At 71.1% G+C, this 230,686-nt stretch carries 193 protein-coding genes, 1 tRNA gene and 5 pseudogenes (2 of these 199 running past the window's edge); 86 read left to right on the top strand and 113 right to left on the bottom strand.

Going from position 1 to position 230,686, the window contains the following annotated elements; all coding sequences use genetic code 11:
* From ABEB03_RS00740 to ABEB03_RS00785, 11 genes and pseudogenes are all read left to right on the top strand, one after another.
* A protein-coding gene (locus tag ABEB03_RS00740) for a hypothetical protein (protein ID WP_345639699.1) crosses the window boundary here: on the top strand, positions 1-1,696 show its 3' portion. Its footprint begins 353 nt before the window's first position; only the last 1,696 of its 2,049 coding nucleotides appear in the window; the start codon falls outside the window, past its left edge; the stop codon is at positions 1,694-1,696.
* Positions 1,697-1,808: 112 nt separating this feature from the next.
* A pseudogene (locus ABEB03_RS45535) lies at positions 1,809-2,041 on the top strand (hypothetical protein); the annotation flags it as partial.
* A 75-nt stretch (positions 2,042-2,116) separates the two neighbouring features.
* Positions 2,117-2,425: pseudogene (locus ABEB03_RS45540) on the top strand (NUDIX hydrolase); the annotation flags it as partial.
* A 250-nt stretch (positions 2,426-2,675) separates the two neighbouring features.
* Positions 2,676-4,106 (top strand): ATP-binding protein, encoded by a 1,431-nt coding sequence (locus ABEB03_RS00750; RefSeq protein WP_345639703.1) that lies wholly within the window; start codon positions 2,676-2,678, stop codon positions 4,104-4,106.
* Positions 4,090-6,810 carry a Z1 domain-containing protein gene (locus ABEB03_RS00755; RefSeq protein WP_345639705.1) on the top strand — a complete coding sequence of 907 codons (2,721 nt, stop codon included), beginning with the start codon at positions 4,090-4,092 and terminating at the stop codon, positions 6,808-6,810. Before ABEB03_RS00750 ends, ABEB03_RS00755 begins: the two co-directional genes overlap by 17 nt.
* Positions 6,807-7,790: a PD-(D/E)XK motif protein gene (locus ABEB03_RS00760; RefSeq protein ID WP_345639708.1), complete on the top strand. Its 984-nt coding sequence runs from the start codon at positions 6,807-6,809 to the stop codon at positions 7,788-7,790. The genes ABEB03_RS00755 and ABEB03_RS00760 overlap by 4 nt, the downstream gene beginning before the upstream one ends.
* Before the next feature lie 718 nt (positions 7,791-8,508).
* Positions 8,509-9,984, top strand: a complete 1,476-nt coding sequence (locus ABEB03_RS00765) for an ATP-binding protein (RefSeq protein ID WP_345639712.1) — start codon at positions 8,509-8,511, stop codon at positions 9,982-9,984.
* 69 nt (positions 9,985-10,053) lie between these two features.
* Positions 10,054-12,825 (top strand): Z1 domain-containing protein, encoded by a 2,772-nt coding sequence (locus ABEB03_RS00770; protein ID WP_345639714.1) that lies wholly within the window; start codon positions 10,054-10,056, stop codon positions 12,823-12,825.
* Complete coding sequence (locus ABEB03_RS00775; protein ID WP_345639716.1) at positions 12,822-13,832, top strand: PD-(D/E)XK motif protein; 1,011 nt, start codon at positions 12,822-12,824, stop codon at positions 13,830-13,832. The genes ABEB03_RS00770 and ABEB03_RS00775 overlap by 4 nt, the downstream gene beginning before the upstream one ends.
* A complete protein-coding gene (locus ABEB03_RS00780; protein ID WP_345639719.1) occupies positions 13,825-15,834 on the top strand; it encodes an AIPR family protein in 2,010 nt (669 codons plus the stop codon). The genes ABEB03_RS00775 and ABEB03_RS00780 overlap by 8 nt, the downstream gene beginning before the upstream one ends.
* A gap of 65 nt (positions 15,835-15,899) precedes the next feature.
* Positions 15,900-16,532: a hypothetical protein gene (locus ABEB03_RS00785; protein ID WP_345639721.1), complete on the top strand. Its 633-nt coding sequence runs from the start codon at positions 15,900-15,902 to the stop codon at positions 16,530-16,532.
* A gap of 172 nt (positions 16,533-16,704) precedes the next feature.
* Here ABEB03_RS00785 and ABEB03_RS00790 read toward each other — a convergent pair whose 3' ends face one another.
* Positions 16,705-16,893, bottom strand: a complete 189-nt coding sequence (locus tag ABEB03_RS00790) for a hypothetical protein (protein ID WP_345639723.1) — start codon at positions 16,891-16,893, stop codon at positions 16,705-16,707.
* Positions 16,894-16,949: 56 nt separating this feature from the next.
* On the opposite strand from ABEB03_RS00790, the gene ABEB03_RS00795 reads away from it, so the two are divergent.
* Positions 16,950-17,426 (top strand): very short patch repair endonuclease, encoded by a 477-nt coding sequence (locus ABEB03_RS00795; RefSeq protein ID WP_345640554.1) that lies wholly within the window; start codon positions 16,950-16,952, stop codon positions 17,424-17,426.
* Between the two features lie 9 nt (positions 17,427-17,435).
* Here the strand turns inward: ABEB03_RS00795 and ABEB03_RS00800 are convergent, their stop codons facing one another.
* Positions 17,436-19,349, bottom strand: coding sequence for a DNA cytosine methyltransferase (locus ABEB03_RS00800; RefSeq protein ID WP_345639725.1), 1,914 nt, complete (start codon positions 19,347-19,349; stop codon positions 17,436-17,438).
* Between the two features lie 490 nt (positions 19,350-19,839).
* Between ABEB03_RS00800 and ABEB03_RS00805 the strand changes: the two genes are divergently transcribed.
* From ABEB03_RS00805 to ABEB03_RS00815, 3 genes are all read left to right on the top strand, one after another.
* Entirely contained in the window at positions 19,840-22,032 is a 2,193-nt protein-coding gene (locus tag ABEB03_RS00805) for a sensor histidine kinase (protein ID WP_345639728.1), read from the top strand.
* The gene (locus ABEB03_RS00810) at positions 22,029-23,264 is read left to right on the top strand and encodes a response regulator (protein ID WP_345639731.1); all 1,236 of its coding nucleotides are present in this window, start codon (positions 22,029-22,031) and stop codon (positions 23,262-23,264) included. Before ABEB03_RS00805 ends, ABEB03_RS00810 begins: the two co-directional genes overlap by 4 nt.
* 103 nt (positions 23,265-23,367) lie before the next feature.
* Positions 23,368-23,760, top strand: coding sequence for a DUF2399 domain-containing protein (locus tag ABEB03_RS00815; RefSeq protein ID WP_345639733.1), 393 nt, complete (start codon positions 23,368-23,370; stop codon positions 23,758-23,760).
* A gap of 234 nt (positions 23,761-23,994) precedes the next feature.
* Here ABEB03_RS00815 and ABEB03_RS00820 read toward each other — a convergent pair.
* Positions 23,995-24,192, bottom strand: a pseudogene (locus tag ABEB03_RS00820) (site-specific integrase); the annotation flags it as partial.
* Positions 24,193-24,376: 184 nt separating this feature from the next.
* On the opposite strand from ABEB03_RS00820, the gene ABEB03_RS00825 reads away from it, so the two are divergent.
* The 4 genes from ABEB03_RS00825 (at position 24,377) to ABEB03_RS00840 (ending at position 28,796) form a co-directional block, all read left to right on the top strand.
* On the top strand, positions 24,377-24,976 hold the full coding sequence (locus ABEB03_RS00825; RefSeq protein ID WP_345639735.1) for an RNA polymerase sigma factor: 600 nt from the start codon (positions 24,377-24,379) through the stop codon (positions 24,974-24,976).
* Entirely contained in the window at positions 24,973-25,953 is a 981-nt protein-coding gene (locus ABEB03_RS00830; protein ID WP_345639737.1) for a CU044_5270 family protein, read from the top strand. The genes ABEB03_RS00825 and ABEB03_RS00830 overlap by 4 nt, the downstream gene beginning before the upstream one ends.
* 340 nt (positions 25,954-26,293) lie before the next feature.
* Complete coding sequence (locus ABEB03_RS00835; RefSeq protein WP_345639739.1) at positions 26,294-26,590, top strand: hypothetical protein; 297 nt, start codon at positions 26,294-26,296, stop codon at positions 26,588-26,590.
* 124 nt (positions 26,591-26,714) lie between these two features.
* On the top strand, positions 26,715-28,796 hold the full coding sequence (locus ABEB03_RS00840; RefSeq protein ID WP_345640557.1) for an NAD-binding protein: 2,082 nt from the start codon (positions 26,715-26,717) through the stop codon (positions 28,794-28,796).
* A 235-nt stretch (positions 28,797-29,031) separates the two neighbouring features.
* On the opposite strand, the gene ABEB03_RS00845 is transcribed toward ABEB03_RS00840, so the two are convergent.
* Complete coding sequence (locus ABEB03_RS00845) at positions 29,032-30,879, bottom strand: S9 family peptidase (protein WP_345639741.1); 1,848 nt, start codon at positions 30,877-30,879, stop codon at positions 29,032-29,034.
* Positions 30,880-31,022: 143 nt separating this feature from the next.
* Here ABEB03_RS00845 and ABEB03_RS00850 point away from each other — a divergent pair, with 143 nt between their 5' ends.
* Complete coding sequence (locus tag ABEB03_RS00850) at positions 31,023-31,892, top strand: SURF1 family protein (protein WP_345639743.1); 870 nt, start codon at positions 31,023-31,025, stop codon at positions 31,890-31,892.
* Between the two features lie 151 nt (positions 31,893-32,043).
* On the opposite strand, the gene ABEB03_RS00855 is transcribed toward ABEB03_RS00850, so the two are convergent.
* The 4 genes from ABEB03_RS00855 to ABEB03_RS00870 form a co-directional block, all read right to left on the bottom strand.
* On the bottom strand, positions 32,044-33,078 hold the full coding sequence (locus ABEB03_RS00855; protein WP_345639746.1) for a hypothetical protein: 1,035 nt from the start codon (positions 33,076-33,078) through the stop codon (positions 32,044-32,046).
* A gap of 83 nt (positions 33,079-33,161) precedes the next feature.
* Entirely contained in the window at positions 33,162-33,830 is a 669-nt protein-coding gene (locus ABEB03_RS00860) for a SigE family RNA polymerase sigma factor (protein WP_345639749.1), read from the bottom strand.
* 451 nt (positions 33,831-34,281) lie between these two features.
* A complete protein-coding gene (locus tag ABEB03_RS00865) occupies positions 34,282-35,364 on the bottom strand; it encodes an aspartate-semialdehyde dehydrogenase (protein ID WP_345639751.1) in 1,083 nt (360 codons plus the stop codon).
* The gene (locus ABEB03_RS00870) at positions 35,364-36,641 is read right to left on the bottom strand and encodes an aspartate kinase (RefSeq protein WP_345639754.1); all 1,278 of its coding nucleotides are present in this window, start codon (positions 36,639-36,641) and stop codon (positions 35,364-35,366) included. The genes ABEB03_RS00865 and ABEB03_RS00870 overlap by 1 nt, the downstream gene beginning before the upstream one ends.
* A gap of 450 nt (positions 36,642-37,091) precedes the next feature.
* Between ABEB03_RS00870 and ABEB03_RS00875 the strand changes: the two genes are divergently transcribed.
* Positions 37,092-37,748: a TSUP family transporter gene (locus ABEB03_RS00875; protein WP_425589165.1), complete on the top strand. Its 657-nt coding sequence runs from the start codon at positions 37,092-37,094 to the stop codon at positions 37,746-37,748.
* Between the two features lie 86 nt (positions 37,749-37,834).
* On the opposite strand, the gene ABEB03_RS00880 is transcribed toward ABEB03_RS00875, so the two are convergent.
* The 3 genes from ABEB03_RS00880 to ABEB03_RS00890 all read right to left on the bottom strand — a co-directional run bounded on the left by ABEB03_RS00880 (position 37,835) and on the right by ABEB03_RS00890 (position 39,541).
* A complete protein-coding gene (locus ABEB03_RS00880) occupies positions 37,835-38,494 on the bottom strand; it encodes a DUF5063 domain-containing protein (RefSeq protein ID WP_345639759.1) in 660 nt (219 codons plus the stop codon).
* The gene (gene recR / locus ABEB03_RS00885) at positions 38,487-39,086 is read right to left on the bottom strand and encodes a recombination mediator RecR (RefSeq protein WP_345639761.1); all 600 of its coding nucleotides are present in this window, start codon (positions 39,084-39,086) and stop codon (positions 38,487-38,489) included. The genes ABEB03_RS00880 and recR overlap by 8 nt, the downstream gene beginning before the upstream one ends.
* Positions 39,087-39,196: 110 nt before the next feature.
* Complete coding sequence (locus tag ABEB03_RS00890; RefSeq protein WP_028799186.1) at positions 39,197-39,541, bottom strand: YbaB/EbfC family nucleoid-associated protein; 345 nt, start codon at positions 39,539-39,541, stop codon at positions 39,197-39,199.
* A 276-nt stretch (positions 39,542-39,817) separates the two neighbouring features.
* On the opposite strand from ABEB03_RS00890, the gene ABEB03_RS00895 reads away from it, so the two are divergent.
* Complete coding sequence (locus ABEB03_RS00895) at positions 39,818-40,558, top strand: SLATT domain-containing protein (protein WP_345639764.1); 741 nt, start codon at positions 39,818-39,820, stop codon at positions 40,556-40,558.
* Between the two features lie 125 nt (positions 40,559-40,683).
* Here ABEB03_RS00895 and ABEB03_RS00900 read toward each other — a convergent pair.
* The 4 genes and pseudogenes from ABEB03_RS00900 to ABEB03_RS00915 all read right to left on the bottom strand — a co-directional run.
* Positions 40,684-41,688, bottom strand: a pseudogene (locus ABEB03_RS00900) (substrate-binding domain-containing protein); the annotation flags it as partial.
* Positions 41,689-41,746: 58 nt separating this feature from the next.
* Positions 41,747-43,837: a serine/threonine-protein kinase gene (locus ABEB03_RS00905; RefSeq protein WP_345639766.1), complete on the bottom strand. Its 2,091-nt coding sequence runs from the start codon at positions 43,835-43,837 to the stop codon at positions 41,747-41,749.
* 79 nt (positions 43,838-43,916) lie between these two features.
* A complete protein-coding gene (locus tag ABEB03_RS00910; RefSeq protein WP_345639769.1) occupies positions 43,917-44,396 on the bottom strand; it encodes a MarR family winged helix-turn-helix transcriptional regulator in 480 nt (159 codons plus the stop codon).
* Complete coding sequence (locus ABEB03_RS00915) at positions 44,393-45,010, bottom strand: type 1 glutamine amidotransferase family protein (protein WP_345639771.1); 618 nt, start codon at positions 45,008-45,010, stop codon at positions 44,393-44,395. The genes ABEB03_RS00910 and ABEB03_RS00915 overlap by 4 nt, the downstream gene beginning before the upstream one ends.
* 706 nt (positions 45,011-45,716) lie before the next feature.
* Between ABEB03_RS00915 and ABEB03_RS00920 the strand changes: the two genes are divergently transcribed.
* The 3 genes from ABEB03_RS00920 (at position 45,717) to ABEB03_RS00930 (ending at position 48,754) form a co-directional block, all read left to right on the top strand.
* Positions 45,717-47,072: an aspartate aminotransferase family protein gene (locus ABEB03_RS00920; protein ID WP_345639773.1), complete on the top strand. Its 1,356-nt coding sequence runs from the start codon at positions 45,717-45,719 to the stop codon at positions 47,070-47,072.
* Positions 47,073-47,226: 154 nt separating this feature from the next.
* A complete protein-coding gene (locus ABEB03_RS00925) occupies positions 47,227-47,940 on the top strand; it encodes a GntR family transcriptional regulator (protein ID WP_345640560.1) in 714 nt (237 codons plus the stop codon).
* A gap of 163 nt (positions 47,941-48,103) precedes the next feature.
* Positions 48,104-48,754, top strand: a complete 651-nt coding sequence (locus ABEB03_RS00930; protein WP_028799191.1) for a hypothetical protein — start codon at positions 48,104-48,106, stop codon at positions 48,752-48,754.
* A gap of 114 nt (positions 48,755-48,868) precedes the next feature.
* On the opposite strand, the gene ABEB03_RS00935 is transcribed toward ABEB03_RS00930, so the two are convergent.
* The 4 genes from ABEB03_RS00935 to ABEB03_RS00950 form a co-directional block, all read right to left on the bottom strand.
* Positions 48,869-49,621, bottom strand: coding sequence for a hypothetical protein (locus tag ABEB03_RS00935; RefSeq protein WP_345639776.1), 753 nt, complete (start codon positions 49,619-49,621; stop codon positions 48,869-48,871).
* A complete protein-coding gene (locus ABEB03_RS00940) occupies positions 49,618-50,076 on the bottom strand; it encodes a hypothetical protein (protein WP_345639779.1) in 459 nt (152 codons plus the stop codon). The genes ABEB03_RS00935 and ABEB03_RS00940 overlap by 4 nt, the downstream gene beginning before the upstream one ends.
* 18 nt (positions 50,077-50,094) lie before the next feature.
* Positions 50,095-52,314, bottom strand: coding sequence for a glycoside hydrolase domain-containing protein (locus ABEB03_RS00945; RefSeq protein WP_345639781.1), 2,220 nt, complete (start codon positions 52,312-52,314; stop codon positions 50,095-50,097).
* 529 nt (positions 52,315-52,843) lie between these two features.
* Positions 52,844-54,130, bottom strand: coding sequence for an adenylosuccinate synthase (locus ABEB03_RS00950; protein ID WP_345639783.1), 1,287 nt, complete (start codon positions 54,128-54,130; stop codon positions 52,844-52,846).
* Between the two features lie 191 nt (positions 54,131-54,321).
* On the opposite strand from ABEB03_RS00950, the gene ABEB03_RS00955 reads away from it, so the two are divergent.
* Positions 54,322-55,179 (top strand): diacylglycerol kinase family protein, encoded by an 858-nt coding sequence (locus ABEB03_RS00955; RefSeq protein WP_345639785.1) that lies wholly within the window; start codon positions 54,322-54,324, stop codon positions 55,177-55,179.
* Positions 55,180-55,717: 538 nt separating this feature from the next.
* Here the strand turns inward: ABEB03_RS00955 and ABEB03_RS00960 are convergent.
* The gene (locus tag ABEB03_RS00960) at positions 55,718-56,215 is read right to left on the bottom strand and encodes a GbsR/MarR family transcriptional regulator (protein WP_345639788.1); all 498 of its coding nucleotides are present in this window, start codon (positions 56,213-56,215) and stop codon (positions 55,718-55,720) included.
* A 115-nt stretch (positions 56,216-56,330) separates the two neighbouring features.
* Between ABEB03_RS00960 and ABEB03_RS00965 the strand changes: the two genes are divergently transcribed.
* Together ABEB03_RS00965 and ABEB03_RS00970 are read left to right on the top strand one after the other, a co-directional pair.
* A complete protein-coding gene (locus tag ABEB03_RS00965) occupies positions 56,331-57,263 on the top strand; it encodes an ABC transporter ATP-binding protein (protein ID WP_345639791.1) in 933 nt (310 codons plus the stop codon).
* Complete coding sequence (locus ABEB03_RS00970) at positions 57,260-58,870, top strand: ABC transporter permease (RefSeq protein ID WP_345639793.1); 1,611 nt, start codon at positions 57,260-57,262, stop codon at positions 58,868-58,870. The genes ABEB03_RS00965 and ABEB03_RS00970 overlap by 4 nt, the downstream gene beginning before the upstream one ends.
* A gap of 82 nt (positions 58,871-58,952) precedes the next feature.
* Here the strand turns inward: ABEB03_RS00970 and ABEB03_RS00975 are convergent, their stop codons facing one another.
* From ABEB03_RS00975 to ABEB03_RS01025, 11 genes are all read right to left on the bottom strand, one after another.
* Positions 58,953-60,173, bottom strand: coding sequence for a cytochrome P450 (locus tag ABEB03_RS00975; RefSeq protein ID WP_345639795.1), 1,221 nt, complete (start codon positions 60,171-60,173; stop codon positions 58,953-58,955).
* Between the two features lie 140 nt (positions 60,174-60,313).
* The gene (locus ABEB03_RS00980) at positions 60,314-60,988 is read right to left on the bottom strand and encodes a response regulator transcription factor (protein WP_345639797.1); all 675 of its coding nucleotides are present in this window, start codon (positions 60,986-60,988) and stop codon (positions 60,314-60,316) included.
* On the bottom strand, positions 60,985-62,331 hold the full coding sequence (locus ABEB03_RS00985; RefSeq protein WP_345639799.1) for a sensor histidine kinase: 1,347 nt from the start codon (positions 62,329-62,331) through the stop codon (positions 60,985-60,987). Before ABEB03_RS00985 ends, ABEB03_RS00980 begins: the two co-directional genes overlap by 4 nt.
* A 428-nt stretch (positions 62,332-62,759) precedes the next feature.
* Positions 62,760-63,440 carry a response regulator transcription factor gene (locus ABEB03_RS00990; RefSeq protein ID WP_345639802.1) on the bottom strand — a complete coding sequence of 227 codons (681 nt, stop codon included), beginning with the start codon at positions 63,438-63,440 and terminating at the stop codon, positions 62,760-62,762.
* Entirely contained in the window at positions 63,437-64,921 is a 1,485-nt protein-coding gene (locus ABEB03_RS00995; RefSeq protein ID WP_345639804.1) for a sensor histidine kinase, read from the bottom strand. The genes ABEB03_RS00990 and ABEB03_RS00995 overlap by 4 nt, the downstream gene beginning before the upstream one ends.
* Positions 64,914-66,050, bottom strand: a complete 1,137-nt coding sequence (locus ABEB03_RS01000; protein WP_345640563.1) for an acyltransferase family protein — start codon at positions 66,048-66,050, stop codon at positions 64,914-64,916. Before ABEB03_RS01000 ends, ABEB03_RS00995 begins: the two co-directional genes overlap by 8 nt.
* Positions 66,051-66,276: 226 nt before the next feature.
* Positions 66,277-67,203, bottom strand: coding sequence for an alpha/beta hydrolase (locus tag ABEB03_RS01005; protein ID WP_345640566.1), 927 nt, complete (start codon positions 67,201-67,203; stop codon positions 66,277-66,279).
* Positions 67,204-67,811: 608 nt separating this feature from the next.
* A complete protein-coding gene (locus ABEB03_RS01010) occupies positions 67,812-68,747 on the bottom strand; it encodes an alpha/beta hydrolase (protein WP_345639806.1) in 936 nt (311 codons plus the stop codon).
* 496 nt (positions 68,748-69,243) lie between these two features.
* Positions 69,244-70,458, bottom strand: coding sequence for a kynureninase (kynU, locus tag ABEB03_RS01015; protein ID WP_345639809.1), 1,215 nt, complete (start codon positions 70,456-70,458; stop codon positions 69,244-69,246).
* Complete coding sequence (locus tag ABEB03_RS01020; protein ID WP_345639811.1) at positions 70,451-71,296, bottom strand: tryptophan 2,3-dioxygenase family protein; 846 nt, start codon at positions 71,294-71,296, stop codon at positions 70,451-70,453. Before ABEB03_RS01020 ends, kynU begins: the two co-directional genes overlap by 8 nt.
* Before the next feature lie 168 nt (positions 71,297-71,464).
* Positions 71,465-71,878 (bottom strand): DUF3151 domain-containing protein, encoded by a 414-nt coding sequence (locus ABEB03_RS01025; RefSeq protein WP_345639813.1) that lies wholly within the window; start codon positions 71,876-71,878, stop codon positions 71,465-71,467.
* 154 nt (positions 71,879-72,032) lie between these two features.
* On the opposite strand from ABEB03_RS01025, the gene ABEB03_RS01030 reads away from it, so the two are divergent.
* Positions 72,033-72,590: a hypothetical protein gene (locus ABEB03_RS01030; protein WP_345639815.1), complete on the top strand. Its 558-nt coding sequence runs from the start codon at positions 72,033-72,035 to the stop codon at positions 72,588-72,590.
* Here ABEB03_RS01030 and ABEB03_RS01035 read toward each other — a convergent pair.
* The 8 genes from ABEB03_RS01035 to ABEB03_RS01070 form a co-directional block, all read right to left on the bottom strand.
* Positions 72,559-74,112: an MFS transporter gene (locus tag ABEB03_RS01035; RefSeq protein WP_345639817.1), complete on the bottom strand. Its 1,554-nt coding sequence runs from the start codon at positions 74,110-74,112 to the stop codon at positions 72,559-72,561. The genes ABEB03_RS01030 and ABEB03_RS01035 overlap by 32 nt on opposite strands.
* Positions 74,113-74,231: 119 nt before the next feature.
* Positions 74,232-75,254, bottom strand: a complete 1,023-nt coding sequence (fbaA, locus tag ABEB03_RS01040; protein WP_345639819.1) for a class II fructose-bisphosphate aldolase — start codon at positions 75,252-75,254, stop codon at positions 74,232-74,234.
* Between the two features lie 231 nt (positions 75,255-75,485).
* The gene (gene pyrE, locus ABEB03_RS01045; RefSeq protein WP_179332516.1) at positions 75,486-76,037 is read right to left on the bottom strand and encodes an orotate phosphoribosyltransferase; all 552 of its coding nucleotides are present in this window, start codon (positions 76,035-76,037) and stop codon (positions 75,486-75,488) included.
* Positions 76,038-76,068: 31 nt separating this feature from the next.
* Positions 76,069-76,860 carry an aldose epimerase family protein gene (locus ABEB03_RS01050; protein ID WP_345639824.1) on the bottom strand — a complete coding sequence of 264 codons (792 nt, stop codon included), beginning with the start codon at positions 76,858-76,860 and terminating at the stop codon, positions 76,069-76,071.
* A gap of 35 nt (positions 76,861-76,895) precedes the next feature.
* Positions 76,896-77,906: an SRPBCC family protein gene (locus ABEB03_RS01055; protein WP_345639826.1), complete on the bottom strand. Its 1,011-nt coding sequence runs from the start codon at positions 77,904-77,906 to the stop codon at positions 76,896-76,898.
* Positions 77,907-77,973: 67 nt separating this feature from the next.
* Complete coding sequence (locus ABEB03_RS01060; protein WP_345639828.1) at positions 77,974-79,623, bottom strand: polyamine aminopropyltransferase; 1,650 nt, start codon at positions 79,621-79,623, stop codon at positions 77,974-77,976.
* Between the two features lie 107 nt (positions 79,624-79,730).
* Complete coding sequence (locus ABEB03_RS01065; protein WP_095935604.1) at positions 79,731-80,249, bottom strand: DUF2617 family protein; 519 nt, start codon at positions 80,247-80,249, stop codon at positions 79,731-79,733.
* Between the two features lie 586 nt (positions 80,250-80,835).
* Positions 80,836-81,153, bottom strand: coding sequence for a hypothetical protein (locus ABEB03_RS01070; protein WP_345639834.1), 318 nt, complete (start codon positions 81,151-81,153; stop codon positions 80,836-80,838).
* A 186-nt stretch (positions 81,154-81,339) separates the two neighbouring features.
* On the opposite strand from ABEB03_RS01070, the gene ABEB03_RS01075 reads away from it, so the two are divergent.
* Both ABEB03_RS01075 and ABEB03_RS01080 read left to right on the top strand, forming a co-directional pair.
* Positions 81,340-82,527, top strand: coding sequence for a pyridoxal phosphate-dependent aminotransferase (locus ABEB03_RS01075; RefSeq protein WP_345639836.1), 1,188 nt, complete (start codon positions 81,340-81,342; stop codon positions 82,525-82,527).
* 174 nt (positions 82,528-82,701) lie between these two features.
* Positions 82,702-83,901 carry a hypothetical protein gene (locus tag ABEB03_RS01080; RefSeq protein WP_425589157.1) on the top strand — a complete coding sequence of 400 codons (1,200 nt, stop codon included), beginning with the start codon at positions 82,702-82,704 and terminating at the stop codon, positions 83,899-83,901.
* Positions 83,902-84,007: 106 nt separating this feature from the next.
* On the opposite strand, the gene ABEB03_RS01085 is transcribed toward ABEB03_RS01080, so the two are convergent.
* Together ABEB03_RS01085 and clpB are read right to left on the bottom strand one after the other, a co-directional pair.
* Positions 84,008-84,538, bottom strand: a complete 531-nt coding sequence (locus ABEB03_RS01085) for a YbjN domain-containing protein (protein WP_345639838.1) — start codon at positions 84,536-84,538, stop codon at positions 84,008-84,010.
* Positions 84,539-84,771: 233 nt separating this feature from the next.
* The gene (gene clpB, locus ABEB03_RS01090; protein WP_345639840.1) at positions 84,772-87,369 is read right to left on the bottom strand and encodes an ATP-dependent chaperone ClpB; all 2,598 of its coding nucleotides are present in this window, start codon (positions 87,367-87,369) and stop codon (positions 84,772-84,774) included.
* Positions 87,370-87,500: 131 nt separating this feature from the next.
* Here clpB and ABEB03_RS01095 point away from each other — a divergent pair, with 131 nt between their 5' ends.
* Complete coding sequence (locus tag ABEB03_RS01095; RefSeq protein WP_345639842.1) at positions 87,501-87,914, top strand: pyridoxamine 5'-phosphate oxidase family protein; 414 nt, start codon at positions 87,501-87,503, stop codon at positions 87,912-87,914.
* Positions 87,915-88,047: 133 nt separating this feature from the next.
* Here ABEB03_RS01095 and ABEB03_RS01100 read toward each other — a convergent pair whose 3' ends face one another.
* Entirely contained in the window at positions 88,048-88,383 is a 336-nt protein-coding gene (locus tag ABEB03_RS01100; RefSeq protein WP_345639845.1) for a hypothetical protein, read from the bottom strand.
* 336 nt (positions 88,384-88,719) lie between these two features.
* Between ABEB03_RS01100 and ABEB03_RS01105 the strand changes: the two genes are divergently transcribed.
* Positions 88,720-89,703, top strand: a complete 984-nt coding sequence (locus tag ABEB03_RS01105; RefSeq protein ID WP_345639848.1) for a helix-turn-helix transcriptional regulator — start codon at positions 88,720-88,722, stop codon at positions 89,701-89,703.
* A gap of 23 nt (positions 89,704-89,726) precedes the next feature.
* Positions 89,727-90,710, top strand: a complete 984-nt coding sequence (locus tag ABEB03_RS01110) for a helix-turn-helix transcriptional regulator (protein WP_345639850.1) — start codon at positions 89,727-89,729, stop codon at positions 90,708-90,710.
* Here ABEB03_RS01110 and ABEB03_RS01115 read toward each other — a convergent pair.
* The 9 genes from ABEB03_RS01115 to ABEB03_RS01155 all read right to left on the bottom strand — a co-directional run bounded on the left by ABEB03_RS01115 (position 90,664) and on the right by ABEB03_RS01155 (position 100,113).
* The gene (locus ABEB03_RS01115) at positions 90,664-91,707 is read right to left on the bottom strand and encodes a helix-turn-helix transcriptional regulator (protein ID WP_345639852.1); all 1,044 of its coding nucleotides are present in this window, start codon (positions 91,705-91,707) and stop codon (positions 90,664-90,666) included. The genes ABEB03_RS01110 and ABEB03_RS01115 overlap by 47 nt on opposite strands.
* Positions 91,708-92,067: 360 nt before the next feature.
* On the bottom strand, positions 92,068-92,214 hold the full coding sequence (locus tag ABEB03_RS01120; protein WP_345640626.1) for a hypothetical protein: 147 nt from the start codon (positions 92,212-92,214) through the stop codon (positions 92,068-92,070).
* Between the two features lie 100 nt (positions 92,215-92,314).
* Positions 92,315-92,806, bottom strand: coding sequence for a hypothetical protein (locus ABEB03_RS01125; protein ID WP_345640572.1), 492 nt, complete (start codon positions 92,804-92,806; stop codon positions 92,315-92,317).
* Between the two features lie 124 nt (positions 92,807-92,930).
* Positions 92,931-94,067, bottom strand: coding sequence for a sugar ABC transporter substrate-binding protein (locus tag ABEB03_RS01130; RefSeq protein ID WP_345639854.1), 1,137 nt, complete (start codon positions 94,065-94,067; stop codon positions 92,931-92,933).
* A 560-nt stretch (positions 94,068-94,627) separates the two neighbouring features.
* Positions 94,628-95,074 carry a heat shock protein transcriptional repressor HspR gene (locus ABEB03_RS01135; RefSeq protein ID WP_345639857.1) on the bottom strand — a complete coding sequence of 149 codons (447 nt, stop codon included), beginning with the start codon at positions 95,072-95,074 and terminating at the stop codon, positions 94,628-94,630.
* Positions 95,075-95,079: 5 nt separating this feature from the next.
* Positions 95,080-96,258: a molecular chaperone DnaJ gene (gene dnaJ / locus ABEB03_RS01140; RefSeq protein ID WP_345639859.1), complete on the bottom strand. Its 1,179-nt coding sequence runs from the start codon at positions 96,256-96,258 to the stop codon at positions 95,080-95,082.
* 33 nt (positions 96,259-96,291) lie between these two features.
* Complete coding sequence (grpE, locus tag ABEB03_RS01145) at positions 96,292-96,954, bottom strand: nucleotide exchange factor GrpE (RefSeq protein ID WP_345639861.1); 663 nt, start codon at positions 96,952-96,954, stop codon at positions 96,292-96,294.
* Positions 96,951-98,801, bottom strand: coding sequence for a molecular chaperone DnaK (dnaK, locus tag ABEB03_RS01150; protein WP_028799240.1), 1,851 nt, complete (start codon positions 98,799-98,801; stop codon positions 96,951-96,953). The genes grpE and dnaK overlap by 4 nt, the downstream gene beginning before the upstream one ends.
* Positions 98,802-98,973: 172 nt before the next feature.
* On the bottom strand, positions 98,974-100,113 hold the full coding sequence (locus ABEB03_RS01155) for an MraY family glycosyltransferase (protein ID WP_345639866.1): 1,140 nt from the start codon (positions 100,111-100,113) through the stop codon (positions 98,974-98,976).
* A 328-nt stretch (positions 100,114-100,441) separates the two neighbouring features.
* Here ABEB03_RS01155 and ABEB03_RS01160 point away from each other — a divergent pair, with 328 nt between their 5' ends.
* From ABEB03_RS01160 to ABEB03_RS01195, 8 genes are all read left to right on the top strand, one after another.
* Positions 100,442-102,700: a (Fe-S)-binding protein gene (locus tag ABEB03_RS01160; protein WP_345639868.1), complete on the top strand. Its 2,259-nt coding sequence runs from the start codon at positions 100,442-100,444 to the stop codon at positions 102,698-102,700.
* A gap of 701 nt (positions 102,701-103,401) precedes the next feature.
* Positions 103,402-104,679, top strand: coding sequence for an FG-GAP repeat domain-containing protein (locus ABEB03_RS01165; protein ID WP_345639871.1), 1,278 nt, complete (start codon positions 103,402-103,404; stop codon positions 104,677-104,679).
* Positions 104,680-105,156: 477 nt separating this feature from the next.
* Positions 105,157-106,650 carry a VCBS repeat-containing protein gene (locus ABEB03_RS01170; protein WP_345639873.1) on the top strand — a complete coding sequence of 498 codons (1,494 nt, stop codon included), beginning with the start codon at positions 105,157-105,159 and terminating at the stop codon, positions 106,648-106,650.
* Between the two features lie 104 nt (positions 106,651-106,754).
* The gene (locus tag ABEB03_RS01175) at positions 106,755-108,110 is read left to right on the top strand and encodes an FG-GAP and VCBS repeat-containing protein (protein WP_345639875.1); all 1,356 of its coding nucleotides are present in this window, start codon (positions 106,755-106,757) and stop codon (positions 108,108-108,110) included.
* 60 nt (positions 108,111-108,170) lie between these two features.
* Positions 108,171-109,607 carry an FG-GAP-like repeat-containing protein gene (locus ABEB03_RS01180; protein WP_345639878.1) on the top strand — a complete coding sequence of 479 codons (1,437 nt, stop codon included), beginning with the start codon at positions 108,171-108,173 and terminating at the stop codon, positions 109,605-109,607.
* Between the two features lie 119 nt (positions 109,608-109,726).
* Positions 109,727-111,166 carry an FG-GAP-like repeat-containing protein gene (locus ABEB03_RS01185; RefSeq protein WP_345639881.1) on the top strand — a complete coding sequence of 480 codons (1,440 nt, stop codon included), beginning with the start codon at positions 109,727-109,729 and terminating at the stop codon, positions 111,164-111,166.
* A gap of 55 nt (positions 111,167-111,221) precedes the next feature.
* Complete coding sequence (locus ABEB03_RS01190; RefSeq protein ID WP_345639883.1) at positions 111,222-112,235, top strand: Yip1 family protein; 1,014 nt, start codon at positions 111,222-111,224, stop codon at positions 112,233-112,235.
* Between the two features lie 306 nt (positions 112,236-112,541).
* Positions 112,542-113,990 carry an FG-GAP and VCBS repeat-containing protein gene (locus ABEB03_RS01195; protein ID WP_345639885.1) on the top strand — a complete coding sequence of 483 codons (1,449 nt, stop codon included), beginning with the start codon at positions 112,542-112,544 and terminating at the stop codon, positions 113,988-113,990.
* 87 nt (positions 113,991-114,077) lie between these two features.
* Here ABEB03_RS01195 and ABEB03_RS01200 read toward each other — a convergent pair whose 3' ends face one another.
* From ABEB03_RS01200 to ABEB03_RS01215, 4 genes are all read right to left on the bottom strand, one after another.
* On the bottom strand, positions 114,078-114,863 hold the full coding sequence (locus ABEB03_RS01200) for a calcium-binding protein (protein WP_345639887.1): 786 nt from the start codon (positions 114,861-114,863) through the stop codon (positions 114,078-114,080).
* Between the two features lie 140 nt (positions 114,864-115,003).
* Entirely contained in the window at positions 115,004-115,513 is a 510-nt protein-coding gene (locus tag ABEB03_RS01205) for a phosphoribosyltransferase (protein ID WP_345640575.1), read from the bottom strand.
* A gap of 20 nt (positions 115,514-115,533) precedes the next feature.
* Positions 115,534-116,109: a dCTP deaminase gene (dcd, locus tag ABEB03_RS01210; protein WP_028799257.1), complete on the bottom strand. Its 576-nt coding sequence runs from the start codon at positions 116,107-116,109 to the stop codon at positions 115,534-115,536.
* A 68-nt stretch (positions 116,110-116,177) separates the two neighbouring features.
* Positions 116,178-116,339 (bottom strand): hypothetical protein, encoded by a 162-nt coding sequence (locus ABEB03_RS01215; protein ID WP_345640629.1) that lies wholly within the window; start codon positions 116,337-116,339, stop codon positions 116,178-116,180.
* Between the two features lie 258 nt (positions 116,340-116,597).
* Here ABEB03_RS01215 and ABEB03_RS01220 point away from each other — a divergent pair.
* A tRNA-Gly gene (locus ABEB03_RS01220) sits at positions 116,598-116,671 on the top strand.
* 69 nt (positions 116,672-116,740) lie between these two features.
* Here ABEB03_RS01220 and ABEB03_RS01225 read toward each other — a convergent pair.
* Together ABEB03_RS01225 and ABEB03_RS01230 are read right to left on the bottom strand one after the other, a co-directional pair.
* Complete coding sequence (locus ABEB03_RS01225; protein WP_425589166.1) at positions 116,741-117,424, bottom strand: malonic semialdehyde reductase; 684 nt, start codon at positions 117,422-117,424, stop codon at positions 116,741-116,743.
* A gap of 681 nt (positions 117,425-118,105) precedes the next feature.
* On the bottom strand, positions 118,106-120,958 hold the full coding sequence (locus ABEB03_RS01230) for a helix-turn-helix transcriptional regulator (RefSeq protein WP_345639890.1): 2,853 nt from the start codon (positions 120,956-120,958) through the stop codon (positions 118,106-118,108).
* A gap of 155 nt (positions 120,959-121,113) precedes the next feature.
* Here ABEB03_RS01230 and ABEB03_RS01235 point away from each other — a divergent pair, with 155 nt between their 5' ends.
* Positions 121,114-122,628 carry a 4-hydroxyphenylacetate 3-hydroxylase family protein gene (locus ABEB03_RS01235; protein WP_345639892.1) on the top strand — a complete coding sequence of 505 codons (1,515 nt, stop codon included), beginning with the start codon at positions 121,114-121,116 and terminating at the stop codon, positions 122,626-122,628.
* A 20-nt stretch (positions 122,629-122,648) separates the two neighbouring features.
* Here the strand turns inward: ABEB03_RS01235 and ABEB03_RS01240 are convergent, their stop codons facing one another.
* The 4 genes from ABEB03_RS01240 to ABEB03_RS01255 all read right to left on the bottom strand — a co-directional run bounded on the left by ABEB03_RS01240 (position 122,649) and on the right by ABEB03_RS01255 (position 128,031).
* Complete coding sequence (locus ABEB03_RS01240; RefSeq protein ID WP_345639894.1) at positions 122,649-124,865, bottom strand: LuxR C-terminal-related transcriptional regulator; 2,217 nt, start codon at positions 124,863-124,865, stop codon at positions 122,649-122,651.
* Between the two features lie 134 nt (positions 124,866-124,999).
* Positions 125,000-125,488 carry a flavin reductase family protein gene (locus tag ABEB03_RS01245; protein ID WP_345639897.1) on the bottom strand — a complete coding sequence of 163 codons (489 nt, stop codon included), beginning with the start codon at positions 125,486-125,488 and terminating at the stop codon, positions 125,000-125,002.
* 256 nt (positions 125,489-125,744) lie between these two features.
* Positions 125,745-126,614 (bottom strand): dioxygenase family protein, encoded by an 870-nt coding sequence (locus tag ABEB03_RS01250; protein ID WP_345639900.1) that lies wholly within the window; start codon positions 126,612-126,614, stop codon positions 125,745-125,747.
* Positions 126,607-128,031, bottom strand: coding sequence for a maleylacetate reductase (locus tag ABEB03_RS01255; protein ID WP_345639902.1), 1,425 nt, complete (start codon positions 128,029-128,031; stop codon positions 126,607-126,609). Before ABEB03_RS01255 ends, ABEB03_RS01250 begins: the two co-directional genes overlap by 8 nt.
* Positions 128,032-128,192: 161 nt before the next feature.
* On the opposite strand from ABEB03_RS01255, the pseudogene ABEB03_RS01260 reads away from it, so the two are divergent.
* Positions 128,193-128,426, top strand: a pseudogene (locus tag ABEB03_RS01260) (CoA-transferase); the annotation flags it as partial.
* Positions 128,427-128,746: 320 nt separating this feature from the next.
* Entirely contained in the window at positions 128,747-129,340 is a 594-nt protein-coding gene (locus ABEB03_RS01265) for a malonic semialdehyde reductase (protein WP_345639906.1), read from the top strand.
* A 284-nt stretch (positions 129,341-129,624) separates the two neighbouring features.
* Here the strand turns inward: ABEB03_RS01265 and ABEB03_RS01270 are convergent, their stop codons facing one another.
* Complete coding sequence (locus ABEB03_RS01270; protein WP_345640578.1) at positions 129,625-130,290, bottom strand: DUF2637 domain-containing protein; 666 nt, start codon at positions 130,288-130,290, stop codon at positions 129,625-129,627.
* A gap of 144 nt (positions 130,291-130,434) precedes the next feature.
* Complete coding sequence (locus tag ABEB03_RS01275; protein WP_345639908.1) at positions 130,435-130,659, bottom strand: hypothetical protein; 225 nt, start codon at positions 130,657-130,659, stop codon at positions 130,435-130,437.
* Positions 130,660-131,286: 627 nt separating this feature from the next.
* Here ABEB03_RS01275 and ABEB03_RS01280 point away from each other — a divergent pair.
* A complete protein-coding gene (locus ABEB03_RS01280) occupies positions 131,287-133,299 on the top strand; it encodes a calcium-binding protein (RefSeq protein ID WP_345639910.1) in 2,013 nt (670 codons plus the stop codon).
* A gap of 223 nt (positions 133,300-133,522) precedes the next feature.
* Here the strand turns inward: ABEB03_RS01280 and ABEB03_RS01285 are convergent, their stop codons facing one another.
* Complete coding sequence (locus ABEB03_RS01285; RefSeq protein ID WP_345639912.1) at positions 133,523-134,293, bottom strand: SDR family NAD(P)-dependent oxidoreductase; 771 nt, start codon at positions 134,291-134,293, stop codon at positions 133,523-133,525.
* Positions 134,294-134,471: 178 nt separating this feature from the next.
* On the opposite strand from ABEB03_RS01285, the gene ABEB03_RS01290 reads away from it, so the two are divergent.
* Both ABEB03_RS01290 and ABEB03_RS01295 read left to right on the top strand, forming a co-directional pair.
* A complete protein-coding gene (locus tag ABEB03_RS01290; RefSeq protein WP_345639914.1) occupies positions 134,472-135,173 on the top strand; it encodes a TetR/AcrR family transcriptional regulator in 702 nt (233 codons plus the stop codon).
* 72 nt (positions 135,174-135,245) lie between these two features.
* Positions 135,246-135,569, top strand: coding sequence for a DUF6191 domain-containing protein (locus ABEB03_RS01295; RefSeq protein ID WP_345639916.1), 324 nt, complete (start codon positions 135,246-135,248; stop codon positions 135,567-135,569).
* Between the two features lie 124 nt (positions 135,570-135,693).
* Here ABEB03_RS01295 and ABEB03_RS01300 read toward each other — a convergent pair whose 3' ends face one another.
* The 5 genes from ABEB03_RS01300 to ABEB03_RS01320 all read right to left on the bottom strand — a co-directional run bounded on the left by ABEB03_RS01300 (position 135,694) and on the right by ABEB03_RS01320 (position 140,973).
* Entirely contained in the window at positions 135,694-136,923 is a 1,230-nt protein-coding gene (locus ABEB03_RS01300) for a cytochrome P450 (protein WP_345639918.1), read from the bottom strand.
* Between the two features lie 58 nt (positions 136,924-136,981).
* Entirely contained in the window at positions 136,982-138,373 is a 1,392-nt protein-coding gene (locus ABEB03_RS01305; protein ID WP_345639921.1) for an NAD(P)/FAD-dependent oxidoreductase, read from the bottom strand.
* Complete coding sequence (locus ABEB03_RS01310; RefSeq protein ID WP_345639923.1) at positions 138,363-138,608, bottom strand: ferredoxin; 246 nt, start codon at positions 138,606-138,608, stop codon at positions 138,363-138,365. The genes ABEB03_RS01305 and ABEB03_RS01310 overlap by 11 nt, the downstream gene beginning before the upstream one ends.
* Positions 138,609-138,770: 162 nt before the next feature.
* Positions 138,771-139,484, bottom strand: coding sequence for a hypothetical protein (locus ABEB03_RS01315; protein WP_345639926.1), 714 nt, complete (start codon positions 139,482-139,484; stop codon positions 138,771-138,773).
* Between the two features lie 145 nt (positions 139,485-139,629).
* A complete protein-coding gene (locus ABEB03_RS01320) occupies positions 139,630-140,973 on the bottom strand; it encodes an MFS transporter (protein ID WP_345639928.1) in 1,344 nt (447 codons plus the stop codon).
* 64 nt (positions 140,974-141,037) lie between these two features.
* Between ABEB03_RS01320 and ABEB03_RS01325 the strand changes: the two genes are divergently transcribed.
* Complete coding sequence (locus tag ABEB03_RS01325) at positions 141,038-141,454, top strand: MerR family transcriptional regulator (protein ID WP_345639930.1); 417 nt, start codon at positions 141,038-141,040, stop codon at positions 141,452-141,454.
* A 26-nt stretch (positions 141,455-141,480) separates the two neighbouring features.
* On the opposite strand, the gene ABEB03_RS01330 is transcribed toward ABEB03_RS01325, so the two are convergent.
* The 6 genes from ABEB03_RS01330 to ABEB03_RS01355 form a co-directional block, all read right to left on the bottom strand.
* On the bottom strand, positions 141,481-142,665 hold the full coding sequence (locus ABEB03_RS01330; RefSeq protein WP_345640581.1) for a hypothetical protein: 1,185 nt from the start codon (positions 142,663-142,665) through the stop codon (positions 141,481-141,483).
* A 125-nt stretch (positions 142,666-142,790) separates the two neighbouring features.
* Complete coding sequence (locus tag ABEB03_RS01335; RefSeq protein WP_345640584.1) at positions 142,791-143,990, bottom strand: bifunctional glycosyltransferase family 2/GtrA family protein; 1,200 nt, start codon at positions 143,988-143,990, stop codon at positions 142,791-142,793.
* A 362-nt stretch (positions 143,991-144,352) separates the two neighbouring features.
* On the bottom strand, positions 144,353-144,889 hold the full coding sequence (locus ABEB03_RS01340; protein WP_345639933.1) for a hypothetical protein: 537 nt from the start codon (positions 144,887-144,889) through the stop codon (positions 144,353-144,355).
* A gap of 11 nt (positions 144,890-144,900) precedes the next feature.
* Positions 144,901-145,407, bottom strand: coding sequence for a SigE family RNA polymerase sigma factor (locus ABEB03_RS01345; protein WP_345639936.1), 507 nt, complete (start codon positions 145,405-145,407; stop codon positions 144,901-144,903).
* Positions 145,408-145,708: 301 nt separating this feature from the next.
* Positions 145,709-146,164 carry a (2Fe-2S)-binding protein gene (locus tag ABEB03_RS01350; RefSeq protein ID WP_095935558.1) on the bottom strand — a complete coding sequence of 152 codons (456 nt, stop codon included), beginning with the start codon at positions 146,162-146,164 and terminating at the stop codon, positions 145,709-145,711.
* A 10-nt stretch (positions 146,165-146,174) separates the two neighbouring features.
* The gene (locus tag ABEB03_RS01355) at positions 146,175-148,295 is read right to left on the bottom strand and encodes a xanthine dehydrogenase family protein molybdopterin-binding subunit (protein WP_345640588.1); all 2,121 of its coding nucleotides are present in this window, start codon (positions 148,293-148,295) and stop codon (positions 146,175-146,177) included.
* A 352-nt stretch (positions 148,296-148,647) separates the two neighbouring features.
* On the opposite strand from ABEB03_RS01355, the gene ABEB03_RS01360 reads away from it, so the two are divergent.
* Positions 148,648-149,043 carry a TOBE domain-containing protein gene (locus ABEB03_RS01360; RefSeq protein ID WP_345639938.1) on the top strand — a complete coding sequence of 132 codons (396 nt, stop codon included), beginning with the start codon at positions 148,648-148,650 and terminating at the stop codon, positions 149,041-149,043.
* A gap of 39 nt (positions 149,044-149,082) precedes the next feature.
* On the opposite strand, the gene ABEB03_RS01365 is transcribed toward ABEB03_RS01360, so the two are convergent.
* Entirely contained in the window at positions 149,083-149,559 is a 477-nt protein-coding gene (locus ABEB03_RS01365) for a molybdopterin-dependent oxidoreductase (protein ID WP_257004868.1), read from the bottom strand.
* Between the two features lie 173 nt (positions 149,560-149,732).
* Between ABEB03_RS01365 and modA the strand changes: the two genes are divergently transcribed.
* From modA to ABEB03_RS01380, 3 genes are read left to right on the top strand one after another with little or no spacing between them, the layout of a single operon-like run.
* A complete protein-coding gene (gene modA, locus ABEB03_RS01370; protein ID WP_345640591.1) occupies positions 149,733-150,566 on the top strand; it encodes a molybdate ABC transporter substrate-binding protein in 834 nt (277 codons plus the stop codon).
* On the top strand, positions 150,563-151,435 hold the full coding sequence (locus tag ABEB03_RS01375) for an ABC transporter permease (RefSeq protein WP_345639944.1): 873 nt from the start codon (positions 150,563-150,565) through the stop codon (positions 151,433-151,435). Before modA ends, ABEB03_RS01375 begins: the two co-directional genes overlap by 4 nt.
* Positions 151,436-151,461: 26 nt before the next feature.
* Positions 151,462-152,610, top strand: coding sequence for an ABC transporter ATP-binding protein (locus tag ABEB03_RS01380; RefSeq protein ID WP_345639946.1), 1,149 nt, complete (start codon positions 151,462-151,464; stop codon positions 152,608-152,610).
* A 59-nt stretch (positions 152,611-152,669) separates the two neighbouring features.
* On the opposite strand, the gene ABEB03_RS01385 is transcribed toward ABEB03_RS01380, so the two are convergent.
* The gene (locus tag ABEB03_RS01385; protein ID WP_345639949.1) at positions 152,670-153,602 is read right to left on the bottom strand and encodes an FkbM family methyltransferase; all 933 of its coding nucleotides are present in this window, start codon (positions 153,600-153,602) and stop codon (positions 152,670-152,672) included.
* Between the two features lie 214 nt (positions 153,603-153,816).
* On the opposite strand from ABEB03_RS01385, the gene ABEB03_RS01390 reads away from it, so the two are divergent.
* On the top strand, positions 153,817-154,236 hold the full coding sequence (locus ABEB03_RS01390; protein WP_345639952.1) for an ATP-binding protein: 420 nt from the start codon (positions 153,817-153,819) through the stop codon (positions 154,234-154,236).
* Between the two features lie 109 nt (positions 154,237-154,345).
* Positions 154,346-155,176: a hypothetical protein gene (locus ABEB03_RS01395; RefSeq protein ID WP_345639954.1), complete on the top strand. Its 831-nt coding sequence runs from the start codon at positions 154,346-154,348 to the stop codon at positions 155,174-155,176.
* A gap of 186 nt (positions 155,177-155,362) precedes the next feature.
* Here the strand turns inward: ABEB03_RS01395 and ABEB03_RS01400 are convergent, their stop codons facing one another.
* The 7 genes from ABEB03_RS01400 to ABEB03_RS01430 all read right to left on the bottom strand — a co-directional run bounded on the left by ABEB03_RS01400 (position 155,363) and on the right by ABEB03_RS01430 (position 160,941).
* On the bottom strand, positions 155,363-157,201 hold the full coding sequence (locus tag ABEB03_RS01400) for an alkyl/aryl-sulfatase (protein WP_345639957.1): 1,839 nt from the start codon (positions 157,199-157,201) through the stop codon (positions 155,363-155,365).
* A gap of 61 nt (positions 157,202-157,262) precedes the next feature.
* The gene (locus tag ABEB03_RS01405) at positions 157,263-157,484 is read right to left on the bottom strand and encodes a hypothetical protein (protein WP_345639960.1); all 222 of its coding nucleotides are present in this window, start codon (positions 157,482-157,484) and stop codon (positions 157,263-157,265) included.
* Positions 157,485-157,555: 71 nt separating this feature from the next.
* Positions 157,556-157,870 carry a hypothetical protein gene (locus ABEB03_RS01410; RefSeq protein WP_345639962.1) on the bottom strand — a complete coding sequence of 105 codons (315 nt, stop codon included), beginning with the start codon at positions 157,868-157,870 and terminating at the stop codon, positions 157,556-157,558.
* On the bottom strand, positions 157,867-158,613 hold the full coding sequence (locus tag ABEB03_RS01415) for a hypothetical protein (RefSeq protein ID WP_345639964.1): 747 nt from the start codon (positions 158,611-158,613) through the stop codon (positions 157,867-157,869). The genes ABEB03_RS01410 and ABEB03_RS01415 overlap by 4 nt, the downstream gene beginning before the upstream one ends.
* Positions 158,610-159,161 carry a SigE family RNA polymerase sigma factor gene (locus ABEB03_RS01420; protein WP_345639966.1) on the bottom strand — a complete coding sequence of 184 codons (552 nt, stop codon included), beginning with the start codon at positions 159,159-159,161 and terminating at the stop codon, positions 158,610-158,612. The genes ABEB03_RS01415 and ABEB03_RS01420 overlap by 4 nt, the downstream gene beginning before the upstream one ends.
* Positions 159,162-159,253: 92 nt before the next feature.
* On the bottom strand, positions 159,254-159,862 hold the full coding sequence (locus ABEB03_RS01425) for a hypothetical protein (protein ID WP_345639968.1): 609 nt from the start codon (positions 159,860-159,862) through the stop codon (positions 159,254-159,256).
* A gap of 128 nt (positions 159,863-159,990) precedes the next feature.
* The gene (locus tag ABEB03_RS01430; protein WP_345639970.1) at positions 159,991-160,941 is read right to left on the bottom strand and encodes a L,D-transpeptidase; all 951 of its coding nucleotides are present in this window, start codon (positions 160,939-160,941) and stop codon (positions 159,991-159,993) included.
* 111 nt (positions 160,942-161,052) lie between these two features.
* Here ABEB03_RS01430 and ABEB03_RS01435 point away from each other — a divergent pair, with 111 nt between their 5' ends.
* The 3 genes from ABEB03_RS01435 to ABEB03_RS01445 all read left to right on the top strand — a co-directional run bounded on the left by ABEB03_RS01435 (position 161,053) and on the right by ABEB03_RS01445 (position 162,824).
* On the top strand, positions 161,053-161,565 hold the full coding sequence (locus tag ABEB03_RS01435) for a SigE family RNA polymerase sigma factor (RefSeq protein WP_345639972.1): 513 nt from the start codon (positions 161,053-161,055) through the stop codon (positions 161,563-161,565).
* Positions 161,555-162,250 (top strand): L,D-transpeptidase, encoded by a 696-nt coding sequence (locus ABEB03_RS01440; protein WP_345639974.1) that lies wholly within the window; start codon positions 161,555-161,557, stop codon positions 162,248-162,250. The genes ABEB03_RS01435 and ABEB03_RS01440 overlap by 11 nt, the downstream gene beginning before the upstream one ends.
* Before the next feature lie 295 nt (positions 162,251-162,545).
* Entirely contained in the window at positions 162,546-162,824 is a 279-nt protein-coding gene (locus ABEB03_RS01445; protein WP_345639977.1) for a ribosomal protein L7/L12, read from the top strand.
* 186 nt (positions 162,825-163,010) lie between these two features.
* Here ABEB03_RS01445 and ABEB03_RS01450 read toward each other — a convergent pair whose 3' ends face one another.
* A complete protein-coding gene (locus tag ABEB03_RS01450; RefSeq protein ID WP_345639980.1) occupies positions 163,011-164,354 on the bottom strand; it encodes a helix-turn-helix domain-containing protein in 1,344 nt (447 codons plus the stop codon).
* Between the two features lie 151 nt (positions 164,355-164,505).
* On the opposite strand from ABEB03_RS01450, the gene ABEB03_RS01455 reads away from it, so the two are divergent.
* A complete protein-coding gene (locus ABEB03_RS01455; RefSeq protein WP_345639982.1) occupies positions 164,506-164,667 on the top strand; it encodes a hypothetical protein in 162 nt (53 codons plus the stop codon).
* 245 nt (positions 164,668-164,912) lie between these two features.
* Positions 164,913-166,157, top strand: coding sequence for an amidohydrolase (locus ABEB03_RS01460; protein ID WP_345639985.1), 1,245 nt, complete (start codon positions 164,913-164,915; stop codon positions 166,155-166,157).
* An 8-nt stretch (positions 166,158-166,165) separates the two neighbouring features.
* Here ABEB03_RS01460 and ABEB03_RS01465 read toward each other — a convergent pair whose 3' ends face one another.
* The 3 genes from ABEB03_RS01465 to ABEB03_RS01475 form a co-directional block, all read right to left on the bottom strand.
* Positions 166,166-167,404 carry a hypothetical protein gene (locus ABEB03_RS01465; RefSeq protein WP_345639988.1) on the bottom strand — a complete coding sequence of 413 codons (1,239 nt, stop codon included), beginning with the start codon at positions 167,402-167,404 and terminating at the stop codon, positions 166,166-166,168.
* A gap of 129 nt (positions 167,405-167,533) precedes the next feature.
* Positions 167,534-168,610 carry a PP2C family protein-serine/threonine phosphatase gene (locus ABEB03_RS01470; RefSeq protein WP_345639990.1) on the bottom strand — a complete coding sequence of 359 codons (1,077 nt, stop codon included), beginning with the start codon at positions 168,608-168,610 and terminating at the stop codon, positions 167,534-167,536.
* 85 nt (positions 168,611-168,695) lie between these two features.
* Complete coding sequence (locus ABEB03_RS01475; RefSeq protein ID WP_345639992.1) at positions 168,696-169,337, bottom strand: NAD(P)-dependent oxidoreductase; 642 nt, start codon at positions 169,335-169,337, stop codon at positions 168,696-168,698.
* 138 nt (positions 169,338-169,475) lie between these two features.
* Here ABEB03_RS01475 and ABEB03_RS01480 point away from each other — a divergent pair, with 138 nt between their 5' ends.
* Both ABEB03_RS01480 and ABEB03_RS01485 read left to right on the top strand, forming a co-directional pair.
* Positions 169,476-169,913 (top strand): hypothetical protein, encoded by a 438-nt coding sequence (locus ABEB03_RS01480; RefSeq protein WP_345639994.1) that lies wholly within the window; start codon positions 169,476-169,478, stop codon positions 169,911-169,913.
* 520 nt (positions 169,914-170,433) lie between these two features.
* The gene (locus tag ABEB03_RS01485) at positions 170,434-171,333 is read left to right on the top strand and encodes a hypothetical protein (RefSeq protein WP_345639995.1); all 900 of its coding nucleotides are present in this window, start codon (positions 170,434-170,436) and stop codon (positions 171,331-171,333) included.
* Here the strand turns inward: ABEB03_RS01485 and ABEB03_RS01490 are convergent.
* The gene (locus tag ABEB03_RS01490; protein WP_345639996.1) at positions 171,248-172,579 is read right to left on the bottom strand and encodes an aminotransferase-like domain-containing protein; all 1,332 of its coding nucleotides are present in this window, start codon (positions 172,577-172,579) and stop codon (positions 171,248-171,250) included. The two genes, ABEB03_RS01485 and ABEB03_RS01490, sit on opposite strands and share 86 nt — an antisense overlap.
* Positions 172,580-172,653: 74 nt before the next feature.
* On the opposite strand from ABEB03_RS01490, the gene ABEB03_RS01495 reads away from it, so the two are divergent.
* The 4 genes from ABEB03_RS01495 (at position 172,654) to ABEB03_RS01510 (ending at position 177,308) form a co-directional block, all read left to right on the top strand.
* Positions 172,654-173,451, top strand: a complete 798-nt coding sequence (locus tag ABEB03_RS01495; RefSeq protein WP_345639997.1) for an alpha/beta fold hydrolase — start codon at positions 172,654-172,656, stop codon at positions 173,449-173,451.
* 279 nt (positions 173,452-173,730) lie between these two features.
* On the top strand, positions 173,731-174,189 hold the full coding sequence (locus ABEB03_RS01500; RefSeq protein WP_345639998.1) for a DUF7144 family membrane protein: 459 nt from the start codon (positions 173,731-173,733) through the stop codon (positions 174,187-174,189).
* An 86-nt stretch (positions 174,190-174,275) separates the two neighbouring features.
* A complete protein-coding gene (locus ABEB03_RS01505) occupies positions 174,276-175,283 on the top strand; it encodes an endonuclease/exonuclease/phosphatase family protein (protein WP_425589158.1) in 1,008 nt (335 codons plus the stop codon).
* Between the two features lie 90 nt (positions 175,284-175,373).
* On the top strand, positions 175,374-177,308 hold the full coding sequence (locus ABEB03_RS01510; protein WP_345640000.1) for an FUSC family protein: 1,935 nt from the start codon (positions 175,374-175,376) through the stop codon (positions 177,306-177,308).
* 133 nt (positions 177,309-177,441) lie between these two features.
* On the opposite strand, the gene snpA is transcribed toward ABEB03_RS01510, so the two are convergent.
* Positions 177,442-178,146, bottom strand: coding sequence for a snapalysin (gene snpA, locus ABEB03_RS01515; RefSeq protein WP_345640003.1), 705 nt, complete (start codon positions 178,144-178,146; stop codon positions 177,442-177,444).
* A 186-nt stretch (positions 178,147-178,332) separates the two neighbouring features.
* Here snpA and ABEB03_RS01520 point away from each other — a divergent pair, with 186 nt between their 5' ends.
* Positions 178,333-179,271, top strand: a complete 939-nt coding sequence (locus ABEB03_RS01520; RefSeq protein ID WP_345640005.1) for a LysR family transcriptional regulator — start codon at positions 178,333-178,335, stop codon at positions 179,269-179,271.
* A 126-nt stretch (positions 179,272-179,397) separates the two neighbouring features.
* On the opposite strand, the gene ABEB03_RS01525 is transcribed toward ABEB03_RS01520, so the two are convergent.
* Positions 179,398-181,461 (bottom strand): PhoX family protein, encoded by a 2,064-nt coding sequence (locus ABEB03_RS01525; RefSeq protein ID WP_345640006.1) that lies wholly within the window; start codon positions 181,459-181,461, stop codon positions 179,398-179,400.
* A 231-nt stretch (positions 181,462-181,692) separates the two neighbouring features.
* On the opposite strand from ABEB03_RS01525, the gene ABEB03_RS01530 reads away from it, so the two are divergent.
* The 5 genes from ABEB03_RS01530 (at position 181,693) to ABEB03_RS01550 (ending at position 189,946) form a co-directional block, all read left to right on the top strand.
* Positions 181,693-183,468, top strand: coding sequence for a VWA domain-containing protein (locus ABEB03_RS01530; protein ID WP_345640007.1), 1,776 nt, complete (start codon positions 181,693-181,695; stop codon positions 183,466-183,468).
* 171 nt (positions 183,469-183,639) lie between these two features.
* The gene (metG, locus tag ABEB03_RS01535; protein ID WP_345640010.1) at positions 183,640-185,355 is read left to right on the top strand and encodes a methionine--tRNA ligase; all 1,716 of its coding nucleotides are present in this window, start codon (positions 183,640-183,642) and stop codon (positions 185,353-185,355) included.
* A gap of 198 nt (positions 185,356-185,553) precedes the next feature.
* Entirely contained in the window at positions 185,554-185,919 is a 366-nt protein-coding gene (locus ABEB03_RS01540) for a PH domain-containing protein (protein WP_345640012.1), read from the top strand.
* Positions 185,920-186,054: 135 nt separating this feature from the next.
* Positions 186,055-189,267 carry an FG-GAP repeat domain-containing protein gene (locus tag ABEB03_RS01545; RefSeq protein ID WP_345640014.1) on the top strand — a complete coding sequence of 1,071 codons (3,213 nt, stop codon included), beginning with the start codon at positions 186,055-186,057 and terminating at the stop codon, positions 189,265-189,267.
* 202 nt (positions 189,268-189,469) lie between these two features.
* Positions 189,470-189,946, top strand: coding sequence for a hypothetical protein (locus tag ABEB03_RS01550; RefSeq protein ID WP_345640016.1), 477 nt, complete (start codon positions 189,470-189,472; stop codon positions 189,944-189,946).
* Between the two features lie 68 nt (positions 189,947-190,014).
* On the opposite strand, the gene ABEB03_RS01555 is transcribed toward ABEB03_RS01550, so the two are convergent.
* The gene (locus tag ABEB03_RS01555) at positions 190,015-190,965 is read right to left on the bottom strand and encodes an intradiol ring-cleavage dioxygenase (protein WP_345640018.1); all 951 of its coding nucleotides are present in this window, start codon (positions 190,963-190,965) and stop codon (positions 190,015-190,017) included.
* A gap of 116 nt (positions 190,966-191,081) precedes the next feature.
* Positions 191,082-192,845, bottom strand: a complete 1,764-nt coding sequence (gene aspS, locus ABEB03_RS01560) for an aspartate--tRNA ligase (protein WP_345640020.1) — start codon at positions 192,843-192,845, stop codon at positions 191,082-191,084.
* Positions 192,846-192,999: 154 nt separating this feature from the next.
* Here aspS and ABEB03_RS01565 point away from each other — a divergent pair, with 154 nt between their 5' ends.
* On the top strand, positions 193,000-195,189 hold the full coding sequence (locus ABEB03_RS01565; protein WP_345640022.1) for a SpoIIE family protein phosphatase: 2,190 nt from the start codon (positions 193,000-193,002) through the stop codon (positions 195,187-195,189).
* Positions 195,190-195,205: 16 nt separating this feature from the next.
* Here the strand turns inward: ABEB03_RS01565 and ABEB03_RS01570 are convergent, their stop codons facing one another.
* The 3 genes from ABEB03_RS01570 to ABEB03_RS01580 all read right to left on the bottom strand — a co-directional run bounded on the left by ABEB03_RS01570 (position 195,206) and on the right by ABEB03_RS01580 (position 198,044).
* Positions 195,206-196,261 carry an AI-2E family transporter gene (locus ABEB03_RS01570; protein WP_345640024.1) on the bottom strand — a complete coding sequence of 352 codons (1,056 nt, stop codon included), beginning with the start codon at positions 196,259-196,261 and terminating at the stop codon, positions 195,206-195,208.
* Positions 196,262-196,441: 180 nt separating this feature from the next.
* Complete coding sequence (locus ABEB03_RS01575; RefSeq protein WP_345640026.1) at positions 196,442-197,410, bottom strand: pirin family protein; 969 nt, start codon at positions 197,408-197,410, stop codon at positions 196,442-196,444.
* Positions 197,411-197,552: 142 nt separating this feature from the next.
* Positions 197,553-198,044 carry an SseB family protein gene (locus ABEB03_RS01580; protein ID WP_028799312.1) on the bottom strand — a complete coding sequence of 164 codons (492 nt, stop codon included), beginning with the start codon at positions 198,042-198,044 and terminating at the stop codon, positions 197,553-197,555.
* A 142-nt stretch (positions 198,045-198,186) separates the two neighbouring features.
* On the opposite strand from ABEB03_RS01580, the gene ABEB03_RS01585 reads away from it, so the two are divergent.
* The 3 genes from ABEB03_RS01585 (at position 198,187) to ABEB03_RS01595 (ending at position 201,815) form a co-directional block, all read left to right on the top strand.
* On the top strand, positions 198,187-200,013 hold the full coding sequence (locus ABEB03_RS01585; RefSeq protein ID WP_345640029.1) for an acyl-CoA dehydrogenase: 1,827 nt from the start codon (positions 198,187-198,189) through the stop codon (positions 200,011-200,013).
* A gap of 134 nt (positions 200,014-200,147) precedes the next feature.
* Complete coding sequence (locus tag ABEB03_RS01590) at positions 200,148-201,443, top strand: M18 family aminopeptidase (protein WP_345640030.1); 1,296 nt, start codon at positions 200,148-200,150, stop codon at positions 201,441-201,443.
* 126 nt (positions 201,444-201,569) lie between these two features.
* Positions 201,570-201,815, top strand: coding sequence for a DUF6458 family protein (locus ABEB03_RS01595; protein WP_028799315.1), 246 nt, complete (start codon positions 201,570-201,572; stop codon positions 201,813-201,815).
* A 70-nt stretch (positions 201,816-201,885) separates the two neighbouring features.
* On the opposite strand, the gene ABEB03_RS01600 is transcribed toward ABEB03_RS01595, so the two are convergent.
* Both ABEB03_RS01600 and ABEB03_RS01605 read right to left on the bottom strand, forming a co-directional pair.
* A complete protein-coding gene (locus tag ABEB03_RS01600) occupies positions 201,886-203,715 on the bottom strand; it encodes a thioredoxin-like domain-containing protein (protein ID WP_345640034.1) in 1,830 nt (609 codons plus the stop codon).
* Between the two features lie 29 nt (positions 203,716-203,744).
* Complete coding sequence (locus ABEB03_RS01605; RefSeq protein WP_345640036.1) at positions 203,745-204,137, bottom strand: cupin domain-containing protein; 393 nt, start codon at positions 204,135-204,137, stop codon at positions 203,745-203,747.
* A gap of 51 nt (positions 204,138-204,188) precedes the next feature.
* Between ABEB03_RS01605 and ABEB03_RS01610 the strand changes: the two genes are divergently transcribed.
* Together ABEB03_RS01610 and ABEB03_RS01615 are read left to right on the top strand one after the other, a co-directional pair.
* Positions 204,189-205,238, top strand: coding sequence for a GlxA family transcriptional regulator (locus ABEB03_RS01610; RefSeq protein ID WP_345640038.1), 1,050 nt, complete (start codon positions 204,189-204,191; stop codon positions 205,236-205,238).
* Positions 205,235-205,729, top strand: coding sequence for an LURP-one-related/scramblase family protein (locus ABEB03_RS01615; protein ID WP_028799319.1), 495 nt, complete (start codon positions 205,235-205,237; stop codon positions 205,727-205,729). Before ABEB03_RS01610 ends, ABEB03_RS01615 begins: the two co-directional genes overlap by 4 nt.
* 35 nt (positions 205,730-205,764) lie before the next feature.
* On the opposite strand, the gene ABEB03_RS01620 is transcribed toward ABEB03_RS01615, so the two are convergent.
* Positions 205,765-206,565, bottom strand: coding sequence for a carbon-nitrogen family hydrolase (locus tag ABEB03_RS01620; protein ID WP_345640041.1), 801 nt, complete (start codon positions 206,563-206,565; stop codon positions 205,765-205,767).
* Positions 206,566-206,719: 154 nt separating this feature from the next.
* Between ABEB03_RS01620 and ABEB03_RS01625 the strand changes: the two genes are divergently transcribed.
* Positions 206,720-207,544 carry a maleylpyruvate isomerase family mycothiol-dependent enzyme gene (locus ABEB03_RS01625; RefSeq protein WP_095935507.1) on the top strand — a complete coding sequence of 275 codons (825 nt, stop codon included), beginning with the start codon at positions 206,720-206,722 and terminating at the stop codon, positions 207,542-207,544.
* Positions 207,545-207,603: 59 nt separating this feature from the next.
* Here ABEB03_RS01625 and ABEB03_RS01630 read toward each other — a convergent pair whose 3' ends face one another.
* Positions 207,604-208,899, bottom strand: coding sequence for an MFS transporter (locus tag ABEB03_RS01630; RefSeq protein WP_345640045.1), 1,296 nt, complete (start codon positions 208,897-208,899; stop codon positions 207,604-207,606).
* Positions 208,896-209,627, bottom strand: a complete 732-nt coding sequence (locus ABEB03_RS01635; protein WP_425589159.1) for a GntR family transcriptional regulator — start codon at positions 209,625-209,627, stop codon at positions 208,896-208,898. The genes ABEB03_RS01630 and ABEB03_RS01635 overlap by 4 nt, the downstream gene beginning before the upstream one ends.
* Before the next feature lie 201 nt (positions 209,628-209,828).
* On the opposite strand from ABEB03_RS01635, the gene ABEB03_RS01640 reads away from it, so the two are divergent.
* On the top strand, positions 209,829-210,725 hold the full coding sequence (locus ABEB03_RS01640; protein WP_345640047.1) for a D-alanyl-D-alanine carboxypeptidase family protein: 897 nt from the start codon (positions 209,829-209,831) through the stop codon (positions 210,723-210,725).
* 91 nt (positions 210,726-210,816) lie between these two features.
* On the opposite strand, the gene ABEB03_RS01645 is transcribed toward ABEB03_RS01640, so the two are convergent.
* From ABEB03_RS01645 to pdhA, 4 genes are all read right to left on the bottom strand, one after another.
* Positions 210,817-211,362 carry a hypothetical protein gene (locus ABEB03_RS01645; protein WP_345640050.1) on the bottom strand — a complete coding sequence of 182 codons (546 nt, stop codon included), beginning with the start codon at positions 211,360-211,362 and terminating at the stop codon, positions 210,817-210,819.
* A gap of 317 nt (positions 211,363-211,679) precedes the next feature.
* Positions 211,680-213,104 carry a dihydrolipoamide acetyltransferase family protein gene (locus tag ABEB03_RS01650; RefSeq protein ID WP_345640053.1) on the bottom strand — a complete coding sequence of 475 codons (1,425 nt, stop codon included), beginning with the start codon at positions 213,102-213,104 and terminating at the stop codon, positions 211,680-211,682.
* 10 nt (positions 213,105-213,114) lie between these two features.
* On the bottom strand, positions 213,115-214,095 hold the full coding sequence (locus ABEB03_RS01655; protein WP_095935502.1) for an alpha-ketoacid dehydrogenase subunit beta: 981 nt from the start codon (positions 214,093-214,095) through the stop codon (positions 213,115-213,117).
* 2 nt (positions 214,096-214,097) lie between these two features.
* Positions 214,098-215,351 (bottom strand): pyruvate dehydrogenase (acetyl-transferring) E1 component subunit alpha, encoded by a 1,254-nt coding sequence (pdhA, locus tag ABEB03_RS01660; RefSeq protein WP_345640057.1) that lies wholly within the window; start codon positions 215,349-215,351, stop codon positions 214,098-214,100.
* Between the two features lie 413 nt (positions 215,352-215,764).
* On the opposite strand from pdhA, the gene ABEB03_RS01665 reads away from it, so the two are divergent.
* The 3 genes from ABEB03_RS01665 to ABEB03_RS01675 all read left to right on the top strand — a co-directional run bounded on the left by ABEB03_RS01665 (position 215,765) and on the right by ABEB03_RS01675 (position 218,179).
* On the top strand, positions 215,765-216,430 hold the full coding sequence (locus ABEB03_RS01665) for a response regulator transcription factor (protein WP_345640060.1): 666 nt from the start codon (positions 215,765-215,767) through the stop codon (positions 216,428-216,430).
* A gap of 113 nt (positions 216,431-216,543) precedes the next feature.
* Positions 216,544-217,071 carry a pyridoxamine 5'-phosphate oxidase family protein gene (locus tag ABEB03_RS01670; protein ID WP_345640062.1) on the top strand — a complete coding sequence of 176 codons (528 nt, stop codon included), beginning with the start codon at positions 216,544-216,546 and terminating at the stop codon, positions 217,069-217,071.
* 103 nt (positions 217,072-217,174) lie between these two features.
* Positions 217,175-218,179, top strand: coding sequence for a phosphotransferase (locus tag ABEB03_RS01675; protein ID WP_345640599.1), 1,005 nt, complete (start codon positions 217,175-217,177; stop codon positions 218,177-218,179).
* 140 nt (positions 218,180-218,319) lie between these two features.
* Here the strand turns inward: ABEB03_RS01675 and ABEB03_RS01680 are convergent, their stop codons facing one another.
* The gene (locus ABEB03_RS01680; RefSeq protein ID WP_345640064.1) at positions 218,320-219,879 is read right to left on the bottom strand and encodes a protein kinase domain-containing protein; all 1,560 of its coding nucleotides are present in this window, start codon (positions 219,877-219,879) and stop codon (positions 218,320-218,322) included.
* A gap of 379 nt (positions 219,880-220,258) precedes the next feature.
* Between ABEB03_RS01680 and ABEB03_RS01685 the strand changes: the two genes are divergently transcribed.
* Positions 220,259-221,890, top strand: a complete 1,632-nt coding sequence (locus ABEB03_RS01685) for a protein kinase domain-containing protein (RefSeq protein WP_345640066.1) — start codon at positions 220,259-220,261, stop codon at positions 221,888-221,890.
* Positions 221,891-221,977: 87 nt separating this feature from the next.
* Here the strand turns inward: ABEB03_RS01685 and ABEB03_RS01690 are convergent, their stop codons facing one another.
* Entirely contained in the window at positions 221,978-222,520 is a 543-nt protein-coding gene (locus tag ABEB03_RS01690; RefSeq protein ID WP_095935496.1) for a bacterial proteasome activator family protein, read from the bottom strand.
* 297 nt (positions 222,521-222,817) lie between these two features.
* Here ABEB03_RS01690 and ABEB03_RS01695 point away from each other — a divergent pair, with 297 nt between their 5' ends.
* Complete coding sequence (locus tag ABEB03_RS01695; protein WP_345640070.1) at positions 222,818-223,492, top strand: hypothetical protein; 675 nt, start codon at positions 222,818-222,820, stop codon at positions 223,490-223,492.
* Between the two features lie 304 nt (positions 223,493-223,796).
* Here the strand turns inward: ABEB03_RS01695 and ABEB03_RS01700 are convergent, their stop codons facing one another.
* The 6 genes from ABEB03_RS01700 to ABEB03_RS01725 form a co-directional block, all read right to left on the bottom strand.
* On the bottom strand, positions 223,797-224,777 hold the full coding sequence (locus tag ABEB03_RS01700) for an NAD(P)H-quinone oxidoreductase (protein WP_345640072.1): 981 nt from the start codon (positions 224,775-224,777) through the stop codon (positions 223,797-223,799).
* A gap of 99 nt (positions 224,778-224,876) precedes the next feature.
* On the bottom strand, positions 224,877-225,983 hold the full coding sequence (locus ABEB03_RS01705; protein ID WP_345640074.1) for a potassium channel family protein: 1,107 nt from the start codon (positions 225,981-225,983) through the stop codon (positions 224,877-224,879).
* A gap of 92 nt (positions 225,984-226,075) precedes the next feature.
* Positions 226,076-227,440 (bottom strand): molybdopterin molybdotransferase MoeA, encoded by a 1,365-nt coding sequence (locus ABEB03_RS01710; RefSeq protein WP_345640076.1) that lies wholly within the window; start codon positions 227,438-227,440, stop codon positions 226,076-226,078.
* Positions 227,437-228,414, bottom strand: a complete 978-nt coding sequence (locus ABEB03_RS01715; protein ID WP_345640079.1) for an NTP transferase domain-containing protein — start codon at positions 228,412-228,414, stop codon at positions 227,437-227,439. The genes ABEB03_RS01710 and ABEB03_RS01715 overlap by 4 nt, the downstream gene beginning before the upstream one ends.
* 79 nt (positions 228,415-228,493) lie before the next feature.
* Positions 228,494-229,933, bottom strand: a complete 1,440-nt coding sequence (locus tag ABEB03_RS01720) for a dihydrolipoamide acetyltransferase family protein (protein ID WP_345640601.1) — start codon at positions 229,931-229,933, stop codon at positions 228,494-228,496.
* Positions 229,933-230,686: the 3' portion of an alpha-ketoacid dehydrogenase subunit beta gene (locus ABEB03_RS01725; protein WP_345640082.1), read on the bottom strand. 251 nt of this gene lie beyond the right edge of the window; only the last 754 of its 1,005 coding nucleotides appear in the window; its start codon lies off the right edge, out of view; it ends in the stop codon at positions 229,933-229,935. The genes ABEB03_RS01720 and ABEB03_RS01725 overlap by 1 nt, the downstream gene beginning before the upstream one ends.

Here is a 230,686-nt window from a genome sequence, read left to right on the forward strand (position 1 = left end):
CGGCCTGGTGCCACTCCCTACCAACAACCGGACAATGGAACGACGGGTGTACCCGGCGGCCGGCGCCGAGGGGTATACGGGACCACTCACCGGACCCCGGTCCCCGTCCGGTGAGACGACCACGCTCTGGATCGAGGGCGAGGACGTCAGCCACGTGCAGGACGAGACAGAGCGGGCACGCGAGTTCATCCTGGCGAACAACAACCTGCGCGAGTCCATCGCGGCACGCGGCATCGCCATGCCAGTGAACGTTGTCTTCTTCGAGCTGCGACACCGCGACGACGAACCCTGCATGCCCCTCCTGGGGACAGCAGACGGTTCCAGCCGCATCACTAACGCCCACGACCTTTTGGGGCTCACCGACCCACAGACGCACTACCACTTTCCCACGGACCGTGACGACTACCGACGCTTCATCGGAGCAATTAGCGAGGCCGACCCCGACGCGTTGCGTCCCGCCGCTCGTCGGCGACTGATACGACAGCGCAACGCGCTGATCACGCCCACCCGCGTGTTTCTCCGCTTCTCTCCTACCAGGGGGGGCTACGACTACGCGCGCGCCGTCAACGCCTTCGTCGGCATGCTGCACGTCGACCCTCCGCGGCCGTGGAGCCAAACGGGCAAGCTCGAGGCCATGGCCGAGGCGGTCCTAGACGTGCTCCGCAGCGCCGACGTACTCGACGATCCCGTCCACGACTACCTCGCGGGTCTTCTCACCCCGCAGCAAGCCGAGGACGAGGGACTCCCCATCGAGCGTGACGAGCAGGCGGCCTTTGTGCTCGCAGCCCTGCTTCGCGAGCAGCATCGGGACCTCGTCGAACGAGGGATCCGCGACGTCACCGCCAAGAAGAGCGTCAGCCCCGGCCGACGAACGGACGTGATCGCGGAGTTGGCTCTCCGGCCCACCCGGAGCATCGCCACCACCCTGGAAGCCAAGGACGCCGAGCGCCAGCGGGCGGAGCGGATGCGCGCCGCATACCTACGTTGTGCTCGGCTGACGCGGTACGCGACCGCAGAGTGGAAGGTCACCAGTCGGTCGCCAGAGAACCTTCTTAAGGCGGCTCTGGAGGAACTGCGTGCTAACCCCTCCAGCTCTCATGCCGTCCCCAGCCGGTGGGTCAACCGGCTGGAGCTGGCGGCCGTAGCCCAATACCACCTCACAGCCTGGGGCGGGCTGCGACGCGAAGCCATGGGCAACACCGGGGCCGACACGCGCGGCCCCCAGCAAATCCTAGAAGCGATGCTCCGCGACGAGCAGGGCTTGCGGTTGTTGGCCCAAGCGATCATCGATGGACGGGATGGAACACAACCACGACGCGTCACGGAAAACGGGGACTTCCAGCGCGGCGTCCGTGACGAGTACGGAAGCTGGCACGAGGACTCCGCAGGCAAGCCCATGCCGATCGAGGATGAATGGCTGCGATACGAGGTCTACGCCACGGGAACGACCCTGCCGCGGCCGGTGACACCTCCCAACGAGACACCTCGGATGAAAGCGACACGGCTGAAGAGCCAAATCGGCCAATACATCGAGCAGATAAACCTCGATGTTGAGGAGCTCGCCAACGTTGAGGAAGCCCAGGGAGGATCGCTCCTCGACAAGGAAGGATGGGCGAAGCCGAACGAACTCCTGAACCACCTCATGAACGCCCACTCGCAGATCAGCTACTGGTCACGAGTCGCCGAGCGCCAATGAACCGCTCGAACGGATAGGGCGACAACGCAGGAGCTCCGAGAAGGGCTCCCTCCGCTGTCGCCCCGGTGCCCGTGCCACGGCAGGACCTACGTCTTCCGGGGCCAAGGCGCGGCTCGCCGGCATCCTGCGCACGGACGTCGACCTGTGGGAGAAGAAGGGGCCGACGATCGCCGGTTACCCAAACCGGCGATTGGACACGCGGCCTCCAGCGTCAAGACCTGGCGCTCGACGCTCCACCTGATCTTCGAGGACGCGATCGACCTGATCACGTTCAATCCGGCGGCCAAGCGACGCGGTCGCGGCAAGCGCGCCGGCCGCTCCCGCGACCGAGGCCCTGCGCGCGTCCGCGCCAACGTCCCCCGCTCGAATCCCGCCCCGACCGACGGTGAGCCGCGTCTGCGGGCCCGACCGCCGCGCAGCGAAGTCCACGAAGAGCTGGGGATCAAGCCCCACATCGGCCGCCTGCTCGTCGTGGACTGGGCGCCGAATCCGGGAGAGGGAGACAAGGTTCTCTACCTCTTCGACGGTGGCCGCCTCAGCGCGGACCAGCGCCAGCACATCGCGCTGCAAGCCGACGAGCTCCGCAGCTACGACTTCCACCACGCCGAGCAACTGCCCGAGCTCACTATCCCCCGCCTCGCACGCCGAATCACCGCGGGGATCCAGGCCCACGCAGCCGGCCTGACCGCCTACCTGGAACAAGGGGTGTCGCCAGAAACAGGGGCTTGACCAGGGGCCGCTTGGCCCCAGCACGCGTGACGATCCTGGGCAGCGAAGGTTCACCGTAGTGGCGATTCTCAAACCAGCGATGCACGGCCCCCTGCCCGTACTGCGCTCCGGGGCTCCGCAGGAACTCATACGAGTGACAACCTGAAGGGGCCCATCGTTCTCCGTCTTCCCAGATGACCAGCGGTAGCACTCGTCGTCAATAACCGTTGGAGATGGCAGGATTGGGGAAGTTTCGAGTGGGGGGCCGTTCGTGGCTGTACGCAAGACCATCCAAGTGGTGCCGCGAGCGCGGCGCACGCTGACTTCGCTTCGCAACCTGGGTTACGACCTGCGTCACGCCGTGGCAGACATCGTCGACAACAGCGTTTCCGCGGACGCAACGACTGTGCACGTGACTGTGCGCTTCGACGGCACGCGTTCCTGGATCCGTATCTCGGACGACGGGCGAGGCATGGACGCCGAAACGTTGAGCGAGGCGTTCCGCTATGGGAGCGACCGTGAGTACAACGGGACGGAGCTGGGGCGCTTCGGCTTCGGGCTCAAGTCTGCGTCCACTTCCCAGTGTCGAAAGATGACCGTGGTGTCGCGTGCGGACACTCCCGGTGCCGCGCTGGAGGCCCGTCAGCTCGACCTCGACCACATCGACGAGGTCGACGACTGGGAGATCTTCGACCTGCCCCCTGATGAGTTGCCGGAGCCGACCCGGGCTGTGCTCGGTGAGGGTTCTGGCACGGTCGTCCTGTGGGAGGGCCTCGACCGCGTTCTCCGGTATCAGGATCCGTTCGGAGGTTGGGCGAAGAAGCAGCTGATCGCTCATGCCGAGGACATCGACCAGCACTTGGGCATGGTGTTCCATCGCTTCCTTGCTGGAGAGGTTGACGACCGGGAGCCGCTTCAAATCACGGTGAACGGGACTCCCGTGGAAGCGTGGGACCCGTTCTGCCGTGCAGAGCCGAGCACCTCCGCCCTGCAGGAGGAGGACATGGAGGTGCGCTCCCTAGACGGCCACGGGATTGTGCGTCTGCGTCCCTTCGTGCTCCCCAACCAGAACCACTTCTCGTCGCAGGCTGTATGGAAGCGGGCCTCGGGACCCAAGGGCTGGAATCGACAGCAGGGCTTCTACATCTACCGAGCTGAACGTCTGATCCAGTCCGGTGGCTGGTGTCGCCTGCGAGCCGTCGATGAGCACGCCAAACTCGCCCGTATATCGCTGGAGTTCTTCCCGGAGCTCGACAGCGCCTTCGGCGTCAACGTGGCCAAGGCTTCCGTCACACTGCCCGAGGAGCTCCGCAAGGAGCTCACACCCCTGGTGACGACCTGGGGCAGGGCGGCCGACACTGCCTACCGCCAGAAGCAACGACCTCCGAGCCCGCCGCCCAGACCCCCCAAGCGGTCAGGTGCCGCGTTGTCGTCACCAGCGCCCACCATACGTCCATCCTCCAGCCAGCCCGACCCCAGCCACGAGCAGGCGTCGAGTTTCAAGCCCACTGCTTTCTCACCTGCGTTGGCAGATCACCGGGGCGCCGGCACAACCTCGCGGGTGCCGGACGCCGCTCCACTGTCAGCGCGTGAGGCACTGGAAGCTGCCGCTAGTCAAGTCGGCGAGACCGAGGCACTCAACCGGATCGTCTCGGCCCTGCACACTATGTCTCCGGAGGTGGCTCATGACCTCGGTTGGTGACCGCGTAGAGGGCCACCTCTTTGTCCTCAAGGCCATCATGGACAGGGACAAACTGACCCTTGAGGAAAGCCTCTCCCGCTACCCCGGCCTCGTGCCGGCAGAGGACCACGACGCCGTTCGCCGCCACTGGGAACAGCAGCAGCGGACCACGACCATCATCCGTACTGTGCGCCCGACCGAGCTCACCGCTACAGGGGGGCCGCGGCCCTGGGCTGAGAACTGGAACACCGCCGAGGGCTACTACTGGGCACGTCAGCGGCGCTTCCTCAGCCACGTACTGCGCCGTCAGGACTACGAGATCGACAGCGTCGACCTGGCGAGTGACCGAGTATTGGCCCACCTGGAGAACCCGCGACACCCGGAACCGTTCATTGTGCGCGGCCTCGTCGTGGGGCACGTACAGAGCGGCAAGACGAGCAACTTCTCCGCCCTGATAGCCAAGGCGTCCGACGCCGGCTACAAGATCATCATCGTGCTTTCCGGGCTCCACAACACGCTACGCCAGCAGACGCAGAGGCGCCTTCAGCGCGACCTTGGCCACGAGAACGTTCCGTTCCCCAAAGGCGTGGGACAAGGGGACCCGGAGAAGTACTGGACCTGGTTGACCCGGGACGACCTCGATGGCGACTTCGACCCAGGAGTCAATGTCGGACCTCTGCAGGGACAGAACCAGGTCATCCTGGTGGTCAAGAAGAACAAGACACGCCTGGACAGGCTTCTTGACTGGCTCGAAAACAAGGTTCCTGAACATGTGCCGGTGCTTGTCGTCGACGACGAGGCCGACCAAGCGTCAGTGAACACGGGGGGTAACCGTCCCGACGACGAGCCAGTGTCCGAGGTCCTTGACCTCAGGGCAGCGGACTTCGACGGCGAGACACCGGCAGACGACGAACTGGACCCCAGCGCGATCAACCTTCGTATCCGAAGGCTGCTGCGCTGTTTCGCGCGGGTGTCCTACGTTGCCTATACGGCGACCCCCTTCGCCAACATTCTCATCAATCCCAACGCGGAAGACCGCGAAGGTGGAGACGACCTGTTCCCACGGGACTTCATCCTCACCCTTCCCCATCCTCCTGGCCAGAAATACGTAGGCTCTGACCGCCTGTTCGGCCGCGAACAGCTCCCCGGCGAGGTCGGGCAGGTCGAAGGGATTGACGTAATTCGGATCGTTCCGGAAATCGAAGTGGAGCAGGTCATTCCTCCGAAGGGAAGGCGAAAACCTTACACTCCCGTAATCCCAAGCACTCTCAAAGCTTCTCTTATTGACTTCTTGTTGGCAGCTGCTGGTCGGATGGCACGGAACGGCGCCGATCAGCCTTGCACCATGCTTGTGCATATTGACATGCGCAAGGAAGCCCAAGACAAGCTCGCTGCCGAGATCACCGCCGAGCTCGGTCACATGCGACAGCAGTGGCGCTATGACCGGGAGAACTTCCTTCCCGTGCTAAGTGATCGATGGGACATGGAGTTCCGTCCACTCACCTCGTCGATGGACCTCGACAATGACGTGCCGTTCGAGAAGCTGGAGCAGCACTTGGACGCTCTGCTCACACCAGGAGTAGAGGTCCGGATCCTGAACTCAAACCACGAAGACGAGCTCGACTTCGAGATCGAACCGGACCTTAAGGCCGTCTTGGTCGGAGGCAACAAGCTCTCCCGAGGTGTCACCATCGAGGGACTCCTCGTCTCGTACTTCGTAAGACGCAGCCCCTACTACGACACGCTCCTGCAGATGGGGCGTTGGTTTGGTTATCGAGGCGATTATGTCGACCTGACGCGCTTGTACAGCACCCAGCTCCTTGTCACGTGGTTCCATGACCTGGCCACGATCGAGGAGGAGCTTCGACGGCAGATAGAGCACTACGCGCGCCGGAAACTCAAACCATGGGATGCCGCGCCACGAATCCGTAGCCACGAGAAAATGCTGCCGACAGCCAAGAACAAGATGAAGGACACCTCGCTCCAGCAGGAATCCTTCGATGGCAGAAAACTCCAGACCCTCCGTTTCCCGTTCCACGACCCCATGATTCTTGACCTGTGTAGTGAGAACCTCGGAACCACTCGCGCTCTACTGAGCTCCTTGGGACCACCACACCACGCAGACCCTGGGCGTCTAAACTGGGAAGGCGTCAGCGTCGAGGCCATTGTTCGCTTTATCGAACTGTTTCGGTTCAGCGACCAAAGCGCTTTCGACGTGCCGTCCGTCGCGAGTTACATTCAGGCTCAGACCCAGCACAACGAACTTGTATCCTGGCGGGTGATGGTCTCGTCTGCCCGCGTCCAGCAGAACGAGCACCGTACAGTCGATTTGGGCATCTCGGGGCATCCTGAAGTGACAATGATCCAACGCAGCAGGCTCGCGAAGGACCCCAGCTCACTTGGTGTGGTCACTGAGCCGGAGGACGAGCTGCAAGGACTCACCCCGGCCCAGATCGAAGAGGCCCGTAAGCTGCAGGAGTCAGGGACGTTCTCCACGCTTGGTGATGCGTTCAGGTCCCAGCGGTCGCCGCGAGAGGGATTGCTCGTCCTCTACCCCATCGATCCGAGCAGCGGAGTGGGCGCCAACGCGAAGAACCGACGAAAGCTGTTCGATGAGGAAATCGAGCGGCCGGAATGCGTTTTGGCATACGCGGTATCCTTTCCCTACTCCACGAGCCCGAGGAGCCTTCCCTACGTGGTTGGACATAAGGCAGGGCGCCCATGAACGCGGCTGAGCTAGAGAATCTGTGGAGCCAGATTCCGGATGCGCCAGCTCCTGGCCTGCTGTCTGCGGAAAAGCTGCCAGCCGATGATCTGTGGGCCGCGGTAGATGCCGACGGGCACTGTCATCTACTGCTACACGTGCCGCCAGGCACACAGGCACCGAGCACCCACACCAAGGGCCTCCAAGTCCGGGTGGGCGAGCATCAAGTGGCCGGACAACCGGTCAGCGATTATCTGGATGTTGCCTGCCTGGACGCAGCAGCAGTGACAACTTTCGCTGCCGTGGCCGCAGACATCATTCACCTCGCTGGATCATTGCAGGCAGCGGAGCGGGCCACCGCTGTAGGTGACGTCCTTGAGCGGTGGAAGTGGTTCTGGGAGGTGGACTCCAGCCGCCTCACCAACAACGACGCATTGGCTCTCTTTGCGGAGCTTTGGTTTCTGGTGCGGTGGGCCGGCGTGACACCAACCCACATAGACGCCTGGACAGCATCCGAGGGATCCCGCCACGACTTCCAATGGCCGAACGCATCCGTCGAGGTCAAGGCCACCGCCCGTAGTGGCGATGCTGGCAGCGTCCACACGATCCGGAGCCTGGACCAACTCGCGGCTCCGGAGACGGGTGAACTCTATCTCTTCAGCCTCCGCGTGATGCGGGACCAACTGGCCAACAACACGCTGCCCAAGCTCGTCGACAGGGTGGCGACGGACCTAGCGGATCACCCGGCCGCCCGAGAACGGTTCCTACAAAAGATTGGGAGTCGAGGTTACAGCCCCGTCCAACGTAAGACCCATGAGATTCCCTACCGAATTGTTGAGGAGTGCCTCTACCGGGTCACGGACGACTTCCCTCGGCTGACTCACGACTCCTTCCCAACTGGGTTGCCGAGCGGAGTCGTACGAGTCTCGTACGACCTCGACTTGGCTGCTTGTGGGTCCTGGCTTCTTTCCACCAATCCCAAAGACTGGTCACCCATCTAACGCCGCCGACGTGGCCCCTGCGCTCATCCACGAGTACCTTCTCGGTACCGAGGTCCTCCATCGCGGTCCGATGGGGGGGGTGGCGAAGGCCGTGGGCCGTGAGGCCCTCGGGATCCAACACAGCCCGGTCGGTGGCGACGCCCGTCCGGCGCAGAGACCGCCCCTCGCCCGGTGAAATCGCAGTCCTCCTAGCCGTAGCGGCTGACCTAGACCCCACCTGCCGGCAATCGACGGTCGAACGAGCAGCTGCGGGTCCGACCGGCTCGACGATCTCGCTCGGGTGTGCCCGACTCCTGCAGCACCGGTGGCGTTCCAGGTCTCCGAACACGTCGGGACCAAGTTCAACGCGTCCGCAGCCCAACCGGAAGGCCGTCCCACTCCCGAGCGAAGCTCACAGCTCGCTCACGGCAACCGAGCAGGTGGCTCCAGTGTTCGTCGAATGCCTCGGGCAGTTCAACCGCGGATGACGGTAGTGGCTGTAGGGCGATGAAGGTCACCATGTCTCTGTCACCGCGCAGACCGGAGATCCGCAGAACACCGGATGATCGATCCCGCGCCTCCACTAACATCGACCTTGGGCGGGCGTTTGCAGGATGCATAAAATGGCGACGCGGAGGGGCATCTCCTCGATTTCGTGGGGGCTCTTTTGGTTCATGTGGATCATGAGTCAGTCGCACAGCGAGAGGGCCCATATCGGGGAAGCAGGCTGAAACCACCCATGACCTACGACATCGCGGCCCCCGAACCCGCGGGCATGGTGGCTTCGCTCAGCTCCCTGGGGTACTCGCTGCCCGCTGCCGTCGCGGATCTCGTCGACAACAGCATCGCAGCTGAGGCCGGGAACATCGACGTCGAGTTCACCTGGGCGGGACGGGACTCGTGGATCGCAGTCGTCGACGACGGCAGGGGCATGAGCGCCCAGGAACTCATCACGGCAATGACCGTGGCGGCTCGCGGACCCGCGACCTCACGTTCCTCCACGGACCTGGGCCGTTTCGGCGTGGGTCTGAAGTCCGCCTCGTTCTCGCAGTCGCGGCAACTCTCCGTGGCCACAGCGACCGATGGCGTGTGGCACGTACGGACCTGGGACCTCGATGTCGTTGAGGAGTCCGGCGAGTGGAGACTCCTCCACGGAGCGGATGTCGACACAAGCACCGTGCTGGACAGGCTTCGGAGCAGCACTGACCGCGGGACAATCGTGCTCTGGCGGCGACTCAACGGCTACAACAGCAGTGCCGTTCGCGAGGACGACGAGCGCACCCAGAAGCAGTTCTACGCCGAGGCAGCCCGCACGGAGTCGCACCTCGGAATGGTCTTCGCCCGATTCCTCACCGGGAGCCGGCGCCGGAACCTGCGCGTGTCCGGAACCTCGGTGAAACCCTGGGATCCGTTCATGGGTAACCACCCCTCTGTCCAGCGGCTCCCCACGGAGGAACTGCCTCTCAGCGGCAGTTCCGTGAGGGTCGAAGCGTTCATCCTCCCCAGCACCCACCGGCTCACCCCGGAGGAGTACGGCATGGCCGCAGGGCCACAGGGGTGGCTCGACCAGCAGGGCTTCTATGTCTACCGCCGCAACCGCCTGATCCTGGCCGGCGACTGGCTGGGGCAGAGAGGGATGCGTCGTGAGGAGAAGTACAACCTGGCGCGCATCGCCGTCGACATCCCGGCCGAGACCGACGTCGAGTGGGGCGTAGATGTGAGGAAGTCCAGCGTCGTCCCGCCCGTGGGTCTACGTCCGCACCTCCATCGCATCGCACGGCAAGCCCGGGCGAGGGCCGCAGACGTTCTGCGGCACCGTGGACAGGTGGCCGCACGTACCCACGGAGACCCCCTGTCATACGCGTGGAACGTGCGCCGACCGGACGGCAGGGTCACGTGCAGGATCAACCGCAGCCATCCGTTGGTCCAAGCTGCTCTGCGACCCGGCGGCAACAACGTCGCGGACGTACGAGCGTTGATCCGGCTTCTGGAAGAGACAGTGCCCGTCGCCGCCCTCCGCGTGATGCATGAGACGGACACGAGCGACGACCCGGAACCGTTCGGTGGTCCAGGGCCCGCCGACGAGGCGGCTACCGAGGTAGCAGAACGCATCTACGAGTCACTCGTCTCGGGCGGCCGATCGCCAGCCGCCGCGCGTGAGAGGTTGCGGACCATGCCTCCCTTCGACCAACTGCAGGGTTTCTGGAGCGGATGAGCCCTGAGTTGTTGTCAGTGGCCGCCCCTACTCTGCTCGACACCGTCTACATCCCGCTGGAGGTCCCACGTGAGCGCTGTTCCCGACGAACCCATGGCCAAGGCCACGCGCCTGGTTCTCGGGTTCCTGCCACAGGACCGTCAGCCGAAGCCGGACGAGGTCCAGAACGCCGTCAACGCCATCTTCGGGATGCTGGCCGCCCAGGGGGAGGACCTTGACCGGGACCAGCTGGCCAAGGAGATCGAGGCCATGACTGCCGTGTTCCAGGAGCGGTCGCTGGCACTCGTGGACCCCAAGGGGCACGAACCCTGGCTGCCCGAGGCGAAGAACGACCGTGCCTGGGACTTCTGGGAGCGTTACCGGCGGTATCTCGAAGACGTGGTGAACCTTCCGCCGTGGGTCGTGAGGCGGCTGGACCAGAGCTCGGACGAGGTACTCAGCCAGCTGGAGGATCCTCGCCGCTCAGGCCCTTGGCGTCGCCAGGGGCTCGTGATCGGCCAGGTGCAGTCGGGCAAGACCGGCCAGTACATCGGGCTCGCCGCGAAGGCCGTGGACGCGGGATACAGGTTCATCGTGGTCCTTGCCGGCATCCACAACGACCTCCGGAGCCAGACACAACTCCGGATAGACGAGGGACTCCTGGGTTTCGACACCCAGCACCAGAACCGGTCGAACGAGGACGGCCGTTCACGCGCGATCGGTGCAGGAGCCATGCCCCTCGCCAAGAAGCTCGACATCGCGTCGCCGACCAGCAGCGCGGAGAAGGGGGACTTCGGGCTCGCGACGGCCAAGGCCATCAACTTCCCCCTCGGCAGCTTTCCCGTCGTTCTCGTCGTCAAGAAGCACTACAAGATCCTGGAATACCTCCGTAACTGGGTGATAGACGTCCACGGCACCGAGGACGAGAACGGCGAGAAGGTCGTGAAGGACCTCCCCCTGTTCGTCATCGACGACGAGGCCGACAACGCCTCGATCAACACGGTCCGTGACCCCGAGGCGGACCCGACCAAAACCAACGCCGCCATCCGCAGGCTCATGAAGAGCTTCGACAAAGCCGCGTACGTCGGGTACACGGCCACCCCCTTCGCCAACATCTACATCGACCCCAGCGTGAACCACGACGTCGCCGGGGAAGACCTCTTCCCCTACAGCTTCATCCGCAGCCTTCCCTCGCCGTCGAACTACCTTGGCCCTGAGCGCGTCTTCGGGCTCCAGGTCGACGACGAGGACGAGGAGGACGTGCAGCCGCTACCGCTCGTTCGCCATGTGGACGACGCGGACACCTGGCTTCCCACCCAGCACAAGCCCGGCGACGTCCCGGGCGACAGGCTCCCGCAGTCCCTGCGCGACGCGATCTTCTCGTTCGTGCTCGCCTGTGCCGCCCGCCGGGCGCGAGGGCAGACGAAGGTCCACAACTCGATGCTGGTGCACGTCACCCGCTTCACCGCGGTGCAGGCCCTCGTTCGCGACCAGGTCGACGACCACCTGCGGCTCATCGTTGACATGATCCGAGACCGGTACGGAAAGGGCCCTGAGCTCCGTGCCGAACTCCGGGCCCTCTGGGAGCGCGACTTCGTTCCCACCACGGACGAGTTCCCTGCTGACGAGGTACAACGCCTGACCTGGGAGCAGGTCTCCGAACAGCTCCTTCCTGCCCTCAGGAAGATCCAGGTCAAGACGGTGAACGGCACCTCCAAGGATGCGCTCGACTACTACGAGAACCGCAGGAACGGTCTGTCCGTGATCGCCATCGGGGGACAGAAACTCTCCCGTGGCCTCACCCTGGACGGCCTGACCGTCAGCTACTACCTGCGCGTGTCGAAGACGTACGACACCCTCCTTCAGATGGGCCGGTGGTTCGGATACCGCCCGGGCTACGAGGACGTGTGCCGCCTGTACACAACGCCGGCGCTTGAGGACGCATACGTGGAGGTGACCGCCGCGACCGACGAACTCCGCAGGGAGGTCGAGGAGATGGCGGCGCTCAGCCTCACCCCGAAGGAGTTCGGACTGAAGGTCCGTTCTTCCTCCCTGGGGCTCACGGTGACCGCGGCCAACAAGATGCGGCAGAGCGCGAAGATCCTGCTCAGCTACTCCGGGGAGGGGCCGGAGACGGTGATCTTCAAGCTCACCGGCAAGACCGTCGAGAACAACTTCAAGACTCTTGAGACCCTCGTCCGCCGGTTGGACGCCGTCGCAGAACCCGTACCGGGGACTCCGGGCGGCAACGTGCAGTGGGGAGGGGTGCCTCCGGAGATCATCTCCGAGTTCCTCACCTCCTACGAGACCGACCGCATGGCTCAGCGTGTTCGCCCGAGGCTCATCGCGAAATACGTGGAGCAGTGCGCCAAGGTGGGTGAGCTGGGCAACTGGACGGTGTGTCTAGTCGGCAGCACGACGTCGAAGACGCCGCAGGACATTGGCGATCACACCGTCGGCCTGGTAACCCGCAAGGCACTCAATGACGCCTTCAGAGCCGAGGGAAGGTACACGATCCGCCGGGTACTCAGTCCGCCGGACGAGCTGATCGACCTCGACGACGCGCAGGAGGCCGCAGCACGAGAGGCCGCGAGGAAAGCCGCGGCGCAGAAGGAGAAGGCGTCGGTTCCGAAGAACCCGGCGGGCCCGCACATACGGCGACAGCGGCGGACTGATCAGGGCCTGTTGCTGATCTACCCGATCGAGCTGCCGAAGTCCGACGACAAGGAGTCGACGGCTCCCCTCGTGGGCTTCCAGGTGAGCTTCCCGCACTCCGACTACCAGTCCAAGACCGAGTACATCGCCAACACCATCTGGCTCCAGGAGGACATCTACACCATCGCCGAGGAGGACGAGGCGTGACCGTCACCGAGGACGAGTGGCGTGAACTGGAGAGACCCCAGGACGCCCCAGGGCGGTCCAGCCTCCGTCTGTACCCGGAGTCCCCGCTCGACATCTTCCTCTCCGTCTCCCACCCCGGCCGCCAGCGCATGCTGGTGCTCAGGGCGGATGCTCGCTCCGCAGACCCGATCGTGCGGTCCGTGGGCCGGCTCCCCAAGGCAGCTGGGATCGAGATGAACCTGAGTGCCGTGTCCCGGATTGAGTACGAGCTCCAGGTGATCCTGACGGCAGACGGGCTTCGTGAGGTGTTCAATCCGCTCGTCACCGACGTTGCCGAGACCGCCAAGTCCGCTCCGGCCGCCGCTGAGGCCCTGGCGGCCGCCGTGGACAGGTTCGAGAGGTGGCAGGACCTCCTGCGCGCTGTCGGCAGGGACGGGCTGAGCGCCGAGGCGCGTCGTGGACTCTACGGCGAACTCCTGGTACTGGGGGATGTCCTCCTGGCCTCTCTGGGCCAAGCCGAGGCGATCGAGGCGTGGACCGGTCCCACAGGTTCCAACCAGGACTTCCAGCTGTCCGGGCTGGCCATCGAGACCAAGGCCAGTGTCGCGAAGCGGCCCCGGAGCATACGGATCGCCAGCGAGAGACAGCTGGACGGAACCGGGACGCCCTCGCTGCTCCTCGCACTCACGAATCTCGACGAGCGGCGGGGTGGATCGGGAGAGAGCCTGAACAGGAGGGTGGAGGGCATACGCCAGCAGCTCACGAGTCCCGCCGCTCGGGCCCGGTTCGACGGTCTACTCATCCAGGTCGGTTACCTCCCTGGGCACCATGACCTCTACGAAGAACCCCGGTACACCCTCCGCGAGCTTCGGTTCTGGCACGTACGGGAAGGATTTCCCAGGCTGGTCGAGTCGGACCTGCCCGAGGGCGTCGGTGACTGCACTTACCACGTGAGCACCTCGGGTCTGGACGCCTATCGCGCCACGGCCGACGAGGTGAAGGAACTGATCGGGGGGTCCCATGGCTGAGCTCGACCTGGCCGAGTTCTCGCGGAGCCTCGTCGCCGACGTCCAGGCGACCGCTGACGCCGAGGGGACAACCACCCCAGAGGCATTCACACGCCGGGTCTTCGAGGACCTGGAGCAGGCCGGCGTCGTGTCCAACACCTTCACCGCCTACCACAAGATGCACGGCCACGAGGTGCACGGTTACGGCATCGGAGAGTCGGGCGAGTCCCTGGACCTGTTCGTGACGGACTTCCAGCTGGAACCACTGGAGTCCAAGCTCACGAAGGCACAGACCGAGACGTCCTTCAGGCGGCTTCTGGCGTTCGTGCAGCGTTGCCGGGACGGGCTGCAGCAGCACATCGACGAGTCGTTCGACGTGTACGACATGTGCGCTGCAGTCGAGAAGGCACTCACCGAGGTGCAGCGCATCAGGCTCTTCCTGCTCAGCAACAGGGTGGGTACCGCAACCGAGTTGCCGGCCTCGGAATTCGACGGCCTCCCGGTGACCCACGAGGTGTGGGACCTGGCACGGCTACACCGCCATGCGACGTCGGGCGCTCTCGGCGAGCCCATCATGGTGCCCTTCAGCCCTCCGCTGCCCTGTGTCTCCGCCCCGAGCTCGGAAGAGGACCATTCCGTGGTTCTGGCGGTCATACCGGGGGAGATGCTCGCCGAGCTGTACGCCGAGTACGGCACCCGGCTCCTCGAACTCAACGTTCGCTCCTTCCTCCAGACCCGCGGTGCGGTCAACCGGGGTATCCGGGAGACCCTGCTGAACGCACCTAGCAGGTTCCTGGCCTACAACAACGGAATCACCGCGACCGCGTCGCAGGTCGACTTCGTGAGGGGCACGGACGGCGAACCCACCCACATCTCCGGAGTGCACGGCCTCCAGATCGTGAACGGCGGTCAGACGACTGCCTCGCTCCACTACGCACTGAGCCGCGACAAGGCCGACCTGTCCCACGTCCGGGTCCAGATGAAGCTGACGGAGGTGGCGCCCGAGCGGCTCGCTGAGATCGTTCCCAAGATCTCGGAGTACTCCAACACGCAGAACCGGGTGACCCAGGTCGACTTCAGCTCCAACCACGACTACCACGTCGACATGCAGCGGATCACCCGCTCCTTGTGGGCCCCCGCAACGGACGGCAGCGGCCAGGAGACCCACTGGTTCTACGAGCGTGCGCGCGGCCAGTACACGGACGAGCTGGCCAAGGCCCGCACCCCTGCCAGGCAGGCGCAGTTCAAGAAACTGAACCCGACGAAGCAGAAGTTCACGAAGGCGGACCTCGCCAAGTTCGTCCACTCGTGGAACCACCTGCCTTACCACGTGAGTCGCGGAGCGCAGAAGAACTTCGTCGAGTTCATGGTCAACGTCGACAAGGCGCCGCCCCGCGTCGACGTCCAGTACTGCCAGCGGGTAATCGCCATGGCCGTCCTGTTCAAGGCGGTGGACCGGATCGCCGCCATCCACGGAGCCGGCAGTCACAAGAGCATGATCACCACCTACACCGTGGCTCGCCTGTCCCTTGCGACCGACCGTCGGATCGATCTCGACCGGATCTGGCGGGAGCAGGGCGTCACACCGGTGCTGGAGGCCGCGATCCACGACCTGTGCCCCCGCGTCATGCGGGCGGTGACCACGCCCCTTGAAGGGAACCATGTGGGCGAGTGGGCGAAGAAAGCTACGTGCTGGGACGCGGTGTCCCAGGTGCCCTGGACGGCTCCCCGCGCTCTGGCGGCGGAGCTGTTGGACCACTCTTTGGACGAGGCGGCGCTCGCCGGCGGTACCGGTGCTGAGGAAGGAGCAGGTGAGGAGGCAGCGCTGATCCCTGCTGACGAGTGGTACGCGATCGAGCGTTGGGCCAAGGAGACCCGCAATCTCGAACCCTGGCAGCGGCAGCTGGCCCAGTTCGTCGGCAGGCGCATCGAGCTGGAACAGGAGGTTTCCGAGACGCAGGCCGTTCAGGCCCTGCACGCCCGTGCCCAGGCTCTGCGGCTGGGGTTCACCCCCCATCCGTAGCCGGTGGTTCGCGTCCTGGGCGCGAACCACCGACATGTCAGACGGTAGTTCGCCAAGATAGAGGGATGATTCCCGAGTTCGATGTGGACATCAGTCTCGACCACGACATGGAAACGCTACGTACGGGCCTGAGCGCGGAAGACGTGGCCAGGGGCTTCACGGATCACCACGAGTACGAATGCCTGGGGCTCCCGAGCTGGGAAGAAGCCGCAGAGTGTCTGAAGGAGGAAGCCACCTTCCTCGAACGCGCGGACAAGTCCGAAGCGCCCGACGGGGTGGAGGCGATCCTTCACGAACTGCAGGACGCCGACGACGTCGGCTACGCCGAACTGATGGCGTACACGTTCTGCTGGAACGACGTCGGGGTGGCGGGGCTCAGTCTGGCGCTCAGCGCCGCCCGAATCGCCACCTTCTACTCCTGCTCCAGCGGGCTCGGCGTGAGCCATCACGCCGACTACCCAACGGTCGGTGCTGTGCCCGATCCCGAGCGGGCCAGCCTGCTCGCCCGGCTGGCAGAGCAGAACGGCTGCGGCGTCGACCAGGTGTACGGGCGTTGGTACATCTACGCGCGATCCATCAAGGACATGCACGGTCTCGGCAAGGCGGTCCTGGCTGCGCGCGATACCTTCGATGCCCTGCCCCGGCCATCCTGGACCGATGGTCTCGCCGAGTTGCTTGAGGAACTCGCCGACGAATAGCCACTGGTGGCCCCCGGTAGCCCTGGCAGCGACAGCTGGCCCCGTTCATCGACAGGCGCCTCGAACTCGGCCAGCGCGTTCCCGAGACGCAGACCATACAGGCGTCGCTCACTCGCAAAGAGACGCTGCACCTGGGGTGGGTTCGCGCGGTGAGTGCGAACCCACCGAAACGTCAGAGCATGCCCCTCTCGATGAGGTCCGTGATCGCGTCCTCGGCTCGCCTGAGCACGATGCGACCATCTCCGTCACTGAAAGCGACAACTTTGGCACCTGGCGTGATGCCGGCCTCCGCCAGCAGGCCGAGGGGCAGTTCGACACAGCCCTGATCGTCGACATGAAGTTCGGCTGGTTCCCGGAGCATGAGGAGAGTGTGGCACCCTCCCTTTCGGAGGACGTCGACAGGCTGGGGCTGTGACCATGACCGAAACGGGCCGACCACCGGACCGGCGGTGGGTCGCCACTGCGGAAGGGGAGCACCTTCGCGGTCGGCGCATAAGGGACACCAAGCCCGAGGTGGCTCTCCGGAAGGCCGTACACCGGCTCGGCCTCAGGTTCCGCCTCCAGCAGCGAGTAGCGCCCCGGTGTACGGCCGACTTCGTGCTTCCCAGACATCACGTCGCTGTCTTCGTCGACGGCTGCTTCTGGCACGGCTGCCCCGACCACTCCCCCGCAGAGTTCCGCGGGCCCAACGCCGCCCTCTGGGAGGAGAAGATCGAGACCAACAGAGAGCGGGACCGACGCAACACCGCGCAGGCCGCAGCCGCCGGCTGGACCGTGGTTCGGATCTGGGAGTGCGAGATCCGTCGAAACGTCGATGGAGCGGCTCAGAGAGTGGCGGAGACCGCTGCCTCGACCGAAGCGGCGTCGCGCCGCCGGCCGACCGCACCCGAGTGACGGCCAGCGTCAGAAGATCGTCGGGAGCGCTTTCTGCCGGGGGCAGTGAGCGACGAGCGGACACTCCGAACAGACGGGCTGGTCCTCCCTACACAGGTCCGTTCCGATGATTCGGATCGCTCCCATCCGGAGGGGTGCGTCCTCCCCCGCGCCAACGAGTTTCACCAGATTGACGCGGCCTTCACTGAGCCGGTTCGCATGGTCCGTGTCGATGTCGTTCATCCGGGCCGCGACCCGCAGCGTCCCCTGGACGACCAACATGAGGTCCTCGCCGATCAGCAGTCGATAGAGGGACTCCTCAGACGGCTTCATGGCCAGCTTGGAGGGTACGTCGAACCGCTTGCTCCACTGCCAGTCGTACGGCTTGTTCACCAGTGGTGCCAGCCGATCCACTCGGGCCCGGGCGGCCGTGGTGGGAGCCGTGTCGACCAGCTTCTTGAAGAGCGTGGAGGTGAGTCGCTTCGACTTCTTCGCAGCGGCCATCATGTCCGCCATTACGGTCGGTTTGATCTTTGTTCCGGAGAGCACGGCCACTATGGCAGCGTGAAGCGGAACGGGCGTTTTGCTGGGGAGTTGGTACCAGTCGCTGCTGTCACGCCGTTGCTCCGCCCACTCCGTGAGAGCGGCCCGGACCTCCCGCCAGTGGGGTCGAAGCTCGGCGGTCTCCGTGGTCGTGTCGCTGACGGGCTTCAGTACGGTCGCGGCCGCCTCTCCGAGCAGAGGGGGAACAGCGTTCCCGATCTGCCGAAAGGCATCACTCCGTGTGCCGGCGAACCTGAACCGGTCCGGGAAGGTCTGCACGCGCGCCGCCTCGCGCACGGTGAGGGTCCGAAGCTGCTCCGGGTGGATGTACCAGTAGCCGTCCTTGGCGATGTGCGCGGTGATCGTACGGCTGAGTTCGGTCCAGGCCAGCTTCTTGTACTTGTCCGTGTACTTCGTCGCGCTGTACCGCTGGTACTTCTTCTCTTTCCCGGTCAGCTTCTCTTGGAGGTCCGAGTACTTGGTGTCAGGCTCCATGACCTCGAAGATCCGGTGGTCGTCGTGCCGGACCCTTCGGGTCATGTGGTCCCAGACCGTCCCGCGAGGTGCCCCTTCGCGCATCTTCCTGCCGAAATCAGACAGGTTGCGAGGCGTGTGGTACGTCAGTTCCCGCTGCCCGACCCGCTCGGCGGGAATGACCTCCAGTTCGGGCAGGTCACCGATGGCGTCATGCAGAGTGGTGCGCTTCTCGTCGGGCTTCCGCCAACTGAAATCATCGACGTCGTTCCTGGCCAGGAGGATCAGACGCTTCCGGTGCTGCGGAACACCGTAGCTCCACGCGTCGACGAGCCGCACCTGCGTCGCGTATCCGAGCTCCTCCAGTTCATCCTCAATTGTCCGAATGACGAAGAAGTCGTCGTGAAGACCCATGTCGGGGACGTTCTCCATGAGGACCGTCCGAGGACGGATGCGCTTCACCATGTCCAGGTAGGCGCTCCAGAGCTCCTTCCGGCGGTCCTCCGGGTCACGGCCATGGTTCTTGACGAGATCCCGGATCTTGTTGCGCCCGGCCCTACTGAAGGGCTGACATGGCGGCCCGCCCGACACAAGATCGATTTTGGCGGGTTTGAGGATCGCTTCGAGTCGGTCGCGCTCTGCGGGATCACCGAGATCCATCTTCAGGCTGAGGCCCGGGAAGTTCGCCCTGTGAGTGTCCAGCGCCGCGTCGTCGAAGTCCACGGCGGCGGCGATGGTCCAACCCGCCTGCTGAACACCGAAACTGAGACCGCCGGCACCGGAGAAGAGGTCGACAGCCAACCTCTTGCCCTTGCCGAAGCCTTCAAGCCACCCCTGAAAGCCCTCAGGCTCGCAACTGTTCGTGTCTGGATCAAGCCTGAGGTAGTCGCTGCGTTCAAGGGGTACGCCGTACCATCCCTTCTTCACAGCACAGCCCTCCGTACGCATGAGATGAACGAGCACCAGGAGATCACAGACGCGCTGGTGGAAGCAAGAATTCCGGCATCTTGACCAAGAGGGCCGCCTGGAGTGACTGTCAAGGTTCCCTCCGGCGCCCACCGCGGGTGAACAGGGCTCCCAGCCAGCGGCTTCGAACCAGTGTTCTGTTGCACTCCGAGGCGACTGATCATAGTGGAACCCACCGACACCGCCGCCATCAGGGTGAGCAAAGAGCTCCCGCTCCACTCTGTCTGCCCAACGACGTCGAGACGCTGAAGACACGTTCGACTCGTCGGGATGGCGTCGCAAGATATCGGACAACTGGCCCCAGGAACCACGTGGTTCACCGTCGAACTGTTTGTAGAATCCCCTCACTTCACTGCGCTCCGCAGTGAAGCACAGCTGACAGTCACCAGAAGCGGGGGCACAGGTGAACTCCGAGAGCGCAGAGGCGTATCTCCGGCCTCGGGCCCGACTCATGAGCACGCTCGGCGAGGAACTGATCAGCAACGAGCGGGTCGCCCTGACCGAGCTCGTGAAGAACGCCTACGACGCGGACGCCAGCCTGGTGCTGATCCGTTTCAGCCCCCCACTCGAAGAGGGTGCTGGCTCGATTGAGGTCTGGGACGACGGCCACGGCATGTCGCCGGACACGGTGCGTGGCACCTGGATGGAGATCGCGACCTCGCACAGGCACCGACATCCGCACAGTGAGTCGGGGGGACGGCGTGTGCTCGGGGCCAAGGGTATCGGTCGGTTCGCCGCTGCCCGCCTGGCTCACGTCACCGCCATCACAACCCGGCGTGTGGGCGAGCCGGAGGTCACCCTCCGCATCGACTGGGGCAACTTCACGGAAGGTGACGCGTACCTCGACGAGGTTCCGATCTCCTGGTCCACGGCCGCACCTTCCGTCTTCAGGGAGGACGGCGAGGCGGAGCAGCACTTCTCCGAGATCGCCCGGGAGTTCACGACAGCTTCGACCGACGCACGTTCGGATCACGGGACCGTGGTGAGGCTTGAGGGGCTGCGTATGGAGTGGGGGCAGGAGGCCGTTGAGTCCCTCAAGCGCTCCCTGTCCCGACTTCTCCCTCCACCGCCTCCGGCAGAGCTGTCCGTGCCGGATCAGCCGGAGTTCGCGATCTACATCGAAATCCCCGACGGTCCGCTGCGCCATCTCGCCGGCTTCGTGGCGGCCAGCGAGGCGCTGGCCCACCCGCGCTACCGCCTGATCGGGAGCGTGGACACTGCCGGGAACGCCCACCTGGCCGTCTACGCCGGCGGCGACGAGCCGGTGGAAGTCGTCGAGGAGAACCTTCGGAAGGATTCGGACAGACCGTCCTGCGGCCCGCTGAAGTTGGACTTCCGCGTGTGGGACCTTGAGAAGTCGGCACTTCAGCCGCTCTTCCATCTCGACACGGGCGCGAGAAACCTCACCGAGGTGCGGAAGCTGATCAAGGACAACAGCGGTGTGACCCTGTACCGGGACGGGTTTCGCGTCCAACCCTTCGGGGAGCCGGGGTTCGACTGGCTCGGTTTCGACCAACGACGCGTCAACAACCCGACGATGCGGTTGTCCAACAACCAGGTGGCGGGATTCGTCTACATCTCGGCGGACGACAACCCCGGGCTCCAGGACCGTTCCCACCGAGAAGGACTCATCGACAGCCCGGAGTACGAGGAACTGAAGACGGTCATACTCCAGGCAATAACCAGACTGGAGATCCAGCGCTACAAGCTGCGCCGTCCCGAGCCCATCGTGCAGCCGGGGGCCGGCCTCCTTACCGGCCCGCCCGGTGGGCGAGGCCACGGGGTGTTCCAGAGCTTCAGCCTGGAGCCGCTCCGCCAAGTCGCCGCCGAGCGGTACCCGAACGACGTCGTCCTGGGCCGGGCCATCGAAGAGGCCACGGAGACGATCAACGAGGGGGTCCGCAAGGTCCAGGAGATCATCGCCCAGTTCTCCAGGCTCGCGACACTGGGCACCCTCGTCGACGTCGTACTCCACGACGGTCGGACGGCCTTGGCACGCATGGCCTTCGACCTACGCCAACTCGGCAAGATCACGAAGAAGGTGGAGGAACTCGACGCCGAGCTGTCCGCCGCGCTGGTGGACCTGCGAACGGACTTCACCGCACAGGAGAGGGCCATCGACCGGCTCTTCACCCGCATCGAGCCACTCAGCGGGCGGCAGCGGGGACGCCCACGCGAGCTCTCCCTCCACCAGAGCATCTCCGAGGCGGTCTCCGTTCTGGAATCGGAGATCACCAGGCACCGGGTGGACGTCACGGTCGGCGGGGAGGACGTGACGGTCACCGCCGAGCCGGGAGACATCAGAACACTCGTGCTCAATCTCGTGAGCAACGCGGTGTACTGGCTGTCCACGACGCCCGACGGGACAGAGCGCGCGGTTCTGATCGAGACCGAGCGCACCCGGGAGGGTGGGGCGGACGTGGTGGACATCACGGTCAGCGACAGCGGTCCCGGGGTGCGCGAGGAGATCAGGGAGCTGATCTTCGACACCTACTTCAGTGACAAGCCGGACGGCATCGGTCTCGGCCTCAGCATCGCAGGCAGCGTCGTGAAGGACTTCTACGACGGCGACCTGTGGCTGGTCAGCCCCGGCCCCCTCGTCGGCGCGAGTTTCCGGGCACGACTGCGAAGGAGAGTTGGGTGACGTCACCAGACGTTGCGTATCGGGTACTCATCGTCGACGACGACGCCAGAATGGCGGAGCAGCTCCAGGAGCTGCTGACCGACGAGCTGGAGGACCTGGGAGTCATCCACTTCGAAGCCGAGCAGGACTTCGCCGCCGCCGAGGAGCGGCTGAGCCATTCGGACTTCGACCTGGTCATCCTCGACGTCCGGGACGCGTCCGATGGCAGTCCCTCCGCGGACATAGAAGGGCGTGGGCGCGAACTGTACGAGCGGATCGCCAGGATCCGCTGGGTACCAGTGGTGTTCTTCACTGGTGTTCCCGAGCAGGTGCGTGCTCTGGAGGAGCCTCCGCTCATCCGCGTGGTGACGAAGAACGCTCTGGACGACATCGCCCCCGCAGTGCGGGACGGCCTGGTGTCCGGTGTGTCGGCGCTGACGCGTCGCATCTCGGGGCTGGTCGAGGACTATGTCCGCAACTTCATGCGTGATGTCGTTGCTCCGCACTGGAACGAAATGGCGGGCGCCGACCAGAACGAGATCGTCCCGGTCATCGTCAACCGCCTCGCCGCCTGGCTCAGGGAGAACGGTCTCCACAAGCTTGACCAGACCGTGGAAGGCGACCTCGCCGCTGTGGCGGCACGGCCCTCGGCGGCACGGGTCTACCTGATGCCTCCCGTCACCCACCACCTCACGGCGGCCGATCTCGTGGTCGACCCCGACGGCGGTTGGTGGCTGGTTCTCACACCAGCCTGCGACCTGTATGAAGATCACCCGGACTCGAACGTGGCGAAGCCTCGCACCGCCAAGGCCCATTACGTACGCCTGGCCAGGGCCGACCGGGTCTTCACCGAGGACGAGAAGCGCTCCGAGTCTCCGGCCATCTCCGCGTGGCATGCAAGCTCCAAGGGCAGCAAGGACAAGGCCCAGGCCCAGCGCGCCTTCAGAGTCGACGACAACCGCTACCGTGCGCTCCCCCGGTACCTCGACATCCCGCACCTCGTGATCGACTTCGAGAACGTCAAGTCTGAAGAGCTCGATGAAGTACGAGCCTGGAAGCGGGTCGCCACACTCGACAGCCCCTTCGCGGAAGCGATGCTGATCGCCTACAGCCGATCCGTCGGCCGCATCGGTACACCGGACGTCAGCTTCGACGACGTGCAGGTGCAGCTGGAACTCATGAAGGCCAAGCCCGCAAGCGTTCCGGCCCAGGTTTCCACCTCCGCGCCGCGTGGAGAGGTCGTCAGGGACTAAAGACCTCACGATCTGGATTCCTGTTCGTGATCCCGGATGGGAACCGTCACCTCAGACGGCAGCCGGTCATGAGGACGGGACCGAGGAGAGCTGGATTGGTCGAATGTCGACAGCCGCGGCGGACGTGGCCCGCATCCAGCCCCTCGTGTGCACGTCCGGCAGCGCGGCCACGGTGGTCTTCACGCTTCTCGATGCCCCCGCCACCACGGGCTGCCGCTTCGCGTACCACGGCGTCTTCGACGGGCCCGGGATCGCTCTGGCCAACCGGGTCGTCCGTCGTTACGAAGCCCGGCCGTGTTGCATGAGCACCGCGGATTACGAGCGTCTGGCTGCGCGCAGCCAGACTGAGGGCATACGTCAACTGGCGCTCAACAACCAACCAATCAGAGCGGACAGGAACCCGGATCTCGCCCCCGCCATGACCGCCATCGGCGTCGCGCTCCATGAGGAGGCCACTCTCGACCTTCTGGTGGACGACCTGTCACGTCAGACATAGGGACGTCGGCGCCAAGCTGGGCTCTGGGAGCCGTCTGGGAGCCGACCCGCTCCCCAAGCCCCCTCGGCGCCAACCGGCACTGCCCCACCCCAACACCCTGACCAGGCAAAACAGCAAATCGACCGGTGGCGATCATGTCCGAACCTCATTCGGGACGAAGAGGTCGTGGGTTCAAATCCCGCCACCCCGACAGTGAAACACCAGGTGAGGCACCTACCGACTTCGGTAGGTGCCTCACCTGTTTCGTGTGCGTGTCCATCTGCGTGACCCCCGCTTCGGGGACCGCTTGAAGCTCCCGTCCATGACGACGGCACCGGTCTGGATCACCGGGCGGATCTGCTCGCGGTACACCTCCTCGGTCACGGCAGTGCCGGAGTGCCCGACGAGCCGAGAGATCTCCTCCAGCGGGACACCCTGGTCGGAGAGCAGGGACTCGCTGCAGGTACTGCTCACGGGCGGGGTGTACGACACCGGGTACGCACGGGGGATGCCGGCGCGGCTGATCCCGTAAGGTCGCGCCCGCTCCCTGAGAAAGTCCTGTGCGGCCGTGAACTCTTCGCGGGGCAGCGGGGAACAACGGGTGACACGCTCGACCCCACCCGCTGACGGAGGACCCGTGACCGGACCACCGGCGCCCGACCCCGGCGACGAGCGCGACGGCCATGTCATCGCGCAGTCCCTGGAACATCCGGAGCTGTTCGCCCGGCTCTACGACCGGTACGCACCCGACATCCACCGGTACGCGGCCCGGCGCCTCGGCGACCACGCGGCGGACGACGTCACGGCCGACACCTTCCTGACCGCGTTCCGGGTACGTGCCCGCTACGACGCCTCGCGGGCCAGTGCCCGGCCCTGGTTGTACGGGATCGCCGCGCACCTCGTCGGCAAGCAGCGCCGGAAGGAAGTACGCGGTCTGCGGGCGCTGGCCAGGACCGGCCAGGACCCCGTCGCGGCCGGCTGGGTCGAGGACACCGCGGACCTGGTCGCCGACCGCGCCCCGCTCGCGGACGCGCTCGCCGCGCTGTCCGCCGCCGACCGGCATGTGCTGCTACTCGTGGCCTGGGCCGACCTGACCTACCAGGAGGTCGCCGAGGCGCTCGGCATACCCGTCGGGACCGTGCGGTCCCGGCTCAACCGGGCCCGCCGCAAGGTACGGGCCGCGCTGGGTGCCGACCCGGCGTTTCTGGGCGAAATGGCGGAGGTGGTCCGGCCGTGAACGTGGACGAGATGAAGGACGTACGCGAGTTCCGGGCCGGGGCGCCGAAGCCCGACCGGGCACGGCTCGCCGAGGGGCGGGACCGGCTGAGCAGCGCCGCGGGGCGTGGCCGGGGAGGCAGGCTGCGGGCCGACTGGCGGCTCGCAGCGGTCGGGGCCGCCGCCGCGCTCACCGCGGTGGCCGTGCTGGCCTCCGGCCTCGGAGGGGGCGGCCACAGCGACGTGGAGCCCACGGTGCCGGCCGGGACGCGGACGGTACAGGGTTCGGTGAAGGAGGTGCTGGAGCGGGCCGCGACCACGGTGGAGCGGGCTGATCCGTCGCCCACACCGCACGCGGGCCAGTGGATCTACGTGAAGAAGCTCTCGGCCAGTCCCGGAATCTGGCCCGAGAGCGCCGCCCCCCAGCCCGAGCCGGAGCCGGAACCTCATGAGCACTGGGCACGGTACGCGGACCCGCGCTTCGAGAACGGCAAGGAGGGCGACGACCGCTCCATGCGCGAACGGCTCCGCTTCCTCGACGAGTTGCCGGACGACCCGGCCGCCGTGCTGAGGAAGGTCCGCGCCTACTACCCGCCCGGGAAGAACAGCCACGAATCCGAGGCGGAGCAGGACATGGGTGCGCTCAGTGTGCTGTTCGCGTCCCAGCCCATCCCGCCGCAGGCGCTCGCCAAGCTGTACCGCGCGCTGGCCGCAGTCCCCGGCGCCGAGGTCACCGATCATCTCGTACGGGACCTCGCGGGCCGGGACGCCCTCGCGGTCGGGCACGACGAGAAGGGACAGAAGATCCGCCGCGAGATCCTGATCGACCCGCACACATACCAGTACCTCGGTGACCGATGGATCGTCGTCAAGGACTACAAGGACACGTTCCCGGGCGCGGACGACACCCCTGACCGGCCCTGGAAGGCGGGCGACCTCATGTTCCAGAACGCGTTCCTTGCCACGGGAGTCGTCGACCACAAGGGCGACCGCCCCTGACATCCGGCGGGGGCGCCGAAGCTGTTCGCACGGACGACGAGATTGCGCGCGTGCTCGACGGCATCAAGGCTCCACCGCCGGCGGACGTTCCTCCCCTGCTCGTGGATTTTGCCGGAAGGCAATCCAAAGGGGCGCCTTCGTCGTACCCATAAGGAGAGCCGCAGCCCGGGGTACGGCCCGGTCCGCCCGTTCGCGTGCGGCGGGGATCGTGTCTGTGAGACCCGCTCCTCGTCCCTGCGGGGCGGCGTCCGCCACCACGCCGATCGGGCCCTGCGGCTGCGGCTGTCGATCTCGTGCGGCCGAGAACCGCGCGAGACGATGGAGGGAAGGTGCATCCATCATGCGAGCACATCGCGCGAGGCGTCTGGCCGCGGTGGCCGCGGTCGGCCTTCTGACGGTCGGGGGCGCCGCGGTCGGCACGACGGGGACGGCCATGGCCGCAACCCCCGCCGTCCACACCCAGGTGACCGACCGGTGCGGCGACGGCTGGGGCGGCTGGGGCGGAGGCTGCTTCGACCACCGCTTCGACCACCGCTTCGACCATCGGTTCGACCACCACGGGTTCCGCTTCGATCACCGCTTCGACCACCAGGGCTCCTTCTTCCACCACGGAGGCTTCGTGATCGTCGTGCTGTAGCACTCCCCCACGGGCCCGGTCCGGGGCGCCGGTCCCGTGGTGTGGAACCGGCTGTCCCGGTAGGGCAGTCTTCTCCTTCGTGAATCTTCCGTCTCAGAGTGCGTCGGTCGACGGCGTCGCGCCCATGGTCGTGGCCGGGGACGACGCCCTCGCCCACCGGCTGGCCGCCGAGTTGCGCGGGGTGTACGGCGAGCAGGTGACGCTGGTCGTGCCGAGCACCCAGCGCAGTGTGCGGCCACCCGTGGTCGGGCGGGCACGGGCCACCGCGCTCCTCGACCGGGTGACCGCCGCCGTGAACCGGGCCTCCGGCAACGGGGACGGGAACGGGAACGGGACCCGGGGCGCCGAACCGGCCGGCTCCGGGCGGCTGTTGGAGGCCGCCGAGGTCTCCGAGGCCGTGCTCACCGAGGCGGGTGTCGAGCGGGCCGCCGCGCTCGCGCTCGTCTATGACGACGACGAGACCAACATCCGGGCCGCGCTCACCGCCCGGCGGCTCAACCCGCGCATCCGGCTGGTGCTGCGCCTCTACAACCGGCGCCTCGGCCAGCACATCGAGGCCCTCCTCGACCAGGCGTCGGCGCTGGCCACCGCGGGAGCCGACGCGGCCGCCGGAGCCGACGGCGCAGGCGAGACGCTGGACGCGACCGCCACCGTCACCGTGCTGTCCGACGCCGACACCGCCGCGCCCGCGCTGGCCGCTACCGCCCTCGCCGGGACCAGCAAGGTCGTCCAGACCGACGGGTTGATGCTGCGCGCGGTCGAACGGCCGCCCCCGGGGCCCGGACAGGTCGCCGACCCCGGGCTGTGCACACTGGCCCTCCTGTCCGCGACCGCCAACGACCCGGCCGGCGCCGACGGTTCCGAGGGCAGCGGCGCGCACGGCCCCCAACTCCTGCCCGACGAAAGGGCGGTGGCCGCCGCGACCGGGCGCGCCACCGTCGTACTGGAGAACGTGTCGTACTCCGGTCCCCCGCTGCCCGCCGGGCGAAGTGTCGTGCCCTTCGGCTCGCTGCTGTCCCGTCGGCTTCGGTGGTCGTTCGCCGGACTCGTCGCCTGTGTCGTCGGCCTCGCCGTCGCGTCGATGGTGGTCACCGGCGAACACCCGTTGCGGGCCACCTATCTGACCCTGCTCGACCTCTTCGCCATCAACGACCCCGCCGTCGGGCAGCCGGTGGGGCGGCAGATCCTCCAGCTCTTCTCCGGGCTCGTCGGGTTGCTGCTGCTGCCCGTGCTGCTGGCCGCGGTGCTGGAGGCGCTCGGTACGTTCCGCAGCGGGTCGGCGCTGCGACGGCCGCCGCGCGGGCTGTCCGGGCACGTGGTGCTGCTCGGCGTCGGCAAGATCGGCACGCGTGTGCTGGCGCGCCTGCGGGAGCTGCACATCCCCGTGGTGTGCGTCGAGGCCGACCCCGAGGCGCGCGGGCTCGCTCTGGCGCGGCGGCTGCGGGTGCCCGTGGTGCTCGGCGACGTCACCCAGGAGGGTGTGCTGGAGGCCGCCAAGATTCACCGCGCCGATGCGCTGCTCGCGCTCACCAGCGTGGACACCATGAACCTGGAGGCCGCGTTGTACGCGCGGACCGTGCGGCCGGATCTGCGGGTCGTGCTGCGGCTGTACGACGACGACTTCGCTACCGCCGTGTACCGCACGCTGCGGGCCGCGCATCCCGGCGCCCTCACCCGGAGCCGGAGCGTCTCGCATCTGGCGGCGCCCGCGTTCGCCGGGGCGATGATGGGGCGGCAGATCCTCGGGGCGATTCCCGTCGAGCGGCGGGTGCTGCTCTTTGCCGCCGTGGATGTGGGCGGGCATCCGCAGTTGGAGGGGCGGACCGTGGGGGAGGCGTTTCGGGCGGGGGCGTGGCGGGTGCTTGCGCTGGATACGGGGGTGAGGGACCGGAGGGCGGGGGCCGACGGTGCCGGGAGGGCGGGGTCCGGAGGGTCTGGGGGGTCCCGCGGCTCTGGGGGGTCCGGAAGCGGTGCAGCGTCTGGGGGGTCCGGGGGCTCCGGGTCCGTGTCAGGGTCCGGCTCCGGGCGATCCGGAGGATCCGGGGTGGCCTCGGCCGGGCGGGGGGCCGGGGTGGGGTCCGGGCTTGTGTGGGATCTTCCTGCCGATTACGTGCTGCGGGGTGAGGACCGGGTGGTGCTTGCCGCTACGCGACGGGGGCTGGCCGAATTGTTGGGGCGGCGGGGGCGGGAGCGGGCGTCCACGTAGGCCCCTCCGGGCTGAGCCGAGTGCCGTGGGCCCTCACGGGCTTGCCGGGGTGCCGTGCGGGTGGCGCCGTGCGGGTGGCGCCGCCCCGGGGGTGTTCGCCCCCTCGCCCCTACCCGTCCCGTTGCCCTGGGGGCCGCCGCCCCCAGACCCCAGCGTCGGCCCGGACGGCCTCGTCCTCGAGCGCCGGACGGGCTGAAGGGAGCCGTCGACGCTCAAGGCGAGGAGACCGGTGTCGTCAGTCCGTCAGGTGGCGCTGGGCGAAGTCCAGTTCCAGGCGGACCTGCTTGATGCGTTCGTCGACGACCAGGGAGCCGTGGCCGGCGTCGTAGCGGTAGACCTCGTGGACGGCGTCTCGGGCGGCGAGGCGGGTGACGTAGTTGTCGATCTGGCGGATGGGGCAGCGGGGGTCGTTGACGCCCGCGGAGATGTAGACGGGGGCCTTGACCGCGTCGACGTAGGTGAGGGGGGAGGACGCCTCGAAGCGTTCGGGGACCTCCTCCGGGGTGCCGCCGAGGAGGGTGCGGTCCATGGCCTTCAGGGCTTCCATCTCATCGTGGTACGCCGTGACGTAGTCGGCGACGGGGACGGCGGCGATGCCGAGGGTCCAGGCGTCGGGCTGGGTGCCGAGGCCGAGGAGGGTGAGGTAGCCGCCCCAGGAACCGCCGGTGAGGATCAGGCGGTCGGGGTCCGCGAGGCCCGAGGTGACCGCCCATTCGCGGACGGCGGCGATGTCCTCCAGCTCGATGAGGCCGACGCGGTGCTTGAGGGCGTCGGTCCACGCGCGGCCGTAGCCCGTGGAGCCGCGGTAGTTGACCCGGACGACCGCGTACCCGTGGTCGACCCAGGCTGCCGGGCCCGCCGCGAACGAGTCGCTGTCGTGCCAGGTCGGGCCGCCGTGGATGTCGAAAACCGTGGGCAGCGGGCCCGTGGTGCCGGCCGGCTTCTGGATCAGGGCGTGGATGCGTCCGCCGGGGCCCTCCACCCAGACGTCCTCCACGGGCACCGATCCCGGGGACTTGAGGCCGGGCGGGTCCAGCACGACCTCGCCGGTCGTGGAACGGACCACGGACGGCTCCGCGGCCGACGACCACAGGTACTCCACGGTGCCGTCAGGGCGCGCCGTCGCGCCGGACACGGTGCCGGGCGGGGTGGGCACCCGGGTCAGCTCGCGGGACGTGAGGTCGTACCGCCACAGGTCGCTGCGTGCCTCGAAGCTGTGGGCGACGAGGAGCGCGGAACCGTCCGGATACCACTCGGCGGCCACGTCTCCGGGCAGGTCGAGGCCGAGGTCCGTCTCCTCGCCGGTGGTCACGTCCCACACGAGCGGCTCCCAGCGGCCGCGCCGCTGGTGCCCGATGAGGAGCCGGCCGTCCCCGTCGACCGGGGCGAAGCCGAGCACCTCCAGGCCCAGCTCGACCGTGCCGCCCTTGGTGTCGTCGAGCTCCGCGACCGTCGACCCGTCCGGGCGCAGGACGCGCAGCGCCGAGTGCATCGCATCGCCGTGCTCGGTGTGCTCGATCGCGACGAGCGAGCCGTCGTGCGAGAGGTCGCCGACGCCGGCCGACTCCCGGTGCCGGTAGATCTCCACGGGGGTCTCGCCGGTGCGCGCCACGTGGATGGTGGATCCGTCCTCGTCCGTGGAGCGGCCCACGACGGCGGTGCGCCCGTCGCGGGCGATGGCCAGTCCGGCCGGGTACGAGGGGTCGAGACCCGGCACGGCAGGCTCGTCGGCCCGCGCCTGCGGGTCACCGCCGGCGCTCCCGGGGGCTCCGGCGGTGAAGGAACGGCGGCGCCAGATGCCGAACTCGTCGCCGTCCTTGTCGTCGAACCACCAGATCCACTCGCCGTCCGGCGAGAGCACTCCGTCCGTCGTGCCGTTCGCCCGCGAGGTGACCTGGCGCTGCTCTCCCGTGGCGCGGTCCCAGGCGTACAGCTCGTACGTCCCCGTCGCGTTCGAGACGAACAGGGAGCGGTGCGGGGCGTCCTCCGCCCAGTCCGGCAGCGACACCCGCGGCGCCCTGAAGCGCTTCTCCCAGTCGGGCATGGCTGCCTGCTGCTCCTTGGACCTGCTGCTCTCAGTCATGGCCCCATAGTGCCTGGCCGGGCGGGGTCTTCGCCGACACGGTCCCCAGCCTGTGGACAAACCCCGTTCGCCGGGGCCCGGCGGGCGCGGTGGCGGCGACCCCGCGGCCCGCCCGTGCGCACGGGCCCCGTACCGTGGAAGGCGTGTACCGGTTCCTGCTGACGCCCCGCTGGTGGGGGATCAACGTCTTCGTGCTGTTGGCCATCCCCTTCTGCGTCTTCATGGGGTCATGGCAGCTGGGACGTTTCGAGGACCGGGTCGCGGACCATCGGACGGCGAGCGACCTGGCCGCGGAGGCCGGGACCTCGTCGCCCCGCCCGCTGGCCGAACTGCTGCCCGTGGACAAGGCGACGTCCGGCAAGCAGGCCACCGCGACCGGGCAGTACGGCAGGCAACTGCTCGTGCCCGGCCGTGAGCTGGACGGCGAGCGCGGGTACTACGTCCTGACCATGCTGCGGACCGATGGCGGTGCGCTGCCGGTCGTGCGGGGCTGGCTGCCCGGTGACGCGGACCCGGCGAAGGCGCCGGCCGCGCCGACGGGCGAGGTCACCGTGACGGGCGCGCTTCAGGCGTCCGAGAGCCCCGGGTCCAACGGCGTCAGCTCGGCCGGTGGTCTTCCCGCCGGGCAGACCGGCGCGATCAGCTCCGCGTCGTTGGTGAACCTGGTGCCGTACAAGAAGGTCTACGAGGCGTGGATCACCCTCGACAAGGCCGACGGCGGGATGAAGGCGGTGCCCGCGGCGGCTCCGCAGAACACCGGCCTGGACCTGAAGGCGTTCCAGAACCTCGGCTACACCGGCGAGTGGTTCGTCTTCGCGGGCTTCGTCGTCTTCATGTGGTTCCGGCTGCTGCGCCGCGAGGTCGAGTTCGCGCGGGACGCCGAGCTGGGCATCGTCCCCGAAGGGGCCGGCAGCGGGTCGGAGTCCGGGTCCGGGATCGAGTCCGGGATCGACGGGGAGGGCGGGGTCCCTGCCGGGGGCAGCGCTCCGGCCTCGTCGTCGACGACCGCCTGAGTCCTTCGGACGGCCGTCCGGGCCCTCGGACCGCCCGGCACCGCGGCGGTGGCCCCGGGACGGCCCGGCAGCCCCGGGTACCGGGCTTCACAGCACGGGACGGCTCGCGGCAGGACGAGGAGACGGCTGCGCGAGGCGCCGTCCGCGTCGCTCAGGACGTCAGGACGCCTGTGTGGTAGACGGTGCCCGCGCACGCGTTGGAGACGGTCGTCGAGGCCGTCGCCCCGCCCGTCGTCGCCGTGTTGGACACCGCGACGCTGCCGTCGGCCACCCCGTCCTCCGTGACGAGCTGCGGCGCGACGCCGCCACCGTCGGTCGCACCGGTGCTGCCGGTGTCGCCGGCGCCCTCGGTGGGCGTCGGGTCCGGTGAGGGCTCCGAGGTGGTGGGACAGGTCTCCGAGGGCACCCAGGCGAACTTCACCACGTACGTCGCGCCCGGCTGGAGCACCAGGGAGGCGACCTCCGTGGACGGGTCCGGCAGCCCGGTGGCCGCGTCGCCCGCCACATGCGTCGACACGCCGACCTTGGCGGGGTCCGCGGCGCCCGCGGCGGACGCGTTCACCGTGCCCGCGCCGGTGACCGTGCAGCTGGCGGCGGAGATGTTCGAGAAGGTGAAGGAGCCGTAGACCGCGCCGGTGGAGTCCGGGACGCCTACGGCGCTGGTGCCCCCGCCGATCTGCTCGGTCGTGCAGGCGGGCGTGGACGCGGCCGAGGCCGTCGGGTCGACGCCGCCCGTGGTGGCGCCGCCGCCGGTGCTCTTGCCCGTGCCGGGCGTGCTCTTGCCGCCCTCCTTGCCCTTGTCCTTCGAGGTGCCGGAGGAGCCGCCCGTCGCCTTCTCGTGGCCGTCCGTGCCCTTGCCCTGGCCCGTTCCGCCCTGTGCCTGCGCGGTGTTGCCCGCGATGGACGGGTCGGCGTTCGATCCGGCGGAGTTCGAGACGTGGACGAAGGCGGGGATGGCCGTGCCGATGAAGAGCGCGGCCGCGGCCATGCCGACGACGGCCTGCCGCTTGCGGGCCCGCCTGGCCGGAACGGCACGACGCAGGTGGTCGAGGGTGCCGTCGGTGGGCTCGATCTCCTGGACGGCCTGGTGGAGCAGCCGGCGCAGTGCCAGTTCGTCGGAGCCGAGCCCGTCGGGTCCCTGTCCGCCCGTCTGTTCCTCGGACTGTCCGTCGGGGCCGTGGTTCACAGTTCCGTTCCCAGCGTGCGATTGCTTGTGCTCGTGCTCGTGGCGCCGACCAGCGTCGGGGCTCCACCGCTCGTCGTGCCCACTCATGCCGGGGCCTCCATGGCGATGCGGAGCGCGGCGATGCCGCGGGAGCCGTACGCCTTGACCGAGCCCAGCGAGATACCGAGCGTGTCGGCGACCTGGGCCTCGGTCATGTCCGCGAAGTAGCGCAGGACCAGGACCTCGCGCTGACGGCGCTGGAGCCCCTTCATGGCCTTGATCAGCGCGTCGCGCTCCAGCTGGTCGTAGGCGCCTTCCTCGGCGCTCGCCATGTCGGGCATCGGCTTCGACAGAAGCTTGAGGCCGAGGATGCGCCGGCGCAGCGCGGAGCGCGACAGGTTGACGACGGTCTGCCGCAGATAGGCGAGCGTCTTCTCCGGGTCACGGACGCGTTTGCGCGCCGAGTGCACCCGGATGAAGGCCTCCTGGACGACGTCCTCGCAGGAGGCGGTGTCGTCGAGCAGGAGCGCCGCGAGGCCGAGGAGCGACCGGTAGTGGGCGCGGTAGGTCTCGGTCAGATGGTCGACGGTGGTACCGGCGGCCATGCTGTCGTCGGAGCCGTCACGCTGATTCGGTATGCGGGCGGGCCGCGCTGCGGGCATGGGCGCGATCACCGGCATGCCGCCGGGCGCGCCGGGGCTGCGGAGTCGGCGGGGTGGACGCAGGGCTGTGCCCCTCGTCTGGACCGCAGTGAAGTCGAGTACCTCTGCCACGCCTGTTTGACACGCGTACCCCCGGCAGGGTTGTACGCGACGGGCGTCACATTCGCGTCGGTCGGCACAGTGGCCGGAAGCAGACCCTCCGGAGCACCCCCTGGTACGCCTGCGGGACCGCCGGCCGGGACGCTTCTCAGCGCGCCTGACACTGCACTAAATGCCCTCATGCGTACCAGCTCTTCCCCTATGCCCCATGTGCCGTGCCGCCCCCGGACACCCCTGAATGGCGACCGCAAAGACGCTCCCCGCCCTCCGCGCGGTTGCGGAGGACGGGGAGGAAAATCTTCGGACGCCCACGGGGGCGGATTCAAGTGGTCCGGACCATATTTCGATCACTGGACTCACACAGATCCTACAAATGAATCCCCCGACGGCCACCGAGATTCCGGCTGCCGGACGCCGGGGACGCAGAACCTTGCGGAAGCCGCACACACCCAGGAGGCAGAACCTACGCCCCGATGATCTCCGCCGCCACCAGCTCGGCGATCTGAGCGGTGTTCAATGCGGCACCCTTGCGCAAGTTGTCCCCGCACACAAACAGTTCGAGTGCGGTCGAATCGTCCAGAGCCCGGCGGACTCGGCCGACCCAGGTCGGGTCCGTGCCCACCACGTCGGCGGGAGTGGGGAACTCGCCGGCGGCCGGGTCGTCGAACAGCACGACCCCCGGCGCTGTGGCGAGAATCTCCCGCGCCTTGGCGACGGTGACCTCGCCCTGGAAGCGGGCGTGGACGGTCAGTGAGTGCGTGGTGACGACGGGTACGCGCACGCAGGTGACGGCCACCTTCAGCGCCGGCAGCCCGAGGATCTTCCGGGACTCGTTGCGGACCTTCATCTCCTCCGAGGACCAGCCGTCCTCGGCGAGGGACCCGGACCACGGCACCACGTTCAGCGCGACGGGCTCAGGGAAGGGCCCGGTGTTGTCGCCCACGGCCCGCCGTACGTCACCGGGGCTGGTGCCCAGTTCCGTACCGGCGACGAGCGACAGCTGCTGGCGCAGGGTCTCGACCCCGGCCCGGCCGGCGCCGCTGACCGCCTGATAGCTGGAGACGACCAGCTCGCGCAGCCCGAACTCGGCGTGCAGCGCACCCAGCGCCACGATCATCGAGAGCGTGGTGCAGTTCGGGTTGGAGATGATCCCGCGCGGACGCATGCGCGCGGCGTGCGGATTGACCTCGGGGACGACGAGGGGCACGTCCGGGTCCATCCGGAAGGCTCCGGAGTTGTCGACGACGACCGCGCCCTTGGCGGCGGCGATCGGCGCCCACTGGGCGGCCACCTCGTCCGGTACGTCGAACATGGCGACGTCGACCCCGTCGAAGGCCTCCTCCGACAGCGCCACGACCTCGACCTCCTCGCCGCGCACGGCCAGCTTGCGGCCGGCCGAGCGCGGGGAGGCGATCAAGCGGATCTCGCCCCAGATGTCCGCGTGCTGGGACAGGATCTGGAGCATGACCGTGCCGACCGCTCCGGTCGCTCCCACGACCGCGAGCGTCGGCGCCAAGGACCTCTTGGGTCCCACGGACCCGGCCATCAGCGGCCGGTGCCTCCGTAGACGACGGCCTCGTCGCTGTCGGAGTCGAGTCCGAAGGCGGTGTGGACGGCGCGGACGGCCTCCGGGACGTCGTCGGCACGGGTGACGACGGAGATGCGGATCTCGGAGGTGGAGATCAGCTCGATGTTCACGCCCGCGTCGGACAGCGCCTCGAAGAAGCCGGCCGTGACACCCGGGTTCGTCTTCATGCCGGCACCGACGAGGGAGATCTTGCCGATCTGGTCGTCGTAGCGCAGGGAGTCGAAGCCGATCGCGGTCTTCGCCTTCTCCAGGGCGTCGATGGCCTTGCGGCCCTCGGTCTTGGGGAGGGTGAAGGAGATGTCCGTCAGACCGGTGGAGGCCGCGGACACGTTCTGCACGACCATGTCGATGTTGATCTCGGCGTCGGCGATGGCGCGGAAGATCGCGGCGGCCTCGCCCGGCTTGTCCGGAACGCCGACCACCGTGATCTTGGCCTCGGAGGTGTCGTGCGCGACACCGGAGATGATGGCCTGCTCCACCTTGCGGTCCCCTTGCTGAATCGGCTCGTTGCTGACCCAGGTGCCCTGGAGTCCGGAGAAGGACGAGCGCACGTGGATCGGGATGTTGTAGCGGCGGGCGTACTCCACACAGCGGTGGAGCAGCACCTTGGAGCCGGAGGCCGCCAGCTCCAGCATGTCCTCGAAGGCGATCCAGTCGATCTTCCGGGCCTTCTTGACCACGCGCGGGTCGGCGGTGAACACGCCGTCCACGTCGGTGTAGATCTCGCAGACCTCGGCGTCGAGGGCCGCCGCCAGCGCGACGGCGGTCGTGTCGGAGCCGCCGCGGCCGAGGGTGGTGATGTCCTTCTTGTCCTGCGAGACGCCCTGGAAGCCGGCGACGATGGCGATGTTGCCCTCGTCGAGGGCCGTACGGATACGGCCCGGCGTGACGTCGATGATCCGCGCTTTGTTGTGGACCGAGTCGGTGATGACACCTGCCTGGCTGCCGGTGAAGCTCTGGGCGCTGTGGCCCAGGTTTTTGATCGCCATCGCCAGCAGGGCCATGGAGATCCGCTCCCCGGCGGTCAGCAGCATGTCGAACTCTCGTCCGCTGGGCATCGGAGATACCTGCTCGGCGAGATCGATCAGCTCGTCCGTCGTGTCGCCCATCGCGGAAACGACGACGACCACCTGGTGGCCGTTCTTCTTCGCTTCCACGATCCGCTTGGCGACGCGCTTGATGCCCTCGGCATCGGCTACGGAGGAGCCTCCGTACTTCTGCACGACAAGGCCCACGTGCGCTCCTCGCTCAATCCGTCTCTGCACCGCACAACTGCGGTCGGCTCAGTTTAACGAGCGGCCGGATTTCCCCTCCGAGATATCGCATCGTGAGATGTCCCGCTCACGACGTGATCACTCGGACCAACGGACCGACGGAGTCGTCAGGGCTCCTCGGGCGGGGCAGGTCCGGCCGCTCCGACACGGCACCTGCCCGCGGGCCGGCCGCGCCACTCCGGAAAGTGCCCCGTGTCACACGGGAGGGCGGCGATCCGGCCGTCCGCGGCGGCCCGTCCACCCCTCCCGAGCGATGTCCGGGCCTCCCGAGCGACGTCCGGCCTGCACAGGTGTTGATCGCGCGGTGCCCGCGGGAAGACGCTGTCGGGCGTGACGGGTGGTGGTTGGGCGGACAGTCTCCTGCTCGGCGGGATCGTGCTGCTGGGGTCGGGCGTGCAGTGGCTCACCGGCATGGGCTTCGCCCTGGTGGCCGTGCCCGCGCTGGTGCTGCTGCTCGGGCCCGCGGAGGGCGTCGTCCTCGCGAACTGCGCGGCGGGCGTGATCAGCGTGGTCGGACTCGCGGGCGGCTGGCGGCGGGTGCGGCTCGGCGCGATGGTGCCGCTGTGCGCGGCGGCGGCGTGCACCGTCCCGGCCGGGACCTGGCTGGCCCGGCGGCTCCCCGAGCCCGCGCTGCTCGCCTGCATGGGTGCGCTGGTCACGGTGGCGGTGGCGCTCGTGATGCGGGGCGCCCAGATGCCCGCCCTGCGCGGCGGCGGGGGCGCGGTGGCCGCGGGGGCCCTGGGCGGGTTCATGAACTCGGCGGCCGGGGTGGGCGGCCCTCCGGTGTCCCTGTACGCCGTCAACGCGGGCTGGACGGTACGGGAGTTCGTGCCGAACGCGCAGTTCTACGGGGTGCTGGTGAACGCGTTCTCGGTGGCCGCGAACGGGGTGCCGCGGCTCGGCCCGCCGGTGTGGGCGCTCGCGGTCGCGGGGATGGTCGCGGGATCCCTGGCTGGACGGGCCCTCGCGCGATGGCTGCCCGAGAGACGGGCCCGGCTCCTGGTCCTGGGGCTCGCACTGGCCGGCGGGGTCACGACGCTGGGCAAGGGACTGTGGGAGCTGCGGTGACGACGCCGACGGCGGCCCGCACGGGCGGGCTGCCGTCGTGGCCTGCCGCGGTCGCAGCCGGCGGCCGCCGTCACGGGCGGCTGTCGCTACTTGACTGGGCGCAGGCCCAGCGGGCCCGCGATCTCCTCCACCATGACCTTGCCGGCCTCCTCGGCGAGCGCGTCGTCGCCGAGGTCCTGGTCGGTGTCCAGGCCGTTCAGGTCGTCCAGGGGCTGGTTCAGGCGCACGTGCGCCACCACGGACTGGAGCGCGCGCAGGGCGGCCGAGGCCGTGGAACCCCAGTTGGAGAAGTACGAGAACTGCCACCACCACAGGGCCTCCGTGGTGCGGCCGGCGCGGTAGTGGGCCATGCCGTGACGGAGGTCGGTGATGACGTCGGCGAGGTCGTCGGAGATCCGGCAGGCGACCGGCGCCTTGCGGGGCTCGTACGGGTCGAAGACCTCCGAGTACACGTCGATCGGGTCCAGCATCACGGCGAGGCGCTCGCGGAGCTCGTCGACGTCCGGCTCGGGGCCCAGATCGGGCTCGTAGCGCTCCTCGGGGACGATGTCCTCGTGTGCGCCGAGACGGCCGCCGGCCAGGAGGAGCTGGGAGACCTCCAGGAGGAGGAAGGGCACGGCCGAGTCCGGCTCGTCGCCCTTGGCCACCTCGGTGACGGCGACCAGGAAGCTCTCTACCTGGTCCGCGATCTGGACCACGAAGTCGTCGGGGTCCTGACTGGTCGCGTGCAGCGTGGCGTCAGACATCTAGGAGTCGTCTCCCCTCGAAGGCGCGGCCGAGCGTGACCTCGTCCGCGTATTCCAGGTCGCCACCCACCGGGAGGCCGCTGGCCAGGCGGGTGACCTTGAGGCCCATGGGCTTGATCATGCGGGCGAGGTACGTGGCCGTGGCCTCGCCCTCCAGGTTCGGGTCGGTGGCGAGGATGAGTTCCGTGACCGTGCCGTCGGCGAGACGGGCCAGCAGTTCCCTTATCCGCAGGTCGTCGGGGCCGACGCCCTCGATGGGGCTGATCGCGCCGCCCAGCACGTGGTACTTGCCGCGGAACTCGCGTGTCCGCTCGATCGCGACGACGTCCTTGGGCTCCTCGACCACACAGATCACCGAGGTGTCGCGGCGCGGGTCGCGGCAGATGTTGCACAGCTCTTCCTGCGCCACGTTGCCGCAGGTCGCGCAGAAGCGGACCTTCGCCTTGACCTCCATGAGGGCCTGCGCGAGGCGCCGCACGTCCGTCGGCTCGGCCTGCAGGATGTGGAAGGCGATCCGCTGCGCGCTCTTGGGACCGACGCCGGGGAGCCGCCCCAGTTCGTCGATGAGGTCCTGGACCACGCCTTCGTACAACGGACTGCCTTTCCTGGTTCCTGAATCCTGCTTCGTCCCTGTGCGTACGGTAGTTGGCTGCCGCCCGTCTTAGAAAGGCAGGCCGAGCCTCAGAACGGCACGCCCGGTTCTCAGAACGGCAGGCCGGGGATGCCGCTGCCGCCGCCGAGGCCCTGGGTGAGCGGGCCGAGCTTCTGCTGCTGAAGCGTCTGGGCGTTCTCGTTGGCCGCCTGGACGGCCGCGACGATCAGGTCGGCGAGCGTCTCCGTGTCCTCGGGGTCGACCGCCTTCGGGTCGATCACCAGGGCGCGGAGCTCACCGGAGCCCGTCACGGTCGCCTTCACCAGGCCGCCGCCCGCCTGGCCGTCGACCTCCGTCCGCGCCAGCTCCTCCTGCGCGTTCGCGAGGTCCTGCTGCATCTTCTGGGCCTGCTGGAGCAGCTGCTGCATATTGGGCTGGCCACCACCGGGAATCACGATCAGCTCCTGGTTTCGAGTACGGCTGAGTGGACCGTTTTTCCTGTCCAGCTTGAGCCTACGTGCTCGACCGGCCCGTCGCCCAAGCACTCTTTCGAGTGAGAGCGTCGGGAGTCCTATACCTGATCAAGACCCACTTCCGGGCGGAAAAGCGATGAAACCCGGTCCATCGCCACCCATTGGGCGGTAGGAAGGGTCCGGCGCTTTTGCACCAGGCGTCACACGACGTCACACGCCGTCGTCACTGCCGTCACCGTCGTCAGTAGGGAGTGCCGGGTGAGTCAGCCGGAGATGCAGCCCGAGGGGCCGCCCCAGGACGGGCGGGGCGACGGGGCGGCCGAGCTGGTGCCGGGCGATCTGACCGGCCGGCCGTTCCCGCTGGGGGACTGGGGCGAACCCGCGGAGCGGCTCCACGAGCTGTACCGGTGGGTGGAGCGCGGCGCACTCGACACGGCCTCCTGGTACCTGTCCGACCGTGTGTGGAAGCGGCGCGGGGCGCGGGTGCTGCGCTGCGGGGCGGCTCTCGGGGCCGTGTCCGGGGCGGCCGCTCCGCTGCTCGATCTCACCGGGGTGGTGGGCGGGGTCGCCCCCTGGGGCTATCTGGCGCTGCTCCTCGGGGTCGCGTGCGTGGCCGGTGACCGGTTCTTCGGGGTGACCTCGGGGTGGATAAGGGACGTGGCCACGGCCCAGGCCGTGCACCGGCGGCTCCAGGTCCTCCAGTTCGACTGGGCGTCCGAGAGCGTGCGGGAGGTCCTCGGGCCGACGGAGGGGACGGCCGGAGAGGCCGCGGAGCGGTGTCTCGGCGTGCTGCGGCGGTTCTGCGAGGACGTCACGGAGCTGGTGCGGGCGGAGACGGCGGACTGGATGGTCGAGTTCCGGACGGGGTCGGCGCCCATGGGGATCCAGTCGTCGCTGTCGGGCGCGCCGCGCACCGAGGCGGTGCCCCCGGGGCGCAGCCCGCTGCCTCCGGGCGCACGGCCGAACATGCCGCGGCAGCGGCCTCCGGAGCCCCGCTAGGCCTGCGGAGCCCCGCTGGGCCCGCGGGCCCGGGCGGGCCCGGGCGGGCCCGGGCGGGCCGCCGATCCTCGTCGGCCCCCTCGATCCCGGCTGGGGTCGCCGGTGCGTGTCGCGTGTGCCGGCCGTCAGCCCTCGCCGCAGATCCGCAGTCCCACCGGTGTCCCGCACGGCAGGTGCCCGTGCGTGCGGATCACGTCCTGGCCGCCGCCCCGGCTGACATAGGAGAGGAAGCTGGAGGCGAGGGAGTCTGCGGGCGGCCGGCCGAACGTGTAGGCGTACTCGATCTCCCGGTACGGGTACGCCGAGGAGCCGTGCTCCAGCGCCTCCACGGACGGAGTGTGGCCGTCCAGGGTGAGCTGGTGCAGGCCACGGCGGCCGGTGGCGTTGTTGAGTTCGCTGTAGCCGATCGCCCCTGGCAGCCGGGCGACCGTACTCAGCACCTGTTCGGTGGAGTCGAGTTCGCAGCGCACGACCGGCGCGGTCGCATCGTCCTTGTGGACGCAGTCCAGCGAGGAGTTCGCGATCTCGCCCCGCGCGAGCACGCGCCGCTGGAAGACCTGCCGGGTACCGGAGTCGGCGTCACGACTGACCAGCAGGACGGGCCGGTCGGGTCCGCCGAGCTGCTTCCAGTTCCCGATCTCGCCGCGGTAGAGGCGCCGTACGTCGTCGAGGGAGAGGTTCTTGATCCCGATGTCGTCGTTGACGACGAGCGCGAAGACCGAGACCGCGACCCGGTTCTCGCGCAGCTCCGGAAAACCGCTCGGCTTGGGGCCGTCGGAGAGGGCGACGACGGCCGGGGATCCGCTGCCCGACCTCGCGCCCGCGGCGGCGAGTTCGCGTACGCCGGCCGTGCTGCCGTGCGGGTCCACGCTGACGGTGGCGCCCGCGCAGTCCTCCTCGTACTTCTCGGCGAGTTCGCGCATCACCGGTTCGAAGGCGGTGGAACCGGTGACCTCGAGGGTGCCCCGCTCGCAGCCGATCGGGGGCGGGCTGTCGTCGCGCAGCACGACGATCAGCGCGAGCGTGACGACGCACACCGTCAGCAGCACGGTGATCAGCCGGGCGGCACGGCTGAACAGCGGCGGCTGATCGTCGGGGTACGACCTGGCCCGGGAACCCCCGGATACGCGAGGTGAACTTCGACGAGGTTTCACAGCAGGCGAGTTGGAGCTCCCTCCCGGGGTGCTTTCAGCCGCCCTTCGTGTACGTCAGGGCCTCGCCCGAGTCCTTGTTCACGCGGCGCAGCCGGCCGTCCGAGAGGAGGGTGACCTCGGAGGCCGCGCCCGGCGAGCAGGACGTGGCCGGCTCTCCGACGGTGACGTCGGAGGCGCTGATCTCCAGAGGGCCGCCCGCGGAGGGCTCCTCGGCGAGCCTGGCCTCGAAGACGCAGTGGTAGGTGCCGCTGCCGGCCGGGCCGTCCGCGACGAGGGACAGCACGGTGTCCCCGACCTTGCCCTGCTGGATGGTGAGCCGGCGGGTGTTGTGTCCCGTCGCGTTGTCGATGCTGGTGTTCCAGGTGCCGAGGAACTCGTCCGGGATGGTGCCGTCCGTCGACTCCTGCGCGCTGGGCGACTCGGAGGCCGTGGACGGCTCCGTGGTGCTCGGGCCCGGCGTGGTGGGCGCGCCTGAGGCGGACGCCGACGCCTTGGCGTCGTCGTGGTCCTTGTCGCCCCCGGTGCCCTTCATCAGCGCGTAGACGCTGCCGCCCGCGCCGAGCGCGACGACCAGCGCCACGACGATCAGGAGGGCGGTGGACCGGCCGCTTCTGCGCGGGGGTTCGGGCGGCAGCGGGGCGACGCCCGGTCCGTACGGGGGTGTGGCGCCGCCCGGTCCGTACGGCGGCGTCGCGCCACCGGGGCCGTACGGCGGGGCGACGCCCGGCCCGTACGGAGGCGTCGAGCCGTACGGAGCCGGCTGTCCGCCCCAGCCGCCCTGCTGCGGATAGCCGTACCCGGGGTGGGGCGCGGCGGGGCCGGTGGGCTGGGGGTGCTGCTGCGGATGCTGCTGAGGGTGCTGCTGGGGATAGCCGTACGCGGGGTGCACGGTGGCCGGCGGGGCGGCCGGAGGGGGTGTCCGGCCCGCGCCCGCCACCATCGTGGGCAGGTGGTCGAGCGGGGCGGGCTGCCCGGGTGCGGGCGGGGTGGCGCCCTCCTCGGCCGCGGCCGGGGCATGCTCCGGCGGGGCCTCGGGCGAAGCACCGGGTGGGGTGGCCGGCTGCCCGGGCGGGAGTGCGGGCGGTGCCTTCGAGAGGTCGGGGGCCGGGGGCGCGGCGGGCAGCGCGGGCGTCGGCGCGGCGGGCAGCGCCGGCGGCACGGGAGGCGCTCCGGCCGGCAGGGCGGGCAGCTGCGGCTGCCCGTCGTCGGGGTTCTCGGTGTCCAGCAGCTGCACCGCGTGCCGGCCGAGCTGGGCCACCAGCGCGCTCGGCAGCCACGGGTCGCGGGTGCGGCCGTCCGAGACGGTGTCCTCCGCGCCGGTGCGCTCCAGCACCTGGGCGAGGCTCGGCCGGGCGGCGGGGTCCTTGCGCAGACAGTCGCGCACGAGGTCGGCGAGCCCCTCGGGTACGCCTTCGAGGTCCGGCTCCTCCTGCGCGATGCGGAACATCATCGCGTGCACCCCGCTGTTGGCCGCCCCGAAGGGCAGGGCGCCCGTGGCGGCGTACGAGAGGACCGAGCCGAGGCAGAACACGTCGCAGGCGGGCGTGACCCGGTCGCCGCGGACCTGCTCGGGGGCCATGAAGCCGGGTGAGCCGACGAGCGCGCCGGTGCGGGTGAGGCCGCCGTCGGTCACCGTCTCCAGGGCCCGCGCGATCCCGAAGTCGATCACGCGGGGGCCGTCGATGGTGACCAGGACGTTCGACGGCTTGAGGTCGCGGTGGATGAGACCCGCGGCGTGGATGTCCTGGAGTGCGTGCGCGAGGCCGGCGGCGAGGATGCGGACGGAGCGCTCGGGCAGCGCGCCGTGGTCGTGGCCGACGACGGTCTGCAGGGACGGCCCGGCGACGTAGCCGGTGGCGAGCCACGGGATCACGGCCTCGGTGTCCGCGTCGAGCACCGGGGCGGTCCAGTACCCGCCGACCCGTCGCGCGGCCTGCACCTCCTGCCGGAAGCGGGCCCGGAACTCCTCCTGCTCCGCGAGTTCCTCGCGCACCAGCTTGACCGCGACGGTGCGTCCCCGGTCGGACCGGGCGAGGTACACGTGCCCCATCCCGCCCGCGCCGAGCCGAGCCAGCAGCCGATACGCCCCGATCCGCTGCGGATCCCCCGCCCCCAGCTTCTCCATGCCCGCGCCCACCTTCCCCCGTGTGTGTGCAACAGACCGAGGATAATCCGGTCGTACGGGGAGGTGGGTGGGGCGGTGTCTACGGTTCCGTAACAGCGCGTGGTGATTCGGTGACGTTGGCGGCGAGCTCGTCGAGGACCGTCGACAGGCGCTCCAGGACGCGTACCGCCTCGGCCAGCCCGTCTTGGCCGAACGCCTCGGCGAGCCGGTCGGCGAAGGCAGCGTGCCCGGGGTCGATCCGCGCGATCGCGGCGCGGCCGGACTCCGTCGGGGAGAGCAGCTTGGCGCGCCGGTGGGCCGGGTTGGGCAGGTACCGGGCCAGCTCCTTGTCCACCAGCAGGTCGGCGATGCGCTGCACGCTCTGCCGGGTGATGCCCATGACCCGGGCGATCCCGGAGACCGGAAGCGGTTCGGTGAGCACGGCGCCGAGCACCTGCCACCAGGCGGCGGTCAGCCCGGCCGGGCGGGCGAGGTCCTCGGCGACGGAGAGGAACTGGCCGTTCAGGCGGAAGACTCCGAGGGCGCTGCGGCTGAGCAGGTCCTGGTGCTCGCCGCTCACCGGGCGGCCTTCTCCAGGACGGCGTACGCGTCGGCGTCGGAGTCGTGGAACAGCCGGTACCAGGCGTCGAGAACCTCGCCCTCGTACACCCCGAGCAGGCGGAACACCTCGCGGGCGAACGCGACCGGTTCGGTGGGGCCCGCGGTGACGAGCGCGCCGTCCGTGACGGCGTCGGCGTCCACGTACCGCTCGGTGCCCGCGTAGCCGGTGGCGGCGAGGTAGAAGGACACGGCGCTGGTGTGGGCGCGGTCGTCGAGCAGGCCCTCACGTGCGAGTCCCGCCGTCGCACCGCAGATCGCGGCCACGGGCACGGGCACGTCGGCGTCGAGGAACGTGCGTGCCGTGCGGGCGAAGGGGGCGAGGTCGTCGCCGGAGTCCCACAGGTCCGCGCCGGTGAGGACGAGCAGCGAGCTGTCCTCGGGGCGGAGCTCGTCGAGGGCGAGGTCGGGGTGGATGCGGATCCCGCCCATGGTGGTGACGGGTTCGCGGGTGGGGCCGACGGTGCGGATCTCGTAGCCGGCGCGGGCGAGGTGCGCGGTCGTGTGGCCGGTCTCCCAGTCGGCGAAGGTGTCGTAGACGGCGAGGTGGACGGGCTGGCGCGGGGTGCTGCTCATGGCTCCTCCTCGGGTTCTGCTTGATGTAAGCATACTGTCAATTGGACAGCATGCTGTCAATGTGTTCGCTTCGCTGTCGTTCCGTTGTGCCGTCTGTCCGGTGGGTGGGTCGGGTCCGTGCCGGTGATCCGCCCGTTGCAGCCCTCGTGCGGGGCGGTACTGGTAGGACCTCGGTGAGTGCGTGGCGCCGTCCGCAACGGGCATTTGATTCACCGGCACGGCCCCTTCGGTGAGCGGGCGACTGCGTGTGCGAGCGGGGCTGAGGTCCAGCCGGTCGCCCGCCGGCGGCAGCTCCCGTCCGGTCCGGCGGCAGTCCCCGTCCCGCCTTGGGGGCAGAGAGCACTCCCCCAGCCCGTCCGGCGCCGGTGAGCCCCTCCCGGCCCGTCCCGCCCGGGAGCGGAGGGCGCACCTTTCAGCCCGTCCGGCGCTTGAGGACGAGGCCGTCCAGGCCGATCCGGTCCAGTCCCGGGTGGCTTACGGGTACGGGTGCCCGCAAGGCCTCTGGAGCCGGGGGCGACCCCCCAGCTCGTCCGGCGCTTGAGGACGAGGCCGTTCAGGGCGATCCACGGCAGGTCCGGGGAACGAAACGGCCGGCGGCAGCGAAGGCGGCGGCGTGGTCAAGCCCGACAGACTGTCGCGGAATGCCCGCGGCGGCAGACAGGACGCCGATATCGCGTCCACTCCGTGGACATTTACGCTTCGGCGCATGACCCCTCAGCCCAACCCTCAGGTCGGTGCCGCCGTGAAGGCCGCGGACCGCGCGCACGTGTTCCACTCCTGGTCCGCGCAGGAGCTCATCGACCCGCTCGCCGTCGCCGGCGCGGAGGGGTCGTACTTCTGGGACTACGAAGGCAAGCGGTATCTGGACTTCACCAGTGGGCTCGTCTTCACCAACATCGGATACCAGCACCCGAAGGTCGTCGCCGCGATCCAGGAGCAGGCCGCAACCCTGTCCACGTTCGCGCCCGCCTTCGCCGTCGAGGCGCGTTCGGAGGCCGCCCGGCTGATCGCCGAGCGCACCCCCGGCGACCTGGACAAGATCTTCTTCACCAACGGCGGCGCGGAGGCCGTCGAGAACGCCACGCGGATGGCCCGGCTGCACACCGGCCGTCCGAAGGTGCTCTCCGCCTACCGCTCGTACCACGGCGCCACCTCGACCGCGATCAACCTCACCGGTGACCCGCGCCGCTGGCCCAGTGACAGCGCCGCCGCCGGTGTCGTCCACTTCTGGGCGCCGTTCCTGTACCGCAGCCCCTTCTACTCGGACAACGAGCAGCAGGAGTGCGAGCGGGCGCTCCAGCACCTCGAGGACACCATCGCCTTCGAGGGGCCGGCCACCGTCGCCGCGGTGATCCTGGAGACCGTCCCGGGCACGGCGGGCATCATGACGCCGCCCGCCGGCTACCTCGCCGGTGTGCGCGAGATATGCGACCGGTACGGGATCGTCTTCGTCCTCGACGAGGTCATGGCCGGCTTCGGGCGGACCGGCAAGTGGTTCGCCGCGGACCACTTCGGTGTGACGCCCGACCTGATGACCTTCGCGAAGGGCGTGAACTCCGGATACGTGCCGCTCGGCGGTGTCGCGATCTCCGGGGCCATCGCGGAGACCTTCGCCCGGCGGCCCTACCCGGGCGGGCTCACCTACTCGGGGCACCCGCTGGCCTGTGCCGCCGCCGTCGCGACGATCAACGTGATGGAGGAGGAGGGCATCGTCGACCAGGCCGCGGCCATCGGCGAGAACGTCCTCGGGCCGGCGTTGCGCGAGCTCGCCGAGCGGCACCCGAGCGTCGGCGAAGTACGCGGCACGGGTGTCTTCTGGGCGCTGGAGCTGGTCAAGAACCGGGAGACGCGCGAGCCGCTGGTTCCCTACAACGCGGCGGGCGAGGCGAACGCGCCGATGGCCGCGTTCGGTGCCGCGGCCAAGGCCCGCGGCCTGTGGCCCTTCATCAACATGAACCGCACCCACGTCGTGCCGCCGTGCAACATCTCCGAGGCCGAGGCCAAGGAGGGTCTGGCGGCCCTGGACGAGGCGCTGTCCGTGGCGGACGAGCACACCGTGTAGAGCGCGAACCCGTCACCTTCCGTCCCCCGGCCGGGCTGTTGAGCCCGGCCGGGGGTTCGGCGTCTGCGGCCCCTCCACCGCGTAAGGTGTCCTGCTCGTAGTGATACGCGAGTAGACCCACCACCACATCCACGCGATGGGGGAGCCAGACACCATGCCCGGCACCGGCGGCAATGGCGCCGTGACCCGCAGCACCCTGCGGCAGCAGATCGCGGACGCGCTCCGCGACGAGGTGCTCGCGGGCCGCCTCCAGCCGGGCCAGGCGTTCACGGTGAAGGAGATCGCGGACCAGTACGGCGTCTCCGCCACCCCCGTACGCGAGGCCCTGGTCGACCTGTCGGCGCAGGGCCTGCTGGAGGCGGACCAGCACCGTGGCTTCCGCGTGCAGGAGTACTCCGCCGACGACTACCGCGACATGATCGAGGCCCGCAGCCTGGTCACCGAGGGCATGTTCCGCAGCCTCGTCGCAGGTGGTCTGCGCCAGCTCGACGACCAGCGCGCCGTCGCCGCCCTGGCCGCCGTGCGCCGCCGCGGCGAGGAGGCCCAGCGCGCCGCGACCGCCGGCGAGCTCAACATCCTCATCGGCTACGACCTCCGCTTCTGGCGCGAACTCAGCGGCCTCTTCGGCAACCCCTACCTCGCCGACTTCCTGCACCGGCTGCGCGTCCAGTCCTGGGTGTGCACCGTCCAGCACCTGCGCCGGGTCGCCGACCTGAGGGGCCACCTGTGGGCCGGGCACACGGAGCTCGTGGACGCCCTGGCCCGCCGCGACGCGGACACGGCCCAGGCGATCGTCGCGGCCTACAACGCATACTCGCTGGCCCTCATCGAGCACCTGACCGCAGACGACGGCCCGTCCGGCGTTTGAGGAGGGCTCCCGCGGGCGATCGGGGGGTTGGGGACGCAGCCCGGGGCGGCACCGCGCGCCCCCGGCCACCGGAAACCCCAGTTGTGCACCGAGGCCTTCCCAGGACCGCCGCGCGCATTACGCTGCCCTGACCACCGTGCACCCGAGGAAGAGGAGCCGTCTGTTGGCCTGTGACCTGTGGTTGGTCCCGCTCGTCGACGTGTTGTGCCACACCCCCGACAACCCCTTCGCCGAGGAACTCGCGCTCTACGACAAGGCGCTGGCCGAGGCGGGACTCCCACCCGTCCCGGTGTACGCGTACATGCCGGGGCTGTCCGGCGACGTGGCCCCGGTCGCCGGCTTCGACTACGACGCGCTGCACTTCCTGCGCCGCGCCTACCTGCTCCAGATGTGCGGTCTGGCGGTCACCCCGGTGGACGAACTCGGCGGCGACTACGAACAGCTGCTGGAGATGTTCGAGACCAACGCCCAGCAGTCACACCTGGTCTGGCACTACGACCACGCGGGCGCCTACGTCCCCGTCGACTTCCCGCACCCCCTCGCCAACGACGAACTCCTCGCGGGCGGCGGCCCTCTGGGCTCCTCGCACGCGCTGCTGCGCGAACTCGAATTCGTGGCCCCGTCGATCGGCATCGACCCGGCCAACCCGCCCGCCGCCCCGCAACCGCCCGCGGCGCCCACGGAGCTGGAGGAGCCGGCCGCGCCGGCGCCCTACGACGCCAGCCCCTTCGCCCGGGAGCGCCACGTCTGGCTCGGCCTGCACGCCGCCGCGACCCGCAGCCTCGCCCAGGGATCGATGATCATCTTCAGCTAGCGGCCGTCGCCCGGGCCGGGCCGCGGGGTGCCGTCGGCGCCCGGGCGGGGCGACAGCCACGGGCACGGGCCCGGCCCCACCCCTGAGGGTGCGGACCGGGCCCGCGGCCACCGGTCAGACCTGCTGGGCGGCGAGCCGCTTCGCGGCCTTGCGGCGCTGCGGCTGGAGCGGGTCGACGAGCACACCCGAGCCCAGGCCGGGCGTCTCGGCCCAGCGGCGGATCTTCTCCGCCACCGCGGTCAGGCGTGCGTCGCCCGGACCCACGTCGATGGAGAACAGCGACTCGTCCGGCTTGCGGTCGTCGCCGCCCCAGCGGACCACGCCCTCGGCGTCCGCGAGGATGTCACGGATCACCAGCTCCTGGAGGGGATAGAACCCGCCGCGCACCCCCAAGGGGTAGGAGCCGGGCCGGATCTGCACCGCCGTGCCGGAGGCCTGGTTGGACTCGGCCAGTCCCCTGCGCACCGAACCCGGGGTGCGCCAGCCGACGACGTCGCCCTTGCGCAGGGCGTCGATCTCGTAGTGGAAGCGGCGGACGACGTGCACCAGGACGGTCTCGACGTCTCCCATGCGCACCTGGACGTCCACCGGGGTGCCCGTCACGGGTCTGGTGTAGATGTTGCCGCGGTCGTCGACGACCTTCTCCATCTCCCAGTCGTTCTTCGAACGAAGGCCGTTGAGCACGTGGGCCTTCCGCTCGTCGGCCCGCTGCTGGGCCTTCTTCACCGCTTCGCGCAGCTTGGCCGGATCGGGCTTGCGGTCCGCCGCGTATCCGGGGGTGGCGAGCAGTTGTGATCCGGCCGTGGCGCCTGCGGCCATGAGGACGGCGCGGCGCAGCACGGTGCGTCGCGGCAGGTTCGCCGTCATGAGATTTCCTCCTTGCGTCGGGCGTTCGCGAATCCGGCGAGGGTGAGCGCCAGGGCGCACACCCCCAGCACGGTCACTGCCGGGTTGATGTACGACGGGATGACCGCTTCGACCGTGTGTCCGTCACCGGTACGGCAGCCGAAGTGAAGTGGGATGAACGAGGGGTCGTATCCGGTGAGTCGCCGGTCTCCGACCGCCGTGTTGCACGCCCGGGACCGGTCCTGGTCGTCGAAGAGGACCAGGTGCAGAACGCCCCAGGTGTACATGCCGACGGCCGCGGCCCACGCCAGTGCGGCGGCGGACCCGAGGGCCGCTGTCGCCGCCCGGGCGGCCCTGGCGCGGACCAGCAGCCTCACCCCGCGCACCAGGAGCCACGGGGTGGCCACCAGTCCGGCCAGGGTCAGCAGGAGGACGACGGTGCCGTCGTGGCCGGCGTACGGCTGGTCTCCGGACATGGGGCGCTCCGCTCTCTGTCACAGGTTCCGGGAGATCGCGTTGTACTTCTCCATCACGTAGTAGAGCCCCAGCCGCTTCTTCGCCTCGCTGAACGCGGGCTCCGCGGGGCCCTGGTAACGGCGCAGCACGTCGTAGATCTCCGAGTCGTTGTAGTCCAGGCGCGGGGAGCGCATCGCGGGGGAGTTGTCGTCCCCGCCGGGCTTCCCGTCGATGTCCCACATGTCGATCACGAAGACGCTGGTGAGCGCGAACTCCTCGTCGTCGTGGGCGTTCTTCCAGATCGAGTACTTGTCGTCGTCGCTGGACGCGTCGAGGATCGGCCGGCCGGTCACGTAGCCCTTCGTGAGGCAGTGGTTCCACGCGCCGATGAGGGTGAGGGCCCGCTGCTTGGCGATGCCGGTGGACGAGTCCTTGATGAACTTGCCCGTCGTGTTGTACGCGAGGATCGTGGCCTCCCAGGCCGCCTCGTCGAGCGGCTCGATGTGCCGCATCTCCCAGTACGCCGACGTCTGGATGAGTGCCTTGCGCAGGTTGTACTTGTTCGACAGGCTCGTGATGAGCGCGTCGTGGTCGACCACCGTCGACTGGAAGCACTTCCAGTGCTGGTAGCTGCGCGTACCGCCGTCGAGCGGGTAGCCGAGGGACTCCATGTACTTGCCGACGTCCGTCTGCATGGCGGTGAGGACGGAGTCGTCGAGGCGGGTGTCGGGCTTCTGGGTGCGTGGCGCGTTGAAGGAGCCCTGACCCGTGTCGCGGCCCGAGGCGATGTTGTTGTCGATCTCGATCGCCCCGTCGCCGGAGCCCACCGTGCGGGTGACGATCTGGTCGTAGGCCCAGTTCTCGGGCAGCGGATAGCCGAAGTTCCCGGAGAAACCGGAGGACATGTCGGAGACGAACGCGGCGGTGGCGTGGCCGGCCTCGGAGACGCGGGTGCACACGTTGCGCGGCCCGTACACACCGACCGCGTACCGGTTGCCGTCGTCGGCGATCGCGTCCTCGATGCCCTTGAAGTGGGGCAGGACGCTGGAGGTGACGTCCTCGTCGAGGGCGTCGAAGTCGACGGCGAAGAAGATCCTCGCGCCGGCCTTGAAGCCGTGGTCCAGGGCCGCGTTGACCGCGGCCTGTCCGGCGGTCCGGCCCGCGATGTAGTTGAAGTCCGAGGCGTCCCGGCCGTAGGTCTGGTAGATCGGGAAACAGCGCAGACCGGCGTCGGCGATGGTCTGGAGCTCGCCCTCCTGGATCGCCTTCTCGTACGGCTTCCCACCGGTCGGGTTGGTGAGGTAGCGCCCGATGTACTTGATGCCCTCGGCCTTCAGCGCGGCGGCACGGGCCGGGGTGATCCGGGTGACGCCGTCGCAGGCCTCGCCCTTGCGCGCCTGGTCGCCGTAGGAGACGAGGAGGGAGGCCCAGGTCGAGAAGTCGCCCTTGCCGGTGACGGGCAGCTTCGCGAACGACTGGAAGTCGGAGACGGCCGACGACAAACTGCTGGTGAAGGTGCCGGTGAAGGACACGGGCCGGTGGTTGAGGACCATGCCGGCGGAGAAGAGCTGCACCCAGGGCCCGGAGTCCCCGGTGGCCACGGTGTGGCTCTTCAGGCCGCTCTGGGTGCCGGGGCCGAACACTCCGTTGGCCGTGCCGTCGGCCATGCCCAGCTCGTACTGGACGGCGAACAGCATGGACTTGGCGACGTCGCGCGAGTGGTGGCCGTCCGCGGGGATGATGAAGAAGTCCTTGCGGGTCACGTACTGCCCGTTCAGCCATCTCTGCACGGCCTGGATGCTGTCCGAGCCGCCGTTGACGGTGACGTAGGCGTCCATGTTCAGCAGGCCCTTGAACACCTTGGGCACCAGGTTGCCGCCGGGGTAGGTGAAGTCCACGCCCATGTTCTGCTTCAGCCGGGTGATGGAGGCGTAGACGCGGGAGTTGTACGTCCCGTCGATGTCGCCGCCGTCGTATCCCTTGCAGTAGAGGGCCGACTGGATGATGCGGGCGAAGTTCGCCGACGGGACCGTCTCGCTGTTGAGCGTCGGGTACTTGGACGTGAGCGTGGACAAAGTGGTGGGGCCGAAGGTGTCCGACAGGCTCGTGATGCCCAGTTCGTACTGGAGGGCACGGGTGAGGCCGAACATCGTCGTCCAGCCGGTCACCCCGGTCTCGGGGATCCGGTCGATGCCCAGCTTGCCTTCGTAGGCACCGTTGATGAACTGCTGCGCCTTGCGCACCATCTCGTCGGCCACGGGGGCTCCTGTTCCGTCTCGGGGTCGGACGGCGTTCGACGTGGCGGACAGGAGCGCGGCCGGGTGGGCGTCCGCGACCGCCGACATCACGGCATGCCGATGCGACCCCCCGGACGACACCGTTCCCCCCGGTCGTCGGTCACCGTGCGCCCGGCCGCCGGCGGGTGGGCACCGGGCACGTGGCGATCACCATAGCCACAGCTTGATCACCAAAGGCAAGCAAAAGCACGGGAGTTGGGGCAGGTCGGCGCAATTACGCCGCGGTCGGGGGCGGTGGTGACGGGGTGCCGTCGGTGGGGGGAAAGGGGACGGCAGGGTGCGGTTCGATGGCGGGAGGGGGGACCGCGGGGGGGGAGGGGAGGAGACGGCAGGGTGCGGTTCGACGGCCGGGGGGACGGTGGCGGCGGGGGGAACCGTGGCGGGGGCAAGGTGGCTCTGCCTCTCGCGAAACGCGACGCGCCCCCGGCGGGCCGAAGCCGACCGGGGGCGCGTGCGAACGCCGTACGGACCCGTGAAGGGCCCGGGAGCCCTACTGGATGAACGAGTTGATCTCGATGGTCTCGTCGCGGCCCGGGCCGACGCCGATCGCGGAGATCGGGGCGCCGGACATGTCCTCCAGAGCCTTGACGTACGCCTGCGCGTTCTTCGGCAGATCCGCGAACGTCTTGGCCTTCGTGATGTCCTCGGACCAGCCCGGCAGGGTCTCGTAGACCGGCTTCGCGTGGTGGAAGTCCGTCTGCGAGTAGGGCAGTTCCTCGACGCGCTTGCCGTCGATCTCGTACGCCACGCAGACCGGGATCTCCTCCCAGCCGGTCAGCACGTCCAGCTTGGTGAGGAAGAAGTCGGTCAGGCCGTTCACGCGCGTCGCGTAGCGGGCGATGACCGCGTCGAACCAGCCGCAGCGCCGGTCACGGCCGGTCGTCACACCGCGCTCGCCACCGATGCGGCGCAGCGCCTCGCCGTCCTCGTCGAACAGCTCGGTCGGGAACGGACCCGAGCCGACGCGGGTGGTGTACGCCTTGAGGATGCCGATGACACGGCTGATCTTCGTCGGACCCACGCCCGTGCCCGTGCAGGCGCCGCCCGCGGTCGGGTTGGACGACGTCACGAACGGATACGTGCCGTGGTCGATGTCCAGCAGCGTGCCCTGGCCGCCCTCGAAGAGCACGACCTTGTCCTGCTCCAGAGCCTCGTTGAGGATCAGGACGGTGTCCGCGACGTACGGCTTCAGCCGGTCCGCGTAGCCCAGCAGCTCCTCGACGACCTGGCCCGCCTCGATGGCGCGACGGTTGTACAGCTTGGTGAGCAGCTGGTTCTTGACCTCGAGAGCCGCTTCGACCTTCTGCGTCAGGATCGACTCGTCGTACAGGTCCTGGATGCGGATACCGACACGGTTGATCTTGTCCGCGTACGTCGGCCCGATGCCGCGCCCCGTCGTACCGATCTTCCGCTTCCCGAGGAAGCGCTCCGTCACCTTGTCGACGGTGACGTTGTACGGCGTGATGATGTGGGCGTTCCCGCTGATCAGAAGCTTGGACGTGTCGACGCCGCGCTCGTTCAGTCCGTTCAGCTCGGAGAACAGGACCGACGGGTCGACGACGACTCCGTTTCCGATCACCGGCGTGCACTCCGGCGTGAGGATCCCGGAAGGGAGGAGGTGCAGGGCGTACTTCTGATCACCCACGACCACCGTGTGGCCGGCGTTGTTGCCGCCCTGGTAGCGCACCACATAGTCCACAGATCCACCGAGCAGGTCGGTGGCCTTTCCCTTGCCTTCGTCACCCCACTGAGCACCGAGCAGCACAAGTGCGGGCACAGGCGTACACCCCTTCCGGGCGGGGCATGTCCAAGGTCGGGGACGTACGCGGCTGCTTTTCGGTACGGCTGCGTACGCCGGCGACCACCTTTGGCCGCGACCGTCGGACCGGATGCCCCGGAATAGACGAAGCCCCTGGCGCAATAGCGCAAGGGGCTCTTGCACAAAGATGCTACCCGAGGAAGCGAGGCATGACCGAGGTGGCGGCTTCCGACCAGCTCTTGGTGGTCATCGACCCGGTCGCCCGTCGGACGGACGGCGAGTCTGTACGGATCGCGAAAGACGTGCTCAGCGCGGGTGCGGTGACGAAGGTGTGCCTGCCGGACGGGCCCGAGGAATTCGCCCGCGCACTGGCCCGCAGGGGCACGCGGCGACCCGTGGTGGTCGGCGACGACCGTGCCCTGATGCGCGCGGTGTCCCTTTTGCACCGGCGGCGGGAGCTGGGCGTGTGCGCGCTGTCGATGGTGCCCGTCGGCGGTGTGCTGTCGCTCGCGCGGTCTCTCGGCGTGCCCACCGGGGCGGTGGCCGCGGCGCGGGCCGTGCTCGACGGGTCCGAACGGCGGCTCGACCTGCTCGTGGACGACAGCGACGGCGTCGTCCTCGGCACGCTCCGCATCCCGTCCGTGCCCGCCCCGGTTCCCACGGCGCCGGGCGTCGCCCCGGAGGCGGCCTCCCACGCCTGGCTGCGCACCTGCCAGTCGCTGGTCCGCACGCTCTCCTCGCGACCCGCCCGCACCGCGGCGATGCCCGGACCCGGGGCGACCCGGCTCCGGGTCGAGGTCGACGGGGTGACGGTCGTCGATCTGGACCAGCCGGTGGAGGCGGTGTCGGTGACGCCCGGGGGGCCCGGCGGCGCGGAGGTGGAGGTACGGCCCGCCACGGACGGGGCCGTCGCCGTCCCGCTCCGCGCGTTCGGGCGGCGGGTCACGGTGTCAGGGGCGGACTTCCGCTACCGGGCGGACGCGGTGGTGTCCGGGCCCGTGCGGACGCGGACGTGGACCGTCCGGGAGGAGGCGTGGGGGCTGACCCTGCCGCTGGGCTTCCCGTAGAGGTGAGGTCGGGGCGTCTGCCGGTGGGTCGCCTCCGGTCCGGTGGTGGGCGTTTCGCTGTCCCTCCGGTGGGCGTTTCGCTGCCCCTCCGGTGGGCGTTTCGCTGTCCCTCCGGTGGGTGGGTCGGGTCCGTGCCGGTGATCCGCCCGTTGCAGCCCTTGTGCGGGGCGGTACTGGTAGGACCTCGGTGGGTGCTTGTTGCTGTCCGCAACGGGCATTTGATTCACCGGCACGGCCCCTTCGGTGAGATGGCGGCTGCGGGTGCGTTCATCGCGGGTTCCCGCCCGCCTCTGGGGCCGGGGGCACGCTTCAGCCCGTCCGGTCCTCTCTCCAGCCCGTCCGGTCCCCTCTCCAGCCCGTCCGGCGGCAGCTCCCAGGCCCGTCCGGCGCCGGCTCCTGTCCCGTCCCGCCTTGAGGGCAGGGAGCAACCCCTCAGCCCGTCCGGCGTTTGAGGACGAGGCCGTTCAGGCCGATCGGGCCGAGTTCCGGGTGTGTCCGGGGTGCGGTCCATCGCAGGTGAGGCGGAGTGCCGGTGGGCTCAGCCGTTGCCGAAGTGCTTTTCCCGGTGGACGCGCCAGCGGTCCATCATCTGGGAGATCTCGCCGTCGATGAAGTCGAAGAACGCCAGGGTCTCGGCGATCCGCCGGCCCGCCGGTGTCTCGGCGCCGAGCCGGTCGACGCCGTCGCGCAGGGCGTACTGCCAGCGCTTGAGGACCGCCTCCCGATTGGTGATCGCCTCGTACCACTGGTCGCTGTGCACGCGGTAGCGCTCGCGCCGCGAGCCGGGCTCACGCTCGCGCGAGACCATGTGCTGCTGGGCGAGATAGCGCACGGCACCGGAGACCGCGGCCGGGCTGATCTGCAACTGTTCGCCGAGTTCGGCGGAGGTCAGGGCACCGGTGTCGGAGGAGAGCAGGGCCGCGAAGACACGGGCGGGCATCCGCTGCATGCCGGCCTCGACGAGCTGCGCCGCGAAGCTCTCGACGAACTCGGAGACCGCCCCCGCGTCCCGCCGGCCCCCCATGGGTTCGGTCATCCCGGATCATCTCCCCTGCTCGTCCCCGCCGCCCGCGCACCGCCACTCAGTGTATCCGGCATTTCCACACTTCCTTAACTTCACAAATTTCTGAAAGAAGCGTACGTTCTGAAACATGACGAAGGCAATCACCGTCTCCGGACTGCACAAGTCGTTCGGCAGCACCCACGCCCTGGCCGGCCTCGACCTGGAGGTCGAGGCCGGCGAGGTACACGGCTTCCTCGGCCCGAACGGCGCCGGGAAGTCCACCACCATCCGCGTCCTGCTCGGCCTGCTCCGCGCCGACTCGGGCGCCGCGCAGCTGCTGGGCCGCGACCCGTGGGCCGACGCGGTGGAACTCCACCGGCACGTCGCCTACGTCCCCGGTGACGTGACGCTGTGGCGCAACCTGTCCGGCGGCGAGGTCATCGACCTGTACGGGCGGCTGCGCGGCGGCCTGGACCCGGCCCGGCGCGCCGACCTGATCGAGCGCTTCGAGCTCGACCCGACCAAGAAGGGGCGCACCTACTCCAAGGGGAACCGCCAGAAGGTCGCCCTCGTCGCCGCCTTCGCCTCGGACGTCGACCTGCTGATCCTCGACGAGCCCACCTCCGGCCTGGACCCGCTGATGGAAGAGGTCTTCCAGAGCTGCGTCGAGGAGGAACGCGCCCGCGGCCGCACCGTCCTGCTGTCGTCCCACATCCTCAGCGAGGTCGAGGAGCTCTGCGACCGGGTGAGCATCATCCGCAAGGGCGTCACCGTCGAGACCGGCTCCCTGGCCGACCTGCGCCATCTCACCCGGACCAGCGTCACCGCCGAACTCGCCGGCCCGCCCGACGGGCTCGCGCACCTGCCCGGCGTCCACGGCCTCGACGTCCAGGGCCTGCGCGTCGAACTCCAGGTGGACACCGACAAGCTCGACGCCGTACTGCGGTCCCTGACCGCCGCGGGCGTACGGTCGCTGACCTCGACACCCCCCACCCTGGAAGAACTCTTCCTGAGGCATTACCAGGACGACGCGACCGAGACCGCCCCCACGTCGACGTCCGCGCAGGCGGTCGCCCGATGACCACCGCCACCGCGCGCTTCGCCACCCGGCCCGGCGGGTCCCGTCAACTCGCGGGCACCGCAACCCTGCTGAGGTTCGCGCTGCGCCGCGACCGCCTGATGATGCCGCTGTGGGTCGGCGTGATCGGCCTGCTCGTCGTCTCCATGCCGAACTCCCTCAAGTCCATCTACGGCACCCCCGCCGAACGCGCCGACGTGGCACGGCAGATGCTCACCAACAGCTCCCTGCGCGCCACCTACGGACCGGTGTTCAGCGACACCCTCGGCGGGCTCACCGCCTGGCGCATCGGCGGCTACGCCGGAGTGTTCGCCGCGATCATGAGCCTGCTCGTCGTCGTCCGGCACACCCGCGACGAGGAGGAGACCGGACGCCAGGAACTCATCTCGTCCGCCATGGTCGGACGGCGTGCCCCGCTCACCGCCGCGCTGCTCGCGGCCCTCGTCGCCAACGGCGCCCTCGCCCTGCTGATCGCCGGCGGCCTCGCCGGACAGGGCGGTCCCGGAGCGTTGGCCCTCGGGCTCGCCGTCGCCGGGGTCGGCATGGTCTTCGCCACCATGGCGGCGATCGTCGCCCAGCTGACCGAGAGCGCACGGCTCGCGAAAGGGCTCACCGGAGGGCTGCTCGGCGCCGCCTTCGTCCTCAAGGCCGCCGGGGACTCCGCCACCGCCGACGGCTCGTCCGTACTCACCTGGCTCTCACCCGTCGGCTGGCTGGAGGAACTGCGCTCCTTCGCCGACGAACGCTGGTGGGTGCTCCTGCTGTTCGCCGCCGCGGCCCTCGCGCAGGGCGCCGTCGCCTACGAACTGGCCGGCCGCCGCGACATCGGCATGAGCTTCCTGCCCACCCGGCCCGGCCCTGCCACGGGACGCCTCCGCACGGCCGGAGCACTCGCCCTGCGCCTGCAGCGTGGCGCCCTGCTCGGCTGGAGCCTGGGATTCCTCGCCGCAGGAGCCGCCTTCGGCGGGATCACCAAGGGAGCCTCCGACCTCGTCGGCGACAACGACAAGACCCGCGAGATCATCGAGCGGATGGGCGGACAGAGCGGCATCACGGACGCCTTCCTCGCCACCATGGTCAACATGCTGGGCATGGTCGCCGCCCTCTACATCGTCTCCTCCGTACTGCGACTGCACGGCGAAGAGACCTCGCAGCGCGCCGAACCGGTGCTGGCGAACGCGGTCGGCCGCCTGCGCTGGGCCCTCGGCCACCTCACCATCGCCTTCGGCGGCAGCGTCCTCATCATGCTGCTGGGCGGCCTCGGACTCGCCCTCGGCTACGGAGCCGAACTCGGCCCCATCCTCGGCGCCTGCCTCGCCCAACTCCCCGCGATCTGGACCCTCGGCGGACTCGCCGCCCTCCTGTACGGCCTCTCCCCCCTACTGGCCCCCGCCGCCTGGGGTGCCGCCGGGCTCGCGCTCCTGCTCGGCTGGATCGGCCCCGCCCTGAACGTCCCGCAGGCCGTCATGGACCTCTCCCCCTTCGGACATCTCCCCAAGCTGCCCGGCGGCGACATGGCCTGGACACCGCTGCTCGTCCTGACCGGGATCGCCGCCGCGGCCACGGCGACAGGCCTTGCCTGTCTCCGCCGGCGCGACCTGAGCACCTGAGTCGGCGCCGAGCCCCGAGTCCCTGAGCGCCTGCACGGGCGAGTGTCCGGGCAGGCGCTCAGGGCGACGGCGGGCGGCGGTGTCAGACCTGCACCCTCAGGGACTCCAGCCCTCTGATCACGAAATTCGGCTTCCGCGACGGCTCCTCGGCGAGATCCAGCGTCGGGGCCTTCGCCAGCAACGCACCCATCGACGCCGCCAGTTCGATACGGGCCAACGGCGCACCGATGCAGTAGTGGATACCGGCGCTGAACGAGATGTGCGGGTTGTCCGCACGGGTCAGGTCCAGATCGCCCGGCGCCGCGAAGACCGCCGGGTCGTGGTTCGCCGAACCGAAGAGCATCGCGACCTCCGCCCCGCGGGGGATCGTCGTACCGTCGATCTCGATCTCGTCGAGCACCCAGCGCTCGAAGAGCTGAAGCGGAGTGTCGTAACGCATCAGCTCCTCCACCGCCCGGGGGATCAACCCGTGGTCCGCGCGCAGCGCCGCGAGCTGGCCCGGGTTGCGGAACAGTGCCCACCAGCCGTTCACCGTGGCGTTGACCGTCGCCTCGTGCCCCGCGTTCAGCAGCAGCACGCAGGTCGAGATCATCTCCTGCTCGGTGAGCCGGTCGCCCTCGTCATGGGCCGCGATGAGACCCGAGATCAGATCGTCCCCCGGCTCCTTGCGGCGCGCCTCGATCAGCTCCGTCAGATACTCGGTGAACTCGACCGACGCGCGCACCGCCTTCGCCGCCGTCTCCTCGGACGGGTTCAGCTCGTACATCCCGCAGATGTCCGCCGACCAGGGCCGCAACGGCGCCCGGTCCGACTCCGGGATGCCCAGCATCTCCGCGATCACCGCCACCGGCAGGGGCTCGGCGACATCGGACAGCAGATCGCCGCCGCCCGCCGCCACCAGCCGTTCGACCAGCTCACCCGCCAGCTGGTCCACATACGGCTTCAGCCGCTCCACGGTGCGCGGCGTGAACGCCTTCGACACCAGCCGCCGGATACGTGTGTGGTCCGGCGGCTCCAGGTCCAGCATCCCGTGGTCGTTCAGCACGTGGAACGGCTCGTGCTCCGGCGGCGGCGCCGTCCGCCCGAAGTCCTCGTGCGTGAAACGGTGCTGATACGTCCGGCCCAGCCGGCGGTCCCGCAGCAACGCCGACACGTCCGCGTGGTGCGGCACCAGCCACTGGTCGGTGGGCTCGTAGTAGTGCACCCGGCCGCGCGCCCGCAACTCCTCGTACGCCGGATACGGGTCCGCCACGAACGCCTGGTCCCACGGGTCGAAGGACGGCGGAATCTCCAAAGCTGCCATGAACGGACGCTAGCCCGGCACGAGCGCCCTGAACAGGGGGGTCTTGGTTCGGGGGGCCTTGGGGCAGGGCGGTTTCGGGGGCGTTCGGGTCTGCGGGCGGCGGCTCGGCTCGGCGAGGGCAGGGCAGTTCCGCGGGCGGGTCACCTGGGGGTGACCAGCCTGGCCTCGTACGCGAACACCGCCGCCTGGGTGCGGTCGCGCAGCCCGAGCTTCACCAGGATGCGGCTCACATGGGTCTTGATCGTGGACTCGGCGACCACGAGACGCTCCGCGATCTCGGAGTTCGACAGACCCTGGGCGATGAGGACCAGCACCTCGGTCTCCCGCTCGGTCAGATCCCCGTACGCCGCGTGCGCCGTGGCCGGAAACCGGGGCGCGTCCGCGAGCCTGGAGAACTCGGTGATCAGCCGCTTCGTGACGGAAGGGGCCAGCAACGCCTCCCCCGACGCCACCACCCTCACCCCGTCGGCGAGCTGGCGTGCCGAGGCATCCTTCAGCAGGAAACCGGAGGCCCCCGCGCGCAGCGCCTGGTACACGTACTCGTCGAGGTCGAACGTCGTCAGGACCAGCACCTTCGCGGAACTGTCCGCGGCGACGATCTCCCGGGTCGCCTCCAGACCGTTCATCTCCGGCATGCGGACGTCCATCAGCACGACGTCCGGCGCCAGGTCACGGACCCGCTCCACCGCCTCCCTGCCGTTGACCGCCTCGCCGACCACCTCGATGTCCGGCATCGCGCCCAGCAGGACGGAGAAGCCCTCGCGGACCATCACCTGGTCGTCCGCTATCAGAACCCGGATGGGGCCGTCCGTCATCCGGTCTCCTCCTCCGCGGCCGGCACCGGCAGGAACACCGTGACCTCATAGCCCCCGTCGTCCGTGCCGCCGGTCGTCATCTCGCCGTCCAGCATCGTGACCCGCTCGCGCATGCCGGTGATGCCGTGCCCCGCGCCGTGCGTGGACTTCTCCGGACTCGTCGCCGGTGCGGGGCCGTTGACTATACGCAGGCCCAGCCCGCCGAGGACGTAGCCGATCTCCACTCGGGCGACCGCGCCCGGTGCGTGCCGCAGCGCGTTGCTCAGGGCCTCCTGGACTATTCGGTACGCCGACAGCTCCACGCCCTGCGGGAGCTCGCGCACCGCGCCCGTGACCACCTTGTCCACCGTCAGACCTGCCTCCCGCACATTCGCCAGGAGGGCGTCCAGGTCGGCGAGCGTGGGCTGCGGGGCGTCCGGGGCCTCGTAGTCCTCGGCGCGGACCACGCCCAGTACGCGGCGCAGCTCGGTGAGTGCCGCCACCGCGTTCTCCCGGATGGTGCGGAAGGCCTGCTCCAGCTCCGGCGGGGCGTTCTCCACGCGGTACGGGGCGGCCTCCGCCTGGATGGCTACCACCGACATGTGGTGGGCCACGACGTCGTGCAACTCCCGGGCGATCGTCGTGCGCTCCTCCAGCAGCGCACGCTTGGACCGCTCCTGTGCCGTCTCGGACTGCTGGGCGGTCACCTCCTGCTCCGCCGTGCGTCGTATGTGCAGGACCGTGACGACCAGGAGGGCCAGGGTCGAGACGAACAGCAGCGGCATGGTGTTGTCGCTGAAGTGGCCCGCGCCGAACAGGGTCTCCGCGGTCAGTCCGTACGCGGCGGTGAGCAGCCACATCCATGCGGCGGTGCGAGGACGTGAGCGCAGGGCCACGACCGTCATCACCGTCACGTGGGTGACGAAGGCGCCCGGCAGCCACGGCCAGTCGCTCCAGCTGTCGCTGAACACCGCGGCCACGGGGGTTGCCGCGAGGGAGAACCAGAAGGCGCCCACGGGCCGGATCAGTGTGGCCAGGACCGGGAGCAGGGCGAGGAGGGTGCAGATCGGGAGACCGATTCCGCCGCGGCCGTCGCCGTCGGCGGTGGCCGCGACCATCGCCACCAGACCGATCGCCGCCACTGCCGCGTGCGGTGTCCAGACCGCGTACTGCCGTATCCCCTGGGGCAGGCGGCGGGTGACGGGGCCGTCCACTCGCATGCGCGGGAGCGGGCGGTAGGCGAAGGCGTCGTGGAACAGGTCCTGGCGCAGCCCGCGCAGGGCGTCCGCGGCCAGCCTGAACTCCGGGCTGCGGGGCTTGGCCCTGCCCGGCGGCGTCATCTGCGTCTGGGTCGTCTCGGTCACGTTGAAAACGGTAGGACGGCGGGGGGTGCGTGGTCGTCCCCTGTGAGGAGGGTCCTTGTGGGTCCGTCTCAGGTACTACGGGTCGTCGGTGGGCGCGGCGGGTGCTGTGGAGCGACTGCCGGTGGGCGCAGCAGTGCTGTGGAGCGACTGCCGCTGAGTACGGCGAGGGTCGTTTCGCTGTCTGTCCGGTGGGTGGGTCGGGTCCGTGCCGGTGATCCGCCCGTTGCAGCCCTTGTGCGGGGCGGTGCTGGTAGGACCTCGGTGAGTGCGTGTCGCCGTCCGCAACGGGCATGTGATTCACCGGCACGGACCCTTCGGCCAGAGGGCGACCGCGGGTGTGAGTGGGGTGCGGGTGCGACGGGTGTGGGGCCCCATGGGCGGGGCCTGGCCGAGGCGTTCCATTGGTGCGTCGGCGGCTGGGTGTGGGGTCAGTAGCCCGAAGGGCGGACCAGGCCCGATTCGTAGGCGAAGACTGCTGCCTGGGTGCGGTCGCGCAGGCCCAGCTTGACCAGGATGCGGCCGACGTGGGTCTTGACTGTCTGTTCCGCCACGACCAGGCGGTCGGCGATCTCCGCGTTCGACAGACCCTGGGCGATGTGGGCCAGTACCTCGGTCTCGCGCTCGGTCAGCTCGCCCACGCGCTGCTTGAGCGGGGACCGCGGTGCGGCGTGCAGACGGGAGAACTCGGCGATGAGGCGGCGCGTGATGCCCGGCGCGAGCAGCGCGTCGCCCGCGGCGACCACGCGCACCGCCTCGGCCAGCTGGTCGGCGGAGGCGTCCTTGAGCAGGAACCCGGAGGCGCCGGCGCGCAGGGCGTCGTACACGTACTCGTCGAGGTCGAAGGTGGTGAGCACCAGCACCTTGATCCGGGGCGTGTCGTCGGTGATGCGGCGGGTGGCGTCGATGCCGCCCAGCTCGGGCATGCGGATGTCCATCAGGACGACGTCGGGGACGAGTTCGGAGACCTTGGCGATCGCGTCGAGGCCGTCGACCGCCTGGCCCACCACCTCGATGTCCGGCTGGGTGTTGAGCAGCACGGTGAAACCCTGCCGGACCATCTGCTGGTCGTCGGCGATCAATACGCGAATGGTGCCGCTCGCGGTCGTCATGAAGTCTTTTCTCCCTCAGGGGCGGTGGGGTCGTCGAGCGGGACGGCGACGCCGTGGCGCGGCAGGAACGCGGCCACCGCGAAGCCGCCGCACGCCGTCTCCGAGGTCACGAGGGTGCCACCGAGCATCGCGGCCCGCTCCCGCATGCCGAGCAGGCCGTGCCCGGCACCGGGGGACGGCGGTGCCGGGTGCGCGGGACGCGAGTTGACGACACGCACCTGGAGGCCGCGTGGGAAGTGCCACAGCTCGACATGGACCGCGGAACCGGGCGCGTGCCGCAGGGCGTTGCTCAGCGCCTCCTGGACGATCCGGTACGCCGACAGCTCCACGCCCGGCGCGAGGGGAAGCTGCTCGCCGGTGATCTCCGTCGTCACGACCAGTCCCGCGGCGCGCGTGTTCTCCACCAGGGCGTCGAGACGGTCCAGCGTCGGCTGCGGGGAGTCGGGCGCCGCGCCCGTGCCCGCGCCGAGACCGTACGGGTCCTCGGGGTTCTCCGAACGCAGCACACCGAGGACGCGGCGCAGTTCGGTCAGGGCCTCCAGCGCGTTCTGCCGGATGCCCTCCAGGTTCTCCTTGAGCTCGTCGGTGGGGTTCTCGACGAGATGAGGCGCGACCTGGGCCTGGATGGAGATCACGGACATGTGGTGGGCGACGACGTCGTGCAGTTCGCGTGCGATGCGGTTGCGCTCCTCCAGGAGGGTGCGCCGGGCCCGTTCCTCCGCGGTCAGCGAGGCCTGTTCGACCAGCTGGGTACGGGCCTCGCGGCGGCCCCGCAACGCGGTACCGAGGAGGACGACCGCGGCGAAGACGACGACCGCAAGCACCCCTGTCGGCCGGTAGACCGTGCCGCCGACCAGCCCTTGCAGGAAGTAGGTCACCAGGACGGTCACGGACAGCGCGCCGACTGCGACGCGCGCGGACACCCGCAGGGCGAGGAGGAAGAGCACGAAGGCGTGCGTGATGATCGCCAGTGCGCTCCACGGCCAGTCCGGCCGTGGGCCCGGGAAGCTCATCACCATGTGCGACCTGACGGCCGTGGCGGCCAGCACGGTGGCGCCCAGCGACAGCCACAGGGCCGGAACGGGCCGCCACAGGGCGAGGGCCATCGCCGCACCCTGCGCGGCACCGGTCACCGCGCTCAGCGCGAGACCCAGTCCATAGCCTTCGCTCAGCTCCGCCGACGCCGCGAACGCGAGCCCGAAAGCGAGCCAGCACACCACGACATGCGGCAGCAGGCGCAGCCACCTCGGCCTCGACAGCGGGGGCAGCGGGGCGGCCGCCGGCGAGGCGAGGTCGGCCAGAACCGAACGCAGGACAACTCCCGTGCCCAGCAGGCGGCGTGACCGGGTGCGTCCACCAGGAGGATCGGTAGCGGTGCCGGACGGCTTCCCCGGGTCCGCCAAGCGGGGTGGGGGAGGCAGAGGGGGGTCGTCGTCCACGGCCCGGTGCTCCTCGCTCGTCACCTGATCAACCCTAGGCATGAGGCGTTCCCTTCGCTCCCCCCTGACCGAGACCGTGAGCCCGCACGACCCGGGACGGTCGGCCGGTCCGGCGGCGCGGCCCCTGCTCGTGGACGCGGAAGGCGGACCAGCAGACGGTCAGCGCGAGCAGGAACACGGGCAGCCAGGCCAGCCTGGCCGCGACCCAGCCCAGCCCGTCGGGCACGGTGTGCAGGCCGGCCAGCCGCCCCGCCCGCAGCCCCAGAGCGGTGACCGCCATCATGGCCGTCTGGTGCCAGAGGAATATCGTCATCGCGGAGAGGTTGACGAAGGCTGTCACCGCCCAGGCCGTCGGGCGTCGCATCGCCCGGCGCAGCGGCTCACGCAGCAGCAGCGCGAGGCCGCACTGGGCCAGGCCGAAGGTGACCACCGCGAGCGTCGGCGGGTTCAGGTTGGAGACCGCGGCGCCCGGCACACCGACCATCGACGCCGGGTAACCCGCCCACGCCACGAGCGCCGCCGTCGCCGCGGCGCCTCCGGCGAACAGCACCAGGCCCGCCCGCCGTCGGTCCAGTTCACCGCGCGTCCAGGCCGCGCCCAGGGTGTACGGCACCAGCCAGCCCGCTGCCACGTTCACCCAGCCGAGCCACGAGGGGCCGCCCAGGCCGAAGCGAATGAGGTCCACATGGAGAACGACGGCCAGCGGCCACAGCGGGTTGATCCTCGTCAACAAGGGTGTCGCCGCGGTCAGTCCGGCGAAGACCACCAGGAACCACAGGGGCGACAGGGCCAGTTTCACCAGGGTGTGGACGGTGCCGTAGTCCGTGCCCGTGGCGAGCAGGCATGCCGTGGCCACCGCCCAGAGGCTCAGCACCGCGGCCACCGGCCTGAACAGACGTCCCAACCGGGCCCGCAGCCATCGCCCGTACGACACGCCCCGCGCCCTCGCCGACGCATGGCTCCTCGTCGCCACATGCCCACCCACCAGGAAGAACACGGCGAGTGTCTGGAAGATCCAGGAGATCGGGGCCAGCCACGGCATGTGCTGCAACGGGCTCGCCGCGTGCAGGGCGCCGCCGTCCGCGACGAGGGCCGTCACCAGCCAGTGCCCGAGCACGACGCCGAGGATCGCCAGGGCGCGCAGGGCGTCGACGGCGCGATCCCGGTCCATCGGGGTCGCCTCGTCGATGCGGCGGACGCCGCCCCGCACGGCGTCCGCCACCGCCCGTCGTGTCCGGCGGACCCCGCCCCGCGCGCCCGGCGTCCCCGGTGTCCGCCCCGCTGCGCCTGTCGTCTCCCGGCCTTCCGAAGCTCCTCGGAGTTCCGTGGCTGTGGCGTGGTCGCCGGGGTCGTCCGGTCGTGTGCCCTTCCGGCCTTGGGTCTCACGCAGGGTCGACTCACGCACGGGTCACCTCCGAGGTGTCACCGAGGACGATGCGGGCGACGTTGTCCAGGGACACCGAGCCCGGCTTGAAGTAGTCGCTGTGCCCGCCGCGGCCCGCGGCGAAGACGTGGGCGCCGAAGGCCGGGCTCATCGGGTCTCTGCCGAAGCCGACGGTCGTGCCGAAGAAATGAGCCCGCGCGTGCGGGACGTGCGCGACCCAGTCGTCCGCGCCCCGGGCCGCCCATACGCGTGCCGACGTGCGCAGCCGATCCGCCGAGTCGACTCCGGTGCCCGGGCTGCCGAGGAGGACCAGCTCGTCCACGTCCAGGCCCCTGGCCGCGCTGCCGCAGACCACCGTGCCGTACGAGTGGCACAGCAGGGATACGTGCGCCGACTCACCGACGATGCCCCGCAGTTCACGGACGAAGTCGCGCAGCCGAGGGGCCGCCTCCCCGGCCCGGGCCGTCGTCAGCACCGTCGTGCTCACCGTGCCCGGGGTCTCGTAGCCCAACCAGGCCACGACGGCCGTGCGCGGGCCGACGTCACGGTGCAGGGCGCGCGCTCCGGCGCGGAAGCGGTCGTACGTCTCCAGAGTGGTGTCGGAGCCCGGGACCAGGACCGCCACCCGGTCGGCGCGGGCCAGATCACCGAAGACCTCGACCGCCTGCCCGGACCTCCGTCCGTCGAAGGAGAGCAAGTGGCGGGAGGGGGCGGCCATGGCGCGGTCCGCGGCGGCGCGGCTGCGGTCGCCGTGACCCGCGGCCATGCGGGCCGCCTCCGCGGCGTTGGCGCGGTTCGCCTCGTACGCCCTGTCCAGCGTCGCCGGTGTCAACGGTGCTACCTCCGCGGGCTCCGGGGAGGGGATCTGCGGGCGTGAGGCGGCGGACACGGGGACGACGACGGCACCCGTCACCAGTGCGGCGAGGAGGGTGCGGAGCAGGCGTCGCCGGAGTTGGAGCCGGAGTTGGCTTCGGGGCCGGAGCCGGAGTCGGTGCGTGAGGGGTGGTCTTGCAGCCGCCGGGAGGGCGAGGGGCAGCTTCGTGTCCGACGGCGCGGCGAGGGGCAGCTTCGCGTCCGACGGCGCGGCGAGCGATGGCTTCGCGTCCGACGGCGCGGTCGGCGGTGACTTCGCGTCCGGCGCGCCGGTGAACAGCGGCTTCGCGTCCGGCTGGACGTCAGAGGGCGGCTTCGTGTCCGGGGGAACGGCAAGCGGGGAGCGTGGGTCTCCCCGCCGGGCAGGCTGAGGGCACGCGTCCGGTGATCGTCCCGTCCCGCTCCGCCTCGCCCGGAATCCCATGGTGTCCTTCCCTTCGGGGTGCCCGTGCATCGGGCTTCCTCGAAGGGGAAGTTACGGATCGTGACGTGTCGTCGGCGTCCCGCTGGGGAGCTCACCTGGGAGGTAGCTCTCAGGTATTACGGGTATGACCGGGGCAGCTGTCACGGCTATGACCGGGGCGGCACCAAGGTGACGTGATGGTGCGTCACGCGTGAGTGGGATATCGCCAGTTAGGCGGTGTGGGCCGCCGGGGCGGCCCGTCCGCGGCCGGGTCACCAGGCCAGTTGGGCGATCTCCTCCGCCACCACCGCGCAGGCGTCCGCGGCCGGGTCGATCAGGGGGAAGTGGCCGACGTCCTCCAGAAGCGTCAGGCCCACCACCTCGCCCGCCCTCGCCGCCGCGTCGGCGTACGACTCGGCGACCGCCTGCGGCACGACGATGTCGGTACGCCCCTGGACGAGGGTGGTGGCGATGCCGGTGGGCATCAGCTGCACCGGGTCGGCGTAGGGCAGCCGTTCGGCGAACTTGGCCTCTCCACCGAGGAGTTGGCGGGAGGCTCCGCCGCAGACGTCGAGCTTCTCCGCCACCTGGAAGTCCGCGATCGGCGCGAGCGCGACGACACCGCGCAGCGGGGCCGGCCCGTCGGTGCGCCAGGGCGCGTCGGCCGGCAGGACGTGGCGGGCGGCGGCCCAGAGCGCCAGGTGGCCGCCCGCCGAGTGGCCCGTGACCACCGTGCGCCGGAGGTCGGCCTGCGGGAGCGCCTCGCGGGCCAGGGCGGGCAGGGCGTCGAGTGCGGCCGCCACGTCGTCGAAGGTGTCCGGCCAGCGGCCCGCCACCGGGCCTTGCGCCGGGCCCGGTCCGTCGGGGCCCGCGTCCGCAGGACCGCCCTGCGCGGGGATCGCGGCGCCCCGCCGGTACTCGACGTTCGCCACGGCGAAGCCGCGGCGGGCCAGGAAGTCCGCGAACGGGGTGATGTGGCGGCGGTCGTACGGGGCTCGCCAGGCGCCGCCGTGCAGGACGACCACGAGGGGGGCGGGGACCGACGGGTCATGCTCGCGCGGGGTGTAGAAGTCGATCACCTGGTCGGGGTGGTCGCCGTACGCGACGGTGATGTCGGGGTCCACGGGCGGGTGCGAGAAGGCTGACGCCTCTTCCGCTGCGTCGCGCTGGGCGGCTGACTCGCGCTCTGCGCCGGCGTCGTCCTGCATGCTCCAACCTCTCAAGGGTGAAACGGTTTTGGCGGACCAGGGGAGTATTCGGCCGTTGGCGGGGACGGTATCAGGCCCGTGACGTGCGTCGACACGGGGTTGTCACGCTCGGTGAGGGTTGTGCGGGCGGGCCGGGGGTGTCCGGGGGCCCGTGCGGGTCGCCGGGGGCGCCCTTCGCGAGGCGGCCCTTCGGCGGGGCCGGGTCGCCAGGGGCGCCCTTCGCGAGGCGGCCCTTCGGCGGGGCGGGGCCGCAGCGAGAGGCCGGAGCCGCTCGCCGGGGGCGACCTACGCGAGGCGGCCCTTCGGCGGGGCCGGGTCGCCAGGGGCGCCCTTCGCGGGGTGGGCCTTCGGCGGGGCGGGGTGGGGTCGTCGGGCGGGGGCCGGAGCGGGTTCTCGCCCCCTCCGCCCCTGCCCGACCCGTACACCTGAGGGCTTCGCCCCCCAGACCCCCGATCGGCCTGGACGGCCTCGTCCTCAAGCGCCGGACGGGCTGAGATCAGCCCCCGAGCGTCCGCCCCAGTACCCGTGCCGCCCTCTCCACGTCGGCGAAGCCCACGTACAGGGGGGTGAAGCCGAAGCGGAGGACGTCGGGGTGGCGGAAGTCGCCGATCACGCCCTGCTCGATGAGGGACTTCATCACGGTGCCCGCGTCGGCGCAGCGCAGGGCGACCTGGCTGCCGCGGTCGGCGTGGGCGGGCGGGGTGAGGGACTCGACCCGGCCCTCGGGGACGTACTGCGAGACGCAGTCGAGGAAGAAGTCGGTGAGGGCCAGCGACTTGGCGCGGACGGAGTCGACGGAGACGCCGTCCCACACGTCGAGCGCGGCCTCCAGAGCGAGCATCGACAGGATGTCGGGGGTGCCGACCCGGCCGCGCAGCGCGCCCGGAGCGGGGGCGTACGTCGGGCTCATGCCGAAGGGTTCGGCGTGGGAGTTCCAGCCGGGCAGCGGCGAGTCGAAGCGGTCCTGATGGGCGGCGGCGACGTACAGGTAGGCCGGCGAACCGGGCCCGCCGTTCAGGTACTTGTACGTGCAGCCGACGGCCAGGTCCACCCCGTGGGCGTCCAGGCCGACGGGCAGGGCGCCGGCGCTGTGGCACAGGTCCCAGACCGCGAGAGCCCCCGCGTCGTGGATCGCGGCGGTGAGGGAGGGCAGGTCGTGCAGCCGGCCGGTGCGGTAGTCGACGTGGTTGAGGAGGACGGCCGCCGTGCGCGGGCCCAGCGCGCCGGGCACCTCGGCGGGTTCCACGGGGCGCAGCTCGCAGCCCGTCAGACGGGCGGCGGACGCGGCGATGTAGCCGTCGGTGGGGAAGGTGGTCGCGTCGACGACGATCTCGTCGCGGCCGTCGCCCGCCAGCCGGACGGCTCCGACCAGGGCCTTGAAGACGTTGACGCTCGTGGAGTCCCCGACCACGATCTGTCCCGGGGCCGCCCCGACGAGCGGCGCGATGCGGTCGCCGATGCGTTCCGGCGCCGTCCACCAGCCGCTCTCCTCCCAGGAACGGATGCGGAGTTCGCCCCACTGGCGGCGGACGACGTCGTCGATGCGGGCGGGGACGTCGGCCGGCAGCGCGCCGAGCGAGTTCCCGTCGAGGTAGACGGCGTCGTCGAGCACGAACCTCTTGCGCAGTCCGGCGAGTTCGTCGGCCGCGTCCAGCTGTGCGGCTCGTGCGCTCGGCTCGGACCGGACGGCGTTGCCGCGCGGCTCAGACATGGGACCTCGCCGTCCACAGCTCGGGGAACACGTTCTTCTGGGCGCGCTTCTCCAGCCAGGCCACGCCGGCGGAGCCGCCCGTGCCGGCCTTCGCGCCCATCGCGCGGCGGGTGGCGACGAGATGGTCGTTGCGCCAGCGCCAGACCAGTTCGGCGACGTCGGTCAGCGCCTCGCCGAGGCGGGCGAGTTCGTCGTCCTCGGGGCCCGCGTACAGGGCCGTCCACACGGCCTCGACGTCGCGGGACGGCTCGTAGCGGAGGGAGACGTCACGCTGCAGCACGGCTGCCGGGACGGCGTGCCCGCGCCGGGCGAGGAGCCGCAGGACCTCGTCGTACAGGCTCGGCTCGTGCAGGGCCTTCTCCAGCTCGGCGTGGACGCGTGGCGCACCCCGGTGCGGGACCAGCATGGACGCGGACTTCTCGCCGAGCAGGAACTCCATCCGGCGGTACATCGCGGACTGGAAGCCGGAACCCTCGCCGAGGGCGGAGCGGTACGCGTTGAACTGGGCGGGGGTGAGCTGGGAGAGCGGGCGCCAGGACGCGTTCAGCGCCTCCAGCTCCCGTACGGACCGCTTGAGCGCGGCGACCGCGACTGGCACCCGGTCCTCGCGCAGCGCGTTCGCAGCGGTCTCCCACTCGTGGACGATGACGGTGAACCACAGCTCCATGACCTGGGTCGTCACCAGGAAGACCATCTCTCCGGGGTCGTCGGAGAGGGTGTGCTGGAGGTGGGTCAGGACGTCCGCCTGGACGTAGTCCTCGTAGGGAGTCGTTCCCTGGAAGTCGAGATGCGGGGTCTCGGGCTCCGTGGCCTCGGCGGGCTGAGCCTGGTGGGACATCGCTGTCTCCTGCAATGTGCTCCGGGTAGCGGTCCGCCCCTGCCGTTACCGACACGGGGGCCCCGGTCCCCACCGGGCATCCTCCACAATCGTGCCCCGAAACCGCAAGGTCCGCCTGGTCACACCAGGCGGACCTGCACCCGCCCGGCCGTGGGCCGGGTTCCGGGGCTAGCCCAGGGTCTGGGCCGCCGTCGGCGAGGAGTCCTTCAGGAACTGGCTGCAGCGCTCGTACTCCTCCTGCTCGCCGATCGCCTGGGCGGCGCGGGCGAGGCCGTGCAGGGCGCGCAGGAAGCCGCGGTTCGGCTCGTGCTCCCAGGGCACCGGGCCGTGGCCCTTCCAGCCGTTGCGGCGCAGGGCGTCCAGGCCGCGGTGGTAGCCGGTGCGGGCGTAGGCGTACGACTCGACGACGCTGCCCCGCTCGTACGCCTCGTCGGCGAGCTGCGCCCAGGCGAGTGAGGAGGTGGGGTACTTGGCGGCGACGTCGGCGGGGGGCGTGCCGTTCGCCAGGAGCTCACGGGGCTGCGGGTCGTCGGGGAGGTGGGTCGGGGGCGGTCCCCCGAGGAGGTTCTCGTGAATCGTCATGGGTTCAGTCTGCTGCATTGTCCGTGATCGGTAACGGTTGCCCGCGGCCCTTATGGAACGACGGGTTCCGCGGGCACACTGCGATCACTCGCGAGCTGTACGTGCTCACGACAACGCGCGCACGGGGATGTGCGACGACGACGGGGGAATCCGCATGCGTACGACGACCGCCGCCCGGCTGCGCAGGGCCGGCGCCCTGGGCGCTCTCACCGCCGCGGCCCTGCTGGCCACCACCGCCTGCCAGCCGGAGGACGAGGCGCAGGGAGCGGCGTCCCCGTCGTCCACCGCCTCGGCCGGCACCGAGGCCTCCCCCTCCGCCGACGCGTCCGAGGCCCCCTCCGCGACGGCGTCCGCCACCGCGAAGGACCCCGCCTGCAAGGGCTGGAAGGGCATCGACCTCATGCTGCTGCCCGGCGTACGGACCGAGGGCGACCGCGCCTATCTGAAGGTCCAGGAAGGCACCTGGTCCTGCCCGAGCATCGACATGCCCGTCTGGCACGCGATCGGCCCGAAGCACGAGATACCGCTCTCCGCGACGGCGAAGATCACCGTGAACCACCCGCTCTACGACACCGAGGTCAACAAGCCGATGGACGTCCGTACCTTCCTGGACAAGGCCGACGCCGCGGCGACCGCGAGCCGGATGTACTTCGCCTACACGATCGACAAGACCGGCACGGTCACGAAGCTGGACCAGCGCCGGATGGCCTAGGCGCCCCCGGGGAGGGAGGGGCCGCGGCCGCTCGCCGGGGCTCCAGCGGGGGCGCCGTGACACAGCCGTGCATGAGGCACTCGGGCCGCCGGCAGCCGGGCACCGGACGCCGGACGGTCGCGAAGGCCAGCACCGCCCCGACCACCAGGACGGCCGCGCACAACGGCATCGCACGCCGGAACGCGGCGTTGAAGGCGTCCGCCTCGCGGTAGGCCTCCGGGCCCATCCCGGCGAGCAGCGGCAGCGCGGCCACGGCGATCAGGCCCGCCGCGCGGGCCGCCGCGTTGTTGATCCCGCTGGCCAGGCCCGCCCGCTCGGTGTCGACGGAGGCGAGGACGGTGGCGGTCAGCGGCGCGACCAGGGTGACCATGCCCGCCCCCATCACGAGCAGCGCGGGCAGCACGTCCACCGCGTACGACGCGTCGGGGCCCACCCGCAGCATCAGCAGCATCCCCGCCGCGCACAGCAGCGGCCCCACCGTGAGCGGGATGCGCGGCCCGATGTGCTGGGCCAGTTCACCCGAGCGGGCGGAGAACAGCAGCATCAGGACCGTCGTCGGCAGCAGCGCCGTACCGGCCTGGAGCGGCGAGTACCCCGCCACCACCTGGAGCTGGAGCGCGGTGAGGAAGAAGAAACCGCCGAAGGCCGCGTACACGCACAGGGTCACCAGGTTGACCGCGGTGAACTGGCGCGACGCGAAGATGTCGAGCGGCAGCATCGGATCGGGCCGCCGCCGTTCGACGAACACGAAGGCCACGCCCGCCGCCACTCCCGCGACCGCCGTCACGGCGACCACCACGGACCCGCTGCGGGCCTCGATCAGGGCGTACGTCACCAGTGCCAGCGAGAGGGCACCGAGAGCCGCCCCGAGCACGTCGAAGCCTTGATGGGCGCGCTCGTCGGACGACTCAGGGACGTGCCGCAGCGCGATCGGCGCGCACAGCAGCGCCACCGGGACGTTCAGCAGGAAGACCCAGCGCCAGCCGGGGCCGTCCACCAGCCAGCCGCCCAGGAACGGGCCCACGGCGGCACCGACGCCTCCGAAGCCCGACCACAGCCCGACGGCGCGGGCCCGGTCGTCGGGATGGAAGGACGCCTGGATGAGCGCCAGGGAACCCGGGGTCAGCAGCGCTCCCCCGACCCCCTGCAGAGCGCGCGCGGCGACCAGCACGGTGTCGGTCGGCGCGAGCCCGCACAGCAGGGACGCGGCCGCGAACCACACCACGCCCAGCACGAAGATCCGGCGCCGCCCGAAGCGGTCGCCGAGCGACCCGCCCAGCAGGATCAGACCCGCCAGCGTCAGCATGTACGCGTTCACGGTCCACTGGAGGGTCGTCAGTCCGGCGTCCAGGTCGCGGCCGATGCGCGGCAGCGCCACGTTCACGACCGTCGAGTCCAGCAACGCCATGCTGGAGCCGAGGACGGTGGTGAGCAGGATCCACTTGCCCGTCGTCGAGGAGATCCGTACGTCCGGTCCCGCTCCCGGCGTCTCCTGTGCACGCTTCTGCGAAGGCGCAGCCATACCTCGGAGGATACGGAAGGGCCCGGCACCGTGGGAGGTGCCGGGCCCGGCCGCGCGGTACTGCCGCGAAAGGACCAGGGCGGCCGTGGTCCGGCCGCCGCGGGGCTCCCGCGCGCCCGCTACTTCAGCTTGGTGCCCGCGGAACGCAGCGCCGCGCAGGCCTCGCTCACGCGCTTGGCCATGCCGGCCTCGGCGAGCTTGCCCCAGGTGCGCGGGTCGTAGGTCTTCTTGGAGCCGACCTCGCCGTCGACCTTCAGGACGCCGTCGTAGTTCTTGAACATGTGGTCCGCGACGGGACGCGTGAAGGCGTACTGGGTGTCGGTGTCGAGGTTCATCTTCACGACGCCGTTCTCCAGCGCGGTGGCGATCTCCTCGGCCGTGGAGCCGGAGCCGCCGTGGAAGACGAAGTCGAACGGGTCGGCCTTGCCGTGCTTGGCGGCGACGCCCTCCTGGAGGTCCTTGAGGAGCTCGGGACGCAGCACGACGTTGCCGGGCTTGTACACACCGTGCACGTTGCCGAAGGACGCGGCGAGCAGGTAGCGGCCCTTCTCGCCCAGGCCGAGGGCCTCGGCGGTGCGCAGGGCGTCCTCGACGGTGGTGTACAGCTCGTCGTTGATCTCGTGGCTGACGCCGTCCTCCTCGCCGCCGGTCGGGGTGATCTCGACCTCGAGGATGATCTTCGCGGCGGCGGCCTTCGCGAGCAGTTCCTGCGCGATGGCCAGGTTGTCGGCGAGGGTCTCGGCGGAGCCGTCCCACATGTGCGACTGGAACAGCGGGTTCGCGCCCTTGGCGACACGCTCGGCGGAGATGTCGAGCAGCGGACGGACGTAGCCGTCCAGCTTGTCCTTGGGGCAGTGGTCCGTGTGCAGCGCGACGGTGATGTCGTACTTGGCGGCCACGATGTGCGCGTACTCGGCGAGGGCGACCGCGCCGGTCACCATGTCCTTGTTGTACTGGCCGCCCAGGAACTCCGCACCACCGGTGGAGATCTGGATGATGCCGTCGCTCTCGGCCTCCGCGAAGCCGCGCAGCGCAGCGTGCAGGGTCTGGGACGAGGTCACGTTGATGGCCGGGTAGGCGAACTTGCCTGCCTTCGCCCGGTCGAGCATCTCGTTGTAGACCTCGGGGGTTGCGATGGGCATCTGTCCGCTCCTTGTATGTGCGGGTCTGCGTACGGCTGGTGCGGTACGTAGGGACTGGTGCTTACGGCCCTGACCTAGGGGGGCGACGTCATCGTCGTCCCCATCTTTCCAGACTTGGCCGGATGCTTGAGACACCCTGTCCGGGATACGGGACCGAGCCGCGGGACCCCGCCGCCGGCGGGGTCCGTCCGGCCGTCGCGCGGGACCGCGAGCGTATGCCGGTGCCGGGCCTCAGTCGAGGCCCAGCTCGTCCTTCGAGTAGGCGAAGAGGTACGGCACCCCGGCGCCTGCCTCGATCTTCTCGGCCGCGCCGGTCGCCCGGTCGACGATCGTGGCGACGCCGACGACCTCCGCGCCGGCCTCACGGACCGCCTCGACCGCGGTCAGCGGGGAACCGCCGGTGGTCGACGTGTCCTCGACGACGAGCACGCGCCGCCCCTTGATCTCGGGGCCCTCGACCCGACGCTGCAGCCCGTGCGCCTTGGCGGCCTTGCGCACGACGAAGGCGTCGAGCCTGCGCCCGCGCGCGGCGGCGGCGTGCAGCATGGCCGCGGCCACCGGGTCGGCCCCCATGGTCAGCCCGCCCACGGCGTCGAAGTCGAGGTCGGCGGTGAGGTCGAGGAGCACCTGCCCGACCAGCGGGGCGGCCTCGCCGTCCAGCGTGATCCGGCGCAGATCCACGTAGTAGTCGGCCTCAAGACCCGAGGAGAGGGTCACCTTGCCGTGCACCACGGCCTTGTCCTTGATCTGCTGCAGCAGCTCGCCGCGGGTGCCTGGCGGCATTACTGCGTTGACGTCACTCATGTCCGCCAGCTTAGAGGCGCCGCCAGCTCCAGGTGGTGGTCGCCTCCAGGGGCTCGATGGGGGTGACCAGGCGGGGGAGGGTGTTCAGGCCGTTGGGCGGCCCGGTCTGCGGCTCCACGCAGACGGCGGCCTCCTGCTCGTCGTAGACGACGACCCACTCCTCGCGGCTGGCGACCTTCAGCTCGATCCGCCCCGGCCAGGTGAGCGTCACGTCGACACCGTCCGGCATGCCGAAGCAGTCGTCCCAGGGGCCGGGCTTCGGCTCGGTCCGCCGGCCGGTGGGCAGGTGGTCGTCGCCGCGTTCCTCCTGCCAGGCGGGGGCGAAGTCGACGCGGACGTCGTCGCCGCCGTCGAGGCTGCGGTTGAACCAGGGATGCCAGCCGACCTGGGCGGGGAACGAGGAGCCGTAGGTCTCCACGGACATCGTGAGCGTGAGGGAGTCCTCGGCCAGCGTGACGGCGTGCGTGACGCGCGCGGGGTGCGGCCAGGGCTCCACGAGGTCGTAGGTGATCACGGCCTCGTCCTTGCCCGCGCGGGCGATGCGCCAGGCCCCGTCGCGGGCCGTGCCGTGGATGGCGTGCGGTGGGGAGTTCAGCGGCATCTGCCGTACGGTGGCGCCGTCGAGGAAGCGGCCGCCGCGGATGCGTCCGCACCACGGGACCATCGGGAAGCACCCGAACTTCGCGCCCTGCCGCAGCAGTTCGACGCCGCCGATCCGCAGACTTCCGATCCGTCCGCCGTTGGCCGGCGCCACGGTCACCTCCGCGTCGCCCGCGGTCAGCGTGATGTCTTCGTTACTCACGGAGTTGACCCTACTGGGGTGCGGGCCCCTCGTGGTCAGCGGCGCTTGCGCAGGGCCCGGGTCAGGGCGATCGCCGAGGCCAGGGCGAGGGCGGCCGCCGGGGCGGCCCAGCGGAGGGTAGCCCGGGCGGCGGCGGCCTCCGGGGGCGGGACCGGCGCGTACCGGCCGCGCGGCGGAGCGTGGTCCACCTCCTCGGCGCTGCGGCCGATCATCGTCCGGCGGGCGTGCGCCGCTTCGGCCATGGCGTCCTCGCCGTCCAGCACGTCCTCGCCGTCCTCCTCCATGTCGAACTCCTCGGCCGCGAACTCCCCTTCCATGAGGTCGTCGTCGGCCAGCGGGTCGAGGGACGGGGGCGGCACCTCCGTCTCGAAGACCGAACCGGGGGCGGGGGAGGAGTCGGGTGTGGAGTCGGAGGCGGCGGGAGTGGAGTCGGGGGCGGCGGCGTCGGCCGCGTGTCCGGATTCGGGCTCGGGCTCGGGCGTGGCATCGGGCGCGGTTCCGGAATCGGGTCCGGGCCGGACGGCCTGCCCGTTCGCGGTGGCCGGCGGCGCGTCCGTGACCGCCTCCGGCCCGTCGGCGGGCCCGGTGGACCGCTCCGGTTCCCGTTCCGCGGCCGCCGTCGGGGCGGGACCCGCGGCCAGGCCCTCGGCGAAGCGGCTCAGCAGCCGGGTGCCGGCCGAGGACACCGCGTCCGCGGACAGCTCCGCCACGCGGCCGTCGCCGGTGGCCGTGCCGCCGAAGGCGAGCGTCGTACCGCCGTCGGCGGGACGGAGGCGTGCGGTGAGGGCGAGCTTCACGGAGCCGCCGCCGCGGACCTCGCTCGCGTCGCCCTCGACGGCGTAGGAGCCGTCGTCCTGCGGGGTGACGGCGAGCCTGCCGCGATAGGTGATGGTGTGGCCGCCGACGCGGACCTTCAGACGGCCGCAGACGGGCGGCGTCCCCGCGTCCTGCTGGAGACCGGGAACCGCGCGGGCCACCCGGGCGGGGTCGGCCAGCGCCTCCCTCAGCCGCTCGGGCGGAACCGGAACGAACACCTCATGCTCCATGTCTGCCGAGCCTACCCAGCACGGCGCGGAACGCACCCGGGTATCACCGGATTCCCCCACGTGCTCCTCAGTCGGCGTACCGCGGATGCACCAGCTGCGACGGCGGCAGGTCACGGCCGACCTGGGTGCGCCGGACCGCGCGGGCGTCGGCCGCCAGGCCCGCCTGGGTGAGGGTGCGCGGCGGCGGGCCGTCCGACGGCAGCCGCAGGGGCACGGCCGTCCGGCCGGCCAGGACGAAGCCCCAGTCGCCCGGTGCGCCGGGCTCGCCGCCCCGCGCGCGGTCGGGGCCCGCCGCGAAGCCGGAGTTGCGGCCGCTCACGCGGTAGGGGGTGGTGCGCAGGCCGGCCGCCCGTATCGTCGCGTCCACGGTCCAGAAGGCGCGGGGGCGGGCGGAGACGGGTCCCGCGTGCACGACGAGGCGGCCGTCGGGGGCCAGGACGCGGCGGGCGAGTCCGTAGAACTCCTGGGAGTACAGCTTGGTGCTCGCGGTGATGCCCGGGTCGGGGAGGTCCGAGATCACCACGTCGTACGTGGAGGGCGCCGAGCGCAGCCAGCGGAAGGCGTCGGCGGTGACGACGTGCACGCGCGGGTCGTCGTAGGCGTGCCGGTTGAGGGCGGACAGGGCGGGGTCCGAGCGCGCCAACCGCACCACCTGGGAGTCGAGTTCGACGACGTCGACGCTGCGCACCCCGGGGTGGCGCAGCACTTCGCGCGCGGCGAGACCGTCGCCGCCGCCGAGGACGAGCACGCGCGCGTGCGGGCCGTTCATCGCGGGGTGCACGAGTGCTTCGTGGTAGCGCTGCTCGTCGCGGCCGCTGAACCGCAGGCGGCCGTCGAGGAAGAGGTGGAGGGGGCGGCCGTGGGTGCCGCCGGTGAGGACGACCTCCTGGACGCCGGTGCGGAGCGCGACGCGCACGTCCGCCCCGTACACCGCGTGCCGCGCGGCCCGTTCGAAGTCGTCGACGAGCGCTGCGGCCGAGGCGAGGAGCCCGAGGACGGTGACGTTGACGACGAGCAGGGTCCAGCGGGCGCGGCGGGTCAGGTCCCGGCGGAACAGGCCGAGGACGAGGGCGCCGCCCGCGACGGCGTTCACCATGCCGGTGAGCAGGGCGCCGGTGAGCTGGCCGAACATCGGGAGCAGCAGGAAGGGGAAGGCGAGGCCTCCGACGAGGGCGCCCACGTAGTCCGCCGCGAACAGGTCCGCCACCGCTCCGCCCGGGTCCTGGCGGCGGATGCGCTGTATCAGCTCCATGAGGAGGGGGACTTCGGCGCCGATGAGCAGGCCGATGGCCAGGGAGAAGGCCACCAGCAGATAGCGGCATCCGTCGGCCCACACGCCGCCCCAGCCGCCGGTCCACGCGAACACCGCGTACAGGGCCATCGCGCTGCACCCGCCGACCAGCGCGAGGGCCGCCTCGACGGCGCCGAAGCCCGCCGCGGCGCGCGGGCGCAGGCGTTTCGCGGCGAGCGAGCCGATCCCCATCGCGAAGACCATGACGGAGAGCACGACGGAGGCCTGGGTGACCGAGTCGCCGATCAAGTACGACGCGAGGGCGACGAGTTCGAGTTCGTACACGAGTCCGCACGCCGCGCAGACGAAGACACCGGCGAGGACGAGGAACCTCCCGATGCCCGGGCGGACCGGCAGCCGCGCCTGGCCCTGGACGCCCCAGGACGGCGGCGCGCCGGGGGGAGCTGGCGCGTGCGGATCGATCACGCTGGGAACGCTACGTCACGGCGCCACTACGCCTCGTCACCCACACGTGTGGAACCGCGGCGCTTTGTGGCACCCTGTCCGCCCGGCGCCGCTCCCGGCCGGCGCGGTCACAACGCCGCCGCCACCCGGACCCCGACCCTGGTGCGGGTCGCCACCAACTGGCCGTCCTGCGGGTACGCGTGCCAGGTGCGCCAGTGGATCTGCCCCTCGTGGCGCTGGGCGAGCATGGCGGTGAAGGCGTGCGGGCTGCCGGGGAAGACGCCCGCGAGGCCGTGGGGGTGGTCGGAGACGAGGGCCAGCAGCTCCTGGGCACGGCCGGCGAAGGAGCCGGGCGACAGCACCTCGACGCGGGCCGCGAACTCGTACTCCCAGTCGTTGATCCGCTTCGCCACGCCGAGCGGGAGGGGCGTGCTGCTGCCCGGGATGCAGGCGACGGTCTCGGAGCAGCGGCCCCGCTCCTCCTCCAGGAGCACCTGGTGGGACGCGCCGAGGAGTCTCAACTGGAGCTCCACCCCTTCCAGTTCGAGGTCGAGCGTGGCCAGGGCCGGCAGCGGTTCGCGGCCGAGGGCCCAGGCGAGGTCGGCCGCGCGCGTGTCGGTGTACGAGGTGTTCAGGGTCGTGAGCATGGGTCGGCTCCGCTAGCACGCAAAGAGAGGTGGGGTTCCGGCGCACCCGGTCGGCACCGGGGGAACGGCCCGGCCGGCCCGGTCAGGAGGACGCCCGAAGGACGGACCTGAAGGGGAGAAGGACCGGTCCCACGGGCGTCCCGGGACTGTAGGCCCAGGGCTGCGTTGGTGATTTAGAGGGAATCATGAACTGTGGCGCCACCACAGCGTTTTTACCCAACTTCGTGCGGTTTCCATCCCCCCGAGGGCTCCACAGCTCAACTGTTCAACTACGGCGTGCGCCCGGCGCGCGCCCGCGTCTGCCGGAAGCCGCCCCCGGTGTGCGACCGGGTCCTCCGGATCCGCCCCTCTCGATGCGCCGTCGCATATGCCGTGCGCGCGTACCTCCGGCGTGCCACGACGCCCGGCCCGTTCCCTCCGGCGCGACGGCGCATCGCCGGCGACGCGGGCGTGCCCGTCGGCGGTGCCGCCCGGCGGGCACGGGCGCCTGCCCCCGACGCGGACGTGCCCGTCGGCGCTGCCGGCCGACGGGCACGTTCGCGTGCTGCGGATGCGCTTCCCCCGAAGGGAGCTCAGCTGCCCCGTGTCAGCTGCCTCCCCCGCATCCGCCCCCGCCGCCGCACGAGGACCCGCCTCCGCAGGACGAGCCCCCGCCGCACGACGAGTGGCCACCGCACGAGTGACCCCCGTGGTGTCCGCCGGACGAACCGCTGCCGCAGGACGAGACACCGCCCGCCCCGCCGGCCCACCAGCTGCTGCTGCCGCTGCCCGAGGAGCCACGGCGTGAACGGCGGCCCCTCTTCGAGACGTTGACCTGCCCCACCTTGTTCTGGCTGCGGTCGGTGGCCATGAAGGCCACGACGACCACGATGCAGACGACCGCCAGGATGATGCCGATGAGCATGGCGTCACCCTCCTTTCGTTCCCCCGAAGAGGCCCCCCGTGGGCCGTGCTTCCCGGATCTGTTGTCTTGTTCGCTTCTTTTGGCGCTTCGTGTCGTTCCAGGTGCCGCTGTCGTGCGTGAGAGGGGGATGCCCCCGCGCCCGGCGGGCCAAAGCAGAGTTGAGGAACTCCAGAGCTTGGGCGCAGGATGACCGGCATGACCTCCAGCGAACGCCCCTTCCTCAACCGCCGGCTCGCCGAGTTCGGAACGACGATCTTCGCCGAGATGTCGGCGCTCGCGGTGAGTACCGGTTCGATCAATCTCGGTCAGGGCTTCCCCGACACGGACGGTCCGCAGGAGATCCGGGAGGCGGCCGTGCGGGCGCTGCGGGACGGGCGGGGCAACCAGTACCCGCCGGGGCCCGGCGTGCCCGAGCTGCGCGCGGCGGTGTCCGCGCACCAGGAGCGCCGCTACGCGCTGTCGTACGACCCCGACACGGAGGTCCTGGTGACGGCCGGGGCCACGGAGGCGATCGCCGCCGCGCTGCTCGCCCTGCTGGAGCCCGGCGACGAGGTGATCGCGTTCGAGCCGTACTACGACTCGTACGCCGCGTGCATCGCGATGGCGGGCGGGACCCGGGTGCCGGTGACGCTGCGCCCGCACGAGGGCAGCTTCCGTCTCGACCTCGACGAGCTGCGCGACGCCGTCACCGACCGGACGCGCCTGCTGCTGGTCAACACGCCGCACAACCCCACCGGCACGGTGCTCACCCGCGAGGAGCTCGCCGAGATCGCGAAGCTCGCCGTGGAGCGGGACCTGCTGGTGGTGACGGACGAGGTGTACGAGCACCTCGTCTTCGACGGCGCCGAGCACGTACCGCTGGCGTCGTTCCCGGGCATGCGCGAGCGGACGGTCACGATCGGTTCGAGCGGGAAGACGTTCTCGTTCACCGGCTGGAAGGTGGGCTGGGTGACGGCGCCGCCCGCCCTGGTCAGCGCGGTGCGGTCGGCGAAGCAGTTCCTGACCTACGTGGCGTCGGGACCGTTCCAGTACGCGGTGGCCGAGGCGCTGGCGCTGCCGGACGCGTACTTCGAGGCGTTCCGCGCGGACATGCTGGCCAAGCGGGACGTGCTGGCGGCGGGACTCGCGGAGGCGGGCTTCGAGGTCTTCCGCCCGCAGGGCACGTACTTCATCACGACCGACATCCGGCCGCTCGGCGAGTCGGACGGCTTCGCGTTCTGCCGCGCCCTGCCGGAACGCGCCGGTGTCGTCGCCATCCCGAACGCGGTCTTCTACGACCACCGCGAGGCGGGAGCGCCCTTCGTGCGGTTCGCGTTCTGCAAGCAGACACAGGTGCTGGAGGAGGCGGCGAAGCGCCTCAAGGCCGCGTGGTGAGCCGGGTGCCGCCCGCCCCGCGCGAGGCGGCGGAGAGGGGCTCCGCGGCGGGCCCGGACCTGCTCTAGCACCGTGGGCGCCGTCCGTGCGGGCGGCGCGCCGGGACCCCACGAACGCTACCCGCACAGCCGAGCAAAGCTCGCAAATGCCCCGTAAGTTACGCACAGTTCCGGTGTGACCCACCCGAGTACCCTCGCTCGCCCGGCTCTGACGGAGCCCGGGGACCGTGCCCGACCGTCCCGCCTCGCGCCCAGCCTGCCGGCCGCCGCGATGACCGCGCTGGGGCTGTTCGCCGCCGCGCGCCTCACCGGCATCCTCGCGCTCGCCGCGACAGCCTGGGCCACCGGCAGGCACCCGATCGTCCTGCTCGCACGGTCCTGGGACTCGATCTGGTACCTGGGGATCGCGGCGCACGGGTACGGCCGCACGCTCTACTTCCGCCCCACCGTCGTCCACAGCGACCTGGCGTTCTTCCCGCTGTACCCCGCGCTGGTGCGCGGCGTCACCGCCGTGACCCCGCTCAACGCGTCCACGGCGGGCCTGCTGGTGTCCTGGCTCGCCGCCGGGGCCGCCGCCTGTGGGATGTACGCCATCGGGGCCAGGCTGTACGGCCGCGCGGTCGGCACCGCCGTCGTCCTGCTCTGGGGGCTGCTCCCGCACTCGGTGGTGCTGTCGATGGCGTACACGGAGCCCGTGCTGACGGCCTTCGCCGCCTGGTCGCTGTACGCGGTGCTCGGCGGGCACTGGGTGTGGGCGGGCGTGCTGGCGGCGCTCGCGGGGCTGTCCCGGCCGAACGGCTTCGCGGTGGCCGCGGCCGTCCTCGCGGCAGCGGCGTACGAGGTCTGGCGGCTGCGCGCGCGGAAAGTTCCCCACAGGCTGTGGACGGGCGCCGCGCTCGCACCGCTGGGCTGGATGGGTTACGTGCTGTGGGTGGGCCGCCGCCGGGGCGATCCGCTCCGCGGCTACTTCGAGGTGCAGCGGCTGTGGGGCTCGCGCTTCGACTTCGGCGAGGGATCACTCCGCTTCGTCAAACACCTGCTGCTGGACGGCGACCGCTTCGTGTTCCCCGTGACGCTGGGCATCGTGGCCGCGGCCACGGTGCTCTACGCACTGCTGATCGCCGACCGCGCACCGCTGCCGCTGATCGTGTACAGCGGCGTCCTGCTGCTGATCGCCCTCGGCGGCTCCGGCTTCTTCGAGTCGAAACCGCGCTTCCTGCTCCCGGCCTTCCCGCTGCTGCTGCCGCTGGCGCGGGCGCTGGTGCGCACGGCGAGAGCCCGGCCCTGGCACGCGACCGTGGTGGTCGGCGCCCTGGCCGGGCTCTCTTTCGCGTACGGCGCGTATCTGGTGGTGCTCGCGCACACGCCGCTGTAGAACCGCCGGCAGGCGGGCCCCGTCGGGGCCGGGCGCGGGGAGCGTGCCCCGGGCCCGGACCGGAGGAGCCGGACGCAGCGGACGGGCCGAAGGAGGGGCCGGAGGACTACTCCTCGCCGTCCTCGGGCTTGTCCGCCTCGTTGATCTCCTGCTCCAGGCCGAGCTGCTCGACGAGCCACTTGTCGAACTCGATGGCGGCGCGCACCCAGCTCACCGTGGAGGACACGAAGTGCTCCAGGCTGACGCCGGTGCCGACCAGCATCTGCGCCTCGCCGATCAGGCGGACGGTGCCGTCGTCGTGGGTGTGGCTGTAGACCTTGGGCCACAGCGTGCGGCGGTTCCAGTCGTCGATGGACTCCAGCAGCGCGGGCTTCTCGTCGATCTGGTGCGGCCGGTCGTAGAACGTCCGCACCGAGAAGACCTGCTGGTCACCCTCGCCGCGGAACATGAAGTACGTACGGAACTGCTCCCACGGCGCCGCGAGGTCACCCTCTTCGTCGACGACATACTTCAGCTCCATCTGGTCCAGGAGCTGCTTCACGAGGTCCTGATCCGGGACCACGGGGCCCGCCGGCCCTTGGGGCTGCGGCTCGGGCTGGCCCCCGAAGTTCGGAATCGAGGACGGGTCGATGCTCACCGTGTATTTCCCTTCGTACGGATGCTGTCATCCTCTCCCATCCGGGGCGGGGAGTGGCAACCCCTGGCCGGTCCTTCAGCCGGTGGCTGACAAGATCCGGACACGGCCCCGCCCCGAGCCGACATGTCCCCGTCAGGAACAGGGGGAGCGGGGCGCGGCGGGCATCGCGTACGAGGACGGGGACACCGCCCTCGTACGCCCGCAGGCCCACTCGTCCCGGGCCTCCGGAAGGGTCACAGGGTCTTGCCGGTCGCCGGTCCCACGATCAGACCCTCGCCGAACTGGTCCACGCGGACCGTGTCGCCGTCCTTGACCTCGCCCGCGAGGATCTCCCGGGCGAGCCGGTCCCCGATGGCGGTCTGGACGAGACGGCGCAGCGGGCGCGCGCCGTACGCCGGGTCGTTGCCCTCGTCGGCCAGCCAGGCCAGGGCAGCCTCGGTGACCTCCAGGCCGAGCCGGCGGTCGGCCAGCCGCTTGGCGAGCCGATCGATCTGGAGCCCGGCGATGCGCTTGAGCTCCTCCTTGTCGAGGGCGGCGAACACCACCAGGTCGTCGAGCCGGTTCAGGAACTCCGGCTTGAAGGAGACCCGCACGGTCTCCAGCACCTGCTGCTTCTTCTCCTCCTCGGACGTCGTCGGCTCGACCAGGAACTGGCTGCCCAGGTTCGAGGTGAGGATCAGGATGGTGTTGCGGAAGTCGACCGTGCGTCCCTGGCCGTCCGTCAGCCGTCCGTCGTCCAGCACCTGGAGGAGGACGTCGAAGACCTCCGGGTGCGCCTTCTCGACCTCGTCGAGCAGCACGACGCTGTACGGGCGCCGGCGCACGGCCTCGGTGAGCTGGCCGCCCTCCTCGTACCCCACGTAGCCGGGCGGGGCGCCGACGAGCCGGGCGACGCTGTGCTTCTCGCCGTACTCGCTCATGTCGATGCGGACCATGGCCCGCTCGTCGTCGAAGAGGAAGTCGGCGAGGGCCTTGGCCAGTTCGGTCTTGCCGACACCCGTCGGGCCGAGGAAGAGGAACGAACCGGTCGGGCGGTCCGGGTCGGCGATGCCCGCACGGGTACGGCGCACGGCGTCCGACACGGCCCGCACGGCCTCCGTCTGGCCGATGAGCCGGCGCCCCAGCTCCTCCTCCATGCGCAGCAGCTTCTGCGTCTCGCCCTCCAGGAGCCGTCCGGCGGGGATACCGGTCCAGGAACCCACGACGTCGGCGATGTCGTCGGGGCCGACCTCCTCCTTGACCATGGTGTCCTTGGCGGCCTCCTCCTCCGCCTCGGACGCCTCCTCCAGGTCCCGCTCCAGGGCCGGGATCTCGCCGTAGAGCACCTTGGACGCGGTGTCGAAGTCGCCGTCGCGCTGGGCGCGCTCGGCCTGGCCGCGCAGGTCGTCCAGCCTCTCCTTCAGCTCACCGACGCGGTTGAGGGACTGCTTCTCCTTCTCCCAGCGAGCGGTCAGACCGCGCAGCTCCTCCTCCTTGTCGGCGAGGTCGCGGCGCAGCTTCTCCAGGCGCTCCTTGCTGGCGGCGTCGGTCTCCTTGCCGATCGCCAGCTCCTCCATGCGGAGCCGGTCCACGGCACGCTGGAGTTCGTCGATCTCGACGGGCGAGGAGTCGATCTCCATGCGGAGCCGGGAGGCGGACTCGTCGACGAGGTCGATGGCCTTGTCGGGCAGGAAGCGGGAGGTGATGTACCGGTCGGAGAGGGTCGCGGCGGCGACCAGCGCGCTGTCGGCGATCTGGACCTTGTGATGGGCCTCGTACCGGCCCTTCAGGCCGCGCAGGATCGCGATGGTGTCCTCGACGGTCGGCTCGGCGACCAGCACCTGCTGGAACCTGCGCTCCAGCGCGGGGTCCTTCTCGATCCGCTCGCGGTACTCGTCGAGGGTGGTCGCGCCGACCATGCGCAGCTCACCGCGCGCGAGCATCGGCTTGAGCATGTTGCCCGCGTCCATCGCGGAGTCGCCTCCGGCGCCCGCGCCGACGACCGTGTGCAGCTCGTCGATGAAGGTGATGATCTGCCCGTCGGAGTCCTTGATCTCGGCGAGGACCGTCTTCAGCCGCTCCTCGAACTCGCCGCGGTACTTCGCGCCCGCGACCATGGCGCCGAGGTCGAGCGCGACGAGCCGCTTGTCCTTGAGCGACTCGGGGACGTCGCCCTTGACGATCCGCTGGGCGAGTCCCTCGACGACGGCGGTCTTGCCGACGCCGGGCTCACCGATGAGGACCGGGTTGTTCTTGGTGCGGCGGGACAGCACCTGCACGACGCGGCGGATCTCCTGGTCCCGGCCGATGACCGGGTCGAGCTTCCCTTCGCGCGCCGCGGCGGTGAAGTCGGTACCGAACTTTTCGAGCGCCTTGTACTGGCCCTCGGGATCCGGAGTCGTCACCCGGCGCCCTCCCCTGGTCTTCTGGAACGCCTCTAGGAGCTTCTTGGCACTGGCGCCCTGCCGGGAGAGTACGTCGCCGGTCGAGCCGCCCTTCGCGGCGATGCCGATCAGCAGGTGCTCGGTGGAGAGGAACTCGTCCCCGAGCTCCTTCGCACGCTCGGCGGCGTCGGCGATGACGGCGAGCAGCTCACGGTTGGGCTGCGGCGGAGCGACGGTGGACCCGGTCACGCTGGGCAGGCCCGCGAGGACGCGTTCGGTGCCGGAGCGGACGGAGGGCTGGTCCGCGTCGACGGCGGCCAGCAGATCGATGATGTTCTCGTTGTCCTGCCCCTCCAGCAGAGCGAGCAGCAGGTGGGCGGGGGTGAGGTCCGGGTGCCCCTCGGACACGGCACGGCTGGTCGCCGCGTTGATCGCGTCCCGGCTCCTGTTGGTCAGCTCGGCGTCCACGTTCGCTTTCTCCTCCTGGTCTTCCCGACCGTCTACCTGACCCGTCCAGCGTACACAAAGTTGAGTCTATTCCACTCAAGAATGACACCGGAAGCGGAGCGGGCCCCGCCGGGGAAGTAGATTCGGGTCTCATGGCTTCGTATCCGGTGGACCCGCGGCAGCCCGACGCCGCCTACCTCAGCTTCTGGCGCGAACGGCACCTGTGCACGCTCACCACGCTCCGGCCCGACGGCGGACCGCACGTGGTGCCCGTCGGAGTGACATACGACCCCGACGCCGGTCTCGCTCGGGTGATCGCCAACAAATCCAGCGCCAAGGTGCGGCACGTGCTCGCGGCGGGGGCGGACGGGGCACGCGTCGCGGTCTGCCAGGTGGACGGTCGCCGCTGGGCCACACTGGAGGGCCGGGCCACGGTGTCGGTGGAGCCGGCGCGCATCGCGGAGGCGGAACGCCGGTACGCGGAGCGCTACGGGCGCACCCCGTCGCCCAACCCGTCACGGGTGGTCATCGAGATCACACTCACCTCGGCGATGGGGCGCGGCTGATTTCGGCCTCTGTCGTAACCGCCGATACCAGGAAATTTCGCGTAAAACTGCAGCGGCGTCACCGTGTTCAGGTCACGGTGACGCCGCTGCGGGGGGAAGTACCTGAGCGATCTACTACGACGGGGGAATCGCGTCAGGCACTGCGGGGGGTGGCTGCAATGGTCTGTACGTCCGGCTCGTCCGGTCCGGCCAGCCGGTGGTCGCGCTGGTCGAGGTTCACAAAGATCATTCCGTATCGGATGGCGCACCGCACCGGCTGCGGCGCCCCCCGAGGCCGTCGCAGACAGCGGTACGCCCGTACGTCCTCGTCCTCGTCCCGCGTGACCACCACGGGCTCTCCGAACACGGTCACCATCAGCGAGTCACCACTGTGGGGGATGGCGGTGACCAGGTCGATGAAGTGCCAGCCGGAGCGGTAGGCCGTGGCCATTTCGCGGCGGAACGAGCGGTCGTCGGGAGGTGTGGTCATGTCAGGCCCAGACGCTGTCGTCTTTGCCGGCCGGAGCAATCGGCCAGACGCTGTCACCGGCAACCACGTGCGTCGCGACTGCCGCCGGCCAGACACTGTCGGCCCTGGCGTCGCCCCTCGCGTCGGAGAGACCGCTCAGCACCCCGAGGGCCATGACGGCGGAGAAGGCGGCGACAAGCGCCGAGCGAAGCATTTTGTTACGCATAGTCGGCTTCGTCCTCACTTGAAGGTCCCCTCTTCCCCCGTCGAATACGACGATGGCTCATTCGGGCACGTCATGGCCACACAATCGATGCATCATGTTCCTGCACGTTCAGGACCCTGGGGGGTGGAGATTTGGCAACAAATGGGACTAGAGGGATACATCCCCATGCGGTGACCCAGCTGTGCGAGGACGGAAGCCGTTTCTACGCGAATGCTCTGCGCACGGGACGCATCGCTCGCGCAGACGTGGAGTCCGCTCCCTGCCTGATGGAGTTCGCGCTGCTGCACCCCGATCCCGACGACGCCAACTGGTTGCGTCCCGTACCACCGTCCATCGCCCTGGCCCAGCGTCTCAACCCCATAGAGCACGAGATCACCGAAGCCCGGCGCTTGTCGATCGAACTGGCCGATGCTTTCGAGCCGTTCATGGCGCTCAGTGCCCAGGCCACGGCGACCACACACTCGATCACCGTGCTGGAGGGCAACGACCGGATCAACGCGGCGCTCGACCTGGCCACCGCCCAGTGCCAGGTCGAGATGCTCACGGTCCAGCCCAGCGGCCCCCGCCCCGAACGCAACCTCATCCAGGGGCTGGAACGTGACAGGCCCCTGATCGAACGTGGTGTGCGGATCCGGACGCTGTATCAGCACACGGCCCGCTACAGCCCGGAGAAGCTGGCCTACGTCAGCCAGCTCTCCAACGGCAAGGTGGAGCACCGCACCATCGACGAACTGGTCGAGCGCCTCATCATCTGCGACGAGACCGTGGCCTTCATCCCCACGCGCGACGACCAGAAGGTCGCCCTGGAGCTCCGCCACCCCGGCCTCGTCCGCTACCTGATCAAGGTCTTCGAGTTCATGTGGGGCCGCGCTGTCCCGCTGTCCACCGGCGCCCCCTACGAAACCGCCTCCGACGGCATCACGGAGATCCAGCACTCCATCGCCAAACTCCTGGTGGAGGGCCACGTCGACGAGGCCATCGCGCGCCGCCTGGGCATGAACGTCCGCACCTGCCGTGCCCACATAGCCAAGCTGGCCACCGCCCTCGGCAGCGGCAGCCGCGCCCAACTCGGCTACCTCATAGCGCAGTCGGGGATCCTGGACCAGGATCATTGAGTACCGGGGAACCGGAGCCGCAGGTGACCGCCACGGCACACGAGCACGCATCCGAAGAACTGTGCCGGGCGGGCCTGGAGTTGTACACCCGCGCCCTGCGGGAGGGCCATGTCACCCTGCAGGAGACCGCCCTGGTTCCCTGCGTGATCGACCTCGGCCTGCTCCAGCCGGAGATCGAGGACCGGACGTCCCTGCACCCTGTGCCACCGGCTGTCGTGCTGCCCCGGCTGCTGCGTGCGACGACCGACGCCATCGCGCACCAGCGCCGGCGAGAAGTGCGGCTGGCTGAGGCGTTCGAGCCGCTCATGCGGATCGGCAGTCCGCAGACGGCCACGGGGGAATCGCCGACGCTCAGCGTTCTCAGCGGTCTCGAACAGATCAACCGGTCCATCTCCCAAACGATGGCCGACGCCCAGCAGGAACTCCTCGCCATTCAGCCCCACACCGGCAGGGGCGCCGCGGCCCAAGGCGCGTCCCTCGGCCGCGACCAGGCCCTGCTCGATCGCGGGGGCCGCATACGCACGCTCTACCAGCACACCCTCCGCCACTCGCCGACCGTGATCGCCCGATACGAGGTGCTGAAGGGGGACGCGGAGGCCCGCACTCTGGACGAAGTCACCGAGCGGCTCCTCATCGTCGACCGCACCGTGGCGTTCATACCGGCCAGCAAGGACCGCACACTGGCGCTGGAGGTCCGCAACCCCGCCCTGGTCAGGTTCTTCGTCACGGCCTTCGAGCGGCTCTGGCGCCTGGCCACCCCCATGTACCCCAAAGCCGCCCCGCAGCCCTCCCTGGACGGCGTCACGCCCCGCCAACGCGCCATCGCGAGCCTGCTCGTCGAAGGGCACACCGACGCCGTCGTCGCCGACCGCCTCGGCATGAACGTCCGCACCGCCCGCGTCCACATCGCCAAGCTCGCGGCCTTCCTCGGCAGCGAGAGCCGGGCCCAACTCGGCTACCTCATCGGGCAGTCGGGGATTCTGGAGCAGAAAGGCCAGGGGCAGTGACCGTCTGGAGCTCCTCAGAGCGCGGTGGGCCCTCCAGGCCGGCCTGGGCGATGCGGACGCCGAGCTGGGTGCGGCTGGCCGCGCCCAGGGTCTCCGAGAGCCGGGCGATGTGCGCCCGGCAGGTCCGCACGCTGATGCCCAGCCGCTCGGCGACCACCGCGTCCTGGTGGCCCTCCGCCAGCAAAGCCGCGATCGAGCGTTCCCGGTGGGTGATGCCCTCGATGCCCGTCGAGGGCAGCGGCGAGGCCAGCGGGATCGCCAGCCGCCACAACCGCTCGAACACGGTCACCAGGTAGTCCACCAGCGCCGGGTGACGCAGCTCCAGCGCGATCGTACGGTCCGGGTTCGCCGGGATGAAGGCGACCCTGCGGTCGAAGAGGATCAGCCGCTCGACTACCTCGTCGAGCGTGCGGGCCTCCGCCGAATCACCCATCAGCTCCATGTAGTTGAGCAGGCCCTGGCCGTGCCGGGCGACATGCGTGTACAGGTCGCGCATCCGCACGCCCCGGCGGCGCATCTCCAGCGCCCGGTGCAGGCCCTCCGACAGCTCGTCCTCGCGCCGGATGCCGCCGGGCTGCACCGTCAGGACCTCGCTCGTGCACTCCTCGGTCGCCTTGTCCATGGCGGCCCGGATGCGCGGCAGTCCGTCGAGGACGCGGATCGCGACACCCTCGGCCGGGGCCTGGACGCGTCCGCCGAGCCCCGCGTACCACTCGAAGGCGGACACCGCTTCGCCGACGCGCGCCTGGCTCGCGCTGACCTCCTCGTAGACCCCGCGCAGCAACCGGGTCATGACCTCCTGCGGCGAGGTCGGCACCAGCCAGCCCATGTCGTCGGGGTCGGGGTGCAGCAGCGCAAGCTCCAGGAGGCAGGGCACCGCCTCCGCGTCCTCACGGGGCACACGCCCGCGCCGCACAGCCCGGGAGTACACCCGGTCGCCGGCCTCGCACAGTCGGTCAGCGCCGTGCGGATGCATGTCCGTCCCGTGCCCGGCCATCTCCCACCCCTGGCTCCAGCCCCTTCTGCGGCAGGCCGCCTTCGCGCCTTCCGCAGCGCAACTATGCGCGGAGCGGACCGGCATCGCAACACGGCTGTACCGTCCGCACACGCCTTTTCGCCCGCCTTGATGACGGAACGTCCCCACCTCAGCCACCGGCCCCTGCAACAAGCTGTCGGTGGTGGAGTCCGCAGCCGCACGCGGACGCACGGGAACTTCGGCAGCGGTCCGCACATGGCCGAAGCCGCGGTCTTTGCAAGGGGGTTCACGCTGCACGCACGGATCACCGGGTTCATCGCCGCACCCGGCGTGACGTGCACGGGTGGCTTGAACACGACGGTCCGCGGGCGGTGCCGGTCGTCACGGTCCGGCCACGGCCGACTCTCGCGGGCGGCGCGGGAAGAGGCAGCCGACGGCAGGCAGGACGATCAGCGGGAGCAGGGCGGTGCGCAGGGACATGGCGCCGGCCGGATGACCAGTGAAGCCGCTCGCGAGCCCGTGGCGCACCGCTGCGCTCCCTCGTCGGCGAGCGCCTTCATCGAGGTCTTCCGCCGGGCCTTCGGCTGCGCGCCGGGGGCCCATGGGCGGGACGCCCGGCGGGCCGCGGTCAGCCGGAGGCCCAGCTCCTGAGCAGGGCCTCCCGGGCGGGGCGCCAGGGCGTCGCTCCGGCGCTGTCCGTGCGTCCCCACTCCAGCAGCCGGTCCACGTCCACCGTGCCGTCCACGAGCCGCTCCAGCAGGTCGACGGAGAGCTCGTACTCGGACTGGACGTAGCCGCCGACGGCCGCGCCGTACACGGTCAGCTCGGCCGTCCCCGTGGCCGTGCGGACGTGGACCTCGAAGGCGGGCGGGGTGTCGACGCCGCCCGTCGCCAGGTCGATGACCGTGTCGGCCACGCTGTTCACCAGCCAGCGCGTGCTGGACCGCACCGGGGCGTGGTGCACGGCGACACCGCGCACCTGCGGCCACGGCCAGAAGGCCTGCTGGTCCGTGCCCACGGCCTGGATCCCTTCGGCCGTGAGCCGCACACCGCGCGCGTGCCCCTCGGGCTCGGCGCCCAGGTGCACGCTCTCCTCGGTGATCCAGAACAGGCCGATCATGGCCACGGGGTGCCTCCAGCGGGACGACGGCGGGACGGCCGCACGGCGCCGGGTCCACGACGGCACCACGGCCTGCGGCCCCCCTGTGAGACACCCACGGGCCCGGATCGGTTCAGCCGTCGCCCTACTTGAGGCCGACGGAGTTGCACGCCGCCTTGTACGCGGCCGTGCAGATCTGCTTGACGGTGTAGATGCCGTCCTGGATCACCGTGTCGTCGAGGTTGTCCTTGGTGAGGTCGACGACCGGCACGAGCTGGGCCGGGATGCCCTTGTTCGTCGGGCTGTCGACCTTGTCGCGGGTGAGCGCGTCGAACTCGATCGACCGGCCCTGGACCTTCGCCACGGCCATCTCGGCGGCGGCGCTGGCCTCCTGCGGGTACGACTTGTAGACGCTCATGTACTGGTCGCCCTTGACGATGCGCTGCACCGCGTTGAGCTCGGCGTCCTGGCCGGTGACCGGCGGGACCTTGCTGACGCCGGCGGTCTTCAGGACGTCGATGACGGCGCCCGCGAGGCCGTCGTTGGCCGAGTAGACACCCGCGATGTTGTCGAGGCCGACGGCCGTGATGGCCTTCTCCATGTTGGCCTTGGCGTTGACCGGGTTCCAGTCCGTGGTGTCGTACGTCTTGGCGATGACAACCTTGTCCTTGAGCTCGGACAGGGCGCCCGCCTTGAACTGCGCGGCGTTCGGGTCGGTGGGCGACCCGTTCATCATGATGATCTTCTTCGAGGTGGCGCTGCCGCTCTCGTCCTGGACCGCCTGGAGCAGCGCCTTGCCCTGGACCTCGCCGACGAGTTCGTTGTCGAAGGAGATGTACGCGTCGATGGGGCCCTGCGCGAGCCGGTCGTAGGCGATGACGGGGATGCCCGCGTCCTTGGCCTTCTTCACACCGGCGGCGATGGCCTTGGAGTCCACCGCGTCCACGAGGATCACGTCGACCTTGTCGTCGACCATCTGCTGGAGCTGGTCGTTCTGCTTGGCCGCGTCCTGCTGGGCGTTGGCGTAGGCCACCGTGCCCTTGTTGCTGGTGAGCTTCTCCACCGTCTCCTTGATGATCGGGTAGTCGAACCTCTCGTAACGGCTGTTCTCCTTCTCGGGGAGGAGCAGGCCCACCGTGATGTCGTCGCCCTTCGAGGGGCTGGCCTTGGTTCCGTCGCCGCCGATTCCGTCCACGACGCCGCAGCCTGCGAGCGAGACGGCCATGGCGGACGAGGCCAGGGATATGACGGTACGACGCAGACGGGTGTTACGAGTGTTCACATCAGGTGCCTTCCGGGCGAGGTTGCAGCATTGCGACCCAGGTGGCTGAAAGCCAACGCGGCGATCACCTCAGCGTCAAGGAGTAACCACTTAACGAGATGGCAACGGCGTTCTGTGTTCCCCAAGTGAACACGATGGGAAGAGGGTACGCCCCCTCTTCCACCAATCCCCTCTGCTTCACCTTCTGTCATCCACGTCCGCACCGCCAACTGCCGTGGTCAGGGGCGCTGATCGGCCGGAAATCCACCCGCCCCGGGCGGTCCGGAACCGCCCGGAGGGACACGTGGAACCGACCGGGGAGACGGCGTCCGCGGCCCCTTCACCCCCGCACCCGCCACACCGGGCGGTCCGTTCACTTCTGCGGGCGCAAAACGCCGCCGCCGCGATGAATTGCCATATCCGGCCCACAAACGGCAGTTCACTGTGAACACGGCATTCACGGGCACACCGAAGAAGACGGACGACCGGGCGGCCGGGCACCGCACCGCCGCCGCGCCCCGGCGGGAACGACGTGAAGGGGCCCGGAGGTTCGACCTCCGGGCCCCTTCACGGTGCTCGTCCTACTCGGGCTGGCGCTTGGGGCGCCACACCACCAGTGCGCTCGTCTGCTGGACCTCCTGATAGGGGACCAGGTCACGGCGGTAGGAGGCGTGGACGGCCGCTTCGCGCTGCTGCATCGCCGTGGCCGCGCCGTCCAGGGCCGACTGGAGCTCGGCGACGCGGGACTGGAGTGCGGCGACCTGGTTCTCCAGTTCGATGATGCGCTTGATGCCGGCCAGGTTGATGCCCTCGTCCTGCGACAACTGCTGCACGGTGCGCAGCAGTTCGATGTCGCGGGCCGAGTAGCGCCGGCCCCGCCCCGCGGTGCGGTCGGGCGAGACCAGGCCGAGGCGGTCGTACTGGCGAAGTGTTTGCGGGTGCAGTCCGGAGAGCTGGGCCGCCACCGAGATGACGTAGACCGGAGTCTCCTCGGTCATTTCGTACGGGTTGCGTCGACGACCGTCCATCTCTTTCATGCTCCCTTCGCGGCCTGGAACAGCTCCGCCCGCGGGTCCTCACCCGCGGTCGCCTCGCGATACGCCTCCAGGGCGTCACGCGCCTTGCCCGAGAGGTCGGTGGGGACCGTCACCTCGACGGTCACCAGGAGGTCGCCCCGGGTGCCGTCCTTGCGGACCGCGCCCTTGCCGCGGGCGCGCATGGTGCGGCCGTTGGGCGTGCCCGGGGGCAGCTTGAGGGTGACCGGCGGTCCGCCGAGCGTCGGGACGCGGACCTCTCCGCCGAGTGCAGCCTCCGCGAAGGTGACGGGCACGGTGACGGTGAGGTTGTCGTCCTTGCGGCCGAAGACCGGGTGGGCGTCGACGTGGACGGTGACGTACAGGTCACCCGCCGGGCCGCCCCGTTCGCCGGGAGCGCCCTTGCCGCGCAGCCGGATCCGCTGGCTGTCACTGACTCCGGCCGGGATACGGACCTGCATGGTCCGGGAGGACTTGGCGCGCCCCGATCCGTTGCACACCAGACAGGCGTGCTCCGCGATCAGGCCGCGGCCCTTGCAGTCCGGGCAGGGGTCGGTGAGCGAGAACCCGCCGCCCGAACCCCGCGCCACCTGGCCGGTGCCGACACAGGTCGGGCACACGCGCGGCGTGCCGTTCTTGTCGCCGGTGCCCGAGCAGGCCTTGCAGGGCGACTGCGAGGTCATGCGCAGCGGTACGGTCGCGCCGTCCACGGCCTCCGTGAAGCTCAGCGTGACCTCGGTGTCGATGTCCTGGCCGCGCCGGGGCTGCGTACGGGTGCCGGTGGTGGCGCCACCGCGGTTGAACAGGCCCCCGAAGACGTCGCCGATGCCGCCGCCGAAGCCCCCTGCGCCTCCGCCCTGGGCGCCGCCTCCGAAGAGGTCGCCCAGGTCGAAGTTGAAGGAGCCGCCACCGGCGCCGGGACCCGGCCGGAAGCCGCCGTTGCCGAAGAGGGCGCGTGCCTCGTCGTACTCCTTGCGCTTCTTGGGGTCGCCGAGCACGTCGTTGGCCTCGGAGATCTCCTTGAAGCGCTCCTCGGCCTTGGCGTTGCCCTTGTTGGCGTCCGGGTGGAACTCGCGGGCGAGCTTCCGGTACGCCTTCTTGATCTCGGCCTCGGTGGCGTCCTTGGGGACGCCGAGGACCTTGTAGAAGTCCTTCTCGATGAAGTCCTTGGTGCTCATCCTCGACGTCCCTCCTTCCTCATGCGTTCAACGTCAGCCCTCGTCCGGGCCACCGTTCTCCTTGTCGTCGGCGGTCTCCGCGGATTCCGACGAGTCCGCCTTGACCGTCTGGGCCCCCGGCTGGGGTTCGGCGACGGCCACCCGCGCGGGGCGGATGGTGCGCTCGCCGATGCGATACCCCGGCTGCAGAATCGCCACGCACGTCGTCTCCGTGACGTCCGGCGCGTACGAGTGCATCAGGGCCTCGTGGATCGTCGGGTCGAAGGGCTCGCCCTCCTTGCCGAACTGCTGGAGCCCCATCTTCGCCGCGACGGTCTCCAGCGACTCGGCCACCGACTTGAAGCCGCCGACCAGTTCGCCGTGTTCCCGCGCGCGGCCGATGTCGTCGAGCACGGGCAGGAGCTCGGTCAGGAGGTTCGCGATGGCGATCTCCTTGACCGCGATCCGGTCGCGCTCGACCCGGCGGCGGTAGTTCTGGTACTCGGCCTGCAGCCGCTGGAGGTCCACCGTGCGCTCACCGAGCGCCGTGCGCACCTGGTCCAGCTGGGCCGTCAGGCCCGCCGTCAGATCGGCTGCTGCCGCGTCCCCGGCCGGGGCCGCCCCCTCTTCGGGGGCGGCCTTCGACTCGGCGTCGTCAGGGGTGGCGCCGGAGGGGACGTCAGGCTTCTCGTCGAAACCCGGGGTCTCCTCCGTCACGCGGCACCGTCCTTACGGTCCTCGTCGACGATCTCGGCGTCGACGACGTCGTCGTCGGCCTTGGCCTGCTCGGCACCCGGGGCACCCTCGGCGCCGCCGGCGGCCTGCGCGGCCTGGGCGTCGGCGTACATGGCCTGGCCCAGCTTCTGCGAGACGGCGGCGACCTTCTCGGTGGCCGTGCGGATCTCGGCGGTGTCCTCGCCCTTGAGCGCGGCCTTCAGCTCCTCGACGGACGCCTCGACCTCGGTCTTGACGTCACCGGGGACCTTGTCCTCGTTGTCCTTGAGGAACTTCTCCGTCTGGTAGACGAGCTGCTCGCCCTGGTTGCGGGTCTCGGCGGCCTCGCGGCGGGCGTGGTCCTCCTCCGCGTACTTCTCGGCCTCCTGGCGCATGCGGTCGACCTCGTCCTTCGGCAGCGAGGAGCCGCCGGTGACGGTCATCTTCTGCTCCTTGCCCGTGCCGAGGTCCTTCGCGGTCACGTGCATGATGCCGTTGGCGTCGATGTCGAAGGCGACCTCGATCTGCGGGACGCCGCGCGGCGCCGGCGGCAGACCGGTCAGCTCGAACATCCCGAGCTTCTTGTTGTACGCCGCGATCTCGCGCTCGCCCTGGTAGACCTGGATCTGCACGGACGGCTGGTTGTCCTCGGCCGTCGTGAAGATCTCGGAGCGCTTCGTCGGGATCGTGGTGTTGCGCTCGATGAGCTTGGTCATGATGCCGCCCTTGGTCTCGATACCGAGGGACAGCGGGGTCACGTCGAGGAGCAGGACGTCCTTGACCTCACCCTTGAGGACACCGGCCTGGAGGGCGGCGCCGATGGCGACGACCTCGTCCGGGTTCACACCCTTGTTGGCCTCGTTGCCGCCGGTCAGCTCCTTGACGAGCTCGGCGACGGCGGGCATGCGGGTGGAGCCGCCGACGAGAACGACGTGGTCGATCTCGGACAGCTGGATGCCGGCGTCCTTGATGACGTTGTGGAACGGCGTCTTGCAGCGCTCCAGCAGGTCGGCCGTCAGCTGCTGGAACTGGGCGCGCGTGAGCTTCTCGTCCAGGTGCAGCGGGCCCTCGGCGGACGCCGTGATGTAGGGCAGGTTGATCGAGGTCTCGGTGGACGAGGACAGCTCGATCTTGGCCTTCTCGGCCGCCTCGCGGAGGCGCTGGAGGGCCATCTTGTCCTTGGACAGGTCCACGCCGTGACCGGACTGGAACTGCTTGACCAGGTAGTCGACGACACGCTGGTCCCAGTCGTCACCACCGAGGTGGTTGTCACCGTTGGTGGCCTTCACCTCGACGACGCCGTCACCGATCTCCAGGAGGGACACGTCGAAGGTGCCGCCACCGAGGTCGAAGACGAGAATGGTCTGGTCGTCCTTGTCCAGGCCGTACGCCAGGGCGGCGGCCGTGGGCTCGTTGACGATGCGCAGGACGTTCAGGCCCGCGATCTCGCCGGCCTCCTTGGTGGCCTGACGCTCCGAGTCGTTGAAGTACGCCGGGACGGTGATGACCGCGTCGGTGACCTTCTCGCCCAGGTAGGCCTCCGCGTCGCGCTTCAGCTTCTGCAGGATGAAGGCGGAGATCTGCTGGGGGTTGAAGTCCTTCCCGTCCAGGTTGATCTTCCAGTCCGTGCCCATGTGACGCTTCACGGAGCGGATGGTCCGGTCCACGTTCGTGACCGCCTGGCGCTTGGCGACCTCGCCGACGAGCACCTCACCGTTCTTCGCGAAGGCGACGACGGACGGCGTGGTCCTGGCACCCTCGGCGTTGGTGATGACGGTGGGCTCGCCGCCCTCCAGAACGCTGACGACGGAGTTAGTCGTGCCCAGGTCGATGCCGACCGCACGTGCCATTTCGATTCCTCCAGCAATGACTTGAGTGGAACGGACTCAAGTGTGCATGACCCTCGCGTCTGGGTCAACAGAGCTGAGTCGAGGACACTCAACTCTTATCTCTTCCCTACACGCAGGAGAGCCCTGACCTGTGGTTTCTCCGTACGGTAGCGGGCCGGTGGCATGGCCTCCGTCAGACACGGGCGTACGGATTCTCATCCCGTCCGGCGCTCGTGGGGCCCCCGGGAGAGGGGACCGAGGGTCGCGAGGGCACACGGTCCGGGCGGGCCGGCCGCACCCGGCGGGTCTGCCGTGCCATACGTGTCTCCCGCGTGCCGCGCGCCATGCGCCTCTCCCGCGCGCCGCGCGGATCACGCACGGGCCGCAGGGCGAACCCGGCGACGACGGCCGCGGCGGCTCCGGCCACCCACCAGGCGGCGTCCGCGCCCGCCCAGCCCAGGTCGATCAGCAGGCCCACGAGCACCGCCGCGAAGGCCGCGGCACCGAGGACGACCAGGCACCCCTGCGGAGTCAGCCCCAGCCGGCGCAGCCGGTGGCCGAGGTGGTCGGGTCCCGGGCGCAGCAGCGGACGTCCGGCCCTTCGCCGCGAGACGAGGACGAGGACGGCGTCGGCGGTCGCCAGCGCCGTGAGCGCGAACCCGGCAGCGATCCCGGGGCCCGCCTCCCGCTCGGAGTGCACCAGCACGGCGGCGGAGGCCAGCACGAACCCGGCGAACAGCGAGCCGCACCGCCCCGGCACGATCCGTGCGGGGTGCCAGCCGTGCATCAGGAACCCGGTGAGGGCGGCGGCCAGCACGCTGAGCAGCGCCGCGAGCCCGTCCATGACCTCGGCGGCCGCGCACCCGGCGAGCGCGAAGGCGGTGACGACGCCGACGGTCCCCATCAGCCCGTCGACGTGGTCGAGCGAGCCGAAGGCGTGGGTGACGAACACGATCCAGGCGACGGCCAGCAGTCCGGCGGGCAGGCCGAGGACGTCGTAGGGCACGGTCAGCGCGGCGGCGGCGGTCACGGCACAGACCCGCACGGCGAGCGGCACGGTCCACAGGTCGGCGGCCAGCCCGAGCGCGGCGAGTCCGAGCGCGGCGACCAGCAGCCGGCCGGCCTCCGGGCCGAGCGGGGCGACGTCCGTCCAGTCCCCGACGGCGGCGACCAGTGCGGTGCCGGCCATGACGGCCACCCCGCCGAGCAGGGCGACCGGCCGGGCCCGCCGTCGGTCGACCACCCCGAGGCGCAGGGCGATCGTCCGCAGCAGCGCGGCGAGCGCGGCGGTCAGGAGCAGGGCGGCGGTGGCGGCGGCGATCCCGTACAACACGACGAGAAATTTAAGCCGTGTTGTCACAGTATCGTGTGATTAGCACGACGGAGCGTCACGTGTCCCCGCGAACGGCGGAACCGGCCGGGTGTCTCGCGACCGGAACGCGGAGGGGCGCCACCGCCTCGCACCCGCGGCACCGGGCCCCGGAGCGGGGAAGGGTGACACCGCCTGTTCAGGCAACCCTCAGCGACGCAGATCACCGCACTCCTGGCTACAGTGCGGCGCTAGAAGTGGGTAGTCTCAGACGGACTGCATAAGTTACCGCTTAGTAATCACTTCGAGTGCACACTCGGAGCAACACCTCGCAGGCCCGAGGAGCCCCCAAATGCAACTCGCCGCGATCATCGTGTCGCTGGTCCTGACCGTGGTCGGCGTTGCGCTGCTCGCACGCGCCATCGGCCAGTTCGTCCGGTACTTCAAACTGGGTCAGCCGGTGCCCGCCGGCAGCCGAACCGACAACCCCTACCAGCGCAGCGTGACCCTGGTGCGCGAGTTCCTCGGTCACACGCGGATGAACCGCTGGGGCATCGTGGGCGTCGCCCACTGGTTCGTCGCCGTCGGCTTCCTGACGCTGCCGCCGACCCTGGCCCAGGCGTTCGGCCAGCTCTTCCAGGCCGACTGGGTGCTCCCGATCATCGGCGACTGGCTGCCGTTCGAGATGTACACCGAGTTCATCGGCGCGATGACCGTGCTGGGCATCGCCGTCCTCATGGTGATCCGGCTGCTGAGCCTGCCCTCGCGGCCGGGCCGCAAGTCCCGCTTCGCGGGCTCCAAGGCGGGTCAGGCGTACTTCGTCGAGTACGTCATCCTCACCATCGGTCTGGCGATCTACACGCTGCGCGGTCTCGAGGGCGCGCTGCACCACGTCGAGGGTTACGAGGCGGGGTACTTCGCCTCGTACCCGCTGGTGGTGGCCTTCAAGGGGCTGGGCCTGAGCACGCTCCAGAACCTGGTCTACCTGGTCGCGATGATCAAGATCAGCGTGTCGTTCATCTGGATGATCGTGGTCTCGCTGAACACCAACATGGGTGTGGCCTGGCACCGTTTCCTGGCCTTCCCGAACATCTGGTTCAAGCGTGAGGCGACCGGCGGCACGGCACTGGGCGGCCTGCAGCCGATGACCTCGGGCGGCAAGCCGATCGACTTCACCGACCCGGGCGAGGACGACGTCTTCGGTGTCTCCCAGGTCGAGCAGTTCTCCTGGAAGGGCCTGCTGGACTTCTCCACCTGCACCGAGTGCGGCCGCTGCCAGTCGCAGTGCCCGGCCTGGAACACGGGCAAGCCGCTCTCCCCGAAGCTGCTGATCATGTCGCTGCGCGACCACGCGCACGCCAAGGCCCCCTACCTGCTGGCCGGCGGCGGCAAGACCATGGAGGGCGAGGAGAAGGCGTCCGAGGAGCAGCTGAAGGACGTGCCGGCCGCGGCCCTCGCCGAGGCCGAGCGCCCGCTGATCGGCACCGCGGAAGAGAACGGCGTCATCGACCCGGACGTGCTGTGGTCCTGCACCACCTGCGGCGCCTGCGTCGAGCAGTGCCCGGTGGACATCGAGCACATCGACCACATCGTCGACATGCGCCGTTACCAGGTGATGATCGAGTCCGCGTTCCCGTCCGAGGCGGGCACGATGCTCAAGAACCTGGAGAAGAAGGGCAACCCCTGGGGCCTGGCCAAGAAGCAGCGCCTGGAGTGGCTCAAGGAGCTCGACTTCGAGGTGCCGGTCGTCGGCAAGGACATCGAGGACCTCACCGAGGTCGAGTACCTGTACTGGGTCGGCTGCGCCGGCGCCCTGGAGGACCGGGCCAAGAAGACCACCAAGGCCTTCGCCGAGCTGCTGAACATCGCGGGCGTCAAGTTCGCGATCATGGGCGGCGACGAGAAGTGCACCGGTGACTCCGCCCGCCGCCTGGGCAACGAGCCCCTGTTCCAGGAGCTCGGCATGGAGAACGTCATGGCGCTGAACACGGCGTTCGGCGAGGAGATGGACGACGAGGGCAACGTCACGCCCGAGTCGAAGAAGCCGAGGTCGGCGAAGAAGATCGTCGCCACCTGCCCGCACTGCCTCAACACGATCGGCAACGAGTACCCGCAGATCGGCGGCGACTACGAGGTCATCCACCACACGCAGCTGCTCCAGCACCTCGTCGACGAGGGCAAGCTCGTCCCCGTCACCCCGGTCGAGGGCATCATCACGTACCACGACCCCTGCTACCTGGGCCGCCACAACAAGATCTACACGCCTCCGCGCGAGATCATCGGCAAGGTCCCGGGCCTCAGGAACGAGGAGATGCACCGCCACAAGGAGCGCGGCTTCTGCTGCGGCGCCGGCGGCGCCCGCATGTGGATGGAAGAGCGCATCGGCAAGCGCATCAACAACGAGCGGGTCGACGAGGCCCTCTCCCTCAACCCGGACATCGTCTCCACCGCCTGCCCGTTCTGCCTCGTCATGCTGACCGACTCGGTCAACGGCAAGAAGAACGACGGCAAGGCCAAGGAGTCCATCCAGGTCGTCGACGTCGCCCAGCTCCTGCTGGAATCCGTCAGGACCTCGGTCGACCCGGTGGGCGAGCCGGAGCCGGTGAGGTAACCAGGACCGCCCTTACGACGGACGTCCCCCGCGACCCTTCTGGCGCGGGGAACGTCCGTCGTCACCGGGTGGACTGCCGGTTGCCGGTGATCAGGCGCCGTGCGGCTCCGGCGGCCTTGCGTTCGATGTCCTCAGCGGTGCGCTGGTGTTGTGCNGGGCAAGGCCAAGGAGTCCATCCAGGTCGTCGACGTCGCCCAGCTGCTCCTCGAGTCCGTCAAGACGCCGGTGGACGACGAGCCCCCGGCGGGCGAGGCCGAGTCGGAGAGCGAGCCGGAGCCCGAGCCGGTCAAGTAAGGCCGTGACCGGCGGCGGTGCGACGGCACCGAGCCGGTGAAGCGGTACAGCCCGACGACGAAGCACCCCATGTCCCCGGCCGGGCCGGAGGGCATGGGGTGTTCTCGTCCCCGCCGTCCCCCGATCCGGCCCGTCCCCCGATCCGGCCTGTCCGCCCGATCCGACCTGCCCGGGCGCCCCCGACCCATGACATCCGGCCGTTGTCGGCCCGGGGTGACCGATCCCGCACGCCCCCGCTCTTACCGCCCCGCCGCAACAAGGCCATCATGTGCAGGTTGTTGTCGACGGTTCGGTCGGGGTGAATGGTGCGCGGGCGAAGAGGCGGGCGCGGAAGCGGGAGCAGGAGCGGCGGCCGGAACGCGGGCCGCGGCGGACGCCGCGGCGGCAGCGGCATACGGACGGCCGCGGTGGCGGCCGGCGCCGGCTGCGCCCTCCTCCTGTCGGGCTGCGCGGGGCTCGGTTCGAACGACCACGCCACGTCGGACCGGCACGAGCCGGCGACCGTGGCCAAGGCCCCGGCCCAGCTGCCCGTTCCGCGCGGCAAGGGCAGCAAGGTCGCGGACGACTTCAACGGGGACGGCCACCGCGACCTGGTCCTCAACGACCTCGTCAAGGACCAGAGCCACAGCGACGACGCGGGCATCGGCATCGTCTACGGGACGGCCCACGGACTCGCCCCGGGCGCACGGCAGCTGCTGAACCCGGCGAAGCGGGCGGCCCCCACAAAGGGCCAGTTGCCCGCCGTGTTCGACGCGGAGGCGAGCTGCGACCTGAACAAGGACGGGTTCACCGACCTCGTCGTGTCGACGGACCCGCCCTACGACGGCCAGGGTCAGCCCCCGGTCCCGCTCCAGATCCTCTTCGGCTCCCCCGCCGGCCTCACCGGCAAGGCGGTCAAGCTGGACATCCCCGCGCAGGCACGTTTCGGCAACGACTGGCCGGACCAGCCGGTGTGCGGCGACTTCGACGGCGACGGCGCCCAGGACCTGGTCACCCACGCCTCCGACGGCCAACTGAGCTATCTGCGCGGCCCGTTCAGTCGCAAGGGAGCGCCGCGCGCGGCGGGCAAGCCGCTCGCCTCCCCCGGCAACGTGCCGACCGGTCCGGCAGCCGACGTGAACCGCGACGGCTACGACGACCTCCTCGTCCGCGCGGCCGACGGTGCCGCCAAGTCCGCGGTGGTCCTCGGCGGTCCGGCAGGGCCCACCCGCACGGGCGTCGTCCTGCCCGAGGGCATCGACGTCGCCTTCGGCCGCTTCGGCAAGGGCAAGTCCCTCGACGCGGCGGTCGGTTCGATGGGAGGAACGTCACTGCGTTACGACCTCCCGACGGCCGGCCGCGGCAGCCTGGCCACTGCGGGCTCCGTGCTCGACTCCGGCGACTTCGACGGGGACGGGCTGAGCGAACTCGTCTCCAGCGGTACGGAGCTGCGGGTCCTGCGGGGCCGTACGGCCGGTCTCTCCGCGACCGGCATGGTCACGGTGCGGCCGCCCGCCCGGGGCACCACCCGGGTGCTGGCCGTGGGCGACTTCACCGGGGACGGGCGGGACGACCTGGCGGTACGGACCTACCCGGGCGAGACGCGGGACACCGTCGCCGTGTTCGCGGGCACCAAGAGGGGCCTGCTGTCGGCGAAGCCGTCGGTCACCTTCTCCAGCTCGGAGTTCCTCGGCATGGACTCCTGAGCGGATCCCGCAGCCGCGGGAACGCTGCCCCCCATGCTCCGGCGACGCGGTGGACGCCCGAACCGGTGCCGGGCCGACGGGGTTTCGGCACCCTGAGCCCGGCCCGGAGACCCGGGCCTCCGGCCTCCCCGGTACCCGGTCCGCGACACGGTCCGAGACCCCGGCCCGGCACCCGGGCTCAGGGACGTACCCGGCTCCCGGCGGACCCCGCGCCGGGCCCACCGCCCCGGCGCGTTCACGGCGTCCGGAGGAAGCGCTCCCACACCCCCGGACCACCGAAAATCCCTTTCGCCCCCATTCCCCCACCCGCCTCGAAAATTAACCGAACTCACGTACAACCCTTGCGCCCCTTGAACGGTCTCCTGTTCGCCGACCGCCACGCGAACCCTCGGACAACTCCAGGAGAACGCGAGCGGTACGCCCCCATCGACTGTGGATGTCCGCCAGACATCCCCCGCATGCCGCAGGAGAACCCGCATGCACAAGCGCTACGCGCACCACCGACGACTCGCCCTCGCGACGGCCACCGCGGCCGCGCTGACGGGCGGTCTGCTCGGCTTCTCGGCCGCGACGGCAACCGCCGCGGACTCGACGAAGGTCGCCCAGGCCGACTTCAACGGCGACGGCATCGGCGACATCGCCACCTCCGCCGCCACCGCCTACGTCAGCGGCCACAAGGGCGCCGGACAGGTCATCGCCCTCTACGGCACCGCCACCGGCGTGTCCTCCGCCAAGCGCACCACCATCAGCCAGAACACCACCGGCGTCCCCGGCACGGCCGAGGCCGGCGACGCCTTCGGCTCGGAACTCGCGTACGCCGACTTCAACGGCGACGGCTACGACGACCTCGCCGTCGGCACCCCCAACGAGAAGGTCGGCACCGACACCAACGGCGGCGGCCTCGCCATCCTCTGGGGCTCCGCGAGCGGCCTCACCGGCAAGGGCGTCGACATCCCCGACCCGGCCGCCTCCTCCCACGACTTCTGGGGCAAGGACCTGGCCGCCGGCGACTACGACGGCGACGGCAAGGCCGACCTGGCCGTCGGCAGTTCCTCCGCCACCATCTACGTCTACAAGGGCGGCTTCACCACCGCCGGCACCCCCGGCGGCCGCACCACCATCAAGCCGCCGATCGAGTCCGGCACCAACGACAACCCGTACGGCCCGCTGAGCCTCACCGCGGGCGACGTCAACGGCGACGGCCGCACCGACCTCATCGTCGACGGCTTCGAGACGACCACGTCCACCGGCTGGAACACCAACTACTGGGTGCCCGGCACGGCGTCCGGCCTGAGCGTCTCCTCCGCCCAAACCCTGAAGACCGGCATGATCACGGCCGTCGGCGACATCAACGGCGACGGCTACGGCGACATCGTCAGCGGCGCCTCCTGGAACGGCACCCTCGACGACGGCACCGCCATCCCGGACTCCGCCAAGGGCGGCAAGGTGAACATCACCTACGGCACCGCCTCCGGTCCCGGCTCGACCTCCGGCATCACCCAGAACACCGGCAACGTGCCCGGCACCTCCGAGACCGACGACGGCTTCGGCTGGGACCTCGACCTCGGCGACGTCGACGGCGACGGCTTCCAGGACCTCGTCGTCAGCACCCCGAACGAGGACATCGACGGCGTCTCCAACACCGGCATGGTCACCGTCCTGTACGGCTCGGCGAGCGGCGTCAGGGTGGCCTCCGGCGCCCAGGCCTTCGCGCAGAGCACGGCCGGCGTCCCCGGCAACGACGAGAAGGGCGACCTCTTCGGCGCCGACGTCAAGCTCGACGACGTGAATGGCGACGGCAAGGCGGACCTGGTCGTCGGCTCGTACGAGAACAGCGCCAACGGAGCGGTGACCTACCTGCCCTCCAACGGCACGACGATCACCACGAGCGGCTCCCGCACCGTCTCGCCGAGCACCTCGGGCGTCTCGACCACGGGCACGCCGCAGTTCGGCGCCCTGTTCGCCGACTGACCTGCCCCGGCGCGCAGTTCGTCCTCCGCAGCTCGCCTCTCCGTAGCCGTACCTCTCGCCGGGCCCGTGTACGCACGGGCCCGGCTCCTTCCTGGAGCTCCGCCATGCGCAGACGCACCTCGGCCGCCCTCGCGGCCTCCCTCCTCGCGGCGGGCCTCGCCCCGCTCGCCCTGAGCGCCCCCGCCGGCGCGGCCGTCGCCAAGCAGTACGACGACTTCAACGGAGACGGCTACCGCGACCTGGCCTACGCCCACGCCTACAGCGGGATCTCGGGCGCGGACGGCTGGCAGGGCGGCGCCGTCGTCGTCACGTACGGCACCGCGCACGGGCTCGACACCTCGCACACCCAGGTGGTCCACCAGGACAGCCCCGGCGTGCCCGGCACCGGTGAGGAGGACGACATGTTCGGCGAGTCGCTCACCAGCGCCGACCTCGACAAGGACGGCTACGCGGACCTCGTCGTCGGCAACCCCACCGAACATGTCGGCAGCGCGCAGTACCGCGGCACGGTCACCGTCGTCTGGGGCTCCCGCTCCGGACTGTCCGGCGGCACCAACCTCACCCCGAAGTCCGGTGCCGGCGACCACTTCGGCTCCGACCTCGCGACCGGCGACTTCAACGGCGACGGCTCCCCGGACCTCGCGGTGATCGGCGGTCAGGAGGCCTGGCTGTACCGCGGCTCCTTCTCCAGGTCCGGCTCCCACGGCACCGTCAGCAAGATCGACAAGACGGACGGGGGCTGGTACTCCTACGGCCTCGCCGCGGGCAAGGTCGACGGCGACGGGAAGACCGACCTGGTCGTCCTCGGCGCCCAGTTCTCCGGCAGCAGCGTCGCCAGCCGCGTCTGGTTCCTCAAGGGCTCCTCCGGCGGCCTGACCTCGGGCGCCTCCAAGACCCTCGACAGCGACGCCACCAGCGCCGCCGTCGGCGACTTCGACAAGGACGGCTACGGCGACATCGCCCTCGGCCAGCCGGACCGCAGCAGCAGCAAGGGCGCGGTCACCGTCTGGCGCGGCACCGCCTCCGGGCCGAGCGGCTCGACCACCTTCACCCAGGCCACCTCCGGTGTCTCCGGCACCCCCGAGGCCGACGACAACTTCGGGTACGCCGTCTCGGCCGCCGACGCGAACGGCGACGGCTACGCGGACCTCGCGGTCGGCGTCCCCTTCGAGGACGTCGACGGCATGGAGGACCAAGGCGGCGTCCACCTGTTCCGCGGCGGCTCCGGCGGCCTCAACGGCGCCCGCTCCTCATGGATCCCGCAGACGGTGGCGGGCGCGGCCCCCTCCGACAGCGCCTTCGGCCGCGCGCTGCGGCTGCGCGACCTGAACGCCGACGGCAAGGCCGACCTCACGGTCGGCACCGGGGACGACGCCCTCGTCCTGCGCGGCACCTCCACCGTGCCCACGGCGACCGGCGCCCTCACCCTGTCCGACTTCGGCGGCAGCGTCCTCGACTGACCTCCGTCCTCGCGCGCCGGGCCCACGGCCCGGCCCTCCTCCTCTCGAACGGGGAACCCCATGCGCAAGCGCACCCTCCTGCTGGCCGCGACCCTCACCACCGGCCTGCTCACCGCACTGCCCGCCACCACGGCCGCCGCCGCGCCCTCCGGCCTGTCCGGCGACTTCAACGGCGACGGCTACCGCGACCTCGCGATCGCCGCGCCCATCGCCAAGATCTCCGGCAAGGCCGGCGCCGGCTACGTCGCCGTGGTCTACGGCACGGCGAGCGGCCTGGACACCTCCAAGCGGCAGATCATCAGCCAGGCCACGACGGGGATCCCCGGAACCCCGGAGTCCTCCGACTACTTCGGCGACCGGCTGACCACGGGCGACATGGACGGCGACGGCTACACGGACATCGTCGTCGGCGTGCACAGCGAGCGGATCGGCTCCACCGACGACTTCGGCGCGCTGACGGTGCTGTGGGGCGGCGCCGACGGTGTGAAGTCCGGCACCGACATCTCCTCGCCGCTGCCGCAGTACCGCAGCGAACTGGGCTGGGCCCTGGCGGCGGGCGACTTCGACGGCGACGGCCACACCGACCTGGCCGCCGGCAACAACTCGTCGCCTTCCCTGAACGTCTTCCGCGGCCCCATCTCCCGTACCGGCAAGGCCGCTTCGCTCATCGGTATCGACACCGTCGAGCAGACCACGATCTACCCGGACAAGCTCGTCGCCGGCGAGGTCAACGGCGACGGGAAGACCGACCTCCTCGTCATGGGCCAGGAGGAGACCAGCAGCGGCGGCAACCGCACCCGCAGCGTCCTCTACACCGGCTCGGCCACCGGCCCGAAGCCCGGCAAGAAGCTGGCGGGCGGCTACACGGCCACCATCGCCGACGTCGACAAGGACGGCTACGGCGACATCGTCACCGGCAACTTCATGGAGAAGTCCACCACCGAGCCGGACGGCGGCCTCGGCGGCGCGATCACCGTGACGTACGGCGCGTCGGGCGGCCTCGGCACGCGCACGCCGGTGCGGATCACCCAGGACACGGCGAACGTCCCCGGCACCGCCGAGAAGGGCGACGGCTTCGGCTGGAGCCTGTCCTCGGGCGACACCAACGGCGACGGCTACGCCGACGTCGTGATCGGCTCGGACAGCGAGTCCCTCGGCTCCAAGCGGCACGCCGGCCAGGTCACCGTCCTGCGCGGCTCCGCCTCCGGCCTGACCGGCACCGGTTCCAAGTCGTACTCCCAGGACACCGCGAACGTCCCCGGCACCGCCGAGGCCGACGACTACTTCGGCGACGAGGTCTTCCTCACGGACACGAACCGCGACGGCCGCGCGGAACTGGCGGTCGGCGCCCGCGGCGAGAACGGCGGCGCAGGCGCGGTCTGGCTCTTCAAGTCCACCTCCTCCGGCACCACCGCCACCGGCTCCAAGTCCCTCGGCAGCACCACCCTGGGCGGCCCCTCGGGCCTCGCCTACTTCGGGAACGTCTTCGCGGGCTGACCCGGACCGGCCGTGCGGACCACCGGGCCCGCACGGCCCCGCACGGCACATCCGGCCCTCCGGCCCTCCGGCCGGCGTGGTCCCCACGATCCGCATGGTTCACCTGGAGAACCGACCTGATGCGCATACGCACTTCGGCAGCGCTCGCCGCCCTCCTCACGGCGGGCCTCACACCCCTGACCCTGACCACCCCGGCCTTTGCCGCCCCCGCCAAGTACGCGGACGACTTCAACGGCGACGGATACCGCGACCTGGTGACCGGCGCGCCGTACGCCACCGTGGGCGGCGCCGCCTACGCGGGCGCCGTCGTCGTCAACTACGGCTCCGCGTCCGGGATCAGCGCCTCCCGGCGCACGGTCGTCACACAGAACACCAGCGGCATCCCGGGCACCGCGGAGAAGGACGACGAGTTCGGCGCCGCCCTCGCCTCCGGCGACCTCAACAACGACGGATACGCCGACCTCGTGGTCGGCGCCGCACGGGAGGACGTGGGCAGCGACGTCGACGGCGGGACGGCCGTGATCGTCTGGGGCGGCAAGAACGGCCTCTCCGGCGGCCTCACCGTCTCCGACCCGGCGCCCACGGCCCACGACCGGTACGGACGGACCCTGGCCGTCGGCGACTTCAGCGGCGACGGCCGGGCCGATCTCGCGGTCGCCGGCGACGGCAAGGACGTCGCGATCCACAAGGGAGGCTTCACCAAGGCCTCCGGGCCCGCGTCCCGCTACCAGGTCGTCACCGGCCTGCAGAGCGGCGCGATCGGCGGCCCGCACTCCATGGCCGCCGGCGATCTGAACGGCGACGGCACGGACGACCTCGTGCTGAGCGGCTCCTACTACCCGGAACCGGGGACGATCTTCGAGGGCACCCTGGTCTACCGCGGCTCGTCCGCCGGGCTCACCTTCGAGCGGGCCATCGACAACGACAACTGGGACTCGACGGCCGTCGGCGACCTCAACGGCGACGGCTACGACGACCTCGTCGCGAGCGCGGAGCCGGACGACGTGCGACCGGGCGACGGCGGGTCCATCAGCACCTACCTGGGCGGCCCCGACGGCCTCGGATCCACACCGCGCCAGACCATCGACCAGGACACCCCCGGCGTACCGGGCGCGTCCGAGGACAGCGACTGGTTCGGCTCGGCCCTGTCCATCGACGACATCGACGGTGACGGCCGCGGCGATCTCGCCGTGTCGGCGCTCTACGAGGACATCGGCTCCGCGGTCCTCGCCGGCAGCGTCACCGTGTTCCGCGGCTCCTCGTCGGGCCTGTCCACCTCCGGGGTCAAGAGCTTCACCCAGGACACCGAGGGCGTCCCGGGCACGGCGGAGAAGACCGACCAGTTCGGCAAGGCCGTCCGTCTGGCCGACCTCGACGGCGACCACCGGGCCGACCTCGCGATCGGTGCGGACGGCGAGAACGACGCCGACGGCGGCCTGTGGGTCCTGCGCGGTTCGTCCTCCGGCATCACCACGAAGAACGCGCTCAGCTTCGGACCGTCGTCCGCGGGCGTCCCGACGACGGGCTTCCCCCGGTTCGGGTTCGCCCTGCTGCGCTAGGGGATGCCGGCCGACGGGCACCCCCGTAAGGGGTGCCCGTCGATCCCCCTAAGGGATGTCACAGGTCGGCCCCAATGAAGGGCCCGTTGCCCCGGGCCGCGCACGTCGATCGCCGGGACCAGGTACGTTCGATGACGTGGCTGGATTCAGGATCGGACGCGGCGCCCGGGACAACCGTTCCCCGCAGGCGCGCCCGCAACAACACCAAGCACCGTACGGACAGCAGGGCCCCCAGGGCCGGCAGCAGCCGTACGGCTACCCGCCTGCGCCGCCGCAGCAGCAGCAGTACGGGGGCCAGCAGCAGTACAGAGGCGGCCAGCAGCACGGAGGCCCTCAGCAGGGCGGCTGGCCGCAGGCCCACGGCGGCCACGGCGAGCCGGAGTACTTCGGTGACGGACACCCCCAGCAGGGCCCGGACCCGTACGCGGCGAACAGCCCCGGTCACACCCAGGCCTTCTCGATCGGAGAGGACCCCTACAGCCAGGGCGAGACCTACCGGGCCGGCCAGGCGGCGGCCCCGCCGATAGGCCCCCGGCTGCACTGGAAGGACCTGCTCAGGGGCATCGTGACGGCCCCGAACCAGACCTTCCTGCAGATGCGCGACTACACGATGTGGGCCCCGGCCCTCATCGTGACGTTCCTCTACGGTCTGATCGCCGTCTTCGGCTTCGACGGCGCGCGCAAGGACGCGATCGAGGCGACCCTCTCGAACGCCGTCCCGATCGTCCTGACGACCGCCGTCGCCATCGTGATCAGCACCTTCATCCTGGGCGTGGTCACCCACACCCTGGCCCGCCAGCTCGGCGGCGACGGCGCCTGGCAGCCCACGGTCGGCCTGTCCATGCTGATCATGTCGATCACGGACACCCCGCGCCTGGTCGTCGCCATGTTCTTCGGCGGCGACGCCTCCTTCGTCCAGCTGCTCGGCTGGGCGACCTGGATCGGGGCGGGCGCCCTGCTGACCCTCATGGTCAGCCGCTCCCACGACCTGCCCTGGCCGAAGGCCCTGGCCGCGTCGGCGATCCAGCTCATCGCGATCCTGTCGATCGTGAAGCTGGGCACGTTCTAGCGGCCGGCACCGCACGCAGACGGAGCGGAGGGGCTCCCCGGACACCGGGGAGCCCCTCCGCCGTATCCCCGGGAACGGGCGCCGGGCCCCGTCCCGCCGACCCTCGACCACCAGGGCCCGGCGGGAAGCGCCACGCGGGGAACTTCCGGAACTTCCGCCTCTCGTACAACCCCTGACCTGCCCCGACGGTCTGGGATAGGCCACCACCGTTCTCGGTCGCCGCAGACGACGCGAACGGGCCCCGTGGCACCCCGAACGGTTCGGGATGCCCGCGCGCATCCCCGCATGCACAGGAGAAGGCCCAGCATGCACAACCCCATACGCACCTCGCTCGCGATGGCCGCGGCGGCCACGCTCACCGGCAGCCTGCTGGTCCTGACCGCGGGCACCGCCACCGCCGCGGGCACCGGACTCCAGGGCGACTTCAACGGCGACGGCTACCGCGACCTCGCCGTCGGCGTGCCGAACGGCGACGACGGCCTCACGGACGCCGGCTGGGTGTCCGTCGTCTACGGCACCTCGGCCGGCCTCGACCCGGCCAAGCACAAGGTCCTCGGCCAGTCCGGAAGCACCCCGGGATCACCGGAGAGCGGGGACCTCTTCGGTGCGGAACTGTCCGTCGCCGACTTCGACGGCGACGGCTACAGCGACCTCGCCGTCGGAGTTCCCGGCGAGAACATCGGCCCCAACTCCGATCAGGGCGCCGTCACCCTCTTCTGGGGCGGCAAGAGCGGGCTCGGCACCTCCGCCACCACCGTCAAGGACCCCGTGGCCAAGGACGGCAACGAGTTCGGCGGCGCCCTCACCACCGGGGACTTCGACGGCGACGGGCACACCGACCTCGCCGCGTACAACGGACTGCTCTCCACCGTCTCCGTCATCCACGGCCCGTTCACCCGCACCGGATCCTCGGGCACCGTGTCCACGGTGACGCTGCCCGCCACGTCGGCGTACGCCGACGGCTTCCTGTCCTCCGGCAACATCTCCGGCGACGCGGCCGACGACCTCGTCGTCCAGTTCCGCGCCTGGCGCACCGGAGAAACCCACGGCTGGTACTTCCGGGGCTCCGCCACCGGCGGCGGACTCGTCCAGGAGGCCGTCCTCCCCGGCGGCGAGACCTCCGCGACGGGCGACGTGGACGGCAACGGCTACGCGGACATCGCGGTCGCGGACTCGCACGAGACCAGCGCCGTCGGCGGCAAGGTCACCGTCCTCTACGGCGCCGCCGGCGGCCTCGGCACCACGCGGGCGGCCGGCGCTCTCACCCAGAACTCGACCGGTGTTCCGGGCTCCTCGGAGAAGGGCGACGCCTTCGGCGCCTCCCTCTCGCTCGGCGACGTCACCGGCGACGGATACGCCGACCTGGCCGTCGGGTCGCCCGGCGAGGACGTCGGCAGCGTCGTCGACGCGGGGACGGTCGTACTGCTGCGCGGCTCGTCCAAGGGCGTCGCGACCACCGGCAACCAGGCCTTCACCCAGAACAGCACCGGAATCCCCGGCACCGCGGAGAAGAAGGACCGGTTCGGCTCCGTCGTCCTGCTCTCGGACATCAACGACAACGGCAGGACCGACCTGGCCGTCTCCGCCGTCGGCGAGGCCCCGCCCGGCACCATCGACCCGGCCGGCGCCGTCTGGCGTCTGCGCGGCAGCAGCAGCGGGCTCACCAGCACCGGTTCGCTGAGCTTCGGCTCCGACAACGTGGGCCGCGCGGGTGTGGACCCCGGGGAGGAGTTCGGACAGTCGCTCGGCGGCTGAGCCCGGCGATCCGGAGCCGCCCGCTGGAAACGGCCGAGGGGCGCCCCGTGCGGGGCGCCCCTCGCTGGAGACGTTCTTCGCGGTCGGCTACTGGACGTCCACGAAGTCGCCGGTCGCGTTGACCGCCGGGGTCGTCGCCGTGCCCGCGAAGCTGTAGCGGAAGTAGCCGTCGGTGGAGGCGGTGACCGTCGTCCTCAGGTTGCCCGTCGAGTCGGTCTTGATCGTCTTCACCGTGGTGTAGGTGGTGCTGCCCTTCTTGCGGAACTGCAGCTTCACCGACTGGTTCGTGTAGCCGTGGTACTTGTTGTCGTCCCAGTTGGCCCGGGAGAGCTTGCCGGTGACCGTGATGGTCCGGCCCTTCTTCACCGGCTCCGGCGAGGCGTTCACCGTCAGCTTCGAGTAGCGCTGCACCTTGAACGTGGTGGCCGCGTCCCGGTGGATGTAGTCGTAGTCGTTGGCGGAGACCAGCGTGGCGAGGTTCCAGGTGGCCGCCGCGCCGTTGTCGACGAACCCGGTCGACGCCTGCGGGTCGAACGTCAGCGTGCCCGTGCACGTCGACGTGGTGGCGCTCGCCCTGACGCAGGTGATGTCGCCGTCGTCGTACCAGATCTGCGCGAAGTTCGGCTTCGGACCGGAGGCGCTGATGTAGGTGGTCTCGGCGATGCCCGAATCGTCCGACGCGGTCACGGAGACCTTGGCGGACACCACGTTGGTGGTACCGACCACGACCGGTTTGCCGCCGTTGACGACGACCTTGTCGATCGTGATGTCGCCCGCGCCGCCGTCCTCCGCCTGGGCGGTGGTCGCACTGATCGCGGTGGCGACCAGGGCGACGCTGGTGCCGAGCAAGGCGAGGCGCGTGGTTGTGCGCATGGATGTCCCCCCACGGAGTCTTGATCGTCCGGAGGGAGCCTACGGCGTCGGCCAAGGGTTCACCACGCGGTTGTTCCCACGTCTCCACCGCACAACCGGGGCGGCGCGCGCACCCGTACGGTGCGCTCAGTCCGTGCGGGTCAGAGCGCTTCCTTGTTCGCCTTGGCCGCTTCCCCCGACCTGTGCACCGGAGGCAGAACACTCCACGGGAAGTTGATCCAGTCGTCGGTGCGCTTCCACACGTACTCGCACTTCACGAGCGAGTGGGACTTCTCATAGATCACGGCGCTGCGGACCTCGGCCACGGTCTCGACGCAGAAGTCGTGCACCAGCTTGAGCGTCTTGCCGGTGTCGGCGACGTCGTCGGTGATCAGGACCTTCTTGTCGGAGAAGTCGATCGCGTTGGGGACCGGCGCGAGCATGACGGGCATGTCCAGGGTGGTGCCCACGCCGGTGTAGAACTCCACGTTCACCAGGTGGATGTTCTTGCAATCGAGGGCGTAGGCGAGCCCTCCGGCGACGAAGACGCCGCCGCGGGCGATCGAGAGCACTATGTCCGGCTCGAACCCGTCGTCGGCGATGGTCTGGGCGAGCTCGCGGACGGCGATGCCGAACTGCTCGTAGCTGAGGTTCTCCCGTGCGGGGCCGATCTCGCTCACGTCCTCGCCGCTCACACCTGGGTCCGATGGAAGTTGAGGTAGGACCGGGACGCCGTCGGCCCGCGCTGGCCCTGGTAGCGGGACCCGTACCGGTCGCTGCCGTACGGGAACTCGGCGGGCGAGCTGAGCCGGAACATGCACAGCTGCCCGATCTTCATGCCCGGCCACAGCTTGATCGGCAGCGTCGCGAGGTTGGACAGCTCGAGGGTCACGTGGCCCGAGAACCCGGGGTCGATGAACCCGGCGGTGGAGTGCGTGACCAGGCCCAGCCGGCCGAGCGAGCTCTTGCCCTCCAGGCGCGAGGCGAGGTCGTCGGGCAGCGAGATGACCTCGTAGGTCGAGGCGAGCACGAACTCCCCGGGGTGCAGGATGAACGGCTCGTCGCCCTCGGGCTCGACGAGCCGGGTCAGGTCGGTCTGCTCGATCGACGGGTCGATGTGGGGGTAGCGGTGATTCTCGAACACCCGGAAGTAGCGGTCGAGCCGCACGTCGATGCTCGACGGCTGCACCATGGATTCGTCGTAGGGATCGATCCGCACCCGCCCGGCGTCGATCTCGGCCCGGATGTCCTTGTCTGAGAGAAGCACGCCCTGAGGATACGCAAGGCGCGCGGAGCCACCACAATCGTGATGACGCCGCGCGCCCGTCCTGCTCGTTACCGCTTCTCCAGTGCGACCGGCACCACACTGCGGAGCCGGGCGCAGCGTGGGCACCGGACCAGCCGGCCGGGGCCGAGCCGCTCGGCCTTCTGCATCGGGAACGAAGCGGTGCTGAACACGTGCCCCTCGGCACAACGGACGACGGTGTGCTCCATCAAGTCCTCAGAGTCCCTTCCCCAAGAGCGCGTCTGACTGACGACGAAAGCCACATTACGGGATGAAAGGGACGGCTCTCCAGGCGGCACTCCGGTCCCGCGCGGGCCCTCTCCCACACCTCCACCGTACGCCCCAACTCCAGCCGCCCGCAGCCGCATCCACCCCCCGAAAACGCGACCGGGCCCCGCGGCTTCAGCGCCGGGGGCCAGGCATGAGGTACAGTGAGCGAGCATTCGACACCGGTTCAACCGGCGTCTTACGCGGGTGTAGTTTAATGGTAGAACATCAGCTTCCCAAGCTGAGAGCGCGAGTTCGATTCTCGTCACCCGCTCCATGATGAAACCCCGGACCAGTGGTCTGGGGTTTATTTGTTGTCTGCAGCCGACCGACCGTCGCCCTTGGATCAGACGGTGGTGACCACTTGCGCGTACGTCAGACGTGGGGAGCGTGTGCACCGCGCGTTCTCGCCCGGCCTGCCGATGTTGACGACGGCGAGGACCGAGTGCTCGCCGTCGCTGAAGAACTCCTTGTCGATGCCTTCGGGGTCGAAGCCGGTCATCGGCCCTGCGGCCAGGCCGGCGGCGCGGACGCCGATGATGAAGTAGCCGACCTGGAGGAGCGCGTCGAGATTCGCGGACCGCTCGCGCACGGCACGCTCAGCGAAGAGATCCCTGGCCTGTGGGAGGTGCGGGAACTGGCTGGGCAGTTCCCCGTGGACCTCATGGTCCGCGGCGAGGACGGCGACGAGCGGGGCTGCCGCGGACTTGTTGCGGTTGCCCTGGGACAGGTGCTCGGCCAGGCGCTCGCGCGCCTGGGCGGATCGGACCAGCACGATACGCAGAGGCTGCTGGTTCATCGAGGTGGGGGCGTACTTGATGAGCTCGTAGACGGCCTCGATCTGATCGTCCGTCACTGGCTCGTCGGCGAAGGAGTCGACGGTCCCCGCCTGCCGGAACAGAAGGTCCTGGGCTGCGGGGTCGAGCGCGAGGGGGGTGGTGAACCTCTGGTGGGTGAGTGTCTGTGTCTGCTGGGTGTCATGGCGGACTGCAAAGCAGAGGAACTGGGCGCTGACACCCAGCAGGTACACGGCAGTCGCGGTCGTGCCGACCAGCCCCCACAAGAGGGGCCCTGAGCAGCACCGTGTCAGCAGCAGGCTGACCAGCGCGGCGCAAGCCGCCATGGGCAGATGGAAGGCCGCCCAGATCCGCGTGCCGGCGTGGGCGGACGAGTCCGGCGTCATGGGGGCAGTTCCGTGGGCGGCCGCGGCCAACGCGACGAAGGCGAGCGTCGCGCCGGCAAGGAGCGCCAGGACTTCAGCTGCCCCTGGGGCGCCCTGTTCGGACGACGTCACCGCGGTGGCGGTCCACAGTGCCAGTGTGTATCCGTGCGGGGCCGCGCTCGCGGTCACAGCGGCCCGGAGTCGGCCGCGGTATCCGCGCTCGGTGCCGGCAGGAGCGCCGAGCCCGACCGCTCTGGGCTGCGCTTGACTACCGGTCGGCGACATGGGCGACGGCCTTGCCACGCCAGTGCTCCTTTCGAGCGCGCCTCGTACGCGACGCGGGTGTGCGCGAGCGGCACGACTCGGTCGCTGAAGCGTCCGATTGTGATCAACTCACTGATGGAGTCGAGTGCGTCGCGGTCCGGCGGGGCGCATGACGGTGCCGTGCCGGAGGCCACGCCGTCGCATCCAGCATCACGGGCGGTGCCGGAGCCGGGCGTCACCCATTCAAGGGATCATTGCCGCCCTGCCTCGCGGTGGGTGCACCGCTCAGTCGGCCGCGTCGGCGCTGGTGCCCCGCTCGATAGCCAGCCGGGTCAGCTCGACCCGCGAGTTGATGCCGAGCTTGGTGAAGATGTGCTTCATGTGGGTGTTGACGGTGTGCACGGACACGTAGAGCCGGTCGGCGATGGCCCGGTTGGTGAGGCCCTGGACGACGAGCGGGATCAGTTTCTGCTCGGATTCCGTCAGGTTTCCCAACCCCTGGGGGCTGGCCGTGTGGTTCCGCACGGGGGCGGTGCGCACGCCAAGCTGGCGCAGGCGCCGCCTGATCCGTTCTTGATCGCGCCTGGCTCCTGACGCCGACGCCAGCTGACCCGCTTCTTCGAAGTACGGGATCGCCGGCGTCGTATCGGCCGATGCCGCCATGAGCTCGCCAAGGTCCTCACACGCCGCCGCCAGGGCCAACGGCCTGCCGGTGTTCCGGTAGCCGGTGATGGCGGACACCAGCGCACGCGGGTCGCGGTCGAGCAGGCCGTCCACGTGGGCGCGGACCGCCCCGATGATCTGCCGGCTCTCGTCCTGTGCAGTCAGGCTGCGCAGTGCTCCGGACACGGCCTGTGCGACCGAAGGGTCCTCGTCCCCGAGCGCGATGCGCACGATCCCGGGCCAGTGGGACAGAGGTATCGCGAGCAGCCGCGTCGGCTCACGGCTTGCGAAGCTTCCCGTGAGTGCAGCCGCCGCCTCGCCGTCTTCGCCCTCCGCGTCCGCCAGACCGGCGCGCGCCAGAGACACCCAAGGACCGTACCGCTGCGTTTTCGTGCCGGAACCGGTTTCCGCGGCGCGGAGGTGGTCCCTGGCCTTGGCGAGGTCACCGCGTCTGATCTCCACCAATGCCAGCACGGAGCGGGCCTGCGGATTCGGCAGAGTGATCTCCAGCTCGTCCGCCACCATCAGACTGGCCTCGGCCTCCACGGCCGCGTCGTCCAGCGCTCCCTGTTCGAGTAGTGCGCACGCACGGGCGGCATGCCAGTGGGGAAGCGACCAGCCGAGGCCCAGCGCCTCCGCTTCGCGCTGTCCCTCCCGCAGAATCCGCTCGGTGTCCGCGAGCCGGTCGGTGCTGGTCAGCACGGTGGCCAGCCACAGCGCCGGAATCCGCGGGGGCCGCAGGTAGAGCGCGGCGGACTGGGCGCCGGCGCGTCGGGTGGCCTCCTCGGCAAGCTCGAGGGCGCGGGCCAGGTGCCCGCGGTAGAAGAATGTCTGCGACTGGAACACCATGGCGCTGACGACGACAGCCGGATCGTGGCTCTGGTAGGCGGCCTCGACCAGGCCGGTGTCGGTCTGCTCGGCAGCGGCGATGTCCCCGAGGTACACGTGGCCCGTCGCCTTGGTCTTCAGCAGCAGGACGCGCACGTGGGGCGGCAGCGCGGGAAGGTCCAGGGCCTGCTGGAGGTGTGTCATCGCGGCGGCGTCGTCGCCCGCGGCCTGGTGGATCTCGGCGGCCACCAGGCGCAGGTATGCCTCCTGCAGTGGCTCGAGACCTTCCGGCAGAGTGGCGTCGACCAGGTCGAGCGCCTCGTGAACCCGGCGGGTCCGGCCGAGGTACTTGGCGGCGTCGGTCAGCAGGGAGATGCGACGCCGGTCCTGTGGGGGCAGCAGTCCGGCGACCCGCTGAGCCAAGTCGGCAGCCGCGTCGGGGGCCGACGAGGACAGTTCCCGTACGGCGGTGGACAGCGTGGTCACGGCATCGTCGTCGACCGGGCCGCCCGACATGACGACGTGCCAGGCCACCTCGGCCGATCGTGCACCGATGGCACGCAGACTGTCCGCCGCCTCCCGGTGCAGAGCGGTCCGTACGGCCAGAGGCAGGTTCTCGTGGACGGCCTGCCGTATGAGGTCGTGGCGGAAGGCGAGTCGCGGGCCGTCGGCCGAGAGCAGACCGGCGCTCAGGGCGGCCTCGACGCCGGCCAGCAGGCTGCCGACATGCCTGCCGAGCATTCGGGCGGCCGTGCCGAGGTCGAATTCGCGACCGAGGACCGACCCGATCTGGAGCAGGCGCACGGCGTCTTCCGGGAGCCGGTCCAGACGTCCGGCGATACTCCGCCGGAAGGTGATGGGGATGCCGTCGTGCAGGAGGCTCGCCTCGCCCGCCTCCATTTTGACGGCATCCGTGTCGGCGAAAGCGCGCACCAGTTCGATCGCCAGGAAGGGATTACCCCCGACGCCTCGCAGGAGCCTGGCCAGACCGGGTGACGGGCTCGCCCCGAGGACATCGGCCGCGATGTGCTGCAGCTCCTGCTGTGGCAGGGGGCCGAGGGTCAGCCATCGGGCTCCGAGGCGTTCGAGGTCCTCCCGCACCCTGGCCACGGTCGGTCGCTCGGTGTCCGACCGGACCGCCAGGACCCACAGGACCCGCGAGGCGGCCAGTCGTCCAGGCAGGGTGCGGAGCACGAAGAGCGTGGCCGGATCCGCCCACTGCGCGTCGTCCACGAGCACGGCCACCGGGGCGCGCTGAGCCCGGTCCTCCAGCGCGTCCGTGATGCTGTCCAGCAGCCAGAGCCGCTGGTCGTCGGTGGCTGCGGCGGCTCGGTCGGAACCGTCGGAGGACTGCAACGCGGACAGCAGTGCGGCTCCTGCCGCGTACTGGTCGAGCACATCGGCCCGTATCGAGACCACATCGAACCCGAACCGCCGCGCCATCCCGTCCAGCTCCGCGAGCAACCGGCTCTTGCCGACTCCAGGCGCGCCTTCCACGACGACACAGGCGCTCCGTCCGCCACGAATCGCGTCTAGGGCCTCACGGACAACCACGATCTCGCGGTCCCGTCCCCGCAGGCGCAGCCCGGTCATGGCCTGGTTCCCACGCCCGCCGGCCTGGTCGTCGGCGGGGTCTGTGCTGCTCATGGGGGAAGCATGGCGCACGGCCGCATCCGCCCTCAACGTCGCTCCCCCGCAGATCGCCGCTTTCACCCGGGTGATTGCCGGTTGTGCGCCGTCGTCTCACCCTGCCGCGTCGCATGCTCCGTGCCGTCCGGATTGCCCCTGGAGAGGAGCACAACGTGCGTACAGGCAAGGAATACCTGGCAGCACTGAACGACGGCCGCACGGTGTGGGTGGGCGACGAACTCGTCGACAACGTGGCCACGCACCCCAAGACCCGGGCGTACGCCCGGAGCCTCGCGGGCTTCTACGACCTGCACCACCGCCCGGACCTCCAGGACGTCATGACGTTCGTGGACGAGGACGGCGTCCGGCGGTCCATGACGTGGTTCCAGCACCGCTCCAAGGAGGACCTGAAGCGCAAGCGGCGCTACATGGAGACGGTCCTGCGGGAAACGGGTGGCGGGGCGACCCCGCGCACCCCGGATGTCAACAACTACGTCCTGCTGACCTACGTCGACGACCCGGAGCCCTGGAGCAGCCAGGCCGTCGGCACCGACGGGAGGGACCTGACCAAGGGGATCCTCGACTTCTGGAACCTGGTGCGCGAGGGCGACCTCAACACGACGCCCGCGTTCGTCGACCCGCAGACGGACCGCTCACGCGATTCCGCCCAGGCCGAGTCCCCCGCCCTGCAGGTGGTCGGCACCTCGGACGACGGCATCACCGTGCGGGGCGTGAAGGCGATCGGCACCGGTGCGGCCTTCGGTGACTGGATCCACATCGGCGTCTTCTACCGCCCCGGCATTCTGCCGGAGCAGATCATCTTCGGGGCGGTGAAGCCCAACACCCCCGGCGTCACCATCATCTGCCGCGAGAGCAACGTCCGGGACGGGGAGGAGGTCGAGCACCCGCTCGCCTCCCAGGGTGACGAGCTGGACAGCGTCATCGTGTTCGAGGACGTGTTCATCCCCTGGAACCAGGTGTTCCACATCGGTAACCCCAAGCACGCGTCGCTGTACCCGCAACGCGTCTTCGACTGGCTGCACTACCAGGCCCTGGTCCGGCAGATGGTGCGCGCCGAGCTGATGCTCGGTCTGGCCCTGCTGGTCACCGAGCACATCGGCACCTACCAGCTGCCGCCGGTCCAGACCCGGATCTCCCGGTTCGCCGGCTTCCACCAGACGCTCAAGGCACATGTGATCGCTTCCGAAGAGGAAGGGTTCCACACTCCCGGCGGCCTCTATAAGCCGAACGTCCTGATGTTCGATTTCGGGCGGGCGTACTACCTCGAGAACGTCGCCGAGATGGCCCACGAGATCGTCGACCTGGCCGGTCGTGCCTCGCTCATCTTCCCGACCGAGGGGCAGTGGCAGCGGCCCGAACTGCGGCCGTGGCTGGAGGCGCTGCAGACCGGACCGGTCGGCAGGCCGCATGACCGGCTGAAGATCAGCCGCGTGATCCGCGACCTGTTCCTGTCCGACTGGGGCGACCGCATCAGCACCTTCGAGAACTTCAACGGAACGCCCCTGCTGGCCATCCGCACACTCACCATGAAGCGCGCCGAGATGTCCCCGAGCGGCATCATGGCGGACCTCGCGCGCAAGGTCTGCGGCATCGAGAAGGTGGAGGAGGAGAAGGAGACCGCGTACACGGCTCAGGCGGACTACGCCCGACGCCAGGACGCCAAGTAGGCGGAATTCGAGGGCCCGGGTCAGAGCACACCGCGCTCCCGGGCCCTTGCGACCGCTGCGCTCCTGTCGTGCGCGTCGAGTTTGCGGAAGATGGCCCGTACCTGTGTCTTGACCGTGTTGTGGGACACATAGAGCTCGGAGGCGATCTCCCGCAGCGTCAGCGGCCCGCACAGGGCGCGGAGCACTCGGCGCTCCCCCAGCGACAGGTCCTGGGGACCGGGGGCGGCAGGCGTCACGGCCCTGTCCTCGCCGACTCGGCCGAGCAGATCCGTCAGTGCCCCTGGCGACTCGCACCGGGCCGCCGCCCGCTCGGCCGCCTCGCGGGCCTCCCGGGCCGCGTCCGTGTTGTGTCGCGCATTCTCCAGCCGCGCCCGCATGACGTGGCACAGGGCGCGTACTTGGGGTTCGCTTCCGGCCCGGGGCGAGCCCGCCAGCACCGCTTCCGCGTCGGCCAGAGCCCGTTCGGCCCCATCGATGTCTCCCTCTTCGAGGAGTAGGCCGGCCCGGCCGATGTAGGCGGACATGGCGACGAAGTGCCCGCCCAGACCGGCCGTCGCGGCCGCCTGGAGGGCCTCGTCACTCAGAACGCGCGCCTGCTCGTGCCGTCCGGCCAGCAGCGCGCACACCGCCCGCAGACCCAGCGCGCGGACGAGCACCAGACCGTGCCCGGCGGCGTGTGCGTCACGGGTCGCCTCGCCGAGCAGCGCCTCTGCCTCCCCGTAACGGCGGGTCCACAGCAGAGCGGTACCCCGGGCCGTACAGGCCAGGGCACGCCAGGAAGTCAACGGCATGGTGCCGGCAACGGCGGATTCGCCGAGACGGTCGGCGGTCAGCACCTCGCCCTTCAGACAGCAGGCCACGGCCTGAGCCACGGCTGCCGCATCGGACACCGTGCTGCCTTCGCCGACCGTCTCTGCTCCCGTGTGCCTGAGCTGCGCCACATCCAGCCAGCGCCGGGCTGTTTCCGGGGCTCCCCCCGACAGGGCTGCCATCGCCGCCACAACGCACAATCTCCCGTCGGCGGCGACCATGCGGGGCGGCAAGAGGTCCAGCCAATGCGAGACCTCCGCACCACGGCCTGCCGAGACCGCCTCCTCCCAGCCGTCGAGGACCGACGCGACGGCCGCGGGCTCATCGCCGCCCCGCACCCAGTGCCGTACGGCCGCGGTCGTCTCCCTCCGCCGGGCGTACCACTGAGCCGCCGACCGGTGCAGGGACACGACAGTGTCCGGCCCTTGGGACATCAGAACGTCGGACAGCAGCGAAGACAGTGCCCGGTGATGCCGGTACGCCGACGGATCGGCGGCGGGCACGAGCAGTTGCACGGTCCGCGCGAGTTCACGCAGCACCACGCCTGCCTGCTCCCCGGCGAGGGCTTGGCACGGTCCGGCACTCAGCTCGTCGAGGACACTGGTCCGCAGCAGGAACTCGCGCTGCTCGGTGGTGAGCCGGTAGAGGACCTCGCCGGCCAGGTACTCGGAGACCGCTTGCCTGCCGAGGGCCAACTCCCTGTCCATATCGGACTCGTTCACGGAGCGGGCCAGAGCGCGCCCCATGATGCACAGCCCCGCCGCCCATCCCTCGGTGGCCTCATACAGCGCTCTCGACGTCTCCGCGCTCGGAGCGGACCCGAGCAGACCGGTGAGCACGGCCTGTGCTTCCTCAGGGGTGAAGGCCAGGTCGTGCTGGTCGAGTTCGGCAACCAGACCTCGGGCGCGCAGAGCCGGCAGCGGACTTCCGAGGAGGTGCCGGGTCGACACGATGATGCGGAATCCGTGGGGAAGCCTTGCCAGGAAGTCCCCCAGGCTGCGGACCGCGTCGACGTCCGTGATGGATTCCCATCCGTCGAGGATCAGTGTGAGCGGCCTCTGCGCGCCCAGTCCGCTCACCAGACTCGGCAGGATCTCCTCTAGCCACGCATCGACCGTCCACCCGTCGTCGTCGAGGCGGGCGGGCAGATCCGGCAGTACCTGGTGCAGCGCCCGCAGGATGCAGGACCAGAGCCGGCCCGGGGCGTTGTCGTGGGCGTCCAGGCTGAGCCAGGCGCACTCTCCGCGAGCCACCAGACGGCGCGACCACTCGGTCAGGAGCACCGTCTTGCCGGCGCCGGCCGACGCGGAGAGCACCACGACGGGCTCGGTCGCCGCGTCAAGCCGGCGCAGCAGACGGGGGCGGCTCAGAAGATGCGGGGGCTGGGTCGCAGGATGCAGCTTGAATGCCGCAACGGAGCTGGTCATCACACTCTCCGTGGGGTCGTCGAAACGAGCGGAGCCCCCGACGTCCACAGCTCGCCTCGCAGGAGCCGGACATCGGGGGCGGTGGCCGGCCGGTCACGGGCCAGGCGGCCTGGTTCGGACCGCTGCCGCCGGGTCTAGTGCGCAGCGCCGAGCGTGCCGAAGCCGCCCGCGAAGTGGACCAGCGGTCGGCAGTTCGCCTTGTGTGCCCACTGGCGGGCGTCACCCACGAAGATGGTGTGATCGCCACCGGGGAGCGCCTCGGCGACGTCGCACACGACAGCCGCGATGGCGTCCTTCAACACCGGCACGCCGTGGTCGTCGAAGGTCTCGACGCCCGCGAACTTGTCCGCTTTGGAAACGGCGAAGTTCCGCGCCAGGTGCTCGCTGTCCTCGCCCAGGACATTGACGGCGAAGCGGCCGTGTTCCGCGATCGCGGTCCGCGTGTACAGGTGGTTGCCGATGCAGACGAGCAGCTGGAGCGGATCCAGGGAGAGGGCGGACACGGCACTCGCCGTCATGCCGATGGGCGTGCTTCCGGAGCACGTGGTGATCACGCTGACACCCGTGGCGAGCCGGCTCATCGTGGCTCGGAAATCGACGGTCATGTCAAGGGTTTCAGTCATCGCAGGACCTCCGTGAGAGTCGGGAAAGGCGTCGACCTTTGTTGCGCAGGGCGCTGGATGAACTCACCGTCCTGCTGGGTGCGTTGGCGGGCTTGATCGTTCGAGCGGGTGGGAAGGCAGGCGGCTGCCCTGTGACGTACGCGAGGTCGGCGCGCGGTGGCCGGATCGTGCTTCGCCGAGTTCCGGGTCACGTCGCGGGCCGGCCCTCGTTCATGGCGTGCAGACAGCCGACTGCTTACGCGGCGGGGGTGACGCTTCAGTCCGCGGGGAGGAGTTCGAGGACGAAGGTGTGGCGCAGCACCGTGTACGGCTGGTCGGTCGGCCCGCGCCCGGGCCCGGAGTCGGCCGCGTACGTGTCATAGGACGCGACCAGCGAGTCCTTGACCCCGAACACCGGATCCGCATCCAGATACGGGTCGTCCGAAGGGAACAGCATGGTGGTCACGCGCTGGAATCCCGGAGCCTCGATCAGCAGGTGCACATGGGCGGGACGCATGAGCGACCGGCCGGTCGCGCCCATGATCTCGCCGACCGGGCCGTCACCGGGTATCGGGTAGCTGGATGGGCGGATGGAACGGAAGCTGAAGTGTCCCGTCTCCTCGGTCCGGAACAGCGCACGCATGGCCGGGTCGACCCGGCCGGGCACATCCACGTCGTAGTGGCCCTCCGCGTCGCTGTGCCACACGTCCACCGCCGCGCCGGCCACTGGCGCTCCCTCACGGTCGACGACTCGTCCCTCGAAGAACAGCGGGGTACCAGGCAATCCTCCAGAGATGTCGGCGGCGTCGGGAGGCTGCGGCCTGTCGTCCCTGAAGAAGGGGCCGAGGACGCTGTTCTGTGTGGCTTCGGCAGGGCGTCGATTGCTCAGGGCGTCGACGAGCATGGTGACCCCGAGCACGTCGGACAGCAGGATGAACTCCTGGCGCGTCGGGGTGCACATCTGCCCGGTGCGAGTCAGGAAGTCCACTCCCCGGGCCCACTCCTCCTCCGTCAGTTCCACGTCACGGACGAAGGCGTGGACGTGCCGCACCAGCGATTCCATGATCTCCGCGAGGCGGGAGTCCTTGGTGTCCCGCATGGTCGAGATCACGGCCTCGGTGATGGTGTCGCTGGTCAGATCACGCATGGCGTGCTCCCGTTGTGGTCGAGGCTTCGATGACGGAGTCGGATTGAGGATCTTCGTTGCCCGGTGAGACGGACGGCGCTTCCCCGGCCCAGGCGCGGGTCAGCAGGGCGCGGACAGCGATCCGGTCCACCGGTCGCGGATTCCAGTAGCCGTCCCTCATGACGAGTTCGGCCGCCTGCTCGATCCCCGATTCCGGCATGCCGAGGTCCCGCAGCGCCCGGGGGGCGCCGAGCCTCCCTGCGAAGTCGAAGAGACCGGTCGCGGCGTCGTCCCCCGGCAGCGCCTGCGCGATGCGCGCCATGGCCTCCGGGGCCGCCGGCCCGTTGTGGGCGACCACGTGCGGCAGGACGACGGCATGGGTTTCTGCGTGTGGAAGCCCGAACGTGCCGCCCAGTACATGGCACACCTTGTGATGCAGGGCCATGCCCACCGTGCCGAGGCACGTGCCCGCCAGCCACGCCCCGTACAACGCATCCGCCCGCGCGGCCACGTCGTCCGGACGCCGCGCGACGACCGGAAGGGATCGGATGAGGGAGTCGAGTGCTTCACCGGCCATCAGGAAGGCGACCGGGTCCCGGTCCTGTGCATAGAGGGCCTCGACGGCGTGCGCCATGGCGTTGATGCCGCTGACCACCGATGTCGCCATGGGAAGTGTGAGCGTCAGGTCGACGTCGTACACCACCGTGTTGAGCAGCACTTCCGGCAGCCGTCGGGTCGTCTTCCTGCGGCCTTCGGTCTCCCCGAGGATCGGCGTCATCTCCGAGCCCGCGTAGGTGGTGGGTAGCGCCAGCTGCCGAAGACCGGTCCGTACGGCGATGGCCTTGCCCAGGCCGATGGTCGATCCACCGCCGAGGGCGAGCACGGAGTCAGCTCCCACGGTTCTGGCATACGCGACCGCCTTCTCCGTGACGTCGACCGGGGTGTGCGCAGCCGCTTCGGTGAAAGTTCCCGCTGCTGCGGCACCCAGCAGGTCGCGCATCTGGGCCGCCTGCTCCACTTGACCAGGGGTGCACAGGATGAGCACCCGGCGGCATCCGAGAGCATCGGCTTCTTGCGGAATGCGGCTGCGCGTACCGCTGCCGAAGACCACCTTGGTGATCTGCCCCCGGTGCACGAATGTCTTCATGAGAATTTCCTCGGTCCTACCACTCCTGTATTCATGGAGGGAAGCGTCGACACTCGGATGATGTGCGTCAATAAGAACTGTGAGTGATAACGCGGATCGGCGCGGGAATACCCTTTTCGCGCGACGTGCACCGACCCGGCGGCCTGTGGATCGGATGCGATATCCCTCATCTGCGGGATGCCGATGGATGCCCAGGCGTTGCAGCGTGGAAGCACGTGTCTGACGGGTGGGACGCGACGCGAGGAGGCGGGCGGGTCCGCGGCGGATCCGCTCCCGCAATTCCCACGACATCCGCAACGATATTGGAGAGCCCGGCCGAATCCTTGATGTTGCGTCACGAAAAGCAGCGTCCGGTGGGTCCACATCGGCGAGAGGCAGAACAAAGGAAGACGGATGAGGTGGTCGCCACGGCTTTGGAGGCTGTTTCGGATCTGCCGGAGGGTGCGTCGTCGCGGGCCGCGAAGGGCGACCAGCACGGCAACCTCGTCTTCAGCAGGTCCACCCGCGACTTCAACCCGCTGGCCGCCATGGCGGGCAGGGTCACGATCGCCGAGGTCGAGGAGCTGGTCGAGCCGGGCGACATCGACCCTGACGCGGTGCACCTGCCGGGCATCTCCATACAGCAGGTGGTGGCTCCGACATCACGCCGCACCACCCTGTGCTGCTCGCCCCGGACGATCAGGTGAAGGGCCATCAGCCTTAGGGATCGCGGGGTTCATCCAGACCGCTTCCTTTGTGGCACGCTCCGGTTGGCCATCCAGCAGCAAGGATCGCGCGAATAGGCGATGCCCCTGGCCGGCCGCCTGCCCGAAGCTGGTCGCGATGCCAGCGGACCGCAGGGCGCGGCCGCGTCGACGCCGGTTTTTTTCGAGGCCGTCGGTCCAGGCGGCGTCCCCGTCGAACGCGCCCGCGCCGCAGGCGCACCAACACCGCCGTGAATCGGCCGGGCGTCAGCGCCCGACTCTTTTGCGCACATCATCCACCATTGCCGAGATAGGGATGCGTCATGTCTCTCGCACTCCACCCCGCCGCCCAGGACCTTCTGTTCCGAGAGGCCCGGACAGCCAATACCTTCACCGATGAGCCGGTGACCGACGAACAGATGAGGGCCATCTACGACCTCGTCAAGTACGGCCCCACCTCGATGAACCAGCAGCCGCTGCGGATCGTCCTGGTCCGCTCCGACGACGCGCGGCAGCGGCTGGTGCCGCATCTCGCCGAGGGCAACCAGAAGAAGACCGCCACCGCCCCGCTGGTCGCGATCCTCGCCGCGGACAACGAGTTCCATGAGGAGTTGCCGACCCAGTTCCCGCACTTCCCGCAGGCCAAGGACCTGCTCTTCACCGAACGCGTGGTGCGGGAGAGGTCCGCTGCGCTCAATGCAGCGTTGCAGGTCGGTTACTTCATCGTCGGCGTCCGCGCCGCTGGTCTGGCGGCCGGCCCGATGACGGGATTCGACGCCGAGGGGATCGACAAGGAATTCTTCGGTGACGGCGAGCACTCCGTACTGGTCGTGGTCAACATCGGCACACCCGGAGATGCCGCCTGGTTCTCGCGCAGCCCGCGCCTGGCCTACGACGAGGTCGTCACCACTGTGTGACGCCGGGCGCGCATCTGAGAGCGCGAGTTCGATTCTCGTCCCCCGCTCCATGAAAGAGGCCCAGGTCATCGACCCGGGCCTTTTCGCTGTCCGCTGCGAACACGCGTTGCATGCCGGGTGCGCGCCGGAACGCCGACCGTCCGGATCACCCTGTTCAGGGCATCGAACTTCCGCCCCGCGCACCCGACTTCGAGCCCCGGCAGACCGACCGCGTCACAACGCTCACTACTGGCCGAGGCGGCCCGCTCCGCTCCCCGCGCGGACCGGCCCCGGCCGGGTCCGCGCTAGTGGCGGTGACGGCGTGACGCCTGCCGCGGCGGCAGGGTCAAGGTGATCTGCCGGACGAGCTGCTGGAAGCACGCCAGGGACGCCACAGCGGGCAGGGCGGCTCCGGCGATACCGGTGAGGGTCTTGTCGGCCTCAGCCACACACAGCGTGATCGCCACGGAGGAGAACAGCAGAACGATGAACCATGAGTGCATGGCCCGGCGCCGATGCAGCGCGGTTCGCAGGATGGAGAGAGAGGCCACCATCCAGGGGCCGTACACGAGAATCGGCCACTGAGGGATCGTCCCGCTCCGCGATCCGGACGAAATGCCCTGCAGAGGCGCGTAGGCCGCCATGCCGCCGAAAACGCTGACCATCGCCACGATGACGGCAATGAAGGCGAGGATGATCAGGCTGCCCGTTCGCAGCCACTTGATCCGGGGTCTTCTGACGCGAATCTTCCGATGCCCGGCAGAGGATTTCCGGATGGGTGGAAGCTGGGCGGTGATCTTCGCCAGATTCTCCATCGGGTCGTTGAACTCGACGTCGGGTACCGACTCGCTGCGCGGTGGCGGAACCATGGCCACCGGCTCCGCCGGAACGCCCGCCGGCTCCGCCGGAACGGCCTCCTGCAAGAGGTACGCGAGTTCCTCGACCGGGTCCCAGCCCGAGTCGGGGGGCATCACCAATGGCGCCCCTGGGTGTGAGGCATCGACAGGGGTGTCGTGCCAGCCGGCACCCGACCCATATGAGTATGCGTCGGAATACCATTCATGCTGGGCAAAGGAGGGATCCGCATACTCTCGGTTCACAGAAATGCGCCCCCTTTACACACGGTCCGCGTGACGGTCGAACTTTTCCTGACTGTTCCACCGTTGGTCCAGCTCCTCCTGCAGTGCCTCCAGCAGCACAAGGAACTCGCGGAGCAGCGACTCACCGACCTGCACTTTGACTCGCGCGTCACCCTCACGCAAGGCGTTACGCGGCACGAGCGCCGAGTGTGCCACACCAGTCACGTAAGCGTATTTCTCCGCTTTCGCGTCACGGGTCACGAGCGGTTTACCCTCCCCCGTGTCGCAGCGAGGCATGCCATGAGGCCTTGCTTTCGTCATATCCCGCTAACGCCGCTCCCACTGCTCCAGATGCGCGGCAAATGAGTGACCCTAGCGCAGGGGAATCGTTGAGGAGAACATTTCTTCATTCATGTCCACCCGCGCATCGCTCCGCGCGCCGTGAGTCCAAAGGGTTGTCTTCTAAAATCCTCTTGCGCCGGAAAGAGAAGTCGTTGTGATGACCTTCACAGCGTGACGTCGAGGAGTCGTCGCCCCGTCGTGGTCGACGGTCGTCGGCCGAGGATCGGAGGCCCGTCTCGACCGGTGCGGTCGTGCTGGTGCCGGAGCCCGAGGAACGCCAGTGGCCGTCGACGGAGGTGTGACGGCCCTGAATTCCAGGGTGTGTGCGTGAAGCAGGCAGGCTTCTCGAACTGGCGCTGTGCGCGGGGGAGTTCCGGTCGTTCGGTCGACGGGTGTCTGGTGTGCGGAGGCCGGTCCTGGTGCCGGACCCCGGGCACCGCCGTCGGCGCACGCCCTCACCCCCGGGTGTGGATTTCGGCGTCCAGTGAGCGCAACGCGGCCCAGCGACGGACGGAAGGCCGTACGTCCGCCGCGAAGCTGCGGCCCATGCTGATCTCTCATCTGCGACCGGCGCTGCGCGCGTACCGGGGAAGACGCCGCCGGCCACGGTCGGTCCTGGCCGGGCTCGTGGCAGCCACCGGCCTGGCGCTCGTCCTCGCCCTGCCCGGCACCGCGGCCGCCGCCCCCGGCGACCTGGACCCCGCCTTCAGCGGCGACGGCAAGGTCCTCACCGACTTCGCCGGCACCGACTACGCCGACGACGTGAAGGTGCAGCCCGACGGCAAGGTCGTCTCCGTCGGCTCGTCGGACGGCGACTTCGCGGTGGCCCGCCACAACGCCGACGGCACCCCGGACACCGGTTTCAGTGGCGACGGCAAGGTGACCACCGACATCAACAACGGCCAGTACGACGAGGCCCACGGGGTGGCGGTGCAGCCCGACGGGAAGATCGTCGTGGTGGGCACCAGCTGGCGGGACTTCGAGGACTGCTGCTGGTTCACGGTGGCCCGCTACAACGCCGACGGCAGCGTGGACACGTCGTTCGGCACCAACGGCAGGGTCCTCACCGACTTCGCCGGCCCGACCGAGGCCATGGACGTGGCGCTGCAGCCGGACGGCAAGATCGTCGCCGCGGGCTATTCCGGCGGCCGGGCCGCCGTGGCCCGCTACCTGGCCAATGGCGCCCTGGACCCGAGTTTCGGAACCGGCGGCATGGTGGCCACCGACCCGTCACCCGGATCGCTGGAGGAGGGCGGCGATGCCCGCACCCTGGCGTTGCAGTCCGACGGAAAGATCGTCGTCGGAGGCGAAGTCGGCACGACCCGCTTCGATTTCGTCCTCATCCGCTACAACGCCAACGGCACCCTGGACACCGGCTTCAGCGGTGACGGCATCGAGCGGACCGATTTCGGCGACTACGAGTCCGTGGAGGGGCTGGCGGTCCAGTCCGACGGCAGGATCGTCGCGGCCGGGGGAAGCGGCGGCAGGTTCGCACTGGCCCGCTACAACGGGAACGGCAGCCTGGACACCACCTTCGGCACCGCGGGCCGGGTCCTCACGCCCGGTGGCGGCGGGGCCCAGGACGTGGTGCTGCAGTCCGACGGCAGGATCGTCGTGGCGGGCAACAACGGGCCCGGCGGCGACTTCGCGGTCCTGCGGTACGGCACCGACGGGAGCCCGGACAGCGGCTTCGGCACCGGCGGCCTGGTGACCACCGACTTCGGCGGCAGCGACCAGGCCCGCGGCGTGGCGCTCCAGTCCGACGGAAAGATCGTCGCCGCCGGTCAGGGCGGCCCGAACACCGACTTCGCGCTGGCCCGCTACCAGGTCGCCGGCACACCGCCGCCCCCGCCCGGGGTGGACCTGGCGGTCAAGAAGACCGGCCCCGCAACGGTCAGCATCGGCGACCGGCCGACGTACACGGTGACCGTGACCAACAACAGCACCACGGCCTCCGCCACCGGCATCCAGATGTCCGAGACGCTCGGCGGTCCCGCCGCGTCGATCACCTCGGTGACCACCACCCAGGGCACCTGCACCCGGACCGCCACGACGGCGAACTGTGCCCTGGGCACGCTCGCCCCCGGAGCGAGTGCCACGGTCAAGATCGCCACCGAGCCGCGGGCCAGTGGCACCCTGTCCGACCGGGCAACGATCAGCGCCACCCAGACCGACCCGGCCCCCGGCAACAACTCCGCCACGGCGACGACCACCGTCAACAACAACCGCGGCTGCACGATCATCGGCACCAGCGGCGACGACACCATCAACGGCACCTACGGCAACGACGTGATCTGCGCCCTCGGCGGCAACGACACCGTCAACGCCGGCTTCGGCAACGACACCGTGTACGGCAACTACGACAACGACCGCCTCGACGGCAGCTACGGCACCGACACCCTGAACGGCGGCCCCGGCAGCGACAACCTGCTCGGCAACTACGGCAACGACAACCTCGACGCCGTCGACAACGTCTCCGGCAACGACACCGCCAACGGCGGCTTCGGCACGGACACCTGCACGGCGGACACGGGCGACACCCGGATCAGCTGCCCCTGATCGTCACAGGGGGCTTCCGCCGAAGGCCGTCACCAGTACGGGTGACGGCCTTCGGCGTGCGCAGGGTGAACGGAGCGCCGATTCCCCCACCACAGGCCGCCGACGCCTGGGCGGTACGGCGCCACGGCGGTACGGGGGCCGAGGCGCGAGGATCGGGGGTCGAGGCGTGAGGGTCGGGGTTCGGGGGTCGGGGATCGGTGCGCGAGGATCCCGGATCCCCGCGCTAGGCCGCGACGACCGCGACCCCCGTCCTGCCTCCGTCGACGTCGACCACGGTCCCGTGCACGAAGGCCGCCTCGTCGCCGGCCAGCCAGACCACGGCGTGCGCGATGGCGTCCGGCGTGCCGACGCCGCCGGCCGGGGTGCCCTTCATCATGATCTCGCCGGGATGCGGCTCGGCGCCCTCGGGAGCCGGGGGCAGGATCACACCCGGCGAGACGGCGTTCACCCGCACGCCCATCGGCCCGAACTCCGCGGCCCAGGCCCGCGTGAGCGTCTCCATGGCTCCCTTGGTGGAGCTGTAGAGCGCGCCGAGGGGAACGGCCAGGCGCGCGATCCACGAGCCGAGGTTGACGACCACCCCGCCGCCGGACTCCGCCATGGCCGGGGCGACGGCGGCGGTGAGGAAGAACGGCGCCTTCACATTGACGCCGTAGACCTTGTCGAACGTCTTCTCGTCGGTGTCGACGGTGCCGGGGGCCGGGTAGATGCCGGCGTTGTTCACCAGGATGTCGATCCGCCCGCCCAAGGTCGCACGGGCCCGGTCGGCGAGGTCCCGGGAAGCCTCCGCGCTGCCGTCGAGGTCCGCCGCCAGGAAATCGGCCCGGCCGCCGGCCGCCCGGATCCCCTCGACGACCTGCGCACCCCGTTCCTGATGGCGCCCGGACACGACGACATGGGCGCCCTCGGCGGCGAACGCCTCGGCGATCGCCTGCCCGATATTGCTGGTCGAGCCTGTGACCAGCGCCGTCTTGTTCCGCAGTCGTTCAGCCATGACGCGCTCTCCCTTGTCTCGCGGTGTGCGGACCACTGTGCGTCGCAGAAAATGGACCAGCAAGTCCAGACTGGGAGGGGTCCCTCGGGGAGGCTGCGGACCCGCGGAGCCGGGCCCGCCTGCCGTAAAATGGACCCGTCGGTCCATAGCTGTCCAGCCGAGGAAGGAGGGGAGGCCGATGTCGGACGCCCCGACCGCGAAGGGCCGTGCCACCCGGGCCCGCATCGTCGAGGGGGCCGCGGAGGTGCTGCGCGAGCAGGGTGTCGCCGTCACGACGCTCGACGACATCCGCAGCCGCACCGGCACGAGCAAGAGCCAGCTCTTCCACTACTTCCCCGACGGCAAGAGCGAACTGCTGCTGGCCGTGGCCCGGTTCGAGGCGGACCGCGTCCTGGAGGACCAGCAGCCGTACCTGGGATGCCTGGACTCGTGGCAGGCCTGGGGCCGGTGGCGGGATGTCGTGGTGGAACGCTACGAACGCCAGGGCGACTCCTGCCCCTTGGGCGCCCTGTTCCTCCAGGTCGGCCGGTCCAGCCCGGGAGCACGGGCGATCGTGACCGAGCTGATGCGCCAGTGGCAGCGGGAGCTCGCCCACGGCATGCGCGCCCTCCAGGCGAACGGCCTCGTGTCCACGGCCCTCGACGTGGACCGCACGGCCGCCGCGCTGCTGGCGGGCATCCAGGGAGGCGTGACCATCATGATGTCCACGGGCGACCCGACCCATCTGAAGGCGGCACTCGACACCGGCATCGAGCACCTGCGCGCGAGTGGCGCCGAGGCGGGAGCCGAGCGGACCGCGCCCCTCGAGGGGTCGGTGGGTCAAGATGGATCACCACCGTGGAATGGAACCGGTGAACGGCGTCGTCGACGCTCCGGATGAAACCGGACTCGGCATTGCCACGGGTGCTGCCCATGCTCTGGGCATCGGCCCTCGCGTGCGGATACTCGGGTCATGGAATTCGCCGTCCTCATGACCCTGCCCGGGCTGGTGATCGCGCTGACCGCCGTGGCGTTCGCCGACCAGTTGTTGCTCCGGGCCGGGCGGGCCGGGCTGCTGCCGTGGCGCAACGGGGCACGACAGGGGCAGATATCGGCGACCGGCTTCGAGCAGCTGCACGCGAGCCTGTCGCCCGGGAAGCAGGACGAGCTGAAGGAGCGGCAGTCCTCGCTGGTGATGCGGGACGACGAGGAGGACGGCGCGCCGCCCCACCGCACGACGGTGGACCTGGAGGGAGGGGTCGCGGTCGTCCGGATGCCGCACGCGGGTCGGGGGTAGGGCCCCGGACCGAAGGCGGTGGCGCCCGTCGCACGCGCGACCGCGCCCGGCCGGTGGCGCGGAGCGGACCGGCCGGGTGGCGCGTGGCGCGGAGCGGACCGGCCGGGTGGCGCGGGCGGTGGTGTCAGCGCAGGGCGTCGAAGGTGATCTCGAGGTGGCGCGGGCCGCGCAGGACCGCGTTCGGGCGGTAGGGCGGCGGGTCCTCGACGAGACGCGGGTTGTCGAGCCGGCGGGCCAGTTCGGCCAGGGCGATCTGGGCCTCCAGGCGGGCCAGCGGTGCGCCGAAGCAGCTGTGGATGCCGCTGCCGAAGCCCAGGTGCTGGATGTCCTCACGGTCCGGGTCGAAGCGGTCGGGCTCGTGGAACCGCTCCGGGTCCCGGTTGCCCGCGGCGAGGACGAGCCAGATGCGTGAGCCCTTCGGGATGGTGACCCCGCGCAGCTCGATGTCCGCGATGCAGGTGCGCTGCGGCACGAGCTGCACCGGCGGTTCGTAGCGCAGGAGTTCCTCGACGATCTTCACGGACAGGCCCGGGTCGTCGCGCAGCCGCCGGAGGTACTCCGGGTGACGCAGCAGGGTGAGCATGCCGTTGGTGATCAGGTTGACGGTCGTCTCGTGACCGGCGATGAGCAGCAGCACCGCGGTGCTGAGCACTTCCATCGTGGTCATCGCGCCGTCCGGACCGTGACTGTTCACCAGGTCGGACAGCATGTCCTCGCGCGGTTCCCTGGCGCGCTGCTCCACCAGCCCGTTCAGGTACATGCCGAGCTGGAGCCGGGCCTCCTGCGCGGTCTTCATGGACTCGGCGCTCGTACGGGTGTCGGGGTCCAGGCCCGCCACGATCGGGTCCACCCAGGAGCGGAAGCGGGGTTCGTCCTCGCGCGGCACGCCGAGGAGCCGGCAGATCACGGTCACCGGGAAGGGGTACGCGAACTGGTCGACCACGTCGATCTTCCGCGCGTCCCCGAACCCGTCGATCAGGTCGGTGACGATCTGGGCGAGTTCACCGCGCATGGAGTCGATGCGGGTGGGCCGGTGCGGGGGACCGAAGGAGCTGTTGGCGATCCGCCGCAGCCGGTCGTGCTCCGGCGGGTCGAGCCGGATGAAGCTCGGCGGCAGCCCCGTCGCCTCCGGCCCGGACAGCTCGTCCTCGCTCGCGACGGCGAGGTTGGTGAAGTCGGAGCTGATCCGCGGGTCGTGGAGCAGGCTCTCGATGTCCCAGTACGAGCTGATGACGTACGGACCGCCCTCCTCCTCGTGCAGCACCGGGGTCTTGCGGAGCTCCTCGTACAGCGGATACGGGTTGGCGCGGTTCGCGAAGTCGGTGATCTGGCGCAGGAGCGGGGCTTGCGACATGAGTGGTCCTCGGTGGCGTGCGGGTCCGTGGGGACGTGGAGCGGGGGCGGGACTCCGGTCAGTGGCGGGCCGGGGTGAAGACCAGCTGCCGGTCGGACGGCGAGTAACCGCTGAGGGTCACGGTCGGGCCGTGCGTCGGCAGGGACGGGTCGGGGAACGCGGCGTCGACCGGCTGCCGGCCCTCGGGACGGCGGTCGACGGTAGGGAACTCCACGGGGAACGGTGCGCCCCGTTCGATCTGCCGCTCGTAGAACTCCAGCCACCGCGTGTTGTCGAAGCTCACGGCGGCGATGATGCGTCCCTGATAGCCGTAGACCCCGACGAACCTGCGCTCGGCCAACGAGCCCTGCGTGATCATGATCTGCTCGCCCATCGGCGGGACACCGACCGACTTGATGTTCACCCCGAACTGCGAGGACCAGAAGGCGGGCACCCACAGGTGCGGACGCCGCTCGGCGCTGGGACTGATCATGTTGTGCGCGGCGACCTCGGCCTGGGCCACGGCGTTGCCCCAGTGCTCCAGCGAGAGGAACTGGTAGCCGAACAGCGCGTGCGGGGACCGGGCCACGTCGCCGGCGACGAAGATGTCGTCGGTGACGATGCCCCGGAAGTCGAAGGCGCGGCAGCCCGCGTCGCAGGCGATGCCCCGGGGCCCCGCGCCGAGCCCCGACCCGGTCAGCCACTCGGTGTTGCGCATCGAGCCGAGCGAGACGACCACGAGATCCGTCTCGACGACGCTCTCGTCGGAGAGGTGGGCGGCCTTCACCCGGCCCACCGAGTCGCTCTCCAGTCCGGTGACCATGACGCCGGTGCGCAGGTCGACGCCGTTCTCGTGGTACAGCTCCGCGGACACCGAGCCGATCACCCCGCCGAGGGCGCCGACCAGGGGTGCGCCCGCGCGTTCCGCGACGGTGACCGCGAGGCCCATCTCCCGGCAGGCCGAGGCGACTTCCGACCCGGCGAACCCGGCGCCGATGATGAGGACACGGCGCGGGCCGGCCTTGAGCCGCCGGTAAAGGGCGGCGGCGTCGTCCCGGGTGCGGAGCAGGAAGACGCCGTCCAGGTCCGCCTCCGACTCCTTCGGCCAGGGCCGGGCGCGGACGCCGGTCGCGATCAGCAGCCGGTCGTACTCGACCTCGTCCCCGTCCGCGAGCCGTACCCGCTTGGCCGTCATGTCGAGCCCGGCCGCGGCGACACCGAGGCGCCACTTCGCGTCGATCTCCCTGCGCCGCGGCAGGTCGGTGTGCAGGGCGGACGCCTTGCCGAGCAGGACGGCCTTCGACAACGGCGGCCGGTCGTACGGGTCGTAGGGCTCGTCGCCGATCATGGTGAGGGAACCGGTGAAGCCCTCGGCGCGCAGGGTCTCCGCGGCCCGCAGGCCCGCGAGCGAGGCGCCCACGATCACGATCCGGCCCTCGCGCCTGAACCAGTCCAGATAGTCAGTGGGCATCGGACGACTCCCGGGCGGCCTCGTCGGACCCGGCGCCCGCGCCGTGCAGTCCGTCGGCCGTGATCGCCTGGACGGGGCAGGCGGCGACGGCGCGCGCCAGCTTCTCGCGCTGTTCCTCCTCGGCCCGCGGGTTGTAGACCAGCGCCTCCTCGCCGTGCATGGAGAAGACGTCCGGCGCGAGGAACGCGCACTGCGCGTATCCCTGACATTTGTTGAGATCGACGACAAGTCTCATCGACGCTTCGACCTTTCGACGGCAGGGTCCGTTGCGCACCGCCTGTTCGGCGTTCGCCCGGGGACGGGGTCCCGGTCATCTCCCGCAAGTCAGCTTGGGTGCCGGGCGGGTCCCGCGCCCGCCGGGAGTGGCCGATCGGGTGAGGACACCGGGCCGGGGGCGTCAGTCCGCCGCGGGGATCCGCGCGCTGCGGCCCGCCACCACGAAGATGTGGGCGCCGATGATCAACGACCAGGCGGGAAAGACCAGTTCGGCCCAGGGGACGTTCGACGAGACGAACAGCAGCGTCAGGGTGGTGAGGAAGCCGAGCACGGTGAGCCAGCGGGGCAGGACGCCGAGGCGGTGCCCGATCACCGACAGGGAGCAGGCGAAGACCGCCGCCATCCGCATCGCGTACCCGGTCATCAGGGTGTAGGCGAAGTGACGGCCGAAGTCCCAGGTAGGCAGCGAGGGGTTAGTGCCGGCGGGGTGTGCGGTGGACAGCACGGCCCCGGCCGCCGCGGCGGCACCGAACATGCTGGCGGTGAAGACCAGCCCGCTGCCGAGGAAGACGGTGGCGAGGAACTTGTCCTCGCCCTCACCGACGTGGGCCCGTACGGCGCCGACGAACCAGAGGAAGAAGATGCCGGCGAACGGCACGAGGGCGAGGGCCGTCCGCACGGCGGTGCGCCGCGCCGAGTCGCTGAACCCCTGGGGCGTGACCCCGTCGGCGCCCTCGGGAATCCCCAGCCGGATCAGCACGATGGCCGCGGCGAGCAGCAGCGCGAACACGATCCCGGCGAGCCCGGCCGCCCGCGGGGTCTGGAGCCCGGCCGTCCGCCGGGTCTGCGGGGTCCGCCCCGACGGCGTCCGTCGCCCCGGGCCCGTTGTCTGCATGCGCCGTTCGCCTCCTCCGATCAGGTCCCCGGCACCATGCAAGCCGTCTCCCGGACGGCGGCGCCACCGGGAGACGGCCGAACGGCACACGTACGCCGCCACGGGCCCGGCGTGCCGGGCGTGGCTCCGGCCCGGGCCGCGGGGTTCAGGACCCGCCAGGCCGCCGGGCGGGGAAGCCGTGCGTCCGGGCTCCGGCCACGACGAGCAACGCCGGTACGAGGAGCGCGAGGACGCTCCACGGGAAGGCCCCGGCGCCGCGCAGGTCGAGCAGCAGACCGCCCACGGCCCCGCCGGCGGCCATGAACGAGTTCCAGGTGGTGACCAGCAGGGCCTGCCCCCGGTCGCCCCCGGCGTCGGTCACCGCGGTCTGCAGGAGGGTGGCGACGCCGCCCCAGCCGAGCCCCCACAGGACCACGGCGGTGTAGACGACGGCGGGGTGACCGGCGAGCAGCGCGAGCAGCGCGGCGGCGGCCAGGAACAGGGCGGCGCCCGCCACGGTGAGCGCCCGCAGCCGCCGGTCGACCCACGCTCCGGTGACCCAGATGCTCAGCAGGGAGGCGATGCCGAAGACCAGCAGCACGGTGTCGCGGGAGTCCCCCATGCCGTGCGCGTCGAGGAACGTGGCGATGTACGTGTAGAGGATGTTGTGGGCCAGCACATAGGTGGCGACCACGAAGAGGACGGGCACCACCCCGGGCAGGCGCAGGGCTCCCAGCACGGGCGCGCGGTGCTCCGAGCGTTGCCCGGGGTGGTCCGGGACCGCCGCCGCGATCCAACCGACCAGGACGACGGCGACCGCGGTGACGAGGCCGAAGGTCAGGCGCCAGCCGAACGCTCCGCCGAGGAACGTCCCCACGGGGATGCCCAGGGAAAGGGCCAGCGGGATGCCGGCCATGGTGATCGCGATCGCCCTGCCCCGCAGCCGGGGCGGCGCCAGCCGGCGTGCGTAGCCGACCAGTTCGGCCCACACGACGGCCGCGGCCATGCCCGCGACGAACCGGAACACCATGGTGAGCGCGTAGTCGGACGAGAAGGCCGTGACCGTGTTGGCGGCGGCGAAGGCCCCCACCGCCGTCAGCAGCAGCCGCTTGCGCCGCCATGCGGCCGTCGCCTTGGACAGGGGTATCGCCGAGACGCCCGTGGCGATCGCGTAGACGGTGAGCGCCTGCCCCATCGCGGACTCGCCGACCGACAGGTCCCCGGCCATCTCGGGCAGCACGCCCGCGGGCAGCGCCTCGGTCAGCACACCGAGGAACGCGGCGGTGGCCAGGGCCAGCAGGGGGGAAAGGGGCAGCCGGTCGCCCTCGCCCCGGGCGGACGACGCGGACGACGCCGACGGGAGGGAGGAGCGGGACTCGACGGAGGAGCCGGGCCGGGCCGAGGACCCGGATGACGCGGTGGGATCGGCAGGAGCGGCACGCTCGGCCGGAGCGGCGGGCCCGGGCTGCTCATGGGGCTCAACTGGCAGGTTCCGCTGGGAAGTCGACATGCGGGTATGGTCAAACCCTCACACTGATGTGAGGGTCAACCCGGTCCGTCATGAGGTGAGTCACATGCGCATAGGCGAGCTGTCCGAGCGTACCGGCACCCCTCGCCGGCTCCTGCGCTACTACGAGGAGCAGGGACTGATCGTCCCCGGCCGTTGCGCCAACGGTTACCGGGACTACGCCGAGGCCTACGTGGACCGGGTCCTGCAGATCAGGGGGCTGCTCGACGCCGGGCTGCCGACCCGGATCATCAAGCAGATCCTGCCCTGCCTCGGGCGGCCCCGGACGATCGAGATACCCGAGGCGACCCCGGAGACGATCGCCACGCTGGAACGTGAACTCGACCGCATGACCGCGCGCATCCGCTGCCTGTCCCGCAACAGGGACGCCGTCGCCGACTACCTCGACGCCGTGCGCGCCGGCCCCGTCGGCGCGGGCGGCGCGGGCGGTGCGGGCGGCGCGGGCGGTGCGGGCGGCGGCTGAGGACGCCCGTCCCGCCCGAACACGGCCTACGGGACGCCGAGTTCGAACAGGACGTACCCCGCGTACGACCCGGACGCCACCGCGGCGACGCCGAGCAGTGTGATCTGGAGGGGCAGCGCGAGGCGGCGCAGGTGGAGGGCGAGCGGGACGAACAGCGGGAAGGCCGGCAGCAGATAGCGGGAGATGTTGCCGAATATCTGCTGGCTGCCCAGCACGAGGGCGACGGTCAGGACGGTGTGGACGACCAGCACCACCGGGGGACGCAGCCGGATCAGGAGCGGGATCAGCAGCAGGGCCGCCAGGACGACGGCGACGCCGATGACGTCCTCGAAAGGGAACGCGAAGAGGTAGTCGAAATGGCCCACCGCGACCGAGCCGAACACGTCGAGGCTGTGCCGGCCGTAGTCGAAGGTGTGGGCCCAGGCACCGGTCTGGAGCTTGAAGTAGCCGCCCCAGTCGCCCATGCGGTGGCCCACCCAGGCCAGATAGCCGGCCAGGCCGAGCGGGGCGACGGCGATGGCGGCGACGGGACGCGCGACACCGTCCTGGCGGCGTACGAGCGCGAGCAGCGCTGCCACGGTGAGGGCGGCGATCAGCGCGGTCGCGGTGGGACGGGTGAGCCCGGCGGCACAGGTGAGGAACCCGGCGGTGAGCCAGCGGCGGCTCATCACGGCGTGACAGGCCCAGGCGGCGAGGGCGACGTACAGGGACTCCGAGTAGCCCGACCACTCCGTGCCCGAGCCCGGCCAGACGGCCCACAGTCCGGCCGCGGCGAGCCCGGCACGGGGTCCGCCGATCCGGGCGGTGACCGCGTGGATGCCGAGCGCGGCGACGAACGAGGTGACGACCGACACCAGCATCCCGGCGCCGTACAGGCCGAGGCCCGTGCACTCGGAGACGAGCCGCATCAGGGCCGGGTAGAGCGGGAAGAACGCGGCCGAGTTCCCTTCGAGGGTGATCAGTCCCCTGGCTCCGGGGACGGGGACGAGCGCCGGGTCGTACCCGTGCGCGGCGATCTGCTGGTACCACCAGCCGTCCCAGCTGGCCAGCACGTCCCAGGGGTGGGCGCCGCCGCCGAAACGGGGGTTCTTGGTCCGGTAGTCGCCCGCGGAGTGCAGCAGATACATGAAGACGGAGAAGCCGACGAGCTTCAGCGTCCCGTACAGGGCCAGCACGGGACCGTACCGGCCGGCCGTACGGCGGACGAGCAGGTTCCACCGCTCGGTCCGCGGCCGACGTGGTGCCGGCTCGTAGGCGGGTACGGCCTCGGCGGCGCCCGCGGTCACGGGGTGCGGCCCTTTGCCGGTGACGGGCGGGGCCGTCTGCGTGGTGCGGTTCACGAGCCCTCGGCCCCCGTCCGGTCTCGGCGGGACCGGACGGGGAACACCCAGGCCCGGAAGAGCAGGAAACGCAGGAGCGTCGCGGCCAGGTTGGCGGCGACCAGCACGACGATCTCGGTCATGTGCGCGGCCCCGGGCGCCAGCCGGTGCAGGGCGGCCAGCGAACCCGCGGTGAGGGCCAGGCCCACCAGGAACACCAGGAGTCCCTTGGCCTGGTGACGGACGGCGCCGCCCCGGCCGCGCAGCCCGAAGGTGAGCCGCCGGTTGGCGGCCGTGTTCGCCAGCGCGCAGACCAGCAGCGCCAGCGCGTTGGCGGCCTGCGCCCCGGCCACCGGGCGCAGGAGCGCGTACAGCAGCACATAGCCGGCGGTGCTCACCGCGCCCACGGCGGCGAAGCGCGCCAACTGGCCCGCCAGCGCGCCCCGTGCTCCCCCGTCGGGGCCGCGGCGCAGTCCGGACGTGGGCAGCGTGCCGCGGGCCAGCGCCCGGCCGATCCGCGCGATGCCACGCAGGTCGGCCAGCGCCGTGGAGAGGATGTCGACCCGGCTGTCGGGGTCGTCCACCCAGTCGACGGGCACTTCGTGGATGCGCAGCCCGGCCCGCTCGGCGATCACCAGCAGTTCGGTGTCGAAGAACCAGCCCGAGTCCTCCACCAGGGGCAGCAGCCGCTCGGCGACGTCACGCCGCACCGCCTTGAACCCGCACTGCGCGTCGGAGAAGCCGACGGCGAGCGTGGAGCGCAGCAGGACGTTGTAGCAGCGGGAGATGACCTCGCGCTTGGGTCCGCGCACCACCCGCGAACCGCGGGCCAGGCGGGTGCCGATGGCGATGTCGGAGTGCCCGGAGATCAGTGGGGCCACCAGCGGCAGCAGCGCCGACAGATCGGTGGACAGGTCCACGTCGAGATAGGCGAGCACCGGGGCGGGCGAACGCGACCACGCGGTGTGCAGCGCCCGGCCCCGGCCCTTCTCCGCCAGCCGCAGCCACTCCGTCTCGGGCAGCTCGGCGGCGAGCCGGGCCGCGATCCGCGGGGTCGCGTCGGTGCTGGCGTTGTCGGCGACGGTGATCCGGAACGGGTACGGGAACGTCTCGCGCAGATGGGCGTGCAGCCGCCGCACGCTCGGCTCCAGGTCCTTCTCCTCGTTGAACACCGGGACGACGACGTCGAGGACGGGCTCCCGGTGGTGCGCGGACACCGGCGTCCGCAGCGGCAGCCCGTCCGTGGGGCGGCGGTCCGCGGGGCACCGGTCCGTGGGACGGGCGTCCGGGGCACGGCGGTCCGTGGGACGGGCGTCCGGGGCACGGCGGTCCGTGACACCGCCCTCCGGGTGCCGGCGGTCCCCGGAGGGGCGGCTCATGAGGGGGTCCGTCAAGGCGGTCGTCCCTGCTTTTGTCACGATCGATCCGTATCTGTCTTCTGTCGCGGAGCGTGCCGAGGTCGTCGACGGCGCAGCCGCGATCACGGAAGGGGGCCGGTCAGGGGTCGGGGCCCGAAGGCGGGCCGGAGGTCGGGAGCCGCCAGGCCGGGGCCGGCGGTCGAAGGCGGAGGCGTCGGCCGCTAGCCGGGGTCGGCCGAGCCTTCGAGCGCCGACGACTCGACGGTCGAGGGCGTGGTCGTCGGACTGACCGGCGGGCTCGGCCGGTTCGTGGCCGAAGGCGGTGGCGTGACGGCCCTGGTCGTGGTCGTCGTCGGGTCCGGCGTCACCGTGGCCGAACCGCCTGTCGTGGTCGCCGACGGGGGCGGTCCGGAGGTCTCCTCATCGGGCCCCGCGGTGTTCGACGCGGTCGAGGAGGGCGCCTCGCTCGGCGACACGTCCGGCGTCGGCGACGGGGTCGTGTACGGGTACGACGGACTCGTCATCGGCCGGGGGACGGGTCCCTGCGGCTGGTCCCGGCCGGGGTCGCGGGGCAGCAGGAACAGGCCGATGCCCAGACCCGCGACCGCCAGGACGGACCCCACGGCCCTGCGGGCCGCGCGCGCACGGCGGCGGGCCCGGACACCGTCCCGCAGTCGGACCTGGTGCTGCGACTCGAAGGGGGCGTACTCCTGGGAGTCGCGCATCATGCGCGCGAGCTCCCGCTCGAAGTGATCCATCGGACTCCCCTTCACCCCACCGGCTCGATGACATCGGCCAGGAGCCGGCGCAGCCGCGCCACACCCCGTGACGCATGGGACCGGGCCGTGCCCACCGGGCACCCGAGCGCCTCCGCGACCTGCTTCTCGGGCAGGTCCTGGTAGTAGCGCAGCACCACCGCGGCGCGCTGCCGCGGCGGCAGCTGGGCCAGCGCCGCCTCCAGCCGCGACCGCTCCACCACGGAGGCGGACACATCACCGTCCTCGGCCCGTTCGGGGACCTGCGCGACGGGGTTCTCGCCCCACCAGCGACGGCGGGCCGAGCGGGCCGCCGCGCGTGCCAGGACCGTGCGGACGTACGCCTCCGGGGCCTCGTCTGCGATCTTGGGCCAGACGAACCAGAGCTTGACGAGGGCCTCCTGGAGCAGGTCCTCGGCCCGGTGCCGGTCGCCTCCGACGAGCAGCCGCGCGAGATGGAACAACGCCGACCAGCGGGCTGCCACGAACCCGTCGAACCCGTCGGCCCGGGCCTGCTCCATCCGCATCGTCCCCCGCTCTCGCCGGCTCCCCCACCAGGGACCCAGCTCCCTGCACCAGGGATAAAGACACTGGCCCCCGCCCCGCGATGCACTCCGTCGCTGTGATCCGGGTCACGCGGGTGACGGGGCGGGGCGGGGCGCCGGGCCGCGGCGCACCTGAACGGGGGTGCGGGCGCGGCGTATCGGGGTGCGCGTGGGTCGCCGAACGGCGGCACGCGGGCCGCGGAACAGGGGCACGCGGGCCGCGGGACAGAAGGGTGCGGGCCGCGGCAAAGGCGTGTGCGGGCCGCGAACCCGGGCGCTAGGAGGCCGGGCCGACGCTCTTGATCGCCTCGCGGATACGGCAGTACGTGCCGCAGCGGCAGACGTTCTCGATCCGGTCGATGTCGGCATCCGTCGGGCTGGACGTCCGCTTCAGCAGGGCCACCGCGGCCATGATCTGCCCGGGCTGGCAGAAGCCGCACTGCGCGACGTCGTGGTCGATCCAGGCCTGCTGGACCGGGTGGAGCGTGTCGCCGTCGGCCAGCCCCTCGATCGTGGTGACCTCGCGGCCCCGGCAGTCCGCGACCGGGACGACACAGGGCTGGATCTCGGCGCCGTCGAGGTGGCTGGTGCAGGCACGACAGACCCCGACCCCGCAGCCGTACTTGGGCCCGGTGACGTGCAGCAGGTCGCGCAGGACCCACAGCAGCGGCATGTCGGCCGGCGCGTCGACGGTGACCGGCTTCCCGTTGAGGACGAAGGAGTAGGAGGGCATCGGCACCGTCTCAGAAGGTGAGGGGGAAGCGGCGGGGGCGGGTGCCCGTCGCACGGGCGTAGGCGTTGGCCACGGCACCCGCCGCGGCCGGGACGCCGAGTTCACCGGCACCGCCGGGGGCGCCGGTGGAGGGCATGATGTGCGCCTCGAAGCGCAGCGGGGCGTGCCGCTGGCGGGCGTAGTGGAAGTCGGCGAAGCTGCCCTCGCGGACGGCGCCCCGGTCGATGTGCAGTCCGGCCCGCAGCACCGTGGAGATCCCGTCGACGGCGGTGCCCATGAGCTGGGCCTCGAGTCCGCGCGGGTTGACGGCCGTTCCGACGTCGGCGGCCATCACCGCGTGGGTCACCCGCGGTTCGTCCGGGTCGGTGGCGTCGATCTCCACCAGGCAGGCCACGCAGGATCCGTACTCCTCGTGCACGGCCACGCCCTGGGCCCTGCCCCTGGGCAGGGCGCGGCCCCAGTGACCGGCGCTGGCGACCTTGTCGAGGACGGCCCGGACCGCCTTGTTCCTGAGCGTCCTGCGCCGGAACGCGACCGCGTCCTCGCCCAGGCTCGCGGCGATCTCGTCGACGACGATCTCCTCCGCGGTGCGCATCGTCCCGGAGTCCACCGACCGCCAGGCGCCCAGCGGCATCGCGAGTTCGACGGAGCCGGATTCCTCTTTGACGCGGCCGAAGTTGTACAGGCCGCTGTCGCTGGGCAGCGGGCCGGACCGCGGCGTCCGCCCACCGCGGGAGGCGGCGCGCACCGCGCCGGACCGCCCGCCCCGCACCGCGAAGCCGGACTCCTCGAACACCTCGCTCACCGACGCCGTCGCGTGGGTGAACGCGACCACCTGGCCGCCGGCGTGACTGGCCCGGATGCGGTGGTGGCTGGCCGGGCGCATCCGGCCGTGCCGGATGTCGTCGTTGCGGCTCCACATCAGCTTCACCGGCCGGCCGGCGGCCTTGGAGACGAGAGCCGCCTCCACGGCGGCGTCGTAGTTCAGACGCCGTCCGAACGAGCCGCCGCCCCGCATCACATGGACCCTGACCTTCGATCCGGGAAGTCCGACGGCGGAGGCGATCGTGTCGCGCGCGTCCGTCGGCGTCTGCGAGGAGAACCAGATCTCGGCCCGGTCCGCGCGCACGTCCGCGACCGCGGTCAGCACCTCCATCGGAGCGTGGGAGACGAAGGCGAACTCGAACTCCCCTGTCACCTGGCGGGTTCCGAGCAGCGGCGTGCCGAGCGGGGGGACGGCCGCGCGGAGCCGGGCGCGGACGGCGTCGTCGGACAGGGCGGCGAGCGGGCCCGGCGCCCAGGTGATGCGCAGCGCGTCCCTGGCCCGGAACGCGTGGTGGAAGGTGTCGGCCACGACGGCCACACCGCCCGCGGCCCGGACGACCGCGTGGACGCCCGGCATCGCGCGGGCCGCCCGGCTGTCGACGGAGACGAGCTTCCCGCCGAGGGTCGGCGGCCGAGCCACCACGGTCGGCTTCGCCCCGGCCACGGTCAGGTCCCCGGCGTAGGTCGCCTTTCCGGTGACGATGTCCCGCGCGTCGACACGGGTGGTCGGCCGCCCGATCACCCGGTGCCGGGACGCCGGTTTCGGCTCGGCGGGCACGGCGGGCCGGTGGATCACCGCGGCGGCCGCCGTCAGGGACCCGAAGGTGGCGGTGCGTCCGTCGGGGGCGACGACCATGGTGTCCCGGGTGCGCAGCAGGCGCGGCGCGAGGTGCCACCGCCGGGCGGCGGCCGTCACCAACTTGGCGCGGGCGGTGGCGGCCAGGGCGCGGGCGGGGTCGTACAGCGACGAGACGGAGTTCGAGCCGCCGGTGTACTGGTTGCCTTCCTTGCGGGCCTCGGCGAGCGGGATGTCGACGTCGGCGAGCCGGGCGTCCAGCTCCTCGGCGATCATCATGGCGACGGCGGTGGTGATGCCCTGGCCGACCTCGACGCGCGGCAGCCGTACGACGACCCTGTTGGCCGCGGTGACCTCCAGGACGAGCATCTCCTCGTCGGTGCCGGTCACCAGCACGTCGGACGGGCCGCCCGCACCCGCTCCGGAGGGTTCGGCGCCCTCCGCCGAGGACGCGTCGCAGCCGAGCGGCGCCGCGACGGTCAAGGTGGACGCCGCCAGCGAGTAGACCATGAACTTCCGGCGGGACAGCGGACGGGCCAACTGACGCTCCTTCTCCGGGCATCCGGTTCCGCGACGGAAGGTCCACGACCGGGATGCGCACGACGGGCACGCGTACGACTGGTAGGAGGCGCGAGCCGGGCGAGAGGTTGCGTCCGCCGGCCACCGGGTCGGGCCGCCGCGCACCGTCCACTGTCCGCCGCGCACCGCCCGCCGCCCGCGTGACGGCACCGGATGTACGCGTGCGCTCCGGGGCCGGGCACAGCATGCGACCCCCCTCACCGGGACCGCGCCCGGCATCCGCCCGCCGTCGCCGGGGCCCGGTGCGCGTCCGGCCGTGGGAGCGGCGGATATCTTGGCGCGCATGCAGTCCTACACCATCGGGCAGGCAGCCCGGCTCCTCGGCGTCAGCCCCGACACCGCCCGCCGATGGGCGGACGCCGGGCGCGTGCCCACGCACCGGGACGAGGGCGGGCGGCGGCTCATCGACGGGCGGGACCTGGCCGCGTTCTCCGTCGAACTCGCGCAGACCGGCGGGGAGGACGGGACCGCCTCCCACACCTCGGTCCGCAACGCCTTCCCGGGCATCGTCACCGCCGTCAAGCTCGGCGACGTCGCGGCGCAGGTCGAGATCCAGGCGGGCCCGCACCGGCTGGTCTCCCTGCTGACCCGGGAGGCCGTGGAGGAACTCGGCCTCGAGGTCGGCGTGGAGGCCACCGCGCGGGTCAAGTCGACCAACGTGCACATCGACCGCACGTGACGCGCCGTCCCCGCAGCGACGGGGAACGGGAGCCGGGAGCTACGCCCAGGACGGGTAACGCCCGTCCACGCGGATCGCGTTGATGCCGCTGATGTGCCGTGCGCCGCAGCGGTCCTGCGGCAGCACCAGCTGGGGACCGGCCCGGTCGAGCGGGGTGTCGTCGATGCCGACCGCGAGCAGTACGGGGGCGTGCGCGAAGTCGGGGTCTATCTCGGCCCACGTGAGCAGGGCGTGATGGCCGTCCGCCCCGGTCACCGCGATGAGGAAGCGCAGCCGGTCCTTGCGGCGGGCCGGGTCGAAGCCGGGCCCGGCGTCGCGCAGGACGTCATGCAGCAGGGGGCCCGCGAAGCGGTGGTGCTGCACACCGCTGGTGGCGCACTCGAAGCTGACACCGACCCGGTGCTGCGGCCAGGCCAGCAGGTCGGGCACCGTCAGCCGGACGGGCCGGGCGAGATCTCCGGTCAGGGAAAGCTCCGCCAGTGGGGGAGCGGGTGGCTGGGTCGCGGACTGGCTCACGGGCACCACCTCCCGGAGGACCGTACCCGGCAGGAGGACCCGTACAAACGCACATGCGTACATCCCATCGCCGATCACATTGCTCATGCGATGCGACAGGAGACTTCCGGCTGGTATCTGCGTAAGTATGATCTGCGTATGCCTGCCTGAAGCCACGAGGGAGTAGAACCGTGATGACCCGATCCGCGCGCCGGACCCACCGCACCCGACCCCTGCAGGTCGCAGCCGTCGGTGCCGCCGCGCTGCTGGCCCTGAGCGCCTGCTCCTCCTCCGACGACTCCGGCTCGGGCTCCACGAAGTCCGACTCGTCCGCCTCGTCGTCCCCGAAGCTCTCCGGCACGGTCACCGTCTTCGCCGCCGCCTCCCTCAAGGAGAGCTTCACGGCCCTGGGCAAGGAGTTCGAGAAGGAGCACCCGGGCACGAAGGTGACCTTCAGCTTCGGCGGCAGCGACACGCTCGCCGCGAGCATCACGGGCGGCGCCCCGGCGGACGTCTTCGCCGCCGCGAGCCCGAAGACCATGGCGATCGTGACGGACAAGGGCGACGCGGTCGGCACCCCGTCCACCTTCGTGCGCAACCAGCTGGAGATCGCCACCCTGCCCGGCAACCCGGACAAGGTCGCCTCCCTGAAGGACCTCACCAAGTCCGGCCTCAAGGTGGTCCTGTGCGACAAGACGGTGCCGTGCGGCGCCGCCGCGCAGAAGGCGCTGGACGCCAGCAGCCTCAAGCTCACCCCGGTCTCGTACGAGCAGGACGTCAAGAGCGCCCTGACGAAGGTCGAGCTGAAGGAGGCCGACGCGGCCGTCGTCTACAAGACCGATGTGAAGGCGGCGGGTGACAAGGTGGAGGGCGTGGAGTTCCCCGAGTCGGCCAAGGCCATCAACGACTACCCGATCACCCTGCTCAAGGACGCGCCCAACGCGGCCGCGGCCAAGGCGTTCATCGAGCTCGTGCAGTCCGCCGAGGGCCAGAAGGTGCTGACCGCCGCCGGGTTCCTCCAGCCGTGACGCAGCTGGGCAAGGCCGATGCCGCGGCCGACGTGCTCGCGGGTGGCGACACCCGCGGGGACGGGCCGCGGCGGCGCGCCGGGGTGCGGCGCGGTGCCCCGCTCCCCCTGCTGCTGCCCGCCCTCGTCGGCCTCGCCTTCCTGCTGCTCCCGCTGGTCGCCCTCCTCGTCAGGGCCCCCTGGGGCAGCCTGCCGGAACAGCTGACCAGTCCGGAGGTCTGGCAGGCGCTCCAGCTGTCGCTGATCACCGCCACCGCGGCCACCGCGGTGAGCCTGGTCCTCGGTGTGCCGCTCGCCTGGCTGCTGGCCCGCACGGACTTCCCCGGGCGCGGGTTCGTCCGGGCGCTGGTGACCCTGCCGCTCGTCCTGCCTCCCGTGGTGGGCGGTGTGGCGCTGTTGCTGGCCCTCGGGCGCAACGGCGTCGTCGGGCAGTGGCTGGAGTCGGCCTTCGGCATCACGCTGCCCTTCACGACGGCCGGCGTGGTCGTCGCGGAGGCGTTCGTGGCGATGCCGTTCCTCGTCATCAGCGTGGAGGGCACGCTGCGGGCTGCCGACCCCCGTTACGAGGAGGCAGCGATGACGCTGGGCGCCTCCCGTTTCACCGCCTTCCGCCGGGTCACGCTGCCGCTGATCGCACCAGGGATCGCGGCGGGCTCCGTACTGGCCTGGGCCCGCGCGCTCGGCGAGTTCGGCGCGACGATCACCTTCGCGGGCAACTTCCCCGGCCGTACGCAGACCATGCCGCTGGCCGTGTACCTGGCACTGCAGAGCGATCCGGCCGCCGCGATCGCGCTGAGCCTGGTCCTGCTCGCGGTGTCCATCGCGGTCCTCGCCGGGCTCCGGGACCGCTGGATGACGGCGGCGTCATGACGGACCGGACGACGGATGAGGGCGCCATGACGGACACACCGCCCGCCGCGGGCGAGGGGAGCCCCGGCCCCGACAAGGGGTACGCCCCAGGCACCGGCCCCGGCACCGACCCCGGTTCCGGTTCCGGCCCCGACAAGGGCCTCGACGCCCGGCTCGTCGTGCACCGCGGCTCCTTCCACCTCGACGTGGCACTCACCGCCGCCCCCGGAGACGTCGTCGCGCTCCTCGGGCCGAACGGCGCAGGCAAGACCACGGCACTGCGCGCGCTGGCCGGCCTCACACCGCTGTCCGACGGGGGACGCCTGCGGCTCGACGGTGCCGCGCTGGACCGTACGCCGACCGAATCCCGCCCGGTGGGCGTCGTCTTCCAGGACTACCTGCTGTTCCCGCACCTGTCCGCGCTCGACAACGTGGCCTTCGGGCCCCGCTGTCAGGGCGTGCCGAAGGCGGAGGCGCGGGCGCAGGCCGCCGCCTGGCTGGACCGCATGGGCCTGGCCGACCACGCCGGCGCCAAGCCGCGCCGCCTGTCCGGCGGTCAGGCCCAGCGCGTCGCCCTGGCCCGCGCGCTGGCCACCCGCCCCCGGCTGCTCCTGCTGGACGAGCCGCTCGCCGCGCTCGACGCCCGTACGCGGCTGGAGGTGCGCGCCCAGCTCCGGCGCCACCTGGCCGACTTCGAGGCCGTCGCCGTCCTGGTCACCCACGACCCGCTGGACGCGATGGTGCTGGCCGACCGGCTCGTCGTCGTCGAGCACGGCCGGGTGGTCCAGGAGGGGACACCGTCCGACATCGCCCGTCATCCGCGCACCGACTACATCGCCCAGCTGGTCGGCCTCAATCTCTACCGCGGACAGGCCGAGGGCCACATCGTGCGGCTCGACGCGGGACCGGAGATCACCACGACCGAGGACCTCGGCGGACCGGTGTTCGTGGCCTTCCCGCCGAGCGCCGTCACCTTGCACCGCGACCGCCCCACCGGCTCCAGCGCCCGCAATCTGTGGCAGTGCCGTGTCGGCGGGCTGGAGACGCACGGCGACCAGATCCGCGCGGACCTCACCGGCGAACTCCCGCTCGCCGCCGACCTGACGACGGTCGCCGCCGCGGAACTCGACCTCCGTCCCGGTGCGCCGGTCTGGGCGACGGTGAAGGCCGCGCAGACGCACGCGTATCCGGCGTAGCCGGCCACCGGGGCGCACGGGGACCCGCACCGGCCCGCCGTCCTCGCTCGCGCGGGGCCCTAGTCAGCGGCCGGCACCGCCGCCGCGCGCACCATCACGCAGTCGAACTCCACCACGCGCCCGGTGGCCGCCTCCCGGGACACCGGGTACATGCCGGTGATCTCGAAGCCGCTGCCCTCGTACACGGCGATCGCCTCGCCCATGCGCGGACTGCCCTCGTACAGCCGCAGTGTCGCGACCTCGGACTGCATCCCGACGAACTCCCCGGCACGGTCGCCCGCGCCCGCGAACACCTCCAGGTCGTAGCCCTGGGTGTCCATCTTCAGATAGGGACGGGGGTCGCCGAGCCCCGCGAGCGCCTTGTCCATCATGCCGTCGAGACGACGGATCTCGATCTCCTCGGTACGGGTCTTCGCGAACCGCTTGTAGCGGTCCTTGCCGTAATCGCTGGGCGGGAGGAGGGAGTTCATCGTGTTCCAGCCGACGTGGATGGACCGGGTGGCGTCCTCGCGCCCCAGGCCGACCTGGTACACCCACCAGTCGGGGTCCTCCTCGGCGGCCTCGCTCAGCTTGGCGAAGGCCTCCGCCGTCGGTTCGAAGGAGACGATCCGGCCGGTGTAGCCGAGGCGGCGCAACTGACGTCCGTACTGGCCCGCGTTGGCGCCCACGTCGAAGACGCAGTTCACCGCGTACCGGTCGAGGAGCGCGGTGACGTGCTGGCCGCACAGGTAGGACGCGGCCGCCAGCTGAAACCGGCGCTCGTCGGCCGCCGCCCGCGACTCGTCGAGGACGAGGCGCGCCCCGCTGTCGCCGAGCGGCACGCTCCTCCACCCCTCGGCACCGCCGCGCAGCACCAGATCGGCTCCCCGGCCCATCGGCACGCGGGTGCGTTCACCGCGCCGGTACAGCACCGCGGCGCCCGAACCGAGATCCAGCACCCGCACCCCTATCCGGGGAAGCAGACCTAGCAGCTTTCTCTGAAGGGTCGGCATGCGCCACACCTTTCCAGACATGCGCGACTCATACCGGTGGTTCGCCGAGGAGGCACTTGGCGGGTTTGTGACGTACGACGCCGGTTGCCGATCGCCGGGGATGGGCATCACCCGGGGGCAGGACCGGCCGCGCACCGTGTCGCGCGGGTCCCGGCCGGCGGGGATGGAGCCGCCGGGTGCTCGTCGTCCTGGGAGGGGAAGAGAGGTGTCCGTCATGCGTGCGCACCAGCGCACCGTCCGACCGACCGCCCGCGTGGAGTACGCACTGCCGCGTGCGGCCGTCTCGGCGGGCAGGGCCCGCAGGCTGACGTCGGCGTTCCTCACCGTGCCCCGGCCGCCGATGGCACCGCCGACCGCCGACCAGGTCGACGACGCCACGCTCATCGCCTCCGAACTCGTCGCCAACGCCGTACGGCACGGCCGCACCGGCTGCCGACTGCGTCTGCAACTGGGCTACGGGCACGTGACCGTCGAGGTCCACGACGACAGCCCCGGGCGCCCGCGCGTCGGCCTGCTCGACACCGAGTCGGAGAGCGGGCGCGGGCTCGCCATGGTCCAGCAGCTCGCCCACAGCCTGGAGGTCGTCAGCACCCGCTTCGGCGGCAAGACGGTCAGGGCCGTACTGGCGGTCTGACCGCGGCGGTGCCGGCGGCTCACCCGGACGGCCCGGTGCGCTGGTGGGAGTGCCTGGCCGGTGGTGGCGTGGAGGGGACACACACCGCGTCCTCCGGAGGCCTCCCGCCATGAACCGTCCGCCCCGTCGCACCGCCTCCGCCCGCCACCGCTCCTCCCGCGTCCTCGGCTCCGCCCTGGCCGCGGGCGTGCTGCTGGCGACCGCCGCGTGTTCGAGCGACGAATCCGGCGGCACGGGCGCCTCCGCCTCCCCCAGCGCCAAGGAGTCCCCCGGCGCCTCGCCCTCCGTGCGCACGCTCAGCCAGTCGGAAGCACAGGCCGCTCTGATCACCAACAGCGACCTGGGATCGCAGTGGACCACGTCGAAGGGCGCCGCGGCCTGGCGGGACACCCTGCTCAAGAGCAAGGTCGACCAGCAGTCGTTCGTCACGGACAAGGGCAACGCCGCCGACTGCCAGAAGCTGCTCGACGGCCTGTACGCCGAGAACCTGCTCGGCGCTCCGACGGGCGCCCACGCGAACACCGGCTTCGACGACAGCGACAACGACGGGCAGATGCGCTACCAGGTGGCCGCCTACGGGCAGTCGGGGGTGGACGCGAACCTGAAGTGGCTGGGCACCCTGCCGGACAAGTGCGACCAGTTCACGGCGGTCGACGCCAAGGGCGGCAAGCAGACCGTCCAGGTCATCGAGATGTCCCTGCCCGGTGTCGCCGACGCCCGCCAGGGACTCCAGATCACGATGAACGGCTCGATGGAGGGCGAACCGACCACCCTGACCCTGGACTACGCCGCCGTCCGCGTCGGCGACAGCGCGCTGTCCCTGACCAACGGCGGTCTCCAGGGCGCCGAGAGCAACTCCACGACCCAGGCCGTCCAGGCGGGCGCGTCCCGCCTGAGCGACGTCCTCGCGGGCAAGTCGCCCGCCCCCACCCAGGGCTGACACCACCCCGCACGAAGACGTGGGACCGGCCCGATCGGGGGATCGGGCCGGTCCCACGTCGCGCCGTACGCGTGGTGTCCGTCGCCCTCTCGTGGAAGTCGGCCCGTCAGAGGAGTCGGGGGAACCGCCCGCGCCCAGGGGTGCGTTCGGGCAGGGGTGCGTTCGGGCCGTGCCCGAGCCCGGTTCCTACGGTGTGACGATCGGGAAGGCCCTGTCGGGGTCCGAGGCGTAGGAGAGCAGGCGGGTCAGGAGGTCCGGGTCGCCGTCCGTCTCGATGCCCGCCAGGCCCCCGCCCGCGAGGACGCCGATCAGTTCCGGGCGGGTGAGGATCAGGGTGAGGCCGGCGTGCGGCTTCGGGGTGTGGTGGACGGGCATGTCACGGTGCGTCAGGGCGCCGTGGTGCAGGTTGACCCGGTGGCGGCGCTGCTCGTCGATGACGACGAAGTCGAGGGTCATGTGGTCGTTCCAGGCCCGCGGGCCGTCGATGCGGACGGCGAGCGAGTCGAGGAGCATGCTCACGGTCAGCGCGGACGCCATCTCGGTGCCCGAGGTGTCGACCTCGTTGGCGGCCGGGCCCTCCCGCAGCTCCAGGGCGCCCGTCAGGTAGATGTTGCGCCAGGGCCCGTTCTCGGAGCCGTGCCCGAGGCGCTCGTAGACGGTGGCGAGCTCCTCCTTGGCGACCGTGTTCTCCGGGTCGGCGAAGACGAGATGGAGCAGCAGGGTGGCGGCGAAGCGCAGGTCGCCCGCTTCGGCGTACGTACGGGCCTTGGCCAGCGTCTGCTCCGGGCCGCCCGCCACGTCGACGTGGCGCCGGGCGAGTTCGACGGGCGGATGCTCCCACAGGTGGGCGGGGTTGCCGTCGTACCAGCCCATGTAGCGCTGGTAGACGGCTTTGACGTTGTGGCTGACGGAGCCGTAGTAGCCGCGGGCGTGCCAGGCGGTCTCCAGAGCCGGCGGCAGGCGCAGTTCCTCGGCGATCTCGGTGCCGGTGAGCCCTTCGTTGAGGAGGCGGAGCGTCTGGTCGTGCAGGTAGGCGTACAGATCACGCTGCTCGCCGAGGAACCTGACGACGTTGTCCCGTCCCCAGGTCGGCCAGTGGTGGGAGGCGAAGCCGACGTCGTAGGTGTCGCCGAAGACGTCGATCGCCTCGTCGAGGTAGCGGGCCCAGACGCGGGCGTCGCGGACCGGGGCGCCACGCAGGGTGACCAGGTTGTGCAGGGTGTGGCAGGCGTTCTCGGCCATGCACAGGGCGCGCTGCTCGGACAGCACGAAGTTCATCTCGGCGGGCGCCTCGGTGCCGGGCGTCGGCTGGAAGACGATCCGTACGCCGTCGACGACCTCGGTCTGGCCGGTGCGGGTGATGTCCACGGTCGGCGCGACCAGACCGACGGTGCCGGTGGAGGTGGTCGTGCCGAGGCCGGTGCCGATCCGTCCCCGCGGTCCTGTCGGCAGCCACGACCCGTACATGAAGGTGGCGCGCCGCAGCATCGCGTTGCCGGCGTAGACGTTCTCGCTGACCGCGTGCTCCAGGAAGTTCTCGGGGGCGAGCACGGGCACCCCGTCCTCGGTGCCGTGCGGCAGCACCCCGCGGGCGCCTCCGAAGTGGTCGACGTGCGAGTGGGTGTAGATCAGTCCCGTGACGGGCCGCTGCCCGCGGTGCTCCCGGTACAGCGCCAGGGCCGCCGCGGCGCACTCGGCGGAGATCAGCGGGTCGATGACGATCACGCCACGGCTGCCCTCGACGAGGGTCATGTTCGACAGGTCGAGGCCACGGACCTGGTAGACGCCCTCGGTCACCTCGTACAGGCCCTGCCGGGCGCACAGCCGGGCCTGCCGCCACAGGCTGGGGTGCGCCGTGTCCGGGCAGTCGTCCTCCAGGAACGCGTAGGCGTCCGCGTCGTGCACGACCCCGCCGTCGGCGTCCCGCACGACGCCCGGCACGAGCGCAGCGATGAATCCCCGGTCGGCGTTCTCGAAGTCGGTGAGGTCGTCGAAGGGCAGGTCGTCACGCGCCGGGACAGTCATGCGTCCAGCGTGGGTCCCGGCCTGTTGGGCGGCTAGCCGTGTGGGCCGTTCGTGGGGCGGGTCAGAGCCGGTCCATCCGGCCGTACGGGCTGAGGACGCGAACCCGCTGGGCACCGAAGTCGACGAGCATCGCGATGCCCTCTTCGGCGCCGACGATCGTGCCCAGGCCGTACTGGTCGTGGGAGACGCGGTCTCCGAGGCTGAACTCCTTGGCCACGGGGACGGCCGGGGCGGCGAAGGGGCTGGTGGGCAGGTGGCGCCTGGGCGCGGAGGATTTCGTCATCGTGCGTCCAGTATGGCTGTGCCGCACGGGGACGGAAGGGCCGTGAAGGTCTCGATCGCGCGAACCTCAGGTCACGGCACCTCCCCGCCGCCCCACGCCGGGGAGTCCGGCACGGGGGTGCGGGCCTCCCCCGGGGACGGCTGTTCCCGCCGGTCACGCACCTCTGTGGTGACGCGTACCGCGAGGTCGCCGGCCCCGGCGGGCAACCGCGCCGCGCGGGCGGCGTGCCTGTGGAAGGCGGGGCGCCGGGCGAGGAACGCGGCTTTGACGGCGCGGCCGTCGTCGTACGTGGTCCGCCCCAGGGTGCGTGTCCCGGCGCCGCCGGTGAAGGCGGCCGGGAGAACGCCGGAGGCGGCGGCCACGCGCCTGGTGTCCGGGGCGCTCACGGGGTGAAGTCCTGGGTCGCGACGACCCGGCCCGCCGAGTCGTGGACCGTGACTCGCTCAGTGACGCCGGTCATGGTGCCGTCGGGCGTGGCGGACCTCGGCACCTTCACCCGCGCGTACCAGACGCCCCAGCCGGGCTTGCCCGCGAGGACGAGGGCGGTGCCGTCGACGTCGCCCGCGGACGTGGTGACCGTGACACGGGCCGGTTCTCCCGGGCCGTGGAAGATGCCGGAGAGGAAGTAGACGTCGCCCTGTCCCGACTCCTGGAGGCTGATGCCGGGGCTGCTCATGTCGAGGTTGCCGTCAATGACGCTGCGGAACTGGGAGCCGGTCTCGTCCGGCTCCGTCCAGTGCTTGCCGTCCTCGGTGAGCCAGATCCTGGTGCCGGGCGAGACCGTCACGCGCTCGCCGGGCGCCACCACGCGCACCTTCCCGGCGGGCGCCGAGGGCGAGGGGCTCGCCGTGCCGGCCGTCGGGGAGGGCGGGCGCACACTGCTGCCGGGACCGGACGGCTCTTGGGCCGCACCCGTGCGGAACACCACCACGGCCAGCGGCACCAGCAGCACACCGCAGGCCGCCACGAGCACGGCGGCTCCGCGCCGCCGTCTGCGCAGCCGGCCCTCGCGTTCGATGGCGGCCAGCGGAACCACGGACGGGGTGACGTCGTAGGCGGCTTCGGCGAACACCTCGCGCAGCCGCTCGGCCTCGGCCGGCGGGGGTGGGGAACGGAACGGGTGGTTCATGGGCGGGCTCCGGAAACGGGGTGTCGGCCGTCGAACAGGGGGTGGGCCCGCAGGGCCTCGAGGCCACGCCGGGCATGGGTCTTGACGGTGCCGACCGAGCAGCCGAGGAGCTGGGCCGTCTCGGCCTCGCCGAGGTCCTCCCAGTAGCGCAGCACCATCACGGCGCGCTGCCGCGCCGACAGGGCCGCGAGCGCCTCGTCCAGGGCCGCTCGCTGGGCGACGGCCTCCGCGTGGCCGGGCTCGCTCTCGTCCACCCGCTCGGGCAGGAACGGCATCAGCAGCTGCACGACACGTCTCTTGCGCACCCGGCTGAGGTTGTTGTTGACCAGCGAGCGGCGCACGTAGAAGTCGACGTCGTCGCGCGGTATGCGCCGCCAGCGCGCGTACACCTTGGCCAGCGTGGTCTGGACGAGATCCTCGGCCTCGTGGAAGTCCCCGGTGAGCATGTGCGCGGTGCGGACCAGGCGGGGCCAGGCCGCGGTCGCGTACACGGCGAAGTCGCCGTCGTCTGCGGAGTCCTGGGAGGCGTCGGTGGGGGTGAGCGGCACGGCCGGCGGTCCCTCGGTGTCGGGTACGTGGGGGTGGAGGCGGTGCGGGGGAGCCGAGACCTGAACAACCCGGCTCTCCCGCACCACCGGGCTCACTTCAGCTGGGCGTAGATCCGGCCCTTGGTGTCGCGGACGGTGACGTTGCCGAGGAAGTCGGGGTCGCCCTTGCCGTCGGCCGGGACCTGGGCGGTGGCGTACCAGACACCCCAGCCGGGCTTGCCGGCGAGCTCCAGCAGCTTGCCGTGCACGGTGCCGGCCTTGGTCTCGACGGTGACGCGGGACGCGGTGCCCTTGCCGCCGTAGTAGAGACCGGAGAGGAAGTAGCGGCCCTCGGCGTCGCCTTCGGCCTGCATCGACACACCCGGCCGGGTCAGGTCGACGTTGCCGTCGACGACACTGCGGAACTGCGGCTCGGGGTCGCCGGCCGTCGTCCAGTGCTTGCCCTCCGCCGTGAGCCAGATCTCCGCGCCGCCGCCCACGGCGACGTGCTCGCCGGGAGCGACGATCCGGGCGGTGGGCGCCTTCCTGGCGGCGGCCTCGGCCACCGGCCGGGCGGCGGTGGCGTGTTCGGTCCGCGCCGCCGCGTGGGTGGAGGTGCCGGACGCCGCCTTCCCCTGCGAGACGGCGTACGACACCGTGGGCGCCCCGACCAGCGCGACGGCCACGGCGGTCGCGGCCAGATACTTCTGCATCCGTGTCATGGACGGACTCTCCTTGCGATATGAGGAACGTGCGGCGGTGAAAGGGTGCGGAGGGCGCCTCTCCACTCCTCCAAACTCCGTTGGCCCGTACGCCGGATGACACCCGGCGGGAAATTTCCCGCACGATCTCAGGACAGTGCGCTGCCCGCCTTCCACTGCTCCCAGCCGAGGTTCCAGTCGCCGTATCCGTTGCCCACGGCCACCGTGTCCTTGGAGCCGACGACCTTGACGACGTCGCCGGGGATGACCTCGTCGTAGAACCTCTTCGCGGTGCCGTCGGTGGCGAGTCCGACGCAGCCGTGGGTGACGTTCTGGTGCCCGGCGTAGGTGTTGGCCTTCGGGTTCTGGTGGAGATAGGTGCCCGAGGTGGTGAGGTGCACGGCGTAGTAGTAGTAACCCGCGTACGCGTCGCCGTAGCCGACGGTCTGCGAGTTCATGAAGACCTTGGTCGCCTTGTCGGAGACGACCATGGTGCCGTTCCAGGTCTCCATGCCCGGGGCGCCCGCCGTGACGGGAACCTTTCGCGTCGTACCGGCCTTCTCAACCGTCATGGAGTGTGTGCGGACATCGACCGTGGCGACGAGGGAGCGGCCCACCGTGAAATGCCGAGTGATCCCGGCACCGGCCCGGACGGTGACCTCCGTGCCGGGCTTCCAGTACGTGCGCGGCCGGAAGTCGACGCGCTGCCCGTCGAGCAGATTGCGGTCCTTGACCCAGCTCCACGCGCCCTCGACGTCGGCGGTGACCTTCAACTGCCGTTCCACGTCCGCCCGTTCGGCGGTGGGTACGGCACGGTCGAAGGTCACGGATATGGGCATGCCGACGCCGACGGTCTGCCGGTCGGCGATGTTGACGTGCGCGCCCGGCAGCGACTTCAGCGGCTTCGGCGTGGGCTTGTGCCCTTTCTGCGGACCCGGGTTGACGGTCGTGGTGGCCTCCGGTGCGGCGCCCGTCCCCGTGCCTCCGCTCCCGTCGGCCACGGCCCGCCCCGAGCAGCCGGCCAGTGCGAGCGCGCACACGGCCAGCACCGCCGCCCCCCAGGCGCGGCCCGGCCGGCGCCCCCTGACTCCGGTGGTCATCGTGATCCCCCTGTGGTGTGTTTCGATGTGCCACGTACGGGACCTGTACGCACGGCAGGGACGGCCGGGTTGCATCGGGCCGCGGAAATTCCGGAATCTCCGGCGGGGGGCATGACCGAGGAAGAGTTCGACGCGTTCTACGCGACCGCGTTCCCCCGGCTGACCGGTCAGCTCTACGCGTTCACCGGGGACCACGGTGAGGCGCAGGACGTCGTCCAGGAGGCGTTCGTCCGCGCCTGGGACCGGCGGCGGGAGTTCCTCGCCGACGGGGCGCCCGAGGCGTGGATACGGACGGTGGCGATGCGGCTCGCGGTGAGCCGCTGGCGCCGTGCGCGCCGCTGGCTCGAACTCGTGCGGCGCACTCCGCCGCCCGAGCACACCCCGGGACCCGATCCGGAGCGCACCGCTCTGGTCGCCGCGCTGCGCACCCTGCCGGAGGCGCAGCGGATGGCCCTGGTTCTGCACCATCTGTGCGACATGAGTGTGGAGCAGGTAGCCTCCGAAACCGGGGCTCCCGTGGGCACGGTCAAGGCCCGTCTGTCCCGCGGCCGGGCGGCACTGGCCCAGGTGCTCTCGGCGGACTCGACGGACGAGGAGGAGAGGGAGGACGGCCGTGTCCGATGAACTCACCTCGAACCTGCGCGAGTTGGCCGCCGAGGGCGAGACCCACCCGACGCTGACGGGCGCGGAGATCCGTGGCCGGGCGGTAAGCCGCCGACGCCGCCGGCGCGCTGTCGTGGCGACCGCCTCCGTGTCCGCCGCGGCGGCGCTCGCCCTGCTCGTCGCGGTCGACCTGGGCGGCGGCACGGACCAGCGGCCCGCCCCCGCCGCGAGCCCCACCGGCACCCCCAGCCTTCCGGCGGCGCCCGACGCCACGGTCGACCTGTCCCGGCGGCAGATGGAGATCGCGGGCCGTGTCCTGCCGATCACCTCCGGCACCGAGCTCCGGCCCACGGCGACGGGCCGGATGACGGTCACCGCCATGAGCGCGGCCAAGGTGATGCCCGCCACCACGGTCGGCCTCAAGTCGGACTACGACCTCAAGTTGTCCTGGGTGATCGAACTGTCCTTCTCCGACGGGTCGGCGAACTTCATCGCCGCCATCGCGCACGACGAGAAGGCGCCCGGCAACTACGACCACACGACGGGCTGGATCGGCCTGCGCTCGACGGACGCGGCATGGCTGTACAAGCAGGTGAAGCTGGGCGCGGTGATCGACATCGAGGGGTCGGCGCCCAGGTCCACCGGCGACCGGTCCACGGCAGGTCCGGACGCGAACGCGGGCACGGGCGCCGGCTCGGGCGGTTAGGCCCTCGGGGCGGACGGCGGGTGGCCGCGGTCCGGGCTGCCGGCCGGTGGCCGTGCGGGCGGCCGGAGTCCGGACGCCGCGGAGCGGCGCCGGCCGGTCTTCGCGCGGTCGTCACAAAGGCCGTCGAGATACGCGTCCAGCGCGGCGAACGTGGCGGCGGGCTGTTCGAGGTGCGGCAGGTGCCCGGCTTCGGGCACGGCCTGGAACCGCCTGTCGACCAGGACGAACGGGCCACGCTGCTCGCACTGTTGCGCCGCGTCGGCCCGCGGGACGAGGGGTCCTAGGATCGGTGCCCATGGAACTGACAGGTCTCTTCGTCCTGGCCGCACTGATGATCGCGAGCTTCGCCGGACTGGAAAGCAAGCTGGGCCGCACCGACCGCAGAATCGCCCGCGTCGAGCGCAAGCTCGACCTGATCCTCGACCACCTCGGCCTGCACGCCGGTGACCCGGAGCTGCCGCAGGTCACCGCGCTGCTGCGGGAGGGCAAGAAGATCCAGGCCATCAAGGCCTACCGCGAGGCCACGGGCGCCGACCTCAAGGAGGCCAAGGAAGCGGTCGAACGCATGGGGTGACCGGCCCGCCGGGGCGCGACCCCGCTCCAGGTGCGCCCGCCCCGAGCGGCACCGCTCCGGGCACCCCCGCCCCGAGGAACCCGGTTGCGGGTGCGCCCGCCCCGCGCGACCCCGCTCCCGGCGCGCCCGCCCCGCGCGGGCCCGCTCCGAGAGCGCCTGCCCGGCGGCCGAGCCGTCGGCGGGAGGTCAGAGCGGGGGCTGCGCCGGGGCCGGCCCCAGGGTCGTCGTGCCCGGCGCGGTGCGATGGCCGAGGCCCGTGCGGTACGCGTCGAGCGCCGCCTCGATGCGGCCCGTGCGGCGCAGCAGGTCACCGAGGAGCCGGCACAGGTCGGCCAGGTCCCCCGCCGCCCCGGCCCGCTCCAGCAGGCTCATCGCGCGCACATAGTGCTCCTCGGCCGCCTCGGTCTCCCGGGCGTCCTCCGCGATGATGCCGAGGAGCCGGTGCGCGGCGGCCGAGTGGATGGCTCCGCGCTCGGGACTGAGGTCGCCGAGCACCTCCCGCAGCAGGGCGGCGGCCTCCTCCGACTTGCCGCGCCGGTGCAGTACGTCGGCGAGCTCGACGGCGACCTGACTGGTGTAGAGGGCGGCCCGCTTGGCGGAGAGCATCGCCTGCGCCTCGCGCAACTCGGCTTCGGCGCGCTCCAGTTCGCCGTTCTGCGCGTACAGGTACCCGCGCATCCAGTGGCAGTTGGCCAGTTCGGTGCGGATCTGGAGCTGGCGGTAGAGCTCGGCCGCCTTGGCGAGGGACACGTCGGCCTCGGCGATGCGCCCCTCGGCGATCATCGTGCGGGCCACCGAGCGGTGCATCCGCGCCACCAGCGCCGGATCGCCGACCTGCGGCGCGAGGGCCAGTGCGAACTCGGCCGCCTGGGCGGCCCGGGCGTGCGCGCCCATGTCCATGTAGGGCGCGATGACTCCCGTGTAGAGCAGGAGCAGCGCGTCGGGGTCGTGCAGTCCGGTGCGGTTGAGCTCGTCGAGCGTGGACTCGAACAGGTAGCAGGCGTAGCGCAGTTCGCCCGCCAGGTAGTGGGAGACGGCGCGCCCGCGCACGGCGGGCACACGCTGCGGCAGCGGCGCGTCTCCCGTGCGGCGCTCGGACTCCTCGAAGCGCTCCCGTGCGGTGGCCAGATCGCCGGTCTCCAGGGCGCATTCACCGAGGCCCAGCAGCGCGGCGGCCTGCTCGGCGATGAGCCCGTGCGTGTCCGCCTCCGCGAGGAGCAGGGCGTACTGCTCCGCCGCGACCTCGGCCTCTCCGGTGGCGAGCGTGCGCTGCGCGTCGGTCAGCCGCAGCCGCAGACCCGTGGCGAGATGGGCGGGCCGCCCGGTCGTGAGCTCCTCGTAGGCGATGCCGAGCCGCTCGGCGATGTGCCGCAGCGCGGGTTCGGAGGCCCGCACCCGGCCTGCCTCCAGGGTGGAGATGTAGGCGGGCGTGTACGCGGGCTCCGCCAGCTGTTTCTGCGTCAGACCGCGGTCCGTACGCAGCTGTTGCACCCTGCGCCCGATGATCTCCGGGTCGTCGCGCTCCGCCATGGATTAAGCATGCCATTAAGTCGACTTACATTCGGACGACTCCTGACTATTGTCCAACCTCCTGGCGGCTCTTGCTCTTTGACGCCCGCAGCCCCTACGTTAAGCGACGGATTAAGCCTGCTTAATAAGCTGCTGTTGTTGCGAGGTCGCCGTGGTCCGACGTCTTTTCGCGCGCTACTCCAGAGGGTTCGGTGCGGCCGTCGTCGCCGTGGCGGCACTGGTCACGGCCGCGAACGCGGGCCCGGCGCGGGCGGCGGAACCGCCCCGCCCCACCCAGCACGTGCCGTCGACGGTGGCACAGACCGGGCGCTGAGGTCCGGCCGGGTCCCGCCCCCCCTTGGGAACCCGGCCCACCCCGGTGCCCGCCGCCCTGGGGCGGCACGTACGGCGGCCGTCGGCGGAACTCCCCCTTCCGCCGGCGGCCGCCGGACGACCACGGCGCCGCCCCGGTGACCGCCGCCCTCCCGCCGGTGGCCGTCCGGTGACCGCCGCTCCGCCCCCGGCCCGCTCCTGACGCACTCCCCTCCCACGTCGGCCCTCCGTGGCTACGCTGACCCCGTGACCTCTCCCGCCGCCCGCACCGCGCTGGACCTCACCGCCGACCTCCCGGTCCCGGACCTGGAGGACTTCTACCGGGACCTGCACCGCCATCCGGAACTGTCCCTGCGCGAGCACCGCACGGCCGACCGGCTCGCCGGGCGGCTGCGCCGGGCCGGGTACGAGACCCATGACGGTGTGGGCGGCACCGGCGTCGTGGGCGTGCTGCGCAACGGCGAGGGCCCCACCGTCCTGCTCCGCGCCGACATGGACGCGCTCCCCGTCACCGAGGAGACCGGCCTGCCGTACGCCTCGACGACGCCCGGGGTCATGCACGCCTGCGGTCACGACCTGCACGTCACCTGGCTGGCCGGCGCCGCCGACGCGCTCGCCGCCGGACGCGACACCTGGAGCGGCACGCTGGTGCTGGTCGGCCAGCCCGCCAAGGAGACCGGGGAGGGCGCGGCCGGGATGCTCGCGGACGGCCTCTACGAGCGCGTCCCGCGGCCGGACGTGCTGCTCGCCCAGCACGTCGCGCCGGGCCCCGCCGGCCTGTACGCGCACTCGCCGGGCCTGATCATGTCCGCCTCCACCGACATCGACATCGTGGTGCACGGGGTCGGCGGCCACGGCTCGCGCCCCGAGGCGACCGTCGACCCGGTGGTGACGGCGGCGTACATCGTGACCCGGCTCCAGACCGTCGTGAGCCGCGAGGTCGCGGCGCGCGAGTCCGCGGTCCTGACGGTCGGACGGATCGAGGCGGGCACCCGGCACAACATCATTCCGTCCGAGGCGCGTCTGTCCCTCAACCTGCGCACACAGTCGCAGGAGGTCCGCGAGCGGATGATCGCCGCCGTGCGCCGTGTCGCGCGGGGCGAGTGCGCGGCGGCGGGCTGCCCCCGCGAACCCGACGTCACCGTCGGCAGCAGCTTCCCGGTGACCGTCAACGACCCCGACACGGACCGCCGTGTCTCCGCCGTGCACGCCGAGGTCTTCGGCGCGGGGACGGTCCTCGACCCCGGGCCGGCGATGGGCAGCGAGGACTTCGACCGGCTCGCGCTGGGCGAACTCCCCTACTCCTACTGGTTCGTGACGAGCACCCCGGCCGACGTGTGGGACGCGGCTCCGGGCGGCGGCGACCTGATGGACCGGCTCGCCGCCGTGCCCGGCAACCACAGCCCGTTGTTCGCCCCCGACCTGTCCGTGGTCGCGCCGGGCGTACGGACGCTGGTGTCGGGGGCGCTGGTGTCGCTGAACGTCGCCTGACCTGCTCCTCAGGCCTGCGTCTGGAGCTGGCGTAGGTGCTGCCGTACGTGGTCCAGCGCCCCCTGCCGGCGGCCCGGCACCCGTCCTCGCAACTCGGCGAGCGCGGACCCCAGTTCACGGGCGGGCACCGCGTCGCCGACCAGACCCCACTGGTGGTGGGCCCGGTCCACGGCCGACTCCACCGCCGGGGAGTCGGGTGCCTCGCCCGCGCCCAGCCGGGCGTCCGCGACCGCCAGCCAGGTGCGGCAGCTGCGCTCCGGGTCCGCCGCGAACATCGCCAGGTCCGCGCGCACCTCCATCCAGTGCAGCACCTGCTCGGAGGCGGGCCCGTACGTCCGCAGCGCCTCCTGCTCCCGCCGCCCGGCCAGCGCCTCGGCCTCGCCGTGCCGGCCGGCCTGGACGGCGGCGGTGATGGTCTCGTGCGGGTCTGGACCCGCCGGGGAACCGGTGTGGGCGTCCGCCGGAGCGAAGGCCGCGGCGGGTCGCCCGGCCGGCCGGAAGCCGCCGGTCGGCGGGGCCGTGGGCGGCACGGCCGGCAGGGGTGGGGGCACGGCGGCCACGGGCACCGCCTCGGCGGCGCCGTACGCGCCGTGCCACGGCCGCGCCACCGCCTGCGGCGTCAGCACGATGTCGGGCGGCCCCGGCCTGGCCTCCTCGCCGGTCGCCCGGGTCAGCGCCTGCTGGTGCAGTTCGGCGAGGGGAGGCCGGTGACCGCTGCGCAGGACGGTGGCCGCCGCCCTCATGTACGCCGGGGCCGCCACGCTGCGGCGGGGCGGCGGCGGCGCGATCCGGCCGTACAGCGCGGTGGACGGGCCTGCCGTCAGGGGGCGGGCGGCGAGGTGGTCCCAGGTCTCCGCGTCGGCGTGCAGGTCGACGAGGAGCGTGGTCGTGCCCGCGGGGCGCAGCCGGAGTTCCTCCGTGATCCAGTGCCAGGGGAAGGCGGTGTAGCGGACCGTCGCCGGGGTGGTGCGGGCGAGGGCGAGGTGCGGCAGTCGCTGGCGGCGGTCCAGTTGGAGCTGGCCGGTGAGGAAGACCGTCAGCGGGCCGGGCGAGGCCGCCGCCGCGCGCAGCCGGGTCAGGACGGCCTGCGGCTCCAGCGGGTCGGCCAGTTCCACGACGTTCGCCGTGTCGGTGCCGGACAGCACGGCGGGGGACACCGCGGCCAGGACGGGGAGCACGGACGCCGCGTCCACCAGACACCCCTTGCCCACCGGCGAGGCCGCGAGGAGCAGCACGGTTCCGGGCACAGATTCCCCTCCCCATCGATCACGTACGGCAGCACCGTAACCGCTGCGCGTGCAAAGCGGGGACGGCGGGAGGGCGAACGCCCCGCCCGTGCGCGGGTTCCGCGGGCCGGTCACGGTCGGTCGCGGGCGCTATCGGCGGCGCACGGCGAAGATCGTGGTGTCGTCGGCCAGCCGGCCGCCGCAGTGCCGCAGCGTGTCGTCGCGGACGAAGCGGACCAGGCGGTGCGGGTCCGCGGTGCGCGGGTCCTCGGTCAGGGCGCGGGCCACGTGTTCGCGCAGCGGGAAGAAGGCGCCGCTCGCGTCGCGCGCCTCCGTCACCCCGTCGGTGACCAGCAGCAGCGTCTCGCCGTGCGCGAGCGGGACCTCGATCAGCGGCGGCGGGTCCTGTCCCAGCTCGCTCAGCCCGAGCGGCAGTCCGTCGCCCGGCGGCAGCTGACGCACGTCGTGCGCGGTGATCACCAGCGGTGGTTCGTGCCCGAAGTTGATGACCTCGACGCTGTCGGTGGAGTCCGGCGGGAATCCGATCAGGATGCCGGTCGCGAAGCGGTCGCCGTCGAGGCGGCCGAGCTTGGACGTGTAGTCGCCGTGCCGCAGCATCCGCACCTCCAGCCGGTCGGCGACCGTGCGCAGCAGGGGTTCGTGGTACCCCGACTCCCGGAACGTGCCGAGCAGCGCGGCGGCCGCCTCCACCGCTCCGAGCCCCTTGCCCTGGACGTCGCCGAGCAGGACGCGCGTGCCGTGCAGCCCCGGCTGGATGTCGTAGAAGTCCCCGCCGACGCGGGCGTCGCTGTCCGCCGCGAGGTAGACGGCCGCGTGGTCCAGGCCTCCCCAGCCCGGTACGAGCGGGCGCAGCACCGTGCGCCGGGTGGTCTCGGCGACGTCCCGCATGTGCAGCATGCGCTGTTCGCCGCGGACCCGGACGGCGCAGGCGAGGACCGCGAGCATGCTGCCCAGGGCGACGAGGATGAAGTCGGGCAGGCCCGTCTGGTACTGGTGCGGCCAGGACGTGTCGACACCGATGTAGGTGGCCAGCGAGAGCACCGCGAGCGCCGCCGTGCCCCACACTCCGCAGATCGCCGCCGCGATGCCGGGCACCAGCACGATCCACGAGATGATCCGGAACTCGCCCGAGCTGTTCCAGTCGAACACGGCGATGCCGATGAGCAGGAGCAGCGGCGGCATCCAGGCGACGCTGCGTCCGTGCATGCGCAGCAGTGTCTGCCGCTGGACGGCGTCGGGTCGCCCGGCGCTCGTCCGTGGTTGCTCCGCGGGGCTGCGGCCGGCCACCGGATCAGTACGCGACCGACATCCGGGCGCGCGGGTGGGCGTCCTTCTCCAGCTCGTCGACGACGGCGATCGCGTAGTCCTCCGCACTGATCCGGCTGTTGCCGTGGTCGTCGGTGAGCAGCCGGTCGCCGCCGACACGGAAGGTGCCGGTGCGTTCACCGGGGGCGATCTCCGCGGCGGGGGAGACGTACGTCCAGTCGACGGCGTCGTCGTCCAGAGCGCGGTAGTAGTCGAGCACGTCACGGTGGGCGAGTGCCTCGGACAGGTAGGCCTCGGGGAAGCCGGGCTCGTCGACGATCGCCCGGCCCTCGGGGGTCTCCAGGCTGCCGGCGCCGCCGACGATCACGAGCCGCCGGACTCCGGCCGCGCGGGCACCCTCCACCAGCGCCTTGTTGATCGCGAGGAAGGGCTCGCGGGCCTCCGACCCGTCCCGCGGCGGCACACAGGCGGAGACCACCGCGTCCGCGCCCGCCGCCAGCTCGGCCACCTTCGCCGGGTCCGAGGCGTCGGCGGCCGTCGCCGTGACCCCCGGGATCGGGGACTGTCCGGAACGGCTCACGGCCACGACGCGGTGCCCGCGCGCGGACGCCTCGGCGGCGATACGGCTGCCGACCATCCCGGTGGCGCCGAAAAGTACGAGCTTCATGCAGCTCAGCGAAGCACGCGCCCGGGAGGCCCGCATCCCGGCGAAACAGGTGGTCGCGAAGGCTGTCCTCCGACTTGCCAGGCACCGGGGCGGGGTGTGCTCTGGAAGGCAGGGGCGAGGAGAGAGAGGAGTGTTCCCATGGCTCAAGCGGCACCTGTGTCACCCGCCTCAGGGACACCACGCACCCCCGACGTCTTCGGGGAGCGCACGCACGCGATCGCACGGTGGGCGGTGCCCGCCGCGCTCGGACTCGTCTACGGCTACTGGGCCGCGGCCATCACCCGCTACGGCGGCCCGATCACCGGCTGGAACGTCCTGTTCGGGTTCGTGTGCGCCATCGTGTTCGCGCTGCTCCTCATGGGCGTGAGCAGGCTGGCACCGCTGATGAAGCGGGAGCTGCACGCCGTGGTGTGGGGCGCGTTCGCGGGCTGCGCGGTCGGTTTCCTCTTCAGCCAGAGCAACGCGTCGGTGCTGGCGTCGTCGCTGATGGGCCTGGTGGCCGGGGCCGGCGTGTTCCTCGGGGCCTTCTACCGCTACTACACGCACGAGGACGCGGCGGGACACCGCGTCGGATGACGGCGTGACGGTCCGTCCGACGGACACACCGCGCACGCGTCCCGACGACGCACGGCGCACGAGGCCCCGGCAGCAGCCGGGGTCTCGTGCGTCTCCCTCACTCACTCACCTACCCCCTGGGACCCCGGTCCCAGGAGCCCGTGGAGGAGCCGGAGATGGTCCCGTCCGGCTCCAGGGTCCGGAGCGGAGGCCGTGGTGCCCGCCGCCACGACGGTCGGGCCGCCGGTGAACGGGGCCGCGACGGACGGCGGCTGCGGCAGGAACCCGCAGGGCCCGGGTGTCGCGCATGTCGGCCTCCTTCTCCTCTCCCAGGAAACACCCGTTCGGGTGAGGCCTCCACCGGAGCGCCCGGGGGCCTTGTGTCCCCTGGGATTCACGAGGGTGCGAGCGGGGCTCACGCGGGCGTACCGGCGAAGGCCGGGCCCGGGTGACCGGCGCGGAGCCCCCTTCGGCTTGTCATATGCGCCCATTTGCAGGCAAACCGCTCGCGTGACGCGTCCGGGAGGACTTGCCTGGAGGAGTGTCCCAACGTGTCCGGAGCTCCCTGTCGGCCGTGCTGATCCTCCTCGCCTGTCTGCTCGCGCCGCTCGGCGCGCTGTCCACCTGGGCGATGTACGGGCTCGGCGACCCCGGCCGGTACCGGGCCACGGTGGCACCGCTCGCCGCCGACAGCGACGTGCGGGACGCGATCGCCGCCGGCGTCACGGACGGCATCCTGCGCGAGGTCCATGTACGGCCGCGGCTGCAGGGGCCGGTGAACCACTTCGTGCGGGACGCGGTGCTCTCGTTCACCGAGACCGAGGCGTACCGCACGGCGTGGGAGGCCGCCAGCATGGCCGTGCACGACGCCGTGATGCAGGCGCTGCGCGACGACCGCGCGGGGCCGGTGACCGTCGACCTCGCGCCCGTCACCGAGCAGGTCAAGCGCCGGCTCACCGACGACCACATGCCGTTGGCGAACCGCATCCCCGTCGAGCACACCGAGGTCACCGTGCTCGAAGCCGAGGATCTGGCCCAGTTGCGAAAGGGGTTCCACGTGCTCGAAGTCGCCGCGTTCTGGCTGCCGATGGGCGCCGTCGCGTTCGCCCTCGCGGGCATCCTCGTGGCGGTGCGCCGGCGCCGGGCGCTCCTGGCGACCGGGCTCGGCACCGCGCTGGGCGCCGCGCTGCTCGGCGCGGCGATCACCGTGGGCCGCCGGATGACCCTCGCCGACCTGCCGCCCGACGTGTCGCCGCTGGCCGCGGGCGCGGTGTACGACGCGCTCACGGAGACGCTCCGGCTGGTGTCCTGGCTGCTCCTCGCCCTCGGCCTCGCCGTCGCGCTGGCCGCGGGGATCACGGGTGTGTACGCGCGATACCGGCGAGCGTCCGCAACGCCCCCGCAAGCTCCCGCGGAGCGGTCGAGGCGAGTCCGAGCCTGACGCAGTCCTCGGCCCGCGTACCGAGCACCGGGACCGTGAAGGCGGGCCCCGGGGTGAGCGCGATGCCCCGCTCCGCCGCCGCGGCGGCGAAGGTGTCCGCCCGCCACGGGGACGGCAGTTCCCACCAGAGGTAGTACGCCTGCGGGTCGGCGCGCACGGCGAAGCCCGCGAGGTGTTCGGCCGCGAGCCGCTGACGGCTCGCGGCGTCCGCCCGCTTGGCGCGCACCAGGCGATCCACCGTGCCGTCGCCGATCCAGCGCACCGCCGCCTCCAGGGCGAACCGGCTCGCGGTCCACCCACCCGAGCGCAGGGCGGCGGCCACCTGCCCGACGCGTCCCTCGGGTGCGACGAGGAAGCCGGCCGTCAGACCCGGGGCGACCCGTTTGGAGAGGCCGTCGACGACATACGTGCGCTCGGGGGCATGGGCGGCGAGCGGGTCGGGGGAACCGTCGTGCAGGAAGGACCAGATGCGGTCCTCGATCAGAGGGAGGTCCATGTCCCGTGCCGTGGCCGCGAGCTGACGGCGCCGCTCCCTGCCCGCCGTCACCGAGGTCGGGTTGTGCAGGGTCGGCTGGACGTACACGGCGGACAGCGGCGTGGAGCGGTGGGCGGTCGCGACCGCCTCCGCGCGCAGGCCTTCGTGGTCCATGGCCAGCGGGACCAGGGTGATGCCGAGGCGCTCCGCGATCTCCTTGACCAGGGGGTAGGTCAGGTACTCGACGCCGACGCGGCCCCCGGGGCGCACCAGGGTGGCGAGTGCGGCGGCGATGGCCTGACGGGCGTTGCCGGCGAAGGCCAGCCGGTCCGGTGCCGGGTGCCAGCCCGGGGTGGCGAGGAGTGCCGCGGCGGCCTCGCGGACGGCGGCCGTGCCGGTGGCGGGGGCCGTGCGCAGTGCGTCGGTGAGCACGTCGGGGCGCAGCAGCGGGGCCAGTCCGTCGGCGAGGAGCTCCGACTGGCCCGGCGCGGAGGGGTAGTTGAGCTCCAGGTTGACCCGGGCGGTGGTGGCGGGCTCGGCGAGCGCGCGGCCCGAGGGTGCGGGGGAGGCCCGTACGAAGGTGCCGCGCCCGACCTCGCCGACGACCAGTCCACGCCGGACGAGTTCGGCGTACACCCGCCCGGCCGTCGACCCGGCGATCCCGCGTCGGCGGGCGAACGCCCGCTGCGGGGGCAGCCGTTCGCCGGGCTTGAGCCGACCGGCCGTGATGTCGGCGGCTATGCGGTCGGCGATGCGCCGGTAGTCCTCCATGCGGCCCCTCCACATTGCACCGAGTGCAAAGATCTTATTGCACCGAGGAGTTGGCCGCGCCTAGGGTCGTGGCCATGGCACCCTTCCTCGCTTACGAGGACAAAGGGGGCGCCTCCTCGACGGCGCCCCTCGTCCTGATCCACGGCCACCCCTTCGACCGCACCATGTGGGCTCCGCAGATCGCGGCCTTCTCCCCCTCCCGCCGGGTCGTCGTCCCGGACCTGCGCGGCTACGGCGCGTCCCCCTCGCAGCCCGGAGTTCCCGGAGATCCCGCCCTCACTCCCCTGTCCACGTTCGCCGAGGACATCTCGTCACTTCTGGACGACCTGGGCATCTCCACGTTCGTCCTCGGCGGGCTCTCCATGGGCGGCCAGATCGTCATGGAGTGCTACCGGACGTTCCCGGAGCGCGTCCGGGGACTCGTCCTCGCGGACACCTTCCCCGCCGCCGAGACCCCCGAGGGCAGAAGGACCCGCAACGCGACGGCGGACCGGCTGCTGCGCGAGGGCATGCGCGGATACGCCGACGAGGTGCTGTACAAGATGGTCGCCCCGTACGCCGAGGCCGAGGTGGCGGCGCATGTGCACCGCATGATGGTGTCGACGCCTCCCGAGGGCGCGGCGGCGGCCCTGCGCGGCCGGGCCGAACGCCCCGACTACCGCGAACTGCTGACCCGCGTCACCGTCCCGGCGCTGGTCGTGGTGGGCGCCGACGACGAGTACACCCCCGTCGGTGACGCCGAGGCGATGCACGCGGCGCTGCCCGACTCCACGCTCCACGTGATCGGTTCGGCCGCGCACCTGCCGAACCTGGAGCGGCCCGAGGAGTTCAACGGCGCGCTCGCGGACTTCCTGGCACGGATCGACGACTGAACCGACGAGGGGGCGGGGGAGCCGGGGCGGGGCCGTACCGGCGAGTCCGGGGCTGTCGCTGTTCGGGACGGGCCCGGCGCGAGGCCTTCCCCGTCGCGGGGACCGGTCCGTCACGGGGACCGATCCGGCGCGGTGACCGGCCCGGCGCGGGGACCGATCCGGCGCGGTGACCGGCCCGGCGCGGGACCCGGACCGTCACCCGTCCGGCCGAGCGGGGCATGCGGCCCCCGTCCCCCGGGGCGAACCTGCGAGTGACACTCCAGGCCCCGAGGAGACCCCATGTCCCAGAACACCGCGCCCCTCAGCCCCAAGCCCGCCCCGGGCCCGGCCGGCGGACCCTCCCGCGGCTCGGGATGGCACTCGGGAGGCACCCTCTTCGCCGGCGTCCTGATGCTGGTCGGCGGCATCCTGGGCATCCTCATCGGTATCACGGGCATCGCCAAGGACGACGTGTACGCCCGCATCGGCACCTACGTCTACGAGTTCAACCTCACCACCTGGGGCTGGATCCACCTCGTCATCGGCGTGATCGTCGCGATCACCGGCTGGGGCGTCCTGAAGGGCCACGAGTGGGCGCGCGCCGTCGGTATCGCCGTCGCCGCCCTCTACATGATCGAGTACTTCATGTTCCTGCCCTACGAGCCCGTCTGGTCCGTCATCGCCATCGGCATCGCGGTGTTCGTGATGTGGGCGCTGGCGACGGGAGGCGACTCGCCCAGGACCGCCAAGACCGCCTGAGCGGACCTTCCGGGCAACCCGGCACCGCGGCACCCCGTCCTTGAGGGAGGATTCGGGCACCCACGCGGACGAGGGGAGGCCGGGACGTGGACACTGCGACGGCTGAGTGGCCGGACCCCCGGGCGCCCGGAGGCATGCGCCGGACCGGGCGCCGGGCCGCCGCCTGGGCGTCCGGGCTGCTGCTGGCCGCGGTGAGTGCCGTCGTCGGATGCCGGGCGGCCGACAGCGACGGGATCACGCCCGTGCCGCAACTGCTGGCGTTCCTGCCCTGGCTGCTCGCCCCCACCGCACTCGGACTCCTGCTCGCGCTGCTCGCGCGCCTGCGCATCGGGATGGTGTGGGGCGTGGTCGTGCTGGGGGCCGTCGCCTGGTACGCCGAGCCGTACGGCAGGACGAGCGAGCCCGGCGGTCCACCGCTTGCGGAGCTGCGGGTGATGACCTCCAACGTGGAGTTCGGGCGGGGCACCGACTCGCTCATCGGCGCCGTACGGCGGCAGAAACCCGACATCCTGTTCGTGGAGGAGTGCGAGCACGTGTGCTCCCGGGCCCTGCGGGACGCCTTCGGAGGCAGCGGAGGTGACTATCCGTACCGGCAGGCCGTCGAGGGGGCGGGGTCCGACGGCTCGGTCATCATGAGCCGGTTCCCGCTGAAGGCGGCGGCCGGCGTACCGGGCACCATGGGCATGCCCGGAGCGGTCGCCGACGTGCGCGGGCACGACGTACGGCTCCAGCTCGCCCATCCGATGCCTCCGCTCCCCGGCCAGCTCGGCGTCTGGCGGCGCGAGCTCGGCGAGCTGCGCGACTACGCGGCGGCCGGTGACGGTTCCACCGTCGTCGCCGGGGACTTCAACGCCTCCCAGGACCACGCCGCGTTCCGCCGCATCCTCGACACCGGGCTGCGCGACGGCGCCCGCCTCGCGGGAGACCCGCGCACCCCGAGCTGGCCCGCCAGGACCACGCCGACGCTCGGCGCGCAGATCGACCACGTGCTCGTGTCCGAGGACTTCTCGGCGAACGCGGCCGTCTTCCCCCGGATCACCGGCACCGACCACCGCGCCCTGGTCGTCGACCTCACCCTCCATCGGCTCCGCTGAGCACCACCCCGGCACCCGTGGTGCCCGAGGTGGCCCCCACCTGCGCGAACGGGCCGGGAGGCGGACGAACCCGGCCCTCATAATGGGCACATGTCCCGCGAGTTCCCCATCGGCCTCACTCCTCCGGACTGGCTGGTCAGGAACCTCCAACCGCAGAAGGCGTCCGTCAACCGCGCCGCTGCCGCCCGCGCCTGCGTCGCCCTCTCCCTGCCGCTCGCCGTCGGCATCGCCACCGGGCGGGCGGACTACGGGGCCCTCGCCTCCATGGGCGCGTTGTCCGGGGTCATCGGCGACACCGCGGACGCGTACCGCATGCGCATCCTCAACATCGCCGTGCCGCAGCTCTTCGGCGCGGTCGGCGTCACGGTCGGCGCGCTCGTGTTCGGACACGGCTGGACCGCCGTCGTCGCCGTCACCGCGGTCGCCCTCATCTCCGGGATGATCTCCACGATCGGCGCCGTGGCCTCCGTGTCCGGTCTGCTGCTCCTCCTCAACTGCGTGATCGGTGCCGGCCTTCCGCTCCCCGGACCGTGGTGGCTGGCACCCCTGCTGATGTCCGGCGGCGGGCTCCTCGTCCTCCTGCTGGCCCTGGTCGCCTGGCCGCTGCGGTCGGGTGTACCGGAGCGGGACGCCGTCGCGAGCACCTACCGGACGGTCGCGGACCTGCTCGCCGCGAGCGGGACCGCCGCGTACGAGGACGCCCGCTTCGCCGTCACCCAGTCCCTCAACCAGTCCTACGACCTCGTCCTCGCCCGGCGCGCCTTCCACCACGGCCGCAGCCCCGACCTCGTCCGGCTGCTCGCCCAGCTGAACGCCGTCACCCCGATCATCGAGGCCGCCCCCGCCGCCCACCAGCAGGGCGAGCCGCTGCCCGCCGAGATCCCCGAGGCCGCGGGCCGCCTCGCCGACGCCGTCGCCGCCGGCCGCTCCGGGCCCCTGGAACTCCGGCTCCCCGAGCCCACCAACGAGGCCGCCCGCGCGGTCGACCACGCCCTGCGCCACGCGGCCGACGTGGCGACGGACCAGGCTCCCGACCGGGCCCCCTCCGACGACCGCCTCGGCCGGCCCGTCGCCCTGCGCGTCCGGGCCGGACGGGCCGCCCGCGAGGTCGTCCTGTCCGCCGCGTCCTGGCGCTACGGTCTGCGCCTGGCCCTGTGCATCGGCCTCGGGCAGGTGCTCGTCTCGATCGTCCCGGTGCCGCGCTCCTACTGGATCGCGCTCACCATCACCTTCGTCATGAAGCCCGACTTCGGGTCCGTCTTCTCCCGGGCGCTGCTGCGCGCGCTGGGCACGGTGGCCGGCCTCGTCGTCGCGGCCGCGGTCCTCACGGTGGTGCCGCGCGGCTGGTGGGACGTGGCCGTCATGATGCTCCTCGCGCCGCTCGTCCCGGCACTGACCCCGCGCGGCTACGGCTACCAGACCGCCGCCATCACCCCGGTGATCCTGCTGCTGTCCGACACCCTCAACCACCAGGGAACGGGCCTCATCGTCCCCCGCCTGATGGACTCCCTCATCGGGTGCGCGATCGCACTGGTCGCCGGGTATCTGCTGTGGCCGGAGAGCTGGCACACCCGGGTCGGCGACCGGCTCGCCGACGCGGTGACCGACACGGCCACGTACGTGGAGCGCGCGTTCGGCGGCGATCCCGATCACGCCGACCGCGCCCGGCGGCGCCGCCGCCTGTACCGCGACCTGTCCGCCATCCGTACGGAGTTCCAGCGCGCCCTGACCGAACCGCCGCCCACCGGGCGCCGGGCCGCCGCGTGGTGGCCACTCGTCGTCGCCGTCGAACGGATCGTCGACGCGACGACCGCGGCGCGTGTCCGGGTCAGACAGGGCGCGGCGGAGCCGTCCGCCGCGGAGGTCTCCCACGTCGTGCTCCAGTTGCGGGAGCTGTCGGCGGGGCTGCGGGAGACCGAGGTGCTCGTCGCCGTCCGCACGGACCTGACCGGTCCCCCGGACAGCGTGCTCGAACCGCTGCGTCAGGAGGTCGCCGCGGCGCGGGCGATCGCCTCGCCCCACTGACCGGGCGCGGGCCGCCACGGCTGGGGCGGGGCACCACGGCCGGGGCGGGCCCGGGCGGAAACAGCAGCGCGGGCCGCCCGTGCAGGGGGCGGCCCGCACCCGTGGGGGGTGGGTCTGGTCTGCTGATGCGGAACTAGCGGGCGTTCGCCTTGCCCAGCGCCTTCTCATGGGCGAGCGCCTTGTCCAGCGCCTTCGCGAAACCGTTCGCCCAGAGCTGGTCCACGCGGGCCCGCTCGTTGGCGTCGGGGTTCGAGTTGGTGCAGGACGGGCCGGGACCGCCGCCCGACATGAGCTCGCTGCACGGGCCCTCGTAGTGGTCGGGCAGACCGAGGACGTGGCCCGTCTCGTGCGCGGTCACGCGCGTGGAGTCGTACTCCTGGTTCTGCGCGTAGTCGAGGAACACATAGCCGCCGCCGTGGCCGTCGGTGGAGGCGTACGAGCCGCGGGAGTCGTTGCCCTCGCGGTACGAGAAGTCGGCGTTCGAGCCCGACTGGAGTTTCACGTTCGCCACCGCGCCGTTCCATATCTGGGCGCTGCGGGCTATCTGAGCACTGAACGTCGGGGCGCCGGAGGCGTCGTAGACGACGGTGACGGCCGCGGCGCCCGGGTGCGCCGCACGCTTCTGGGCCACCGACTTGACGACCGCCTCGAAGAACGCCTGGTTGGCCTTGGCCTCCTCGGACGAACCCGCGTACGCGGACACCGTGTGACCGGCCTGCGCGGAGGCGGTGTTCGGGGTGGCGGGGACGCTCGCCGAGGCGAGCTGCGGGGAGACGGCGGACGCGGTCACCAGACCGATTCCGACAGCGGTCGCCCGGGCGAATGCGGACATGCGCATTGATGACTCCTTGTGTGGGGGGTGAAGTCGTCATCGGCGAGTGTCGATGCCCGTGAGGCGGCTGTGATGATGGCAAGTGGCGATAGTCCGGAGCTATCAGCCCGCACTCGATCACCCAACTCGCCCATTTCAGAGCGGTTTTGTGCGTCTGGTGAAAGCTTTGATTCCGCTTTAGGCTCCGACGGCATGGAGCTTGAGGTCAGGCACCTCCGCGCACTGTGCGCCATCGCCGACACCGGCAGCCTGCACCGCGCCGCCCGCCAACTCGGCGTCGCCCAGCCCTCGTTGAGCACACAGCTGCGGCGCATCGAGCAGGAGCTCGGCGGCGCGCTGTTCCTGCGCGCACGCACCGGCTGCCGGCCCACCCCCCTCGGCCGGATCGTCCTGGGCCGCGCCCGCCCGCTGGTGGCCGAAATGCGCACCCTGGTCGCCGAAGCGCGCGCCGCCGCCGCGGACGGCCCCCAGCTCCGGATCGGCTCCACCGCCAGCCGCGCGCTCGCGGGCTGGCTGCGCCGGCTGCGCGCCCGGCAGCAGGAGACGCTCCTGCAGATGGACGTCTCCCCGAACGCCCTGCTCCGCATGGTCGCGGACGGCCAGCTCGACGTCGCCTTCGTGCACGAGGTCGAGGGCTCCCCGCTGCGCGTCCCGGAGGGACTGCGGCTGCGCGTCCTGGTCGAACGCGAGCCCCAGTTCGTCTCCCTGCCGACCGACCATCCGGCCGCCGCGCACCCCGTCGTACAGCTGTCGGAACTGGCCGAGGACCGGTGGATGGTGGACCCGACGGTGGACGGCGAATGGGACGCCGTGCACCGCATGCTGCGCACGGCCGGACTCAACCCCCGCGTCCTGCACGGCGACTACCACACGGCCGCGACCCTCGTCGCGACCGGCGAGGTCGTCACGGTCTGCCAGCCGACCTCCCAGTCCCGCCCCGAGACGGCCGTACGCCCGCTCGCGGGCGACCCCCTCGGCGTACGGCTGCTGCTCGCGGCCCGCACGCAGGCGGACCTGGAGGCCGTCTGCCCCGAACTGGAGGAGGCGTACTGGGAGGCCGCGCGGCAGGCACCCGCGTACCGGGAATGGCTGGAAGCCACCGGGCCGGAGTCGGCCGTCCCGACGCCCTGACGGACGGCCTCCGCGGGCCCCGCCGCCGGCCTGACAGACGATCTTCCCGGACCCGCCGCCGACCGCGCAGGCGATCGGCGGCGGCCCGATACGCCACCCGATACCCCGGATCCACCGGGGTGTCCCTCAGATCCCGATGTCGCGGCCGTCCGCGCGCCACACGGCCACGACCGCCGGGCGGACGATCTTCCCGGGCCCGTCGGGCCAGACGCTCGCCGGCTTCTCGACGGACGCGCCGTCGACCTCGCCCGGGTGCTGGACGGCGACCAGCACGCGCCGGTCCTCGACGAGCGGGCCGCAGGTCTCCGCGCCGGTCGGCACCGTCAGGAACTGCTTCAGCTCACCGCGCCGGTCACCCCTGGTCGCCACTCCGAAGAGGCCGTCGTGCGAGCCGAGCTGGTTGCCGTCGGTGGAGATCCACAGATTGCCGTGCGGGTCGAAGGCCACGTTGTCCGGGCACGAGATCGGGCTGACCCGGTCCTTCGGGAAGCCCGCGAAGTACGTGGCGGGGTCCGCCGGGTCGCCCGCGACGAGGAACAGCGACCAGCCGAAACGCGTGCTCTCGGCGCGGCCCCGGGCCTCGGTCAGTTCCAGGATGTGGCCGTGCTTGTTGGCGTTGCGCGGGTTGGCCTCGTCGGCGGGCGCGGAGCCCGCCTTGCCACGGTTGGTGTTGTTCGTCAGCGCGACGTACACCTTGCCGGTGTGCGGGGAGGGCTGGATGTCCTCGGGCCGGTCCATCTTGGTGGCGCCGACCTTGTCACCGGCGAGCCGGGTGAAGACGAAGACCTCGTCGGCCGTCATCCCGTCGACGTGCGAGACGGCACCGTGCGCCGTCGCGGTCGCCAGCGGGATCCACTCGCCGCTGCCGTCGAACTCTCCGTCCGCGGGGAGCTTCCCGCTGCCGTCGATGTCGGCGGCCGGGGAGTCGCCGGTGAGCCGGGCGACGTACAGCGTGCCCTCGTCGAGGAGGGAGAGGTTGTGCTCGCGGTCGGCCCGGGAGCCGCCCCTGCGCATCCGCTTGCTGCCGACGAACTTGTAGAAGTAGTCGAAGCGCTCGTCGTCACCGGTGTAGACGACGGGACGGCCGTCCTCCGTCAGCCGCACGGTCGCCGCCTCGTGCTTGAAGCGTCCGAGCGCGGTGTGCTTGCGGGGAGTGGAGGTCGGGTCGTACGGGTCGAACTCCACGACGTAGCCGAACCGGTGCACCTCGTTCGGCTCCTGGGCGACGTCGAAGCGCTTGTCGAAACGCTCCCACTTGCGCTCGGTGGCGCCCGTGCCGATCCCGTACCGCTTGTCGGTGGCGCGGGAGCTGTTGGCGAAGTACTGGTTGAAGTTCTCCTCGCCGTGCAGCGTGGTGCCCCAGGGGGTGGTGCCGCCCGAGCAGTTGTTGAGCGTGCCGAGGACCTTGCGGCCGGTCGGGTCGGCGGAGGTCTTCAGCAGGTCCGAGCCGGCGGCCGGGCCGGTGAGCCGGAACTCGGTGGTCGCGGTGACCCGGCGGTTGAGGTGGTGCCGGGGGACGGCCGTCAGCCTGCCGGTGCGGTGGTCGCCCTCCACGACGACGGCGGACAGTCCGTGCGCGGCCCAGGCGATCTCGGCCTGCTCGCGGGTGGGGTTCTCCGCGTCGTACCCGCGGAACATCAGGATCTCGTCGGTGTACTCGTGGTTGGCGACGAGGAGCCGGCGGCTCCGCTCGCCGGGCAGCGGCAGGAGGGCCAGGAAGTCGTTGTTGTAGCCGAACTGGCCGGCCTGGGCCGCCGCGCTCTGGTTCTCGGGGTCGAAGGCGGGAGCACCACGCAGGATGGGCTCTCCCCAGCGGATGACGACGTTCTGCCGGTACCCGTCGGGGATCGTCACGGCGTCCTCGGTGTTGGGCGCGACCGGCGCGAAACGCAGCCCGCGCGCCCCTTTTTCGCCCTTGTGCGCCGAAGCGTCCGGTGCTGCGGCGGCCTGCGGGGCCCCGGTGCCGACGACGGCCGCGCCGGCCGCCGTGGCCACGGTGACGACGGCCGCGGCGCGCATCACCGAGCGGCGGCTGAGCGCACCGGCGATCACGTCGCCGACGTACGCGTTGCCGCTGGTGTTGGGCACCTCGTGGAAGCAGGCGTCACCACAGCGGAACCGGCAGGTCATCGCGGACCGGCCGCCCGGATGCGAGCCGGGCGTTGCGATCAACGGCAGAGATCTGCGCACTTTACTCTCCCCATACGAACCCTTGGTGTGAGCGTGACGCTAAGGGGGCGTGTGTGCAGGAACGCGGCGACCGCATGAACGAAGAGTGAACCTGCGTGAGCCACAGGGGTGTTGACACGGCGCTCCGGCGGCTGTCCGCCCCTGCCCAAGATCGCCAGTCGCGGCCGCTAACCTTACGTGTCCGTCCTGGCCAGGGATTGACGGGATCAACTCACGCGAAGGGTTGCGCACATGGGCATTCTCACTCTCCTGCGGAATGCGTTCGGCCGCTCACGCAAGGGTCGTGACGCCGACGCGGAGACCTCGCGAGAGGCCTCGGCTCCGGCCGTCCCGGCCCCCACCCAGGAGCCCGAGCCGGCGCCCGCCCCCGCCCAGGAGGCCGCCGAGCCGAGGATTCCGGCCCCGGCCTCCGAGCCCGAGCCCTCCGTGGTGGACGACCTGGTCTCGGCGGCCTTCGACAACGTGACGGTCCCGAAGCAGTCCCAGTCGACGCCCCAGCCGGGACCGTCCACCGAGCCGAAGCCGGCCGCCGAGGCGAAGCCTGCGGCGGAGCCGCAGCCGGAGCCGGTGGCCGAGGCGAAGCCTGCGGCGGAGCCCGAGCCGGTGGCCGAGGTCGAGCCGACCGCCGCAGCGAAGCCCGCCGCCGAGTCGGCGACCGAGGTCGAAGCTGAGCCGGCGGCGGAGGCCGAGCCGGAGTCGACGCCGGAGCCGGTGGCCGAGGAAGAGCCGACCGCCGAGGCAGAGCCCGCAGCCGAACCGGAGCCGGTGGCTGCGACCGAACCCGCGGCCGAAGCGACGCACGCCGTCGAGCCCGAGCCGGTCGCCGAGGCGGAGCCGGAGGCCGAGGCAGAGCCCGCAACCGAGCCCGAGGCGGCCGTCGAGACCGAGCCGGTCGCGGAAGCGACGCCCGCCGTCGAGGCCGAGCCGGTCGCCGAGGCGGAGCCGGAGGCCGCAGTCGAGGTCGAGCCGGTCGCCACGGCGGAGCCGGAGGCCGAGCCCGCGGTTCAGGCCGAGCCGGTCGCCGAGGTCGAGCCGGAGTCGGCTCCGGAACCGGTGGTTGCGGCCGAGCCGGTCGCCGAGGCGACGCCGGAACCGGTGGCCGCGGCCGCCGACGGCGAGAAGACCCCACAGGCCGGACCCGCACCTGAGCAGGATGCCCGCACGGGTGGTGCGGGTGGGAACGACGAGGCCGAAGGCGAAGCCGAGGCCGACCAGCCCGCAACGCCGGCCCCGTCGACCGCGACCGAGGACCAGCCGACCCCCGCGGCAGAGGCGGAGCCCGCGGCAGAGGCGGAGCCCGCGGCAGCCGACCCGGAGCCGCGGACCGAGGCCGAGCCCGCCGCCACGGCGACCCGCGTCAAGGCCGAGGCCCCGGCCCTCACCGCGGCGTACAACGAGGCAGGCACCGCCCTCGGGAAGCGGGACCTCACCGGCACCCGAGCCCGCGTCTACCTCGTCCTCGACCGCTCCGCGTCGATGCGCGGGTACTACAAGGACGGCTCCGCCCAGGCCCTCGGCGAGCAGGCCCTCGCGCTCGCCGCCCACCTGGACCCGGAGTCGACGGTCCACGTGGTGTTCTTCTCCACGGAGCTGGACGGCACCGGCGAACTGACGCTCGCCGAGCACGAGAACAAGGTCGACGAGCTGCACGCGACGCTCGGCCGCATGGGCCGCACCAGCTACCACGCGGCGGTGCAGGAAGTGCTCTCCCAGCACGAGAAGCACGGCTCGGACGCCGGCTCCCCGCTCCCCGCCCTGGTGATCTTCCAGACGGACGGCGCTCCGGACGCGAAGACCCCGGCCACCCAGTCCCTCACCGAGGCGGCGAAGGACCACCCTTCGGTGTTCTTCTCCTTCGTGGCGTTCGGCGAGCACGACAACAAGGCCTTCGACTACCTCCGCAAGCTGAAGACCGGGAACACGGCCTTCTTCCACGCGGGCCCGACCCCGCGCGAGCTGACGGACGCCGAGCTCTACGACGGCGTACTGGAGAACTGGCGGCCGTAGCGCCGTAGCGCTCCGCGCCCCCCGACACCCGGCCGCCCGCTTCCCACCCCTCAAAACGGGAAGCGGGCGGCCCACCCATGTCGGCTACGATTTCAAGGTTCACAGAAGACGACCCGCCGACCCGAAAAGCGACGGACGTCACTCCGCGTAGCGACTTGGGAGCAGCCCGCGATGGCTCGACACCTCATCACCAGCGCCCTTCCGTACATCAACGGGATCAAGCACCTGGGCAACATGGTGGGGTCCATGCTCCCGGCGGACGTGTACTCCCGGTACCTCCGCCAGCGCGGTCACGACGTCCTGTACATCTGCGCGACGGACGAGCACGGCACCCCGGCCGAGCTGGCCGCGAAGGAGCAGGGCCTGCCGGTCGACGAGTTCTGCGCGCAGGCGCACGACGCGCAGAAGGCGGTGTACGACGGCTTCGAGCTGGCCTTCGACTACTTCGGCCGCAGCTCCAGCGCGGAGAACCGCGACATCACCCAGCACTTCGCCCGCCGCCTGAACGAGAACGGCTTCATCGAGGAGCGCGCGATCCGCCAGGTGTACTCGCCGGCGGACGGCCGCTTCCTGCCGGACCGCTATGTGGAGGGCACCTGCCCGCACTGCGGCTACGACAAGGCGCGTGGCGACCAGTGCGAGAACTGCACGCGCGTCCTGGACCCGACCGACCTGATCAACCCGCGCTCGGCGATCTCCGGCTCGACGGACCTGGAGGTCCGGGAGACGAAGCACCTCTTCCTCCTCCAGTCCAAGCTCCAGCACGAGGTCGAGGAGTGGGTGTCCCGTCACGAGGCCGACTGGCCGCAGCTGGCCTCCTCCATCGCCCGCAAGTGGCTGAACGAAGGCCTGCACGACCGGGCGATCACCCGTGACCTGGACTGGGGCGTGCCGGTCCCGGCCGACACCTGGCCCGAGCTCGCGGCGGAGGGCAAGGTCTTCTACGTCTGGTTCGACGCCCCGATCGAGTACATCGGTGCGACGAAGGAGTGGGCGGACCAGGACCCGGAGAACCGCGACTGGAAGTCGTGGTGGTACGACGTGGACACCGCCGTGCGCTACACGGAGTTCATGGCGAAGGACAACGTGCCCTTCCACACCGTCATGTTCCCGGCCACCGAGCTGGGCGTGCGCGAGCCGTGGAAGAAGGTCGACTACGTCAAGGCGTTCAACTGGCTGACGTACTACGGCGGGAAGTTCTCCACGTCGCAGAAGCGGGGTGTCTTCACCGACCAGGCGCTGGAGATCCTGCCCGCCGACTACTGGCGCTACTTCCTGATCGCCAACGCCCCGGAGTCGGACGACTCGTCGTTCACCTGGGAGCACTTCACGGCCACGGTCAACAAGGACCTCGCCGACACCCTGGGCAACTTCGTCAACCGCGTGCTGTCCTTCTCGAAGAAGCGCTTCGGCGAGGAGGTCCCGGCGGGCGCCGCGGCCGGTGAGGCGGAGGCGAAGCTCGGCGAGGAGATCGCGGGCCTGCTGGCCGAGTACGAGACCCAGATGGAGGCCCTCCAGTTCCGCAAGGCGGCGGCCGCGCTGCGCGCCCTGTGGTCGGCCGGCAACTCCTACCTGGAGGAGAAGGCCCCCTGGCTGGAGATCAAGACCGACCCGGAGGGCGCGGCACTGACCCTGCGCACGGCGATGAACCTGATCCACCTGTACTCGGTGGTCTCCGAGCCCTTCATCCCGGCGTCCTCCAAGGCCATGCGCACGGCGTTCGCCCTTCAGGACGACACGGCGGCGTGGGTGACGCGGGACGAGGCGAAGTCCCTGGACTCGGTGCCCGCGGGCACCCCGTTCACCGTCCCGCCGGTCCTCTTCGCCAAGCTCACGGACGAGGACCTGGAGACGTACAAGGAGCGCTTCGGCGGCGCTCCGGAGTAGCAGCGGCGGCCAGTGGGCCGAGGCCCGGGAACGAGCAGTTCCCGGGCCTTCCGCATTCCCGGGGCAGGACAAACGGAACCCCCTCCTCCTCTGTGCCTGCCTCTCCTCCGGGCGGTATACATTGCGAAGATCATGTGAAGCCATTGGCTCACTGGGACACGAGTGGACAAGTGCGTCCACTGAGTGGGGGGTTCATCCATGGCGCTCTTCGGAAACGCGCACACCGTCGACCCGACGTCGGCACAGCAGGACTTCGCGCGCCTGCTCGGCCAGAACGAGCAGGTCCACGCCGCGTACCAGCTGATACGCGACACCATCCTGTTCACCGACCGCCGACTGCTCCTCGTCGACAAGCAGGGCATCACCGGCAAGAAGGTGGAGTACCACTCCATCCCGTACCGCAGCGTCACCCACTTCGCGGTGGAGACGGCAGGCACCTTCGATCTCGACGCCGAACTCAAGATCTGGGTCTCGGGCACCGCGGCGCCCATCGAGAAGACGTTCACCAAGGGCGTCGACATCTACGAGGTCCAGGCGATCCTCACCCAGTTCGTGGCGAAGTAGCACCGCCCGGCAGGCGGGCCGGTCCCGGCCCGCCTGTGCCTGTACGGCGCCTCCCTGCGAGGACCCCGTCGGCCCCTGCTAGCATCCGCACACTTGTGCGAGGGCGGGGGCCCTCGCGGGGAGGGAACACTTCACGTGGGCAGACACGCCCCGAGACGGCGCGGCCCGGCCGCCCTCGTCTCCACACTCGCGGTCGCCTTGGCGGCCGGCACCATCACCCTGTTCGCCGGCACTCCGGACGGCGCCGGCAGCGCGCTGGCCGCCGCGGCGGCCGGCTCGGCGGGGACGACGGAGATCCTGCTGGACGATCCGAGCAGCGACACCCCGCGCTCCGACCGACTGCTCTCGGCCGGCAGGACCGGATTCCTGCACCGTCAGGCCGGGGTCGCGGGCCTGCTGTGGACGGCCTACGAGGACGGCACCACCGTCACCGTGCAGGGGCCGACCGGCGTGTACAAGCCGACCACCACCACCTGCTGGGACATCCAGCTGCGCTGCGCCTCGGGCATGTACGGGCAGGCCGCCGACACCGTCGCCCTGCCGCACGCCTCCTACGGCGACCCGGTGTCCCTGTGGAGCCCGGACGGCAGCGCGCTGCGGACCGTCGACCTGAGCCAGTCGGCCGACTACGTGGGCACCTACGGGGACACGCTCGTCACGATCGAGCGGAACGGCGTCGTCGACGGCGAACAGCTCGACGGCTACCGGCTGCACCTCGTGGACCTCGTGGACGGCAAGCAGCGCGACCGCGTGGTCAGCGGCTACCCGGCCGAGGGTTCCTGGAACGTGAGCGCCGCGCGCACCGGCGACGAGGACGGTTTCCTTCTGGCCTACGCGATCCACGACGGGAACGGCGTCGTCGAGTCGTACACCGTCGGCTACCTCGACTTCGCGACCGCGCAGCTCACACCCGTCTTCACCGGCCTGGACGCCTCCCCGGAACCGGTGCTCACCGACGACCACGTCGGCTGGTACACGGAGTCCGCCGGACTGCACCTCAAGCCGCGCGGCGACCTCCTCGCCGAGGAGACCGTCCCGGTGGCGGGCAAGGAGATCGCCGGCTCGCCCGTCCCCGTCGTCGTCGGCGACTGGCTGGTCCTCGGTGTGTCCGGGGGCGGCGTCACGGCCGTGTCCCTGAGCGACGGCACCGAGAAGACCCTGCTGACCCGGTCCTACGGGAACCCGCTGGCCACCCCCGAGGGCGACGCCCTCGTCACCGGTGGCACCGGCGCGGCGGACTGGTGGGTCCAGCGCGTCGGACTCTCCGCCGACGGCACGCCGCGCCTGGAGAAGGTGCGCAAGGTGGTGCCGTACGAGAACGCCAAGACGGGCCTGGCGCTCAGCCGCGGCAGCCTGCGCGTGGCGGAGGACAGCACGAGCAGCACCTCGGACACCACGACCGTGCGCACGCTCACGACGAACGGCAGCACCGAACTGACCGCGTCCGCCCCCAGGACCGGCGACTCGGTGCAGCCCGTGTGCCCGTACCCGGGCACCACCTGCGCCGCGATGTGGGGCAACAGCGGCACGGCCCCCGAGGACGTCTACCTCGACACCTTCTACGACGGTGACGAGGGCGGCAGCGGACTGGAGAACGCCGACCGGCTGGTCGCCATCGGCGACGAATGGTCCAGCGACACACTGGAGTTCGGCACCACGGGCGGCTCCGTCGTCGACGTCTCCGACGGCTACGCGGTCTACAACTCCGGTGGCCCGAACCCGATGCAGTACATCGGCGAGTTCGGCTACGGCCAGCAGCTGAAGCGCTCGGTCCGGGCCGCCGCCCTGAACGGCTCGACGCTGTGGAGCGCCACCTCCACCACCGGCAAGCTCACCTCCTACAGCCTGGCCGAGAAGAAGACCCTCTCCACGGTCACGGTCCCGGGCCTCGGCTGCGTGCCGAGCGAACTCCAGGCGGCGGGCCGCTGGGTGTACTGGTCGTGCCAGTCGGCCTCGGCCGGTGTGTACGACACCAAGGCCGGTACGTCGAAGGCCGTGCAGCCCGGCGACGTGCTGCTCGGCGACGGGTTCACCGTGCGGCACGACCACGCCACCGGGCAGCTCGTGCTGACCGAGGCGTCCACCGGAGCCACCCGCGTGATCACCTCCGACGTCCCGGGCACCGGCCCGGCCACGGACCGCCGTTACCGGTGGACCGTCGACGAGTACACGGGCCTGGTCGCCTGGACCGACACGTTCCAGCAGACGCACGTCGCCACCACCGGCATCACGCCGTCCGCGACGACCGCCTTCCGCGGCGAGGCCGGCAGCTACGTCGAGCCGGGCGCGTCCACCGCCTGGACCGGCGGCTGGCAGCTGTCCCGCCCGGTCACCTCCTGGTCGCTGACCTTCACCTCGGTGCAGAGCGGTGCGACCGGCAGGGCCACCCGTACGCTCACCGGCGGCGCGGTCGCCGCCCAGCTGTCCGCGAACTGGAACGGCAAGACCTCCGGCGGCGTCCACTTCCCCAACGGTGAGTTCACCTGGACGCTGAAGGCGACCGGCCTGGGCACCTCGGCCCCGGTCACGGTGACGTCCGGCGAGGGCTATCTGCTCAGGGGAGCCGCGGTACGCCACGACTTCGGCAGCGTCGACGGCCCGGACGGCAGGGGTGACCTGATCACCCTCAACTCCTCCGGTGGTCTGACCGTCCAGCAGGGCACGGGAACAGGCAAGTTCGGCGAGAAGACCACCGGCACCGGATGGGCCACCTCCATCAAGGCGGTCCCCTTCGGCGACATGAACGGCGACCGCTGCAACGACGTCCTCGTACGCCTGAGCAGCGGGGCCCTGCGCCTGTACAAGCCGGGCTGCAACGCCGCCGTCAAGCCGACGACGTCGTACACCACGCTCGCCACCAGCGGCTGGACGCAGTACGACGTCCTGACCTCGCCCGGTGACGTGAGCGGTGACGGCCGCCCGGACCTCATCGCGCGCACCGCGTCGACGGGGACCGTCTACCTGTACAAGGGCACGAGCGACGGCAAGCTCGCCACCCGCGTGAAGCTCTACGACAACTGGAAGGGCTACAAGAAGATCGTCGGCGCCGGCGACCTCGACGGCGACGGCATCGGCGACCTGCTCGCCCAGGACACCTCCAACACCCTCTACCGCTACCACGGCAAGGGGGACGGCACCTTCGCCGCCCGCGTGAAGCTGTTCGGCGACTGGGGCGGCTCCTACAACGCCGTCGTCGGCGTCGGCGACATCACCGACGACGGCAAGGCCGATCTGGTCTCCCGCGACAGCAGCGGAAACCTGTACCGCAACAGCGGTGACGGCAAGGGATCCTTCGGCTCCCGCACGAAGATCGCGACCGGGTGGAGCGGCTACAAGTTCCTCTCCTGACGGGCGCACACATCGGCCGGGGCGCCCGGGACTTCATGTCCCGGGCGCCCTTGTCGTCGTCACTCGTCCCCCGTCCGCCGAGCCGGTGACGGGCCACCCGGGTACCGGTGGCGGCCCGGAGCGAACATGCGCCGTCCGCTCCCCCGGATCCGGAGTGGACCCCGGCGCTGGCATGTCCGCGCTCACCCGTATGGTTTCCGCCATGGCAGTCCCCGAGGTCATCCCGATCGCCTACGAGCCGAAGCACCGCACCGAGACCATCGGCCGGTACGCGGACGGTCAGTTCCTGGCGTCGATCACGTACGCCTTCCCTGAAGGCTTCCGTCCCGACGACGGCTGGGAAGAGCACAAACGCCTCTACACGGTGCTCCACACCTTCGACGTCGAGGGCCGTTACCGCGACTCGGAGATCTGGTGCGCCGGCACCTGGGCCGAGCAGCAGCGCAATCCCGACGGCGACAATTCGGTCCTCGCGCAGGCCCGGATCCACCTGGCGAAGCTGCTGCGCAGCCTGCCCCGCCGCTCCTACACGGACATCGCCGTCCGCCCCTTCCAACTCACCGTCGACGGCGTGCTCTTCGGCCTGCTGAGCGGATCGGACGAGGACGGCGACTGGGCCGAGCTCTACCCGGACCGGCTCGGCTTCGGCGAGCCGTGGGACGGCACCTACGACACCTGAGCGGCCGGGGTGAGGGACCGCCCGGGGCACCGCGCGGCCCCGGACGGCCCCGAGTTCCGCGGACGGTGCTACGAGGCCGACGCCGACGCGCTCGGCTGGGTGTCCGTGCTGTCGTGGGTCTCGTCCGGGGCGACGCCCATCGTCAGGTGCGCGTGGACGCCCTTGGCGATGTTCTTCCTGCTGTAGTCGAGGTGCAGGAGACCGCCCGCGTGCCCGTTCTGGGGGTAGATCGTGTCCTCGGTGAGGGTCGTACGCGTGGTGGTGTTCGTCGAGTACGGGGCCACCTCGGCCGCGGCCAGGACCGACTTCTCGTCGAAGAAAAGCTGGCCGGTGTGACAGGTGTGGCCGCCCTCGTAGCCCGCGTCGGTCCAGGTGCCGTCCACGTGGACCTTCACGTGGATGTGGACGCAGCGGCCCTGGTACCAGCCCGGGAACACGGTCTTGAAGGTGACGTAGCCGTGCTTGTCGGTCTTCCAGGTGCCGCGCAGATAGCGCTCGTCGTCGGTGGGTTCGGAGTGGCCGCCGCCACCGGAGGGACCGCCGGACGGGGGCTCGCCGGTCGGGGTGCCGGTGGGCGTCCCTGAGGGTGCGTCGGTGGGGGCACCCGTCGGGGCGCCGCCGCCTCCGCCGCTGCCCATCGACTCGTAGCCGGAGTAGACGCCCAGCGCGGTGCAGTGCCAGATGTCGACCGCCGCGTTCCTGACGGGCTTGCAGGTCTCGGCGTCGATCACCTTGAGTTTGAGGGTCATGGGGATGCCCTCCTGGTCCTCGGTGATGTCCTGGCGGATCTTGTCCGCGTCGATGTAGTACGGACCCTCGGTGGTCTCCGAGGTCAGCGTGTAACAGGTCTCGGCGCTCGACGAGGCGGCGGCGGAGGTGCCGGAGGCCGTCTCGCCCGCGAACGCGTTCACGGCGATGCCGCCGCCCACGCCCACGGCCGCCACGGCCGCTCCACCTGCGACGACGACCTTGCGTCGCGTCATGTTCCGTTTGTGCGCGGGTCCTTGGGTCTCAGTCATGAACCGGACCGTAGGGTTCCCACCTGTCAGCAGCATGGGTGAGGACTGTGGTTCTGCAAGGCCACGCAGAGTGGCCCGGAACCGACGTCGGTTCCGGGCCACTCGGGTGCTGGGGCCTACTTCGGCTGCGGCTTTCGCACGGAGAGGTTCAGCTCGCGCAGACGGGTCTCGTCGAGCTCGGTGGGCGCGCCCATCATCAGGTCCTGCGCGTTGCCGTTGAGCGGGAACGCGATCGTCTCGCGGATGTTCGGCTCGTCCGCGAGGAGCATGACGATGCGGTCCACGCCCGGGGCGATGCCGCCGTGCGGCGGGGCGCCGAAGCGGAAGGCGCGGAGCATGCCCGCGAACTGCTCCTCGACGGTCTCACGGTCGTAGCCCGCGATCTCGAAGGCCTTGAGCATGATGTCGGGCTCGTGGTTCCGGATCGCGCCGGAGGACAGCTCCACGCCGTTGCAGACGATGTCGTACTGCCAGCCGAGGATGTCCAGCGGGTCCTGGGTCTCCAGGGCCTCCAGACCGCCCTGCGGCATCGAGAACGGGTTGTGCGAGAAGTCGATCTTGCCGGTGTCCTCGTCCTTCTCGTACATCGGGAAGTCGACGATCCAGCAGAACCGGAAGACGTCCTCCTCGAAGTGCCCGGCACGCTTGGCGGCCTCGACGCGCACCGCGCCCATGATCTTCGAGACCTCGTCGAACTCGCCCGCGCCGAAGAACACGGCGTGGCCGGCCGCCAGGGACAGGCGCTTGGTCAGCTCGGCGACGTTGTCCTCGGTGAGGAACTTCGCGATCGGACCCGTCAGCGAGCCGTCCTCGGCGACGCGGATCCAGGCCAGGCCCTTCGCGCCCAGGGTGACGGCGAAGTCGCCGAGCTGGTCGAAGAACTTGCGGGGCTGCGCGGAGACGTCCGGCACCGGCAGGGCACGCACGTGCTTGCCCGCGAACGCCTTGAACTCCGAGCCCTCGAAGATGTCCGTGATGTCGACGAGCTCCAGCTGGGCGCGCAGGTCCGGCTTGTCGGAGCCGTACTTCAGCATCGCCTCGCGGAACGGGATGCGCGGGAACGGGGACGTCACATGACGGCCGTTGCCGAACTCCTCGAACAGCTCGGTCATCAGCTTCTCGATCGGCTGGAAGACGTCCTCCTGCTCGACGAACGACATCTCGACGTCGAGCTGGTAGAACTCGCCCGGCGAGCGGTCCGCGCGGGCGTCCTCGTCGCGGAAGCAGGGCGCGATCTGGAAGTAACGGTCGAAGCCGGAGATCATCAGCAGCTGCTTGAACTGCTGGGGGGCCTGCGGCAGGGCGTAGAACTTGCCCGGGTTGAGACGGGAGGGCACCACGAAGTCGCGCGCGCCCTCGGGGGAGGTGGCGCTGAGGATCGGGGTCGCCATCTCGTTGAAGCCGAGCGCCGTCATCTTGTGACGGATCGCCGAGATCACGGCCGTACGCAGCAGGATGTTGCGGTGCATGCGCTCGCGGCGCAGGTCGAGGAAGCGGTACTCCAGGCGCCGCTCCTCGTTGACGCCGTCCTCGGCGTTGATCGTGAAGGGCAGCGGCTGGGCGGCGCCGAGCAGCTCGACCTCGCCGACCTCGACCTCGATCTCGCCGGTGGGCAGGTCGGGGTTCACGTTCTCCGCGCCACGCGAGACGACCTTGCCGTCGACGCGGACGGTGGACTCCTTGGAGACCTTGTCCAGGGCCTCGTAGGCGGGCGTACCGGGGCGGGCGACGAGCTGCGTGATGCCGTAGTGATCGCGCAGATCGATGAAGAGGATGCCGCCCAGGTCTCGGCGATTGTGCAGCCAGCCGCTCAGCCGGACGTCGCTCTCGACGTCAGAGGCGCGGAGCTCGCCGCAGGTGTGGGACCTGTACCGATGCATCGTCGTTCATCCAGTCTTCGCGGATCGGGGTCTGTTTCACGTGAAACGTCCTGGGCCGGGGCCCGGACCCCCCAAGGGTACCGGGCACCCCAAGATCGCCACTCCCCAATACTCTCGGTGGCAGGCAGCGATCTCCTCTTCTTACAGTGGGGCCATGCGCACTGGTGAGCCCCTGCCCGGCGTGGGGGATGTCCTCGCCGCCCTCGCGACCGGCCTGTGGCGCTGGGACAACGCCGCCGGTCTGGTCACCTTCGACGCAGAGGCCGCCCGGCTGATCGGCCTGCCCGCGGAGCCGGCGACACTCACCGAGGCGGGCGCGCGCTCCCATTTCCACCCCGTCGACTGGAACGAGATCGACGGGGTCGTCCAGCTCGCCGTCGCCGAGGGCACCCTGGCCGAGGCCCGGATGCGGATCATGGACGGGCACGGCCGGGTGCTCCGCACCGTCCGTAGCCGCTCCAAGCCGATCGTGGACCCGAAGACCGGCGAGTTCGAGCTCATCGGCACCCTCCAGGAGGTCTCCGAGCAGCCGCCGGGCGCCGCCGCGCGCACCCCGGTCACCGGCGACTGGCGCCGCTCGCGGGAGGCGTTCCTGCTGGACGCGGGCCGTGCGCTGGCCGAGGCCCGGTCGACGGCCGAGGTGCTGCGGGTCGCGGCCGGCCTGTCCATGCCCGGGTTCTCCCCCGACGGACTGGCCGTCTTCGGTGCCGAGGGCGACCGGCTGACCGTCATCGGCCACCACGGGCACCAGCCGGGAGCCGAGAGCCCGTTCTCGCACATGGCGCTGGCCACCGACTACCCGGCCGCGGAGGTCGTCCGCACGGGCCGTGCCGTCTACCTGTCCTCGCCCGACGACTACCGGGACCGCTATCCGGTCTCCTGGCCGCTCGCCAAGCACTTCGGACGGCACTCCTGGGCGTTCCTGCCGCTGACCGTCGCGGGCCGCACCATGGGAGCGTGGATGGCGGCCTTCACGTACCCCGTCAGCTTCACGCCCGACGAGCGTTCGGTCCTCACGACCGTCGCCCGCATGCTCGCGCAGGCCCTCTCGCGTGCCGGGGCCGCCGAGACCGAGCGGGCACTCACCGACGGCCTGCAACGCTCGATGATGCCCACGCTGGGCCCCCGGACACCGGGCATGACCATCGCCGCGCGCTATGTCCCCACCGGCGGCGGCCTCCAGGTCGGTGGCGACTGGTACGACATGATTCCGCTGCCCGGGGGGAGCGCCCGGACGAAGTCCGGCGGAGGCCGCTTCGCGCTGGTCATCGGCGACGTGCAGGGCCACGACGTCCGCGCGGCGGGCCTGATGGGCCAGCTGCGCATCGCGCTGCGCGCATACGCCTCCGAGGGCCACCGCCCCGACGCGGTGCTCTCCCGGGCCTCACGCTTCCTGTACGGGGTCACCGACTCGGTGACCTACGGGTCGAGCGGCGGCGCGGACGACGGGGATCCCGACGACACCCGCTTCGCGACCTGCCTCTACGTCGAGGTCGACCCGGCGACCGGGACGCTCGACATCGCCCGCGCCGGGCACCCGGACCCCGCGATACGCATGGCCGACGGAACGGTGCTGATGCGGCCGACCGCGGGCGGGCTGCCGCTGGGCGTCGACCCGGACGCCGACTACCCCACGACCCGGCTCGTCCTGGAAACGGGCGAGACCATGCTGATCTGCACCGACGGGCTCATCGAGACCGGCGGTCACGACCTCGACACCGGCTGGCGCCGTATCCGCCGGGCCCTGGAGGCCCACGAGGGCGACATGGAGTCCCTGGCCGACGCGCTCGTCCAGGTCGTGCACGGGCCCTCCTCGCACCACACCACCGGGCCGCTCGCCGACCGGCGGGAGGACGACATAGCCGTCGTGCTGCTGTGCCGGCAGGGACCGGGCTGCGGCTGCGACGACACCGTGACGCTCGCACCGCCGCCGGTGCGCCGCACCATGCTGACCGTGGCGCAGGCCGAGCCCGAGGCGATCGCCGGGGCCCGCCAGCAGCTGCGGGAGCTGCTCCACGACTGGGCCTGTGAGGATCAGTTCGACGGGGCGGTCCTGCTCGTCTCCGAACTGATCACGAACGTCCTGGTGCACACCGACACCGACGCGCTGATCGTCGCCGAGGTGACGGGCGGCCCGGACGGGCGGCGCCTGCGGGTGGAGGTCTCCGACGCGAGCGACGACCTGCCACACCGGCGCCACCCCGGGGAGCTGGCGTCCTCCGGGCGGGGGCTGGTGTTCGTGGAGCTCCTCGCGGACGCCTGGGGCGTGGATCCCAGGGGCGAGGGGAAGAGCATCTGGTTCGAGTTCCACGAGGCCGGCGCGCAGGTCGCCGAGGACGGCTGAGGCCGGGCGCAGGGGCTCAGGACGCCTCGGGGGCCTCGGTCGTCTCGGACCCGTAGCGCGTACGGAGTTCGTGCAGTACTCCGAAGCCGGCCGCCGTCAGGGGCACGGCGAGCAGCATGCCGAGGATTCCCGCGACGGACGCGCCCGCCGTGATGGCCAGCATCACCACCGCGGGATGCATCTGCACGGTGCGGCTCTGGATCATCGGCTGGAGCACGTGCCCTTCCAGGACCTGCACGGCGAGGACGACGCCGAGGGCCCACAACGCGATGACGAACCCGCGGTCGGCGAGCGCGACCAGCACCGCCACCGCGCCGGAGATGAACGCGCCGAGGTAGGGGATGTACGCCCCCACCAGCACGAGCGCGCCGAGTCCCACCGCGCCCGGCACCCGCAGGATCAGCAGTCCGACGGTGATGCACACGGCGTCGATGAGCGCGATGAGGGTCGTCCCGCGCATGAACCCCTCGACGGCCTGGAAGGCACGGCGGGCCATGGCCTCGACGACGTCGGCGGTGCCCCGCGGCGCGAGCGACCTGAGCGTTCCGGCCACCCGGTGCGAGTCCCGCAGGAAGAAGAAGACGAGCAGCAGGGCGAGCACGGCCACGGCGATGGTCTCGCCGACGACGCTGACCCCGCTGATGACGTTGGACGCGGCCGTGCCGCCGAACTTGGTCAGCAGTTCCTTGGAGTTGGACGCGAGGTCCTCCAGCGAGGTCCCGGCCGCGCCGAAGTGCTCGGCGAGGGACTTCCCGGCCTGCCTCAGCGAGGCGACGATCTGGTCGCCCGTGTCGATGAGCGCGGCGACGACGATGTAGATGGCGCCGCCGACGACCAGGACCACCGCGACGCAGGTGAGTCCGGCGGCCAGCGACCGGTTGACCCGCATCCGCAGCAGCCGCCGGTACAGCGGGCCGAGCAGCGCCGTGCCCAGCAGGGCGAGCAGCACCGGGGTGACCGCCGTACGGAATTCCCCGCACAGCTGGATCCCGACCCACCCGACGCCGGCGACGAGCAGGATCACGGCACACCAGGCGGCCAGCTTCCTGGCGCCTTCGGGGAGTAGCTGCACGGTGCCAGCCGATCACGCACCGGCCACGGCGTCGCCCCGGGACGTCCGAAAGGGGGAGGGCGGCAAGGGCTCGTCGCCCTTGCCGCCCTCGCGCCGTCAGCCGCCCGGCCGCCGCCCGCTCCCGGCGTCCCGGAACACGCCCCGGACATCCCGTCCCGGAGCGCGCCCGGACGTCGCGGTCTACAGCGTGCCGGACATCCCGTGCACCGCCGGGATGGTTCCCAGGCGGCCCTTCTGGAAGTCCTCGAAGGCCTGCTGGAGCTCCTCGCGGGTGTTCATCACGAAGGGCCCGTAGTGCGCCATGGGCTCACGGATCGGCTGCCCGCCGAGGAGGACGACCTCCAGGTCCGGCGTGTGGGCGTCCTGCTTCTCGTCGGCGCGCACGGTCAGCGAGCCGCCGGCGCCGAACACCGCGGTCTGGCCCATGTGGACCGGGCGGCGCTCCGTGCCGACCGAGCCCCGTCCGGCGAGGACGTAGGCGAGACCGTTGAAGTCCTCGCGCCACGGGAGCGTGATCTCCGCGCCGGGCGCCAGGGTCGCGTGGACCATGGTGATCGGCGTGTGCGTGATGCCCGGACCCTGGTGACCGTCGAGCTCACCGGCGATGACGCGCAGCAGCGCGCCGCCGTCGGGGGTGCTCAGCAGCTGGACCGTGCCACCGCGGATGTCCTGGTAGCGCGGCGCCATCATCTTGTCCTTGGCCGGGAGGTTCACCCACAGCTGGAGGCCGTGGAAGAGGCCGCCGGACATGACGAGGGACTCCGGCGGGGCCTCGATGTGCAGGAGGCCCGAGCCCGCGGTCATCCACTGGGTGTCGCCGTTGGTGATGGTGCCGCCGCCACCGTTGGAGTCCTGGTGGTCGAAGATCCCGTCGATGATGTAGGTCACGGTCTCGAAGCCGCGGTGGGGGTGCCAGGGGGTGCCCTTGGGCTCGCCCGGCGCGTACTCCACCTCGCCCATCTGGTCCATCATGATGAACGGGTCGAGGTGGCGGTAGTTGATCCCGGCGAACGCGCGGCGAACCGGGAAGCCCTCACCCTCGAAGCCACTGGGCGCCGTCGTCACGGCCAGCACGGGACGGGACACGGCGTCGGCCGGCGCGGCCACACGGGGCAGGGTCAGCGGGTTCTCGACGGTCACTGCAGGCATGGTCGGTACCTCCTTGTGGTCCGAGGTTAGTTGATTGTTGAACTTTCTGCCACTCCCAACGAACGACGCCCGGAGGGCATTCCCTCCGGGCGTCCACGTGACGGCTCCCCGCGGAGCCGGTCCCTCTTCGGTTGTCGTGCGGCTATCCGTACATCCGGCGCATCGCGAAGTCGACCATCTGCTCGACGGCCTTGGCGTCGAAGACCATGCGGTGCTCGCCCTCCATGTCGAGCACGAAGCCGTAGCCGGTGGGGAGGAGGTCGATCACCTCGGCACCGGTGATCACGAAGTACTTGGACTCCTTGCCGGCGTAGCGGCGCAGCTCCTTGAGGGAGGTGAACATGGGGATGACCGGCTGCTGGGTGTTGTGCAGCGCCAGGAATCCGGGGTTGTCACCGCGCGGGCAGTACACCTTGGACGTCGCGAAGACCTGCTGGAAGTCCTCCGCGGCCATCGAGCCCGTGGTGAAGGCGCGGACCGCGTCCGCGAGCGACGGCGGGGACGGCTCCGGGTAGAGCGGCGGCTGCTGGCCGTACCCGCCGGGCATCTGGCCGCCCGGCATCTGTCCGGGGATGTTCCCCTGGGGCTGGGCATACCCCTGTTGGGCTCCCGCGTTCTGGTCATAGCCGTACATGCGTCAAAGAGTAGTGGGCCACATATGGACCATCAGGGGTTGATTCTTATTACTGACGGGTAGCATCATCGTAGCTACTTGTTGGTACGTGAACTAGCTGCGAGGAGTCAGTGCCTCGCCGATCCCTTACGGAGCCGTCGCCATGGGGCACTACAAGTCGAATCTCCGCGACATCGAGTTCAACCTCTTCGAGGTGCTCGGGCGCGACAAGCTGTACGGCACCGGCCCGTTCGGGGAGATGGACAGCGACACCGCCAAGAGCGTCCTCGAGGAGCTGACCCGCCTCTCGGAGAACGAGCTGGCCGAGTCCTTCGCCGACGCCGACCGCAACCCGCCGGTCTTCGACCCGGAGACCAACACCGCACCCGTGCCCGCGTCCTTCAAGAAGAGCTACAAGGCCTTCATGGACTCCGAGTACTGGCGTCTCGGCCTGCCCGAGGAGATCGGCGGCACCACCGCCCCGCCGTCCCTCATCTGGGCCTACGCGGAGCTGATCCTCGGCGCCAACCCGGCCGTGTGGATGTACTCCTCCGGCCCGGCCTTCGCCCGCATCCTCTTCGAGGAGGGCACCGAGGAGCAGAAGAAGTGGGCCCAGATCGCGGTCGACAAGACCTGGGGCTCCACCATGGTGCTCACCGAGCCCGACGCCGGTTCGGACGTCGGCGCCGGCCGCACCAAGGCGGTCCAGCAGGAGGACGGCTCCTGGCACATCGAGGGCGTGAAGCGCTTCATCACGTCCGGTGAGCACGACATGGAGGAGAACATCCTCCACTACGTCCTCGCCCGTCCCGAGGGCGCCGGCCCCGGCACCAAGGGCCTGTCCCTCTTCCTCGTCCCGAAGTACCTCTTCGACTTCGAGACCGGCGAGCTGGGCGAGCGCAACGGCGCGTACGCGACGAACGTCGAGCACAAGATGGGCCTCAAGGCCTCCAACACGTGCGAGATGACCTTCGGCGACCGCCACCCCGCCAAGGGCTGGCTGATCGGCGAGAAGCACGACGGCATCCGCCAGATGTTCCGCATCATCGAGTTCGCCCGCATGATGGTCGGCACGAAGGCGATCTCCACCCTCTCCACCGGCTACCTGAACGCCCTGGAGTACGCCAAGGAGCGCGTCCAGGGCCAGGACCTCGCCAACTTCATGGACAAGGCCGCCCCCAAGGTCACCATCACGCACCACCCGGACGTGCGCCGCTCGCTGATGACGCAGAAGGCGTACGCGGAGGGCATGCGCGCCCTGGTGCTGCACACGGCGGCCGTCCAGGACGAGATCATGCTCAAGGAGGCCGCGGGCGAGGACACCGCCGCCCTGGAGGCCATGAACGACCTGCTCCTGCCGATCGTCAAGGGCTACGGCTCCGAGAAGGGCTACGAGCAGCTCGCCCAGTCGCTGCAGACCTTCGGCGGCTCCGGCTTCCTGCAGGAGTACCCGATCGAGCAGTACATCCGCGACGCCAAGATCGACACCCTGTACGAGGGCACGACCGCGATCCAGGGCCAGGACTTCTTCTTCCGCAAGATCGTCCGCAACCAGGGCGCCGCGCTGAACTCGCTCGCCGAGGACATCAAGTCGTTCCTCGCGCTCGGCACCGGCGGCGAGAACCTGTCCGCCGCCCGTGAGCAGCTCGCCAAGGCGGCCGTCGAGCTGGAGGCCATCGTCGGTCTGATGCTGACCGACCTCGCGGCCACCGAGCAGGACGTCAAGAACATCTACAAGGTGGGCCTGAACACCACCCGCCTGCTGCTCGCCTCCGGCGACGTCATCGTCGGCTACCTGCTGCTGCGCGGTGCCGCCGTCGCCACCGAGAAGCTGGAGACCGCCTCCGCCAAGGACAAGCCCTTCTACACCGGCAAGATCGCGGCCGCGAAGTTCTTCGCCGCCAACGTCCTGCCCGGCGTCACCGGCGCGCGCAAGCTCGCCGAGGGCGTGGACCTGGACCTGATGGAGCTCGACGAGGCCGCGTTCTAGAGCCCGCGTGGAGCTGGGCGGACGCCCAACCAGAACCTGTCCTTCCGGTCAGGTGTCCGCCTTTCACATCCCCCTTACGAAGGCCCGTTCCCCATCGCCGGGAGCGGGCCGTCGTGCGTCGTTAAGGTGAACCCATGAGTACACCCGCCCGCTTCGACCGCGGCCACACCGACGACCTCATGTCCTTCCTGGCAGCCAGCCCCACTCCGTACCACGCGGTGGCGAACGCAGCCGAGCGTCTGGAGAAGGCCGGATTCCGCCAGGTCGCCGAGACCGACGCGTGGGACGGGACGAGCGGCGGGAAGTACGTACTGCGCGGAGGCGCCATCGTCGCCTGGTACGTGCCGGAGGGCGCCGAGCCCCACACCCCCTTCCGGATCGTGGGCGCGCACACCGACTCCCCGAACCTGCGCGTGAAGCCGCAGCCCGACACCGGCGCGCACGGCTGGCGCCAGGTGGCCGTCGAGATCTACGGCGGCCCCCTGCTGAACTCCTGGCTGGACCGGGACCTCGGCCTCGCGGGCCGCCTCTCGCTGCGGGACGGCTCCACCCGCCTGGTGAACATCGACCGCCCCCTGCTCCGCGTGCCCCAGCTCGCCATCCACCTGGACCGCTCGGTCACCGCCGACGGACTCAAGCTCGACAAGCAGCGCCACATGCAGCCCGTCTGGGGACTCGGCGAACCCCGCGAGGGTGACCTGATCGCCTTCCTGGAGGAGGAGTCCGGACTGCCGGCGGGCGAGGTCACCGGCTGGGACCTGATGACCCACTCCGTCGAACGCCCCGCCTACCTGGGCCGTGACAGAGAACTGCTGGCAGGCCCGCGCATGGACAACCTGCTGTCCGTGCACGCGGGCACCGCCGCCCTGACCGCGGTCGCCACGGCCGACTCGCGGCTCGGGTACATCCCGGTCCTCGCGGCGTTCGACCACGAGGAGAACGGCTCACAGAGCGACACCGGCGCCGACGGACCGCTCCTGGGCAACGTGCTGGAACGCTCGGTGCTCGCGCGCGGCGGCTCGCTGGAGGACCGGGCACGCGCCTTCGCGGGCACCGTCTGTCTGTCCTCCGACACGGGCCACGCGGTCCACCCCAACTACGCCGAGCGGCACGACCCGACGCACCACCCCCGCGCAGGCGGCGGCCCCATCCTCAAGGTGAACGTCAACAACCGCTACGCCACGGACGGTTCGGGTCGCGCCGTGTTCGCCGCCGCCTGCGAGAAGGCCGACGTGCGCTTCCAGACCTTCGTCTCCAACAACGCCATGCCCTGCGGCACCACCATCGGCCCCATCACCGCGGCACGGCACGGCATCAGGACCGTCGACATCGGCGTGGCCATCCTGTCCATGCACAGCGCCCGCGAACTCTGCGGCGCCGACGACCCGTTCCTCCTGGCCAACGCCCTGGTGGCCTTCCTGGAGGGCTAGTTCACCCACCCGTACCGCCACGACGAGCGATCGCCTCCGCATGGCCGGGCCCGAGCCGGGTACCCGGGTCGGGCCCGGGAAGACACCGTGTCTGCTCCGGGATGCCGAGCCAAGGAGGCGACACTCATGGGCCTGGGCGGATGCATCATCCTGATCGCCGCAGGAGCGATCCTCACGTTCGCGACCGACTGGAACATGAAGGGGGTCAACCTCGACCTCGTCGGCGTCATATTCATGATCGTCGGACTGATCGGGGTGGCGACCTTCAGCAGCATCGCCCGGCGCAGGCGCGTCGTGGTGCCGCCCACCACCCCGGTGGTGGAGGAGGAGCGCCACCACCCGGGCGGCTACAGCAACGGATACGGCGCCTGAGCACCCACGTACCTGGAGCGCACGCGGGCCCGACGCCCCGGGCCGGCAACGGCCGGCCCGGGGCCGCCCCTCACTCGTCCATGCCGGCGAGAACCAGCGGCAGCCGGTCCGTGCCCGCCGCGGTGAGCCGGACCGGCACACCCCAGTCCTGCTGGTGCACATGGCAGGCCGGGTACTCGTTGGCCGGGTCGTCGTCGCAGGACGCCGCCATCGCCGACACGTGCAGGACACCCTCCGGCACCGCCGGATCGAGCTCCAGCACCCGCGAGAGGTCGGTCCCTGCGCCCTCGCCGCCCCGCAGCAGCCCGGGCGGCGTCGACGAGACCAGCAGACGGGTCGACGGACCGTAACGGGTGTCGAGCTTCTGACCGGCCGGAGCCTGGAAGATCACGTCCAGGCGCAGCTCACCCGGTGCGACCTCGGTGGCCGCCCGCTGAGTCCGGTGGGCGACCGCCTCGACCCGCACGGCCTCCTCGGGCAGCCGCAGCCGCGTCAGCCGGTGGCGCGCCGACTCCACGACCACGATGTCGTCCCCGACGAGCACCGCGTCGCTCGGCTCCCGCACGTCCGTGGCGAGCGTGGTCACCTCACCCGTCGCCGGGTCGTAGCGACGCAGAGCGTGGTTGTACGTGTCGCTGACGGCCACCGAGCCGTCGGGCAGCGCCGTCACCCCCAACGGGTGCTGCAGCAGCGCCTGCCCGGCCGGACCGTCACGGTGCCCGAAGTCGAAGAGCCCGGTCCCCACCGCCGTGTGCACCGTCCCGTCGAGGTCGACCCAGCGCAGCGCCGACGTCTCCGAGTCCGCGAGCCAGAGCCGGTCGGCGGTGGCGGCGAGCCCGGAGGGCTGCGCGAACCAGGCCTCCTCGGCGGGCCCGTCGACCAGCCCCTCGTTGGTCGTACCCGCGGCGACGCCGACCGTGCCCCGCGCGGGGTCGTACGCCCACAGCTGGTGGACCCCGGCCATGGCGATCCACACCCGTCCGCCGAACACGGCCACGTCCCACGGCGACGACAGGTCCACCTCACGCGCGGGCCCGGACGTCGGCGACCCCTGCCACCACTGGCGGCCGGTGCCCGCGAGCGTCGTGACCTCCCCGGAGGCCAGGTCCAGGCGGCGCAGGGCGTGGTTCACGGTGTCCGCGACGACGACCGTGCCGTCGTCGAGCAGGGCGAGACCCTGAGGCTCGCTGAAGCCGGCCTCCGCGGCCGTCCCGTCCACGAAGCCGCGCGCACCGGAGCCGATCCGCCGGATCACCGACTCCCCGTCCTCCGCCAGCTCCACGAGCTGGTGCCGGGTGGTGTCGCTGACCAGGAGGTTCCCGTTCGGCAGGGCGAGCGCCTTGCCGGGGAAGCGCAGCACGGTCGGCTCGGGCTCGGGCGCCACGTACGGCCCGTCACCGCGCCGCAGGGTCCCCTTGGCCTCGTGCTCGGCCTCCAGCTCCGCCACCAGCCGGGCGATGGCGTGCGCGTGCCCCTCCCCGGCGTGCTGGGCGACCACGTACCCCTCGGGGTCGATCACGACGAGCGTCGGCCACGCGCGCACGGCGTACTGCTTCCAGGTGGCGAGCTCGGGATCGTCCAGCACCGGGTGCTCGACCCCGTACCGCTCGACGGCGTCGACGACCGCCTGATGCTCGGCCTCGTGCACGAACTTGGGCGAGTGCACCCCGATGATCACCACGGTGTCGCGGTGCTTCTCCTCCAGCTCCCGCAGCTCGTCCAGGACGTGCAGGCAGTTAATACAGCAGAACGTCCAAAAATCGAGAATGACGATGCGTCCTCGCAGGTCGGCGAGGGTGTAGGGCGCACCGCCCGTGTTCAGCCAGCCGCCCTTGCCGATCAGCTCGGGGGCGCGGACACGGACGCGGCGGGTTGCGGGGGCCGGGGCGGAGTCGTTCATGGATCAAGGGTGCCACCACGCCCCGGCACTCAGCCCAGCGCGTGTCCCGTGGTCGCGTCCACGTGGTCCGGGACCTCGTCGTGGCGGTCGCCGACGGTGAGGGTGCCGGTGGGCTCGAACATCAGGATCGAGGCGCCGTGCGGGGCGACCGGCTTGTGCTCCGTGCCGCGCGGCACGGTGAAGACGGAGCCCTTGGGCAGGACGACGGTCCGTTCACCGGCCGCCTCCCGGAGCGCGATGGTCAGTTCGCCCTCCAGGACCAGGAAGAACTCGTCGGTGTGGTCGTGGACGTGCCAGACGTGCTCGCCCTCGACCTTGGCGATGCGTACGTCGTAGTCGTTGACGGCGGTGACGATGCGCGGGCTCCACAGTTCGGTGAAGGAGGCCAGGGCGCCGGACAGGGAGACGGGGTCGCTGCTCATGGACTCATCCTCGGCCTGGCCCGGCGTCCGGACGAGTGCTAGAAATCGCATATGGCGCAACGATCCTCTCAGTCCGGTCCGGCGGGAGGCACACCGCTCGCCGGCCGGGCCCCGTCCCCCGCCGCGCGGGGCGTGCACCGTGTCGTCCTCGTCGTCGACGAGAACTCGAACCCCTTCGAGATGAGCTGCGCGATCGAGGTGTTCGGGCTGCGCCGGCCGGAACTCGGGCGGGAGCTCTACGACTTCGGGCTCTGCGCCGCCGGGGAGCGGACCCGGATGCGGGACGGGTTCTTCACGCTCACCGGCGTGGACGGGCTGGAGGCGGCCGACGAGGCGGACACGCTGATCGTGCCGAACCGTCCGGACACCGGTACGCCGCGCTCCCCCGAGGTGCTGGACGCCGTTCGCCGGGCGCACGAGCGGGGGGCCAGGCTGATCGGGTTCTGCTCCGGCGCCTTCACCCTCGCGGAGGCGGGGCTGCTGGACGGGCGGCGGGCGGCCTGCCACTGGATGTGGGCGGATGCCTTCCGGGCACGGTTTCCGCGGGTCCGTCTGGAGCCGGACGTCCTGTTCGTGGACGACGGGGACATTCTCACGGCGTCGGGCAGCGCGTCCGCGCTCGATCTCGGGCTGCATGTCGTGCGGCGCGACCACGGCGCGGAGATCGCCAACGCCGTCTCGCGACGGCTGGTCTTCGCCGCGCACCGCGACGGCGGGCAGCGTCAGTTCGTGGAACGGCCGCTGCCGGAGGTGCCCGACGAGTCCCTGGCTCCGCTGCTGGCGTGGGCACAGGAGCGGCTCGGTGAGCCGCTGACGGTCGCGGATCTGGCCGCGCGGGCGGCGGTGAGCCCGGCGACGCTGCACCGGCGTTTCCGTGCGCAGCTCGGCACCACCCCGCTGGCGTGGCTGACGGGTGAGCGGGTGGCGCTCGCCTGCCGGCTCATCGAGCGCGGGGAGGAGCGCCTGGACGTGGTGGCGGACCGCAGCGGTCTGGGGTCCGCCGCGAACCTGCGGGCGCGGCTGCGCCGGGCGACGGGACTCAGCCCGTCGGCCTACCGGCGGCGTTTCGGACCGCCTGCCGGGGAAGCGGTGATGGCATGAGATTCCTCGTACGCGACCGGCTCCTCGGCTTCGGCGACGACTACTGGATCGAGGACGACCGTGGCAACAAGGTCTTCCTCGTCGACGGCAAGGCCATGCGTCTGCGGGACACCTTCGAGCTGAAGGACACACGCGGGCGCGTCCTGATCGACATCCACCAGAAGATGCTCGCCCTGCGCGACACGATGATCATCGAGCGGGACGGCGACCCGCTGGCGACCATCAAGCGCAAGCGTCTGTCCCTGCTCCGCAACCACTACCGGGTGTCGCTGGTCGACGGCACCGAACTCGACGTGAGCGGGAAGATCCTCGACCGTGAGTTCGCCATCGACTACGACAACGAACTCCTCGCGCAGATCTCCCGCCGCCGGCTCCACGTCCGGGAGACGTACGGGGTCGACGTCGTACGGGACGACGCCGACCCGGCGTTGCTGATCGCGGTGGCGGTGTGCGTGATCCACCTGGCGGAGAAGGAGCGTGGCGAGGACTGAGGAGGAGCGCGCGGGGGCCGGGCGAACCGGTCCCGTCAGGCCTGTCGCCGGGGTGTGTCGAGGCCCAGCAGGCGGTCCTTCAGCGCGGGGAACTGCTCTCGCGTGTCGGCGACCTTGGCGGGGTCGAAGTCCACGGTGAGGACCTCCTCGCCGGCGCCCGCCTCGGCGAGGACCTCCCCCCACGGGTCGACCACGAGGGAGTGGCCGGCCTGGGCGACTCCGGCGTGTGTGCCGGCCGTTCCGCAGGCGAGGACGTAGGCCTGGTTCTCGACTGCGCGTGCCTGGGCTAGCAGTGTCCAGTGGGAGCGGCGCCGTTCGGGCCAGCCGGCCGAGAGCACGAGGGTCTCCGCGCCGGCGTCGACGAGCCCGCGGAAGAGTTCGGGGAAGCGGAGGTCGTAGCAGGTGGCGACGCCGACCACGGTCTCGGGCAGACGGACCGTCACGAGTTCGGATCCCGCGCCCATCAGCACGGCTTCGCCCTTGTCGAAGCCGAAGCGGTGGATCTTCCGGTACGAGGCGGCGAGTTCGCCGGAGGGCGAGAAGACGAGGGACGTGTTGTAGAGGGGGCCTTCGGGGTCCCGCTCGGGGATGGAGCCGGCGTGCAGCCAGACGCCCGCGTCGCTCGCCGCCTTGGCCATCACCTCGTAGGTGGGTCCTTCCAGCGGTTCGGCCTCGGTCCGGAACCCTTCGTAGGCGAACGCGCCCGTCGTCCACAGCTCGGGCAGCACGACGAGGTCGGCTCCGGCTTGTTCTCGTACGAGAGACGCGACACGCTGCCGACGCGATTCGACCGTTTCGGCGTCGTTTACGTCGATCTGGAGGAGAGAGGCGCGCACACTACCACCGTCCTGGCATTCGAGCCGTCGATACGGGCCTACGATCGTCACACGAAAGCACTGCCGGGGTGCCTCACAGCAGCGTAACTTAGCGTCCCAAGACACCCGCTGCCTGTGCACTGCCCGCGTCCAACCGCCCGAGGGGTCCCGTTCCGTGAGTCTGCATCCCAGCCTTCAGTCCTACGCCGACGCCTGGACCCACTCGATCGAAGCGATATCAGAGCTGGTGCAGCCGCTCGTGGAGGGCGAGTGGAACCGGCGGACGCCCTGCCCGGGCTGGTCCGTGCGCGACATCGTGTCGCATGTCATCGGACTGGACTGCGAGATGCTCGGCGACCCGCGGCCGATCCACACGCTCCCTCGTGACCTGTACCACGTGACGAACGAGCACCAGCGGTACATGGAGATGCAGGTCGACGTGCGGCGCCACCACACGGCGCCGGAGATGACGTCCGAGCTGGAGTACACGATCATCCGCCGCAACCGGCAGCTGCGGAACGAGACCAGGCAGCCCGACAGCAAGGTGCGCGGTCCCCTCGGCACCGAGATCACCCTCGAACAGGCCATGCGGAACCGTGCGTTCGACGTGTGGGTGCACGAGCAGGACCTGCGTACGGCGCTGGGCCGGCCGGGCAACCTGGACTCCCCGGGCGCGTCCATCGTCCGTGACCAGCTCCTCGCGGCGCTGCCGAAGATCGTCGCGAAGGACGCCGGTGCTCCCGCGAACTCCGCGGTGGTCTTCGACGTCCACGGTCCCGTCGAGTTCCTGCGCACGGTCCGTGTCGACGCCGACGGCCGCGGCACGATAGACGGTGCCCCTTCCCTCGGTCCCGCCGCCTCGCTCTCCCTGGACTGGGAGACGTTCGTCCGGCTGGCCTGCGGCCGTGTTCACCCCGACGCCGTCGCCGACCGCATCAAGACCGAGGGCGACCCGGATCTGTCGGCGGCCATCCTGCGGAACTTCGCGGTCACCCCGTAGGCAACACCGCCCGTCCGGCCGGGGTCGTCCCCGGCCGGGGCAGGACGTCCCGACCGGGTCTAGGCCGGCACGTGCACCGTCTCCACCCGGCTGGCGACCAGCCGTTCCCGTTCGCGCCGGGCCACTCGCCCGCGGAGCCGGAAGATCTGGCTCAGTCCGACGGCCTGGAGGACGAACACGGCGGCGAAGGCCACCCGGTAGTTGTCGCCGGTCGCGTCGAGCAGCACGCCGATGGCCAGCAGGGTCGTCATGGAGGCGACGAAGCCTCCCATGTTGGTGATGCCGGATGCGGTGCCCTGCCGCTCGGGCGGGTTGGCCGGCCGGGCGAAGTCGAAGCCGATCATCGAGGCCGGGCCGCAGGCCCCCAGCACGGTGCACAGCACGATGAGCACCCACATCGGCGCCCGGTCCCCGGGGTAGGCGAGCGTGCCGGCCCAGACGACCGCGGTCGCGGCCACCGTGCCGAGTGCCAGCGGCAGTCGTGCCGTGTGGTGCCGGGCGACGATCTGCCCGTACACGAGGCCGACCATCATGTTGGAGAGCACGACGAGTGTCAGCAGTTCGCCGGCGGTCGCGCGCGAGAGTCCTTGTGCCTCGACGAGGAACGGCAGGCCCCACAGCAGCAGGAACACCATCGCCGGGAACTGGGTCGTGAAGTGCACCCACATCCCGAGCCGGGTGCCGGGTTCCCGCCAGGACGCGGCGATCTGCCGGCGCACGTACGCGGCACCCTGGTGCGGGAAGGGCTCCGGGTCGTGGCCCTCGGGGTGGTCCTTCAGGAACAGCAGCAGGAGCACCAGCACGACGACTCCGGCGAGCGCGCTGCCCGCGAACGCGGCCGTCCAGCCGACCCCGTGCAGCAGCCGTGCGATGACGAGGGTCGAGACGAGGTTGCCGGCCATGCCGACCAGGCCGGCGAGCTGCGCGACCAGCGGGCCGCGGCGGGCGGGGAACCAGCGGGTGCCGAGCCGCAGCACGCTGATGAAGGTCATCGCGTCGCCGCAGCCGAGCAGCGCGCGTGAGGCGAGGGCCGTGCCGTAGGAGGGCGAGAAGGCGAAGCCCAGTTGCCCCGCGGTGAACAGCAGGACGCCGATGGTCAGCACCTTCTTGGTGCCGAGCCGGTCGACCAGCAGGCCGACGGGTATCTGCATGCCCGCGTACACGAGGAGCTGGAGGATCGAGAAGGTGGACAGCGCCGAGGCGTTGACGTGGAAGCGGTCCGCCGCGTCGAGGCCCGCCACTCCCAGTGAGGTCCGGAAGATGACGGCGACGAAGTAGACGGCGACGCCGATGCCCCAGACGGCTATCGCGCGCCGCCCGCCGGGCGGGTCGCCGGGAAGGGTCGCGGTGCTCATCGGACCTCGCCCCGCGCCAGGTTGGAGAACCAGCTGACGTGCCGGTGGATGATGTCGACGACGGCCTCGGCGTCACCGGAGCGCAGCGCTTCGAGGATCTCCTCGTGCTCGGTGAGCGTCTTGGTGATCCGGTCGGGGTGGGCGTGCATCACGGCGACTCCCATCCTCAACTGCCGGTCGCGGAGCTGGTCGTAGAGCCGGGAGAGGATCTCGTTGCCGCCGCTGCGGACGATCTCGGCGTGGAAGCAGCGGTCGGTGACGGCGGCGCCCGCCAGGTCTCCGGCGGCGGCCTGCTCCTTCTGCCGTGCGAGGAGTTCCTCCAGCCGGGCGATGAGCTGCGGCGGGGCGGGGAGGGCCTTGCGTGCGGCGTGCTCCTCGACGAGTTGCCGGGTCTCGACGACGTCCGCGATCTCCTGGGCGGAGACGGGCAGGACGAGTGCGCCCTTCTTCGGGTAGAGCTTGATGAGCCCTTCGACCTCCAAGCGCAGCAGGGCCTCGCGCACGGGTGTGCGGGAGACGCCCACGGCCTCGGCGAGCTCGCCCTCGGTGAGCAGCGTGCCGCCCTCGTAACGGCGTTCCAGCACGGCCTGCTTGACGTGTGCGTAGACGCGGTCGGCGGCGGGCGGCTGTTTCACGGGCTGCTTCACGTCCTGCTGCGCCCGTTCGGCGGGCCGGTCGGCGGAGTCGTGCACGTGCGGGTCGGCGGGCGCGGGCGGGGCTGAAGGCATGCGCACATCATAGATACAACACGTACGCATGCTGCCGGACGTTTCAGCATGCGGACCCCGAAGCCCCCTCATGTAACCCAGGTCACACAATTCCCACCCCATCGCCGTACATCCCTTTGCGCGCCTCAAGAGTCCGTACGTGAGACGGCACTCTCATGTGCCGACCTCCCAGGGGCATTTCGCGCATTCGGAGCGTTCATTTTGATTACCGGCATTAAGGGCACGCGTTTCCGCAGGGCCGCCGCTGTGACCGTCACGACCGGCGCCGTCCTGGCGGCCGGAGCCTTCGGCGCGGCACCCGCGGGCGCCGTGACCACGCCCACGATCGCCGCCAAGGGCGGCTACGTGATGAACAACGGCACGGGCACGACCCTCTACACCAAGGCCGCGGACACCAGGCGTTCCACCGGCTCCACCACCAAGATCATGACGGCCAAGGTGGTGCTGGCCCAGTCGAACCTGAACCTCGACGCCAAGGTCACGATCCAGAAGGCGTACAGCGACTACATCGTCGCCAACAACGCCTCGCAGGCCCACCTGATCGTCGGTGACAAGGTCACCGTCCGTCAGCTCCTGTACGGGCTGATGCTGCCCTCCGGCTGCGACGCCGCGTACGCCCTCGCCGACAAGTTCGGCACCGGCACGACCCGCGCCGCCCGCGTGAAGTCGTTCATCGGCAAGATGAACTCCAGCGCGCGCAGCCTCGGCCTGACGAACACGCACTTCGACTCGTTCGACGGCATCGGCCACGGCTCCAACTACTCGACGCCGCGCGACCTGACGAAGCTCGCCAGCAGCGCGATGAAGAACTCCACGTTCAAGACGATCGTGAAGACGCAGAACACCCGGCAGAAGGCCACCACCAAGAGCGGCGGCTACCGGTACTACGACTGGGAGAACACCAACAAGCCCCTGCTGACCGGCTACAGCGGCACCATCGGCGTCAAGACCGGCTCCGGCCCCGAGGCCAAGTACTGCCTGGTCTTCGCCGCCACCCGCAACGGCAAGACGGTCATCGGCACGGTGCTCGCCTCCACCTCGATCACCGCCCGCACCTCGGACGCCAAGAAGCTGCTCACCTACGGCTTCGCCAGGTAGGGCCGCACACGAGCGAGAAGGGGCCCGCCGCGACACGCGGCGGGCCCCTTCGCCGTTCCCGGGCGGACGCTCCCGGTCAGGCCGTTCCCGGTCAGCCGTGCATGAGCGGCGAGCCGTAGAGATCCTTGGTGATCGCGCCCTTGCCGTCACCCTCGATGTCGTAGACGACGGTCGAGTCCGAGGACCAGTACAGGTCCTTGTTGTACGTCACCGACGGCACGGTGCAGGTGCTCGCGGGACCGGGCTCACCGGGGCCCGAGTAGTTGCTGTTGAACAGGGACGTCCAGTCGCACGTCTTCGACGAGACGACGGTGTCGCTGCCGCCCGAGTCGGAGCGCGACTCGATCCGCGTGGTGATCTTGAACGAGGTGAACCTCTTGCCGTTGTCGATCACTTGGTCGTCGACGATGTTCCACGTGACGTTGCTCGACGCGGTCACCTTCCCCGAGGTGACGTCGGCACAGTTCTCTATGTAGTACGTCGTCTCGGGCTTCTGGCCGGGGAAGATGATGTCGAACTGGTGGGTGAACGCGTCCGAGCAGCTGCTCACGGCGGCCGCCGGGGAGGCGAAGGCGATGCCGCCGGCGAGCGCGCCGCCCACGAGCGCGAACGTGGCGAGAGACTTTCCGACCGTCAAGGGAATTCCTTTCGAGAAGGGCCCACGTCCGTAAGAGTGGGCCCGCCGCAGCATTTCCGCGTCGGCGGGCACATACGGGATGACGGTTCGGCGCCGGGATCCTCGAAACCCGGCCGGGCGCGCGGAGTTCGGCACGTCCGCAGCCCCTTGCCCCCGCTTTCCCCCCGCCCTGCGCCGGATGGTTGGTCGTACCGCCCGACGGAGGTGATCTTAGGCAGCCGAAGATCGGGAATTGTAGGGGAATTCGCAGCTTGGCTCATATACGCCAAAGGGGCGCCCCTCTCCATGGAGAGGGGCGCCCCTTCAGGCGTTCCGGGTCACGCCCAGCTGATCAGCCGCTTCGGCTGCTCCAGGATCGCCGCCACATCGGCGAGCACCTTGGAGCCCAGCTCGCCGTCGACCAGGCGGTGGTCGAAGGAGAGCGCCAGCGTGGTGACCTGGCGGGGCTTGACCTTGCCCTTGTGCACCCAGGGCTGGAGCTTGATCGCACCGACCGCGAGGATCGCGGACTCGCCGGGGTTGAGGATCGGCGTGCCCGTGTCGACCCCGAAGACACCGACGTTCGTGATGGTGACGGTGCCGCCCTGCATCGCGGCGGGCGACGTCTTGCCCTCGCGCGCCGTGGACACCAGCTCCGCCAGCGACTCGGCCAGCTGGGGCAGCGTCTTGCCGTGCGCGTCCTTGATGTTCGGGACGATCAGTCCGCGGGGCGTGGCGGCGGCGATGCCCAGGTTCACGTAGTGCTTCTGGACGATCTCCTGGTTGGCCTCGTCCCAGGACGCGTTGACCTCGGGGTTGCGCTTGATCGCGACCAGCAGGGCCCGGGCGATGAGCAGCAGCGGGTTCACCCGCAGCCCCTGCATGCCGTAGACCTCGGGGGACTGCTTGATCTCCTCGACGAGCTTCATCGTGCGCGTCACGTCGACCGTCACGAACTCGGTGACGTGCGGCGCGGTGAACGCCGAGCCGACCATCGCGGCCGCCGTGGCCTTGCGGACGCCCTTGACCGGGATGCGGGTCTCGCGCGCCGCGTCGTAGGCGACGGCCGGCGCGGGTGCCTGGGCCGGGACGGGAGCCGGGGCCTCCGTCACGACGGGCGCCGGAGCGGGGGCCGGGGCCACCGCCGCGTGCACGTCCTCGCGCGTGATGATGCCGTCCGGGCCCGACGGGGTGACCGTCGCCAGGTCGACGCCGAGGTCCTTGGCGAGCTTGCGGACCGGGGGCTTGGCCAGCGGGCGCTCCTCGGCGACCCGGCCGTGGCCGTTGAGCTCGCCCTGGATCGCCGTGGCCGCATGGAACTCGGCCTGCTGGACCGGGACTTCGGTGCCCTTGCGGGGGCGGCGCTTGGTGGAGGACTCGGCGACGCCGTACCCGACGAGGACCGGCTTGCGGCCCTCGGACTTGGGTTCCTCGGCGGCGGGAGCCTCCGCGGCGGCCGCGGGGGCCGCGGCCGGTGCGGGTGCCTCCGCGGCACCGCCGGACACGTCCACCGCGATGATCACCTGGCCCACGTCCACCGTCACTCCCTCGGGGAAGCGGAGTTCGCGGACCACACCGTCGAACGGGATGGGCAGCTCCACGGCGGCCTTGGCGGTCTCGACCTCGCAGACGACCTGGCCGTCCGTGACCGTGTCACCGACCTGGACGTACCACTTGAGGATCTCCGCCTCGGTGAGCCCCTCGCCCACGTCGGGCATCTTGAACTCGCGGAGCCCCGACGCGTTCTCAGTCATCGTCGTCACGACCCTCTCCTCAGTACGCCAGCGAGCGGTCGACGGCGTCGAGCACCCGGTCCAGGCCCGGAAGGTACTCCTCCTCCAGGCGCGCCGGCGGGTAGGGGGCGTGATAGCCGCCGACCCGCAGGACGGGTGCCTCCAGGTGGTAGAAGCACCGCTCGGTGATCCGGGCGGCGATCTCCGCGCCCGTACCGAGGAAGACCGGGGCCTCGTGCACCACGACCAGGCGGCGGGTCTTCTCGACCGAGGCCTGGACGGAGTCGAAGTCGATGGGGGACATCGAGCGCAGGTCCAGGACCTCGATCGACTTGCCCTCCTCCTCGGCCGCCGCGGCGGCCTCCAGGCAGACCTTCACCATCGGTCCGTACGCGGCGAGGGTCAGGTCGGCGCCCTCGCGCACCACGCGTGCCTTGTGCAGCGGGCCGGGGATCGCGTCGGTGTTGACCTCGGCCTTGTCCCAGTAGCGCCGCTTCGGCTCGAAGAAGATCACCGGGTCGTCGCTCTGGATGGCCTGCTGCATCATCCAGTAGGCGTCGCTCGCGTTCGACGGCGAGACCACCTTCAGGCCCGCCACGTGCGCGAAGAGCGCCTCGGGGGACTCGGAGTGGTGCTCGACGGCACCGATGCCGCCGCCGTACGGGATACGGATCACGACGGGGAGCTTGATCTTGCCGAGCGCCCGCGCGTGCATCTTGGCGAGCTGCGTGACGATCTGGTCGTACGCCGGGAAGACGAAGCCGTCGAACTGGATCTCCACGACCGGGCGGTAGCCGCGCAGGGCCAGGCCGATCGCGGTGCCGACGATGCCGGACTCGGCGAGCGGGGTGTCGATGACCCGCTCCTCGCCGAAGTCCTTCTGCAGACCGTCGGTCACCCGGAAGACACCACCGAGCTTGCCGACGTCCTCGCCCATGATGAGGACCTTGGGGTCGGCGTCGAGGGCCGTGCGCAGCGATTCGTTGATCGCCTTGGCGAGCGCCATCTTTTCCGCAGCCATCGTTACTTGCCCTCCCCTGCGTCCGCGAACGACGCCTGGTAGGCGGCGAACTGGGCTCGCTCCTCGTCGACGAGCGCGTGCCCGTCCGCGTACACGTTCTCGAAGATGGCGAAGTGGTCCGGGTCAGGCATGGCCCGTACGACCTCGCGTACTCGCTTGCCCAACGCTTCGCTCTCGGCCTCGAGTTCCGCGAAGAACGCCTCGTCCGCGTGGTTCGAGGCCTCCAGGTAGGTGCGCAGGCGCAGGATCGGGTCCTTCGCCTCCCACGCCTCGCGCTCCTCGTCGGCCCGGTACTTCGTCGGGTCGTCGGAGGTCGTGTGCGCGCCCATGCGGTAGGTGTACGCCTCGACGAGGGTGGGGCCCTCGCCGCGGCGGGCGCGCTCCAGCGCCCACTTGGTGACCGCGAGGCAGGCCAGTACGTCGTTGCCGTCGACGCGGACGCCGGGGAAGCCGAAGCCCTGCGCGCGCTGGTAGAGCGGCACGCGGGTCTGCTTCTCGGTCGGCTCGGAGATGGCCCACTGGTTGTTCTGGCAGAAGAACACGACGGGGGCGTTGTAGACCGCGGAGAAGGTGAAGGACTCGGCGACGTCGCCCTGGCTGGAGGCGCCGTCACCGAAGTACGCGATCACGGCCGAGTCGGCGCCGTCCTTGGCGACGCCCATGGCGTAGCCGGTGGCGTGCAGCGTCTGCGAGCCGATGACGATCGTGTACAGGTGGAAGTTGTTGCTGTTCGGGTCCCAGCCGCCGTTGTTCACACCCCGGAACATGCCGAGCAGGTTGGTCGGGTCGACCCCGCGGCACCAGGCGACGCCGTGCTCGCGGTAGGTCGGGAAGACGTAGTCGTCCTCACGGGTGGCCCGCCCGGAACCGATCTGGGCGGCCTCCTGGCCGAGCAGCGAGGCCCACAGGCCCAGCTCGCCCTGGCGCTGGAGGGAGGTGGCCTCGGCGTCGAAGCGGCGGGTCAGCACCATGTCCCGGTACAGGCCGCGCAGGTCCTCGGGGGTGATGTCGGCGACGTACGGGTCGTACGTGGCGTCCTTGACCCGCTTGCCCTGCGGGGTCAGCAGCTGAACGAGCTCGGGCCCGGCGCCCGGCGTGCCGGGCGACTTCTTGGCGGCCGCGCCGGTGCGCTTGCTCGCGGCGGTCTTCCTGCCGGTCGCGCCGGCGCTCTTCGTACCGGTCGTACCGGTGCTCGCGGCGCTCTTCGTACCGGCGCTGCTTCGCGGCTTGCGCGCGGCAGTGCTCTCCACGGTCACGTGTGCTCCTCCGTCGGTCCGGCCCCCGGGGTTGCCGGGTGGCTGGGGATCCCCCTTGCCCTTTTCCGAGCTCGGGGGAGCGGCTCGCCTGTTCCGGTTCCCGTGCACGGGGTGGGTGCCACTCGGCCGGGAACAGGCGTGACAGGTGCCCCGGCGAGCGCCCTGCAACAGCCACGTTACCCAGTGCTTCACAATTCTGTGAAACCCCTCCTGACCTGCGATTTTTGTAGGAATTCCAAGTACTTTCAAACTTGGAATTCCTACTACATCAAGTCGTGGGGAACACCTGCTGGTCACAGCACTGGTCACAGGCCTTGCAAGGGGCCGGAACACGGGCACGTTATCCCGGCCACCCCGGGGACGGGAAGAGTTCACTTGGGGCAATGCCCATGACCATGTGTGACACTGACACCGTGCATGAAACCGGGAAAATCACCGTATTTCTCCTCGACGACCATGAGGTCGTCCGGCGTGGCGTCCATGAGCTGCTGTCGGTCGAGGAGGACATCGAAGTGGTCGGCGAGGCCGGTAACGCGGCCGACGCGCTGGTGCGGATTCCGGCCACCCGCCCGGACGTCGCCGTCCTGGACGTACGCCTGCCGGACGGCAGCGGTGTGGAGGTCTGCCGCGAGATCCGGTCCCGGGACGAGGACATCAAGTGCCTGATGCTGACCTCGTTCGCCGACGACGAGGCCCTGTTCGACGCGATCATGGCCGGGGCCTCGGGATACGTCCTGAAGGACATCCGCGGCGACGAGCTCCTGTCCGCCGTGCGCGACGTCGCGGCCGGGAAGTCCCTGCTCGACCCGGTGGCCACGGCCCGCGTCATGGCGCGGCTGCGCGACGGCGGCACCAAGGACGACGACAGGCTCGCGCAGCTCACCGAGCAGGAGCGCAGGATCCTCGACCTGATCGGCGAGGGACTCACCAACCGGGTCATCGGAGAACGGCTCCACCTCGCCGAGAAGACGATCAAGAACTACGTGTCGAGCCTGCTGGCCAAGCTGGGCATGGAGCGGCGCTCGCAGGCCGCCGCCTATGTCGCCCGCAAACAGGCGGAGCGGCAGCAGAGCCGCTGAGCGCGGACCGGGCCGGCCTCGCGCCGCCGACCGCCCATTCGGGACTTATGGCCCCCACGGTGAGGGGCGGGCGCCTCTTTTCTCCCCGTCCGCGGGTGCCGGAGATTGGGGGCATGCCCACCGACGAACGGCGCGCCGACACGAGGTATGCCGACGACCAGCCCGCCGGAGAGCCTTCCGCCGCCACGCGGTCCCGCATCGAGCGGTCCCTCGCCGGACGGTCCCGCGCCGACCGCCTCGCCGTGCACCTGATCGGCAGCGCCGAGTACGGCCGTGTGGCCACCAGCAAGCGCGCGCTGCCGCTCCTCGCGCTCGCCCGCCACATCGTGTCGGACGGGCGCGTCCTGCTGCGCATGTCCCGCAGCTTCGGCTGTCCGGACGCCTGCGCCGGCAGCGTCGTCGCGTACGGCACCGACAACGTGGGCTCCGCGCGGCCCGGCGAGGCCCTGTGGTCCGTGCAGATCGTGGGGCAGTGCGAGCCGGTCGAGCCGACCGCGGCCCAGCTGGAGCTCTTCGGGCCGGTGCCGCCCCTCGCCGACGGCGAGCCGTACGAGCCGGTCTACCTGGGCATCGAGCCGCAGCTCTGCACCGTCCACTCGACGGACGATGGCCTGGAACGGCAGTTCCGGCACGTCCTGTGACCTTCACGTGATCGAACACGACTGTGTGTGACAAGCGCGAGGTCAGAGCCCCTGCTCGTGCCCTACCATCTGGCGCGTGCCGGGCTCATCCGTACCACCCCTCGTGTCTCACGCGCCCCCCTTGGGCGCCCTCCTCCGCCAGTACTCCGCCGGTTCCGCGCTGACCTGCGACCCCGTCGACCAGGGGCTGCTGAACCGCGGCTACCGGCTGTGCACCACCCGGGGCCGGTACTTCCTGAAACACCACTTCGACCCGGAGACGGCCGACCCCGGGTCGATCGCCCGCCAGCACCGGGCGACCCAGCGCCTCGCCGACCTGGGCGTCCCGGTCGCCCCGCCGCTGGCCGGCACCGACGGACGCACCGTCGCCGTGGTCGGGGGCCACGCGTACGCCCTGCACCCGTGGATCGACGGAGGGCACCGGCACGGCGGACAGCTCAGCACCGAACAGTGCACACGCCTGGGGGCGCTCCTGGGCGTCGTGCACGCCGGTCTGGAGCGGGTGATGCCGGCCCAGGGGCGCACGCCCGCGCGACGGGCGGCCTGCGCCGATCCCGCCGACACCTTCGCGCTCATCGACCGGCTGCTCGCCATGGTGCGACGCCGGCGCCCCGCCGACGCCTTCGACGAGCTCGCCCGGCACCGCCTCCTGGAGAGGCGCGCCCTGCTGGAACGGCACGCCGACCGCCGTCCCTCGCACGGCGGTTCGGTCGGCTGGGTGCACGGCGACTTCCACCCCTTCAACCTGCTCTACCGCGACGGGGAACCGGCCGCGATCGTCGACTGGGACCGGCTGGGCGTCCAGCCCCGCGCCGAGGAGGCGGTACGCGCCGCGGTGATCTTCTTCGTGCGGCCCATCGGTTCGCTCGACCTGACGAAAGTGCGGGCCTACGCGCGCGCGTACCGGCGCGCCGCGGACGCCGGCCCCGCCGAACTCGCCGCCGCCGTGCACCGCGTGTGGTGGGAGCGCCTCAACGACTTCTGGATGCTGCGCTGGCACTACGAGCGCGGGGACATCCGTGCCGACCCGCAGTTCCCGGCGGCCTCGGCCCTGGTGATGTGGTGGACACGGGAGTACGAGTCCGTGTGCGAGGCGTTCGCGGGATGACCGGCGGTCCAGGACGCTCCGCACCCGCACGCGCGCGTGCCATCCCTGCGACGGAACGCGCGCGTGCCGCCCGCTTCCGGGCCGCACGCGCGCGTGGACGGTCTTCTCGCCCCGGGGCGGTCAGCCCCGGACGGTCACGGTCAGGGACCCACCCCGTCGGTGGCCCCGGTGCCGCCCTCCGTCGGGTCGACGGTCTCCGTCGGGTCCTCCGTCGGCGTCGTCGGGTCCTCCGTCGGCTCCTCGGTGGTCGGCGTCGTCTTGGTCGGCTCGTCCGTCGGCTCGTCCGTCGGCTGGGCGGTGTCGCTCGCGGAGGGCGTGTACGACGGTGTGTAGTCGGGGTTGCCGCCGGTGCTCGACGAGCCCTCGGTGGACGTGTCCGTCTCCTCGTCGGTGGCCTCGTCGCTCGGCGCCTCGCTCGCCCGGTCGTCCGTGCGGGAGTGCGTGGCGCTCGGCGACTTCGTGGTGTCCGTGCCCCCGCCCGCTTCGCCGCCGGCCTTGTTCACGGCGAGCGCGACACCCGCCGCGATCGCGATCACCGCGAGGACCGCGAGCATCCACAGCTTCCCGCGGCCGCCGCCGCGGTTGCCGTGCCCCTCGAAACCGCCGTCGTCCCCGCCGCCGTAGGGCGGGATGATCGGCGCGGGGATCTGCGTGGTGCCCGACTCCCCGGGATGCGGCAGGGCGGTCGTGCCGGCGAAACCGGAGGCCGGGGTGTGCAGACCCTCGTGCATGGTGACGGGGCCGGTGTTCCAGGTGCCGGTGTGCCCGCCCTGGTCGTAGAGCATCTGGAGGGCGTACTGGACGAGCCCGCGCATCTCCTCGGCCGTCTGGAACCGGTCGTCCGGCTCCTTGGCGAGTGAGCGCATGACCAGCCCGTCGAGCTCCGGCGGCGCCGCGTCCGAGGCCTCGGAGGGGGGCACCGGAATGTCCTGGACGTGCTGGTAGACCACCGACAGCGGCGTCTCGCCGGTGAACGGGGGCCGCAGCGCGAGGAGTTCGTACAGGAGACAGCCGGTCGCATACAGGTCGGAACGGTGGTCGACGGCCTTGCCGAGCGCCTGCTCCGGGGAGAGGTACTGCGGGGTGCCCATGACCATGCCGGTCTGGGTCATCGTCGACTGCGCGCCGTGCAGGGCGCGGGCGATGCCGAAGTCCATCACCTTCACCGCGCCGGTGTTGGTGATGATGACGTTCGCCGGCTTGATGTCGCGGTGCACGATGCCGTGCTGGTGCGAGTAGGCGAGCGCCTCCAGGACCCCGGAGACGATGATCAGCGCCTGCTCGGGGCCGGGGGCCTCCGCGTTGATCAGCAGATCCCGGATCGTCCGGCCCTCGACGATCTCCATCACGATGTACGGGACGACACCGTGGCCGACCACGTCCTCGCCGGAGTCGTACACCGCCACGACCGCATGATGGTTGAGCCCGGCGACCGACTGGGCCTCACGCGTGAAGCGGGCCTTGGACACCGGGTCCTCGGCCAGGTCGGAGCGGAGCAGCTTGACCGCGACGGTTCGTCCGAGGCGCACGTCCTCGGCCGCGAACACCTCGGCCATGCCGCCCCGGCCGAGTCTGCGGGTCAGCCGATATCGGCCGTCGCCGACCAGCCCGCCGTTACCCCACATCTCCGGCGCATCTGACATACCGCCGCCAGTCGCCTCGGGGTCGGACGGGCCCTGAGCGCGCTGCTGCTGTGCCATCGGTCCTCGCCGTCGTTTCTGCCCGCGGTCTGCGCGGTGGTTGTTACGGTCTCCGTCGGGCCACGCTACAGGCTCTGCGCAAGGCGCCGGTCCGGGATGAAAGTGAGATGGACCGGCCATCAAACCCGGCGCGGGTCCGCGCGTGCAAATTCTGTGTACCGGGCGTACGCCGGCTGTAACGCTTCCGCGACGCTTCTTTCGCAGACGGTCACGGAACGGGCACCGAACTTGACGTGTCGGTGCCCTGGGGCAGACTTGGCCGGGAATAAGCCAATCGATCACCGAAGACCGGTCGCATCGCAGCAGTCGCGCCGGACAATCGATCACGGACCGCGGGAGCAACCAGCCGCTGCCGCCGCGCCGATGGGGGACGCAGAACATGAGCCAGGACGGCGCACAGGGCCGGTACGCGGGGCGTGCGGTCGCCGGCGGCCGCTACCAGCTGCGCGATCTGCTCGGCGAGGGCGGGATGGCCTCGGTGCACCTCGCGTACGACTCGGTGCTCGACCGACAGGTCGCGATCAAGACCCTGCACACCGAGCTCGGCCGCGAACAGGCGTTCCGCGAGCGGTTCCGGCGCGAGGCCCAGTCGGTGGCCAAGCTCACGCACACGAACATCGTCTCGGTCTTCGACACCGGCGAGGACGACCTCGACGGCATGACCACCCCGTACATCGTCATGGAGTACATCGAGGGCAAGCCGCTCGGCTCGGTCCTCGACGCGGACATCCAGCAGTACGGGGCGATGCCCGCCGACAAGGCCCTGAAGATCACCGCGGACGTGCTGGCCGCGCTGGAGATCAGCCACGAAATGGGCCTGGTCCACCGCGACATCAAGCCCGGCAACGTCATGATGACGAAGCGCAACGTCGTCAAGGTGATGGACTTCGGCATCGCCCGCGCCATGCAGTCCGGCGTCACCTCGATGACGCAGACCGGCATGGTCGTCGGCACCCCGCAGTACCTCTCCCCGGAGCAGGCGCTCGGCCGCGGCGTGGACGCCCGGTCCGATCTGTACTCCGTCGGCATCATGCTGTTCCAACTGGTCACCGGACGCCTGCCGTTCGAGGCGGACTCGCCGCTGGCCATCGCCTACGCGCACGTCCAGGAGGAGCCGGTCGCGCCCTCCTCGGTCAACCGCTCGCTGCCCCCGGCGGTGGACGCGCTGGTCGCCCGCGCCCTGAAGAAGAACCCGAACGAGCGCTTCCCCAGCGCCGAGTCGATGCGCGACGAGTGCCTGCGCGTGGCCCAGTCGTTCCAGGCCGTCGCACCGAGCATCGTGCCGGGCGCGCAGACGTCGAGCGGCGCGGGCGTCGGCTCCGCCGTCTTCCCGCCCGTCGACCAGGGCACCCCGGCTCCGGGCCCCGTGCAGACGCCGTACCAGCCGGGCCCGTACGGCACGCCGACCCCGGCGCCGACGCCGTCCCCCGCGTACGGCTATCCGCAGCAGGGCGGCTACCAGTCGCCCCCGCAGACCTCCGCGTACTCCCCGCAGCAGGGCACGTCGACGCCCCCGCCGTACAACCTGTCGCCCCAGGCCTCGTCGCCCGCCGCGGGTGGCTCCGGTCGCAAGAGCAACCGCGGCATCGTCATCGGGTCGATCGTGGTGGCTCTCGTCGCGATCGGCGGCCTGATCACGGCGATCGCGATGAACGGCGGCAGCGACGACAACAACAAGGGCGGCGGAGACGCCAGCAAGTCGCCGACCGTGGTGGCGGGGCACAAGGGTCCGGACACGTCGAAGACGATCGAGACGGAGAAGTGCACCGACCCCACGGAGTCCTACGACGACCCGGACAAGATCCAGGTCCCGGACTTCCAGTACAAGAACCTGAAGTCGGTGAAGTCCTGCTTCCAGGCCGCCGGCTGGCAGATGAAGGTGACCCGCGTCGACGAGAACACCTACGGCGAGGACACGATCATGGATCAGTTCCCCTCCGCCGACACGGACGTCGACCCGAAGAACATGCCCGAGATCGAGCTCAAGGTCTCCTCGGGCGACCCGGCCTGATCCCGGGGACGCCCCGCAGCACCACGGCAGCGGGCCCGGCACTTCGGTGCCGGGCCCGTTCCGTCTCGTCAGGGGTGGGGCCTGGGCCTACAGGTACGGCCCGCCGGAACGGCCGCCGGAGCGAGGGTCCTCGTCGCCCTCGACACCGCCGACCCCGGGCGGGAGAGCGCGGCGCATCGACTCCAACTGGGCCCTGGCCGCCATCTGCTGCGCGAACAGCGTCGTCTGGATCCCGTGGAAGAGTCCCTCCAGCCAGCCCACCAACTGAGCCTGCGCGATCCGCAGTTCGGCGTCGCTGGGGGTCGCCTCGTCCGTGAAGGGCAGCGAGAGCCGCTCCAGTTCCTCGACGAGCTCCGGCGCCAGGCCGTCCTCCAGCTCCTTCACGGAGCTCGCGTGGATCTCCTTGAGCCGCACCCGGCTGGCCTCGTCCAGAGGTGCTGCACGCACCTCCTCCAGCAGCTGCTTGATCATGCTGCCGATGCGCATCACCTTGGCGGGCTGTTCCACCATCTCAGTCACCGGGACCTCGCGGGAGTCCTCGTCTCCGGTGCCGCCGAGAGCCATCCCGTCCTGGCCGACGACCAGGATCTGAGGGTTCTCCGGCGACCTGTCGTTCCTCGGCATCTCCATGCCGCCATTCTCTCGCACGCCTCCACCCCATCACGGTGGTGCCCCCCGCGCAGGATGATCCACCCCGTAAGCGGGCTCCGACTTCCACCACGCGCCGTCCGACGGTCACGGTCCGTCGACGTGACCCGGCGGACACCGCTCACGCTCCGTGGAGATTCCCGCGGGCAGTGACCACGTTCCGTTCACGCACCGGGGTGAACCGTCACGCTCCGTCGAGATGCCGCGCGCACGGCGTCATGTGAGTCTGATCCCGTCCGACTTCCGCGACCCGACCCGTACCGGGAGGGGGTCACCGGTGTGACTCCATGGCTTCGAACGCTGCACACGGCCGGACTGCTGCTGGTCATCCTGACCGCCGCCGGCCACCACCCTTCGTACGCCGCCGCGCCCGTGCCGCACGCGCCCGGCCCGGCCCCGTACGCCGCACCCACTCCGGACGGCAGCGCCTCCGCGCCCCGGTCCGGGGATCCCACGACACACTCCACCGCCTCCGCCTCCGCGTCCCGGTCCGCAGACCCCGCCGCGTCCACCGGCACCCCCACGCCGCGCGCCACGAAGTCCGCACCGAACGCCGATTCCTCCCGCGCGGGGAGTCTGGCGGGCGAGGGACGGGTCCGCCCCGGGCGTCCGGACCTGGACACCTCGGACCCCTCGGACACCTCCGACGAGGACACGGGCGACACCGACGAGACCGGGAACACCGCTGACGAGGACACGGAGCCCACGTACGGCGACACCGACCCCGGCGCCGACACGGACCCGAGCGGCGATCCCGAGGCCGCGGTCCCGGACAGCTCGGCGGCGGGCGTCGCCCCCGAGCCGTCACGAAGCGACCCGGCGTCCGAGCCGCAGACCGTCGCGCACCCCGAGTCCGAGCCGGTGCTCGAGATCCTGCCGCTCGGCAGCGGGCTGATCCTCATCGGCCTCGGGCTCGGCCTGGCCTTCCTGGCCCTGCGGGTCCGCGTCCGCTGAGACGGGCGGGGCCCCGCAGGGGGCCGCAACCCGTATGGCGGAACCTCGCGAGGCGGGCCCGTGCGGGGCCCGGCCGAGCGGGAGGTGACCCGAACGGCCGAGCACGTCCGCCGGGCTCGCATCGCTCAAGCGCGAGTCCCGTGAGCGGCACGGCCCTCGTGAGCGGCACGGCCCTCGTGAGTGCACAAGGTCCGTGAGCGGCGCGAGCCCCGTGCACGTGCCCCGTGAAACGGCGCGAGCCCCGTGCACGTGCCCCGTGAGCGGTGTGAGCCCCGTGACCTGCCCCGTGCCGGACGAGCGGCCGCTAGGAGGTCACGAGCAGCACCTTTCCGATGTGCCCGCTGGCCTCCAGGACCCGGTGGCCCTCCGCCGCGTCGCTCATCGGCAGCTCACGGTCGACGATCGGACGTACGTGACCGGAGTCGATCAGCGGCCACACATGCTCCCGCACCGCTGCCACGATGGCCGCCTTCTCATCGAGCGGACGGGCGCGCAGCGAGGTCGCGCTGATGGCGGCACGCTTGTTGAGGAGCGTGGCGATGTTCAACTCGCCCTTGATGCCGCCCTGCATGCCGATGATCGCCAGCCGTCCGTTGGCGGCGAGGGCCCGCACGTTCCGGTCGAGGTACTTGGCACCCATGTTGTCGAGGATGACGTCGGCACCCGCGCCGTCCGTGGCCTGCTTGATCTCCTCGACGAAGTCCTGTTCGCGGTAGTTGATCAGGATGTCCGCGCCGAGTTCGGCACAGAAGTCGAGCTTCTCCTTGCTGCCCGCCGTCACCGCGACTCTCGCACCGACCGCCTTCGCCAGCTGGATCGCCATGGTGCCGATGCCGCTGGATCCGCCGTGCACCAGCAGGGTCTCGCCGGGGCGCAGGTGGGCCACCATGAAGACGTTCGACCAGACGGTGCAGGTCACCTCCGGCAGCGCGGCGGCCTGCCGGACGTCCAGGTCCGCGGGCACGGGCAGCAGCTGCCCCGCCGGCACGGCGACCTTCTGGGCGTATCCACCGCCCCCGAGCAGCGCGCACGCCTCGTCGCCGACCGCCCAGCCCGAGACGCCGGGACCGAGGGCGACGACACGGCCCGAGCATTCGAGCCCCGGGTACGGGGACGCCCCGGGCGGCGGGTCGTACAGGCCCTGCCGCTGCAGCAGATCGGCACGGTTGACGGCGCTGGCCGCCACCTCCACCAGCACTTCTCCATCGGCGGGTACGGGGTCCGGGACCTCGTCCCACACCAGCGCCTCGGGCCCACCAGGTTCAGGAATCGTGATCGCGTACATGAGGGGGACGCTACTCCTCGGGAACGCGGTGACGCGGCTCGGCCGCCGCGCGTGGCATCACCGGACCCGACCGGCCCTCCGGGCCGGGGTACCGGCGGCTCAGGTCCGCGGCAGCGGCCGGATGTCGGGGGTGACCTGGGTACCGGGGGTGGCCCGCGCGATGGTGATGAGACGGTCCGTCAACTGGAGTGATCCGACGGCCGGATCGTCGTAGCCGAGCACCCGGTGTCCCCGTACGACACTCACCACCAGGTCGTCCGTCTCGCGTACGCCCTTGCCCACCTCGGCCTTTATGACCGGTCGTTCGACGATGTCGAGACCGGTGCCCTGCTGGATGAGGTCCTCCATGACCATGCCCGCGGCGGGGCTGAGCACCGAGAGCCCGAGCAGGCGGCCCGCGGCGCTGGCGCTGGTGATGACGGCATCGGCGCCGGACTGCTGGAGCAGCGGCGCGTTCTCCTCCTCCCGCACCGCTGCGACGATCTTCGCCGAGCGGTTGAGCTGCCGGGCGGTCAGCGTGACCAGTACGGCGGTGTCGTCCCGCTGGGTGGCGATGATGATCTGCCGCGCCTTGCGGACCTCGGCCCGCATCAGCACGTCGCTGCGCGTCGCGTCGCCGATCACTCCGGCGTAGCCGTCGGCCGTCGCCGCCTCGATCACCTTGGAGCTCGGGTCGACGACCACGACCTGCTCCTTCTTCAGCCCGGTCGCACAGACGGTCTCGATGGCCGACCGCCCCTTGGTCCCGAAGCCGACAACGACGGTGTGATCCCTCAAGGCCGTCCTCCAGCGGTTCAGCCGCCACTCCTCACGGGTCCGTTCCGTGAGGACTTCCAGCGTGGTGCCGACCAGGATGATCAGGAACAGCACACGCAGCGGCGTGATGACGAAGATGTTGGTGAGCCGGGCGGCGTCGCTGACCGGGGTGATGTCGCCGTATCCCGTGGTGGAGAGGGTGACGGTCGCGTAGTACAGGGCGTCCAGGAAATCGACGGAGCCGTCCGAGTTGTCGTTGTAACCGTCCCTGTCCGCCCAGACGATCACCGCCGTGGCGACCAGCAGCGCCAGAGCCATCGCCAGACGCTTGACGACCTGGCGGATCGGGCGTTCCACGATTTTCCGCGGGAGCTTCACCCGATGGGTCACGAGATGTTCGCCCGCTTGGCGGGCGATCGCGTCATGGCCCGGAAGTTTCACGTGAAACACACCCCGTTCGGTCTCATCGGAACCGCCCCCCGTCTCGGGCTCTTCGGATCTGTACGCCGCTCGCGTTCACCGGAACCGGATCCCGCTCGGAATCATGTGACGCACACGTCGATACCCGCGGTTGCCCAGGGCAGGTCCAGGAGTTCGAGCTCCTGCCCCACCCGTGCCCCGCCCGGCGGGATCACGGCGAGGGCGTCGGACGCCGCGATGCCCCGCAGCATCGCCGGGCCGTTGTAGTGCAGCGGCACGGCCCGGTCGCCGCGCAGCGCCACGGGGACGAGCCGGGTGTCGTACGGGTGGCCGTGCACGGCTTCCTGGAGGGGCAGCGTGTACGGCTCGGGGGCCATGCGTCCGGCGAGGGTGCGCAGCAGGGGTTCGGCGAGCGTGAGGAGCCCGGAAACGGCGGCCAGGGGGTTACCGGGCAGGCCGACGAGATGCTGGTCCTCCTTGGTGCGGGCCAGCAGCATCGGATGTCCGGGGCGCACCTTGACGCCGTCCACGAGCAGTTCGGCGCCGATGCGGTGCAAGGTGGGGTGCACGTGGTCGACCGGACCCGCGGCGGTGCCACCGGTGGTGACCACCAGGTCGGCCGCGGAACCGGTGATCGCCTTGTGCAGTGCCTTGGCGTCGTCGCCGAGCCGACGCACCGCGACGACCTCGGCGCCGAGCGCCCGCAGCCACGGCGGCAGCATCGGGCCGAGCGCGTCCCTGATACGCCCCTCCTGGGGCAGCCCCGAGGAGAGCAACTCGTCACCGAGGACCAGGACTTCGACGCGTGGGCGGGGAACGGCGGCGAGCGTGTCGTATCCGGCGGCCGCCGCGAGGCCCAGCACGGCCGGGGTGATCACCACACCGGCCGGGAGCAACTGATCGCCCGTACGGCACTCCTGGCCACGCGGACGGATGTCCTGCCCGTGCACGACCTCCCGGGTCGCGAACAGCCGGCCCTTGTCGTCGATCCGCCCGTGCTCGCTGCGCATGACGGCCGTGGCGTCCTGCGGGATACGGGCCCCGGTGGCGATCCGCACCGCTTCGCCGTCCGTGAGCGCCTCCGGCTCCGCCTGTCCGGCGAGCACCCCGTCCTCCCGGACCTCCCAGGGTCCGGGTCCCGCGACCGCCCATCCGTCCATCGCGGAGGTGTCGAAGGAAGGGAGGTCCGTGAGTGCGGTCAGGGGGGCGGCGAGTACGAGGCCGAGCGCGGCGTCGAGGGGCACGGAGACAGGGGTCCGGCGCGGCAGCGAACGGGCGGCACGTTCGGCGACGGCGCGGGCCTCGGGCCAGGGCGTGGCCTTGTGGTGCGCGTCGGACCGACGTGCCTTCGACTCACCCTCGGGCGCGGGGGGCGGCACGGAGCCGGTCCCGGCGGCCGTCCTGGTCTCCGGCTTCACCAGGGCGAGGGCCTCCTCGACATCGAGGTCGTCCGCCTCCTGGCTGTCCGGGGTGCGGGCGGCCGTCATCCGGCGTCCGGCTTGGCGTCGGGAGTGTCCTCGTCCGCCCAACGCAGCGCCAGCGCGGCGGCCTTGCGGGCGGCCTCGGCCACCGCGTCCGGGCCGCCACCGGCCTGTGCGGCGGCGTATCCCACGAGGAAGGTGGTCAGGGGGGCGGCGGGCCTGGCCACGCCGTGCGCGGCGTCCCGGGCCAGGTCGAGCAGGGCGCCGGTGTCGACGTCCAGGTCGATGCCCAGCTCGTCCTTGACTACGGAGATCCATTCATCCAACACGTGTCCATGCTCCCTGATGCGTGCCCGCGCGGCGGCGATGTCGTCCCAGGTGTCGCAGTCGAAGGACGCGACCGGGTCGGAGATGCGGGTGAGGTCGAGCGCGGCGACGAGCCGCCGCAGCGGCAGCCCGGTGAGTCCACCGTGAGCGGCCGCCAGCGCGGCCAGTTCGCGGCGCAGGGCCGACGCCCGATAGGCGGCGACGAGCGGCTGATCACGCCCGCCGTCATCGACGAGCAGCACGCCGTCGGGCACGGCAGCCTGCGCCGGGGCGGCGTCGAGGCCTCCTGAGGGCACCGGGACGCCCTCGGGAGGAAGTGCGTCCAGCAGGCGTCCCACCGTCCCCTCGTCGAGGAACGGCAGATCGGCGGAGAGCACCAGGACGTGTTCGGAGGAGGTGTGGCGCAGCCCCGCGTCCAGCGCCGCGAGCGGTCCCCCGCCGGGCGGGTCCTCGCGGGCCCACACCACAGGACGCGCGGTGGTTCTGGGCTCGGCCACGACGACCGTCGTGCCGGCACCTGCACAGGCCGCCAGCACCCGGTCGAGCAGCGCCCGGCCGCCCACCCGCACTCCGGGCTTGTCCGCGCCGCCGAGCCGCCGCGCGGCGCCGCCCGCGAGCACGACGGCGTCGTACGCGGCTTCGGCGCCGGGTGTGCCCGGCGGTCCGGGGGCCACCCGGGCGCCGGACGTGCCCCATGGCTCGTAGGCGGTCATCCCCCGAGTATGGGCGTCCGATGGATCATTGCCACCCCCGCGCACAGCATGTGGACGGGGATGGCAGACCCGAGGGGCGCTAGAGGGTCCGCAGCAGCACCGCCGGCTGTTCCACGCAGTCCGCCACGTAGCGCAGGAAGCCGCCCGCCGTGCCGCCGTCGCAGACCCGGTGGTCGAAGGTGAGCGAGAGCTGGACGACCTGCCGCACCGCGAGTTCGCCCTGGTGCACCCACGGCTTGGGCACGATCCGGCCGACCCCCAGCATGGCCGCCTCGGGGTGGTTGATGATCGGCGTGGAACCGTCGACGCCGAACACCCCGTAGTTGTTCAGGGTGAAGGTGCCGCCCGTGAGGTCCGCCGGTGTCAGGGACCCGGTCCGGGCAGCCTCCGTCAGCCGGGCGAACTCCGCGCTCAGCCCCTCCGCGTCCCGCGTGTGCGCGTCCCGGACGACGGGGACGACGAGCCCCCGCTCGGTCTGCGCGGCGAAGCCCAGGTGCACCTGCTCGAACCGGACGACCTCGCGGGCGTCCATGTCGACGGTCGAGTTGAGCTCGGGGAAGCGCGCCAGCGCGGCCGTGCAGATCCGGGCCAGCAGCGCGAGCAGGGAGATCTTCGCGCCGCCGGCCGCGTTCATCGCGGTGCGCGCCTGCATGAGTTCCGTCGCGTCGGCATCCACCCAGCAGGTCGCGTCGGGTATCTCGCGACGGCTGCGGGAGAGCTTGTCGGCGACGGCACCGCGGACGCCCCGGAGGGGCACGCGCAGGCCGTGCGCGGAGGACGCTGCCCCCGCGGGCACCGGCGCGACCGGCAGGGCCGCCCCGCGGGCCGAGGGCGGGGTGTGCAGGATCCCCTCGGAAGCGGCGGCGGGAGACGCCGACGCCGGCAAGGGCGTCCGAGCCCGCCCGCTGCCCGCGCGCAGCACGTCCTCGACGTCCGCCCGCAGGATCAGGCCGTCGGGGCCGGAGCCCGCCAGCTCCCGCAGATCCAGCCCGTTCTCCCGGGCGAGCCTGCGGACGAGCGGGGAGATGACGGGGACGGGGCCGTCGGCATGCGGGTGCGCGGCCGGCGCAGCCTCACGGCCTGCCGGAACGGGCGTCCCGTTGCGGTTCCCGCCCGCGGCCGGGCCGGGGCTCCGGCGAACCGGGGCCGCGCCCGTGGGCGGCCGTACCCTCCTGCGCCGCGCCGGAGGCGCGCCCGTGCCGTACCCCACCAGGACGTTGCCCGAGCCCTCGTCGGCCGCGGTGTCGCCGTCGTCCTCCGCGGAGGGGGCCGGCGCGCCCACGGCGACCGTCAGCAGCGGTGCCCCGACGGGCAGTTCCGTGCCCTCCTCGCCGAAGCGGGCGGTGACCACACCCCCGTAGGGACAGGGGACCTCGACCATCGCCTTGGCGGTCTCGACCTCGACGACCGGCTGGTCGATCGCGACGACGTCACCGACCTCCACCAGCCAGCGGACGATCTCCGCCTCGGTGAGCCCCTCCCCGAGGTCGGGGAGCTTGAACTCCAGCACCTGGGCCATCAGCTCTCCGCCTCCCATTGCAGGCGCCCCACGGCGTCCAGGATCCGGTCGACGCCGGGCAGGTGGTGCCGCTCCAGCATCGGCGGCGGATAGGGGATGTCGAACCCGGCTACGCGCAGCACCGGTGCCTCCAGGTGGTGGAAGCAGCGCTCGGTGACCCGCGCCGCTATCTCGCCTCCGGGGCCGCCGAAGCCGCCCGACTCGTGCACGACCACCGCGCGGCCGGTGCGCCGCACCGACGCGGCGACCGTCTCGTCGTCGAACGGCACCAGTGAGCGCAGGTCGACGACTTCGAGGTCCCAGCCCTCGGCGCGTGCGGCCTCTGCGGCTTCGAGGCAGACGGGAACGGACGGCCCGTACGTGATGAGCGTGGCACTGCGGCCCGAGCGGCGCACCACCGCGCGGCCGATCGGCTCCACGACCGAGGGCTCGTCCGGGTTCCAGGAGTCCTTCGACCAGTACAGCCGCTTCGGCTCCAGGAAGACGACCGGGTCGTCGGAGGCGATGGAGGCGCGCAGCAGGCCGTACGCGTCGGCGACCGTCGCGGGCGTGACGACATGGAGCCCCGGAGTCGCCATGTAGTACGCCTCGGAGGAGTCGCTGTGGTGCTCGACGCCGCCGATGCCGCCGCCGTACGGGACCCGGATGGTGATGGGCAGCGGCATGGCGCCCCGCGTGCGGTTGCGCATCCGCGCCACGTGCGAGATCAACTGCTCGAAGGCCGGGTAGGCGAACGCGTCGAACTGCATCTCG

Source organism: Streptomyces siamensis (assembly GCF_039543605.1).
GTDB classification, from domain to species: Bacteria; Actinomycetota; Actinomycetes; order Streptomycetales; family Streptomycetaceae; genus Streptomyces; species Streptomyces siamensis.

Bases quoted from the DNA above. Each gene is read 5' to 3' on its own strand.
- ABEB03_RS01065 (WP_095935604.1), bottom strand. From the start codon at position 80,249: ATGCTCACGACCCTGAACACCTCGTACACCGACACGCGCGCGGCCGAC.
- ABEB03_RS01010 (WP_345639806.1), bottom strand. From the start codon at position 68,747: ATGCAGGACGACGCCGGCGCAGAGCGCGAGTCAGCCGCCCAGCGCGAC.
- ABEB03_RS00815 (WP_345639733.1), top strand. From the start codon at position 23,368: ATGTCGACAGCCGCGGCGGACGTGGCCCGCATCCAGCCCCTCGTGTGC.
- ABEB03_RS01400 (WP_345639957.1), bottom strand. From the start codon at position 157,201: ATGACTGTCCCGGCGCGTGACGACCTGCCCTTCGACGACCTCACCGAC.
- ABEB03_RS00865 (WP_345639751.1), bottom strand. From the start codon at position 35,364: ATGGCCGGGTCCGTGGGACCCAAGAGGTCCTTGGCGCCGACGCTCGCG.
- kynU (WP_345639809.1), bottom strand. From the start codon at position 70,458: ATGTCTGAGCCGCGCGGCAACGCCGTCCGGTCCGAGCCGAGCGCACGA.
- ABEB03_RS01270 (WP_345640578.1), bottom strand. From the start codon at position 130,290: ATGCCCCCCGACTCGGGCTGGGACCCGGTCGAGGAACTCGCGTACCTC.
- ABEB03_RS01230 (WP_345639890.1), bottom strand. From the start codon at position 120,958: ATGAGCAGCACAGACCCCGCCGACGACCAGGCCGGCGGGCGTGGGAAC.
- ABEB03_RS00765 (WP_345639712.1), top strand. From the start codon at position 8,509: ATGACCTACGACATCGCGGCCCCCGAACCCGCGGGCATGGTGGCTTCG.
- ABEB03_RS00965 (WP_345639791.1), top strand. From the start codon at position 56,331: ATGACGAAGGCAATCACCGTCTCCGGACTGCACAAGTCGTTCGGCAGC.
- ABEB03_RS01200 (WP_345639887.1), bottom strand. From the start codon at position 114,863: ATGCGCACAACCACGCGCCTCGCCTTGCTCGGCACCAGCGTCGCCCTG.
- ABEB03_RS01480 (WP_345639994.1), top strand. From the start codon at position 169,476: ATGGCTCAAGCGGCACCTGTGTCACCCGCCTCAGGGACACCACGCACC.
- ABEB03_RS00940 (WP_345639779.1), bottom strand. From the start codon at position 50,076: ATGTCCGGAGACCAGCCGTACGCCGGCCACGACGGCACCGTCGTCCTC.
- ABEB03_RS01345 (WP_345639936.1), bottom strand. From the start codon at position 145,407: ATGGAGCAGGCCCGGGCCGACGGGTTCGACGGGTTCGTGGCAGCCCGC.
- ABEB03_RS01350 (WP_095935558.1), bottom strand. From the start codon at position 146,164: ATGCCCTCCTACTCCTTCGTCCTCAACGGGAAGCCGGTCACCGTCGAC.
- dnaK (WP_028799240.1), bottom strand. From the start codon at position 98,801: ATGGCACGTGCGGTCGGCATCGACCTGGGCACGACTAACTCCGTCGTC.
- ABEB03_RS01295 (WP_345639916.1), top strand. From the start codon at position 135,246: ATGGAATTCGCCGTCCTCATGACCCTGCCCGGGCTGGTGATCGCGCTG.
- pyrE (WP_179332516.1), bottom strand. From the start codon at position 76,037: ATGCCGCCAGGCACCCGCGGCGAGCTGCTGCAGCAGATCAAGGACAAG.
- ABEB03_RS01700 (WP_345640072.1), bottom strand. From the start codon at position 224,777: ATGTACGCGATCACGATTCCTGAACCTGGTGGGCCCGAGGCGCTGGTG.
- ABEB03_RS00980 (WP_345639797.1), bottom strand. From the start codon at position 60,988: ATGACGGACGGCCCCATCCGGGTTCTGATAGCGGACGACCAGGTGATG.
- ABEB03_RS01000 (WP_345640563.1), bottom strand. From the start codon at position 66,050: ATGGACCGGGATCGCGCCGTCGACGCCCTGCGCGCCCTGGCGATCCTC.
- ABEB03_RS00995 (WP_345639804.1), bottom strand. From the start codon at position 64,921: ATGCCTAGGGTTGATCAGGTGACGAGCGAGGAGCACCGGGCCGTGGAC.
- ABEB03_RS01240 (WP_345639894.1), bottom strand. From the start codon at position 124,865: ATGACCAGCTCCGTTGCGGCATTCAAGCTGCATCCTGCGACCCAGCCC.
- ABEB03_RS01430 (WP_345639970.1), bottom strand. From the start codon at position 160,941: ATGACCACCGGAGTCAGGGGGCGCCGGCCGGGCCGCGCCTGGGGGGCG.
- ABEB03_RS00905 (WP_345639766.1), bottom strand. From the start codon at position 43,837: ATGGAGAAGCTGGGGGCGGGGGATCCGCAGCGGATCGGGGCGTATCGG.
- ABEB03_RS01315 (WP_345639926.1), bottom strand. From the start codon at position 139,484: ATGCAGACAACGGGCCCGGGGCGACGGACGCCGTCGGGGCGGACCCCG.
- ABEB03_RS01445 (WP_345639977.1), top strand. From the start codon at position 162,546: ATGGAACTGACAGGTCTCTTCGTCCTGGCCGCACTGATGATCGCGAGC.
- ABEB03_RS00840 (WP_345640557.1), top strand. From the start codon at position 26,715: ATGGTCGTGGCCGGGGACGACGCCCTCGCCCACCGGCTGGCCGCCGAG.
- ABEB03_RS01635 (WP_425589159.1), bottom strand. From the start codon at position 209,627: ATGCCTTCAGCCCCGCCCGCGCCCGCCGACCCGCACGTGCACGACTCC.
- ABEB03_RS01585 (WP_345640029.1), top strand. From the start codon at position 198,187: ATGGGGCACTACAAGTCGAATCTCCGCGACATCGAGTTCAACCTCTTC.
- ABEB03_RS01600 (WP_345640034.1), bottom strand. From the start codon at position 203,715: ATGAACGACTCCGCCCCGGCCCCCGCAACCCGCCGCGTCCGTGTCCGC.
- modA (WP_345640591.1), top strand. From the start codon at position 149,733: ATGACCCGATCCGCGCGCCGGACCCACCGCACCCGACCCCTGCAGGTC.
- ABEB03_RS01305 (WP_345639921.1), bottom strand. From the start codon at position 138,373: ATGCCCACTGACTATCTGGACTGGTTCAGGCGCGAGGGCCGGATCGTG.
- ABEB03_RS01390 (WP_345639952.1), top strand. From the start codon at position 153,817: ATGCGTGCGCACCAGCGCACCGTCCGACCGACCGCCCGCGTGGAGTAC.
- ABEB03_RS01720 (WP_345640601.1), bottom strand. From the start codon at position 229,933: ATGGCCCAGGTGCTGGAGTTCAAGCTCCCCGACCTCGGGGAGGGGCTC.
- ABEB03_RS01250 (WP_345639900.1), bottom strand. From the start codon at position 126,614: ATGCGTGATCTGACCAGCGACACCATCACCGAGGCCGTGATCTCGACC.
- snpA (WP_345640003.1), bottom strand. From the start codon at position 178,146: ATGCGCATGTCCGCATTCGCCCGGGCGACCGCTGTCGGAATCGGTCTG.
- ABEB03_RS01450 (WP_345639980.1), bottom strand. From the start codon at position 164,354: ATGGCGGAGCGCGACGACCCGGAGATCATCGGGCGCAGGGTGCAACAG.
- ABEB03_RS01255 (WP_345639902.1), bottom strand. From the start codon at position 128,031: ATGTCGTGGGAATTGCGGGAGCGGATCCGCCGCGGACCCGCCCGCCTC.
- ABEB03_RS01685 (WP_345640066.1), top strand. From the start codon at position 220,259: ATGAGCCAGGACGGCGCACAGGGCCGGTACGCGGGGCGTGCGGTCGCC.
- ABEB03_RS01435 (WP_345639972.1), top strand. From the start codon at position 161,053: ATGACCGAGGAAGAGTTCGACGCGTTCTACGCGACCGCGTTCCCCCGG.
- ABEB03_RS01710 (WP_345640076.1), bottom strand. From the start codon at position 227,440: ATGACGGCCGCCCGCACCCCGGACAGCCAGGAGGCGGACGACCTCGAT.
- ABEB03_RS00755 (WP_345639705.1), top strand. From the start codon at position 4,090: ATGACCTCGGTTGGTGACCGCGTAGAGGGCCACCTCTTTGTCCTCAAG.
- ABEB03_RS01180 (WP_345639878.1), top strand. From the start codon at position 108,171: ATGCGCAAGCGCACCCTCCTGCTGGCCGCGACCCTCACCACCGGCCTG.
- ABEB03_RS01555 (WP_345640018.1), bottom strand. From the start codon at position 190,965: ATGACTGAGACCCAAGGACCCGCGCACAAACGGAACATGACGCGACGC.
- ABEB03_RS01055 (WP_345639826.1), bottom strand. From the start codon at position 77,906: ATGGAGCATGAGGTGTTCGTTCCGGTTCCGCCCGAGCGGCTGAGGGAG.
- ABEB03_RS01070 (WP_345639834.1), bottom strand. From the start codon at position 81,153: ATGCTCATCGGCATCATCCTGGCGGTCGTCTGCATCGTGGTCGTCGTG.
- ABEB03_RS00920 (WP_345639773.1), top strand. From the start codon at position 45,717: ATGACCCCTCAGCCCAACCCTCAGGTCGGTGCCGCCGTGAAGGCCGCG.
- ABEB03_RS01340 (WP_345639933.1), bottom strand. From the start codon at position 144,889: ATGGATCACTTCGAGCGGGAGCTCGCGCGCATGATGCGCGACTCCCAG.
- ABEB03_RS01310 (WP_345639923.1), bottom strand. From the start codon at position 138,608: ATGAGACTTGTCGTCGATCTCAACAAATGTCAGGGATACGCGCAGTGC.
- ABEB03_RS01470 (WP_345639990.1), bottom strand. From the start codon at position 168,610: ATGCACGGACGCAGCGTCGCCTGGATGCCGCCGCTGCTCCTGCTCATC.
- ABEB03_RS01680 (WP_345640064.1), bottom strand. From the start codon at position 219,879: ATGGCACAGCAGCAGCGCGCTCAGGGCCCGTCCGACCCCGAGGCGACT.
- ABEB03_RS01135 (WP_345639857.1), bottom strand. From the start codon at position 95,074: ATGGACGGTCGTCGACGCAACCCGTACGAAATGACCGAGGAGACTCCG.
- ABEB03_RS00790 (WP_345639723.1), bottom strand. From the start codon at position 16,893: ATGCTCCGGGAACCAGCCGAACTTCATGTCGACGATCAGGGCTGTGTC.
- ABEB03_RS01125 (WP_345640572.1), bottom strand. From the start codon at position 92,806: ATGATCGGCCTGTTCTGGATCACCGAGGAGAGCGTGCACCTGGGCGCC.
- ABEB03_RS01195 (WP_345639885.1), top strand. From the start codon at position 112,542: ATGCACAACCCCATACGCACCTCGCTCGCGATGGCCGCGGCGGCCACG.
- ABEB03_RS01285 (WP_345639912.1), bottom strand. From the start codon at position 134,293: ATGGCTGAACGACTGCGGAACAAGACGGCGCTGGTCACAGGCTCGACC.
- ABEB03_RS01355 (WP_345640588.1), bottom strand. From the start codon at position 148,295: ATGGTCTACTCGCTGGCGGCGTCCACCTTGACCGTCGCGGCGCCGCTC.
- ABEB03_RS00805 (WP_345639728.1), top strand. From the start codon at position 19,840: ATGAGCACGCTCGGCGAGGAACTGATCAGCAACGAGCGGGTCGCCCTG.
- ABEB03_RS01415 (WP_345639964.1), bottom strand. From the start codon at position 158,613: ATGAACCACCCGTTCCGTTCCCCACCCCCGCCGGCCGAGGCCGAGCGG.
- ABEB03_RS01540 (WP_345640012.1), top strand. From the start codon at position 185,554: ATGGCGCTCTTCGGAAACGCGCACACCGTCGACCCGACGTCGGCACAG.
- ABEB03_RS01670 (WP_345640062.1), top strand. From the start codon at position 216,544: ATGCCCACCGACGAACGGCGCGCCGACACGAGGTATGCCGACGACCAG.
- ABEB03_RS01510 (WP_345640000.1), top strand. From the start codon at position 175,374: ATGTCCCGCGAGTTCCCCATCGGCCTCACTCCTCCGGACTGGCTGGTC.
- ABEB03_RS01380 (WP_345639946.1), top strand. From the start codon at position 151,462: ATGACGGACACACCGCCCGCCGCGGGCGAGGGGAGCCCCGGCCCCGAC.
- ABEB03_RS00875 (WP_425589165.1), top strand. From the start codon at position 37,092: ATGGGCTTCGCCCTGGTGGCCGTGCCCGCGCTGGTGCTGCTGCTCGGG.
- ABEB03_RS01095 (WP_345639842.1), top strand. From the start codon at position 87,501: ATGGCTTCGTATCCGGTGGACCCGCGGCAGCCCGACGCCGCCTACCTC.
- ABEB03_RS01245 (WP_345639897.1), bottom strand. From the start codon at position 125,488: ATGACTGAAACCCTTGACATGACCGTCGATTTCCGAGCCACGATGAGC.
- ABEB03_RS00835 (WP_345639739.1), top strand. From the start codon at position 26,294: ATGCGAGCACATCGCGCGAGGCGTCTGGCCGCGGTGGCCGCGGTCGGC.
- ABEB03_RS01530 (WP_345640007.1), top strand. From the start codon at position 181,693: ATGGGCATTCTCACTCTCCTGCGGAATGCGTTCGGCCGCTCACGCAAG.
- ABEB03_RS01575 (WP_345640026.1), bottom strand. From the start codon at position 197,410: ATGCCTGCAGTGACCGTCGAGAACCCGCTGACCCTGCCCCGTGTGGCC.
- ABEB03_RS00955 (WP_345639785.1), top strand. From the start codon at position 54,322: ATGACCGAGGTGGCGGCTTCCGACCAGCTCTTGGTGGTCATCGACCCG.
- ABEB03_RS01300 (WP_345639918.1), bottom strand. From the start codon at position 136,923: ATGTCGCAAGCCCCGCTCCTGCGCCAGATCACCGACTTCGCGAACCGC.
- ABEB03_RS01175 (WP_345639875.1), top strand. From the start codon at position 106,755: ATGCGCAGACGCACCTCGGCCGCCCTCGCGGCCTCCCTCCTCGCGGCG.
- ABEB03_RS01605 (WP_345640036.1), bottom strand. From the start codon at position 204,137: ATGAGCAGCGACCCCGTCTCCCTGTCCGGCGCCCTGGCCTCCTTCACC.
- ABEB03_RS01170 (WP_345639873.1), top strand. From the start codon at position 105,157: ATGCACAAGCGCTACGCGCACCACCGACGACTCGCCCTCGCGACGGCC.
- ABEB03_RS01425 (WP_345639968.1), bottom strand. From the start codon at position 159,862: ATGACACGGATGCAGAAGTATCTGGCCGCGACCGCCGTGGCCGTCGCG.
- ABEB03_RS00845 (WP_345639741.1), bottom strand. From the start codon at position 30,879: ATGACTGAGAGCAGCAGGTCCAAGGAGCAGCAGGCAGCCATGCCCGAC.
- ABEB03_RS01185 (WP_345639881.1), top strand. From the start codon at position 109,727: ATGCGCATACGCACTTCGGCAGCGCTCGCCGCCCTCCTCACGGCGGGC.
- ABEB03_RS01520 (WP_345640005.1), top strand. From the start codon at position 178,333: ATGGAGCTTGAGGTCAGGCACCTCCGCGCACTGTGCGCCATCGCCGAC.
- ABEB03_RS00760 (WP_345639708.1), top strand. From the start codon at position 6,807: ATGAACGCGGCTGAGCTAGAGAATCTGTGGAGCCAGATTCCGGATGCG.
- ABEB03_RS00785 (WP_345639721.1), top strand. From the start codon at position 15,900: ATGATTCCCGAGTTCGATGTGGACATCAGTCTCGACCACGACATGGAA.
- ABEB03_RS01610 (WP_345640038.1), top strand. From the start codon at position 204,189: ATGGCGCAACGATCCTCTCAGTCCGGTCCGGCGGGAGGCACACCGCTC.
- ABEB03_RS00975 (WP_345639795.1), bottom strand. From the start codon at position 60,173: ATGGCAGCTTTGGAGATTCCGCCGTCCTTCGACCCGTGGGACCAGGCG.
- ABEB03_RS01320 (WP_345639928.1), bottom strand. From the start codon at position 140,973: ATGTCGACTTCCCAGCGGAACCTGCCAGTTGAGCCCCATGAGCAGCCC.
- ABEB03_RS01190 (WP_345639883.1), top strand. From the start codon at position 111,222: ATGTCACAGGTCGGCCCCAATGAAGGGCCCGTTGCCCCGGGCCGCGCA.
- ABEB03_RS01405 (WP_345639960.1), bottom strand. From the start codon at position 157,484: ATGACGAAATCCTCCGCGCCCAGGCGCCACCTGCCCACCAGCCCCTTC.
- ABEB03_RS01550 (WP_345640016.1), top strand. From the start codon at position 189,470: ATGGCAGTCCCCGAGGTCATCCCGATCGCCTACGAGCCGAAGCACCGC.
- ABEB03_RS00925 (WP_345640560.1), top strand. From the start codon at position 47,227: ATGCCCGGCACCGGCGGCAATGGCGCCGTGACCCGCAGCACCCTGCGG.
- ABEB03_RS01690 (WP_095935496.1), bottom strand. From the start codon at position 222,520: ATGGAGATGCCGAGGAACGACAGGTCGCCGGAGAACCCTCAGATCCTG.
- ABEB03_RS01655 (WP_095935502.1), bottom strand. From the start codon at position 214,095: ATGGCTGCGGAAAAGATGGCGCTCGCCAAGGCGATCAACGAATCGCTG.
- ABEB03_RS01265 (WP_345639906.1), top strand. From the start codon at position 128,747: ATGTCTCTCGCACTCCACCCCGCCGCCCAGGACCTTCTGTTCCGAGAG.
- ABEB03_RS01115 (WP_345639852.1), bottom strand. From the start codon at position 91,707: ATGGCCGGGCACGGGACGGACATGCATCCGCACGGCGCTGACCGACTG.
- ABEB03_RS00935 (WP_345639776.1), bottom strand. From the start codon at position 49,621: ATGACGGCGAACCTGCCGCGACGCACCGTGCTGCGCCGCGCCGTCCTC.
- ABEB03_RS01475 (WP_345639992.1), bottom strand. From the start codon at position 169,337: ATGAAGCTCGTACTTTTCGGCGCCACCGGGATGGTCGGCAGCCGTATC.
- ABEB03_RS01360 (WP_345639938.1), top strand. From the start codon at position 148,648: ATGCAGTCCTACACCATCGGGCAGGCAGCCCGGCTCCTCGGCGTCAGC.
- ABEB03_RS01395 (WP_345639954.1), top strand. From the start codon at position 154,346: ATGAACCGTCCGCCCCGTCGCACCGCCTCCGCCCGCCACCGCTCCTCC.
- ABEB03_RS00780 (WP_345639719.1), top strand. From the start codon at position 13,825: ATGGCTGAGCTCGACCTGGCCGAGTTCTCGCGGAGCCTCGTCGCCGAC.
- ABEB03_RS01500 (WP_345639998.1), top strand. From the start codon at position 173,731: ATGTCCCAGAACACCGCGCCCCTCAGCCCCAAGCCCGCCCCGGGCCCG.
- ABEB03_RS01100 (WP_345639845.1), bottom strand. From the start codon at position 88,383: ATGACCACACCTCCCGACGACCGCTCGTTCCGCCGCGAAATGGCCACG.
- ABEB03_RS01290 (WP_345639914.1), top strand. From the start codon at position 134,472: ATGTCGGACGCCCCGACCGCGAAGGGCCGTGCCACCCGGGCCCGCATC.
- ABEB03_RS01030 (WP_345639815.1), top strand. From the start codon at position 72,033: ATGCGTACGACGACCGCCGCCCGGCTGCGCAGGGCCGGCGCCCTGGGC.
- ABEB03_RS01595 (WP_028799315.1), top strand. From the start codon at position 201,570: ATGGGCCTGGGCGGATGCATCATCCTGATCGCCGCAGGAGCGATCCTC.
- ABEB03_RS01325 (WP_345639930.1), top strand. From the start codon at position 141,038: ATGCGCATAGGCGAGCTGTCCGAGCGTACCGGCACCCCTCGCCGGCTC.
- ABEB03_RS01075 (WP_345639836.1), top strand. From the start codon at position 81,340: ATGACCGGCATGACCTCCAGCGAACGCCCCTTCCTCAACCGCCGGCTC.
- ABEB03_RS01025 (WP_345639813.1), bottom strand. From the start codon at position 71,878: ATGACGATTCACGAGAACCTCCTCGGGGGACCGCCCCCGACCCACCTC.
- ABEB03_RS00970 (WP_345639793.1), top strand. From the start codon at position 57,260: ATGACCACCGCCACCGCGCGCTTCGCCACCCGGCCCGGCGGGTCCCGT.
- ABEB03_RS01495 (WP_345639997.1), top strand. From the start codon at position 172,654: ATGGCACCCTTCCTCGCTTACGAGGACAAAGGGGGCGCCTCCTCGACG.
- dnaJ (WP_345639859.1), bottom strand. From the start codon at position 96,258: ATGAGCACCAAGGACTTCATCGAGAAGGACTTCTACAAGGTCCTCGGC.
- ABEB03_RS01280 (WP_345639910.1), top strand. From the start codon at position 131,287: ATGCTGATCTCTCATCTGCGACCGGCGCTGCGCGCGTACCGGGGAAGA.
- ABEB03_RS01020 (WP_345639811.1), bottom strand. From the start codon at position 71,296: ATGTCCCACCAGGCTCAGCCCGCCGAGGCCACGGAGCCCGAGACCCCG.
- ABEB03_RS01580 (WP_028799312.1), bottom strand. From the start codon at position 198,044: ATGTACGGCTATGACCAGAACGCGGGAGCCCAACAGGGGTATGCCCAG.
- ABEB03_RS01385 (WP_345639949.1), bottom strand. From the start codon at position 153,602: ATGCCGACCCTTCAGAGAAAGCTGCTAGGTCTGCTTCCCCGGATAGGG.
- ABEB03_RS01630 (WP_345640045.1), bottom strand. From the start codon at position 208,899: ATGAGCACCGCGACCCTTCCCGGCGACCCGCCCGGCGGGCGGCGCGCG.
- ABEB03_RS00795 (WP_345640554.1), top strand. From the start codon at position 16,950: ATGACCGAAACGGGCCGACCACCGGACCGGCGGTGGGTCGCCACTGCG.
- ABEB03_RS00990 (WP_345639802.1), bottom strand. From the start codon at position 63,440: ATGACGACCGCGAGCGGCACCATTCGCGTATTGATCGCCGACGACCAG.
- ABEB03_RS01160 (WP_345639868.1), top strand. From the start codon at position 100,442: ATGCAACTCGCCGCGATCATCGTGTCGCTGGTCCTGACCGTGGTCGGC.
- metG (WP_345640010.1), top strand. From the start codon at position 183,640: ATGGCTCGACACCTCATCACCAGCGCCCTTCCGTACATCAACGGGATC.
- ABEB03_RS00915 (WP_345639771.1), bottom strand. From the start codon at position 45,010: ATGAGCAGCACCCCGCGCCAGCCCGTCCACCTCGCCGTCTACGACACC.
- ABEB03_RS01590 (WP_345640030.1), top strand. From the start codon at position 200,148: ATGAGTACACCCGCCCGCTTCGACCGCGGCCACACCGACGACCTCATG.
- ABEB03_RS01035 (WP_345639817.1), bottom strand. From the start codon at position 74,112: ATGGCTGCGCCTTCGCAGAAGCGTGCACAGGAGACGCCGGGAGCGGGA.
- fbaA (WP_345639819.1), bottom strand. From the start codon at position 75,254: ATGCCCATCGCAACCCCCGAGGTCTACAACGAGATGCTCGACCGGGCG.
- ABEB03_RS00880 (WP_345639759.1), bottom strand. From the start codon at position 38,494: ATGTCTGACGCCACGCTGCACGCGACCAGTCAGGACCCCGACGACTTC.
- ABEB03_RS01715 (WP_345640079.1), bottom strand. From the start codon at position 228,414: ATGACCGCCTACGAGCCATGGGGCACGTCCGGCGCCCGGGTGGCCCCC.
- ABEB03_RS01565 (WP_345640022.1), top strand. From the start codon at position 193,000: ATGCGCACTGGTGAGCCCCTGCCCGGCGTGGGGGATGTCCTCGCCGCC.
- ABEB03_RS01490 (WP_345639996.1), bottom strand. From the start codon at position 172,579: ATGGAGGACTACCGGCGCATCGCCGACCGCATAGCCGCCGACATCACG.
- ABEB03_RS00960 (WP_345639788.1), bottom strand. From the start codon at position 56,215: ATGACCGAACCCATGGGGGGCCGGCGGGACGCGGGGGCGGTCTCCGAG.
- aspS (WP_345640020.1), bottom strand. From the start codon at position 192,845: ATGCATCGGTACAGGTCCCACACCTGCGGCGAGCTCCGCGCCTCTGAC.
- ABEB03_RS01615 (WP_028799319.1), top strand. From the start codon at position 205,235: ATGAGATTCCTCGTACGCGACCGGCTCCTCGGCTTCGGCGACGACTAC.